Annotated in this window: 241 protein-coding genes, 1 tRNA gene, 1 pseudogene, 2 riboswitches and 2 other annotated features (1 of these 247 running past the window's edge); of the genes and pseudogenes, 164 read left to right on the forward strand and 79 right to left on the reverse strand. The window is 40.3% G+C overall.

Annotation, left to right across the window (positions count from 1 at the left end; all coding sequences use genetic code 11):
* The 7 genes from ACRYKC_RS06575 to ACRYKC_RS06605 form a co-directional block, all read left to right on the forward strand.
* Positions 1-218: the final stretch of an NADPH-dependent FMN reductase gene (locus tag ACRYKC_RS06575; RefSeq protein ID WP_433805941.1), read on the forward strand. It extends 295 nt beyond the left edge of the window; 218 of the gene's 513 nt are visible here — the last part of the coding sequence; its start codon lies beyond the left edge, outside the window; the stop codon is at positions 216-218.
* Positions 219-239: 21 nt separating this feature from the next.
* On the forward strand, positions 240-1,859 hold the full coding sequence (locus ACRYKC_RS06580) for a GAF domain-containing sensor histidine kinase (RefSeq protein ID WP_433805942.1): 1,620 nt from the start codon (positions 240-242) through the stop codon (positions 1,857-1,859).
* On the forward strand, positions 1,849-2,499 hold the full coding sequence (locus ACRYKC_RS06585; protein ID WP_433805943.1) for a response regulator: 651 nt from the start codon (positions 1,849-1,851) through the stop codon (positions 2,497-2,499). Before ACRYKC_RS06580 ends, ACRYKC_RS06585 begins: the two co-directional genes overlap by 11 nt.
* Positions 2,500-2,659: 160 nt before the next feature.
* Positions 2,660-2,781, forward strand: a riboswitch (SAM riboswitch).
* 119 nt (positions 2,782-2,900) lie between these two features.
* On the forward strand, positions 2,901-3,374 hold the full coding sequence (gene msrA, locus ACRYKC_RS06590) for a peptide-methionine (S)-S-oxide reductase MsrA (RefSeq protein WP_433805944.1): 474 nt from the start codon (positions 2,901-2,903) through the stop codon (positions 3,372-3,374).
* 131 nt (positions 3,375-3,505) lie between these two features.
* Positions 3,506-4,426, forward strand: coding sequence for a DUF1835 domain-containing protein (locus ACRYKC_RS06595; RefSeq protein WP_433805945.1), 921 nt, complete (start codon positions 3,506-3,508; stop codon positions 4,424-4,426).
* Positions 4,427-4,454: 28 nt separating this feature from the next.
* Positions 4,455-5,546: an ethanolamine utilization protein EutH gene (gene eutH / locus ACRYKC_RS06600; RefSeq protein ID WP_433805946.1), complete on the forward strand. Its 1,092-nt coding sequence runs from the start codon at positions 4,455-4,457 to the stop codon at positions 5,544-5,546.
* A 54-nt stretch (positions 5,547-5,600) separates the two neighbouring features.
* Complete coding sequence (locus tag ACRYKC_RS06605; RefSeq protein ID WP_433805947.1) at positions 5,601-6,251, forward strand: peroxiredoxin-like family protein; 651 nt, start codon at positions 5,601-5,603, stop codon at positions 6,249-6,251.
* 213 nt (positions 6,252-6,464) lie between these two features.
* Here ACRYKC_RS06605 and ACRYKC_RS06610 read toward each other — a convergent pair whose 3' ends face one another.
* The 3 genes from ACRYKC_RS06610 to ACRYKC_RS06620 form a co-directional block, all read right to left on the reverse strand.
* Positions 6,465-6,716, reverse strand: a complete 252-nt coding sequence (locus ACRYKC_RS06610) for a DUF4190 domain-containing protein (protein WP_433805948.1) — start codon at positions 6,714-6,716, stop codon at positions 6,465-6,467.
* A 65-nt stretch (positions 6,717-6,781) separates the two neighbouring features.
* Positions 6,782-7,306, reverse strand: coding sequence for a ribonuclease H-like YkuK family protein (locus tag ACRYKC_RS06615; RefSeq protein ID WP_433805949.1), 525 nt, complete (start codon positions 7,304-7,306; stop codon positions 6,782-6,784).
* Between the two features lie 221 nt (positions 7,307-7,527).
* On the reverse strand, positions 7,528-8,229 hold the full coding sequence (locus ACRYKC_RS06620) for a hypothetical protein (protein WP_433805950.1): 702 nt from the start codon (positions 8,227-8,229) through the stop codon (positions 7,528-7,530).
* A 117-nt stretch (positions 8,230-8,346) separates the two neighbouring features.
* Here ACRYKC_RS06620 and ACRYKC_RS06625 point away from each other — a divergent pair, with 117 nt between their 5' ends.
* Positions 8,347-8,964: a CPBP family intramembrane glutamic endopeptidase gene (locus tag ACRYKC_RS06625; protein ID WP_433805951.1), complete on the forward strand. Its 618-nt coding sequence runs from the start codon at positions 8,347-8,349 to the stop codon at positions 8,962-8,964.
* Positions 8,965-8,973: 9 nt separating this feature from the next.
* On the opposite strand, the gene ACRYKC_RS06630 is transcribed toward ACRYKC_RS06625, so the two are convergent.
* The 3 genes from ACRYKC_RS06630 to argS all read right to left on the reverse strand — a co-directional run bounded on the left by ACRYKC_RS06630 (position 8,974) and on the right by argS (position 12,601).
* Complete coding sequence (locus ACRYKC_RS06630; RefSeq protein WP_433805952.1) at positions 8,974-9,204, reverse strand: hypothetical protein; 231 nt, start codon at positions 9,202-9,204, stop codon at positions 8,974-8,976.
* Positions 9,205-9,338: 134 nt separating this feature from the next.
* On the reverse strand, positions 9,339-10,820 hold the full coding sequence (locus ACRYKC_RS06635) for an MDR family MFS transporter (RefSeq protein ID WP_433805953.1): 1,482 nt from the start codon (positions 10,818-10,820) through the stop codon (positions 9,339-9,341).
* 98 nt (positions 10,821-10,918) lie between these two features.
* A complete protein-coding gene (gene argS / locus ACRYKC_RS06640; protein ID WP_433805954.1) occupies positions 10,919-12,601 on the reverse strand; it encodes an arginine--tRNA ligase in 1,683 nt (560 codons plus the stop codon).
* 91 nt (positions 12,602-12,692) lie between these two features.
* Positions 12,693-12,902, reverse strand: a binding site (T-box leader).
* A 192-nt stretch (positions 12,903-13,094) separates the two neighbouring features.
* On the opposite strand from argS, the gene ACRYKC_RS06645 reads away from it, so the two are divergent.
* Complete coding sequence (locus ACRYKC_RS06645) at positions 13,095-13,424, forward strand: thioredoxin family protein (RefSeq protein WP_433805955.1); 330 nt, start codon at positions 13,095-13,097, stop codon at positions 13,422-13,424.
* A gap of 314 nt (positions 13,425-13,738) precedes the next feature.
* Here ACRYKC_RS06645 and ACRYKC_RS06650 read toward each other — a convergent pair whose 3' ends face one another.
* Positions 13,739-13,882, reverse strand: a complete 144-nt coding sequence (locus ACRYKC_RS06650; RefSeq protein WP_433805956.1) for a hypothetical protein — start codon at positions 13,880-13,882, stop codon at positions 13,739-13,741.
* A gap of 527 nt (positions 13,883-14,409) precedes the next feature.
* Between ACRYKC_RS06650 and proC the strand changes: the two genes are divergently transcribed.
* From proC to ACRYKC_RS06665, 3 genes are read left to right on the forward strand one after another with little or no spacing between them, the layout of a single operon-like run.
* Positions 14,410-15,252 carry a pyrroline-5-carboxylate reductase gene (proC, locus tag ACRYKC_RS06655; RefSeq protein WP_433805957.1) on the forward strand — a complete coding sequence of 281 codons (843 nt, stop codon included), beginning with the start codon at positions 14,410-14,412 and terminating at the stop codon, positions 15,250-15,252.
* Between the two features lie 51 nt (positions 15,253-15,303).
* Positions 15,304-16,434, forward strand: coding sequence for a glutamate 5-kinase (proB, locus tag ACRYKC_RS06660; protein WP_433806182.1), 1,131 nt, complete (start codon positions 15,304-15,306; stop codon positions 16,432-16,434).
* A gap of 20 nt (positions 16,435-16,454) precedes the next feature.
* Positions 16,455-17,717 (forward strand): glutamate-5-semialdehyde dehydrogenase, encoded by a 1,263-nt coding sequence (locus tag ACRYKC_RS06665; RefSeq protein WP_433805958.1) that lies wholly within the window; start codon positions 16,455-16,457, stop codon positions 17,715-17,717.
* A gap of 191 nt (positions 17,718-17,908) precedes the next feature.
* On the opposite strand, the gene ACRYKC_RS06670 is transcribed toward ACRYKC_RS06665, so the two are convergent.
* Positions 17,909-18,880, reverse strand: coding sequence for a nuclease-related domain-containing protein (locus ACRYKC_RS06670; protein ID WP_433805959.1), 972 nt, complete (start codon positions 18,878-18,880; stop codon positions 17,909-17,911).
* Between the two features lie 186 nt (positions 18,881-19,066).
* On the opposite strand from ACRYKC_RS06670, the gene ACRYKC_RS06675 reads away from it, so the two are divergent.
* Positions 19,067-19,720: a nucleotidyltransferase domain-containing protein gene (locus ACRYKC_RS06675; RefSeq protein WP_433805960.1), complete on the forward strand. Its 654-nt coding sequence runs from the start codon at positions 19,067-19,069 to the stop codon at positions 19,718-19,720.
* Between the two features lie 24 nt (positions 19,721-19,744).
* On the opposite strand, the gene ACRYKC_RS06680 is transcribed toward ACRYKC_RS06675, so the two are convergent.
* Entirely contained in the window at positions 19,745-20,575 is an 831-nt protein-coding gene (locus ACRYKC_RS06680; protein ID WP_433805961.1) for an STAS domain-containing protein, read from the reverse strand.
* 170 nt (positions 20,576-20,745) lie between these two features.
* Here ACRYKC_RS06680 and ACRYKC_RS06685 point away from each other — a divergent pair, with 170 nt between their 5' ends.
* Positions 20,746-21,207, forward strand: coding sequence for a DinB family protein (locus ACRYKC_RS06685; RefSeq protein WP_433805962.1), 462 nt, complete (start codon positions 20,746-20,748; stop codon positions 21,205-21,207).
* 62 nt (positions 21,208-21,269) lie between these two features.
* Here ACRYKC_RS06685 and ACRYKC_RS06690 read toward each other — a convergent pair whose 3' ends face one another.
* Both ACRYKC_RS06690 and ACRYKC_RS06695 read right to left on the reverse strand, forming a co-directional pair.
* The gene (locus tag ACRYKC_RS06690) at positions 21,270-21,797 is read right to left on the reverse strand and encodes a CotY/CotZ family spore coat protein (protein ID WP_433805963.1); all 528 of its coding nucleotides are present in this window, start codon (positions 21,795-21,797) and stop codon (positions 21,270-21,272) included.
* A gap of 334 nt (positions 21,798-22,131) precedes the next feature.
* Positions 22,132-22,425, reverse strand: coding sequence for a hypothetical protein (locus ACRYKC_RS06695; protein WP_433805964.1), 294 nt, complete (start codon positions 22,423-22,425; stop codon positions 22,132-22,134).
* 182 nt (positions 22,426-22,607) lie between these two features.
* Here ACRYKC_RS06695 and ACRYKC_RS06700 point away from each other — a divergent pair, with 182 nt between their 5' ends.
* The 13 genes from ACRYKC_RS06700 (at position 22,608) to ACRYKC_RS06760 (ending at position 34,246) form a co-directional block, all read left to right on the forward strand.
* Positions 22,608-23,819: an acyl-CoA dehydrogenase gene (locus ACRYKC_RS06700; RefSeq protein WP_433805965.1), complete on the forward strand. Its 1,212-nt coding sequence runs from the start codon at positions 22,608-22,610 to the stop codon at positions 23,817-23,819.
* 4 nt (positions 23,820-23,823) lie between these two features.
* Positions 23,824-24,603 (forward strand): SDR family oxidoreductase, encoded by a 780-nt coding sequence (locus tag ACRYKC_RS06705; RefSeq protein ID WP_433805966.1) that lies wholly within the window; start codon positions 23,824-23,826, stop codon positions 24,601-24,603.
* A gap of 23 nt (positions 24,604-24,626) precedes the next feature.
* Complete coding sequence (locus ACRYKC_RS06710; protein ID WP_433805967.1) at positions 24,627-25,499, forward strand: 3-hydroxyacyl-CoA dehydrogenase family protein; 873 nt, start codon at positions 24,627-24,629, stop codon at positions 25,497-25,499.
* Positions 25,500-25,512: 13 nt separating this feature from the next.
* Positions 25,513-25,911: an acyl-CoA thioesterase gene (locus ACRYKC_RS06715; RefSeq protein WP_433805968.1), complete on the forward strand. Its 399-nt coding sequence runs from the start codon at positions 25,513-25,515 to the stop codon at positions 25,909-25,911.
* Between the two features lie 10 nt (positions 25,912-25,921).
* Complete coding sequence (locus ACRYKC_RS06720; protein ID WP_433805969.1) at positions 25,922-26,980, forward strand: phosphotransferase family protein; 1,059 nt, start codon at positions 25,922-25,924, stop codon at positions 26,978-26,980.
* A 1-nt stretch (position 26,981) separates the two neighbouring features.
* Positions 26,982-27,722 (forward strand): 2-phosphosulfolactate phosphatase, encoded by a 741-nt coding sequence (locus tag ACRYKC_RS06725; protein WP_433805970.1) that lies wholly within the window; start codon positions 26,982-26,984, stop codon positions 27,720-27,722.
* Positions 27,709-29,481 (forward strand): acyl-CoA dehydrogenase family protein, encoded by a 1,773-nt coding sequence (locus ACRYKC_RS06730; protein WP_433805971.1) that lies wholly within the window; start codon positions 27,709-27,711, stop codon positions 29,479-29,481. Before ACRYKC_RS06725 ends, ACRYKC_RS06730 begins: the two co-directional genes overlap by 14 nt.
* Positions 29,482-29,494: 13 nt before the next feature.
* On the forward strand, positions 29,495-30,280 hold the full coding sequence (locus ACRYKC_RS06735; RefSeq protein ID WP_433805972.1) for an enoyl-CoA hydratase/isomerase family protein: 786 nt from the start codon (positions 29,495-29,497) through the stop codon (positions 30,278-30,280).
* A gap of 16 nt (positions 30,281-30,296) precedes the next feature.
* Positions 30,297-31,271: a quinone oxidoreductase family protein gene (locus ACRYKC_RS06740; RefSeq protein ID WP_433805973.1), complete on the forward strand. Its 975-nt coding sequence runs from the start codon at positions 30,297-30,299 to the stop codon at positions 31,269-31,271.
* A gap of 121 nt (positions 31,272-31,392) precedes the next feature.
* Positions 31,393-31,941, forward strand: a complete 549-nt coding sequence (locus ACRYKC_RS06745; protein WP_433805974.1) for a GNAT family N-acetyltransferase — start codon at positions 31,393-31,395, stop codon at positions 31,939-31,941.
* A gap of 28 nt (positions 31,942-31,969) precedes the next feature.
* On the forward strand, positions 31,970-32,788 hold the full coding sequence (locus ACRYKC_RS06750; protein WP_433805975.1) for a PP2C family serine/threonine-protein phosphatase: 819 nt from the start codon (positions 31,970-31,972) through the stop codon (positions 32,786-32,788).
* Positions 32,789-32,844: 56 nt separating this feature from the next.
* Positions 32,845-33,669, forward strand: coding sequence for an alpha/beta fold hydrolase (locus ACRYKC_RS06755; protein WP_433805976.1), 825 nt, complete (start codon positions 32,845-32,847; stop codon positions 33,667-33,669).
* 61 nt (positions 33,670-33,730) lie between these two features.
* Complete coding sequence (locus ACRYKC_RS06760) at positions 33,731-34,246, forward strand: GNAT family N-acetyltransferase (RefSeq protein ID WP_433805977.1); 516 nt, start codon at positions 33,731-33,733, stop codon at positions 34,244-34,246.
* A gap of 44 nt (positions 34,247-34,290) precedes the next feature.
* Here the strand turns inward: ACRYKC_RS06760 and ACRYKC_RS06765 are convergent, their stop codons facing one another.
* From ACRYKC_RS06765 to pxpB, 6 genes are all read right to left on the reverse strand, one after another.
* Positions 34,291-34,938: an O-methyltransferase gene (locus tag ACRYKC_RS06765; protein WP_433806183.1), complete on the reverse strand. Its 648-nt coding sequence runs from the start codon at positions 34,936-34,938 to the stop codon at positions 34,291-34,293.
* Between the two features lie 112 nt (positions 34,939-35,050).
* The gene (locus tag ACRYKC_RS06770; protein WP_433805978.1) at positions 35,051-35,839 is read right to left on the reverse strand and encodes a putative hydro-lyase; all 789 of its coding nucleotides are present in this window, start codon (positions 35,837-35,839) and stop codon (positions 35,051-35,053) included.
* Positions 35,840-35,851: 12 nt separating this feature from the next.
* Positions 35,852-37,042, reverse strand: coding sequence for an NRAMP family divalent metal transporter (locus ACRYKC_RS06775; RefSeq protein ID WP_433805979.1), 1,191 nt, complete (start codon positions 37,040-37,042; stop codon positions 35,852-35,854).
* A gap of 18 nt (positions 37,043-37,060) precedes the next feature.
* Positions 37,061-37,834 (reverse strand): LamB/YcsF family protein, encoded by a 774-nt coding sequence (locus tag ACRYKC_RS06780; protein WP_433805980.1) that lies wholly within the window; start codon positions 37,832-37,834, stop codon positions 37,061-37,063.
* Between the two features lie 11 nt (positions 37,835-37,845).
* The gene (locus tag ACRYKC_RS06785) at positions 37,846-38,847 is read right to left on the reverse strand and encodes a 5-oxoprolinase subunit C family protein (RefSeq protein WP_433805981.1); all 1,002 of its coding nucleotides are present in this window, start codon (positions 38,845-38,847) and stop codon (positions 37,846-37,848) included.
* Entirely contained in the window at positions 38,844-39,560 is a 717-nt protein-coding gene (pxpB, locus tag ACRYKC_RS06790; protein WP_433805982.1) for a 5-oxoprolinase subunit PxpB, read from the reverse strand. Before pxpB ends, ACRYKC_RS06785 begins: the two co-directional genes overlap by 4 nt.
* 244 nt (positions 39,561-39,804) lie before the next feature.
* On the opposite strand from pxpB, the gene ACRYKC_RS06795 reads away from it, so the two are divergent.
* The 3 genes from ACRYKC_RS06795 (at position 39,805) to ACRYKC_RS06805 (ending at position 40,937) form a co-directional block, all read left to right on the forward strand.
* Complete coding sequence (locus ACRYKC_RS06795; RefSeq protein WP_433805983.1) at positions 39,805-40,275, forward strand: DUF2188 domain-containing protein; 471 nt, start codon at positions 39,805-39,807, stop codon at positions 40,273-40,275.
* A 63-nt stretch (positions 40,276-40,338) separates the two neighbouring features.
* Entirely contained in the window at positions 40,339-40,581 is a 243-nt protein-coding gene (locus ACRYKC_RS06800; RefSeq protein WP_433805984.1) for a DUF2188 domain-containing protein, read from the forward strand.
* A 161-nt stretch (positions 40,582-40,742) separates the two neighbouring features.
* Positions 40,743-40,937: a YwbE family protein gene (locus ACRYKC_RS06805; RefSeq protein WP_433805985.1), complete on the forward strand. Its 195-nt coding sequence runs from the start codon at positions 40,743-40,745 to the stop codon at positions 40,935-40,937.
* A gap of 87 nt (positions 40,938-41,024) precedes the next feature.
* Here ACRYKC_RS06805 and ACRYKC_RS06810 read toward each other — a convergent pair whose 3' ends face one another.
* The 5 genes from ACRYKC_RS06810 to ACRYKC_RS06830 form a co-directional block, all read right to left on the reverse strand.
* Positions 41,025-41,420 (reverse strand): hypothetical protein, encoded by a 396-nt coding sequence (locus tag ACRYKC_RS06810; RefSeq protein WP_433805986.1) that lies wholly within the window; start codon positions 41,418-41,420, stop codon positions 41,025-41,027.
* A 457-nt stretch (positions 41,421-41,877) separates the two neighbouring features.
* Positions 41,878-42,867 carry an acrylyl-CoA reductase family protein gene (locus ACRYKC_RS06815; protein WP_433805987.1) on the reverse strand — a complete coding sequence of 330 codons (990 nt, stop codon included), beginning with the start codon at positions 42,865-42,867 and terminating at the stop codon, positions 41,878-41,880.
* 18 nt (positions 42,868-42,885) lie between these two features.
* The gene (locus ACRYKC_RS06820) at positions 42,886-43,077 is read right to left on the reverse strand and encodes a hypothetical protein (protein WP_433805988.1); all 192 of its coding nucleotides are present in this window, start codon (positions 43,075-43,077) and stop codon (positions 42,886-42,888) included.
* A 112-nt stretch (positions 43,078-43,189) separates the two neighbouring features.
* Positions 43,190-43,825, reverse strand: a complete 636-nt coding sequence (locus ACRYKC_RS06825; RefSeq protein ID WP_433805989.1) for a hypothetical protein — start codon at positions 43,823-43,825, stop codon at positions 43,190-43,192.
* A gap of 78 nt (positions 43,826-43,903) precedes the next feature.
* Complete coding sequence (locus tag ACRYKC_RS06830; protein ID WP_433805990.1) at positions 43,904-45,913, reverse strand: sigma-54 interaction domain-containing protein; 2,010 nt, start codon at positions 45,911-45,913, stop codon at positions 43,904-43,906.
* Between the two features lie 167 nt (positions 45,914-46,080).
* Here ACRYKC_RS06830 and yfcC point away from each other — a divergent pair, with 167 nt between their 5' ends.
* From yfcC to ACRYKC_RS06845, 3 genes are all read left to right on the forward strand, one after another.
* Complete coding sequence (gene yfcC, locus ACRYKC_RS06835; protein ID WP_433805991.1) at positions 46,081-47,574, forward strand: putative basic amino acid antiporter YfcC; 1,494 nt, start codon at positions 46,081-46,083, stop codon at positions 47,572-47,574.
* 24 nt (positions 47,575-47,598) lie between these two features.
* Positions 47,599-48,765, forward strand: coding sequence for a beta-aspartyl-peptidase (iadA, locus tag ACRYKC_RS06840; RefSeq protein ID WP_433805992.1), 1,167 nt, complete (start codon positions 47,599-47,601; stop codon positions 48,763-48,765).
* A 449-nt stretch (positions 48,766-49,214) separates the two neighbouring features.
* Entirely contained in the window at positions 49,215-49,664 is a 450-nt protein-coding gene (locus ACRYKC_RS06845) for a M15 family metallopeptidase (protein WP_433805993.1), read from the forward strand.
* A gap of 40 nt (positions 49,665-49,704) precedes the next feature.
* Here ACRYKC_RS06845 and ACRYKC_RS06850 read toward each other — a convergent pair whose 3' ends face one another.
* The 3 genes from ACRYKC_RS06850 to ACRYKC_RS06860 form a co-directional block, all read right to left on the reverse strand.
* A complete protein-coding gene (locus ACRYKC_RS06850) occupies positions 49,705-50,625 on the reverse strand; it encodes a ketopantoate reductase family protein (protein ID WP_433805994.1) in 921 nt (306 codons plus the stop codon).
* Between the two features lie 88 nt (positions 50,626-50,713).
* Complete coding sequence (locus tag ACRYKC_RS06855) at positions 50,714-51,073, reverse strand: DUF1428 family protein (protein ID WP_433805995.1); 360 nt, start codon at positions 51,071-51,073, stop codon at positions 50,714-50,716.
* Positions 51,074-51,132: 59 nt separating this feature from the next.
* Positions 51,133-51,444 (reverse strand): hypothetical protein, encoded by a 312-nt coding sequence (locus ACRYKC_RS06860; RefSeq protein ID WP_433805996.1) that lies wholly within the window; start codon positions 51,442-51,444, stop codon positions 51,133-51,135.
* A 358-nt stretch (positions 51,445-51,802) separates the two neighbouring features.
* Between ACRYKC_RS06860 and ACRYKC_RS06865 the strand changes: the two genes are divergently transcribed.
* The gene (locus ACRYKC_RS06865) at positions 51,803-53,017 is read left to right on the forward strand and encodes an EAL domain-containing protein (RefSeq protein ID WP_433805997.1); all 1,215 of its coding nucleotides are present in this window, start codon (positions 51,803-51,805) and stop codon (positions 53,015-53,017) included.
* Between the two features lie 166 nt (positions 53,018-53,183).
* Here the strand turns inward: ACRYKC_RS06865 and mreBH are convergent, their stop codons facing one another.
* Positions 53,184-54,191 (reverse strand): rod-share determining protein MreBH, encoded by a 1,008-nt coding sequence (mreBH, locus tag ACRYKC_RS06870; RefSeq protein ID WP_433805998.1) that lies wholly within the window; start codon positions 54,189-54,191, stop codon positions 53,184-53,186.
* Between the two features lie 168 nt (positions 54,192-54,359).
* Here mreBH and ACRYKC_RS06875 point away from each other — a divergent pair, with 168 nt between their 5' ends.
* The 7 genes from ACRYKC_RS06875 (at position 54,360) to ACRYKC_RS06905 (ending at position 59,524) form a co-directional block, all read left to right on the forward strand.
* Entirely contained in the window at positions 54,360-55,106 is a 747-nt protein-coding gene (locus ACRYKC_RS06875; protein WP_433805999.1) for a YkgJ family cysteine cluster protein, read from the forward strand.
* Positions 55,096-55,740, forward strand: coding sequence for an MOSC domain-containing protein (locus ACRYKC_RS06880; RefSeq protein ID WP_433806000.1), 645 nt, complete (start codon positions 55,096-55,098; stop codon positions 55,738-55,740). Before ACRYKC_RS06875 ends, ACRYKC_RS06880 begins: the two co-directional genes overlap by 11 nt.
* Before the next feature lie 52 nt (positions 55,741-55,792).
* The gene (locus tag ACRYKC_RS06885; protein ID WP_433806001.1) at positions 55,793-56,164 is read left to right on the forward strand and encodes a DnaJ family domain-containing protein; all 372 of its coding nucleotides are present in this window, start codon (positions 55,793-55,795) and stop codon (positions 56,162-56,164) included.
* 122 nt (positions 56,165-56,286) lie between these two features.
* Positions 56,287-57,006, forward strand: coding sequence for an ABC transporter ATP-binding protein (locus ACRYKC_RS06890; protein ID WP_433806002.1), 720 nt, complete (start codon positions 56,287-56,289; stop codon positions 57,004-57,006).
* Positions 57,003-58,016 (forward strand): ABC transporter permease, encoded by a 1,014-nt coding sequence (locus ACRYKC_RS06895; protein ID WP_433806003.1) that lies wholly within the window; start codon positions 57,003-57,005, stop codon positions 58,014-58,016. Before ACRYKC_RS06890 ends, ACRYKC_RS06895 begins: the two co-directional genes overlap by 4 nt.
* Positions 58,017-58,047: 31 nt before the next feature.
* Entirely contained in the window at positions 58,048-58,701 is a 654-nt protein-coding gene (locus ACRYKC_RS06900) for a TetR/AcrR family transcriptional regulator (RefSeq protein ID WP_433806004.1), read from the forward strand.
* A 157-nt stretch (positions 58,702-58,858) separates the two neighbouring features.
* Positions 58,859-59,524, forward strand: a complete 666-nt coding sequence (locus ACRYKC_RS06905) for an SOS response-associated peptidase (RefSeq protein ID WP_433806005.1) — start codon at positions 58,859-58,861, stop codon at positions 59,522-59,524.
* A 58-nt stretch (positions 59,525-59,582) separates the two neighbouring features.
* Here the strand turns inward: ACRYKC_RS06905 and ACRYKC_RS06910 are convergent, their stop codons facing one another.
* Positions 59,583-60,983, reverse strand: a complete 1,401-nt coding sequence (locus ACRYKC_RS06910) for an alanine/glycine:cation symporter family protein (protein WP_433806006.1) — start codon at positions 60,981-60,983, stop codon at positions 59,583-59,585.
* Positions 60,984-61,202: 219 nt separating this feature from the next.
* Between ACRYKC_RS06910 and ACRYKC_RS06915 the strand changes: the two genes are divergently transcribed.
* Genes ACRYKC_RS06915 through ACRYKC_RS06925 form a run of 3 tightly spaced genes read left to right on the forward strand, consistent with a single transcriptional unit; the run spans position 61,203 to position 62,863 of the window.
* Positions 61,203-61,670 carry a low molecular weight protein-tyrosine-phosphatase gene (locus ACRYKC_RS06915; protein ID WP_433806007.1) on the forward strand — a complete coding sequence of 156 codons (468 nt, stop codon included), beginning with the start codon at positions 61,203-61,205 and terminating at the stop codon, positions 61,668-61,670.
* A gap of 13 nt (positions 61,671-61,683) precedes the next feature.
* Entirely contained in the window at positions 61,684-62,013 is a 330-nt protein-coding gene (locus ACRYKC_RS06920) for a YtxH domain-containing protein (RefSeq protein WP_433806008.1), read from the forward strand.
* 22 nt (positions 62,014-62,035) lie between these two features.
* The gene (locus ACRYKC_RS06925; protein WP_433806009.1) at positions 62,036-62,863 is read left to right on the forward strand and encodes a YihY/virulence factor BrkB family protein; all 828 of its coding nucleotides are present in this window, start codon (positions 62,036-62,038) and stop codon (positions 62,861-62,863) included.
* 38 nt (positions 62,864-62,901) lie between these two features.
* On the opposite strand, the gene ACRYKC_RS06930 is transcribed toward ACRYKC_RS06925, so the two are convergent.
* Positions 62,902-64,821, reverse strand: a complete 1,920-nt coding sequence (locus ACRYKC_RS06930) for a heavy metal translocating P-type ATPase (protein ID WP_433806010.1) — start codon at positions 64,819-64,821, stop codon at positions 62,902-62,904.
* Positions 64,822-65,108: 287 nt separating this feature from the next.
* Between ACRYKC_RS06930 and ACRYKC_RS06935 the strand changes: the two genes are divergently transcribed.
* The 6 genes from ACRYKC_RS06935 (at position 65,109) to ACRYKC_RS06960 (ending at position 70,043) form a co-directional block, all read left to right on the forward strand.
* Positions 65,109-65,990 carry a transporter substrate-binding domain-containing protein gene (locus ACRYKC_RS06935; protein WP_433806011.1) on the forward strand — a complete coding sequence of 294 codons (882 nt, stop codon included), beginning with the start codon at positions 65,109-65,111 and terminating at the stop codon, positions 65,988-65,990.
* A 10-nt stretch (positions 65,991-66,000) separates the two neighbouring features.
* Positions 66,001-66,693, forward strand: coding sequence for an amino acid ABC transporter permease (locus ACRYKC_RS06940; RefSeq protein ID WP_433806012.1), 693 nt, complete (start codon positions 66,001-66,003; stop codon positions 66,691-66,693).
* 197 nt (positions 66,694-66,890) lie between these two features.
* Positions 66,891-67,676, forward strand: coding sequence for a metal ABC transporter ATP-binding protein (locus ACRYKC_RS06945; protein ID WP_433806013.1), 786 nt, complete (start codon positions 66,891-66,893; stop codon positions 67,674-67,676).
* A complete protein-coding gene (locus tag ACRYKC_RS06950) occupies positions 67,669-68,505 on the forward strand; it encodes a metal ABC transporter permease (RefSeq protein WP_433806014.1) in 837 nt (278 codons plus the stop codon). Before ACRYKC_RS06945 ends, ACRYKC_RS06950 begins: the two co-directional genes overlap by 8 nt.
* Positions 68,506-68,522: 17 nt before the next feature.
* Complete coding sequence (locus tag ACRYKC_RS06955) at positions 68,523-68,933, forward strand: Fur family transcriptional regulator (RefSeq protein ID WP_085030827.1); 411 nt, start codon at positions 68,523-68,525, stop codon at positions 68,931-68,933.
* 111 nt (positions 68,934-69,044) lie between these two features.
* The gene (locus ACRYKC_RS06960) at positions 69,045-70,043 is read left to right on the forward strand and encodes a metal ABC transporter solute-binding protein, Zn/Mn family (RefSeq protein ID WP_433806015.1); all 999 of its coding nucleotides are present in this window, start codon (positions 69,045-69,047) and stop codon (positions 70,041-70,043) included.
* A gap of 16 nt (positions 70,044-70,059) precedes the next feature.
* Here ACRYKC_RS06960 and ACRYKC_RS06965 read toward each other — a convergent pair whose 3' ends face one another.
* The gene (locus tag ACRYKC_RS06965) at positions 70,060-71,232 is read right to left on the reverse strand and encodes an MFS transporter (RefSeq protein ID WP_433806184.1); all 1,173 of its coding nucleotides are present in this window, start codon (positions 71,230-71,232) and stop codon (positions 70,060-70,062) included.
* 150 nt (positions 71,233-71,382) lie between these two features.
* Here ACRYKC_RS06965 and ACRYKC_RS06970 point away from each other — a divergent pair, with 150 nt between their 5' ends.
* The 3 genes from ACRYKC_RS06970 to ACRYKC_RS06980 all read left to right on the forward strand — a co-directional run bounded on the left by ACRYKC_RS06970 (position 71,383) and on the right by ACRYKC_RS06980 (position 73,391).
* Positions 71,383-71,775, forward strand: a complete 393-nt coding sequence (locus tag ACRYKC_RS06970) for an OsmC family protein (protein ID WP_433806016.1) — start codon at positions 71,383-71,385, stop codon at positions 71,773-71,775.
* Positions 71,776-71,918: 143 nt separating this feature from the next.
* Complete coding sequence (locus tag ACRYKC_RS06975) at positions 71,919-72,530, forward strand: YczE/YyaS/YitT family protein (protein ID WP_433806017.1); 612 nt, start codon at positions 71,919-71,921, stop codon at positions 72,528-72,530.
* A gap of 69 nt (positions 72,531-72,599) precedes the next feature.
* Complete coding sequence (locus ACRYKC_RS06980) at positions 72,600-73,391, forward strand: YfkD family protein (RefSeq protein ID WP_433806185.1); 792 nt, start codon at positions 72,600-72,602, stop codon at positions 73,389-73,391.
* 5 nt (positions 73,392-73,396) lie between these two features.
* On the opposite strand, the gene ACRYKC_RS06985 is transcribed toward ACRYKC_RS06980, so the two are convergent.
* Positions 73,397-74,260, reverse strand: coding sequence for a mechanosensitive ion channel family protein (locus ACRYKC_RS06985; RefSeq protein ID WP_433806018.1), 864 nt, complete (start codon positions 74,258-74,260; stop codon positions 73,397-73,399).
* A gap of 130 nt (positions 74,261-74,390) precedes the next feature.
* Between ACRYKC_RS06985 and ACRYKC_RS06990 the strand changes: the two genes are divergently transcribed.
* The 9 genes from ACRYKC_RS06990 to ACRYKC_RS07030 all read left to right on the forward strand — a co-directional run bounded on the left by ACRYKC_RS06990 (position 74,391) and on the right by ACRYKC_RS07030 (position 83,931).
* Entirely contained in the window at positions 74,391-74,540 is a 150-nt protein-coding gene (locus ACRYKC_RS06990; RefSeq protein WP_433806019.1) for an SE1561 family protein, read from the forward strand.
* A 30-nt stretch (positions 74,541-74,570) separates the two neighbouring features.
* Positions 74,571-74,747 carry a hypothetical protein gene (locus ACRYKC_RS06995; protein WP_433806020.1) on the forward strand — a complete coding sequence of 59 codons (177 nt, stop codon included), beginning with the start codon at positions 74,571-74,573 and terminating at the stop codon, positions 74,745-74,747.
* Between the two features lie 100 nt (positions 74,748-74,847).
* Positions 74,848-76,158 (forward strand): Na+/H+ antiporter family protein, encoded by a 1,311-nt coding sequence (locus tag ACRYKC_RS07000; protein ID WP_433806021.1) that lies wholly within the window; start codon positions 74,848-74,850, stop codon positions 76,156-76,158.
* A gap of 85 nt (positions 76,159-76,243) precedes the next feature.
* Entirely contained in the window at positions 76,244-77,026 is a 783-nt protein-coding gene (gene pdaA, locus ACRYKC_RS07005) for a delta-lactam-biosynthetic de-N-acetylase (RefSeq protein WP_433806022.1), read from the forward strand.
* Positions 77,027-77,267: 241 nt separating this feature from the next.
* Positions 77,268-78,137 (forward strand): DNA-3-methyladenine glycosylase family protein, encoded by an 870-nt coding sequence (locus tag ACRYKC_RS07010; RefSeq protein WP_433806023.1) that lies wholly within the window; start codon positions 77,268-77,270, stop codon positions 78,135-78,137.
* Between the two features lie 169 nt (positions 78,138-78,306).
* Positions 78,307-80,196 (forward strand): ATP-binding protein, encoded by a 1,890-nt coding sequence (locus tag ACRYKC_RS07015; RefSeq protein ID WP_433806186.1) that lies wholly within the window; start codon positions 78,307-78,309, stop codon positions 80,194-80,196.
* 368 nt (positions 80,197-80,564) lie between these two features.
* Entirely contained in the window at positions 80,565-81,413 is an 849-nt protein-coding gene (locus ACRYKC_RS07020) for a YitT family protein (protein WP_433806024.1), read from the forward strand.
* Between the two features lie 457 nt (positions 81,414-81,870).
* Positions 81,871-83,445 carry an acyl-CoA synthetase MbcS gene (gene mbcS, locus ACRYKC_RS07025; protein ID WP_433806025.1) on the forward strand — a complete coding sequence of 525 codons (1,575 nt, stop codon included), beginning with the start codon at positions 81,871-81,873 and terminating at the stop codon, positions 83,443-83,445.
* 60 nt (positions 83,446-83,505) lie between these two features.
* Entirely contained in the window at positions 83,506-83,931 is a 426-nt protein-coding gene (locus ACRYKC_RS07030) for a GNAT family N-acetyltransferase (RefSeq protein ID WP_433806026.1), read from the forward strand.
* Positions 83,932-83,986: 55 nt separating this feature from the next.
* On the opposite strand, the gene ACRYKC_RS07035 is transcribed toward ACRYKC_RS07030, so the two are convergent.
* Positions 83,987-84,415: a cupin domain-containing protein gene (locus ACRYKC_RS07035; protein ID WP_433806027.1), complete on the reverse strand. Its 429-nt coding sequence runs from the start codon at positions 84,413-84,415 to the stop codon at positions 83,987-83,989.
* Positions 84,416-84,639: 224 nt separating this feature from the next.
* Here ACRYKC_RS07035 and ACRYKC_RS07040 point away from each other — a divergent pair, with 224 nt between their 5' ends.
* The 3 genes from ACRYKC_RS07040 (at position 84,640) to ACRYKC_RS07050 (ending at position 87,542) form a co-directional block, all read left to right on the forward strand.
* Complete coding sequence (locus ACRYKC_RS07040; protein WP_433806028.1) at positions 84,640-85,062, forward strand: hypothetical protein; 423 nt, start codon at positions 84,640-84,642, stop codon at positions 85,060-85,062.
* A gap of 234 nt (positions 85,063-85,296) precedes the next feature.
* A complete protein-coding gene (locus tag ACRYKC_RS07045) occupies positions 85,297-85,551 on the forward strand; it encodes a hypothetical protein (protein WP_085030812.1) in 255 nt (84 codons plus the stop codon).
* A 371-nt stretch (positions 85,552-85,922) separates the two neighbouring features.
* Positions 85,923-87,542 carry a BCCT family transporter gene (locus ACRYKC_RS07050; protein ID WP_433806029.1) on the forward strand — a complete coding sequence of 540 codons (1,620 nt, stop codon included), beginning with the start codon at positions 85,923-85,925 and terminating at the stop codon, positions 87,540-87,542.
* A 119-nt stretch (positions 87,543-87,661) separates the two neighbouring features.
* On the opposite strand, the gene ACRYKC_RS07055 is transcribed toward ACRYKC_RS07050, so the two are convergent.
* Positions 87,662-88,369 (reverse strand): DUF5694 domain-containing protein, encoded by a 708-nt coding sequence (locus tag ACRYKC_RS07055; protein WP_433806030.1) that lies wholly within the window; start codon positions 88,367-88,369, stop codon positions 87,662-87,664.
* Between the two features lie 81 nt (positions 88,370-88,450).
* A complete protein-coding gene (locus ACRYKC_RS07060) occupies positions 88,451-89,365 on the reverse strand; it encodes a TIGR03571 family LLM class oxidoreductase (protein ID WP_433806187.1) in 915 nt (304 codons plus the stop codon).
* Between the two features lie 548 nt (positions 89,366-89,913).
* Between ACRYKC_RS07060 and ACRYKC_RS07065 the strand changes: the two genes are divergently transcribed.
* From ACRYKC_RS07065 to ACRYKC_RS07090, 6 genes are all read left to right on the forward strand, one after another.
* Positions 89,914-91,707, forward strand: a complete 1,794-nt coding sequence (locus ACRYKC_RS07065) for a PTS mannitol transporter subunit IIBC (protein WP_433806031.1) — start codon at positions 89,914-89,916, stop codon at positions 91,705-91,707.
* Positions 91,708-91,789: 82 nt separating this feature from the next.
* A complete protein-coding gene (locus ACRYKC_RS07070; protein ID WP_433806032.1) occupies positions 91,790-93,883 on the forward strand; it encodes a BglG family transcription antiterminator in 2,094 nt (697 codons plus the stop codon).
* Positions 93,884-93,901: 18 nt separating this feature from the next.
* Complete coding sequence (locus ACRYKC_RS07075) at positions 93,902-94,339, forward strand: PTS mannitol transporter subunit IIA (RefSeq protein ID WP_433806033.1); 438 nt, start codon at positions 93,902-93,904, stop codon at positions 94,337-94,339.
* 2 nt (positions 94,340-94,341) lie between these two features.
* A complete protein-coding gene (locus tag ACRYKC_RS07080; protein ID WP_433806034.1) occupies positions 94,342-95,466 on the forward strand; it encodes a mannitol-1-phosphate 5-dehydrogenase in 1,125 nt (374 codons plus the stop codon).
* A gap of 216 nt (positions 95,467-95,682) precedes the next feature.
* Positions 95,683-97,458, forward strand: a complete 1,776-nt coding sequence (locus tag ACRYKC_RS07085) for a M3 family oligoendopeptidase (RefSeq protein WP_433806035.1) — start codon at positions 95,683-95,685, stop codon at positions 97,456-97,458.
* 159 nt (positions 97,459-97,617) lie between these two features.
* Positions 97,618-97,920: a 4a-hydroxytetrahydrobiopterin dehydratase gene (locus ACRYKC_RS07090; protein ID WP_433806036.1), complete on the forward strand. Its 303-nt coding sequence runs from the start codon at positions 97,618-97,620 to the stop codon at positions 97,918-97,920.
* Between the two features lie 325 nt (positions 97,921-98,245).
* On the opposite strand, the gene ACRYKC_RS07095 is transcribed toward ACRYKC_RS07090, so the two are convergent.
* On the reverse strand, positions 98,246-99,178 hold the full coding sequence (locus ACRYKC_RS07095; protein WP_433806037.1) for an RluA family pseudouridine synthase: 933 nt from the start codon (positions 99,176-99,178) through the stop codon (positions 98,246-98,248).
* Between the two features lie 278 nt (positions 99,179-99,456).
* Between ACRYKC_RS07095 and typA the strand changes: the two genes are divergently transcribed.
* Positions 99,457-101,298, forward strand: a complete 1,842-nt coding sequence (gene typA, locus ACRYKC_RS07100; protein WP_433806038.1) for a translational GTPase TypA — start codon at positions 99,457-99,459, stop codon at positions 101,296-101,298.
* A 107-nt stretch (positions 101,299-101,405) separates the two neighbouring features.
* Here typA and ACRYKC_RS07105 read toward each other — a convergent pair whose 3' ends face one another.
* Both ACRYKC_RS07105 and bshB2 read right to left on the reverse strand, forming a co-directional pair.
* Positions 101,406-102,185 carry a FixH family protein gene (locus ACRYKC_RS07105; RefSeq protein WP_433806039.1) on the reverse strand — a complete coding sequence of 260 codons (780 nt, stop codon included), beginning with the start codon at positions 102,183-102,185 and terminating at the stop codon, positions 101,406-101,408.
* A 171-nt stretch (positions 102,186-102,356) separates the two neighbouring features.
* Positions 102,357-103,043 carry a bacillithiol biosynthesis deacetylase BshB2 gene (gene bshB2 / locus ACRYKC_RS07110; protein WP_433806040.1) on the reverse strand — a complete coding sequence of 229 codons (687 nt, stop codon included), beginning with the start codon at positions 103,041-103,043 and terminating at the stop codon, positions 102,357-102,359.
* Between the two features lie 183 nt (positions 103,044-103,226).
* Between bshB2 and nadE the strand changes: the two genes are divergently transcribed.
* From nadE to msrA (ACRYKC_RS07130), 4 genes are all read left to right on the forward strand, one after another.
* The gene (nadE, locus tag ACRYKC_RS07115; RefSeq protein ID WP_433806041.1) at positions 103,227-103,976 is read left to right on the forward strand and encodes an NAD(+) synthase; all 750 of its coding nucleotides are present in this window, start codon (positions 103,227-103,229) and stop codon (positions 103,974-103,976) included.
* A 5-nt stretch (positions 103,977-103,981) separates the two neighbouring features.
* Complete coding sequence (locus ACRYKC_RS07120; protein WP_433806042.1) at positions 103,982-104,542, forward strand: cysteine hydrolase family protein; 561 nt, start codon at positions 103,982-103,984, stop codon at positions 104,540-104,542.
* Positions 104,543-105,480: 938 nt separating this feature from the next.
* A complete protein-coding gene (locus ACRYKC_RS07125; RefSeq protein WP_433806043.1) occupies positions 105,481-107,400 on the forward strand; it encodes an endonuclease MutS2 in 1,920 nt (639 codons plus the stop codon).
* Between the two features lie 77 nt (positions 107,401-107,477).
* Positions 107,478-108,164, forward strand: coding sequence for a peptide-methionine (S)-S-oxide reductase MsrA (msrA, locus tag ACRYKC_RS07130; protein ID WP_433806044.1), 687 nt, complete (start codon positions 107,478-107,480; stop codon positions 108,162-108,164).
* A gap of 352 nt (positions 108,165-108,516) precedes the next feature.
* On the opposite strand, the gene ACRYKC_RS07135 is transcribed toward msrA (ACRYKC_RS07130), so the two are convergent.
* From ACRYKC_RS07135 to ACRYKC_RS07145, 3 genes are read right to left on the reverse strand one after another with little or no spacing between them, the layout of a single operon-like run.
* Positions 108,517-108,831 carry a DMT family transporter gene (locus ACRYKC_RS07135; RefSeq protein ID WP_433806045.1) on the reverse strand — a complete coding sequence of 105 codons (315 nt, stop codon included), beginning with the start codon at positions 108,829-108,831 and terminating at the stop codon, positions 108,517-108,519.
* 12 nt (positions 108,832-108,843) lie between these two features.
* Positions 108,844-109,185 (reverse strand): DMT family transporter, encoded by a 342-nt coding sequence (locus ACRYKC_RS07140; RefSeq protein ID WP_433806046.1) that lies wholly within the window; start codon positions 109,183-109,185, stop codon positions 108,844-108,846.
* A 3-nt stretch (positions 109,186-109,188) separates the two neighbouring features.
* On the reverse strand, positions 109,189-109,779 hold the full coding sequence (locus ACRYKC_RS07145) for a TetR/AcrR family transcriptional regulator (RefSeq protein ID WP_433806047.1): 591 nt from the start codon (positions 109,777-109,779) through the stop codon (positions 109,189-109,191).
* Between the two features lie 170 nt (positions 109,780-109,949).
* Between ACRYKC_RS07145 and ACRYKC_RS07150 the strand changes: the two genes are divergently transcribed.
* A complete protein-coding gene (locus tag ACRYKC_RS07150) occupies positions 109,950-110,156 on the forward strand; it encodes a DUF3006 domain-containing protein (protein WP_433806048.1) in 207 nt (68 codons plus the stop codon).
* A 109-nt stretch (positions 110,157-110,265) separates the two neighbouring features.
* Positions 110,266-110,958, forward strand: a complete 693-nt coding sequence (locus ACRYKC_RS07155) for a PAS domain-containing protein (RefSeq protein WP_433806049.1) — start codon at positions 110,266-110,268, stop codon at positions 110,956-110,958.
* Positions 110,959-111,001: 43 nt separating this feature from the next.
* On the opposite strand, the gene ACRYKC_RS07160 is transcribed toward ACRYKC_RS07155, so the two are convergent.
* Positions 111,002-112,117, reverse strand: a complete 1,116-nt coding sequence (locus ACRYKC_RS07160) for an oxidoreductase (protein WP_433806050.1) — start codon at positions 112,115-112,117, stop codon at positions 111,002-111,004.
* A gap of 124 nt (positions 112,118-112,241) precedes the next feature.
* Between ACRYKC_RS07160 and ACRYKC_RS07165 the strand changes: the two genes are divergently transcribed.
* Both ACRYKC_RS07165 and ACRYKC_RS07170 read left to right on the forward strand, forming a co-directional pair.
* On the forward strand, positions 112,242-114,398 hold the full coding sequence (locus ACRYKC_RS07165) for an ATP-dependent helicase (RefSeq protein ID WP_433806051.1): 2,157 nt from the start codon (positions 112,242-112,244) through the stop codon (positions 114,396-114,398).
* Between the two features lie 22 nt (positions 114,399-114,420).
* Complete coding sequence (locus tag ACRYKC_RS07170; protein WP_433806052.1) at positions 114,421-115,509, forward strand: mechanosensitive ion channel family protein; 1,089 nt, start codon at positions 114,421-114,423, stop codon at positions 115,507-115,509.
* A gap of 323 nt (positions 115,510-115,832) precedes the next feature.
* Here the strand turns inward: ACRYKC_RS07170 and ACRYKC_RS07175 are convergent, their stop codons facing one another.
* Complete coding sequence (locus tag ACRYKC_RS07175; protein ID WP_433806053.1) at positions 115,833-116,300, reverse strand: hypothetical protein; 468 nt, start codon at positions 116,298-116,300, stop codon at positions 115,833-115,835.
* A gap of 207 nt (positions 116,301-116,507) precedes the next feature.
* Between ACRYKC_RS07175 and ACRYKC_RS07180 the strand changes: the two genes are divergently transcribed.
* Entirely contained in the window at positions 116,508-116,906 is a 399-nt protein-coding gene (locus ACRYKC_RS07180; RefSeq protein ID WP_433806054.1) for a GNAT family N-acetyltransferase, read from the forward strand.
* Positions 116,907-116,952: 46 nt separating this feature from the next.
* On the opposite strand, the gene ACRYKC_RS07185 is transcribed toward ACRYKC_RS07180, so the two are convergent.
* From ACRYKC_RS07185 to sigY, 9 genes are all read right to left on the reverse strand, one after another.
* A complete protein-coding gene (locus tag ACRYKC_RS07185) occupies positions 116,953-117,498 on the reverse strand; it encodes a DUF6241 domain-containing protein (RefSeq protein ID WP_433806055.1) in 546 nt (181 codons plus the stop codon).
* Between the two features lie 108 nt (positions 117,499-117,606).
* Positions 117,607-118,377: an SDR family NAD(P)-dependent oxidoreductase gene (locus ACRYKC_RS07190; protein WP_433806056.1), complete on the reverse strand. Its 771-nt coding sequence runs from the start codon at positions 118,375-118,377 to the stop codon at positions 117,607-117,609.
* A gap of 100 nt (positions 118,378-118,477) precedes the next feature.
* Positions 118,478-119,251: an ABC transporter permease gene (locus ACRYKC_RS07195; RefSeq protein ID WP_433806057.1), complete on the reverse strand. Its 774-nt coding sequence runs from the start codon at positions 119,249-119,251 to the stop codon at positions 118,478-118,480.
* Positions 119,229-120,149, reverse strand: a complete 921-nt coding sequence (locus tag ACRYKC_RS07200) for an ABC transporter ATP-binding protein (protein ID WP_433806058.1) — start codon at positions 120,147-120,149, stop codon at positions 119,229-119,231. Before ACRYKC_RS07200 ends, ACRYKC_RS07195 begins: the two co-directional genes overlap by 23 nt.
* A complete protein-coding gene (locus ACRYKC_RS07205; protein WP_433806059.1) occupies positions 120,146-120,367 on the reverse strand; it encodes a PLD nuclease N-terminal domain-containing protein in 222 nt (73 codons plus the stop codon). The genes ACRYKC_RS07200 and ACRYKC_RS07205 overlap by 4 nt, the downstream gene beginning before the upstream one ends.
* A gap of 38 nt (positions 120,368-120,405) precedes the next feature.
* Positions 120,406-120,729, reverse strand: coding sequence for a YbjQ family protein (locus ACRYKC_RS07210; RefSeq protein WP_433806060.1), 324 nt, complete (start codon positions 120,727-120,729; stop codon positions 120,406-120,408).
* Positions 120,710-120,904: a hypothetical protein gene (locus ACRYKC_RS07215; RefSeq protein ID WP_433806061.1), complete on the reverse strand. Its 195-nt coding sequence runs from the start codon at positions 120,902-120,904 to the stop codon at positions 120,710-120,712. The genes ACRYKC_RS07210 and ACRYKC_RS07215 overlap by 20 nt, the downstream gene beginning before the upstream one ends.
* A gap of 223 nt (positions 120,905-121,127) precedes the next feature.
* The gene (locus ACRYKC_RS07220) at positions 121,128-121,448 is read right to left on the reverse strand and encodes a YxlC family protein (protein ID WP_433806062.1); all 321 of its coding nucleotides are present in this window, start codon (positions 121,446-121,448) and stop codon (positions 121,128-121,130) included.
* Positions 121,423-121,959: an RNA polymerase sigma factor SigY gene (gene sigY / locus ACRYKC_RS07225; protein WP_433806063.1), complete on the reverse strand. Its 537-nt coding sequence runs from the start codon at positions 121,957-121,959 to the stop codon at positions 121,423-121,425. Before sigY ends, ACRYKC_RS07220 begins: the two co-directional genes overlap by 26 nt.
* A 354-nt stretch (positions 121,960-122,313) precedes the next feature.
* On the opposite strand from sigY, the gene trpE reads away from it, so the two are divergent.
* The 10 genes from trpE (at position 122,314) to ACRYKC_RS07275 (ending at position 132,750) form a co-directional block, all read left to right on the forward strand.
* A complete protein-coding gene (trpE, locus tag ACRYKC_RS07230; protein WP_433806064.1) occupies positions 122,314-123,822 on the forward strand; it encodes an anthranilate synthase component I in 1,509 nt (502 codons plus the stop codon).
* The gene (gene trpD / locus ACRYKC_RS07235) at positions 123,819-124,841 is read left to right on the forward strand and encodes an anthranilate phosphoribosyltransferase (RefSeq protein ID WP_433806065.1); all 1,023 of its coding nucleotides are present in this window, start codon (positions 123,819-123,821) and stop codon (positions 124,839-124,841) included. Before trpE ends, trpD begins: the two co-directional genes overlap by 4 nt.
* Complete coding sequence (trpC, locus tag ACRYKC_RS07240) at positions 124,834-125,595, forward strand: indole-3-glycerol phosphate synthase TrpC (protein WP_433806066.1); 762 nt, start codon at positions 124,834-124,836, stop codon at positions 125,593-125,595. The genes trpD and trpC overlap by 8 nt, the downstream gene beginning before the upstream one ends.
* Positions 125,595-126,257 (forward strand): phosphoribosylanthranilate isomerase, encoded by a 663-nt coding sequence (locus ACRYKC_RS07245; protein ID WP_433806067.1) that lies wholly within the window; start codon positions 125,595-125,597, stop codon positions 126,255-126,257. Before trpC ends, ACRYKC_RS07245 begins: the two co-directional genes overlap by 1 nt.
* A complete protein-coding gene (gene trpB, locus ACRYKC_RS07250) occupies positions 126,232-127,425 on the forward strand; it encodes a tryptophan synthase subunit beta (RefSeq protein WP_433806068.1) in 1,194 nt (397 codons plus the stop codon). Before ACRYKC_RS07245 ends, trpB begins: the two co-directional genes overlap by 26 nt.
* 1 nt (position 127,426) lies before the next feature.
* The gene (trpA, locus tag ACRYKC_RS07255) at positions 127,427-128,230 is read left to right on the forward strand and encodes a tryptophan synthase subunit alpha (protein WP_433806069.1); all 804 of its coding nucleotides are present in this window, start codon (positions 127,427-127,429) and stop codon (positions 128,228-128,230) included.
* A 31-nt stretch (positions 128,231-128,261) separates the two neighbouring features.
* Positions 128,262-128,843 carry an anthranilate synthase component II gene (locus tag ACRYKC_RS07260; protein ID WP_085030772.1) on the forward strand — a complete coding sequence of 194 codons (582 nt, stop codon included), beginning with the start codon at positions 128,262-128,264 and terminating at the stop codon, positions 128,841-128,843.
* Between the two features lie 359 nt (positions 128,844-129,202).
* Positions 129,203-130,615, forward strand: a complete 1,413-nt coding sequence (locus ACRYKC_RS07265) for a sodium:solute symporter family protein (RefSeq protein WP_433806188.1) — start codon at positions 129,203-129,205, stop codon at positions 130,613-130,615.
* 189 nt (positions 130,616-130,804) lie between these two features.
* Positions 130,805-131,755, forward strand: coding sequence for a hypothetical protein (locus ACRYKC_RS07270; RefSeq protein WP_433806070.1), 951 nt, complete (start codon positions 130,805-130,807; stop codon positions 131,753-131,755).
* A gap of 47 nt (positions 131,756-131,802) precedes the next feature.
* Positions 131,803-132,750, forward strand: coding sequence for a hypothetical protein (locus ACRYKC_RS07275; RefSeq protein WP_433806071.1), 948 nt, complete (start codon positions 131,803-131,805; stop codon positions 132,748-132,750).
* Between the two features lie 212 nt (positions 132,751-132,962).
* Here ACRYKC_RS07275 and ACRYKC_RS07280 read toward each other — a convergent pair whose 3' ends face one another.
* The gene (locus ACRYKC_RS07280; protein WP_433806072.1) at positions 132,963-133,304 is read right to left on the reverse strand and encodes a YflT domain-containing protein; all 342 of its coding nucleotides are present in this window, start codon (positions 133,302-133,304) and stop codon (positions 132,963-132,965) included.
* A gap of 164 nt (positions 133,305-133,468) precedes the next feature.
* On the opposite strand from ACRYKC_RS07280, the gene ACRYKC_RS07285 reads away from it, so the two are divergent.
* A tRNA-Ala gene (locus tag ACRYKC_RS07285) sits at positions 133,469-133,541 on the forward strand.
* Positions 133,542-133,598: 57 nt separating this feature from the next.
* On the opposite strand, the gene ACRYKC_RS07290 is transcribed toward ACRYKC_RS07285, so the two are convergent.
* Together ACRYKC_RS07290 and ACRYKC_RS07295 are read right to left on the reverse strand one after the other, a co-directional pair.
* Entirely contained in the window at positions 133,599-134,834 is a 1,236-nt protein-coding gene (locus ACRYKC_RS07290; protein ID WP_433806073.1) for a tyrosine-type recombinase/integrase, read from the reverse strand.
* Positions 134,835-134,872: 38 nt separating this feature from the next.
* The gene (locus ACRYKC_RS07295) at positions 134,873-135,355 is read right to left on the reverse strand and encodes an ImmA/IrrE family metallo-endopeptidase (protein ID WP_433806074.1); all 483 of its coding nucleotides are present in this window, start codon (positions 135,353-135,355) and stop codon (positions 134,873-134,875) included.
* Between the two features lie 218 nt (positions 135,356-135,573).
* Between ACRYKC_RS07295 and ACRYKC_RS07300 the strand changes: the two genes are divergently transcribed.
* Positions 135,574-136,296, forward strand: coding sequence for a SatD family protein (locus ACRYKC_RS07300; protein ID WP_433806075.1), 723 nt, complete (start codon positions 135,574-135,576; stop codon positions 136,294-136,296).
* On the forward strand, positions 136,293-137,270 hold the full coding sequence (locus tag ACRYKC_RS07305) for a DUF3307 domain-containing protein (RefSeq protein ID WP_433806076.1): 978 nt from the start codon (positions 136,293-136,295) through the stop codon (positions 137,268-137,270). The genes ACRYKC_RS07300 and ACRYKC_RS07305 overlap by 4 nt, the downstream gene beginning before the upstream one ends.
* Before the next feature lie 104 nt (positions 137,271-137,374).
* Here the strand turns inward: ACRYKC_RS07305 and ACRYKC_RS07310 are convergent, their stop codons facing one another.
* Positions 137,375-141,091 (reverse strand): nSTAND3 domain-containing NTPase, encoded by a 3,717-nt coding sequence (locus tag ACRYKC_RS07310; protein WP_433806077.1) that lies wholly within the window; start codon positions 141,089-141,091, stop codon positions 137,375-137,377.
* Positions 141,092-141,553: 462 nt separating this feature from the next.
* Positions 141,554-141,958, reverse strand: coding sequence for a helix-turn-helix domain-containing protein (locus tag ACRYKC_RS07315; protein WP_433806078.1), 405 nt, complete (start codon positions 141,956-141,958; stop codon positions 141,554-141,556).
* A gap of 145 nt (positions 141,959-142,103) precedes the next feature.
* On the opposite strand from ACRYKC_RS07315, the gene ACRYKC_RS07320 reads away from it, so the two are divergent.
* The 29 genes and pseudogenes from ACRYKC_RS07320 to ACRYKC_RS07460 all read left to right on the forward strand — a co-directional run bounded on the left by ACRYKC_RS07320 (position 142,104) and on the right by ACRYKC_RS07460 (position 170,095).
* The gene (locus ACRYKC_RS07320) at positions 142,104-142,337 is read left to right on the forward strand and encodes a helix-turn-helix transcriptional regulator (protein WP_433806079.1); all 234 of its coding nucleotides are present in this window, start codon (positions 142,104-142,106) and stop codon (positions 142,335-142,337) included.
* Between the two features lie 11 nt (positions 142,338-142,348).
* Entirely contained in the window at positions 142,349-142,540 is a 192-nt protein-coding gene (locus tag ACRYKC_RS07325) for a helix-turn-helix domain-containing protein (RefSeq protein WP_433806080.1), read from the forward strand.
* Positions 142,541-142,657: 117 nt separating this feature from the next.
* On the forward strand, positions 142,658-143,128 hold the full coding sequence (locus tag ACRYKC_RS07330) for a helix-turn-helix domain-containing protein (protein WP_433806081.1): 471 nt from the start codon (positions 142,658-142,660) through the stop codon (positions 143,126-143,128).
* 30 nt (positions 143,129-143,158) lie between these two features.
* Positions 143,159-144,142 carry a DnaD domain-containing protein gene (locus ACRYKC_RS07335; protein ID WP_433806082.1) on the forward strand — a complete coding sequence of 328 codons (984 nt, stop codon included), beginning with the start codon at positions 143,159-143,161 and terminating at the stop codon, positions 144,140-144,142.
* A gap of 49 nt (positions 144,143-144,191) precedes the next feature.
* Positions 144,192-144,425: a hypothetical protein gene (locus ACRYKC_RS07340; RefSeq protein ID WP_433806083.1), complete on the forward strand. Its 234-nt coding sequence runs from the start codon at positions 144,192-144,194 to the stop codon at positions 144,423-144,425.
* Positions 144,426-144,833: 408 nt separating this feature from the next.
* Entirely contained in the window at positions 144,834-145,271 is a 438-nt protein-coding gene (locus ACRYKC_RS07345) for a hypothetical protein (protein WP_433806084.1), read from the forward strand.
* Between the two features lie 66 nt (positions 145,272-145,337).
* Positions 145,338-145,517 carry a hypothetical protein gene (locus ACRYKC_RS07350; RefSeq protein WP_433806085.1) on the forward strand — a complete coding sequence of 60 codons (180 nt, stop codon included), beginning with the start codon at positions 145,338-145,340 and terminating at the stop codon, positions 145,515-145,517.
* 31 nt (positions 145,518-145,548) lie between these two features.
* Entirely contained in the window at positions 145,549-145,809 is a 261-nt protein-coding gene (locus ACRYKC_RS07355) for a hypothetical protein (protein WP_433806086.1), read from the forward strand.
* Positions 145,810-145,823: 14 nt separating this feature from the next.
* Positions 145,824-146,933, forward strand: a complete 1,110-nt coding sequence (locus ACRYKC_RS07360) for a hypothetical protein (RefSeq protein ID WP_433806087.1) — start codon at positions 145,824-145,826, stop codon at positions 146,931-146,933.
* A gap of 13 nt (positions 146,934-146,946) precedes the next feature.
* Positions 146,947-149,436 carry a VirD4-like conjugal transfer protein, CD1115 family gene (locus tag ACRYKC_RS07365; protein WP_433806088.1) on the forward strand — a complete coding sequence of 830 codons (2,490 nt, stop codon included), beginning with the start codon at positions 146,947-146,949 and terminating at the stop codon, positions 149,434-149,436.
* A 31-nt stretch (positions 149,437-149,467) separates the two neighbouring features.
* Positions 149,468-151,375 (forward strand): pLS20_p028 family conjugation system transmembrane protein, encoded by a 1,908-nt coding sequence (locus ACRYKC_RS07370; RefSeq protein ID WP_433806089.1) that lies wholly within the window; start codon positions 149,468-149,470, stop codon positions 151,373-151,375.
* 26 nt (positions 151,376-151,401) lie between these two features.
* Positions 151,402-151,719: a DUF5592 family protein gene (locus ACRYKC_RS07375; protein ID WP_433806090.1), complete on the forward strand. Its 318-nt coding sequence runs from the start codon at positions 151,402-151,404 to the stop codon at positions 151,717-151,719.
* A 60-nt stretch (positions 151,720-151,779) separates the two neighbouring features.
* Entirely contained in the window at positions 151,780-152,439 is a 660-nt protein-coding gene (locus ACRYKC_RS07380) for a TraC-like domain-containing protein (RefSeq protein ID WP_433806091.1), read from the forward strand.
* Positions 152,440-152,442: 3 nt separating this feature from the next.
* Positions 152,443-154,365 (forward strand): VirB4 family type IV secretion system protein, encoded by a 1,923-nt coding sequence (locus ACRYKC_RS07385; RefSeq protein WP_433806092.1) that lies wholly within the window; start codon positions 152,443-152,445, stop codon positions 154,363-154,365.
* 2 nt (positions 154,366-154,367) lie between these two features.
* Positions 154,368-155,468, forward strand: coding sequence for a lysozyme family protein (locus tag ACRYKC_RS07390; protein ID WP_433806093.1), 1,101 nt, complete (start codon positions 154,368-154,370; stop codon positions 155,466-155,468).
* Between the two features lie 15 nt (positions 155,469-155,483).
* A complete protein-coding gene (locus ACRYKC_RS07395) occupies positions 155,484-156,062 on the forward strand; it encodes a hypothetical protein (RefSeq protein WP_433806094.1) in 579 nt (192 codons plus the stop codon).
* Complete coding sequence (locus ACRYKC_RS07400; protein WP_433806095.1) at positions 156,059-156,925, forward strand: hypothetical protein; 867 nt, start codon at positions 156,059-156,061, stop codon at positions 156,923-156,925. Before ACRYKC_RS07395 ends, ACRYKC_RS07400 begins: the two co-directional genes overlap by 4 nt.
* Before the next feature lie 248 nt (positions 156,926-157,173).
* Positions 157,174-157,425 carry a hypothetical protein gene (locus ACRYKC_RS07405; protein WP_433806096.1) on the forward strand — a complete coding sequence of 84 codons (252 nt, stop codon included), beginning with the start codon at positions 157,174-157,176 and terminating at the stop codon, positions 157,423-157,425.
* Between the two features lie 2 nt (positions 157,426-157,427).
* Positions 157,428-158,591 carry a MobP2 family relaxase gene (mobP2, locus tag ACRYKC_RS07410; protein WP_433806097.1) on the forward strand — a complete coding sequence of 388 codons (1,164 nt, stop codon included), beginning with the start codon at positions 157,428-157,430 and terminating at the stop codon, positions 158,589-158,591.
* Between the two features lie 9 nt (positions 158,592-158,600).
* Complete coding sequence (locus tag ACRYKC_RS07415) at positions 158,601-159,029, forward strand: hypothetical protein (RefSeq protein WP_433806098.1); 429 nt, start codon at positions 158,601-158,603, stop codon at positions 159,027-159,029.
* Between the two features lie 39 nt (positions 159,030-159,068).
* Positions 159,069-159,350 (forward strand): hypothetical protein, encoded by a 282-nt coding sequence (locus ACRYKC_RS07420; protein WP_433806099.1) that lies wholly within the window; start codon positions 159,069-159,071, stop codon positions 159,348-159,350.
* Positions 159,337-160,830 (forward strand): ImmA/IrrE family metallo-endopeptidase, encoded by a 1,494-nt coding sequence (locus ACRYKC_RS07425; protein ID WP_433806100.1) that lies wholly within the window; start codon positions 159,337-159,339, stop codon positions 160,828-160,830. Before ACRYKC_RS07420 ends, ACRYKC_RS07425 begins: the two co-directional genes overlap by 14 nt.
* A gap of 59 nt (positions 160,831-160,889) precedes the next feature.
* A complete protein-coding gene (locus ACRYKC_RS07430; RefSeq protein ID WP_433806101.1) occupies positions 160,890-161,795 on the forward strand; it encodes a toprim domain-containing protein in 906 nt (301 codons plus the stop codon).
* Between the two features lie 50 nt (positions 161,796-161,845).
* A pseudogene (locus ACRYKC_RS07435) lies at positions 161,846-162,025 on the forward strand (recombinase family protein); the annotation flags it as partial.
* Positions 162,026-162,297: 272 nt separating this feature from the next.
* A complete protein-coding gene (locus tag ACRYKC_RS07440) occupies positions 162,298-164,556 on the forward strand; it encodes an N-6 DNA methylase (RefSeq protein WP_433806102.1) in 2,259 nt (752 codons plus the stop codon).
* Positions 164,557-165,909: a restriction endonuclease subunit S gene (locus ACRYKC_RS07445; protein WP_433806103.1), complete on the forward strand. Its 1,353-nt coding sequence runs from the start codon at positions 164,557-164,559 to the stop codon at positions 165,907-165,909.
* Between the two features lie 510 nt (positions 165,910-166,419).
* Positions 166,420-167,445 carry a restriction endonuclease gene (locus ACRYKC_RS07450; protein ID WP_433806104.1) on the forward strand — a complete coding sequence of 342 codons (1,026 nt, stop codon included), beginning with the start codon at positions 166,420-166,422 and terminating at the stop codon, positions 167,443-167,445.
* Between the two features lie 523 nt (positions 167,446-167,968).
* Complete coding sequence (locus ACRYKC_RS07455) at positions 167,969-169,021, forward strand: hypothetical protein (protein WP_433806105.1); 1,053 nt, start codon at positions 167,969-167,971, stop codon at positions 169,019-169,021.
* A gap of 30 nt (positions 169,022-169,051) precedes the next feature.
* Complete coding sequence (locus ACRYKC_RS07460) at positions 169,052-170,095, forward strand: hypothetical protein (RefSeq protein WP_433806106.1); 1,044 nt, start codon at positions 169,052-169,054, stop codon at positions 170,093-170,095.
* A 346-nt stretch (positions 170,096-170,441) separates the two neighbouring features.
* Here the strand turns inward: ACRYKC_RS07460 and ACRYKC_RS07465 are convergent, their stop codons facing one another.
* The gene (locus ACRYKC_RS07465) at positions 170,442-170,660 is read right to left on the reverse strand and encodes a hypothetical protein (RefSeq protein WP_433806107.1); all 219 of its coding nucleotides are present in this window, start codon (positions 170,658-170,660) and stop codon (positions 170,442-170,444) included.
* Between the two features lie 142 nt (positions 170,661-170,802).
* On the opposite strand from ACRYKC_RS07465, the gene ACRYKC_RS07470 reads away from it, so the two are divergent.
* The 5 genes from ACRYKC_RS07470 to ACRYKC_RS07490 all read left to right on the forward strand — a co-directional run bounded on the left by ACRYKC_RS07470 (position 170,803) and on the right by ACRYKC_RS07490 (position 174,157).
* Positions 170,803-171,027 (forward strand): hypothetical protein, encoded by a 225-nt coding sequence (locus ACRYKC_RS07470; RefSeq protein WP_433806108.1) that lies wholly within the window; start codon positions 170,803-170,805, stop codon positions 171,025-171,027.
* Between the two features lie 47 nt (positions 171,028-171,074).
* Complete coding sequence (locus tag ACRYKC_RS07475; protein WP_433806109.1) at positions 171,075-171,368, forward strand: YolD-like family protein; 294 nt, start codon at positions 171,075-171,077, stop codon at positions 171,366-171,368.
* A 643-nt stretch (positions 171,369-172,011) separates the two neighbouring features.
* On the forward strand, positions 172,012-172,488 hold the full coding sequence (locus ACRYKC_RS07480; protein WP_433806110.1) for a Panacea domain-containing protein: 477 nt from the start codon (positions 172,012-172,014) through the stop codon (positions 172,486-172,488).
* Positions 172,472-173,113, forward strand: coding sequence for a hypothetical protein (locus tag ACRYKC_RS07485; RefSeq protein ID WP_433806111.1), 642 nt, complete (start codon positions 172,472-172,474; stop codon positions 173,111-173,113). Before ACRYKC_RS07480 ends, ACRYKC_RS07485 begins: the two co-directional genes overlap by 17 nt.
* Before the next feature lie 384 nt (positions 173,114-173,497).
* Positions 173,498-174,157, forward strand: a complete 660-nt coding sequence (locus ACRYKC_RS07490) for a RipA family octameric membrane protein (RefSeq protein WP_433806112.1) — start codon at positions 173,498-173,500, stop codon at positions 174,155-174,157.
* 149 nt (positions 174,158-174,306) lie between these two features.
* Here the strand turns inward: ACRYKC_RS07490 and ACRYKC_RS07495 are convergent, their stop codons facing one another.
* Positions 174,307-175,362 (reverse strand): HNH endonuclease, encoded by a 1,056-nt coding sequence (locus tag ACRYKC_RS07495; protein ID WP_433806113.1) that lies wholly within the window; start codon positions 175,360-175,362, stop codon positions 174,307-174,309.
* A gap of 825 nt (positions 175,363-176,187) precedes the next feature.
* On the opposite strand from ACRYKC_RS07495, the gene ACRYKC_RS07500 reads away from it, so the two are divergent.
* Positions 176,188-176,973: an alpha/beta fold hydrolase gene (locus ACRYKC_RS07500; protein WP_433806114.1), complete on the forward strand. Its 786-nt coding sequence runs from the start codon at positions 176,188-176,190 to the stop codon at positions 176,971-176,973.
* Positions 176,974-177,062: 89 nt separating this feature from the next.
* Here ACRYKC_RS07500 and ACRYKC_RS07505 read toward each other — a convergent pair whose 3' ends face one another.
* A complete protein-coding gene (locus tag ACRYKC_RS07505; protein ID WP_433806115.1) occupies positions 177,063-177,596 on the reverse strand; it encodes a hypothetical protein in 534 nt (177 codons plus the stop codon).
* Positions 177,597-177,878: 282 nt separating this feature from the next.
* The gene (locus ACRYKC_RS07510) at positions 177,879-178,547 is read right to left on the reverse strand and encodes an excalibur calcium-binding domain-containing protein (protein ID WP_433806116.1); all 669 of its coding nucleotides are present in this window, start codon (positions 178,545-178,547) and stop codon (positions 177,879-177,881) included.
* 289 nt (positions 178,548-178,836) lie between these two features.
* Here ACRYKC_RS07510 and ACRYKC_RS07515 point away from each other — a divergent pair, with 289 nt between their 5' ends.
* Positions 178,837-179,886 carry an SDR family oxidoreductase gene (locus ACRYKC_RS07515; protein WP_433806117.1) on the forward strand — a complete coding sequence of 350 codons (1,050 nt, stop codon included), beginning with the start codon at positions 178,837-178,839 and terminating at the stop codon, positions 179,884-179,886.
* Between the two features lie 21 nt (positions 179,887-179,907).
* Complete coding sequence (locus ACRYKC_RS07520) at positions 179,908-180,726, forward strand: alpha/beta fold hydrolase (RefSeq protein WP_433806118.1); 819 nt, start codon at positions 179,908-179,910, stop codon at positions 180,724-180,726.
* Here the strand turns inward: ACRYKC_RS07520 and ACRYKC_RS07525 are convergent.
* Positions 180,723-181,304 carry a phospholipase D-like domain-containing protein gene (locus ACRYKC_RS07525; protein WP_433806119.1) on the reverse strand — a complete coding sequence of 194 codons (582 nt, stop codon included), beginning with the start codon at positions 181,302-181,304 and terminating at the stop codon, positions 180,723-180,725. The genes ACRYKC_RS07520 and ACRYKC_RS07525 overlap by 4 nt on opposite strands.
* Positions 181,305-181,437: 133 nt before the next feature.
* On the opposite strand from ACRYKC_RS07525, the gene ACRYKC_RS07530 reads away from it, so the two are divergent.
* From ACRYKC_RS07530 to ACRYKC_RS07545, 4 genes are all read left to right on the forward strand, one after another.
* Positions 181,438-181,992 carry a hypothetical protein gene (locus tag ACRYKC_RS07530; RefSeq protein ID WP_433806120.1) on the forward strand — a complete coding sequence of 185 codons (555 nt, stop codon included), beginning with the start codon at positions 181,438-181,440 and terminating at the stop codon, positions 181,990-181,992.
* Between the two features lie 131 nt (positions 181,993-182,123).
* Positions 182,124-183,083 carry a bile acid:sodium symporter family protein gene (locus ACRYKC_RS07535; protein WP_433806121.1) on the forward strand — a complete coding sequence of 320 codons (960 nt, stop codon included), beginning with the start codon at positions 182,124-182,126 and terminating at the stop codon, positions 183,081-183,083.
* Positions 183,084-183,207: 124 nt separating this feature from the next.
* A complete protein-coding gene (locus ACRYKC_RS07540) occupies positions 183,208-183,900 on the forward strand; it encodes a phosphatase PAP2 family protein (RefSeq protein WP_433806122.1) in 693 nt (230 codons plus the stop codon).
* Positions 183,901-183,959: 59 nt separating this feature from the next.
* Positions 183,960-184,127, forward strand: coding sequence for a YqaE/Pmp3 family membrane protein (locus ACRYKC_RS07545; protein WP_433806123.1), 168 nt, complete (start codon positions 183,960-183,962; stop codon positions 184,125-184,127).
* Between the two features lie 128 nt (positions 184,128-184,255).
* On the opposite strand, the gene queE is transcribed toward ACRYKC_RS07545, so the two are convergent.
* From queE to queC, 3 genes are read right to left on the reverse strand one after another with little or no spacing between them, the layout of a single operon-like run.
* Entirely contained in the window at positions 184,256-184,984 is a 729-nt protein-coding gene (gene queE / locus ACRYKC_RS07550; protein WP_433806124.1) for a 7-carboxy-7-deazaguanine synthase QueE, read from the reverse strand.
* Positions 184,977-185,444 (reverse strand): 6-carboxytetrahydropterin synthase QueD, encoded by a 468-nt coding sequence (queD, locus tag ACRYKC_RS07555; protein ID WP_433806125.1) that lies wholly within the window; start codon positions 185,442-185,444, stop codon positions 184,977-184,979. Before queD ends, queE begins: the two co-directional genes overlap by 8 nt.
* Positions 185,444-186,112: a 7-cyano-7-deazaguanine synthase QueC gene (gene queC, locus ACRYKC_RS07560; RefSeq protein ID WP_433806126.1), complete on the reverse strand. Its 669-nt coding sequence runs from the start codon at positions 186,110-186,112 to the stop codon at positions 185,444-185,446. The genes queD and queC overlap by 1 nt, the downstream gene beginning before the upstream one ends.
* A gap of 84 nt (positions 186,113-186,196) precedes the next feature.
* Positions 186,197-186,241: riboswitch (PreQ1 riboswitch) on the reverse strand.
* Positions 186,242-186,534: 293 nt separating this feature from the next.
* Between queC and ACRYKC_RS07565 the strand changes: the two genes are divergently transcribed.
* The 4 genes from ACRYKC_RS07565 to ACRYKC_RS07580 all read left to right on the forward strand — a co-directional run bounded on the left by ACRYKC_RS07565 (position 186,535) and on the right by ACRYKC_RS07580 (position 191,779).
* Complete coding sequence (locus ACRYKC_RS07565; protein ID WP_433806127.1) at positions 186,535-188,187, forward strand: L-lactate permease; 1,653 nt, start codon at positions 186,535-186,537, stop codon at positions 188,185-188,187.
* A 176-nt stretch (positions 188,188-188,363) separates the two neighbouring features.
* Positions 188,364-188,585: a binding site (T-box leader), on the forward strand.
* 135 nt (positions 188,586-188,720) lie between these two features.
* Positions 188,721-189,956 (forward strand): argininosuccinate synthase, encoded by a 1,236-nt coding sequence (locus tag ACRYKC_RS07570; protein ID WP_433806128.1) that lies wholly within the window; start codon positions 188,721-188,723, stop codon positions 189,954-189,956.
* The gene (gene argH / locus ACRYKC_RS07575) at positions 189,949-191,325 is read left to right on the forward strand and encodes an argininosuccinate lyase (RefSeq protein WP_433806129.1); all 1,377 of its coding nucleotides are present in this window, start codon (positions 189,949-189,951) and stop codon (positions 191,323-191,325) included. Before ACRYKC_RS07570 ends, argH begins: the two co-directional genes overlap by 8 nt.
* 127 nt (positions 191,326-191,452) lie before the next feature.
* On the forward strand, positions 191,453-191,779 hold the full coding sequence (locus ACRYKC_RS07580) for a hypothetical protein (RefSeq protein WP_433806130.1): 327 nt from the start codon (positions 191,453-191,455) through the stop codon (positions 191,777-191,779).
* A 103-nt stretch (positions 191,780-191,882) separates the two neighbouring features.
* On the opposite strand, the gene ACRYKC_RS07585 is transcribed toward ACRYKC_RS07580, so the two are convergent.
* Positions 191,883-193,070: a M14 family metallopeptidase gene (locus ACRYKC_RS07585; protein WP_433806131.1), complete on the reverse strand. Its 1,188-nt coding sequence runs from the start codon at positions 193,068-193,070 to the stop codon at positions 191,883-191,885.
* Between the two features lie 189 nt (positions 193,071-193,259).
* Here ACRYKC_RS07585 and ACRYKC_RS07590 point away from each other — a divergent pair, with 189 nt between their 5' ends.
* The 7 genes from ACRYKC_RS07590 to ACRYKC_RS07620 all read left to right on the forward strand — a co-directional run bounded on the left by ACRYKC_RS07590 (position 193,260) and on the right by ACRYKC_RS07620 (position 199,493).
* Positions 193,260-193,919: a peroxiredoxin gene (locus ACRYKC_RS07590; RefSeq protein ID WP_433806132.1), complete on the forward strand. Its 660-nt coding sequence runs from the start codon at positions 193,260-193,262 to the stop codon at positions 193,917-193,919.
* Between the two features lie 175 nt (positions 193,920-194,094).
* Positions 194,095-195,270 (forward strand): DEAD/DEAH box helicase, encoded by a 1,176-nt coding sequence (locus ACRYKC_RS07595; protein WP_433806133.1) that lies wholly within the window; start codon positions 194,095-194,097, stop codon positions 195,268-195,270.
* Positions 195,271-195,515: 245 nt separating this feature from the next.
* Complete coding sequence (locus ACRYKC_RS07600; protein WP_433806134.1) at positions 195,516-196,157, forward strand: methyltransferase domain-containing protein; 642 nt, start codon at positions 195,516-195,518, stop codon at positions 196,155-196,157.
* A 4-nt stretch (positions 196,158-196,161) separates the two neighbouring features.
* Entirely contained in the window at positions 196,162-196,623 is a 462-nt protein-coding gene (locus ACRYKC_RS07605; protein WP_433806135.1) for an S-ribosylhomocysteine lyase, read from the forward strand.
* 20 nt (positions 196,624-196,643) lie between these two features.
* A complete protein-coding gene (locus ACRYKC_RS07610; RefSeq protein WP_433806136.1) occupies positions 196,644-197,561 on the forward strand; it encodes a PLP-dependent cysteine synthase family protein in 918 nt (305 codons plus the stop codon).
* A 5-nt stretch (positions 197,562-197,566) separates the two neighbouring features.
* Positions 197,567-198,703: a bifunctional cystathionine gamma-lyase/homocysteine desulfhydrase gene (locus ACRYKC_RS07615; RefSeq protein WP_433806137.1), complete on the forward strand. Its 1,137-nt coding sequence runs from the start codon at positions 197,567-197,569 to the stop codon at positions 198,701-198,703.
* A gap of 100 nt (positions 198,704-198,803) precedes the next feature.
* Positions 198,804-199,493 (forward strand): TraR/DksA C4-type zinc finger protein, encoded by a 690-nt coding sequence (locus tag ACRYKC_RS07620; protein ID WP_433806138.1) that lies wholly within the window; start codon positions 198,804-198,806, stop codon positions 199,491-199,493.
* Positions 199,494-199,549: 56 nt separating this feature from the next.
* On the opposite strand, the gene ACRYKC_RS07625 is transcribed toward ACRYKC_RS07620, so the two are convergent.
* Positions 199,550-199,909 carry a Lin0512 family protein gene (locus ACRYKC_RS07625; RefSeq protein ID WP_433806139.1) on the reverse strand — a complete coding sequence of 120 codons (360 nt, stop codon included), beginning with the start codon at positions 199,907-199,909 and terminating at the stop codon, positions 199,550-199,552.
* A 261-nt stretch (positions 199,910-200,170) separates the two neighbouring features.
* Here ACRYKC_RS07625 and ACRYKC_RS07630 point away from each other — a divergent pair, with 261 nt between their 5' ends.
* From ACRYKC_RS07630 to ACRYKC_RS07640, 3 genes are read left to right on the forward strand one after another with little or no spacing between them, the layout of a single operon-like run.
* Positions 200,171-200,959, forward strand: a complete 789-nt coding sequence (locus ACRYKC_RS07630; RefSeq protein ID WP_433806140.1) for an ABC transporter ATP-binding protein — start codon at positions 200,171-200,173, stop codon at positions 200,957-200,959.
* A complete protein-coding gene (locus ACRYKC_RS07635; protein WP_433806141.1) occupies positions 200,943-201,701 on the forward strand; it encodes an ABC transporter permease in 759 nt (252 codons plus the stop codon). Before ACRYKC_RS07630 ends, ACRYKC_RS07635 begins: the two co-directional genes overlap by 17 nt.
* An 18-nt stretch (positions 201,702-201,719) precedes the next feature.
* On the forward strand, positions 201,720-202,721 hold the full coding sequence (locus tag ACRYKC_RS07640) for an ABC transporter substrate-binding protein (RefSeq protein ID WP_433806142.1): 1,002 nt from the start codon (positions 201,720-201,722) through the stop codon (positions 202,719-202,721).
* A 33-nt stretch (positions 202,722-202,754) separates the two neighbouring features.
* Here the strand turns inward: ACRYKC_RS07640 and ACRYKC_RS07645 are convergent, their stop codons facing one another.
* The gene (locus ACRYKC_RS07645) at positions 202,755-203,561 is read right to left on the reverse strand and encodes a GNAT family N-acetyltransferase (RefSeq protein WP_433806143.1); all 807 of its coding nucleotides are present in this window, start codon (positions 203,559-203,561) and stop codon (positions 202,755-202,757) included.
* Between the two features lie 152 nt (positions 203,562-203,713).
* Between ACRYKC_RS07645 and ACRYKC_RS07650 the strand changes: the two genes are divergently transcribed.
* Positions 203,714-204,385 carry a DUF3298 and DUF4163 domain-containing protein gene (locus ACRYKC_RS07650; RefSeq protein WP_433806144.1) on the forward strand — a complete coding sequence of 224 codons (672 nt, stop codon included), beginning with the start codon at positions 203,714-203,716 and terminating at the stop codon, positions 204,383-204,385.
* A gap of 198 nt (positions 204,386-204,583) precedes the next feature.
* Here ACRYKC_RS07650 and ACRYKC_RS07655 read toward each other — a convergent pair whose 3' ends face one another.
* The 5 genes from ACRYKC_RS07655 to ACRYKC_RS07675 all read right to left on the reverse strand — a co-directional run bounded on the left by ACRYKC_RS07655 (position 204,584) and on the right by ACRYKC_RS07675 (position 209,318).
* On the reverse strand, positions 204,584-205,135 hold the full coding sequence (locus ACRYKC_RS07655; protein ID WP_433806145.1) for a GNAT family N-acetyltransferase: 552 nt from the start codon (positions 205,133-205,135) through the stop codon (positions 204,584-204,586).
* 273 nt (positions 205,136-205,408) lie between these two features.
* Complete coding sequence (locus ACRYKC_RS07660) at positions 205,409-206,110, reverse strand: class F sortase (protein WP_433806146.1); 702 nt, start codon at positions 206,108-206,110, stop codon at positions 205,409-205,411.
* A 3-nt stretch (positions 206,111-206,113) separates the two neighbouring features.
* Positions 206,114-206,908, reverse strand: coding sequence for a DUF4397 domain-containing protein (locus ACRYKC_RS07665; RefSeq protein ID WP_433806147.1), 795 nt, complete (start codon positions 206,906-206,908; stop codon positions 206,114-206,116).
* A gap of 267 nt (positions 206,909-207,175) precedes the next feature.
* Positions 207,176-208,300 carry an amidohydrolase gene (locus ACRYKC_RS07670; protein ID WP_433806148.1) on the reverse strand — a complete coding sequence of 375 codons (1,125 nt, stop codon included), beginning with the start codon at positions 208,298-208,300 and terminating at the stop codon, positions 207,176-207,178.
* Between the two features lie 112 nt (positions 208,301-208,412).
* Positions 208,413-209,318, reverse strand: a complete 906-nt coding sequence (locus tag ACRYKC_RS07675; protein ID WP_433806149.1) for a TIGR01777 family oxidoreductase — start codon at positions 209,316-209,318, stop codon at positions 208,413-208,415.
* 116 nt (positions 209,319-209,434) lie between these two features.
* Here ACRYKC_RS07675 and recX point away from each other — a divergent pair, with 116 nt between their 5' ends.
* The 3 genes from recX to ACRYKC_RS07690 all read left to right on the forward strand — a co-directional run bounded on the left by recX (position 209,435) and on the right by ACRYKC_RS07690 (position 211,646).
* The gene (gene recX, locus ACRYKC_RS07680; protein WP_433806150.1) at positions 209,435-210,259 is read left to right on the forward strand and encodes a recombination regulator RecX; all 825 of its coding nucleotides are present in this window, start codon (positions 209,435-209,437) and stop codon (positions 210,257-210,259) included.
* Between the two features lie 149 nt (positions 210,260-210,408).
* Entirely contained in the window at positions 210,409-210,579 is a 171-nt protein-coding gene (locus tag ACRYKC_RS07685) for a hypothetical protein (protein WP_433806151.1), read from the forward strand.
* Between the two features lie 305 nt (positions 210,580-210,884).
* A complete protein-coding gene (locus tag ACRYKC_RS07690) occupies positions 210,885-211,646 on the forward strand; it encodes an NUDIX hydrolase (RefSeq protein ID WP_433806152.1) in 762 nt (253 codons plus the stop codon).
* A gap of 40 nt (positions 211,647-211,686) precedes the next feature.
* Here the strand turns inward: ACRYKC_RS07690 and ACRYKC_RS07695 are convergent, their stop codons facing one another.
* Positions 211,687-212,478, reverse strand: coding sequence for an HAD family hydrolase (locus tag ACRYKC_RS07695; protein WP_433806153.1), 792 nt, complete (start codon positions 212,476-212,478; stop codon positions 211,687-211,689).
* A 202-nt stretch (positions 212,479-212,680) separates the two neighbouring features.
* On the opposite strand from ACRYKC_RS07695, the gene glcT reads away from it, so the two are divergent.
* From glcT to ACRYKC_RS07715, 4 genes are all read left to right on the forward strand, one after another.
* Complete coding sequence (gene glcT / locus ACRYKC_RS07700; protein ID WP_433806154.1) at positions 212,681-213,523, forward strand: glucose PTS transporter transcription antiterminator GlcT; 843 nt, start codon at positions 212,681-212,683, stop codon at positions 213,521-213,523.
* Positions 213,524-213,776: 253 nt separating this feature from the next.
* Positions 213,777-215,813, forward strand: a complete 2,037-nt coding sequence (ptsG, locus tag ACRYKC_RS07705; RefSeq protein ID WP_433806155.1) for a glucose-specific PTS transporter subunit IIBC — start codon at positions 213,777-213,779, stop codon at positions 215,811-215,813.
* A gap of 16 nt (positions 215,814-215,829) precedes the next feature.
* Positions 215,830-216,096 (forward strand): phosphocarrier protein HPr, encoded by a 267-nt coding sequence (locus ACRYKC_RS07710; RefSeq protein WP_085030728.1) that lies wholly within the window; start codon positions 215,830-215,832, stop codon positions 216,094-216,096.
* Between the two features lie 162 nt (positions 216,097-216,258).
* Positions 216,259-216,462: a hypothetical protein gene (locus ACRYKC_RS07715; RefSeq protein ID WP_433806156.1), complete on the forward strand. Its 204-nt coding sequence runs from the start codon at positions 216,259-216,261 to the stop codon at positions 216,460-216,462.
* Positions 216,463-216,513: 51 nt separating this feature from the next.
* Here the strand turns inward: ACRYKC_RS07715 and ACRYKC_RS07720 are convergent, their stop codons facing one another.
* Entirely contained in the window at positions 216,514-217,173 is a 660-nt protein-coding gene (locus tag ACRYKC_RS07720) for an SDR family NAD(P)-dependent oxidoreductase (RefSeq protein ID WP_433806157.1), read from the reverse strand.
* Positions 217,174-217,285: 112 nt separating this feature from the next.
* On the opposite strand from ACRYKC_RS07720, the gene ACRYKC_RS07725 reads away from it, so the two are divergent.
* Positions 217,286-217,624, forward strand: a complete 339-nt coding sequence (locus ACRYKC_RS07725) for a YfhH family protein (RefSeq protein WP_433806158.1) — start codon at positions 217,286-217,288, stop codon at positions 217,622-217,624.
* Positions 217,625-217,656: 32 nt separating this feature from the next.
* On the opposite strand, the gene ACRYKC_RS07730 is transcribed toward ACRYKC_RS07725, so the two are convergent.
* Both ACRYKC_RS07730 and sspK read right to left on the reverse strand, forming a co-directional pair.
* Positions 217,657-217,803 carry a YpzG family protein gene (locus ACRYKC_RS07730; protein WP_156112634.1) on the reverse strand — a complete coding sequence of 49 codons (147 nt, stop codon included), beginning with the start codon at positions 217,801-217,803 and terminating at the stop codon, positions 217,657-217,659.
* On the reverse strand, positions 217,793-217,969 hold the full coding sequence (sspK, locus tag ACRYKC_RS07735) for a small acid-soluble spore protein K (protein WP_433806159.1): 177 nt from the start codon (positions 217,967-217,969) through the stop codon (positions 217,793-217,795). The genes ACRYKC_RS07730 and sspK overlap by 11 nt, the downstream gene beginning before the upstream one ends.
* Before the next feature lie 111 nt (positions 217,970-218,080).
* Here sspK and ACRYKC_RS07740 point away from each other — a divergent pair, with 111 nt between their 5' ends.
* On the forward strand, positions 218,081-218,347 hold the full coding sequence (locus tag ACRYKC_RS07740) for a YfhJ family protein (protein ID WP_433806189.1): 267 nt from the start codon (positions 218,081-218,083) through the stop codon (positions 218,345-218,347).
* Positions 218,348-218,398: 51 nt separating this feature from the next.
* Here the strand turns inward: ACRYKC_RS07740 and ACRYKC_RS07745 are convergent, their stop codons facing one another.
* On the reverse strand, positions 218,399-219,406 hold the full coding sequence (locus tag ACRYKC_RS07745) for a metal-dependent hydrolase (protein ID WP_433806160.1): 1,008 nt from the start codon (positions 219,404-219,406) through the stop codon (positions 218,399-218,401).
* A 59-nt stretch (positions 219,407-219,465) separates the two neighbouring features.
* Between ACRYKC_RS07745 and mutY the strand changes: the two genes are divergently transcribed.
* On the forward strand, positions 219,466-220,554 hold the full coding sequence (gene mutY / locus ACRYKC_RS07750; RefSeq protein WP_433806161.1) for an A/G-specific adenine glycosylase: 1,089 nt from the start codon (positions 219,466-219,468) through the stop codon (positions 220,552-220,554).
* On the opposite strand, the gene ACRYKC_RS07755 is transcribed toward mutY, so the two are convergent.
* Positions 220,544-220,768 carry a cytosolic protein gene (locus ACRYKC_RS07755; RefSeq protein ID WP_085030719.1) on the reverse strand — a complete coding sequence of 75 codons (225 nt, stop codon included), beginning with the start codon at positions 220,766-220,768 and terminating at the stop codon, positions 220,544-220,546. The two genes, mutY and ACRYKC_RS07755, sit on opposite strands and share 11 nt — an antisense overlap.
* A gap of 128 nt (positions 220,769-220,896) precedes the next feature.
* On the opposite strand from ACRYKC_RS07755, the gene ACRYKC_RS07760 reads away from it, so the two are divergent.
* The 4 genes from ACRYKC_RS07760 (at position 220,897) to ACRYKC_RS07775 (ending at position 223,903) form a co-directional block, all read left to right on the forward strand.
* Positions 220,897-221,046, forward strand: coding sequence for a hypothetical protein (locus ACRYKC_RS07760; protein WP_433806190.1), 150 nt, complete (start codon positions 220,897-220,899; stop codon positions 221,044-221,046).
* Positions 221,047-221,157: 111 nt separating this feature from the next.
* Positions 221,158-221,340 carry a gamma-type small acid-soluble spore protein gene (locus tag ACRYKC_RS07765; protein ID WP_433806162.1) on the forward strand — a complete coding sequence of 61 codons (183 nt, stop codon included), beginning with the start codon at positions 221,158-221,160 and terminating at the stop codon, positions 221,338-221,340.
* A 190-nt stretch (positions 221,341-221,530) separates the two neighbouring features.
* Positions 221,531-222,058: a nucleoside tri-diphosphate phosphatase gene (gene ntdP, locus ACRYKC_RS07770; protein ID WP_433806163.1), complete on the forward strand. Its 528-nt coding sequence runs from the start codon at positions 221,531-221,533 to the stop codon at positions 222,056-222,058.
* A 75-nt stretch (positions 222,059-222,133) separates the two neighbouring features.
* The gene (locus tag ACRYKC_RS07775) at positions 222,134-223,903 is read left to right on the forward strand and encodes an ABC transporter ATP-binding protein (protein ID WP_433806164.1); all 1,770 of its coding nucleotides are present in this window, start codon (positions 222,134-222,136) and stop codon (positions 223,901-223,903) included.
* Positions 223,904-223,940: 37 nt separating this feature from the next.
* Here the strand turns inward: ACRYKC_RS07775 and ACRYKC_RS07780 are convergent, their stop codons facing one another.
* Both ACRYKC_RS07780 and ACRYKC_RS07785 read right to left on the reverse strand, forming a co-directional pair.
* Entirely contained in the window at positions 223,941-225,008 is a 1,068-nt protein-coding gene (locus tag ACRYKC_RS07780) for an FUSC family protein (RefSeq protein ID WP_433806165.1), read from the reverse strand.
* A gap of 797 nt (positions 225,009-225,805) precedes the next feature.
* The gene (locus ACRYKC_RS07785) at positions 225,806-227,101 is read right to left on the reverse strand and encodes a glutamate-1-semialdehyde 2,1-aminomutase (protein WP_433806166.1); all 1,296 of its coding nucleotides are present in this window, start codon (positions 227,099-227,101) and stop codon (positions 225,806-225,808) included.
* Between the last annotated feature and the right edge of the window lie 62 nt (positions 227,102-227,163).

Consider the following 227,163-nt stretch of genomic DNA (forward strand, 5'->3'; position numbering starts at 1 on the left):
CGTTATTGCTTGCGGTCGCTGGCGGCGGGAAAGGCGGCATCAATGCTCTTAATCAGATGCGAACTGTGGCAAGAGGTCTGTATGCATTGGTTATCCCGGAACAATTTGTTTTTGACCCTGAATGTTTTATAGATAGTGGTCGCCTTACTGAGGAATCGTATGAGCAAATAAGCGGGACTTTAAGTGAATTTAATCGTTATTTATTTGTTAAAAGCTAGGATCGGTGAAGAGGTGAAGGAATGTCTTACGAAAACGACCAGGAAATGAATACGTTAAAAATAATAGCGGAAACGTTAAATCGTTCCAATGACCTTGAGCAGATGCTACAAACGGTATTAGAGAAGCTCTTGGAACTCACTAAACTTGAGACCGGATGGATATTTCTTGTTGGTGACAAACCTCATTACAGGTTTGTGGCCGACGTCCGGTTACCACCTGCGTTAACCTGGGAAGGGAAAAAGCCGATGTGTACGGGAAGCTGTTCTTGCTTAAACAGGTATTGGAAGGGAGATTTGGTGGACCCGATTAATATTATTGAATGCAAGCGACTGGATGACGCTTTGCAGTATGACTGGGGAGAAACGAAAGGAATTACCCACCATGCGACTGTTCCTCTGGCAGCAGGAGAGGAGCGGTTTGGAATCTTAAATGTTGCCTCCCCTGGAAAAGAGCATTTTACCAAAGAAGAATTGACTTTGCTGCAATCAGTTGCTTATCAAATTGGTACCGCAGTAAAACGGACGAGGCTTTTTCACGCTCAGCAAAAGCGTGCAGAAAGTTTTGCGAATTTAAATGAAGTGACAAGGCTTATTTGGAAGGCATCCACAATAACTTCTCTTACCGATGTAGTGGTACAAAAAAGTAAGGAAAAATTCCCGTGGTCGAATATCGGTTTTTATACAAAAGATGGAAGTGGATTGCAGTTAAGATCATCGAGCTCTTATCTTTTTCCAAACCCGCTGCCTGATCATATCCCTTTAGAAGAAGTAAACGAAATAACTTCTTGTTTCCAACAGCAAAAACCGCTTTTGACAAACCTCCATTCACATATCATTGAAGGGTATTCATCCATCGCTGCCCCCATTACCATGAAGGATGAACATATTGGAGTTCTATTTGCAGCCACTTCTGATCCAGAAGCGCTAAGCGAAAGCGATTTGGAAGTGCTGCAAGCGTTGACAGCACATATTTCACTGGCTTTTGAAAGTATCCGTTTACAGGAACAGCGGGGAGAAATTCTGCTTTATGAAGAACGGAAACGTCTAGCAAGGGATCTTCATGATTCTGTTAACCAAAAGTTGTTTTCTCTTTCTTTGCTTGCTCGGGGTGCGAGAGAAGTTATCTCAAAGGATTTCCCATCCCTTACAGAGCCCTTAGAAGAAATGCTCTCCTTATCCCAAGGATCGCTCAAAGAGATGAGATCTTTAATTTGGCAGCTTCGTCCTGTGGGTGTAGAGGAGGGGCTGGTAACGGCTATTCATAAATACGCCGAACATCTAGGTCTAACCGTGAATTTTGATGTGTCAGATGTGCCCGACTTCCCGCGTACCATTGAAGAAGCTCTATGGAGAATAGCCCAAGAGTCTCTAAATAACGTTAGCAAGCATGCAAATGTCCAATTCGTGAACGTGACATTGCAGGAAGATGAAAATGGGGTGACGATGATCATCAGAGATACAGGAAAAGGTTTTGAGCGTCTATCTCGTGAGACCGGAAAGCGTTCCTTAGGACTAACAAGCATGAAAGAGCGGGCAGAGTTAATCGGAGGATCGTTACAGGTGGAGAGCAGGTCTGGGGGAGGAACACGAGTAAAGGTGATTTTGCCTTGGAACAAAAAGGAGAATGTTCATGAAGATTAAAGTGTTGTTGGTCGATGACCATCTTGTCGTATTAAGGGGCTTGCGTTTCTTCTTAAATACCCAGCCTGACATTGACATCGTCGGGGAAGCTGAAAACGGGCAGGAAGCTTTGAAGCTTGCAGAGGTACTTCAGCCAGATGTTATACTCATGGACTTGATGATGCCTGAAATGGATGGAGTAGAAGCGACTAGAAGGCTGAAGGAAGATCATCCAGAAATTAAGGTAGTTGTCTTAACCAGTTATTCCGACCAGGATCACGTCATCCCTGCTCTTCAAGCGGGAGCTGTCGGCTATCAATTGAAAGACATTGAGCCAGATGATCTAGTAAAGACAATTCGTATGGCAAAAGAAGGACAACAGCAGCTCCATCCTAAAGCCACATCCCTACTGTTAACACAAATGACAGGTGAGAAAGAGAAACAATCCGACTCCCCGTCCGTGTTCAAGCTTACAAAAAGGGAAAAAGAAGTCCTTTACCAAATTACATTAGGGAAAAGCAATAAAGAAATTTCTGCTGATCTCTACATATCGGAAAAAACAGTCAAAACACACGTAAGCAGTATTCTGAGTAAACTCGGTTTACACGATAGGACGCAGGCGGCCATTTATGCTATGAAAAATAACATGTTTCAGTCGTAGCTATTTTAGGTCTTTTTCCTAGCATTTTCTTTTTATTAAGTGAATACAATAAGGGAAAGAAAGCTGAATGTGCAAAATTGGAATTTTTTTTAGCATTCGCCTTTACTTCACTATCAAAACATTGTAAGATGGGAACTACAATAAAAATAATAACGGAAACTTCTTATCCAGAGAGGCGGAGGGACTGGCCCTTTGATGCCCGGCAACCATCGAATCAATCTAAGGATTGACGAGAACGGTGCCAATTCCTGTAGAGTGCAAAGGCATTCTAAGAGATGAGAGGATCGTACGGATATTTACGACCCCTTTTCTTACACTGGATAAGAGAAGGGGTCTTTTAGTGTTATATACAACCGTCAGGCTCTCGGTAGAAGTTGCGTTAGGGAAAGGAAAGATGAGACATGGCAACAGCTATTTTTGGAGCAGGATGTTTCTGGGGAGTAGAAGCATTCTTTGAAAAATTTGAAGGTGTAACAGCAACTCGAGTCGGTTATACAGGAGGGTTCGTTGAGAATCCCACTTATGAACAAGTGAAATCTGGTGAGACTGGTCATGCTGAATCAATTAAGATCGAATATGATCCAACGGTCATTACGTATTCTGAACTGATCAATATCTTCTTTGAATCGCATGATCCAACATCCAGAAACAAACAAGGCATTGATGTAGGACATCAGTATCGATCTGTGATCTTTTATGATGGGGCCAGCCAGAAATATATCGCTGAAGAAAAAATCAACGAGTGGAACGAAAAAGGCATCTTTAAACGTCCAATTGTTACAGAAGTTATAGAAGCATCCACTTTCTATGAAGCTGAAGAGTATCACCAGAAATATTTCCAAAAGAACGGTTCCGTTGCTTGCGGGATTGGCTGATTATGAAGATAAGACGGAAGGACCTCTCTTAATGAGGTCTTTTTTTGTGCTCTACTATAAAGAGGGAGGAAGGATATCTCCTATGAAAAATTGAAAGGGAAGGTAATAACTCGATGACTGGAGGAGCTGCCATGATTCATATTGTGAATGGAGACGAAGTAGGCAAGAAGTTAAATGTCAAAGGAGACATTATCGTTTGGAGAGAACTGTATGACATGGGGCCGCTTCATTATTCCTGGAATACTGAGGAAATGATCAGTCGAAGAGCGGCTTTTTTTGAAGAAAAACTAGAAATTCCATCGCCTTTGTTCATCCGAAATTGCCATAATCAAGAAAAGAAATTGGAAGGCATTCCTGAAGGGGCAGAGATTTGTCTGTGGATGGAGCACGACCGCTACGATCAGACCATGCTCATGTATCTTTTACATAAACTCGCAGATAAGAATGTTTCTCTATACATGGTGACTATAGACAAGTACCCTGGAATTGAACCGTTCTATGGATTAGGCCAATTAGAGAGCAAGCAGCTGTCCGAGCTCTTTCTATATAGACAAAAAGTAAGTTTAGAACAATTAGTTGAAGCCCAGTCGGGTTGGAGAGTCTATACGTCGAAGTATGAGCAGCATGTATTCCAGTGGTTGAATGATGAAGAACATCCACTTCCTTTCTTAAAGCAAGCAATGGAAATTCACCTCGATTATTTCCCTTCTGCAGAAAACGGACTGAATAAAGTGGAGCACCTTATGCTGGACATTCTAAATGAAAAAGTAATGACGTTTAGAGATTTATTCAACAGAGTTTCCGAACATAGGGTGAATGACGGACTAAGTGATTTACATATAGCAGCACTGCTAAAAGAAATGTGCGTTGGTAATTCCCCTCTGTTGTTCGTAGAGGGAATACTGCCTAATTTTGAAAAGGCGGAGGCGAATCCTCGTTTATTTATTACAACTGAGGGGAAGGATGTCCTTGTCAATAAGCAGAATAGACTTGAACTCGTAGGTATTGACTGGTGGGCAGGCGGTGTTCGCCTCTATAAGAGCCGCCATTAAATTTTGTTGTTAGGTTGGTGGAGTCCTCATGTGGTTAAATGATGCAATTTTAATTCTTATGTGCGGCTTTATGGTACTTGGGGCATTGGACTATTATGTGCTGAATCATCGTCTTTCATTAGGGTGGCGTTTCTATGAAGCTTTCTCAATGATGGGGCCGCTTGCCCTGTCAATGGTTGGGATCATTTCGCTTGCTCCGGTATTATCTAAGTGGGTCGCACCAGTCATTGCCCCTGTTTATAATAGTTTCGGAGCCGATCCATCGATGTTTGCGTCTATGATTCTTGCGATTGATATGGGCGCTTATCCATTGGCTAATTCCCTTGCACAAACGGAGGAAGCGGCTATTTTCTCGTGGGCTTTTTTAGGCACAATGATGGGACCGACGCTCGTCTTCACTATCCCTGTAGCCTTGACTGTCATTCAAAAGGGCGATCGTCGACTTTTCGCTCAGGGCATTCTCATCGGCTTGATGACCATACCGGTTGGCTGTCTCGTTGGAGGATTTATTGCGGGGTTTGAGTGGATTTGGATGATGAAAAATCTACTTCCAACCATTTTAGTCTCTGCGCTTATCGCTTTAGGATTATGGTTGTTTACGAATGCGACGATCCAGATATTCTCGTATTTTGGAAAAGCCGTAGAGCTCCTAATCATTACTGGGCTTGCGGCCATTATTATTGAGACGCTTACGGATTTTACCGTCATTCCTGGAATGGCACCATTATCTGAAGGGGTGACGATCGTAGGTAGAATTACGGTTACCCTGGCAGGTGCGTATCCATTGGTCGGATTCATCAATCAGCGAGGAGAAAAGTACTTTGCGAAGTGGAGTAATAAGATAGGGGTGAATGGAACAGCAATGACAGGACTGATCGCTTCGATTGCTCACCACTTACCAATGCTTGCAACAATGAAGGATATGGATGATAGGGGTAAAGTTGTGAACGCCGCGTTTGCTGTCAGCGGTGCGTTTCTAGTAGGAAGCCACTTTGCGTTCGTCGCTGGTGTAGAGAAGGATATGATTTTGCCAGTATTAATCGGAAAACTGACAGCAGGGCTTCTTGCTATCGGATTAGCTTTAGTTTTTACAAAAGAGTCTAAGCAGATTAGTTCATAATTTTATTGCTGACTTGTATACTTGGTTATGAATTAGAGGAAAGGGGTTTTTCTAATGGAAACAACAATGCGAAAACATTACGAAGAATACATCTCAAAGTTTAAAGCGGCCACACCGGAAGACGTTCAGCAAAAAATGAAGAAGGCTATTGATGATTTGGAACAGTCCGATCAAGGCAAAGGTCTCGATAAGGGTGAAAAAGCACCTAACTTCAATTTGCCTGATGCAAAAGGAAATACAGTAGAGCTTTTCAAGCAATTAGAAAAAGGCCCTGTCATTTTGACCTTTTATCGCGGTGGTTGGTGCCCATACTGCAACATGGAACTACGCGCTTACCAGGAGATCCTTAGTGAGGTCCATGAAGCAGGCGGAGAACTGATAGCCGTTAGTCCAGAAAACCCTGACCATTCTTTAACTACTTCAGAAAAAAATGAACTTGAGTTTCATGTGCTAAGCGATGTCAGCAATGAAGTCGCGAACCAATTCAATCTCGTCTATCAGCTGCCAGACTATCTCGTTGATATATATAAAGACAAAGGTTTGAATGTAGATCAGCATAATGGAGATGAAACGTGGACATTACCTGTATCGGCAACGTATGTCATCGATACAGATGGAACGATTGTCTACGAATATACAAAAGCTGACTACAAGGATCGTGCAGAACCCTCAGAGGTGTTAGAAGTGTTAAAGAAAACTAAATAATTGAAAAAAATCAGTATTCCAAAAGCGGAATGCTGATTTTTTTCAATGAAATCAAACTCTATCACAATCGGTATAGACTAAAAGAACGAATCGAAATATTAACAATACAGAATGGGATAATTTTGTAATTAGATTGTCTTAAAAATTAAAGAGAATGACTATTGTTGAAATAAAAAGTCCGTTACGGGATGGACCCGGGACGGTTTTATCATTTTATCCAACAGTAAAAAAGAAAATCGAACCTAGCGCTGCCAGTAAAATAACTCCTACTTGTACGCAGATCCCCACAATGCTGCAGATTTTTCCGGCAACGGCTGCTTTCTTTCCATCTTCACTTGTATAGGAAATGGATTTTAGTGCTCCGTTCGCATACACAAGACCAAGAATTCCTAAGATTAAACCGACAATTGGTATGAATAAAGACATGATACCAAGAGTTAACGATGTAATCGCTTTTTGATTCATGACCAGTCCTCCATTCTTATCTCTACTTATTATACGTATGATAGGGAACAAAGGATTCACTGGTTTTATTTTGTGTAACGGTTGGCATAACTGCTTGCTACGATGGAGTCTGGTTTAATTTTCGCTTCTATACCTAGTGATTCAATCCGCGCCATCATCTCATTGACGTACACCCTTGTCCGATTTCTCTCCCCTGAACCGATGTCAATATGGCCTTCTATTGTAAACGTAGCCCCTTTATAAATGTGGGGAAGAACAACATCAATCAGCTCATTTTTCTTTTCTTCGGTAAACAGACTTGCTACTTCTTCCGTCAAGGAAGTTTCGTAGGAAATTCGTTCGTGCAAAGTCGTCATTAGACGCTTCACCCGTTCTTTGCGGAAACAGGCCCAGGCGCCTTTGCCAACACGCTGGATGACAATCCCTGTAATAAATATTGTGTGATCCGGATGAACTTGTGAATCTGTACCTAACATCAAGCGATAGTTTCCCAGTGGATCCTTTTTCATAAAATGAAGAATGTGGGAAAAAACTTGTTCGAAATCCATTTTTTTATGCGAAATGTTCTGGAACAAGAATCTTTTCGCCATTTCGTACACCCCTTACCTCTCTTTATCTTGAAACAAGCTGAGTAGGAACATGGTTGTAATAAGATATTCACGAAGTACTAGTTGAATGCGTCCATTATTTGGTGTTGTGTCATTTAAGCTTATCACGCCTCTGTTTCTAGTATTCCACTTGAATAATAAGTTCATGTAAAAAGTCTGGAAATGAATAGGGAGTGCCTTTTGAAAAGCACCCCTGGTTTTCCTTATCTTCTATTTTTTAAAAAACTGAAGAATACAATAAATAAGAGAATAATGACAAAGGCCCCTGTAATAAAACGGATCAACGTGTTTTCCTGATAAGCGAATATGGCTCCGTATCCCCATATAAATACAAGAGGGAATAGGTAGTCTTTATGGTAAAAGTGAAACGCGAAGGCAATTAACCCGCCAACCGTAAGTATAATCACAGACCATCCAAGCTCTCCAATGGTGAATAGTTCACTAAGCTGATTTTCTTTTAATACTACAAACGTAGCCACAATCGTTGCAATTGATGTCCATGCCAGATAGATAGAGAAAGGAGCGCGGTTTTTTCGGCATAGTTCTGGAATAGATTGTAATAGGGTGTACACAACACAAAGAGTCGTGAGGGAAAGGGCAATAAAGAAGATCGATGGAGTAGTACCGACAACGACCGATGTACCGGAAAGAATCATGCTGAGAGGAAACCATAACCCGATCTTTCTTATCACAGCATTTAACTCTTCTGAGGCAAAGAAGGATCTGAAAATGAAGAATAGCAGAAGGAGGTAGATGACGAACCAAATCGAGAAAGCGAACGGTGCAGGCATGACCAGCACCTTGTCTGAAGAGCTGCCCATAGAGTTTCCGGCGAGGAAAAAGGATGCGACCAGTAAGTAAAGATAGCTTGCTAAGTTCACCAGTTTCAATCCAAGTAATTTCATGATGTAATCTCCTTTACGCATATTGATGTTTTACTTGTTTCCTGCGTTAAAGACAACTTTGAGCTAGTACAGTGTATGTTAAAATGCGAATTAAATGACTGAAGGGTCGGAAAATACATGAAATTGTTCATTTACTTATTTGGTCCGTTTACGATGATTTTCATCGGTTTATATATTTTTTCTAATGTTCCTCTTACATTTTTGCTTTTTTACGGGTGGCTATTAACGGGGAGCATCTTTCTGAGAAAATATCTTCCTAAAGGGAGTCCACGTTTATCTGTTATTTCAGGTGTATTCAGTGGGGTTGTTCTTTTTGCAGGCATTGTAGGGGCTGTAACAATGCTTCATCCCGTTGTCTTAGATGCGGAGGATATCCGATTACTTTTGGATAGGTGGAAATTTTCCGGGATAGGTCTTGTACTTGTTTTACTTGTCATTAATCCGATATTGGAAGAAGTTTATTGGCGAGGGGTGATGCATGGATACTTGTTAACGCGCTTTAAAGAAAGAATCGTTGTTGTATTGACTGCTGGTTTTTATACAATCTATCATTTATTATCTGTTCTGCCATTCTTTGAATGGCCGATGAACATGGTCTCGGTTATCCCTGTATTCCTTGCCGGACTTTTTTGGAGTTACCTGAGAAAAAAGACGGGATCATTAATAGCCCCTATCCTCAGTCACGCCATGGCTGATGCCGGAATCTTAACTGTGTATTGGCTTTATATTGTGTAAGAGGAGGATTTAAAAGATAAATATCCATACAAGAATAACTGTGATGACAGCCGTGATGGCATAAATGATAGACAACAATGGTATGCTCGAGTTTTTTCCATCATTTTTAAGGCTTTCTATTTCGTCCTCGGAAGTAAGTTCTTTTTCTTCTTTCGTCATTTGTTTAGCGACCATGAGCGTTCCAGCAAGCGCAATAATGGAGATCGCAATGATAATTACATAATAAATCGGACTCATCATCATAGATCCGCTCCTTTTGATTTCTATTATATAAGATGACATAGCTCTAAGCGAAATTTCTGTTTCTAATGGACCTCTTTTCCTTCTAGATAAACTGAGATCCCATTCTTTAAAAGAATGGGATCTTGATCTTTCTATTGCTCTGATGCTGTAGTTTGAATATCTTGAGGAGTTGCCCGTTTAACAAACAAAGCAATGATAAAACCAATCACTGCAACTCCAAAGGCAATGAAGTAAACGAGTTCTACACCTGCAACCATTGATTGACTAATGACCGCTTGAGAAGCTGGGTTATCCGCATTGTCTAAGTACAGTTGCCGTCTAGCTGTTAAAATGCTAATAAAGACAGCAACCCCCACAGCACCAGCAACAGGCTGTAATGTATTCATAATGGCAGTGCCGTGTGGATAGAGTTTTTTAGGAAGTTGGTTCAATCCGTTCGTTTGAGCAGGCATCATGATCGCTGAAATGGAAAGCATCAATAGTAAATAACTGACAATGATACGGATGACAGGTGTATCGGCACTGACCTGGCTCAAGGAGAACATGGTGACAGCTAAAATTCCCGTTGCTGGAATCATAAGCCATCTCGGGCCGAACTTATCAAAGAGCTTACCCATCACCGGGGAGAGCAGTCCGTTCAATAAAGCACCTGGCAGCAAAATCAGTCCGGCTGCAGCTGGGGTAAGCTCTAATGGACCTTGCATAAACATCGGCAAAATGATTTCAGAAGAGAACATTGCCATCATAACAATAATAAACAACATAACGGCTAAAGAAAACATCGGATAGCGGAAAACACGAACATCCAGAAGTGGATCGTCTAATTTCAGTTGTCTAAACGTGAAAAGGATAAGGGCGATGACTCCCGCCGAGATCAATGAATAGACGTGAGGCTGAAGAAATCCGGCTTCTCCTTCTCCGGCAAAACTAAATCCAAGAACGATACCTCCGAATCCTACTGTAGAAAGTAAAATTGAAATGACATCGACCTTTGGCTTCGTCACTTCTCCAACATTCTTTAAGTATTTCCATCCAAATGCAATGGAAAATAGAGCAAACGGAATGACTGTTATGAATAAATAGCGCCAGCCGAGGTGCTCTACAATAATTCCTGAAAGTGTCGGACCGATAGCAGGAGCAAACATGATCACCATTCCTACAACGCCCATCACAGCACCACGACGTTCTGGAGGAAAGATCAATAAAAACGTATTAAAAATAATAGGGATCAACAGGCCAGTGCCGACTGCCTGTAGTAATCTTCCGGTCAATAAGACGCCGAAGTTTGGCGCAAGAGCGCAGATGGTCGTTCCTAAAGTAAATACGGTCATCGTTCCTATGAACATTTGCCTTGTTGTAAAGGTTTGCAGAAGTAAGGCTGATACAGGAATAAGGATTCCCATCACAAGCATGAATCCAGTTACCATCCATTGAACGATGGGAGCTGTAATATTGAATTGTTCCATTAAGGTCGTTAAAGCAATATTTAAAAGCGTTTCATTTAATATGGCAAAAAAGGCACCAATGATAAGAGAGATCATAATAGGTTTAACATTAAAATCAGGATCATCAGCCAAAAATTCATAAGTGCTCTTATTCGTTGTATCATCCATGTCAGACCCTCCAATCTTTAGTGTAGTCACAAAGATCATTATAAAGGAAGGAAAAGGAGAGGAGTAGTAATAAGAAAACTCCTTTTAAGACTTAATTTCTACATTTTTTCTGGAGTTTCCATACCCAGAAGGGCCAATCCGTCTTTCAATACAATTGTAAATGCATAGACCAATGTTAATTTTGCATTCAGATTATCACTCTCCAATATCTTAGATTCTGCATAATACTTATTGAATGCTTTGGCTAGGTCGAGAAGATATTTAGCGATTTTTGATGGATCATATTTTGCGTAAGAATCTTTAACCACATAGGGATACTCTCGAATCAGTTTTACTAACGGCCAAGTCAATGAATCACCAAGCTCTGTGGAAGTTACTTCATAATCGAACTTCCCTTTTGTAAGTAGAGAGCTGGCACGTACATAAGCGTATTGTAAGTAAGGGGCTGTGTTTCCTTCAAAGGTGAGCATATCTTCAAGTGAAAATTCAACGTCATTGTGTCGGTCGTGTTTTAAGTCATGAAAGATAACTGCTCCCACACCAACTTGCTTGGCGACTTCTGACTTATTTTTAAGAGAAGGATTCTTTTCTTCTATATTGATAGAGGCTTTTTGGATAGCTTCTTTTAGAACCTCCTCAAGTAATATGGTTTTCCCTTGGCGGGTAGACATTTTCTTCCCATCCTTCAACATCATGCCAAATGGGATGTGCTTCACTTCTTTCGCCCATGAAAATCCCATTTTTTCTAACACAACCTTTACTTGCTGAAAGTGCAGGGTTTGCTCGTGACCCACAACGTATAAGGCTTCGTCGAAATGATAAGATTGGAAACGATCGATGGCTGCTGTGAGGTCACGAGTCGCATAGATCGTCGTTCCATTACTTTTACGAATGAGGCATGGAGGAATGTTTTCTTCGTCTAGGGGTACTACTTGCGCACCTTCTGATTCTTCTAATAATCCTTTTTCCTTCAGTAAATCAATAGTAGGTTCCATTTTATCGTTATAGTAGGCTTCCCCTCGTGTTAGATCGAAAGAGATGCCGAGCAGTTCATATATTTTGTTAAACTCCTCCAATGAAACTTCCTTAAACCACTTCCATAGTTGGAGTGCTTCAGAATGCTGCTGTTCGAGTTTTTTAAACCAATCTCTTCCTTCTTCTATAAGTGAAGGGTCCTCGCTTGCTGCTTCATGGAATTTCACGTAAATCTTCGTCAGTTCTTTGAGGGGGTTGGCTTTAATCTTCTCTTCATCTCCCCATTTATTGTAGGCTGCCAATAGTTTTCCGAACTGGGTACCGTAATCCCCGATGTAATTAATTTTGACAGTCTTATAACCACATTTCTCAGCTATATTGGCTATGGCATTTCCGATGACTGTTGAGCGTAAGTGTCCCATTGAAAAAGGTTTGGCTATATTAGGAGCAGACATGTCGAGTACAACGGTTTTACCATCACCGAAATCATGATGACCGTAGAGAGAAGGGTCTGTCAGAACTTGCTTGAGCGTATGATCCGTAACAAAAGACTGATTCAGAAATATGTTCAAGTACCCTCCGTTTGATTTAGCATCGGCGAAGACATCGTGTTTGATCTTGGGGGCAAGTTCAGCCGCAATATCAGAGGGGCTTTTACGTAATGTTCTTGCTAACGGAAAGCACGGGAAGGCTAGATCACCTAAATGGGCTTGTTTCGGTGTTTCTATTTGTTCATAGATCCATTCGCGAGTAAAGGTTTCTCCTAATAAATGAGATAATTGCAAAGCAAAGATATGTTTTTCCATAGTACTCCTCCTATTCATTCATTGGGGTGTGGAATTCAAACGGGTATCCAGCGACTGCTCTAGCAGAAAAAACAAAAAACCCCGTCTCTTTGTAAGAGACGAGGTTTACGCTCGCGGTACCACTCTTTTAGCTAAAAGCCACTTGATTTTTAGTAACGAGGACGGTCCCCGGCCATACCTACTTAAAGTTCAGGATGGCTTCTCAAAAGTCCGGTTCACTATGGGGATTCGCATCAGGCTTCCACCTTCCCTGACTCGCTGTCCGTTCCACATTAGCTACTCTCTTTTTCTTAGAATTTAAGAATATTTGAGAAGATTATAGCGGAAGGCAAAGGGATTTGCAAGTCACTTTGAGGAATAAATAGGAAATGAAGAGGGAAAATAGCAGCGTTAAGCTTTTTAATAGCCGTTTCTTCCTATATATAAGCAAATAGGAGGATGAAAGAGAATTTCATTGCTACAATAAGAACATTCTAATAGAGAGGTGATCTTAATGAAATCCGTTCACTCCATAGAAGAGGCACAATCTTTTGTTAATCATGAAACCTTATCTATTCTCTATATTTCTCAACCAAACTGCTCTGTCTGCCACGCTCTTCTCCCACAAATAGAAGAACTATTAGAGGATTACCCGAACATTTCATCCAGACATATTGATGCTCATGAAGTTCCAGGGGTCGCAGGAGAGTACTCGGTTATGACAGTGCCCGCTGTTTTGCTCTTTTCAGAAGGGAAAGAGCTTTACCGTAAAGCGAGATTTGTTCCAATCGGAGAATTGAATCATCAATTAGCGAAGTACAATCACTTCATTAATGAAGGGTGACGATAAGCCGTGCTGGTCAATTATGATCAGCATGGCTTTTTTATTCAACTAATTAGCAGGATTCTGGAAGAGCTGATTTCGAGAAATTTGTGGGGGTGTAGGGGCGTTGGGGAAGGATTCGTCCAGCTGCATCGCCCAGACAATCGCGTCATAAGCAGAACATCAACGGAATGAACAAGCCCATTCCTTTTAATTATGCGAGCCTGGTCTACCGGGGCGATTCCGCATTTGAACACTTTCCTGCGGGGAAACGGGCGTGCTTCCTCGGGCTGCGCCCTGTGGGATCACTCCTCGCTCCTTCTCCCTCGGGAGTCTCATTCTTCTCCAGCGCCCCTTACCATAGGAAGTTTTCGAAATCCTCCTAATGAGAAACTGCCTTCTACTTGTAAGGAAACCAATGACAATGCTGTATTCTCAACATTTTTAGTCCGCAGATGCTTCACTCCAGAAGAAATCATTTCGAGCCTCTTTATAACGTATGGTGGATGGGAAAACGGCGAGACTCCTGTGAGATGAATATGTTAGTTGAGAACCCGGGAAACGAAGTTTGAGGAGGATCAGCACATGTCCACGGAAAGCGAGTCGTTTTCCTATCCACCATCATCCACACAAACTGAGTCTTCAAGAATAAGAGGCTTTTGTTAAAGAGTTGCGCTGAATGGTATCAGCTTTTATAAAGTACTTGAAACCGCTTCAATACAAACTTTCAGAACATTTAGCCTTTTTCCTCTATTAAGGTTTCTCCACCAATTCTTAAAAATTGAACCTCCAAATATTTTCCTGAGACGCAATTATTTGCGATGAGACGTCCTCATATGGAAATATCTCGCGCTGAAACCGTTTACACTCACTAATTGGCTCTTATAGACCCGACTTGCAAAAAAGCCCTTGAATCAATTTTTGCCAGTGTTATGATGATTAACGTCATTGAAAAAGCGAACAAAAAAAGCGAACAAAAAATCCGAACGGGAGAGATGAACCCAATATGATCACTCAAAAGATTGCTTTTCTAGGTGCAGGCTCTATGGCTGAAGCGATGATTTCAGGAATGGTTGAATCAGGAAACATTCCTGCACAAAATATCATTGTAACCAACCGAAGTAATCAAGATCGATTAAATGAAATTAATTATAAATACGGCGTACGTACAGTATTAAAAGATGAATTGGACTTTTCAGAAGTTGATCAGTTCATCCTGGCGATGAAGCCTAAAGACATCGACGCTGTACTTGCCGACTTAAAAGATAAACTACAACCTAATCAAGTACTTGTTTCTGTATTAGCAGGAATTTCTACTTCTTATATGGAAGACCGCTTAAATATTGGTCAACAAGTGATTCGTGTTATGCCGAACACATCCAGCATGTTAAGAGAATCCGCTACGGCAATCAGTCCTGGCCGATTCGCAGATATGGATAATGTGCTAGTTGCTAAACAATTACTTCAAGCTATTGGTGAAGTATTTGTCATTGAAGAAGATAAAATGGACGTTTTCACAGGAATCGCTGGAAGCGGACCGGCTTATTTCTATTATTTAATGGAGCACATCGAAGAAACAGGCCGCGCGGAAGGCATGGATCGTGAAACATTACGTGAAATTGGAGCACAAACGCTGCTAGGTGCAGCAAAAATGATGCTAGAACGTGATGAAAGCCCAACTGAATTAAGAGAGAATGTAACATCTCCAAACGGAACGACAGCAGCTGGACTTGATGCACTTGATCAAAATGGTGGAGGCCACGCGATCTCAGCAGCAATTAAAGGTGCAGCAAGCCGTTCTAAGGAATTGAGTAAAGAACTAGAAGGACTACTTGTCGGTAGTAAATAAAAATAGATGAACGTTAATGAACGTGAAGCGAAAAAGCTAAATAGGAGTGATATGTTGAGTAATGATAAAAAAAGGGTAGTAATTAAAATAGGGAGTAGTTCCCTAACAAGCGCGCATGGAGAGATTAGCCGACGTAAGCTAGAAAAATTAGTAGATGAAGTCGTCCGCTTAAAAGACGACGGCCACGAAGTTTTACTTGTATCCTCAGGAGCCGTTGCAGCAGGATATCGCCGTTTAGGCTGCCTGGAACGCCCAGAAGCATTGCCAGAAAAACAGGCTGCTGCTTCCATTGGTCAAGGATTGTTGATGGAATCTTATTCTGATCTATTCTTGTCTCACGGCTATAATGGATCTCAAATCTTAATTACACGCAGCGATTTTTCCGACGAAGCTCGATACAACAATGCGCGTAATACCATCAACGTATTGCTCGAACGCGGAATTATCCCAATCGTCAATGAAAATGATACGATCACGATCGACCGTCTTAAATTCGGTGATAACGACACGTTGTCAGCGAAAGTAGCTGGCCTTGTTGATGCTGATCAATTGATCATTCTATCTGATATTGACGGACTTTATGATGACGATCCAAGAAAAAATGAGGATGCACAGCTACTCGATCAAGTCCACGAAATCACCCCAGAAATCGAAGCAGCAGCTGGTGACCCAGGAAGCGCTGTCGGAACCGGCGGTATGAAGTCCAAAATCGACGCATTCAAGATTGCGATGGCATCTGGAATTTCTTCCTTCCTAGGGAAAGCCGGCACAGATAACATCGTTTATGACGCTGTGTACCACAATGCTACCGGAACGTATTTTGAAACCAAACCTGAACATGAGAACCTTGACCAGAAAAAACAGTGGATCGCATTCAATTCCGGTCCTGAAGGTGAAGTCATTATCGATCACCGTGCGAAAGAATCGATTATAGAAATGAAGAAGAGCTTACTTCCAATGAACGTCCATCACGTAAAAGGACGCTTCAAAAAAGGAGCCGTTGTGCGTATCCATGACCTTCAAGGCGAAGAAATTGGTCTTGGTGTTGTAAACTATTCTTCTGAAGAAATGAAAGAAATGATTGGATTAACTGAACCAGAACTTGAATCTTACGAAAAAGCTGCAATCGAACGTAAAGATTTTGTTTGTCACTTAGAAGTATCCATGCCCGTAGGCGTTTAAAATACTCAAGGAGGTCTTTGATGACACTAATTAAAAATGATGTGAACGTGGAAGCGCAAGCTATTGAGGCGAAGAAAGCTTCCAAGAAACTAATGATCCTTTCTAAAGAGGAGAAAAACCAAGCACTTCTGCATCTTGCTGATGTACTTGATCGTGAATACGAAACGATCCTTGCAGCTAATGAAAAAGACTTGGCAAATGGCCGTGAGAAAGGATTCACGGATGCATTTATGGATCGTCTATCTCTATCAAAAGACCGCATTGCTGAATTTGCTCAAGGTCTGCGCGAAGTCGCTGAACTAGAAGACCCAACAGGTCAGGTAATTTCTGATTGGACGCTGGAAAACGACCTTCAAGTCCAAAAAGTAACGGTTCCTCTAGGCGTCATTGGTATGATTTATGAAGCACGCCCTAACGTAACTGTTGATGCGACAGGTTTAGCTCTTAAATCAGGAAATGCAATTGTCTTAAAAGGCGGTTCTTCTGCGATCAACTCTAACCAGGCAATCGTTGAAGTCATGCACCGTGGCCTTGAAGAAACAAAAATTCCAAAAGAAGCTGTGCAATTCATCGCTTCTACAGACCGTGCTGCAACCAATGAACTATTCACGATGAAAGAGCATATCGACGTGCTTATTCCACGTGGCGGTGGTAAGTTGATCCAGGCGGTCGTTGAGAATGCAACCGTTCCTGTTCTTGAAACAGGGGTAGGAAATTGCCACATCTACGTTGATAAAGATGCAGATGTTGAAAAAGCAATTAGTATTCTTGTCAATGCGAAAACAGATCGTCCTGCTGTATGTAACGCTGCAGAAACACTAGTCGTCCACAAAGATTGGCTAGCTGCTCACGTTGACGAATTAATTGCAGCGCTGAAAGAAAACAATATCAATGTCCACGGCGACGAGCGCGCTCTTGAAGTTATTCCTGGAGCCGTTCTTGCTGGAGAAGAAGATTGGAAGAATGAATATCTAAGTACAGATATCGCTGTAAAAGTAGTAGATAACCTAACCGATGCCATCACTCACATTGAAACGTATGGTACGAAACACTCTGAAGCAATCGTTACTGAAAACAGTGAAGCTGCAGAGAAATTCATGGCACTTGTAGATGCTGCTGCTATTTATCACAATGCATCCACACGTTTCACAGACGGTGGTGCGCTAGGATTCGGTGCCGAGATCGGTATTTCCACACAAAAACTTCACGCACGTGGACCAATGGGTCTTCCTGCGTTAACGACAGTGAAGTTCTTGATGAAGGGAACTGGCCAAATTCGATAAAATAGATTGATAGAAGTAGAAGGGGAAACTCTGAGGAGTTTCCTCTTTTTTATTTTGATTAGGAGTGAAAAGAGGGGGGGGAATAGTGCCCTAACATGATAGGAAAGTGCCCTAACTACGAAATAAAGCACCCTAACGTGAATCGAAAGTGCCCTAACTACGAAATAAAGTGTCTTAACGCCAATTGATTGTTACTTAACTAGATTAATCGTATAAACTCGGGCTTTAGAATGCATATTATTGTGAGTACAGCAATCACATAGCAGCCTTCTCGCCACTTTTGCCGAAGGGATCTGTGCAAATATCCTAAACTCAGCATTTGTAATCTCCTTGCCAAGCAATAACTGATAATCTTTCAACGCTCGTAAATGAGCATCCATAGACTTTTCTCCGCAGCAGCTGCATCTCCAATGATCACGCCTTCTTTCCATTTTGAAGTGAGAACATTGTGGACATTGAACTCCTAAAATTAAGTCACCCATTTTCAAACCATAGCGCTCCATCAAAGATGATTTATAAGGTACATGTTCACGTTTGAAGCGCTTCAGTAGTGCCCTAATATCTTCCCCTCCCAGTACAATCTCAGAAAAATCTTTTCTCACCTGTTCTACTCTCGAAATTAAGTTTTTAGGTCTTACAATTCTCTTTTTTAAATGAGAGAAGTCTTTGCCATAAGTTTCGATCTCGGTTTTAGAACTTGCTACAATGATAAGGGAGGAAATAGGGATCTCGGGGAAACCGTACATACCTAGCCAACGAGAAAGCTGGATAGTCTGATGCTCAACTTGTAAAAAAGGGTCTGGAAAAAGGTCTTGAATTCCGTTGAATTCACGGAAAAGCTGGTTATGGTCAAAATCAAACACCAACTTCCCTTTATAATTTTTCACCTCTAATAGGATGAGCAGCTCCGGCGTGACTACCAAAGCATCCATTTGAAAATGCTGAATTCCATCAAAAAGCCGAACGTCATGAAGGGTATGATAGGTTTCCTTTGGAAGGTAGCGAAGATAGTGGTCTGTATTCGTTTCACCATAGTATCCTGCTGATTGTTTGAGGAACTGTTCGTGAATTTCATTTCGCTGAGGGTGAGTAAGTGGAAGGCGGTTCAGTAGGGTTTCAATCTGAAGGTGTTCTTCTGTTTTATGACGAGCGGTACTGTTCAAGGCCCCACGCTCCTTATTTGAATTTTTTTCCTACTTATTATATCATGTTGTAATCTTTATCTTTAAAAAGGGGGAGGGAAATGAGACAAAGAGAGGCGGTAGATCAGATAACTAAAAGCCTGCAAGAGGATCCGAGAGTTAAAGCTATTTTTCTAGGGGAGAAAAGAGGACGATGAGCACTCCGATGTGGATTTATATTGTTTGGTCAAGGAAGAAGATAAACAAGAATTCTTAGAAGACAGGAAACGTCATGTAGAGGCGTATCGGGACATTATCTTTTATGATGATATTTTTATTATTGCGCCTCAGATCATTGCTGTATATGATAATTTACTTCACCTTGATCTGTTTACGGTGACGGAAGAAACGTTGATTCATAAAGACTTTTTTCAAGTAATCTACGATCCTGGGGGACGTATGGAAAAGTACAGAGATAAGCAGCATTTACGATTAAGTGAGCGAGAGTTTATTGACGCTGTGGATGATGCAGCTTTTTTCCTACTGCAATATAAAAAAGCAGCGGATCGTGGGAATGATATTTGGGCTGTCAAAGTGTTGAATGACCTTCTCATTAACCTAGCTCAAATCCTTCTGCAACGGTACTGCCCTGAGAGAGCTCAGCTTGGATTAAAAACGATTGATCGAAGCCTTCCTGAGGAAATTACGGATCGTATTCAGCATATCTACCAAAAAAACACCCCAGATGAACATCCTGAAGCTATACTCTTCTTTACAGCCGTTTTGAGCGAGCAGGTGAATTGGATTGAGGAGAATCTTCCTACGCTTGAGTACACCTTTCCATTATTAAAAAGAATGATACAAGAATTTCAAAAAAAATAACCCTCTAATCAAAGAGGGTTTATTTTAATTTGGCAGGGAAAAAGCTTTTGCAAGCGTCGGAGTAATCGATATATTTCCAAAATCGATGCCCAAATGAACCGCCGTATGAGCAATTTCTGGTCGAATACCTGACATCGTGGTCTCAACACCGATTAGTTTTAGGGCATTAATTAATTGGAAAATCTGTTGAGCTACCATTGTATCTACAAGATACACGCCGGATAAGTCGATGTATAAGTGATTGGTATCCTTTTCTGTACATTTGGCCAGTGTATTCTCGAGAATGGAAGTTGCTCTTAGCGTATCGATTTCACCTACTAAAGGCAGTAGTGCTTTTCCGTTTGATAAATCAATAACAGGTGAGCTTAACTCATTGATCGTTTTCTCCTGGTCGTCAATGCGTTTATTTAGGTGATCGTGTTTTTCTTCTACTACACGTGTCATAACGATATCGATAGCTTCAATAATCACAGTCTTCCATAAGTCAATCTTTTCCTGTGTTACTAATTTGATCTGTGTTTGTATATAATCATCAATGAAACCCATGTATTGGTTTCTTACTCGTATAAACTCTCTCATAATTAGGTGAGTAGGAGTATTTAAATGTTCAGGATCACTGGCTACATTAATAATCCAATCATCAAATTCTTGAAAAAATTGACTTTCTTCCATCACAAATACTTTACATAGATGCTGATGGAATTCAAAGTTCTGTGCTTTTAATGTTCGAATGACTTCTGGGTCGTTGGAAGCATACACTCCTCCCCCTGTCTTATCCAGGGATTCATACCATTCTTCAGTCAGTTGCTCGGCCTTGCTTAACAAAAAATCATGCAAATCTTTATTTCTCTGCATAATAAAACTCCTCTCAAATCTGACCTATTCCCTATTTTTTTCTATAGTAAAACCAAAAATCCTTATAAACCTAAGAAATATGTTTCCAAACCTTATATTTCCATGCGAAAAAAGAAGGATATTGAAGATATTTGCCGAATAAATGATTATCAATACTGGAGGGGATGAGAATGGGTGTAAGAAACGTTTTGCTTGAGCAACTGGCTGCGATTTATGACGAAAACAGTTGGTTCGTTTGCTTTAATTTTGCTGTCAAAGACTTGACGGAATATCAAGCTCAGGTTAAACCGGACGATGATACCAACTCCATTGCAGAGCTTGTCCATCATCTTTACTTTTACAATTATCGCTACCTATGCAGGTTTCGAGGTGAGGAAGTTCAGGAGCTACCCAGACATTATAACACCTTTCAAAATCATAATGGAGGAGATTGGAATCATACGATCTTGAATTACCAGGAAGTCATGGCTAGTTTCCGTAGACAAATCTATTTATCTAGTGAAGAAAAACTTGAGAAATGGTCCGAAACACTCTCCCATTTATTCATTCATAATGCCTATCATATTGGACAAATCGTCCACATACGCAAACAATTTGGTACATGGAGTTCATCTCCTGTCGTACGAGGATAACCAATAACGGAAATTAAAAACCCAGACGCTAAAAGAGCACTCTGGGTTTTGTAATCAGTAGGTTAGTCTTGAGCTGGTGCTGGTGCAACCTGAGTTGGATATGGTTCTGGAGTAGTTGGTGATAGACAGCTAATACCGCAGAAACAATCAAGGTCCACTGTGATACACACGCCTGTTTCATAGAAGCCTGGTGACATATCCAGGAAGTCACAGACTCTACCTTTTTTACTGTGACAAGCGTTTCCACTACCGCCATTGATAGGGATCAACAACTCAAGTTTGACGCAATCTTTCTTATCATCTACGAATTTTTTAGCTCTGAAGAACGGAGATTCCAAGCATTGATACATATTATTCGCAAATCTTGCACCGCTTCCAATGAAAGGCTTGCAGTCTTTACAAATAAGTGTAAATGGAATTGTCGTGTCCCCCATTCCTGCACCAGCAGGTGAAAGAAGGTCACGAATAGAACGCTCGCAACTCACATCACAACAGTGATCGCGCTCAGCAACTTCATCTTGGGCAGCGATAATCTTTTTGATTGTATCACGTACACATTCGCTGCCTTTTCCTTTAGAACAAGAACCCATTTGAAAAATCTCTCCTTTGTTAGTTATTCCCTATAATCTATGTAAAATCTATAAGTGTGCTTGTATAGGAGTCTATTTTCTAGAAAGTTTAGAAACATCTAACCTGAAAAATAGACGAATGCTTACGGGCGTTTGCCAAGTCAAAAAGCTCTATAGGGACATATTCTAAACTATCTATAACATCTCAGTTATAGGAATCACGGCTTCCCACAGCTGTGAAATTTTCCCTGGCATTAGGCGTTAGCTCACCTTAACGCCTATTTTTATCTCCTGTTCTAATCTTCATTAACATGAAAAAAGGCTGACCGGCAGTGTTGCCAGTCAACCTTTTTCCTTATTTCTTTTTGTGGAACGTTTTATCTTTTAAGCTCTTAAATGCTTTGGAAGACGAGTCTACAGTCTTACCTATAGCTTCTGAACCTTTTTCAGAAGCTTTCTTGACAATTTTTCCAGACGAATCAACCGTTTTGCCAATCAATCCACCTTCACCAGTAATAGACTTTATGATTTTACCAGAAGTATCTACGGTGTTGTGAACAAGATCGTTGGCTTCTTTAGAGACACCTTTAATAAAACCTTCTTCCTTTTTATTCGAAGATGAGTTGGAGCCTTTGTGATTTTCGCTCATGATTTCGATCTCCTCTCTGGAAATGATTTGCTACAATCCATACCTATGTATTTGCTGGCTTTTTATGAGAAATTGTAATGATAAAAATGAATGATCACTCATTTTTTGTTGAATTTTCAGAATTATCCATATAGAATAAGATTACATACTATCCGGTATGTTTAGAAGAAAGGAGGAAGAATGTGAATTTTGATTACTCCGATAATGTAAAAAGGTATGAGCAGAAGATTCATTCTTTTATGGAGGAACACATCTTTCCTAATGAAAAAATTTACGAGCAACAATTGAATGAACAAGAATCCCGCTGGTCGGGAGTGCCTCCAATCATGGAAGAATTAAAGGCTAAGGCACGTGAAGAAGGTTTATGGAATTTATTCTTGCCAGACGATACATATGGAGCTGGATTGACCAATTTAGAATATGCCCCATTGTGCGAGTGGATGGGGCGTTCTCCTATAGGTCCTGAAGTGTTTAATTGCAATGCACCCGATACTGGAAATATGGAAGTGCTAGCCCGGTATGGAAGTGAAGAACAGAAAAAACAATGGCTGGAGCCTTTATTAAACGGTGAAATTCGTTCTTGCTTTTCGATGACGGAACCTGATGTAGCTTCTTCAGACGCGACCAATATAGAAGCACGGATTGAAAGGCAAGGAGAAGAGTATGTGATTAATGGCCGAAAATGGTGGTCCTCGGGAGCTGGTGATCCGCGGTGCAAAATGGCGATTTTTATGGGGAAAACAGATCCTGAAGCCCCTAAATATGACCAACAGTCTATGGTCATCGTACCACTCGATGCTACAGGGGTTACGATCAAGCGTATGCTGCCTGTTTTCGGATACGACCATGCGCCCCACGGACATGCGGAAATCGACTTTAAAAATGTTAGAGTCCCTTTAAGCAATATGATTTGGGGTGAAGGAAAAGGATTTGCTATTGCACAAGGACGTCTCGGCCCCGGACGTATTCACCACTGCATGCGTTTGATTGGAGCGGCTGAGAGAGCACTTGAAGATCTTTGTAAGCGTGTACAAAATCGTGTGGCTTTTCACAAACCATTAGCAGAACAAGGAGTAATTAGAGAATGGATTGCTGATTCAAGGATCGAGCTTGAACAAGCTAGATTACTTACTTTGAAGGCCGCCTACATGATGGACACTGTAGGTAATAAACAAGCAAAAACAGAAATTGCCATGATAAAAGTTGTTGCTCCAAATATGGCTCTAAGGGTCATCGATCGAGCCATCCAGGCTCATGGAGCTGCTGGTGTGAGTGATGACTTCTCATTAGCTGCTCAATGGGCAGGTGCGAGAACGTTGCGACTCGCAGACGGGCCGGATGAAGTTCACCGAAGACAGATTGCCAAATTGGAATTATCTAAATATAAGGAGTGATTGGATGCATGTAAAACAATTATTTGATCTGTCCGGTAAGACCGCAATCGTAACAGGTGGAGGACGCGGTCTTGGAGAACAAATCGCCTCAGGGCTGGCAGAGGCAGGAGCGAATGTAGTTCTATGCTCAAGAAAAGTAGAGGCTTGTCAGAATACAGCTGCCAAACTTGAAGACGAGCTTGGAGTTCAGACGCTCGCTCTACGCTGTGATGTGACCAATCCAGAAGATATCCAAGCAGTGGTGGAACAGACTATCGATCGTTTTGGAACAATCGATATCCTGGTCAATAATAGTGGAGCAACGTGGGGAGCTCCTACTCTGGAAATGCCATTGGAAGCTTTCCAGAAGGTGATGAACGTAAATGTAACAGGGACTTTCCTTATGTCGCAAAAAGTTGGAGAAGTGATGGTGAAGCAAAAAGCAGGAAAGATCATCAATATTGCTTCTGTCGCCGGGCTTGGCGGTGCGGATCCACGCTTTATGGATACGATTGGCTACAACGCAAGTAAAGGAGCTGTTATTACTTTTACAAAAGATCTGGCAGTTAAATTGGGGCCAGAAAATATCCAAGTAAACGCCTTAGCTCCAGGGTTTTTCCCAACAAAAATGTCAAAAGTTGTTCTAGAAGAAGGTGGCGATTTTATTCTTGATCGCACACCAATGCGCAGGTTTGGTTCGAACGAGGATTTAAAAGGAGCAGCGCTTTTTCTAGCTTCAGGGGCTTCGAATTATGTGACCGGAGAGGTCTTAGTCGTTGATGGCGGAATGCACGCCAACTGTTAAAAAGAAACCTGAGGAGGAAGATAATGACAGTGAAAAATTTGACCGTAGTAGGAGCAGGCTCCATGGGTCACCAGATAGCGATGCTTGGTGCTCTTGCGGGTTATCATACGATTTTGCAGGATATCAATCCAACTTCTTTGGAACAAGCGGAAGTGAAGTTAGCCGCAATAATGGAAAAATGGGTGGAAAAAGGAAAGATAACTTCAGATCAGCTTGAGGAGGCCTTTAGTTATCTCACGTTCACTACAGATTTAGAGGAAGCTGTAAAAGAAGCGGACTTAGTTATTGAAGCAGTTGTAGAAAAGCTGGAGGTTAAAAGAGAAGTCTTCAATAAGCTTGACCAATATGCTCCTGCTCACACTGTATTAGCTACGAACTCTTCAACAATTGTCAGTTCATTAGTTGCAGATGTGACCAATCGTCCTGAAAAAGTATGCAATATGCATTTTTTCTTCCCGCCACTAGTGATGGATTGTGTAGAAGTTGTGAAAGGAGAGCACACCTCCGAACAAACGGCAGACATAGCGATGAAGGTTTGTGATCAGATAAACCGAACAGCCGTACTTCTTCAGAAAGAGATCTCCGGGTTTATTGCCAATCGGATATTATTCGCTATCCAAATAGAGGCTATGAGTCTTTATGAGGGAGGATATGCAGATTTCAAGGATATTGACACCATTGTTAGAAAGGCATTGCGTCACCCGCTCGGCCCGTTTGAACTAATGGATTTATCCGGAATCGATGTTGGTTATTATGTCATGCAGCAACAATACGAGGAAACAGGAGATCCAAAGGATAAACCGTCGAAAACTTTAACGGAGAAAATGGAGGCTGGAGAACTCGGCAGAAAAACAGGGAAAGGCTTTTATTCGTACGAAACAAAGGTGAGAAGCTAAAGGGGGAGTCAACATGCATGAGTATGAAGTGACCGTTCGCTTTTGTGAGACGGATCTGCTTGGTCACGTTAACAACAATAACTTTTTCGTTTACATGGAAGATTCAAGGATACACTTTTTTGACGCCCTTGGATTAGTTATGGAGGATTGGAATTTTATACTTGCGTCCATCAAGTGTGATTTTCTAAAACAAGTCTATTTTAAGCAAACTCTTATTATAAGGAGTCTGGTGAAAAAGATCGGTAACTCGAGCTTTCACTTGGAACAACAAATGGTGGAAAAGGAGTCTGGAGAAATAGTAGCTAAGGGGTCTTCTGTAATTGTCCACTTTGACTTTGAAAAAGAGAAAAGTGCACCTTTGTCAGAGGATATGAAGAGAAAACTGGAGTCTCACCAATTCGCTGCGAACTAGGAGGTACTTAATGGTACAAACAAAAGATACCAGACCTGTAAGGCCGGGAGAAGAGTTGGATACTGAAGGGGTTGAGAAATATTTAAGGCACCATCTGGATCTTCCGGATGGAAATATGCAAGTCCGTCAGTTTGGTGCTGGACACTCGAATTTAACCTATGAACTTTCGGTGGGTGATTGGAAGGCTGTGCTAAGGAGACCTCCAATGGGACCCGTTGCTGCAAAAGCTCACGATATGGAAAGAGAATATAAAGTCCTAAAAGCTCTACATCCTGTTTTTCCTCTGGCACCAAAACCGTACATCTTTGAATCAGGAGAAATATTGGGGCGGCCTTTTTTTGTAATGGAACGTAGAGAAGGGCTGGTCTATGATACGTCTTTTCCAGAGGGGGTAGAAGGAACGGAAGAGTTGGGGCGAAAGATTTCAGAAACGATGGTTGACCGATTAGTTGAGCTTCATGATGTCGATTATAAGAAAACTCCTCTTATCGATATGGTCAAGCCTGAAGGATTTATGGAACGTCAAATTCATGGTTGGATCAAGAGGTTTGAGAAGGCGCGGACGGATGATGTCGTTTCAGGAGAACGGTTAAAAAAGTGGCTTGTAGACCATATCCCTTCTTCAAGTGCGCACTCTGTTATTCATTATGATTATAAATTGAATAACAGCATGTTTAGTAAGGATAATCCTGCAGAAATGGTGGGCTTGTTTGATTGGGAAATGACCACTGTAGGCGATCCACTGGCAGACCTTGGTGCTGCGTTGAGCTATTGGATTGAAAAAGACGATCCAGAGATGCTCAAAACGGGACTTGGTAAAGTTCCAGTGACAGTAAAAGACGGCTTTTATACTAGTGATGAATTCATCCAGCGTTATGCAGATAAGAGCGGTCTGGACTTAAGTCAGATTCATGTTTACCAAACCTTCGCCTATTTCAAACTGGCAGGGATTATCCAGCAAATTTATTATCGCTATAAAAAGGGACAAACGAATGATCCAAGATTCGCCCAAATGAACGTATTTGTTAACAATTTGATCAGGCATGCGGAAGAAACGGCTGGTTTATAGGATGGGACGTATTCACGTTATTTTCAAAAAAGAAGATATTGAACCGAACCATATGAAAGGTAAAATTGCGGTTGTTTTTGATGTGCTATTTGCGACAACGACGATCACTGCAGCTTTAGCTGACGAGGCGCTTTCTGTGATTCCAGTGTATGATTCGGCTCATGCGAAAGAAAAAGCAAAGTCTATGAAAGAGCCCTACGTGTTAGCGGGAGAGGACCAAGGGAGAAAGATTAATGGCTTTCATCACCCGCTCCGTACATACTTGCAGCCTCATATTCGAGATAAGCATCTTATTCTTTCAACTACCAATGGCACAGTAGCTTTACAGCGGTCCAGTCAATCAGATCATTTATACGCTTCTTCTCTTTTAAACAATCCAGCTATGGCAGCGTATTTGTTTGACCATTACTTCGAGAAAACTATTTTATTAGTTTGTTCCGGTTCAAGCGGTCGATACACGATGGAAGATTTCTACGGAGTGGGCAGTCTTATTCATTATTTAATGAGTTTAGCAGAATGGGAGTTATCTGATGCTGCCAAAACGGCCTGGTTATTTTATGAGGGAAGTCATTCTACTGCCGCTGACCTTCTCGCTGCCTCCAGAATTGGATCTTTACTAATGAATGCGGGAATGGAACGTAGTGAAATTGAATTTGCTGCTCAAGAAGGTACGTTTGAAGTCATTCCCAAGTATCACCCGAAATTGGGGCAAATGAAGGAGGAAAAGTATGAATTCTATTAAACTTTCAGTTAAAGGCGGAGAGTACTTACTAAGTAACGTAAGTCCAGAGTCCGTCTTTACTCCAGAAGACAGAAGTGAAGAGCATAAAATGTTTGCTTCCACGGCTCGACAATTTATTTCCCGGGAAATTCATCCCCATCAGCAAAGAATTGAAGGTGGAGATTATGCTTTTGTTGCTGAACAGATGAAAAAAGCAGGGGAAATGGGCTTGCTGGGGCATAGCATTCCTGAGCGTTTCGGTGGACTTGGTCTAGATAAGATCACGAAAGGAATTGTGGGGGAAGCTCTCGGTAATGCCGGAGGTTATAGTGTTGCTCATTCCAACCATACGTGTATCGCTACACTTCCTATTACGTACTTTGGCACTGAGAAGCAAAAAGAAAAATACTTGCCTAAGTTAGCTTCGGGTGAATTTCTAGGGGCGTATTGCTTAACCGAACCGGACGCAGGCTCTGATGCGTTATCATCAAAAACGACTGCCGTGTTGAACGAAGAAGGAACACATTACGTATTGAATGGTACGAAGCTTTATATAACAAATGCATCGTTTGCGGATACATTTATTGTGTATGCAAAGGTAGATGGTGAGCAGTTTACAGCATTTATTGTAGAAAAAGGATTTGAAGGTTTGTCAATTGGTCCTGAAGAAGACAAGATGGGGATTAAAGGCTCTTCGACATGCTCGGTTGTTTTTGAAGACTGTCTCGTCCCTGTTGATAATTTACTTGGCGAAGTGGGGAGAGGGCATCTGATCGCCTTAAATGTATTGAACCTTGGGCGATTCAATCTTGGCTTTGCTACAACAGGAGCAGCTAAATACTGCCTGAAGCTCGCAATTCAACACACCACAGAAAGACAACAATTTGGAAGATCTATAGCAGACTTTTCAGCTACAAAAGAGAAAATCGCTAAAATGAGCGCCCGTATTTATGGAACAGAATCACTTCTTTATCGTACAGCTGGCCATATTGAGGCCGTGCTAGGCGATCATTATGAGACCGAGGATCACAAAGCTGTGGCTAAAGCAATGAATGAACATGCTCTTGAATCTGCGATATGTAAGATCATGGGCTCAGAAACACTTGATGAAGTCGTTGATGAATCCTTGCAGCTTCACGGCGGAGCAGGATTTATTAGAGAATATCCGATTGAGCAAGCTTACAGAGATTCACGTATTAATAGGATTTTTGAAGGGACAAACGAAATTAACCGTCTGCTCATTCCAGGGAACTTTTTTAAGAAGGTAGCTCGTGGTGAAATTGATGGGCTTACGACTGTCGAGAAAGCCGAGCATTCCTTGAAGCAAAGCTTATATAAAAATGTAAGCGGCCCGTTAGAACCGCTGCAGGAGGCTGTTGCTCTTTTTAAAAATCTCTTTTTAGTTTCAGCTGGAGCGGCCTATCGCATTCATGGTGAATCCATTCAACAAGAGCAGGAATTATTGATGAAACTTGCAAATTTAGCTATCGCCGTTTATGAAAGTGAGTCCGTGGTTTTGCGGACAACGAAAGCGATTATGAGCTCGGATAGCGAAGCAGAATTGAAAACGAAACTTTCCTACTCAGTAATTGAGAGAAATGCTTTGAATGTCCAAAGGGATACGAGCTATCTTCTCTCTGCTCTTTTAAAAGGAGATGAGAGGAAGAAAACACTTAGGAATATTGCTATTCTTTTGAGCGAGTACCAGTGGGAAGATGCAATCGAGCGTAACCGTGCGATTGCAGAAACAATGATTGAGGAAAAACAATATAAATCCTAAAGGAGATGGAATGATGAACTTAGGTAACGAACATTTAAGTGTAGAGTTGAATGGTCCTGTCATGTCTTGTGTATTGAACCGTCCCGATTCTCTGAATGCTTTCTCTGACAAAATGATAGTAGGACTTCAGGAAGCTCTTGAGGAAGCGGCTTTAAATAACGAAGTGAAGGTCGTTGTATTATCTGGTGCTGGCAGGGCCTTTTCAGCCGGTGGAGACGTCAAAAGTATGGGACAGGTTGATGCTCAAGGGATTTATGACCACCTCGGGGCATTAAACCAGCTTATCTTGCAAATAAAGGATCTTTCCAAACCTGTTGTATCCGTTGTGCACGGCTATGCAGCAGGAGCAGGCTTTAATCTGGCTTTAGCTTGTGACCAGATCCTGGCTGGAGAAGAGAGTCAGTTTATTCTTAGCTTTGCTCAAGTTGGGCTCGTATCTGATGGAGGAGGCCACTACTTCTTATCTAAGCTTCTCGGTCCTTATCGCGCAAAGGAATTGTTATTCAGGGCAGAACCGATACCAGTAGAAACCGCTATGGAGTGGGGATTGGTCAATCGCGTGTTCCCACTGGCCGATCTTGAAGAGGAGGCCATGAACTATGCTGTTAGATTAGCTAAAGGACCAGGACGTGCAATTGGGATGATGAAAAAGCTTGTGGATCAATCTGATAAATCAGATTTGGCTACAATTCTTGAACAGGAACGGACTGTTCAAACGATGATGGTATCCACGAATGATCACAAAGAGGGCGTGCAAGCTTTTAAGGAAAAACGCAAACCAGAATTTACTGGTAAATGAGTTGGGGGGAGAAATGATGAAAGCTATTCAGTTTAAAGAATATGGAGGTCCTGACGTTTTAGAGAAAGTAGACGTTGAGACACCAGAGTTAAAAGAAGGAGAAGTGCTCATTAAGGTCACAGCCATAGGTGTAAATTATGCGGATACTGCCCGGAGAGAGGGGGCGTATGTTGTTCCTACTCCACTTCCATTCATCCCAGGTGCAGAAGTGGCCGGAGTTGTAGAGGAAACAGGAGAAAAAACGAATAGATTTCAGAAAGGCGACCGTGTCGTTACGTTAATTGGCTCAGGAGGATATGCCGAATACGTAGTGGCGAATGAACGGACTTTAATTCCTATTCCGGAAAACATGGAAGACGCAACAGCTGTTTCCTTACCTCTACAGGGGTTGACTGCGTATCATTTACTAAAAACAATGGGACGTCTGGAAAAAGGGGAAACGGTGCTTGTTCATGCTGCTGCAGGAGGAGTCGGTTCATTGGCTGTCCAGCTGGCGAAACTGTTTGGAGCTGGAAAGGTTATCGCAACGGCCAGCTCTGAGGAAAAGCTTGATATGGCATTAGAGTTAGGGGCAGATCATGCCATTAATTATACAAAGGCTAATTGGCGGGAAGATGTCATGAATGCAACGGATGGAGAAGGTGTGGACATTGCCCTAGAGATGGCTGGAGGCGATATATTCCATGAAACTGTGAAATGCATGCGTCCTTTCGGAAGATTGGTCGTCTACGGAGTGGCGAGCGGAAATCCGCCTCAGATGTACCCTTCCGGTTTAATGAATCGAAATTTGTCAGTTATCGGATTTTTCCTTCCGCAAATTATGAAAAAACCTGTTTTGTTTGAAAAGAGTCTCCAGGAACTTTTAAAACTCGTAAAAACAGGTGATCTGAAATTGACGATCGGTGGAGTATATGATTTAGAAGAAGCCGCTCAAGTCCATCAGATGCTACAAGGAAGAAAGACCAAAGGGAAGCTGGTTTTAAAACCGTGAATCTAAGATGCTGAGGTTTCTCAGCATCTTTTTTTAATGATTACTAAGTTCTAAGCAGGAAAAGTGTTGAGAAAGATCGAAGAAAAGCAGTCAGCTGATTAATGTTTAAGGAGGAAGTGCCATGTTTTTACATAAAATTGATGAGGATTTAGCGTTAAAACGCATTGAATATACGGACGCCGAAGAGTTGTTTGAGCTCTCAGACCGTTCACGAGAACATCTTGGTACTTGGCTGCCGTGGATTCATTTTACCGAATCGCCTGACGATACGAAGACATTCATAAAAGGCTGTTTACAGAGGTACGCAGAAAATGACGGAGAAACCGTCTGTATTATGTACAAGGGTGGAATCGCTGGTGTCATTGATTTTCATGAACTGAGTTGGTCTCATAAGAGAACAAGTATTGGATATTGGATGGGAGTGAATTATAAGGGTCTGGGTCTGCTAACCCGCTCATGTGAAGTACTGTTCGATTATGCATTCAATCAACTTGGGTTGAATCGAATTGAGATAAGAGCAGCGGAAGAAAACCTTAAAAGCCGGGCTGTACCTGAACGACTTGGATTCGTGCAGGAAGGTATCATTCGCGATGCAGCCGATATGTATGGAAATTATGTGAACCACGTCTTATATGGAATGCTTGCAAGGGAATGGAAGGCAAAAGCTTGACGAAAAGCTTCTTAGAGGAGGTCCTTATATGAGAAAAAGGATTCATTCAATCCAACAAGTGAATATTACAAGTCCTACGAAAAGGGAAAGTGAGGATGCATTCATCGTTCATGAGTCGGCCGGGATTTTTGGTGTACTAGATGGAGCTACCCCGCTCACGAATTTTAGGGATGAGGATGGCCATAATGGAGCCTATCTCGCAGCTCAGCTCTTTAAAAGACATTTCCTGAATCTTTCAGAGACTGCTGAATTATCAAAAGAAGTGGTGAAAGCAAACACTAAGCTTCAGCAAGAAATGCTCGCTTATAAGGTCAACGTTGAAGAAGGATATGAGCGGTGGTCTACTTGTGTAGCCGTTGTAAAAATAAAGGAGAATGAGCTTCATTATGCCCAATTAGGGGACTCGATGATTATGATAAGTTATGAAGACGGAACATCAAAGGTATTGACGAAAGATACTGTAGAAGGTATCAGTGAGCGGGCTAGCCGACAAAGAGAAAAAGACCGTAAGTCAGGGAAAAAGATACCTGAAGAGACTTATTACAGAGAACCTTTAAATCGCTTACGGTATAACCGATCTATGGCGAATAGAGAGAACGGCTACACAGTAGCAAATGGAATGAAATACATTGAACCTTACATTCAGTCGGGGGTTGTCTCATTGGATAATATACGAGACGTTTTTATTTTTTCAGACGGATTGTTTCATCCCGAGCATACGTTACATGATACTTATAGACGAGTTCGGGAATTTGGCTTGATAAGCTATATCAATCAAGTGACAGAGCATTATCAGACCAACGATTTACGAGTGGATGATCGAACAGCCGTCTGGGTCACTTTTTAGGTTCTATAGAGAACAGGATGCTCATATATTTTTTAGGATGATAAGGAGGTGGTGAGGTGGCCTTTTATCAACTGTCTGATGGGGCTGAATTATTCTATGAAGATAAAGGAGAAGGTAAGCCTCTTGTGTTCATTCATGGAGTATGGATGAGCAGTCGTTTTTTTCATAAACAGGTTAGCTACTTTGAGAAAAAGTTTCGTGTTATTACTTTGGATCTTCGTGGACACGGGGCTTCTGCTAAAACGAATGCTGGCCATACGGTTGCCCAATATGCCCGGGATCTAAGAGACCTAGTCCGTCATTTAGATCTGCAGGATGTGACTTTGGTGGGGTGGTCGATGGGAGCTTTTGTCATCTGGGAATACCTTCACCAGTTCGGTGACAAAGGTGTCCTTTCAACCGTGATTGTAGATGAGCTGGCATCTGATTTTAAATGGCCGGACTTTGAAATTGGAGCTTTCGATCTAGCTGCCTTAACCTCTATGATGCAGGGACTTCAGCATGATCAAAAAGGGCTTCTCAGAGGTTTTCTACCGTTAATGTTTAAGAAAGATGTTTCTGAGGAGCATCTATGTTGGATGCTGGAAGAGACGATGAAAGTTCCTGCGAGCATTGCGAGTGCCATTTTGTTCGATCAGTCCATCATTGATTGCCGTCCATACTTGAACTCTATCCAATGTCCAACGCTATTATGCTTTGGTAGAGAAGAGAAGTTAATTCCTGTCGCTGCGGGAGAGCATTTAAAGAAATCTATTGCCAACAGTCAACTTGAAATCTTTGAACAAAGCTGCCACTGTCCTTTCTTAGAGGAACCTGAAAAATTTAATAGACTCATTGAATCATTTTTAACATCTTTAAAAGTGGTCAATAAAAATTCATAGGTGTTACAGGAGGATGAGGTCCCATAGATTTCATCCTTCTAGCTAAAGTAGAGGAAGAGAAATGGATTTAAACACAGAAAGGCTATGGATCAGAAAGTTCAAACCAACCGATTGGAGAGCAGTTTATTCCTACACTTCGGATCGAGAAGTCATGAGATTTCTACCTGAAGGTGTGCATACCGAAAAAGATTCGAAAGCTTTCGTCAATCAAAATTGCGATGGAGTAGCGAAACATTTTCCTGTCATTACGTTAGAAAACAATCAACTGATCGGACATATGACTTTTCATAAATACTTTGGAGATCATACATATGAGATCGGCTGGGTTTTTCATAGAGATCATCACAATAAAGGATATGCCTCTGAAGCAGCACAAGCTTTGCTGAAATATGGTTTTGAAACTATTCAGTTACATAGAATTATCGCTACTTGTCAGCCTGAAAATTATTCTTCGCACAGAGTAATGGAGAAGATCGGAATGAGAAAAGAAGGTTTTTTCAAAAAGTGCATACCGATGGAAGAAGGGTGGTGGGATGAATTTTATTACGCCATCCTTGAAGAGGAATATTCTACATAAAAGCAAGAGAGCTAGAAAAGCTTCTGGCTCTCTTTTTACTTCTTTTAGTTGATAAGAGCGAACAATAGACCGTCATATCCTTTGGAGCCAACTGTTTGAATTGCGGTAGAATCAATCCGAGGCTCGTTAGACAGCATTTCAAACATCTCTTTGATCCCACTTACCTCTTCGTCTTCCTGTTCATTTAAGATAGCTCCTTCACGTACAACGTTGTCTACAATTAAGCAGGCCCCCGGTTCAGCTAATTCAATGGCCCACTTTATATAGGCAGGATTATTCTTTTTATCTGCATCTATAAAAAAGAAATCGTAGGTATTTTCTTTGGATGCAAGGGTGGGGAGCGTTTTAATCGCTGGCCCTGTAAGAATTTCTACTTTATCTTTAACACCTGCTTCTTCCATATTTTTCTCAGCAACTTGAGCATGTTTCTCACTATACTCTAAAGTCGTAATTTTACCGCCTTCTGGCAAGGCTCTGGCCATCCATAAAGTGCTATACCCGCCCAAGGTTCCAAACTCGAGTATTCGTTTAGCGGATTTTAAACGGATAAGGAGATTTAACAGCTTTCCTTGACTTTCTGATACATCGATGGCAGGAAGACCGGCAGCAGCATTAGATGATAATAAATTTTCCATTACTAAATCTGATTGCATTAGATGATCACTGAAATATTGATCGACATGTTTCCACATTTCTTTACTCAACTACACTCCTCCTTTTGTTTTTCTATGCGTTTAGTTTACGATTAATTTCCCAGTATTGGAAGTAATATAAAAGCGCCTCCTAAAGAGACGCTATTAGTACTTATAGAACTCCAAAAGCCTCATTTTTCTGATCGGTAATAAACATATGACCAGGAGCATGGGTTAACATTAGTTTTGGTTTCATGTGCATGGCAATCGCCTGGGGAGTGACCCCACACGCCCAAAAAACAGGTACTTCATCATCTTTAACAGGAACTGCGTCGCCAAAATCAGGAGAGTGAAGATCATGTATACCAATTTTCTCAGGATCACCGATATGGACAGGAGCCCCGTGAACAGAAGGGAAGCGGCTTGTTACTTGGATGGATCTGATCACGTCTTTTGATTTCATCGGTCTCATGCTTACAACCATTGGCCCGTGAAACTGTCCGGCAGGCTGACAAGAGAGATTCGTTTTAAACATAGGGACATTCAAACCTTCTTCGATATGGCGAATGGGAATGTCATTCTCAAGCAGGGCTTGTTCGAACGTGAAGCTGCAGCCGAGCAAAAAACCGACCATATCTTCCGTCCAAACATCCGTAAGGTCCGTTCGTTCTTCTGTTTTTTTGCCATTTCGGTACACCAAATATTTAGGCAAGTCTGTCCTTAAATCAGCTTTTGGCGCAACCGAAGGAGGATAGTAAGCATTTAAGTCTGTAACATCAAGTACTGGACAAGGCTTTGGATTACGCTGGCAAAAAAGCAGGAAATCATAAGCCATTTCTTTAGGCAGGACAACAAGGTTGGCTTGAATATATCCGTTGGAAAGTCCTGCTGTAGGACGGTCCCATTCTCCTTTACGGATCATTTCTCTTGCTTCTTCAGGACTTAAACTGGATAGCTTCAATGGACTTCACTCCTATTTAAATAATTGAGGAATTCCTTCGATTAAAGAAACGCCTCCCATATAGGCCATGGCGACAACGATAATCGCACCAAAAATGGTCAACCATAGTGGGTGCTTATAATCACCGACAATTTTCGTTTTATAAGCAGCAATTAGCATAACTCCGAGCGCGATTGGCAGGATTAGTCCATTCAATGAGCCTACAAGGATAAGCACTTTTACAGGACGCCCAACGGTAACGAACACGGCTGTTGAAATGACGATGAATCCAACAATAAACCATTTATGATATCGGTCGATCGTTTTACTAAACGTACGTATAAACGAGACTGAGGTGTAGGCAGCACCGACTACGGATGTAACCGCGGCCGCCCACATAATAACTCCAAATATTTTGTATCCGATGTTTCCAGCAGCTGCTTGAAAGACAGAGGCAGGCGGGTTAGACGGATCAAGCGCTACTCCGGATGAAACGACCCCTAACGCGGCAAGGAAAAGGAAAATACGCATGATCGATGCGATACCAATTGCTGAGACCGAGCTTTTGGTTACTTGCCCAAGAGATTCTTTTCCTTTTACTCCTGCATCCAATAAACGGTGCCCACCAGCAAATGTAATATACCCACCGACGGTTCCTCCTACAAGCGTAATGATTGCAAGAAAATCAACCGTATCAGGGGCAACAGTTTTTGCTACAGCTTCCCCAACAGGAGGCTCTGCTGAAAACATAACAAAAATCGTTAAGGCGATCATAATAAATCCTGCCGTTTGTGCGAAGCGGTCCATCACTTTTCCTGCTTCTCTTACAAGGAAAACGGCGACGGCTACGATACCACTGAACAAGGCTCCCATTTCAGGGGAAATCCCAAAAAGGACGTTTGTACCTAAACCTGCCCCTGCGATGTTCCCAATGTTAAAGGCAAGACCTCCAGCGACAATAAGAAGAGAGAGGAGGACCCCAAGTCCAGGGAGCAGGCTGTTCGCAATATCCTGGGCAGGTTTCTCGGAGATTGCAATGATTCTCCATATATTGAGCTGCGCTCCGATATCTATGATGATGGAAATTAAAATGACAAAACCGAAGCTTGCGGCAAGTTGTTCTGTAAAGTGTGTAGTTTGAGTGAGGAAACCTGGGCCTATGGCGGATGTTGCCATAAGAAAAGCAGCTCCTAGAAGTAAACTCCGAGTAGATTGTTGATTCATGATGTAACTCCTATTCTTTTATCTTGTTAGAAAATTCCCTATTTTATCTAGTTGAATATCTGCTTCATTTAATGCATTGGTAATGTAGGAGGCGAAGTCGACAGCATGTTCTCCATCTCCATGGATGCAAATAGTTTGAGCTTCAATATCGATATCCACGTCCTGTAACGTAAGGACTTTTTCTTCTTTGATCATACGGATGACTTGGCTGACTGCTTGTTCATGATCAGTGATCAAAGCATTCGCCTCACGACGTGAAGTAAGGGACCCATCTTTTTGATAAGTACGGTCAGAAAATACTTCACTGGCTGTTCTCAGTCCAGCTTCTTTTCCGGCTTTGACTAGTTCACTGTTAGCAAGACCGAATAACACGAGTTCAGGATTTATGTCTTTTACAGCTTTAGCAATGGCATCTGCAAGTTCTTTTTGCTTAGCGGCCATGTTAAATAGAGCACCGTGCGGCTTCACATGTTGAAGGGCTCCGCCTTCAGCCTTTACGAAACCTTCCAAGGCACCAATTTGGTAAATGACAAGGTCATAGGCTTCTTCAGGTGAGATATCCATCGGTCTGCGCCCGAAGCCGACAAGGTCCTGCAGTCCTGGATGGGCTCCGATCCCAACGTTATTTTCGATTGCCATGTTTACTGTCCGCTTCATCGTGGATGGATCACCTGCGTGGAATCCGCAAGCAATATTGGCGGAAGTGACATATTTTAAAATTTCCTCATCACGACCGATTTTGTAAGAACCAAAACTTTCTCCCATGTCACAATTTAAATCAACGATATTCATAAAATAACCTCCTATCTCATTTTAAATGCAACGCCTCTTCGCAATTGAGCGAGAGCTTTTTCTCGTTCAAGGTAAAGTTTCTGAGCTTCTTCAAGACTAATCCATTCAAAGTGAATATGTTCACCTGGTTTCATCTGAGCAACTTTAGGCAGATCGATACTTGCGACTTGAGCAATTTTTGGATAACCGCCAGTTGTTTGCCGGTCCGCTAACAAAATGATTGGGTTTCCTTCTGAAGGAACTTGAATGGTTCCAAAAGCGACAGCCTCAGAAATCATATCTCTATCGTCTTTTCTTTCAAGGCGAGGGCCGTTTAAACGATAGCCCATTCGGTCGGATTTTGAGTCTATTTTGAAACTTTCCTCTATCAAAGCTTTTTGACTTTCTTTTGAAAATTGATCAAATTCTCTGCCTTCTGTAATACGTATGGTTTCTCCCGACTGGATAACTGGAGTGAATTCATGAGCCACAAACCAATTGGGAATTGCATAAGAATTTTTTCCTGTTTTCTGTCTTAAACCTTCAAATAAATTAGTTACAGAGTCTTTAGGCGGGTTTAATCTTAATTCGTCTCCTTTTTCTAAGGCTCTCCCTTTAAAACCCCCTATTCCTGCTCGAAGATAAGTAGAGCGGCTCTCCATAACAAGTGGTACATCAAATCCTCCAGACACGGCTAAATATGCCCTAAACCCTTGCTTAGGATTTCCGAATCTTAGTTCGCTTTCTTTCTTAACAAGAATCGGTCTCCACATAGGCACGCTCTCTCCGTCAATCATAGGAGATAGGCTGCCACCGCAGATGGAAATTAGTGCATCCTCCTGAAATTCAAGGACGGGCCCCATTAACGTAATCTCTATGGTAGCCAAGTCCGGACTATTGCCTACAAGGAGGTTGGCGATTCTATGGGATTCGCTGTCCATCACCCCGCTTGCAATGACACCATGCTTTTGGTTTCCATAACGTCCGAGATCTTGAATGGTTGTTAGTAGACCTGCTTTTACGACGTGGATCATGATTCCTCCTCCTTGACAGATTGATACTCTTCCTTAGTAATAGAGGTGAACTTGATCTTATCGCCGGCCTGCAGAAGGGAAGGAGTTTCATTTTCAGGCTGGAAAAGCTGTAAGGGAGTCCGGCCAATGAGCTGCCATCCTCCTGGAGTTTCTATTGGATAGACTCCGGTTTGCTTCCCAGCAATACCTACCGAACCAGCAGGGATTTCAAGTCTCGGATCGTCTCTTCGTGAAGCTGCAATCCTTTCATCCATGCCTCCGATATAAGGAAAGCCTGGTGCGAAACCGATCATATAGACCAAATAATCTCCGTTTGTATGAATGTCAATGACTTCTTTTTCACTTAATTCATTTTTTTCTGCTACATGGGCTAAGTCCGGACCGAACTCTCCGCCATAGCATACGGGTATTTCCACGACTCGTGGTTTTTGGGATTTTTTAACCTTAAGTCTTGAAATTCTCTTTTTCAGCTGCTGGCATGCCCACTCATAGGGGAGGAGGTCAGATTGAGTGTTTTGTTTTTGTATCGTAACAGGGTCATAAACGACTGTTACTGTCGTAAACGCGGGTATGTATTCAACTATCCAGTCAGCATCAAGGGATTCAAGCTTTTCACAAACCTGTTTAACCTGCTGGTGGACGGTAAGATCAATAGTGGTTCCTAGCTCAATGACGACTGCTTGATCACCTAAAGGGTAATAATGCGCTTTCACTTCACGGTGCCTCCTTCTTTAAGAAGAATCATAATATTTGTTGAATGTTTTCTATAAATAACTTCTTTTAATGCTATCCTATTTTCTAAATCCTTTCAAACCGGTGTATTAGTCCTTAAATTTACCCTTATGTTTATAGGTGTTTTGATTTAGGTAAAATTATTTCTATAAAAGAGTTTCCCTTGTTTAGGTTTAGAAAAACTCGGTTATTACACTTACAAAGATGGTTAAGGAGGATCAGATGATGCCTTGGGATAGTAATGATTATCCAAGTTCATTTAAAAACCTGGATACCGCGGTTAGAAAAAAAGCGATAGATATCGCTAACGCCATGATTGATGAAGGGTACGAAGAAGGGCGAGCGATTCCAATCGCAACAGAGCAGGCAAAAGAATGGTATGACAATGCAGATGAAAAAGAGATCAATCGAGTTAAACAAATGAGTGATTCGGAGCTCAAAGGTCGTGACCCTGAAGACCAGCAGTATGAAAACCGTCCAGAGCTTCTTGACAAAGGAGAACATGTGGTTTCACATGAAGATGGGTGGGCCGTCCAGGCGGAAGATGCAAAGCAGCCTTCTAACGTTTATGAGAAAAAGGAAGATGCTGTCGAAAGAGCGGAAGAAATTGCTCAAAATAAAGGGACACAAGTCGTCATCCATAAAAGGGACGGAAATATCCAAGATAAGATTTCCTATAAGAACAACGAAAAATGATGTTTACAAATTTTGCAAGATGGATATATAGCAAATATAAATCAACTTAGGAGGGGAAGAAACATGGCAGATTCTAGAAATAAAGCAGAGCACGTCGTAGCCCACGAAGAAGGCTGGGCAGTGAAAGCTGAAGGTGCAGAGCAGCCGACTAAAGTTTATGACAACAAGCAGGATGCAATTGATCGTGCGAAGGAAATCGCTGAGAACAAAGGAACATCCGCAGTCATCCATAAGAAGGACGGTACAATCCAGAATCAGCATTCCTATGGAGACAACAGCAATAACAGCAGCCAAGGTAAAAGCTGAGAAAACCGTAGTGAAGCAACAAATAAGGAATACGGTCGACAAGGTAAATATGCAAAAGGAAGTCAAAATTAATTTGGACATAGAAAAAGCACCCTTAGCGGGTGCTTTTTCTATGTCCTTGTATGGTATGATGAAAAGCAGATTATTAAGGAGGAAGAGCGATGGATGGACAAAAGCGTAAGAATATAGAGCAGGGGCTTAACGTAGATATTGTATTGAAAAAGGACCAGCGTACTGGAAAGCTGACAAATGGAGTGGTGAAAGATATTCTGACCAATTCACCGACTCACCCCCATGGAATTAAAGTCCGTTTAGAAGATGGACAAGTCGGTCGTGTAAAAAACATCTATAAGTAGGGAAAAGCCTGACAATCGAGTTTTGTCAGGCTTTTTTCATATGGAACAGTGAACGTAAAGGTCGTTCTCTTTAAGGAATCACTCTTATTATGATTCTTTTTGGCTCACATAATGATGGTAAGGCATCTCAATCGTGAAAAAGGCTCCGTCAGCATCATCGTTCACATCAACGATCGTATATTCTTGACCAAAGATTTGTTCCATAGCATAATCTCCATTATCAAAAGGCTCGCGATCAATCGAAAAACCTGTAGATAGGAGAGTGTGACGATTTTCTTCCGTAAAATCACTGATTTCCTCTAACTTTATCATCGGCCTGGTGACGGTCGTATCATAGGCGTCTGCGAATTGTTCGTAACTGATCTCAACCTGAACAAGATCTTTAGCTTCACCAAGCATTTCAACAACATATTCTTTAAACTCAGAGATGTCCATCAAAAAACGGACATCTTCTGGTTCTATGCGATTTAAGTATTGTGACATAGCATGGGTCCCCCTTCATGGCTTCTACGACTTATATTACCATGCAGCGGAAAGTATAAACGTTTTTTAAATTGGAAAAAGCGAGTCAGACCGTCGTCCGACTCGCTTTTGGTTATATTTCGGAAAATATGAAATTCTACTTGTTACTTTTTACAAACAAGTATCGGATGTTATGTGAATCATCCACTTGCCGCGGTTCAAATTCTACATGGTAGTTTTTGGCAACTTAAACGACGCAATCCCTACCTCTATTGCATCCTTACAGCTCCGAAGCTGATCCAGTGTGATTAAGTTGTATCAAAACATAGCAGAATGCCAGTCTCATACAAATCACTCTTTTCTTATTTAATTCATATCCCGAGTTACCTTTATAGCGAAGGCACTAATAGATTATTATAGTATGGTCAATCGCCATTGTCAACTCTATGTTTTGATCGTTCAACTACCGCAATGCTAATTATAACTGTACAATCGTACGCCCGCGCGTTTCACCAGCAAGGATCTGCTCTAAAGTGTCTGGAATTTCTTGAAGGGTAATGGTCGTTTTCATTTGATCCAATGCATCCTTGATCTTCAAATCATTGGCTAAACGGTGCCATACTTTTTTCCTTGTTTCCATCGGACAGTAGACAGAGTCGATGCCAATAAGACTAATACCCCGGAGGATGAATGGGTAAACCTGTGCGGGGATTTTTGTTCCACCTGTCAAACCGCTGACAGCTGCCGCCCCATTATAGTGAAGTTTTCCTAAGATGGAAGCGAGCTGTTCTCCTCCGACCGGATCAATGGCAGCAGCCCATTTTTGACTAGATAATGGTTTGAGATCTCCATCGTAAACATCTTCGCGAGAGATAACTTTATTTGCACCTAATTCTTTTAAGTAAGCCTTATGCTCTGGACTACCTGTACTTGCCTCTATAGTGTACCCGCGTTTATTAAGAAGAGCTACTGCCATACTCCCGACACCGCCAGTTGCTCCGGCCACAAGGACTGGTCCATCTTCCGGTTTTAAACCATTCTGTTCCAGCCTGTGTAGGGATAAGGCAGCAGTGAATCCAGCGGTTCCGAAAATCATGGATTGTTCTAGTGTTAGCCCATCAGGCAGAGGGACAACCCAATCTGCAGGTATACTCGCATATTCACTATACCCACCGTGGTGAGAGACACCTATTTCGTAGCTGGTGGCAATAACTCGATCTCCCTCTTTGAACCTGGGATCTCTAGATGAGACGACTTCACCAGCAAGGTCAATCCCGGGAATGATCGGATAGTCTTTTACCAGAGCGTTGTTCGGATGCGAAACCATGCCGTCTTTATAATTAACGCTGGAATAATGGACGTGGATAAGTACATCACTGGAAGGGAGACTTTTTTGAGATAAAGTTTCTATATTCGACGTAATTGAATCCTCAGACTTTGTGATTCTAAAAGCTTTAAAGGATGTCATAAAAGCACCTCATTTTATTTATGGTCGTAGATCTTCATTGTATTTCTCTTCAGTAGAAGAATCATTTTTAGATTTTTCACCTTTTTCTTGTTCGCGTTCTTCCTTTTTTACATCTTCATTTGGGATATCGTCTATAAGCTGTTCTTTTTTAAATTTCTCTTTAAAACTTTCATTGTCGTTTTGTTTTCTTTGTTCCTTTTTATCTGCCACAGTTTCACCTCCTGTGAATGATATTACCGAATACGATTCCTTTTTTATGGAAATGTTAAACTAGTAGATTGGTAGAGAAAAATAAAAAACGCCCTCATAAGGACGTTGAAACTTAGGATTTAGTAAGTTTATTTTTAATGGACTTTATAAAGGAAGATTTGAATAGAAAGTCAAAGGCTGTACTGATGATCAAGCCATGGATGATGACTCCAAGAATGGTGAAAATGACGATGATGATATGCCCGGCTGACGTCTCGGGTTCAAAGCCGGAGCGACCGAAAAAAGTGAGGGACAGGATGGCGCTTACCCATGCATCACTATAAGTTTCAATTTCATTTTCAATAAGGTTAAGAGGGATGATTAGTAGAAAGACTAAAAAGAAGGTCACACCGGAAACAAATAACAGGTGTTGTTTCTTTAAGAAGCGGATGAACGGCATCGTATAGTATTTAGTAATGGACTTTAGCCTTAGAAGGTGAAGGATGCGAGCTACTCGTGCAAACTGAAAGATAGCATCGAGTGGAATAGCTGCAATCACGATAAAAGGGTTTTGCTTAACGAACTCCCATTTATTCCTGCTTTTAAAAAGTCTGTATAGAAAGTCCAGGAAAAATATACTCCACGTCCCCCAGACAATGAAACTGTTATAGCCTGTTTTTTGCCAAATGGTTGCAATGGAGAGGCCAGCGAGGGTGATCATGAAGATTTCATAGAAGGTTTTGCTCTTTTTCCGTTCCAAAAGCTTCATGATTAAATCCCTCCTTTACCGACAAAAGATACTCTTATTATACCATTTGGCCTATATTCTGACAGGGCATGAACCTAATTATTTTATCGAGCTTTGTAAATAATGAGCGCCTTCATGAGTAATTTGCGTGCCGGATCTTCCCCGTCGGATCGTTACATATCCTGATTTTTTTAAGTTTTCTAGTACTCTCCGAATCTGCTGTTCTGTCAAAGGACTTCCCCCACTTGAAAGAATTTCGGTTATTTTCTTGCGGCTCGCGTTTTTAGACGCGTCATTGAGTTCTTTTACTGCCGTCAAAACTTCCGTATTTAATTGGTGATCGACAAGACTCTCAGGTTCGACCTTTGGCATTTGGAAATAGTCTTTTCCTGGGAGGTCATGGACGGTAATTGTTTCGCCATCAGCTACAATAGACAAATAGGATACAGTATTTTTCAGTTCTCGTATATTTCCGTACCAGTCAAAGTACGTTAATGTCTCTATCAGATCATGCTCCCATTTATGTTCTGGAATGTTGTTTTCAATTGAAAATTGTTCAATAAGCAAGGGGATATCCATCTTTCTTTTGCGAAGTGGAGGAATCGGTAAAAATAGAACTTTTAACCTGTGATATAAATCTTCTCTGAATTTTCCTTCTTCAATTAACTCGAGCAGGTCTTTGTTTGTAGCTGCAATAATTCGAACGTTAATCGGAATCGTTTTAGTGCCACCAATCTTTCTTAACTCCATTTCCTGTATGACCCTTAAGAGTCTTGCTTGAAGCTTTAAACTGCTGTCTCCAATCTCATCCAAGAAAATTGTACCTCCATCAGCTTGCTCAAAGAGACCTTTCTTTCCGCCTTTTTTAGCTCCTGTAAAAGCTCCCTCTTCATAGCCGAATAATTCACTTTCCAGCAGGTCTTCAGGAAGAGCGCTGAAATTGACAGCAAGAAAAGGCTCAAGTACACGATTAGACTGATTATGGATGGAGTGAGCAAAAAGCTCTTTGCCTGTACCGCTTTCGCCTTGGATTAAGACTGGAAGCTCGGTTTTAGCTAGTTTGCTCGCAATTTTTTTGGTATGTAGGATCTCGGGACTTTTCCCAATAATATCGTCAAAACTGTATTTGGACATATAGCCTGTCTTCATGAGTTGTTTTCTAGCAGCTTTTTCCATCGTTATCGTTTCATCCGTATTTTTAAATATAAAAAGCACGTTGTCGCTTTCTTCCCATTGAATTCTATAAATCATTAAATTGTATCCGTTCATCGTGAAATATTTCCCTTGATCTTGAGGAGATGACATGTATGAGAGTAACTCTGGTTCTTTAAACAGCTGAGTCAATGTTCTTCCAATGGCATGGACGTGAGACAGTCCGCTATATTCTTCTATAAAAGGATTGAAAACTGTAACCCTCTGGTGACGGTCAATGGCCATAACCCCATCATTAACTCCGTCAACCACTTGCTGCAGGTGCTGGTTCAATAACTTGGTTTGACGATTCACTTCGGCAAGTCTTTGACTTAATTCTATGATTCTTCCTGTGTAGCGATTGGAAATCGTCCATCCCAGCTTTTCCTTCAGGTGGAAATGTTCAAGAACTTCAATTAACGTTGTCATATCGATCAGTCGTACACCGATATCTATGACTTGATCGATGGATTTAGGGACGATTTTTGCTTCTCCAGGTGTGATGGCTGTTTTAATGTGGGTAGGAGCTTTTTTGCCAGGGGAGTACGGGGTGTAAGCAAGGTTAGTCATCCCGATTTTTTCCAACGTTTCTATGGTTTCCTGCGCCATTTGTGGTGCATCGTTTACGCATAAAACTTCTGTTCCGCTGTTGATTTCAAATAATTCGTTAATCATTTGATAATTAATAGTTCTTTTTGCTGTCATTCGTTTGCATCCACTGGATACAAGATGAGATGCCTCTTCTTCAATCAGGTAAGACGAAAAAATTATGAGCTCATCTGAAACTTGTTCTGGGATCGCCTCATCTACAGCGTAGCTGTTGATTAAGATATACTCTCCTAAAATATCTTCTAGCTGCTGATGCAGCGTTTCTTTTGTTTCGGGTGTTCCCGTAATCAGAGTTAATCGATTTTTCATAGCCGCTTCATCATCCTTTTTAGTTTGTTTTTGGTTTTAATTATAACACCCAATAAAAACCTTTATGATGTTTTTTAAAAAAAGAACGCCGGAATATTCAGAAATATAAAATGGCACGGTTCTTGCATGTATAAGAAGGTGAGGAAATAAATAATAGGAGGAGTAAGATGAAAGAGAAAAAGAAAGGCATTCAAATGCCACATACGTACGTCATCATTTTCTTTGTCGTATTATTCGCTGCCCTGTTAACTTATCTGGTTCCAGCTGGTATGTTCGAGACGAAAGAAGTGACATATGAACATTCGGGTGCTGAAGAATCCCGTACAGTTTTAATACCAGAAAGTTTTACTACAGCAGAAGAAGGAGCAAGAGAAGGGACAAGTCTATTTGAGCCTGGAGGAGGAGCCGGTCTTTTAAACTATGTTTTTGAAGGGTTGGTTTCTGGTGACAAATGGGGCTCTGCGGTAGGAGTCGTTGCCTTCATTCTTATTATTGGAGGGGCATTTGGAATTATTATGCGCACAAGGGCAGTAGAAGAAGGAATTCTATCTGTCATTGATCGTACAAAGGGTAGAGAAGTTCTCATCATTCCTGTTATGTTCTTTCTATTTTCTTTAGGTGGAGCTGTATTTGGAATGGGAGAAGAGGCAATAGCTTTTGCTATGATTCTAGTTCCATTAGTTATTGCTCTTGGTTATGATGCGATTACCGGAATTATGATTACCTATGTAGCTACACAAATTGGTTTTGGTACCTCATGGATGAATCCTTTCGGTGTGGCCATTGCTCAAGGGGTATCCGATGTCCCTGTATTGTCCGGGACTCCGTTTAGAATGACGATGTGGCTTGTGTTTACGGCTGTTGGTACATTTTACACGTGGAAATATGCAAGCAAAATTAGAAGGGATCCGACCCAATCCTTATCCTACGAGTCGGACCAATATTTTAGAGACGACTTTGATCATAAAGAGATGAAAGTAAACTTCAGAACAGGACACATGCTCGTCATTTTGACAGTAGTACTTGGTGTGGCCTGGATTATTTGGGGCGTCGTGCAGCATGCTTATTATATCCCAGAGATTGCAAGTCAATTTTTCACGATTGGACTTGTAGCCGGGATTATCGGTGTCCTATTCCGATTAAATAATATGAAAGTCAATGATATCGCCGAAGGGTTTGCTCAAGGGGCGAAGGACTTGCTTCCTGCAGCTTTAGTCGTTGGTATGGCAAAAGGTATAGTAATCATTCTTGGAGGAGACGATCCGACGTCAGCTTCCGTATTAAACACGATCCTTCACTCGGCTGGACAATTGTTTGAAGGTGTGCCGGAAGTGATCTCGGCATGGTTCATGTTTGTTTTTCAGTCCATCTTCAACTTCTTCGTTGTATCTGGATCGGGGCAGGCGGCACTTACGATGCCATTGATGGCTCCGCTAGCTGATATTGCAGGTGTTACCCGGCAGGTCGCTGTTCTGGCGTTTCAGCTTGGAGACGGTCTTACGAATATCATTGTACCGACGTCAGCTGCACTAATGGGTACACTTGGAGCAGCTCGACTGGACTGGGGAAAATGGTTCGCTTTTATTATTAAATTTCAATTGCTCTTATTCGGACTGGCGAGTGTGTTTATTATCGCCGCAGTTCTGATTAACTTTAGTTAACTTGGTATAAAGGAGGAAGGACAAGTGATTACACTTATAAAAAACGCAACCGTCTATAATCCTCACCCTTTAGGAAAGAAAGATGTACTGATTGCAGGTAGGAAAATAGCCCGCATAGAGGATTCTATTGAACTATCCAATGATTTTATTGATGTAATTGAAGCTGATGGAAAAATATTAGCTCCGGGTTTCATCGATGGTCATGTGCATATTACAGGGGGAGGTGGAGAGGGGAGTTTTCGCTCCAGAACCCCTGAATTGAAACTGACAGATGCAACGACAAGCGGTGTAACGACCGTCGTAGGAGTAATCGGCACTGATGGGACAACGAGAACCATGACGAACTTGGTAGCAAAGGCTAAGGCCCTCCAGGAAGAAGGGATATCCTGTTACGCTCATACGGGATCTTATCAAGTTCCTGTACGAACACTGACGGGGAAAATAGAAGATGATATCCTTCTGATTGATCTCATTATAGGAGCAGGCGAAATCGCCATCGCCGATCATAGATCCTCTCAGCCTACTGTAGAGGAATTAGCGAAGATTGCTTCACAAGCAAGAATTGGAGGGATGCTTTCTGGGAAAAAAGGTGTGGTGAATGTTCATGTAGGAGACAGTGAAGACCGCCTTACTATCATCGAAGAAGTGGTCGCAAATACGGACATACCTATTACCCAGTTTTACCCTACGCATATTAATCGTAATTCCGAATTATTTGAAGCAGGCATCGATTACGCTAAAAGAGGTGGGAATGTTGATTTCACCACAAGTACCATTCCTAAGTTTATTGAGGATGGAGAAGTGAAAAGCAGTGAAGCTTTGAAGAGAATGCTTGAAGCAGGTGTGCCAATCGAACGAATGACCTTCACCTCGGATGCGCAAGGCAGCCTGCCTGATTTTGATGCAGGTGGGAATTTGACTGGCATGAAGGTTGGCAAGATTCGTTCCATGTATGAAGCATTTGTCGAAGCGGTAAAGCAATTTAACGTACCTTTAGATAATGCCCTGCAAGTCATTACGTCCAACCCTGCTCATATCCTCGGATTAAAAGCGAAAGGAGAAGTAAAAAAAGGGATGGATGCAGATCTTGTTCTACTCGATGAAGAAACCCTTTCTATTGAAACCGTGGTTGCTTTAGGGAGGGAAATGGTCAAAAACGGAGAAGCTGTTGTTAAAGGAACATTCGAATAGCGATGCTGGAACAGAAGAATCCTATCAGAAGGAAAAAGCCGAACGATATGTGTACATTCGTTCGGCTTTTTTTAGTTTAATAAACCCATTGTGAAATTAGTAAACGCGCCCTTCTTTTTTATAAAGGCCGAGCACTTTTGACTTCGCTTGCACTTTGACAAAATTTAAGAAAAAGGAAAGGAGAGATACTTTTTATGTATCTATCAATATACCAAATTGATCCATTTGTGGAAACTTCCATAGAATCCTTCTATTCCTCTTTTTTCTATCTATGTGGTATTCTCTAATTAAATCAACATAAATGAGAGAGGGTTGTCGGTGAGATGAGAATCCTATCCAATATGCTAGCCTTCAGTTTTTTTCTGCTAAGTATCGGATTGATCTTTTTTGTTCTCTGGCCAAAGTTGGATAATTCTATAATGCTACCGTTTCAGAAAAAGGATGTGCCGATGCCAACCACACTCCATCCTAAGGTTGAAGAATACAAAAATGAATTGATTGCGACTTCTAAAAGCAAAGGGATTGATATCTTTATTACAGAAGGCCATCGTTCTGTGGAACGACAAAATAACCTTTATGAACGCGGGCGCTCAACAGATGGAAGAATTGTCACCTATGCTAAAGGTGGTGAATCGTTCCACAACTATGGCTTAGCGATAGACTTCGCGCTTAAACTAGACAACGGTGATGTCGTATGGGATATGAGGCGTGATGATAATAAAAATGGGGAGTCTGATTGGATGGAAGTCGTGGCCATCGCAAAGGATATGGGGTTTGAGTGGGGCGGTGACTTTTCCAATTTTAAAGATTATCCTCATTTACAAATGGATTTTGGTTTATCAATTCGTGAATTACAATATGGAAAACGCCCGAAAGTGGACCAATATGCTGAAGAATAAAAAAAGGCGTCTCAGATTATGAGACGCCTTCCTTTTACCTTTACGCTTGGTAAGCTTCATAGGGTTTGATCATTGCATGAATGGTTTCTGTATAAGGCATAGAGAGGTCAACTTCACTGGCGAGGCGAAGGGCACCGCCATGAAGATGCTCCACTTCTAACGGGAGTCCTTTTCTTCGATCCTGATGCATCGAGGAAGTCATTTCATGGTCAAGGCCTCGAAGGCGTTCGAATGCAGTTGCTACATCCTCTTCAGTTAAATTGACCTGGTGGGCATTAGCTAGCTGCCTCATCTCCTCAAGAATTCGTTCTGCGATTCTGAAGGTTTGAGGATAACTGCGTACTTCTCCGATCGGCTGGTTTACGGCCGTAGTAATTCCGGAAAAAGAAGAGATGAACATATACTTTCTCCACATTTCTTCAAAAATATTAGGACTTAATGTGCCGTTTATGTTTGCTTGATTACAGGCGAGAGCAAGTTCTTCGCAAATTTGCTGTTGTGAAGGATGCAAAGGACCAAACACGAGATCATGGAATTGGCTCGTATGAACGACGTGGCCATTTTCATCCAGTGTTGCAATGATAAAGGACAGGCCTCCAATGACAGCTTCTTCGCCTAGTTCTTCTCTTAAAATATTGATATGCTCCATACCATTCAATACGGGAAAGACTTTGGCGCCTTTTTCAACAAGATTTTTCAGCCAGTCAATTGTTCCGTGAAGATGGTAGCCTTTCACGGCTAAAAATACTAAATCAGGATCTTCAATTTCTTCTGGAGAAGTTGCAACTTTGGGTTCGGAAACTTGATAGTCACCCATTTCACTATGTAACTGCAATCCGTGCTTCTGAATTTGTTCCGCACGACCATCTCGAACTAAATTGACCACTTCATGACCAGCTTCCTGCCAGCGGCCTCCGAAGTAAGCGCCAAGAGCACCGGCGCCTAGTACAACTATTTTCATCTATCCCACCTCCAAGTAATGTCTACTCTTATCATACCATCTTCCGTTGTGGACACCAGCCATCCGCTTTATGAAGAAATCCCTCAAATTATTGAGGGATTTCTGTAGTAAAGCTTGAAGTGACAACACGACTCATTTCAACGATGTCTTTAATGTGTTGATTCAAATATTGAATAATGTCATTACAGCCGATTTGTTCCATTACTTTATAGTAATCCTCTCTACTTTCGAAAATGGATTGTCCAAGCAGAAGTTCTTCATCTTCGTCCACCTCAATAAAATTGAGAATACCCATGGATCCTTGGCGTCCTGTGAGTTCATTTGCATAGAACATATGATGTTCCAGGGTTCCGTGGGCTTTTAAAAGCTCTCCTGACTGTTTGGTCAACTTTACAAATTCCTCCACGTCTGATTGCTTTACTCTAAAGAAACAAATGACTGTGTACATATTTTCTCCCTCCCTTTACTCTTTTGGTCATCCATTCTAATTTGTTTTGTTTTTCAGGTTTAGGATGTTGCAGCTTTGTCAGTCCTTGTTGATACGCCTGCATCGACAAGCAGGACAATAGCTGTAATCGTATGCATGATCCAGCCTACGAAAGGCAAAGCCCCGATAGCGTTAGTGATTAAGCCGAGAACGCTTCCTGCAAAGGAGCGACTTTCTTTTACAGAGAAAACTAAGGCTACCAGGTGAAAAATAAACATAAAGATCAGTGCCTGCCATCCTGTGCTTAAAATAAACGCACCACCAGCAATAGGAATGGCAAGAAAGGCTTCACAAATTCCTGTTATCCACTTTAACCATGTAGAGATTTTCATTAGATATAACTCCTTATTTACAACAATGTGCAAGACGTAAAGCGGTCTTCCAACCGCGTGCCTTGAGAGTGGGATCCCTACGATATTTTATCAAATGTCTGGGAAAGGAAGCTACTTTTTTAGACTTTCCCTTTACTCTTCTCTAAAATAGAATTCGACATTTACAGTGAAATTCCTCCAAAAGGAAGAAATACTTGGAACTCCTCCAGGAAGAGGGGATTTACAGGGTGACAGAGAATTAATATTAAGGTGGTATGCTTCTTCACAAACCTGTAAGAAAATTCCTCAAAATACTTGTTCCAGTGAACCATTAGGTGAAATTATAATGAATAAACTTATTAATGGAGGAGGGATACCTATGGATCCATTAGATATCGTAAGTGACTTACATTACGTAAAGCCAGTATACCAGCCGATAGTCAGCGCCATAAAACATGATGTGATTGGTTATGAGGTGTTGGGGCGTTATAACAATGAAGGCAGCTGGATGAGTCTTGGTCCGTTCTTTCATGATGAAGAAGTGCCTGATGAATTTAAAGTTGAAGTAGATCAGCATTTATTAAAAATAGCGATGACAGAAATGCTGCAGTCAAAGACGGAAGGGAGTTTATTTATCAACCGTAATGCTAAACAGCTGATGGTAAACAACGGAGAAGACTTGCTGCAGACATTGCTTTTGTTTGAACAGAAGGGTTTTTCAATGGGCCGGATTGTAATTGAAGTGACAGAGCATGATTTTGATGAAGAATTCGAAGTCCTCAGTCATTTGCTGCAATATTATAAGACATATGGCATTCAAATTGCTGTCGACCATGTCGGGGCAAAAAGCTCGAATATTGACCGAATCCGTCAGCTTGAACCTCATATATTGAAAATTGATACGACGATTATCCGAAATCAAAATGCAGATGGTTTTCATGACGTCATGTACTCCCTGTCCATGCTTGCGAGAAGAATTGGAGCGGCTCTTTTATTCGAGAATATAGAAGACGATTTCCAGCTTCACTTTGCGTGGAAACATGGGGGAAGATTCTATCAAGGGTTCTTTCTGGCGAAGCCTTCCGATTATCTTGTAACAAAAGAGGCTTTGACCTTGAACCTCACCCAGAAAATTGCCGCCTATATTACTAGGGAGAAGTCGCTAGTGGAACAAAGGCTCCACCTTATAACCCAATGGGAAAATAAAGTTCGGGAACTGCTGCCAAAGTGGGAAGGACCTAAGAAAGTTGACGCGTTTATTGATTTAGTGAAAGACCGTTTTCATCAAGAAAGCTTTCGGATGTTCGTCTGTAACAGCGACGGCCAACAGATCTCCTCAAACTTTCGAAAAAGAGTTAATAGTTGGGAACTTGAACCAGAGCAGAGAGGTTCGAACTGGGCGTTCCGTCCATACTTTTTAGAAAATGTAGTGCAGATGAAATCGACTGGAAAAGGAATTTTATCGGACAATTATTCTGATATTGATACAAAAGAAATGATTCGTACGTTTAGTATGCCTGTATCTGATCAGTATTTTCTATTTATCGATATCCGGTACTCCTTTATTTTTGATCATGAATGTCTGCTTATTTAAAAAACCCGCTTCAGGGATTGTCCTGAGCGGGTTTTGTTATGTGAGCCGGTTCATATCGCCTCACCCTTAGAGGCCTTAAGTCTAACAGTTCCGTGGAGTAAAAACATTTCACTGCACTGTTGTTCTTATGATTGTCAGGGCTGGCCGGGCGATTTCGCACTAAAACTTATTTTGAGGCTTTTTGCAGTTTTTGAATCATTTTAAGCGAGCGGCCTGTTCCAATGGCTACGGATTCTAATGGGCTTGGGGCCATATGGACAGGAACGGAGATCTCCTGGGAAAGCCAGTCCTGCATACCATTCAACAGTGAGCCGCCTCCAGTCAAGATGACACCGTGGTCAACAATATCTCCGCTCAATTCCGGAGGACATTCTTCAAGAGTTGCGCGGATTGTTTCAAGCAGTTGTTCCAATGATTCTTTTAAAGCAGACTGAATCTCTGTAGATTTCAACTCAATCGTTTTTGGTAAGCCTGTAACCATATCACGTCCACGAACATCCATAGTTAGTTCAGGGTGGTCGATTAACGCATAACCGATTTCCATTTTAATTTGTTCCGCTGTGCGTTCTCCGATCAATACATTATAAGCTTTGCGGACATATTGAATGATTTCTTCATCCATAACGTCTCCGCCTGTACGAATAGATTTACAGGAAACAACTCCACCGAAGGAGATAATTGCTACTTCACTTGTACCTCCGCCGACATCAACGATCACGTTAGCAACTGGCTCGTCTACAGGCAGGTCTGCACCAATAGCAGCAGCGATTGGCTCTTCGATAAGGTGAACTTGTTTAGCTCCGTAGCTTTTCACTGCATTATGGATTGCGCGGCGTTCAACAGAAGTGGATCCGGATGGAGTACAGATGACGACCGTTGGCTTACGCATCGATAGGCCAGACTTCTTAGAAACCTTCTTAAGTAGTTCTTTCAACATTTGTGCAGTCATATCATAATCTGCGATGACTCCGTCTCTCAAAGGTCTTACTGGGATAATATTTCTTGGGGTTTTTCCGACCATTTCTTTAGCTTCTTTACCGACAGCGACAACATTCTTCGTTTCCGTATTATAAGCTACGACTGATGGCTCATTTAATAGAATTCCTTTTGACTTAGAATAGATTAATATATTTGCTGTACCAAGATCGATACCAATTTCAGCATTTGCTAGCATTTAGACGTACCTCCAAAGATGAACAGATTTCTCATAATATATGTCATTGTAACATGATATGATTTTTTTGGGGGTCTAACAAGAGGAAATTGGTGGAGAATCCTGAGTAGTTAAATGGTTGGAGAAACATGTATAATAGAGGCAACGATAAATAGGGGAGTTTTCGTCATGACACGTTTTCTAAAACACCAGGAAATACTGAATAAATGCGAACGAATCAACGAAGAATACGAAATTGATCCAGTATTCTTCGATAAAATTGTCGATGACCTTTTAAATAGTGAATTAGATACAGAAGACGTCATTCTTGAAGGTTTCCAAACCTTATTGACTGAAATTGACAACGAAATTGAGAGAATGGAATCATTCAGTAATATGAAACCAAACTGTTTCAAAGGCTGTGCTTTTTGTTGTTATTTTCCAATTGTAGTCAGCCGGATGGAGGCGAAAATACTTTTCAAGTCGATTGAACGATTCACTGAAGAGAGAAAAAATGCAATTTTTGACCACTGGGAGAAATACTATTCCGCTCAAAAGGATAAGCTGGATCATGCTTTTACCATGGATCCAGAAGATCCAGAAACAAAATTGGAGTATAAGAAGCTTAATTTGCCTTGTCCGATGTTAGATCCTGAGAATCAGTTATGTATGGCCTATGAAGTTCGACCGGTTCCGTGCCGAACGTACTTGAACTATAGTGACCCTCAAGTATGTGCAGAGAACCATATGCCGAAAGAACCGTTCAGCTACGAATTTCTATACACGTACTACTTTGGTGCTATAAATGAACTCATCCAAGCTTTATATGAGAACGGTGAAGAAGTATTTGTCGATTATCCGATGGATGCCTGGAGCTATGACTACCTTCCGGCCTGGGTGTTAAAATGGAGAGAGGGGACGTTAGATGAAGTATAAGCTGTTATCTTTGAATGTAGGGCGACCGGAAGTCTATCAAACAGATAAAGGTGATTTGGAGAGTGCCTACCGTAAAAAGCCAGTCCAATCCACGACATTTTTGTCCTTTCTTAATTTCGATGGAGATGAACAAGCTGATAAAAAAAATCATGGCGGGCGTGACAAGGCAGTTTGCCTTTACCCGGCCCAGCATTATCGGCATTGGGAGAATCATTATAGTCAGCCGTTTCCCTTTCCTGCATTTGGAGAGAACATTACCGTTGAAGGCATAGAAGAATCGGATGTCCATATCGGGGATATTTTTCAGTTGGGGGAAGCAATTGTCCAGATTACCGAACCAAGGAAACCTTGCTACATCATTGCCAGGACCCATGGAATCGATGACTTTCCTGCTCAAGTGACAGCCAGCGGCTATACAGGGTTCTACCTCCGTGTGCTTAAAGAGGGGGATGTAACTCCTGGAGACATGATGACATTAATCGAACGTCATCCTGATCAAATTTCAGTAAGTGAAGTGAATAATGTCCGTTATCATGATAGAAAAAATCAAGATCGAATCAAACGAATTCTTAAAGTCGATGCACTATCCGGAAGCCTCAGGGAGACGTTGGAGAAAATGCTCGAAAAAGCTTAACCTATTGACTATAAGTGTAGGTTCAATTGAAATATTAAAAGGAGAGGGCAATATGGATTTTGGCCATTTGATTGAAGAGAAGATTAAACAGTCGATTAAAAATGGAGATTTCGAGAACCTCCCTGGAAAAGGAAAACCTCTACCTAAAGATGAACTTGCATACGTTCCTGATGAGATGCGGAATAGCTACCGAATTTTAAAAAACGCGAATATGCTCCCCGAAGAGATGCAGCTTAAGAAAGAGATTGTTAATCTAGAAGAATTACTTGAAGAAATCAAAGATCCGGAACGCTCTGCTTATGTAAGAAAGGAGCTGTCAGAGAAACGAATCCGCTTTAATTTGATGATGGAAAAGCGCAGGTTGAATCAATCGGGAGCTTTCAGACAATATCAAAATAAAATTAACAGCCACTTTGGTTTTTAACTATACGACCTTCGGGTTGTATTTTTTTATTTTTATAATGAGTGATTACTCACTTTACTTTTTGTTTGAAAAGAGTAATAATATAAGTGAGTAATCACTCACATAAGATGGAGGTAATTTCAATGAGTATTGTTCAAATGAATCAGATTTCTCATCAATTTGGTAAAACCACAATCATCAAAGATGTAAATTTATCCATTGAAAAAGGAGAAATCTTCGGACTGCTCGGTCCTTCTGGTGCTGGGAAAACGACCCTTGTAAAAATGATGACAGGAATTCTGAGTCCGACTGAAGGCGAGGTTTTTCTAAATGGAGAGAAAATGCCTTCACTTAACCAAATGAAGCAATATGGGTTTATGGCCCAGGCAGACGCCCTATACCAAGAACTGACAGCAAGAGAAAATCTCGATTTCTTCGCTTCTTTATATAAAATGCCTAAAGCACACAAAAAAGAAAGAATTAAAGAAGTGATGGAGATGGTCGATTTAACTAATCATTTAGATCAAACTGTTGAAACTTACTCTGGTGGGATGAAACGCAGGCTTTCTCTAGCTGCTGCGCTTGTCCACGAACCTGAACTGATCATCCTTGATGAACCGACAGTGGGAATTGATCCTGTACTAAGGCAATCTATCTGGGATGAGTTAAATCGGTTGAAAAATAAGGGAGTTACCATCATCGTTACGACCCACGTAATGGATGAAGCAGAAAAGTGTGATCGATTAGCCATGTTACGTTCAGGTAAAGTGATCGCTTTGAATTCTCCAATGCAGCTAAAAGAGGAAATAGGTGCAGCCAATATAGAAGAAGTATTTCTTTATTATGGAGGTGCAGAAGAATGAACACGATTACGGTAATGAAAAGAATTTTAATTCAATTTAAACGAGATAAAAGAAGCATGGCTTTGATGATCGTAGCTCCTATCTTTGTCCTCACATTAATGTGGCTCGTGCTTGATAGTGATAGTTCTACGCTTGAAGTAGCTGTAGTCGATGTTCCAGATCCTTTCATTGAGAAGTTAGAGAGTGTGGATATTGAACTAACCGCAATGTCATTGACTGAAGCAGAAAGCGCTTTGGACGATGCAGAGATAGACGGCATGATTCAATGGAATCAAAAACAGCCAGTGATTACTCTTGAGGGAAGTGATCCTAACACAGCGAGCGCAGTTCAAAAGGAATTGAAGAGTGCTTTCAATGCAGGAACAGAGCAGCCGTTTGAAATTGACTTCTGGCATGGCTCGGACGATATGGACTTGTTTGATTATATTGGTCCGGTGCTCATAGGATTTTTTGTATTTTTCTTTGTGTTTATTGTTGGAGGCGTCTCCTTTTTGAGAGAGCGTACTCAAGGTACTTTGGAACGCCTTTTGTCGACACCGATTAAACGAGGAGAGCTTGTACTTGGCTATTTAGGAGGGTTTGGTCTGTTTACTGTGCTTCAATCCTTGTTGATCGCAGCCTACTCCATATACGTTTTGGACTTATTTATGACAGGAGAATTCTTATATGTGCTACTAGTGACTTTTCTATTAGCATTAACAGCTTTAAGCCTCGGGACACTTTTGTCGGCATTTGCTAAAAATGAGTTCCAAATGATCCAATTCATCCCGCTTGTCATTGTTCCACAAGTATTCTTCTCAGGGCTCTTTCCGATTGAAGGACTTTCTTACTGGCTGCAAGGTATAGGAAAAGTCATGCCTTTGACCTATGGGGCGGAAGCTTTGAGGGGGATTATGCTTCGGGGAGAAGGATGGATGGATTTTCAGATTCAACTTTATATCCTTGTCGGGTTTGCGCTCTTATTCACCATTCTCAATATATTCGCATTGAAGCGTCATCGCAGTTTATAATGGAGATAGAAGATGCCTAGGAGGCAAGCATATGAAGGAATTAGAGAACATTTTGGAACAATTAGAGCAGGATGCCAAAGAAGAAGATCTCACGCCTAAACAGGCCCAGATTCTCCAGGCAGCAGTAGAAATTTTTGCTGAAAAAGGATACGCTTCTTCTTCTACAAGTGAAATTGCTGCGAGGGCTAACGTTGCTGAAGGAACGATCTTCCGTCATTATAAAACGAAAAAAGATTTGCTCATATCTATTGTCACGCCGTTTATGACAAAATTTACTCTTCCATTTTTTGCTACTCATTTTGCCAAAAATGTATTTAGCCAGCTGCCTGAAGAATTTGAAGAACTGCTGAGAACTTTAGTTAGGAACAGGTTTCACTTTGCGAAGGAAAATTCACCTTTATTACGAATTGTACTTCAGGAGATCGCCTTTCATCCTGAACTCCAAGAGCAGTTTCAAGAAGTGTTTACGAAAGAAGTTATTCCTAGATTTGAAGAAGCGCTTAATGAATTGAAAGTAAAAGATAAGGTAGTTGACTTTCCGAACGCATCCATGATTCGGATGATTATGTCCTCAATTATAGGATTTCTTGTCACCCGTTTTATTATAGTTCCAGAACTGGAGTGGGACGATGAGGAAGAAATAGACCGTACCATTCATTTCATCATGCATGGTTTATCGAAGTAGGAGAGAGTGCCAGATTTTAGCTCTGGCACTTTTTGCTATATCTATTAGTAGAGATTGCCCTTAAGTTAATTTTAGGGTCTTAAAGGACGAGGCAGTGGTTACATTAGTTACTAGTTGATCGTCGTCTCGCGTTAGGACATTTCAAGGAGGGGTTAACATGTGTGGCAGATTTACTCTATTTACTGACGAGAAGGAAATCGTAGAAGAATTCGATTTAGACCATCCGCTTCGGGATTACGAACCACGATATAATATCGCTCCTGGACAAAAAGTGCTAGCCGTCATTCACGATGGACAAAAGAAGAGAGCCGGGTATATGTATTGGGGACTCGTTCCTTCATGGGCAAAGGATCCGAAGATTGGTTACAAAATGATCAATGCCAGAAGCGAAACGGCTCATGAGAAGCCCAGTTTCAAGAATTTGATGAGTAAAAAACGCTGCTTAATTATTGCGGATAGTTTTTACGAATGGAGAAAAACAGATTCTGGGAAGAAGCCGTTGAGAATTTCTTTAGAGAATAGAAGGCTGTTTGCTTTTGCCGGGTTATGGGATCAGTGGAAAAAGGATGAGGAAGAACGCTTCACCTGTACGATTTTAACTCAAGAAGCCAATTCTTTTATGGAAAATATTCATCATCGTATGCCTGTCATTCTGCCCAAAAGCCAACTGGAGCATTGGATCGAACCTGTGAAATGGAAGCCTGACCAAGCTTATGATTTTGTCCATCAATTAAGCATGGAAGATCTGGAAGCCTATGAAGTCAGTGAGTATGTGAATGCGGCAAAGAATGAAGGGCCAACATGCATTGAACCCATTGAATGAAAGAAGGACCACTCTTCGAGAGAGTGATCCTTCCTTCCTTAGTAAAGCTTTTGTTTGTTTATGAACTTGTATATTTCGCTTCTTTCTCTTGCTGTCGTTCTTGTTTGGCTACTTTAAGGAATTTATTCGTTTCAGCAGCTACAACTCCAGAGAGGAGCAGGAGTCCAATTAAGTTCGGGAATGCCATTAAACCGTTCATAACGTCGGCAAAGACCCAAACAGTATCCAACTGAGAAATGGCGCCAACGAACACGAAGAGTACAAAGACAATCTTATAAATGCCCAATCCGCGTTGACCTGTCAGATAGCCAAAGCATTTTTCGCCATAGTAAGACCATCCTACAATGGTAGAGAACGCAAAGAAGATCAAGCCAATGGTTACAATATACGCCCCAACATCTCCGAGGAAGATCTCAAAAGACCTGGACGTGAGGTCAGCACCATCTAATTCGCTGTTTCCTCTATACTGACCTGCCATGACAATAGTCAATCCTGTCATTGTACAGACAATGATTGTATCAATAAATACCTGTGTCATGGAGACTAGAGCCTGACGGCCGGCATAGTCCGTACGAGCGGCGGCTGCTGCAATCGGTGCAGAACCTAAACCGGCTTCGTTTGAGAATACACCTCGAGCAACTCCGTAACGAATTACAGTACCTAAAATACCTCCACCAACAGCGTTTGCGGTAAAGGCATCACTAAAGATCGTACCAAATGCAGGCAATACCATATTACTATTCATAATGATAATGATTAAAGCACCTATAACATAAAAGATTGCCATGATCGGTACAAAGTATGCTGTTACTCGACCGATACTCTTAATTCCGCCTAAAAGTACTAACGCAGCTCCAACTGTAAGAATCGTTGCTGTCACCCAGGTCGGTACACTGAAGGTTGTTTCCATAACATCAGAAACAGAATTCGACTGTACCATATTTCCGATACCGAACGCTGCTACGGCTCCAAAAATAGCGAACAATAGTCCAAGTGGTCTTCCGAGCTTTTTCCACTTTAGCCCGCGTGAAAGATAGTACATTGGCCCTCCGGCCATTTCACCATTTGGGTCGGTAATTCGATATTTGACGGCTAAGACCGCTTCCGCATACTTAGTCGCCATCCCGAATACCGCGGTGATCCACATCCAGAATACAGCACCTGGTCCGCCCAAAACTACTGCGGTTGCAACACCCGCGATATTCCCAGTTCCGATTGTAGCCGCCAGGGCTGTGGTGAGAGCCTGGTAATGAGAGATGTCCCCTTTTTCCTTCTTGTTTTTCTTCTTACTTGGTTTGAAAGCTAATTTAAGCGCGTAAGGAAGGGTTTTGAATTGTAGAAATCCCAACCTTAATGTCAAATAGATACCAGTACCTACTAATAAAGTTAGTAAAAGAGGTCCCCAGACAATTCCACTTAAATTGCTTAAAAAATTGTATAATGCACTTCCTTCACCCATGATATCCCCCTTTGCTGATTTGTAGAATTTTATCTATATATAAAATATTCCGAAAATTTAATATAAAAGTCAAGGGATTTTACAAATATTAAAAGTCAGATCTTTGTTTAATTCGACAAGTTCGGGGAAAATATTCATTATAACTTTTCGCGAGAGCAGGATTTTTAAGCTGTTCATAGAATTTAGTAATGATGAAATACTATAGATGGAGGAAGGTAAATGATCCGCGTTTTATTTGTATGTCTCGGTAATATTTGCAGGTCACCTATGGCAGAAGCCATATTTAAGGATTTAGTAAAGAAAGAAGGTTTGAGCCAACAGATCTCTGTAGATTCTGCGGGAATTGGTCATTGGCATACAGGATCCGAACCTCATGAAGGTACGAGAAAAATTTTGGACGAGTATCAAATTTCTTATGAAGGAATAACTGCCCGACAGGTAAAAGAATCTGACTGGGACGACTTTGATTATCTTATTGCTATGGATGAAAAGAATATTAATGATCTAAATTCCATTCGTGAGAAAAATGACGTTTTCGTTGGTAAGCTTCTGGATTTTGTGCCAGAAGTAAACGAAACGGATGTACCGGATCCTTACTTTACTGGCAACTTCGAATATGTGTATGAATTAGTTAGCAGCGGATGCAAGCAGCTGCTTGAGAAAATTAAAGCAGACCATTACTTATAAGGAGGAATTTTTTATGGGACAGAATAAACTATGGAGAGGTGTAGTTCTGGGAGCAGTGGTTGGAGGAGCCCTCATGCTTTTGGATAGAGACACGAGAGAATATGTAGGTAATAAGTCACGATCAGTCGGATCATCTTGTAAGGGCTATGTGACGCATCCTTCTGAGGCAATTCATTCAATTAGAGTGAATTATGAATATTTGTCCAATCGAATTAATAAAGGTATAGAAGACCTGCTGGAAATTCTGAACAAAGCTGAAGAGATGTTGAATCGAGTAGGTGAAATCAACCAAGAGGTGGAGCAGCAATTAAAAGCTGTCGATGATCCAAAAGAAGCTTCTTGATGTATAGAGGTGAAGGAATGTCATGAAGAATGTAATAGCGTTCGGCAAAGAGTTGTTTACCCGGTTTGGAGAAGATGATGTCGCGGGGATGGCAGCTCAACTCGCCTATTTTTTTCTATTATCGTTATTTCCTTTCATGATTTTCCTAGCTACCTTACTTGGATATTTACATATTGATGAAGATCGGGTACTGGCCATAATTCAAACATATGCTCCTCCTGAAACCTTCGATATGATTACGGAAAACGTGACGTCACTGTTGAAGGACGAGAATGGCAGCTTGTTATCGATTGGGTTGATAGGGACCCTGTGGGCGGCATCAAATGGTGTTAACGCAATTATGAGGGCGTTCAATCGTGCGCATGATGTAGAAGAGGACCGCCCATTTTTGGTGTCCCGTTTTATTGCTATTATTTTGACAATCGCTATGGTATTTGTCATCGCCATCGCCTTTTTACTGCCGGTTATGGGACATGCGATTGGGGTATATGTTTTTTCTTTTTTTGGTTTGTCCGAAGGCTTTCTTTCCATATGGAACGCCCTACGCTGGGTTATTTCTTCGATAATTTTCTTCATAGTGTTATCTTTTCTGTTCGTCATGGCACCCAACAAACCCGTGAAGTATAGAGACACAGTAATTGGAGCGCTGTTTGCAACGGTCGGGTGGCAGCTAGTCTCCTTATTATTCTCTTTCTATGTAAGTAGCTTAGGTAATTTTTCAGCCACATACGGAAGTCTGGGTGGTGTGATTGTATTAATGATCTGGTTTTATTTATCGGGTATCGTGATTATTGCAGGTGGAGAGATTAATGCCATCATTCACCACAATCGTAAGAGGAGTTCTGTATAATATAAAGAACCCGAAAGCACCTGCTTTCGGGTTTTATTTTAAGATTTTAACAGGCGAAGACCATTTAAGATCACAAGAATGGTGCTTCCTTCGTGGCCGATGACTCCTAGAGGAAGATCTAGAACTTGTAAGAAGTTACTGATGATCAGGAGCATGATGACACTAATGGAGAAAACGACGTTCTGTTTTACAATACGATTCATTCTTGTAGAAAGGTGAATCGCTTGTGAAATCCTGGGAAGGTCATTTTTCATTAGTACAACGTCAGCTGTTTCAAGAGCAACGTCTGTGCCTTCGCCCATGGCAATTCCTACATTTGCTGTAGCAAGGGCTGGTGCATCGTTAATTCCATCTCCAACCATGCCAACTTGTTCAAAATGCTCTTTTAATGTCTTCAACTCTTTCACTTTCTCTTCCGGCAGAAGTTCTGCTATATAGTGATCGACACCGGCCTCTTTAGCTATAGCGTTCGCTGTCGTGGGATTATCTCCTGTAAGCATAATTGTATAAACCCCGCGCTTCTTCAAGGTTTTGATTGCTTGCTTTGTTTCCTTTCGAACCGTATCTTTCAAGGCGAAAATCGCTGCGATAGATTCGTTCCTTTGAACGAAAATCACCGTTTTTCCTTCCTTTTGCAGCTCTTCTGCTAGCCCATTTTGAAATGCAGCGGCTTGTTGTTTTCCAACAAAATCAGCTTTCCCAATCTTCCAATTCTCTTCATTAAATGTAGCAGACACACCGTTCCCGCTAACATCTTTCATATCATCTATATCCAATAAGGGTACGTTGGCCTGATGGGCAAAATCAACGATTGCTCTGGCAAGCGGGTGGTTCGATTGTTGTTCAATAGAAGCAGCAACACTCAAGACACTTTTTTCATCTTCACCTTCAGCATAGACGGCATCCGTCACCTCAGGTTTGCCTTTTGTCAATGTGCCTGTTTTGTCAAAAGCGATCGCTTGCAGGTGGGCAAGGTTTTCGAGATGAACTCCGCCCTTGAAGAGTAGTCCGTTTCTTGCGCCATTTGAAATAGCTGAAAGTGTCGCTGGCATGATCGAAGCAACCAAAGCACATGGGGAAGCTACGACAAGTAAAATCATCGCTCGGTAAATGGTATCCATCCAGCTCCATCCGAACAGGAGGTGGGGGAGAAAGAGCATAACCCCCACTACGAGAAGGACAACTTTCACATACGTGCTTTCAAAACGTTCAATGAATAGCTGTGAGGGTGTTTTTTCACTTTGTGCCGACTGTACCATCGTGATGATTTTCTGAAACAGTGTTTCATTCGATTTTTTCGTTACTTCTACTACAATGCTGCCATTTAAGTTTACGGTGCCTGCAAAAACTTCTTTACTTGATCCTTTTGTAACGGGGACAGATTCTCCTGTAATGGCACTTTCATCAATAGAGGTTTCTCCTTTAGTTATGACACCATCTGCAGGAACACGTTCTCCAGGTTTAACTAAGATAAGATCAGAAATTTGCAGTGAAGCAACAGAAGTGGTTTCGTACCCCTCTTCTGTAACTTTCAAAGCTTCCTCTGGCTGTAAGCTCATTAAAGAGGAAAGCTCTTTTTGACTTTTGTTCATCGTGTACGTTTCAAGTGCTCCGCTCAATGCGAAAATAAAGATGAGGATTGCACCTTCCGTCCAATATCCAATGGAAGCTGAACCAATCGCAGCGAGAATCATAAGTAATTCAACATTCAATTCTTTTTCTTTGACCGTTTCTTCCAGTCCTTCTTTTGCTTTAGCAAATCCTCCAATGACAAACGCTATAATATGAAGGGTTACATAAGTACTTGGGGCAAAAAAGCTTTCTCCCATCCAGGCGATCAAAACGAGTAGGCCGCTGAGAAGAGCGGCGATTAACTCGGCATGCCCTTTGATTAGGCTCATCCATTTTGGCCATGATGGCAGAGAGCGATTATGAATTGATTGAGTTTCTGAAGTCATTATTCTCAACTCCTATTTGTAATTGATAATGATAACCATGATCAATTACATAATGATGTTTAATAAAGTTTGCTATTTGAAAGTCGTTATCACTTAGATTAAAATAATTATAATTTAGTATATGTTATTATGATAGCATGGAAATGTGCTCAGTCAAGATATATTTGTTAATTTCGCCACCAGTCAATCATTTCCTCTAAAAAAACAAAGCAATACAGTTGATATTACAGGTGTTAAGTTGCTATATTGGATAGGTGTGAATACAACAAAAGAAAGGTGGATATAAAATGCGTAAAGGACTTTTATTTATACTTATGCTTATACTTTCCTTCACTCTAGTGGCCTGTGGATCAAGCGACAGCAGTGAGGAAAGCTCCGATAATAATACTTCAGAAGAAGCTTCTGGCCAGAAGTGGAATGAACTTAAAGAAAGAGGAGAAATCGTTGTTGGTACTTCCGGAACTCTCTTCCCAGCTTCTTATTATCCAGAGGGTTCTGATAAGTTGACAGGTTACGATGTCGAAGTTATGAGAGAGGTAGCAAAGCGTCTCGATCTTGATTTGAAATTTGAAGAGTACGGTGTAGACGGGCTGCTTACAGCCATCAATAGTGGACGTGTTGATGCCGTCATCAATGACATGGAAGTGACAAAAGCGCGCCAGGAACAATTTTCATTCAGTGAACCATACAAATATTCTTATTCAACTATGATTGTCCGTGAGTCAGATCTATCCGGGATTAAAAAACTAGAAGATTTGGAAGGAAAAAAGCATGGCGGAGGAGCGACGACTGTGTTCTCCAAAATCGCCGAGCATTTTGGAGCTGAAACGAAAACGTACGGCAATGTTACAAATGATGTTTACCTGCGTGACGTAGAAAATGGAAATACAGATTTCATCATCAATGATTATTACCTTCAGTCTCTAGCTCTTAAAGCATTGCCAGATATAGATGTCAAACTTCACCCAGACTTGAAGTTCCACCCGACAAATTCTGCAATCGTTATGCCAAAAGATGCACAAACAATGAAAGAAAAAATCGATGCTACTCTTCAGGAAATGCGCGAAGATGGCACATTGACTAAAATATCTAAAGAATTCTTTGGCGGCAAAGACGCCTCCAAAAAACCTGAAGAGGATATCCGTGAGCTTGAAGGACTAGACTTGTAAGGGATCAGCTATGCTTGGAATAGAATTCAGAGACATACAGGTTGAAAAGTTATTCAACACGGAACGTGCGTGGGAAAACCTTCCTTTTATCCTGGAAGGGGTTCCTCTAACTTTATTCGTTGCTGTTCTTGGAATGTTGATTGGTCTTATTCTTGGTTTCTTTTTAGCTCTTATGAGAGGATCAGATAAACTGTGGTTAAGGTGGCCGGCCCGTTTGTATATTTCTTTCATGCGCGGTACGCCAATTCTTGTTTATCTGTTCGTTTTGTATTTCGGTTTGCCTGTTGTAGGAATTAAAATGCCTGCGACTGTCGCAGCAGTCATCGGATTTGGTACAAATAGTGCCGCTTACATTGCCGAGATTAACCGTGCTTCTTTAAACAGCGTAGCTTATGGCCAGTGGGAATCTGCGAGGGCTTTAGGCTTCACTTATTGGAAGACGGTTAGGAGGATCATCATGCCTCAAGCCACAAGAATTGCTATTCCTCCTTTGGGAAATGTTTTTCTAGACCTGTTGAAAGCTACATCACTGGCGGCCATGATTTCCGTTCCTGAAATACTGAACAAAGCTCAAATTGCTGCTGGCCGAACGGTAGATTCGATGACGATGTATATAACAGCGGCGCTTATTTACTGGCCCTTGACTATGATCTTTTCAGCGCTACAAGATTATTTAGAGAAACGCTACAATAAATATTTGTGAAAGAATGCGCTGGAGCTTAAAGCTCTAGCGCTTTTTTGGTGGTGTCAGGCACTATACAAATGATTGGTGGTACCCTGTAACTGACAAGGCAAAAAGACACTACAAAAAAATAATAAAACTTGCGTCTAAACCAATCCTCCTTTATGATAGAGTGTGAAATTTAAATCGTAATGATTATTATTTGAAGAGGGATACTCATGAGTAAACAAACAATTGTAGAAATAGAAAACGTATCATATAAATATGAGCGAGAATGGGTCGTCCAGGATGTTAACCTCACCATTGAAGAGGGCCAGTTCCTCGGATTAGTCGGACCTAATGGATCAGGGAAATCAACACTGATTAAGTTGATGCTCGGGCTGGTGAAACCTGGACGAGGATCGATTCGCTTGTTTGGTCAGCCGATCAAGCAGTTTAAAAATTGGCAGGAAGTCGGGTTTGTCTCCCAAAAAGCCAACAGCTTTAATTCAGGATTTCCTGCGACAGTGTTAGAGGTTGTGATGAGCGGTCTCGTTTCTCGAATTGGAACATTTAAATTTTTTAATCGCAAACATAGAGATAAAGCGATACACGCACTGAAGACAGTTGGAATGGAGCAGTTTTCCAGTGAAAATATCGGAGATCTTTCAGGCGGTCAGCAGCAGCGTGTCTTCATTGCGAGAGCGCTTGTTAGTGATCCCTCCCTTCTCATTCTTGATGAACCAACGGTAGGTGTAGATGCCGAACATGTGACAGAGTTCTATAACTTGTTGGGGCGCTTGAATAAACAAGAAGGAATCACATTATTAATGGTTACCCACGATATTGGAACAATAACGGAACATGCGACACATGTCGTCTGCATGAATAAAACGGTTCATTTCCACGGGGGATCTGAGGAGTACGGGGAATTCAGTGAGCAGGATTTGAACCGTTTGTATGGACACTCCGTTCATCAGCTCACACATAACCACGAGCATCACGGGGTGAATACGCATGATTGAGAGTTTTATTCAGTTTGAATTTTTACAGAATGCAGCCGTTACAGGGTTGCTTATAGGGATTGTCGCTCCATTACTTGGAGTTTTTATTGTGGTCAGGAGACTTTCGTTGATTGCGGATGCTCTATCCCACATCACTTTGACAGGTATTGCGGCAAGTTTACTATTAGAAAAGAAAGTCTCGGGTATCAATGATTGGAATCCTGTATACATGGGCATGGTCTTTTCCGTCATAGGCGCAGTCTTAATTGAGCGGTTGAGAAAGGTTTATAAGCATTATGAAGAATTAGCGATTCCGATTATTCTTTCTGGTGGGATCGGGCTTGGCGTCATCCTAATTTCTCTTGCGGATGGATTTAACACGGATTTATTCAGTTATTTATTCGGAAGTGTCACAGCTGTTGACCGCTCGAGTGTGTGGACGGTGCTTTTCATTACAATAATGGTAGTAGCCATTGTTATTATCTTTTATAAAGAACTGTTTGTGCTTTCCTTTGATGAAGAGCATGCTTCGATTTCAGGAGTAAATGGCCGCTGGATACACCTCCTGTTTATTGTGATGGTCGCACTTGTCATTGCATCCTCTATGCAAGTCGTTGGTATTTTACTCGTCTCTGCATTAATGACGCTTCCTGTGGCTTCAGCATTACGTATATCCAGAAGTTTCAAGCAGACGATAGGACTTTCGATTGCTTTTGGTGAAACTTCTGTAATCCTAGGATTGTTCTCCGCTTATCATTTGAGTGTTCCGCCAGGCGGTACCATTGTCATGACAGCGGTAGTGATATTGCTAATGTCGATTTTGTATAAAAAAGTTAGAACTCAACAATAGACAAAGGGTGAGGTAGGATGAACGTTGAGACAGCTTTACAAAAATTAAAGGAAAAAGGGTATAAGAGAACGAAGCAAAGAGAAAGTATCTTAGATATTTTTATAAAACAGGATCAATACATTCCCGCAAAGGATATCATCAAGGCAATTCAGGAGGATTTCCCTGGAGTCAGTTATGATACGATTTATCGTAATCTGTACTTACTAACAGATGAAGAGATTTTGGAAGCAACTGAATTAGGTGGTGAGAAGCACTTTCGCTTAGGCTGTGATACGCATGGTCATCACCACCACTTTATTTGCACGGCTTGCGGAAAAACAAAATCCATTCAGTTTTGCCCAATGGACAGCATTAGTGAGAATTTGAATGGATATGATATAGAAAATCATAAATTTGAGATTTACGGAAAATGTCCTGAATGTCATTAAGGCCTGTGGCTTGTACACAGGCTCATCTTTTTGAAAATAACAAAAAGTAATGATTACTGTTTACAGATAGTAATCGTTACGCTATAATCCATATGGATAGGGAGGAACAGTATGAAAAAGTACACAGCATTGATATCATTAATTTTATTAACATTCTTACTCACAGCTTGTGCGAGTGAACAAGTAAACCAAGAGGGTGACTCATCGTCAGGAGATGACCAACTATTGAAGATCCATACAACGGTTTACCCACTTAAATATTTTACGGAGCAAATTGCAGGGGAAGCTGCAGAAGTAGACTCTATCTTACCCCCAGGTTCTGACCCGCATACTTATGAGCCTACAACAAAAGAGATGGTGAAAATGGCTGAAGCAGACGCGTTCATTTATAGTGGCGCCGGACTTGAAGGATATGCAGAAACCATTTCAGAAGCGATCAAGCCTGAAGGAGTCGAGATACTTGAAGCTTCACATGGATTACAATTAGAAGAACATGCGCATGGGCACTCCGGAGAAGAACACGCTGATGAAGAAGAACACCACATTGAAGCCAAGGAGGAAGATCACGAAGGCCATAACCATGGCGAACAAGATCCGCACATTTGGCTCGATCCTATTCGTTCGGTTCAATTAGCAGAAAACATTAAAGATCAGCTTATTGAGTTGGAACCAGAAAAAAAGGACCAATTTAATGAAAACTTTAAGCAGCTAAAGAAGAAGTTAGAAACGCTTGATAAGGAATTTCATAAACAGCTGGAAAGTAAGCCTAAAAACAAAATCATTGTTTCCCATGCTGCTTATGGATATTGGGAGCAAGCTTATGGAATTGAGCAAGTAGCAATATCAGGTATAAGCGCGACAAGCGAACCTTCTCAAAGAGAACTGGAAGAAATTATTAAAAAAGCTGAAGAGTATAAGATCAGTCATGTCCTATTCGAGCAGAATGTGACGCCTAAAGTCTCTAAAGTTGTTCAAAAAGAAATAGACGCAGAAGCGCTTCGAGTGCACAACTTGTCTGTGTTGACTAAAGAAGATATAAAAAATGAAGAGGATTACTTTACTTTAATGCGACAGAATTTAGACGTATTAAGTGAAGCTTTATCCGAATAATAAAACAGCTGCGAACCTATGCGTTCGCAGCTGTTTGTTTTTGCGGTCCTTTTGCAATCATAGTCGATGCCAATACGATGAGAAGTAGTGCAACAATGACATAAAAGAATGAGAGTCCAGGGACGAGGTCTAAAAATGTACCAGAGAGAAAGGGGCCCAGTATACTCCCTATACTAAAAGACATCCCGCACAGGATATTGCCGGCAGGAAGCAGCTCTTTAGGAAGCAAGTCTGTCATATAGGAAATACCTAAGGAAAAAAGCGAACCCACGCATAAGCCTGCAAGTGCAAATGTAATGAATAACATGAGCACGGAATCCTCAAATAACGCTGCAGCCAAAAACGACAGGATGCCACCTACGACGACAGTTACTATCACTTTTCTTCGACCAACACGATCACTCAAAGCACCAAGAGGGATTTGAGAAAATAGACTTGCGAAAGCAAAGCATGGAATGATCAGTGATAAAATATTTACATCGTGACCGATTCTAAGACCGTATACAGGGAAGATCCCGTGCAGGGTAGCTTCCAAGAATCCATAAGCTAATGGCGGAAGAAAAGCGACCCAGCCTTTCTTGAGCGCTTTTGCAAACCTTTTTATTGAACTTGTTCCATAAGCTGTGGTAAGGTCTTTCGCGGGAGAGTCATTTCTGACCCAAATCATAAAGAGCCAGACAAGCATACTTAATAAAGATGAGATTAAGAATGGAGCATAGAGACTCCACTCTAGCAAATTCGTCATCAGCGGACCGGCCGTAAATCCCAGGCTGAAAAAAAGTCCGTAGTAAGCAATGCTTTTTCCCCGCGAATGCTTAGCCGAGGTAGCGGTAATCCACGTCTGAGTTCCAAAGTGGAGGATTTGATCTCCGATGCCTATAGTTACTCGTAAGATGAACCAAAACCAGAGTGCCTGCCAAAAAGGGAATAACAGTAACGATACAAAGACTAATGCGCCTCCAACCATGATCACAGGTTTATAGCCATATTTTTGAAGAGGTCTTTCCATAAAAGGTGAAGAAATCAAAATACCTATGTAAAGGCCTGTGGCGTGCAATCCGTTGATGGATGATGAGATGCCATTCTGTTCAAGGATGACAGCAATTAATGGGAGAAGCATACCTTGAGAAAAACCTGAAATCGTCACGAGACCAATTAATATCCAAAATCGTGTATGTGAGGAAACGATAAATCTTCCCCCCTTCCTGTTGAATTCACCTTCATTATCGTAAACAATAGGAAGAAACGAGGCAAGTCTTTCGCAGTGCAGGTTATTTCCCTTTCGAAAACGGTTATTATATAACTAAAGGCCCAGCTTATTTAAAAGGAGTGGATAGAAATGGATTTTTATTTAAAAGACAACGGTGTCCGTACTTCATTTGAATATGGACAATTGAACATCTCAGGAGACGAGACATACGGCTTCCGCCCCTATCAATTGATGGTTGCTTCCATCGCTGGCTGCAGCATCGGTGTATTTCGCAAGATTCTTGATAAACAGCGTGTGGACTACGAAGATATTAAAATTTCAGCAGACGTAAAGCGGAACGCTGATGAGGCTAACCGAATTGAAAAGGTTCATTTGCATTATGTCATTAAAGGCTACCACTTGAATCAAGACAAGCTCTTGAAAAATTTAGACGTATCGAGAAATAATTGTTCTATGGTTCAATCGGTTCAAAATAGCATTGAAGTTGAAGAAACACTTGAGTGCATCGAGCTTTCTAAGTAAAATGAAGAGAGCCTTATCCTGAATTTGGATAAGCGCTCTTTTTTTTGGATAAAACCTTGTTTTCATTAAATATAAATGCAATCTAACTAAGCAATATCAAAAATATTTTCTATTAGGGGATATATGAAAGAGGGGATAGAAACATGAAAAACTACAGCATTAAAGCTTTTTTCTACATAGCAGGGCTGATTACGATTGCTCTTGGCATTACCCTGACGATCAAGGCGGATCTAGGAGCAGGAGCGTGGGACGCAATGAACGTCGGTTTAACTGAGACAGTTGGTTTAACAGTGGGAAACTGGGTAATCATTATTGGGGCGATTCTCATTTTAACCAACGCCTTGATTGCAAAAGAACGTCCTGACCTTTTAGCTGTCTTTACAATTCTTGTTGTCGGTAAAGTGATTGATTTTTGGCTGCTTACAGTTTTTGATTCATTTGTGGTAAATATATTCTGGAAGCAGCTCCTTATTTTATTGGGAGGCATCATAATCATTGCCTTCGGTGTTTCGCTTTACTTACAGCCTAAATTTACGTTAAATCCAATCGATGGGTTCATGGTTGCTCTGCAAAAAAGATTTGGTTTTAGTTTAACCACTGCTAAAACGTTAACAGAAGTTTTTGCGCTCGTTCTAGCATTAGCTTTAGGTGGCCCTATCGGTTTAGGGACCCTGATTATTCTTCTTTGTATCGGGCCAGCGATCCAATTTTTCGATCCAAAAGCAAGACGTGTTATGGACAAAATGCTCTCTTGAATTATTGAATAGGGATGGGCCATCTTTCACAGAATAAGAAAAAAAGAAAGGGTGGTCCATGCTGTGAAAATGAAATGGTTAGGACTAATCATACTTATTGGGTTATATACACTATTGAGTGGCACTTCCATAGCTGCTGACGAAAAGGAAAGCGGCAAAAAGGAGGAAGGGATTCCAAGCCACGTCTTGAATATCTCCAAAGATAATACCTATCCAAATTCGACGGATGATCAAGAGCTGTTGGAAGCGGAGGAGATAACTAAAGAACTGATGGAGGATACGGATGTCCGTATTACGAATCCACAATTAATTGAAATGTTGAACGAGACGACGTTGAAACCGTCTCCGTTTGCAATTGGGTATCGTGGTGAAATTTTTCTAGGGCGATGGCCGTTGGCTTATGAGTCCAAAGAAACGAACATTAATTGGGAATATCAGGAGATTAATGTCAATGAACTGAGTAACCACGGTGGAGAGGCTACTGAGAAGATCAATTACGTCCAGAAAGAAGAAAAGTCGATCAAGGGTGGCTTGACTTCAAGAATCAGCCACAGCGATCAAATGTTAAAACTGATTCTTCTTGAAGCTCAAAAGAATACGAAACTTCCGCTTTCCTTCAATACAGTCATTGGGAGAGGTACAAAACAGAACAACAGTTATGCCGTACCAACGAATAAAGTTGGCATCCTGCATGCTTATGCTCCAGCTGTTAATGAAAAAGGAGAAGTGGCATTTGGAGATGTTTACATCAAACTAAAAGGGTCTAAAAAAACGTTGAGTGTCAAAAATGTTACCCGACAAGGGATTGGGGCCTGGATTCCAATTCAAGATCATGTCAGCTTTTCATTTGAATTAAAATAAATGGCTTACTCCTCTTTTTGAGAGGAGCGAGCATCCACTTCAACGCGCTGTTCAGCCATCGCAATGTCATGTTTGTACATTGTCTCGGCGATTATACGGCGCGTTTCTTTTGCAGCGGTCCAGTAAACGAGATCGTGTACCAAACCAGTCACAGTGTACTGATATCCCCGGTAATGGTCATTCAAAGAAGTCATGCCATAGACTTGAAACGGCTCCACAGGATCTCCTTTCAAATCTTTTTTTAAGTATTCGCCTATCTCTTCGTTCATACGAGCACAGGCCTCTTCAAGGGCTGCAAACACTTTTTTGGGATCTTCTCTAAAGTTCGTCGTCACTTCTTCGATCACTCGCATATGTTCGAAATTATAATTTTCTATCGTCTGAATTTGTCCGTTGCTGATTGTCAAAAGCTTTCCGCTCCATTCTCTGATTTTAAGAAAGCGGAGACCGATGTCCTCGACAGTACCGTGGAAGGTGTTGTTTAGGGTGATAAAATCCCCTTTATGGAGTTGCTTTTCATATAATAGAAACAACCCTGCAAAAAAATCCTTGATTAAGCTTTGAGCGCCAAATCCTACAATGATGCCGATAACTCCCGCCCCTGCCAGGAGTCGTCCAACTGAAGTGAATTCTGATAACACAATAAAAATAAAAGTAATGATAGCTGCGTAGCTAATTATGGAATTCAGCATAGACTCTAATGTCCGCTCACTGCGTTCTTCAATAAAATCTGTTCTTTTGAAAAAAGAGTGGATCATTTTTCTAAGCAAAACAACCGCAATAAACAGTAATATTGCAGTAGTAATGATTTTAATGGTGATACTATTTGTAACGATTTCAACAAAATCGATATTATCGAAAAAATCCATATGAATGCCTCCCGTCCGTCCTTAATATTATAGCATGTCCAGTTTCTGCACATCTTAGGATAGACACATAGGATGAGATATACTATGATAACAATGGCCAGAGATGATTGAAAAAAGGAGTTAACAATTTATGGCACAACAAGAGCGACTTCAGGATTTAAAGACAAGACTTTCAGACTTTATGGTACGAATAGAACAATTGGATCCAGAAGAAACATCAGTAGAGGACATCGACCGTTTAATTTCTATGTTAGAGGAATTAGAGCGTAAGATGGACTAATTAATTCTTCTCTGGGGGAGGAGACTTCCATTGGAAGCATTGATTTTTTACTCGTCACCTGTCATAGGCTTTGTTTTTATGCTGACTTTAATTATGGCATTTGTTCGGATGGCCGCAGGGCGTCCCGTACAGCAAAATCATAAAAAACTGCTCGTAGGTTCTTTCCTCGTTATGGCAGGCATTCTTGCTTATGTAAGTTTTATTTGACTCTCTAAAAAAATTGAGGGTTGATTTTTTTGTAATCATCCTTTATCATGGTAAATCGCTAATGTATGAAAATATAAACAACAGGAAAGGGGTATGCAATATGGCATGGGCAGTCGTTATTTCTGTCCTCGTGATGACAATTTTGAGTTTATTACGTGTCAATGTCATCATTGCCATTCTTGCCGCTGGATTAACAGCAGGATTGATGAATGGTGAGTCGCTTATGAGCTCACTGGATATACTAGTTAGTGGTATGGGCAATCAAGCAAGTGTGGCTTTAAGTTATATATTATTAGGGGCTTTTGCTGTAGCAATCAGTTATTCTGGAATTACTTCATTACTCGTCAGTTATCTGTTACGTGTTTTGAAGGATAAACGTACAATGATCGTGTTTGTGATCGCGTTTGTAGCGAGTCTATCTCAAAACGTGATCCCTGTTCACATCGCATTTATTCCCATTTTAATTCCGCCTTTATTAAAATTATTTGATCAAATGAAATTGGATCGTCGTGCGGTAGCTGCCGCCTTAACATTCGGGCTAAAAGCACCATATGTCATGATACCGGTTGGTTTCGGCTTTATTTTCCACGAAACGATTCAAAAAGCAATGGAATCCAATGGTGTAGAAGTTGGCATTGGTTCAATCGCACAGTCCCTTCTAATTCCAGGGTCTGGAATGATTGTAGGGTTAGTGATCGCGATTATGGTTTCCTACCGTAAACCGCGAGAACCAAAAGCGAATACACAGGAAAATGAGCTTGAAGAGACTGGATTCGGTCTAGCCAGCGAAGGGTTTAACCGCAACCATGTATTTACGCTGGCTGCGATTTTAGTTACTTTAATCATTCAAGCGATTTGGTCCAACCTGGTCCTTGCCGCGCTAGCAGGACTCATTATCATGTTTATCTTTCGCGTTGTTCCTTACAAAAAAGGGGATAAAGTTGTCAACGACGGTATTGGCATGATGGGTTTCATTGCTTTTGTCATGCTTGTAGCAGCAGGTTATGCTAACGTCTTAACGGAAACAGAATCTGTATCAGCACTTGTTGAGATCAGTTCAGATTATATCGGAAATAACCAGGCGTTTATTGCCTTTATCCTTCTCTTAGTTGGATTAGTCGTTACAATGGGAATTGGATCTTCCTTTGCGACTGTTCCTATTTTAGCTGCGCTTTTCGTTCCGATATGTGTAAGTGCTGGTTTCTCACCAATGGCAACGGCTGCACTGATCGGTACAGCGGGTGCACTTGGGGACGCAGGCTCCCCAGCATCAGACAGTACTCTAGGGCCAACATCAGGCTTGAATGCAGACGGAAAGCACAACCACATTTGGGATACCTGTGTACCGACATTCCTGCACTATAATATTCCTTTATTCATTTTCGGATGGGCAGCAGCTCTTATCTTATAATTAGGCAAGTGGGGAATTTTCCCACTTGCTCTTTTTTATATTATCTTCTCCTTCACGCATACTAAGAAAAAAGTGAGTGGTACAAATGAAAAAAGCAATGATCGTCTTTATTATCATGGCTTTGCTGGGCCTGATATCACCTATAGTAATGCATGCAGAAGGCTGGGGGTATAAGAAAAGCAATAACGGAGACACTCCGGATGTCGGACGATACGGACCAATGTTGGAAAAACAGGACGGTTTTTATGTAGATGACTCAGGTGATAAAGTCGTTTATTTAACGTTTGATAATGGATATGAGCAAGGATACACAGGGCAGGTGCTTGATGTCTTAAAGGAAAAAAATGTTCCCGCGACCTTTTTTGTCACAGGACATTATATTGAAAGTGCTCCTGACTTATTAAAGCGTATGGTAGATGAAGGACATCTAATTGGAAATCATTCTTGGAGCCACCCTGATTTTACACAAGTTTCAAAACAAAAAATGAAGAAAGAATTGGATCGCGTCCACAATTCGGTTAAGAAAATAACGGGTCAAGAAACGATGACGTTTGTCCGTCCTCCACGAGGAACATTCAACGAGCAGACATTAAAATGGGCGAAAGAGTTCGGGTATACCCATGCGTTTTGGTCGGTCGCATTTAAGGACTGGGAGACGAACAATCAAAAGGGCTGGGAATATGCCTACCGCAGTGTAATCGATCAAGTTCACCCTGGAGCAGTTATTCTTCTTCATTCGGTTTCCCAGGATAACGCAGAGGCTTTGGATCAATTGATTGATGAGCTAAGAAAGAGAGGTTATCATTTCGGAAGCCTGAATGATTTAATGGTGAAAAAACTTCTCCCATATCCCATTTGGAGTCTCTGATAAAAAACCGCTTTTGAAAGCGGTTTTTTTCTTGTGAAATTTGTCGATTTAAGAAGGAACCCCCAGCACATTTAGCGAATGGATGAGAAGAATGTAAACTTCGCCTTAGGAGTGAACGTGTTTATCAAAGACTAATTAAGGAAAACCTCTTAAATAGGAAAGTATACAGTTTTATGATTACACAAAAAAATGTTTAAATATAAAGTTCGGAGAAGTAGTCGTTAAAGGGAGGATTTTTGGTTTGTGGAGAGAAACTTATAAAGCAAATAGTTTTTATGATTTTGATTATACACTTTTGCGATGGAAATTTGATCCATTGAGCCATTTAGACCGAGTGGAGCGATGGGTGGACGTCCCTGTCAAGCTGGAAGGGGAGCAGCATATCGTTCGAGTTCAAAGTTACGGCACAATAACGGAACCTTATTTTGAAGTCATAGGGGATAGTATTGAGTCTAAACCTCAGCTACTTCATCACATTGAGGATCTTTTTCAGTGGGACAAAGATTTAAATAAAGTTCACGAACACTTTCTTGAAACCAATTTGGAACAACTGTTTCTAGCTCATCCAGGTACACCTATAGTCAAAGACTTTCACTTATTTGACTGTCTAATGAAAGTGATTATTCATCAGCAGTTGAACATGAAATTTGCTCATACGCTGAGCACAAGGTTTGTTCATCAATTTGGCACCCAAAAAAATGGCGTTTGGTTTTACCCTACAGCAAGTCAAGTGGCAGAAATTCCATACGATTCTCTGAGGAAACTTCAATTTAGCCAGCGGAAAGCGGAATATGTGGTGGATACATCAAGAAAGATTGTTGAAGGTGAATTGAATTTAGAGGAGTTAGCGAAGCAATCTGACGAAGATGTGATGAAACAGTTAACAAAAGTACGCGGCATCGGTCCTTGGACTGCAGAAAATTGGCTGATGTTCGGATTAGGCAGAGATGATTTATTGCCAAAAGCAGACATTGGTATACAAAATGCTTTGAAGTTCTATTTTCAGTTAGATAATAAACCTACTATGGAACAAATGACGAAATGGAGCCAAGAGTGGAACCCCTACAGAAGCTATGCTTCTTTAACTCTTTGGCGAAGTATAGAAGGATAAGTAAAGAAAGTGTCATATTATTTATAATGAACTCGTAGGATGTAGAAATGAATAAATAATAATTTTACCAATAAATTGTTTGAAAATATTCAAAATTAACCATTATTACGTTATAATAAAACACGTACTGGAAAATATTGAACGGTAAAGGAAAGAGGTCATAATATTGGTGATAAGAGAGAGGTATTCTGACCAAGTTCATAGCGGGGAAATCTTAGATGTTCTAAGTATGAATGGGACTCCAGCATGTTTACTGGATTTGCGTATGCAAAGAGTTACGCTGAATCAGGAAATGCAAGGCACTCTTCACATTGAAGAAGATGATTTGTCTTTTGCAGCGTGGATTCAAGCATTCAACTCTACAGCACAGAGTGGACTTCAGCAAGTTTTACATCGCCTTTTGACTGAAGGGTTACGCGAGACATCAGTTCAGTTGACGGACCAGAATAACTCCCGGAAGTATCACTGTAAATTGGTGCATCTGACGAATGGACAAATCGCCTTTTCATTTAAGCCTCTAGAAGAAACGTTTACTAATCCCAACTATACTAAACGAAGCAGTTATACAAACATTATCGATAAAACAGGACAAACACATTCTTATTCTTTTCGCAGGCCGATCCCTGACGAGTCTAAACAGCGAAGTGCGCAGCTTAGCACACCACAGGACCCTCAACTTAGACAACGTATGTCTGACATTATAGACAAGTTCCCGCATGGGTTAGCTATTATCAATCAAGAATGGGAAATTACCTATGCGAATGCAATGATGGAAAAGGTCACAGGTATCGATTTTGAATATGCCCGTAACGAACGGTTGTGGGATATTTTCCCAATTGATGAGTACTATAATTTCTTTCAGAATTATCTAAGAGCAATGGAAAATAAAGAAACTGTTGAATTTGAAGGGTTTATCAAGGAGACGAGATGCGTTGTCCATGTCACGGTTTACCCTACAGACTTAGGAGTCACCGTATTTCTCCAGGATGTGACTCAATACAAAAAACACCTTCAAGCACTTAAAGATTCCGAAGAACGTTTTGCTATCCTTGCTAATAATATTAAAGACGTTTTTTGGATTGCAGATCCGCATTTTGAGGAGTTTCAATACATCAGTCCCTCTTTTCAAAATATGTTCGGAGTCTCTAGAAGAGATGCACTATCAAATCCGGACTCCCTCGACCAGGTTATCCATGAGGAGGACTTGGAAAAAGTTAAAGTCTCTTTATCTCTGATGAAGAAGCAGCGCCATCAGGTTGAGTACCGCATTAAGACCGTTCAAGGGGAACAGAAGTGGATAAGAACAAGAGGGTTTCCTGTAGAAAATGCTGGAACATTATATGTTTTAGGTATTCATGAAGACATTACTGAATGCAGAGAGATGAATAAGCTAAAAGAAAAATCTCAGCAGCTTTCTACCATTACGCAAATGTCAGCAGGTATTGCTCACGAAATTAAAAATCCACTAACAGCTATTAAAGGATTTTTACAAATTGGTGCTGCCAATCCTGAATTAAGGGATAATTATCAGGAAATCATTTTAGATGAAGTGAACCGTATAGAAGCTATCGTTCAGGATTTTATGATGCTTTCAAAACCTAAGTCATCCATTCAAATGGAAGAGGTCGAAGCGGATGAGGTACTGTCTTATGTCCTGAGACTCCTTGAGCCTGAAGCACAAGACAAAAACGTCTTCCTCAGAAGTGAGAAAATGCATTTGGAAGAGACGATTCTAACAGAACCTAAACGCTTGAATCAGATTCTGATCAATCTAGTGAAGAACGCGATTGATGCGGTGGACGTTGGCGGGGAAGTCGTTGTAAATTCTGAAGTTTTGAGAAATGAGCTAACGCTTTCCGTTAGTGATAATGGTCCCGGATTATCAGCTCAAGAACTTGCTAAAATTGGAGAACCATTCTTTACTACAAAAGAAAAAGGGACCGGTTTAGGCGTGATGGTAACGAAAAAAATTGTTGCTGACTTGAACGGTACAATTTCCTATAAAAGTAAAAAAGGTGAAGGGACCACAGTCACGGTCAAATTACCTCGACAGCCTTGAGATAAATCATTCAATCCGTGAGTCACTGCTAAAGAGCAGTGACTCTTTTTTTGTAGCCCTATTTCTTTTTTCCTATGCCCGGCTAACGATTTTATAGAGGAGAAAATTTGACTCTATGCTCTATTTATCGACAAATTTCTGACAGAGTTTAATATATTTTGTGAAAAATTTAACTATTAAACAGACATCTACCATCTATGAATCTTTCTATTTTTGTGAAAATTGAGGCTTCAATCGCTTACAAAAAATAAATTGTTTTTTTACATGCAAACCTGTTTACAAACGGTTATAAGGGCTCTATAATCCCGATTGTACTAAAAATTTGTTCGACAAAATCTTGCAATTTTTGAACGAAGGAGGTTTTTCTGATGCTTAAGAAATTATGGTCATTTCTATTAATGAATATCGGAGCTCTGGCGGTGGCAGTGAATGTTCATTTCTTTCTATCTCCCAACGATCTAGCTACTGGTGGAGTCAGCGGTCTTTCCATTGTTATGAATAAAGTACTTCCTGATCTATCCTTAGGGTTGATCATGCTTATATTGAACATTATCTTGTTTGTCGTCGGTATTATCTTTTTAGGGTTCCAATTTGGTGCTAAAACGATTTATGCGAGCTTTGCATTATCCTTTATGGTTTGGGGGCTTGAAGCTTATTTTCCTATGCAAGAGGCTTTAAGTAATGACATTCTTATTCAGCTGATTATAGGTCAAATCATCGCAGCCTCCGGTATGGCCATTGTCTTTCATCAGGGAGCCTCTACAGGCGGCACAGATATTATTGCAATGATCCTTCATAAATACTTTTCTGTCGATGTAGGAAAAGGTGTCTTATTCTCTGACATTGCCATTGCTGTGTCTTCCATTTTCATTTTCGGTCCAGCTGTAGGTATGTACGCCTTCTTTGGTGTCATCCTAAACGGATTAGTGATCGATTATACACTGCAGCAATTCGATAATAATAAAGAAATTGTTATCATCAGCCAGGAAAGTGAACAAGTACGGAATTTTATTGTTCATCAATTAGGGCGTGGAGCTACCATCCACCATGCCAAAGGCGCATTTAATCAAGAAGATAAAGAGGTTATCACAACGATCTTGAATCGTAAAGATTATACTCGACTAAAGAGATATATGACAGATGTAGACCGTAGGGCGTTCATAACTGTGCATTCTATGAACGAGATACTTGGTCAAAACTTTAAACGACTCGCTTAGTTTACCTATGATAGGCAGTTTACCCTTGGATGAAATGTACGAATAATGAAGAAAGCCATCAGAATTTACGGATTCTGATGGCTTTTTTCTTATTTCTCTGAGCATATTTGAAAGGTAATGGATCGAACCATATCGAAGTATTGATTAGACCAATTGTAACAAGAGACGCTAAAAAATAATTAAAGTTACTTGTAACAAATGAAACCGACAGGAACAAAAGCAAAATTAGGAATGAGACGTACAATAGGAGATTGGGTAAAGCTTTTGTTCTAAGCATGAGAACACTTCCTAAACGTTTATTTTCTTCATCTTACATGAAGGTTAAATTATCTGTCAATTTACATTATTCAATAGTATTGCCCTTATGAAACAAAAAACATTTAAATTATTTAGAAAATTTGTTATACTTAGTTTGCTACAAACTGAACAGTCGCTCATTTGAAGAGGAGGAATAGTAATGAATCGAGAAGAATTGATTGCTCCCGAAAAGTATAATGTGATGTCTGAAGTAGAAAAGTACATCGGAGATGGGAATCGAAAAGCCCTGTTATGGATGAACGAAGCAGGTGAGCAAGCGGAAGTTACATATGATGAATTAATTAGTGAAGCGAATAAAATTGGAAACGCTTTCTTAGATAGCGGACTTCAAAAAGGTAATAAAGTACTTGTGATGATCCCTCGTTTAATTAAAGCTTATCAAGTATATATTGCCGCTCTGAAAGCAGGATTAGTCGTTATCCCTAGTTCTGAAATGTTGAGAACAAAGGATTTACAGTATCGGATTAACCACGGAGAAGTCAGTGCTGTAGTTAGTTATCATCCTTTTACGGATCAGTTTGAAGGAGTTAAAGAGCTTGAAAGACTGCAAACTTACTCTGTAGGCGGTGCTAAAGAAGGCTGGAAGGATCTTGATGCACTAATGGATGATTATGATGATCGGTTAGAGTTAGCGGACACTTCAAGGGAAGATATGGCGTTTTTATCTTATACTTCTGGCACAACAGGAAATCCAAAAGGGGTCGTTCATACCCACGGTTGGGGTTTCGCCCACTTGAAAACTGCGGCAGATAAATGGCTGGCTATCCAGGATGGAGACACTGTATGGGCTACGGCAGGGCCTGGCTGGCAGAAGTGGATTTGGAGTCCTTTCTTATCTGTATTAGGGACAGGCGCCAAAGGTCTTGTATATCAAGGGAAATTTGATCCTAAGAAATATTTGAGTCTTATGGACGAACACGATGTAAATGTGCTCTGCTGTACACCTACAGAATATCGTTTGATGGCCAAAGTTGATAATCTGGAGGAATACAAACTTACTGGTCTTCATAGTGCTGTTTCTGCTGGAGAACCATTGAACAGAGAAGTGATTGACACTTTCAGAAATCACTTTAATGTTACAGTTAGAGACGGTTATGGACAAACAGAAAATACATTGCTCGTAGGAATAATGAAAGATATGGAGGTACGTCCTGGTTCAATGGGACGTCCGACACCGGGCAATCAAGTGGATATTGTTGATGAAATGGGATCTCCTGTGGAACCTGGAGAAGTAGGAGATATTGCTGTCCACTTAGACACTCCAGCGTTATTTAAAGAGTACTATAAAGATCCAGAACGAACGAAGATGGCGCATCGTGGAAACTATTATGTTACAGGTGATCAAGCAACGAAAGATGAAGACGGTTATTTCTGGTTTGAGGGAAGAAGCGATGATATCATCATCAGTTCAGGCTACACCATCGGTCCATTTGAGGTTGAAGATGCTTTAGTAAAGCACACCGCTGTTCAAGAATGTGCGGTCGTAGCGAGCCCTGATGAAGTAAGAGGCAATATCGTGAAAGCTTTCATCGTGCTTCAGGAGGGCTATCAAGAGAGTGAAGAACTTGTAAAAGAATTACAGAATCATGTAAAAGAACTGACGGCTCCGTATAAATATCCTAGAAAGATTGAATTCATTACTGAACTGCCTAAAACAACATCAGGTAAGATTCGCAGAGTTGAGCTGCGTAAACAAGAAAAAGCAACTAAATAATGAACATTCAAAAACTTGCAGGGAGCGTCTCCCTGTAAGTTCTTTTTAAGGAGAAAGAATATGATCAGAGAAGCAAAATTTAAAGATGTGAAGGATTTATCAAGTCTAATGAATACACTCGGATATCCTTCCTCTGAAGAAGAGATGTCACAGCGGATGAACAATATCCTCTCAAAAAATGATTATATGACCTATGTCTATGAAGAACATGGGGAATGTGCAGGAATGATCGGAATGACTTATAGTGTTGCTTACCACACAGACGCCCCTCATGTGCGCGTAATTGCCTTCGTAGTTGAAGAAAGCAAACAAGGAAGAGGAATAGGGAGATCTTTGATGGAGAAAGCAGAAGCATGGGGGAAAAGTAGAAATGCAAAAACGATCATGTTAAATAGCGGGAACCGTAATGAAAGAAAAGAAACCCACGAAATTTATAAGCACTATGGATTTCATGGCCGAGCTACTGGATTCTATAAAAGCCTATAAAAAGCTGCCTGTACCTAAGTGTGTACAGGCAGCTTGATTTATTGATCTATAGAAGTTAGGAATTCCAGAACTCCATGAGAGGTCCGTGTTTCTCTCCTGTTTTCAAGTCAAACGATTCACCGAATGGATATGCGCCCATGATTTGAAAATCTTCCGTAGCTCCTTCATTTTTATGGCCTACTCCAGCGGGAAGAATCAAAAGATCCCCTTTCTCTACATCTATGGCTTTTCCATTAGGGCCGCCAAGAGTAAGCGTAGCTGCTCCGTTCAGGACAGCCAGTGTTTCGTGAGTTCGACTATGATAGTGGTGATAATGAAACACGTCACCAACCCATGTATTAGACCACTGATGATCATGTAGCAGTTTTTCACAATCCTCAGCGTTTCCTTCTAACACTTTCCGATAAATTAATGCAGGTAAATAAGGGTGGTTGGGGAAATACCCATCATCTTCAAAAACATAACTTTCAAATGTATCGTTCATAACATAATCACCTTCCTCTTTCTTCTCTCTTAAAACATATCCTTGAAAAAAGTCAAATAAACATTTTTTGAATAATTATGAAACTATTCCCACTTTTCGTTCGTATAGTAATGTAGAAGGATTTTATAACTGATTTGTTATAAACTTTAAGCAAATATTATCTATCATTCATTCAATTAATACTTATTTCAGTTGAAATGAAAGAGATTAATGAGGTGGAGAAGATGGGAAAAAAAATGATTTACATTCTTGGGATAGGTTTGATCCTCTTGACTTCGATTATTTACATAGATCAGCGTTACTTTTTTAATCCTGTTGTATTTAGTAAGGATGCCGTAACTCCCTATGATTGGCTGGATTACGAACGGCCTTTAATCATGACCTATGTTGATGTGGATGAGTCTAGAAAGACCACACGAATCGAGGAAGAAAGAGAAATACGTAATATAATTGATGCTCTGAAAGAATCTCCTAAGGCAGAAGCTGTACAGGTATCGAGTGACGTGGAGGGAGCATTGAAGTTATCTAACAGTAGCTCGACCTTGCTGGAAGTGTACATATACGACGATCATTGGAGAGTGTTGAAAGGTGAGAGTCATATTCATAAAATGACGACACATCTTGAAAAGTTGATTAGCCAGTATTAGCTCAGTCCATTAAAATGGGCTGAGTTTTTTGTATTTTATACTTTCTTCAATATAATACCAGTGTTCTTTTTGTAACGGAAACAATCAGATTTTTACAAATAACTCAAAAATGAGTCTTCAGGCTAATGAGGTTTACGTTCGAGAACAATGCTTTTCTTAATAGAAAGATTGAAATATACTATAGTGGGAAAGGATAGTCATGCAAGATCAGCCAACGCTCAGAGGAGTGGAAACATGAATAAATTATTTACTCACATATTCAACATATTAGTCGGAATTTTAATTATAGCTGAAGGTGCCGTGTACATCTTTATGAACAACAAAGATGGAGAGCTCCACTTGCGGAGCATTATTATGACCATCCTGCTGTTCTTAGCCTGGGGAATGTCTTATTGGAAACAACTGAAGAGCGAGAACCCCAGCGCCTGGCTCATTTTTACCATTATTATATTGATTCCCATGATTTTACCTTGGCTTTTCTTTATATAAAAATTGAATAGTATCAAAAGAAGAGAAAGCCGGGAGCAAAGAAATTCCATTGCTCGCGGTTTTTCTTTGTTTTTTGGAAGCTTTACTACTTTTTTGTCGTTTTCAAAGCAAATTGGGCAGATCCCTAGTAATTTGTCGATATATGACAGAATATGCGATTTAATTTATACAATAGATATTATTTCATACTAAATAGGGTATCACCTATACATAGACGATTTGTCCCCTGTCTATACAATTGTTAAAATAACTTTTGTGCATATGGACGCCCTCTGATTTAAATCCTCAATTTTTGCATTTACCTAGAAAAAAAGAACAAACTAAAAAAGTCGTACGTGGAAGAAAGGATGGTTCTAAAATTGAAGACAAAAATGATTGACTGGCCTACGTTTATCGGTGCATTAATCTTACTTTTAGGCGTAACATTACCTTTAATTCTTTTCCCTGATGCAGGAAAGGAATTCGTTTCTCAAGCTAATACGTTTATGACGGGGAATTTTGGAGCGCTTTACATGGTCATGGGAATCGTCATTCTTGCTTTTCTACTCTTTGTTGCCTTTAGTAAAAATGGTTCGATTAAATTAGGTGACGAAGGAGAAAAACCTGAATTCAATACTTTTTCATGGGCAGCGATGTTATTTGCTGCAGGAATTGGTTCTAGTATCCTTTACTGGGGTGTGATTGAGTGGGCTTACTATTACCAAGGACCACCATTCGGATTGACTCCAGAATCTAAAGAGGCTATTCGTTGGTCAACTGCATACGGAATATTCCACTGGGGACCGATTGCCTGGGCAATTTATACATTACCGGCACTGCCGATTGCGTATTTCTATTATGTTCGAAAAAAACCAGTACTTAAAGTCAGTGAAGCAGTTCGGCCTGTACTTGGTAAATCGGTAGACGGTCCATTAGGAAACATAATTGATGTACTCTTTATGTTCGGTTTATTAGGCGGAGCTGGAACGACGCTAGCTCTTGGTACTCCAATGATTGCAGAGGGCGTTAAGGACCTGACAGGTCTACCGGCAAACTTAGGAATGAAAGCAGTGATCATGCTTCTATGTACATTGATCTTTGCTATAAGTGCTTATTCCGGGCTAAAACGGGGGATCAAAGTACTCAGTGATATCAATATTTGGCTGGCCCTGTTTATTCTTGCTTTCGTCTTCGTGTTTGGGCCAACTTTATTCATCAGCGAGACTACAATCAATGGTCTTGGAATCATGGCTGATAATTTCTTTAAGATGGCAACGTGGATGGAGCCATTCGGTAATTTTGCAGAATTTGAACAGACGAATTTCCCAGAATCCTGGACGATCTTCTACTGGGCATGGTGGCTTGTTTATGCTCCGTTTGTTGGATTATTCGTTGCGAGGATTTCAAGAGGCCGTACGATTCGTCAGATGATTTTAGGTACGATCATTTATGGTACGGTTGGATGTGTATTGTTCTTTGGTATTATGGGGAACTTCGGCCTGTACCTGCAGCTTACTGGTGAATTTGATGTTATTTCATTTATGAATGATAACGGGGCACCCGCTACAATTATTGAAATCATTAACCAGTTGCCGCTTGCCAAATTCATGATTCTAGTCTTTACTGTTCTAGCAATCATTTTCTTGGCGACGACATTCGATTCTTCTTCCTACATTCTTGCCTCTGTTGTGCAAAAGAAGGTAGAAGGCGAACCACTCCGCTGGAACCGTCTGTTCTGGGCATTTGCGCTATGCTTAATGCCTTTAGCACTCATGTTCCTAGGTGGTCTAGACACCTTGCAAACGGCGAGTATCGTAGGTGGCTTTCCGTTAATCTTTATTATGTTCTTACTAGCGTGGTCATTTATGAAAGCTTCCAATACAGATATAAGAGCTTCAGATGATTATGAGCCAAGTACGATTCATATTGAACGCTGGAAAAACCGTAAAGGGAAAAAGAGAAAGCGTTCTGCGCTTGAAGTTTTAGAAGAAAAAGATACGGATGATAAATAATGAATGGAAAGAGACCTTCACTTTTATGAAGGTCTCTTTTTTGTGAACTCATAAGTTTGTTAGTTACGTTATTAAAAAAGTAAAGGAGCATCGGTCACTTTCGTAAGAATGGACAGCGATTATTCTGGTTTTTGCAAATATGGGAGAACGGACTCAAGTTCAAAGTCACCACTGTCTTTTAAAAAACGTTCAAGAAGGTGGAGGTGATCGCCTCCAACTAATACGAGAACACGATCTTTAGAATTAGCCAGCCTCGCAATATTTGCAGCCATTGCCAAATCTCTTTTGTGCCATTGGGTGAGCCAGCTTACTCCGACCTGATGCTGGCGGTCACCAACCCGGCTGAGTTTCATATAAACCCTCTGTAATTCCTGACTGTACTGGGGATCGTTCAAGTACTGAAGAGTGCTATACACATCTACTTCGTTTACAAAGGTTTGAAGACTACTCTGCACTTTCAAAATCTCTTGAAAAAGAGCTGGCTGATGCTCTTTTGTCCATTCAAACACCTGCTCAAGAGAAGGGGAGGACATATCAACAATTTCATCAACGGGATAAACCTTAGGATGATCAAAGTGAGAAGCTAATCGAAAAGCGAACTGCTCTACTTCATCATAAGCGGGCACTAAATTCCCGTTTAGAAACTCCTTATATTTTCGATCAAGCTCCTCTTCAATGAAGAATGATTTCTCTACAGCAATCTTTGTCGGTTTGAAGTCTTTTAAATGATGGACTATGCTCTGAATCTGATCCTGGTATTCATTAATTTTATTAGGGTCCATAGCCATATGGAAAGTTCCCATAAGCAAAATGACAGCCTTACTCATATGTATCTCTTCCTTTGTTGGATATTTTCCCCACCTCAGGTCATTCAATATCTGGATGACCTGAGGTGGGATCGGTTTCAATTAAAACGAGAAGTGGGGGAGCACTTCTTCTCCTAGTTCTTGCATGATTTCTGTTACCGGCCGCTTATTTTTGGAGAGCCCCAACATTATGTGGTTAACTCCGATACCTCGATAGTTATCAAGTAGCTCAATTAAAGGTTTTCTCCCGATTCGATAGCCGGCTGGGATTTTTTCAGCCTGATGATCAGGGTTTTCAGTCAACTCCAGAGGGAGCGGCATGAAGAAAGGACGGAAGACGTTTCCGTGATATTGCTTCACTTTCTCCCGGTACTCTTGGATTGTTTTCTCTTGCTGTTCAGGTCGTTGTGGATAAAACATCCATCCATCACCATGTTCAGCTACCCAATCTAAAGTTTGCTGGCAATATCCCGTCATAAATGTCGGTATTCTTAAGGTCGGTTTTGGCACAAGGTTAGACTTGTGTAGCTTTCCAAAATCGGATTCCACTTCTGGATATTCACGGTAGAGCGCATGCTTAAAATAAGCGAATGCTTTTCTGAACCATTCGCTTCGCTCCATAATGGGAATGCCTAGTCCCTCAAAATCTTTCCGTCGATCACCTGAGGATATGCCGAGCATAATCCGCTCAGGAAACAGAAGCTCGATACTTGCCAGTTCTTTGGCCGTACGTAATGGATGACGTAAAGGCATGACAAGGGCTGCCGTGCCTAATTGAATCTCCGATGTATGAGAAGCTAAATATGTTAAGTAAATCAGACTATCGTAGATCTGCCCTGTCGCTGGATCTTCAAAAGTAGGATCTTCTAAAACCACATCTTGCAGCCATAACGATTGAAAACCGAGTTCTTCAGCTAGCTGAGCCCGTTCAACTTGATGTTTCATCGTTGGTGTCTCTTTATCGTAATTTTCGATCGGTATGGTGAGACCGAAGGAAAGGTGATTTTCTCTAAACATGATCTGATATCCTTTATGATTCTCAAACAAACGGTTTCCTCCTAAATAAAATTGATACCTCCTATTATAATGACGACAAACAAGAACTTCTAACCATAGGATTCTCCCCAAACAAAAAAGGCCATTCAAGAAGCTTGAAAGGCCTTTGGTTATTAATTAAAGTATATAAATTGCAAGGTAGAGGACTCCTGTTAAGAAAGCAGAACCTCCTGCCACACTAATGATTTCAGTAACATCATACTCAATTCGTTTTTTCATAATGAAATCCTCCTAAAATATCATAATTGGGTAAATAAAATAGCTAATAATTTCCTTTTCTACCTATATAGACGAATGAATAGTCAGAAAGGTTTCATTTATATTACAAAAATGTATCAATTTTATTTCGCGTCTGGCAAGTTTCTTCTATTAGAATTGTCTCAATTTAAAAATGTCAACAATGCTTCTGACAAACATGCATTTAGATTTCATTGAATCCACACTTGTAACCGCTTTAAAATTAACTTACAGACAAAAACAAAACGAAAGAGACGAAGGAGGAATTTTACATGGCTAATGAGAAATCCGGTGTAAGAGCCAGAGTTCAGAAGTTCGGTAGTTTTCTCAGTAGTATGATTATGCCGAACATTGCCGCGTTTATTGCTTGGGGAATTATCACCGCTCTATTTATTCCAGATGGATGGTTACCGAATGAAAACCTTGCCGGTATGGTAGGGCCAATGATCACGTATCTATTGCCATTATTAATTGCTTTTACAGGTGGACGTTTGATTCATGGATTACGTGGAGGAGTTGTTGCTGCGACTGCTACCATGGGTGTTATTGTCGGTTCACCGGATACACCGATGTTCCTTGGCGCGATGGTCGCTGGTCCGATCGCTGGTTATTTAATGAAAAAAGTAGACGAAGCGCTCGAAGGAAAAGTTCGCCAGGGCTTTGAAATGCTTGTTAATAACTTCTCAGCAGGGATTCTGGGAGCAGTATTAGCTATTCTTGCTTTTTACACGTTAAGTCCGCTGTTCTCAAGTATTACCGATCTTCTCGGTGTTGGGGTCGATGTCTTAATCTCTGCTGGCTTATTGCCTTTAGCAAACTTATTTATCGAACCTGCCAAAGTGGTGTTTCTAAACAATGCCATCAACCACGGCATCTTAACACCTCTTGGTACAGAACAATCAGTAGAAACAGGAAAGTCGATTCTGTTCTTACTTGAAGCAAACCCTGGTCCTGGATTTGGTGTCTTACTTGCCTTTATGTTCTTTGGAAAAGGAACGTCTCAACAAACGGCTCCAGGTGCAGCGGTTATTCAGTTCCTTGGTGGTATTCATGAAATTTACTTCCCGTATATCTTATCTAAGCCTTTAGTTATCCTTGGTGCCATAGCTGGCGGTGTTTCAGGTACAGCAACCTTTGCGTTCTTTAACGCAGGACTGACAGCAGCTGCTTCACCTGGAAGTATCATTGCAGTATTAGGTATGACACCAAGAGGAAGCTATCTTGGAGTAATAGCAGGTGTAGTCGTAGCTGCAACAGTATCATTCATCGTATCCTCCATTATTTTGAAAGCGAGTAAAGACGAAGGCGATGGGGATATGGAAGAAGCGACAGCTAAGATGGAAGGTATGAAAGGGAAGAAGAGTCGAGTATCTGACCAATTATCAGGTAGACAAGAAACGAAAGCTACAAATGAAACTAGCAACACAGAAAAAGTTCCTGAACTCGACTACTCCAAAGTTGATAAAATCATTTTTGCGTGTGACGCAGGGATGGGCTCAAGCGCAATGGGCGCCTCTTTACTGAAAAATAAATTCAAAAAAGCTGACCTTACTATTGAGGTTACCAACATGGCAATCAATGACTTACCTCAGGATGTGGATGTAGTCATTACGCACAAAGATTTAACAGAACGTGCGATGCAAAAGGTGCCTAATGCTAAACACATTTCTGTAGAGAATTTCCTGAATAGCCCTAAATATGATGAGTTGGTTGCAGAATTAACGAATGACTCAAGTGAAAATGAGGAAGATGTAAATACAGAAGAGATTCCAACTATAAATCATTCCAAAGTTGATAAAATCATTTTTGCTTGCGATGCAGGGATGGGCTCAAGCGCAATGGGAGCTTCCTTACTAAAAAATAAATTCAAAAAATCAAATATTGATATTAATGTCACGAACATGGCGATCAATGACTTACCTCAGGATGTGGATGTAGTCATTACACACAAAGATTTAACAGAACGTGCGATGCAAAAAGTACCAAACGCTCATCACATTTCCGTAGAAAACTTCTTAAACAGTCCTAAATATGATGAACTGGTAGAAGAACTAAAGAACGGTTAATCCATTACCAGAAAAGAGTCAGCTCAGACTCTTTTCTGGCTATCTCTTGAGTCTTAGCTTTGAAAAGAAGGGAGGGAACTACGTGTATATATCAGCAAGAGAAAGAAAAGTCATCCAGATGCTGCTCGAAGCCCATCAGGATCTACCTGTGAAAGAGGTCGCAGATGCCCTTGATGTCAGTACTCGGACAGTTCACCGTGACTTGAAGGGCGTGGAATCTATATTAAGCAATCATGGCTTGACGCTTCAGAAAAAATCAGGAAGCGGACTGGCTATTCTCGGTAAAGAGGAAGATCAAGAAGCCTTGAAGGCAGCGATTTATGATCATGATTTGTTGGATTACACACCTGAAGAAAGACAAGTATTGATTCTTTCCCGACTGCTTGAGGTAAAAGAACCTGTAAAGCTGCTCACTTTTGCGAATGAATTAGGGGTAACTGTTGCAACAACCAGTCATGATCTAGACAAAATTGAAGAAGTACTTGATAGTTTTCAGCTTCAACTGATTCGAAAACGTGGGTATGGCGTTGAGGTTCAGGGAGAAGAAACCAATATTAGAGAAGCGATTCGGTTTATTATTATGCAACATATGGACGAACACGACTTTTTGCGTCTGCTTCGAAACAATATTCAGGCGGACTCTCCTATGCTGGATTCCGTATCCGATCACCTTCTTGGTCTTGTGAACAAGGAGAAAATTTCATTGATTGAACAGACCGTAGATTCTATTCGTGGAGAACTGACCTATCCTTTGGCAGATAGTGCTTACATTGGATTGGTTATTCACCTCGCCCTTGCGATTGAACGGCTTCAGCAGGGGGAATTCATACAAATGGAAAATGAATACCTTTCAGATTTAAAAGGTACGCATGAGTTTGAAACAGCAGAAAAGCTCATAGAAAAACTTGAGCAGCAATTTGATCTAGACATTCCTGAAGCTGAAACCGGATATATTACGATGCACTTAATGGGAGCTAAAGTAAGGTATAACGAAGATTTTATCCTTGAAGATAGCAGTTTAAGTGTAGCTTTCAAGGCCAAGCAAATAATTGAATTTGTTTCGAATGCCATTCAGAGAAATTTGCACGAATCTCAACAACTGCTCAACGACCTTGTCGTTCATCTAAAGCCGAGTCTTTACCGAATTCAACAAGGGATGGATATTTCTAATCCATTAATGGAACAGATTGAAGAAGATTACCCTGAACTTTTTACCGTTTTAGAAAGAGCAGTAAAGCATGTATTCCCTTCCTTGAAATTTCCTAAAGAGGAAACAGCTTTTCTCGTTATGCATTTTGCCAGCTCTTTATTGAACATGGAAGGAGTCAGAGGACTGAGGGTGTTAGTTGTTTGTTCGAGCGGAATCGGAACAGCAAAAATCTTATCAGCTAAGCTTCAGCGTCAATTTCAGGAAATTGAAGAAGTTGACCATCAGTCGCTCTTTGATTTGAAAGAACTTGAATTAACCGATTATGATCTGATTGTTTCAACGATTCCACTTGAAAAAGTTGAAGACTTTGTACTTGTAAATCCGATGCTGCCAACCGCAGATGTTCATCGACTCCAGCATAGAATCAGGAAAGTCAAGATCATGGAGACATTGAAGACGGTTAATCACTCCAACTCTGCACCGATCGAAGATGAAACACTCCAAACAATTCAAGATTCCGTAAGCAGTGTCCAGCGATACGCCACGATGGTCAGTCAAATCCTGAATAGGCTTTATGTATTGAACAGCTCATTGCAGGATAAAAAAGGGATTTTAGACGAAGCTTGTCAGCAGCTCGTTACTGAAGGTGCATTAAAGGGTACGGAGTCTATCACGAAATATTTACTTGATAGAGAAAAGGTTGGTGGCCTTGGGATTCCGGATACCGGGCTAGCTCTCTACCACACACGTCAGGATTATATTCCTGTGCCTTCTTTTACAGTGATCCTGCTTGACGGACCCTTATCTATTCAGGGCATGGATGGCGAGCCAATGGAATCAAATGTATTTATTTTAATGCTCGCTCCGAGGGATATAAGTAAAGAAGGGCTTGAAGTATTAAGTTTCCTAAGTACTTTACTCATTGAGGATCCTGTCAGTACCGAAACATTTCAATCAAGAGATGAAGGCCTCATAAAAAAATATGTGTCCAATCAGATTCATCAGTTTTTTAAAAAGAAATTATAAAAGAAGAGGAGAATAAATATGTCTGAAAATATTTTAACGGCAAAAACAATTGAAATGAAGCAGAGTTTTGATTCAAAAGAGGATGCGATCCAATATACAGGTGCACTTCTCCGTGACAATGGATATGTGAATGAAGAATACATCGATCAGATGCTTGAGCGAGAGAAAGTCACTTCAACCTTTATGGGGAATTATGTAGCGATCCCACATGGAACAGAGGATGCGAAAAAAGCTGTCCTTGAGACTGGCATTGCTGTAGTGACTGTTCCAGAAGGTGTGGAATTCGGTAATGGGAACATTGTTAAATTGCTTATCGGGATTGCTGGAAAAGGGGATGAACATTTAGAAATCCTTTCTAAAATCGCAATTGTATGTTCAGAGGAAGAGAACATTGATACGATTTTGAATGCAAACTCTAAAGAAGAAATCATCAGTATTTTCAACGAGGTGAATTAATGATGAAGGCTGTTCATTTTGGAGCCGGAAATATTGGGAGAGGATTTATAGGTGCACTCCTGTCTCAATCAAATTATGAAACCATTTTTGTTGATGTTAATGCTGAACTCATTAATGAATTGAATAATAAAGGGGCTTATCGCGTTGAACTTGCTGGTACGGATGATTACATTGATGTAACCAACGTATCAGGATTAAACAGCCTTGAAGATGAAGCAAAAGTTATCGAAGCCATTGCTGAGGCAGAAGTCATCACAACGGCCGTTGGTCCGAATGTTTTGCCAATGATCGCCCCTGTGCTAGCTAAAGGATTGTTGGAGAAGAAGAGCACCGCTATTGTTATTGCGTGCGAGAATATGGTCGGGGGTACGGAAATACTCAAAAACCACGTAGTTGAAAACTTAGATGAAAAGCAAAATGAATGGATTTCTGATAGGATTAGTTTTCCGAATGCTGCAGTTGATCGAATTGTTCCGAATCAAAATCAAAAAGATCCTCTGAGTGTAATGGTAGAGCCTTACTATGAGTGGGTGGTGGAGACGTCATCGGTTAATAGCGAACTCCCTGACATTCAAGGCATTACTTACGTTGATGATCTGACCCCTTACATTGAAAGAAAACTGTTTACGGTTAATACCGGACATGCTGTAGCGGCCTATCTTGGAAAATATAATGACTATCTTACTATTAAAGAAGCTATGAATGATTCCAAGATCAAAAATAAAATTCAAGGCGCTCTAGGTGAGTCCGGTGGAGTCCTAATCGAGAAATATGGCTTTAATCCTGATGAACACCAGGACTACATTGATACAATTATCAGCAGATTTGAAAACCCTGACTTGTCCGATGAAGTCACACGTGTAGGACGTGGACCGATTCGAAAATTGGGACCTAAAGATCGTCTTGTGCGTCCTGCGCTAGAATTTATTCGACTGAAAAAAGAGGAACCTGCTCACCTGGCCGAAGTGATTGCAGCTGCATTGGATTATAAGAATGATGCGGATCCAGAAGCGGTCGAACTCCAGGAATTGATCAGTAAAAAAGGAAAAGTCGGTGCTTTTTGTGAAATAGCAGATTTAGACAAGGACCATCAACTTGTCCAAGCAGTAGAAAAGCACCTTGGCTAAAAGACAAAACCCCTGTTTCGATAAGAAACAGGGGTTATTGCGTTTATGTAGAACGTTCTGATGAAGTTTTTCTAGAATACGCAGTCCTTTTCATGGAAATATCAAATTTCGATAAAAAGTAATACGTGTGAAGGTAAGATTAGGCAATTCCGATGACTGTTAGTAGATTTTGATATACTGAGAAGGTGGATTACATAAAAAAGGAAGTGAATTTAGATGACAACCTATCCGTTAACGTGGGATTTGGATTCCATCTTTGAAGGTGGAAGTCAATCCGAACAACTGAAGAAGTACGTAAAAAATACAGAACATCATATTTCAGAGTTAGAGACCATGGTCGAATCGTTCTCACCACCAAGACACACCGATCAAATCGAGGAGCTTTCAGAAATCGTGCCTCATATTCAAACAATCATCAAAGAGCTTTCCGAATTCGGTGCTTTTGTCAGCTGCTTAAGTGCGCAGGATGTCAATGATAAAAAAGCTGGTCTGTGGCAGTCAAAGCAGCATGAACTTGGAGCGCGTTTTGACAATACAATGACACAATTTGATCAGAAGCTCGTTCAAGTCGATAAAGATGTATGGAATTCCTTAATCAGTCAGCACCCTTTTAAAGATTTGTCTTTTATTCTTGATGAGAGACGGCACCTGGCTATGGACAAGTTGGACCTTCGTCAGGAATCCATTATCAATGATCTCGGTGTCGATGGTTATCACGCCTGGGGCCACATGTACGATACGTTGGTCGGAAAAATGAGTGTTGAGGTGGAAGGGGATACATTATCTGTTGGACAAGCATCAAACCGGCTCAGTTCTTCAAACCGTAAGATTAGGAAAAATGTATTTAATAAACTTCAAGAGGCTTGGAGTGATCAAGAAGATCTATTCAGCGAAACGTTGAACCACCTCTCAGGTTTCCGCCTGCAAACGTATAAGCACCGTAATTGGGAGAACGTATTAAAGGAGCCGCTTGACTATAATCGCATGAGTGCAAATACACTGAATGCGATGTGGGACACCATCGTTGAATATAAAAAACACTACACTCCGTATATGAATAAAAAGGCTGAGCTGTTAGGCATCGACAAGTTAAGCTTTTACGATGTAGAAGCACCTGTAGCTAAAACTGAGCAGACGATGAGTTATCAAGAAGGAGCAGAATTCATCATTAAACAATTCCGCCAATTCAGCCCAAAGATGGCTGACTTTGCAGAAATGGCTTTTGAAAAAGGCTGGATTGAGGCCGAGGACAGAGCAGGAAAGCAGCCGGGTGGATTCTGCACAAGTTTTCCTGATAGTGAACAGACCAGGATTTTCATGACTTATTCAGGAACACCTTCAAACGTAGCTACGCTTGCTCATGAACTAGGCCATGCTTATCATCAGCATGTCATGAATGAGCTCCCGGTACTGAATCAGGGGTACGCGATGAATGTAGCAGAAACGGCATCAACTTTTGCTGAAATGATCGTCGCAGATGCAGCAGTCAAACAGGCGGCAAGTGAAGAAGAAAAACTTGCCCTGCTTGAAGATAAGGTTCAACGAAGCGTAGCCTTTTTCATGAATATCCACGCGCGGTTCTTATTCGAAACACGGTTTTATGAAGAACGAAATCAAGGCGTTGTCACGTCAGAACGTTTGAATGAATTAATGACTGAAGCTCAAAAAGAAGCCTATATGGACAGCCTGGATGAATACGACCCAACATTCTGGGCGTCAAAACTCCATTTCCATATCACGGATGTACCTTTTTATAATTTCCCGTACACCTTTGGATACTTATTCAGTATGGGGATCTATGCAAAAGCGGTCGAGATCGGACCGGACTTTGAAAATCAGTATGTCGCGTTATTACAAGATACAGGGCGCATGACAGTGGAAGAATTGGCGAAGAAACATTTGGATGTGGATCTCGAAAAACCTGATTTTTGGCGACACGCTCTTGAACTGTGCATGCGTGATCTTGAAGAATTTATGAAATTGAGTTCGTAATGTTCAGATAACTGGTGTCGGTCGAAGATGTCAGGTCCCGCCGCAAGGGAAGGAGTATCTGTCAACGCAAAAGGGAATGGTGATACCAAATACCGAAGTTTGGAATAAGGGGTCAGGACCCAAATTCGATACCTGACACCAAAAAAAGGAGGGCTATCAATGGATGAGCAAAGAATTCCTGAGGAAGAAAAAGAGAAGCGTGTGGCTGAATTAGATGGCTGGAAGCTGCAGGATGAAAAGTTCATTGTAAAGCGATATCGATTTAAAGACTTTCTGGCAGGAATCCAATTTGTGAATCATGTAGCGGAATACTCAGAGGATATCCAGCACCATCCATTCATCAGCATTGACTACAAAATGGTGACGATGAAGCTCACATCATGGAATGCCAAAGGATTAACTGCTCTGGATTTGAGCTGCGCTAAAAAATATGATGAGTTGTACAAATCTCTCGTTGAATAATGTGAATCCCCCTGCCAGCGAATGGAAAGAAATCGCGTAGCTTTATGATCTGGTTGGGCTTTGCAGCATGCTTAACCAAAAGGAAAATGGACCAAATCGGACAACAGATTTGAAATCTTTGATTGATCACACAATATCTTGAAAAAATTTCATTATGAAAGCCGCTGTTTAAGAACAGCGGCTTTCTCTGTGTATGATTTATTGTCAACCCTTGGCGTCTCGTCGAATCTTTTTCTATTTCTCTATATAGGTACTCTCTTATTTTATGAAAGGGCTAACAGTTACAGATTACCACAACTAATTGGCAGATTCTATGACAATTAGATTACGTTTTTCCCAATAAATCCAAGTGCCGCTCAGAGAAAAGTGGTGAATTTGATGGAGGTAATGCAAAGCATTTAATGGTCTTTTCTGTGAAAGGATGTCGAAAAGTCAAGACTGCTGCATGAAGAGCCTGTTTAAAATCCATCCTTCCTTCTCCTCCATACATCTCATCACCAACAAGCGGATGACCTTTATGGCTCAGATGAACCCGAATTTGGTGGGTCCTGCCTGTTTGCAGCTGAAGCGAGAGAAGAGAGGAATGGCTTTCTTTATCATACTCCAGTACTTTATAGTGAGTTTCCGCATATTGCCCTTCAGAAGACACACACCTGCGTACAGGATGAGTCAAATCTTTTCCAATTGGTGCTGTAATGATTCCCTCCTCAGGTTGAATCCTTCCATGAGCCCATGCTAGATAAGTGCGTTTAATCGTTCTTTTTTGCAATTCTTTCCCAAGCATCGCAATGGCGAGCTCATGCTTTGCAAAAAGAATGGCACCAGATGTGTCGCGGTCCAACCTGTGGACATACTTGGGAGTAGAGTGAATCACGTTTTCTTCAAAATAAGCCGCAACTCCGTTCACAAGGGTGTCTGTTTCAAAAGGTGTGTTCGGGTGAGTAAAAACACCTGATGGTTTATTGACTACTAGAAGGTGGTCATCCTCATAAATCACGTCAATTTCCATTGGAGCAGGACTAACCTCTAAAGGGAGCGGCTTGAACAATCGAATATGCAAGATATCTCCGGCCTTTACTTTCGTGTCTTTCCAATGGACGTCTTTATGATTAATGGTTAATTCACGGTTGGATCTAAATCGGTGCATCAGCTTTCTGGGGACAAACCATTGTTTCTTCATGATTTTGTAGACAGAATAACCATCCCATTTAGCGGGGACTTCCACTTTCAGCCATTCTCCTTCTCTCTTTGTCTCCACGCTCTCAGCCTCCTCTCAATCGGTGTGCTGGTCTGTTGTTCCTGACACCATAACGGAGTCGTTCAGCCCAGTATCCGTTTCGCTGAATTTATTCTACCTGTCCCGTACCTGTTACGCAATAGAGAGGGGATTCATAAATGTGGTAACTGGTACCGATACTACAAACCGACCTTTCCTTTAAGAAAATGTAAAGAGAGTACGGCTGGTATCGACGGACTTCGATCTATGTTATAATGGATAAGTTGAATAAAATGTGAGACGAAAGAGGTGTGTGCTACATGCAACACAGAAACGATATTCGAAATATTGCCATCATCGCCCACGTTGACCACGGTAAAACGACGTTAGTGGACCAAATGCTTCACTATTCTGGTACATTCCGTGATAACGAGCATGTTGATGAACGTGCAATGGACTCGAATGACTTGGAAAAAGAGCGCGGCATTACGATCTTAGCGAAGAATACCGCGATTAATTATAATGATGCAAGAATCAATATCCTTGATACTCCGGGTCACGCAGACTTCGGGGGAGAGGTAGAGCGAATTCTTAAAATGGTAGACGGTGTCCTTCTAGTCGTAGACGCTTACGAAGGATGCATGCCGCAAACTCGCTTTGTGCTGAAAAAAGCATTAGAACAAAAATTGACACCAGTTGTAGTCCTGAACAAGATTGATCGTCCAAATGCCCGCCCAGACGAAGTAGTGGATGAAGTTCTTGACCTGTTCATCGAGCTTGGTGCGGATGATGAACAGCTTGAGTTCCCTGTCGTTTATGCTTCTGCTCTGAATGGTACATCTGGTGATGAACCAGAAGATCAGCAGGAAACAATGGACCCGATCTTCAAATTGATCATGAACAACATTCCTGCACCTGTAGATACTCAGGAAGATCCGCTTCAGTTCCAAGTCACCTTGCTGGATTATAACGACTATTTAGGACGTATCGGAATTGGCCGTGTCTTCCAAGGTAAGATTAAAGTCGGTCAGCAAGTATCCTTGATGAAGAAAGACGGTTCTGTCAAAAACTTCCGCGTTAGCAAGTTGTTCGGCTTTATTGGACTTAAGCGAATTGAGATTCAAGAAGCGCAGGCTGGCGATATCATTGCTCTTGCTGGATTGGAAGATATTAACGTGGGGGAAACCGTATGTCTGCCTGACCATCAGGAAGCTATGGAAATCCCACGTATCGACGAACCTACCCTTCAAATGACGTTCCTTGTTAACAACAGTCCGTTTGCTGGACGTGAAGGAAAATATGTTACAGCTCGTCAAATTGAAGAGCGCCTGTTGACTCAATTGGAAACAGATGTAAGTCTTCGTGTGGACCCTACAGATTCTCCGGATGCTTTCACAGTTTCCGGTCGTGGTGAACTTCACCTGTCTATCCTCGTTGAGAACATGCGTCGTGAAGGGTTTGAACTGCAGCTATCCAAACCACAAGTCATCTTGAAAGAAATTGACGGGGAGATTTGTGAACCGGTAGAGCGCGTTCAAATTGATACACCAGAAGAGTTCCAGGGTGCGATTATGGAATCCATTGGTTATCGTAAAGGTGAAATGCAAGACATGGTGAACGATGGAAACGGGCAAGTGCGCCTGGAATTCCTTGTGCCATCTCGTGGACTGATCGGTTATTCCACAGAGTTCATGACACAGACACGCGGTTACGGAATCTTGAACCACACGTTTGATGGCTATGCTCCTCTTACAAAAGGTCAAGTCGGCGGTCGTCGTGAAGGTGTACTGGTTGCTCTTGAAAAAGGTAAAGCATCCACTTACGGAATCATGAACCTTGAAGATCGCGGAACGATTTTCGTAGAACCGGGTACAGAGGTTTATGAAGGAATGATCGTTGGAGAGCACAACCGTGAGAATGATCTGACTGTAAACATCACTAAAGAAAAACACTTAACTAACATTCGTTCTGCAACGAAAGATACGACGAACACAATCAAGAAGACTCGTAAGATGACGCTTGAAGAAGCGATTGAGTATCTTGATGATGATGAGTATTGTGAAGTAACGCCAGAAAGTGTACGCCTTCGTAAGAAATATCTCAACAAAAACGAACGCGAAAAAATGGCTAAGAAGAAAAAACTTCAAAACGCAGACATTTAAACTACTAAAACAAAAGCCACCAGCTCAGCCTTAACGAGCAGTACTGGGGCCAAAGTTTTAAAGATATTGAAAACGCCTGAACCTACTCAGAGGTTCAGGCGTTTTTTTTATTCTGTAACTTCGATCGTTTCTTTCTTATGACCGTGTATTTCTTCATCTGGTTTCTCATAGTGGACATTAATCGTATAATTACCTGCTGAAGGGAATGTGTGAGTAGCTATATATTCTCCAGGTTCAGCCTCTTCTGCATCAACGAACATGTGTTTATCCATCTTGTCTGAACTGATTTCAAAACGTACGATAGCACCTTCAAATGGAGATTCCATTCGGCTGATATGAGTGGTTAATGTAGATTCCGTTCCTGCCTTAAAGACATCGTCCGTCATCAGGTGAGCCATGAATTCCCCTTTGCCGTGGTCATGTGAGCTCTCTTTTCCAGTGGCCTCATCATGAGTATTATCTGTACTCGCTTCACCCACGGTAACTTCCTTCTGTGGCATTGTATGAAGGTCGCCTACTTGAGTATGGGCAATAACCTGGTAGGTTCCTTCTTCTTTAAAAGTATAAGAGGCTTCATACACACCATCACTAGTATGAGAAGCTTTTACTTTCTCTGAGCTGTCTTCCCCATTTGCGTCGTTCCAAATTTCGAATTCAACGTATTCCGCATCTCCGACCTTTTTATCTCCTTGAGTTACGACTGCCTTAATCGTCGTTTCTTCGTTCACTGGAAGTGGTTCTTCAAATTGGACTTCCACTTCAGGTGGTGTAAGGGAATCTTCTGTTGTTTCCTCCCCTTGAGTTGTGTCTTGCTCTCCTTCAGATGTGCCGCAAGCGGCTAATAACAAAATGAGTACGGTAATCATAAACATGTATGTTTTTTTCATGGAATACTCCTTTCAAATGGGCTCCTTCCATAGAATATCATTTTCATCTTAGACAAACGAGCGCAAAATTAGACATTTTTTGAAGATGTCATGACACTTTATACAGATATCTTAAAAGGATCATTTTATATAAAAAAAACTGAACTCGTTATGAGTTCAGTTTCTATTAACTTACGTGACCTGATCTTGATCCCAGTTGTACGTGTAGAACCTTTCATTTGTTATCCACTTCATTGCTTCGGGATCCTTGGCTTTTATACCCTCCTCGAGCATTTCAAGCATCCTTGCTGTTTGAGAGATGTGAGCGCGCATCGCATTCAACTTTTCTTCCTGAACGGATTGAATATCGTTAATGACATCAGGCTGTCCAAGCTCTTCCTCGGTGTTATTGGCAAAAGCTACAGCGTGGAATTTAGGACGGCTTTCAGGCTTCATATCTCTGAGTGCTCTTACAACTGCTCGAGCGGTTGCTTCATGGTCAGGGTGAACCGCGTACCCAGGATAGAAGCTGATCACAAGGGAAGGATTAAGCTCATCAATTAAGTCCTTCACCATGTTTTTCATTTGAAAATCGTCTTCGAACTCTAACGTTTTATCACGAAGCCCCATCATTCTCAAGTCCTGTATCCCCATTGCTTCGGCAGCTTTAATGAGTTCTTTTCTACGGATCTCGGGCAAGGTTTCCCTTGTAGCGAAAGCTGGTTTTCCTAAATTCCTTCCCATCTCTCCAAGGGTCAGGCAGGCATACGTAAGGGGTGTGCCTTGTTTTATATATGAAGTAATTGTCCCGGATACTCCGAAAGCTTCATCATCCGGATGCGGAAAGATCACGAGGACATGACGTTCTTGTTCAATCATTGGATTCACTCCTTCGACAGGCTTTCTATTTTTACATTATTACTTAATTTTATACAAAATTAAAGCTATATGTTTATAGCGGCAGGGGGATCCTTGCTTCTTTTTTCAAAAAGGATAGGTTTATATTTTGTGTGATAAGGAACAACATCCATATAGTGTAAAATAAGAAGGGAGTCATGGACAATGCAGGAGAGAATCGACTATTTAACGAATTGGTTACAGGATAAAGTAAAGGAAGCGAGGGCAGACGGCCTGCTTGTAGGGATTAGCGGAGGCATTGATTCTGCAGTCGTTTCCTATCTAATTAAACGAGCTTTCCCAGAAAAATCTCTTGGCGTGATTCTGCCTATTAATAAGCGTGTAGAGGATCAGGAAGATGCGTTAGCGGTTGTCGAAGGAGCGGATCTGGACTACGTAGGTATTGAACTGACAGATGCCTATAAAGAAACGTATTCTACCATCCAAAAGCAGTTAGAGGAAAAAGGAGACTGGAACGAAGAGAAGTCTCAACTCGGCGGAGCCAACTTACAAGCAAGGCTGCGGATGAGTACGTTATATGCGGTCGGAAATAATTACAATTATCTAGTTGTAGGAACCGACAATGCTGCAGAAGATTACACAGGTTATTTTACAAAGTATGGAGATGGCGGTGTGGATTTAGTGCCATTGTTACACATGAGAAAAGAAGAAGTGCGTGAAATGGCCAAAGCATTAGATGTGACTGACTCCATCATTCATAAAAAACCGAGCGCAGAATTGTGGGAAGGGCAGTCAGATGAAGAGGAGCTTGGTATTTCTTACGACACCATCGACGCCTTTTTACGAGGAGAAAAAATTGATCAAGAAGATGAAGAGCACTTACGTCAGCTTCATAAGAAAACCGAGCATAAGCGTCAAATCCCTGCCGCACCTGAGAAATTCAAAGGAGAGTGAAGGTCATGCAGCAGCAAGACACAGCCCTGATTATTATAGATATGATTAATAAATTGGACTTTAGCGGGGGAGAAGACTTGTTGGAAAATTCTTTGCCGATGTCTGAGAATCTCCAGGGGCTTAAGAAAGTGATAAAGGAGGAAGGCTATCCTGTTATCTATGTGAATGATAACTTTGGACTTTGGCAGGACAATGTCTCTGATTTAATCGATGAGTGTAGAAAAGGACCAGGAGAGCCGCTGATCGAAAAAATTCTTCCTGATGAAGATGATTATTTTATTATAAAACCTAAACATTCAGGCTTTTTTGGTACACAGTTGGGAATCCTCTTAAATCAGCTAGGAGTAAAAAATTTAATCTTAACGGGTATTGCTGGGGACATTTGTGTATTATTCACAGCCAATGATGCGTACATGCGAGAATATAACTTATGGGTTCCATCCGACTGTATTGCTTCTGAATCAGAAGCAGGCAATAGCAGCGCCCTTAGCATTATGGAGCGGTCGCTGTCTGTGGATACAAGAGAAAGCAATCAGGTGGATGTAAAAGAAATATTCTCCTATTGACTTTTTACACCTGATTCACATATATTAGTGGTATGAACAGACGGTGGTTCGCCACTAAAGATCCTTATTTAAAGAGGAGAATGATTTATGAGTGTGGTTGTTCTTAACTAATCCATCAATTGGATAACTTCTTGTTAAACGAGTAAAAAGACGTGCAATCGGCATGTCTAGTTTGCTGTGACGTTTTACAAGAGCAGTTAAGAACAAGCATAAGCGTAGTTGAACCGTAATTAATTAGCTATGGCTGCTTATTCAGTCATAGCTTTTTTATATGGTTTTTAGTGGCGAGGAAAGATCCACCGCGGCTTACAGAGGAGTCGTGTGTTTCTGTTCATCAAGCCGCGACAAGCTTATTCCAGCTTGTCGCGGCTTTTTTTATTTTTAGCTCTGTTAAATCTCTTTGTTGATGATTACAGATATGCTCCTGATTGTGTAGGGCACAGTTGCGAGATAATTGGGTCCGTTCCGTATATAAGGGCTAGGTTTGGTTGGGAAATAACTCGCTTTCCTGTGGGGGAACGGCAAGCCTCCTCGGGAGTTATCACTCCCTGTGGGGTCTCGCCTAGTTCCTTCTCCCACGGGAGTCTCGTCATTTCCCAACCAAACCAACGGTCACTTGTGAACGGTCCCTCCTGTAGAAGAAAAGTTCTTCATAGGACGCACGGAGCTACGTAATTTAAAGATCAATTTCTAACAAGGGGCGGAGGTGAACGGTGAGACTCCTGCGGGAGAAGCTGTTTAGATGAGACCCCGGAAGGCGTTAGCCTGAGGAGGCTCAGCAAACGCCCGCGGAAAGCGAGCCGTTCGCTGGAGTCCCCTTTCCAGCCTAATAGTCTCGAAACTGTTTCTACAGGATAACTGCCCTTAGTGGAAGACAGCTTTTTGAAAAAATCAACAACAACCTTAACAGACTCTATTATTAAAGGAGGATTCTTACAATGAATCAACGGACCTATCAAACATTAGAATTTATCGAAATACTTGAAGAAGTAAGCCGATACGCGTTAACAAAAGAAGGAAAAGAGACGATCCGAAGCTCAACTCCTTCAAGAGACCGGAAATTGCTGGAGCGTCAGCATGAAGAAGTGAAGGAAGCGAATGCCATTTTGAATATTAGTGGAAATGTGCCGATTCATACACTGGATGATGTGACGTATATGATCGAGCAGGGGAAAAAGGGATTGTACATCAGAGCGAATCAGTTTGCCGGCCTTATTTCGTTTCTTGATCATTGCTCAAAGCTGAAGCGTTTCATGGCTGATAAAGCCATTCCAGCGCCGACCATTCATTTGTATGCTTCTTCGATTGCCGATTTAAGCCAATTGGAAGAAGACATTCTACAAACGATCAGGCACGGACAAGTCGATGATCATGCTTCGAAAAACTTAACTAAAATCAGAAAACAAATCAGTGTCAAACAGTCACGGCTTAAAGAAAGACTGGAAGCACAAGCGAAAAAGTATAAGTCTTATATGCAGGAATCCCAGCCTGTGGAGAAGAATGGAAGGTACACATTGCCAATCAAGAGAGAGAATCGCAATAAGGTGAAAGGGTCCATCATCGATCAATCTTCTTCTGGCGCGACTGTTTTTATCGAGCCTGATGAGATGACAAAGCTCCAGGAAGAACTTCACCTGTTGAAAATGAATGAAGAACATGAGGTCGAGCAGATTCTCTACACGCTGACAGCTGAAGTAATCGGCCATGAGCATGAACTGAATATTGCGATAGAAACGATGCATCATTACGATGTGATTTTTGCTAAAGCGAAGTATAGCCGCTCGATCAAAGGAAATGCACCAATCTTTTCAGAAGGGTTTTCCGTGAATGTGAAGGAAGCAAGGCACCCGCTGCTTGGCGAAAAAGCGGTTCCGCTTTCCGTGCAGCTGATGGAAACGGAGCAGGCCCTTTTAATCACTGGTCCGAATACAGGAGGAAAGACCGTTACGCTAAAAACAATCGGATTGCTTTGTCTGATGGCACAGACGGGTCTCCCGATCCCGGTGAACGCAGGCACGGTACTGCCGATTTTCCAACATATCTTTGTTGATATCGGAGATGGGCAAAGCATCGAGGAAAATCTAAGTACATTCAGTTCAAGACTTGTAAATCTGATTGATATTCTTAAAGAAGCCAATGACCATTCTCTTTTATTGTTAGATGAAATTGGATCGGGTACAGACCCTGGAGAAGGGATGGGATTGGCAACAGCCATCTTGGATCAACTGGCGGAAAAAGGTTCGACCATTCTGGCCACGACTCACTATAGTGAGATGAAGGAATATGCACGAGAGAAACCTGGATTTATTAACGGAGCAATGGAGTTTGATGTAGAGACACTAAAACCGACGTACAAACTGTTATTAGGAACTTCAGGGAAGAGCCAGGCGTTTGACATCGCCCACAAACTTGGTTTGCATCCTGAGATTTTAAAGCATGCGTATAAAATCACCTATAAACAGGAGGCGGACTTTGATATTGATCAAGAGAGATTGAAACAGGAAGATTTCCGGAAGCAAATCACAGTCAATCGTTACGCAAGAAATAAAGCTGTTCTAAAGAAAAAACCTGCCGCATCATCTAAATACCAGATGGGAGATAACGTTATGATTCCATCAGAGGAGGAAATGGGGATTGTTTATACAGGGCCGGATGAAAAAGGTAACTATGTCGTTCAAGTCAAAGGAGAAAAGCGGACGTACAATCATAAACGTTTGAAACTTCATATCCCGGCTAAAGAGCTTTATCCTGAGGATTACGATTTTGATATCATTTTTAAGTCAAAGGAATACAGGAAGATTAGAAAGCAACTCGATCGAAAACATGTCGAAGGATTGATTCTAGAGGATGAAGAGTAGTCAGCCGCTTATTTATGGGGAGTTGTACTCCATTCGTGCTATGATGAAATCAAATCAAGAGTGATGAGGTGAGCATCATGAGCAAACGGTTGAAATGGTCGATCATCGCTGGAGTCCTCGTTCTCATTGGGGTTTTTGTCATACCTGAAGCTTATGCATATTTGACGAAACGAAATTATGAAAGTGAAGCCGTATCAGAAGAAGATGTTCCTGAAGGTTATGAAGTAGCTACATTTGCCGGCGGATGCTTCTGGTGTATGGAACCTCCCTATGAGAAATTAGACGGGATCTATGAAGTCATCTCAGGCTATACAGGTGGGGATACAGAAAATCCAACATATGAGGAAGTTTCTGCTGGAGGAACAGGTCATATTGAGGCCGTTCAAGTCTATTATGACCCTGGAAAGATTACGTATGAACAGCTCTTGGATGTGTTCTGGAGACAAATCAACCCAACGGATGATGAAGGGCAATTTGTTGACAGAGGTTATCAATATACTACCGCTATCTTTTACCATTCAGAAGCACAAAAAATGAAAGCAGAACAATCAAAAAAAGCCCTGAGTGAGTCAGGACGGTTCGATAAAGAAATTGTAACACCGATCAGAGAAGCGGAAGAATTTTATCGCGCTGAAGAGTACCACCAGGATTATTACAAGAAAAATGAATTCAGGTATAAATTTTACCGTGGTAACTCTGGCCGGGATGACTACCTGGAAAAGAAATGGGGAGAAGACCGTGAACTTGAGCTTCCCCAAAAATAGGTGCCAATGAAGTAACTTCGTTTACTCATAATAAAAAAGGTCCCGCTTGTAGATGTGCAAGTGGGACCTTTTACGTGCATTAATATTGTTTTGATTCTTGTTGAATCTCTGAATTAGAATCCATATCAAGAGTAGAGTAACCTACGAAGCCAAAGCCGACAACAATAAACATAAGAATTGCAAACAGTACTTTCCTCATTCCCACTTTCCTCCGTTGCACTGAATAAATTACTAGGCACTTTTTACAAAAAAGGTGTCGTTTAATAAAAAAATGAGTAGAAAAATGTCGAATCAATAAAAATTCCTATTCTATTGTACTTACTATACGTAAGATAATCAAGGTAGACTAAGACTATGAAACGAGTTTTAAGCCAACAACACCTGCAATAATGCACAATATGAAACCGATACGGCTGAGACTTACACTTTCTTTGAAAATGAAAATGCCGAGCAGTACCGTACCTACAGATCCGATACCCGTCCATATTCCATACGCAGTTCCAATAGGCAGTTCTTTAAGCGACAGGGATAAAAAGTAAAAGCTTGCCGCACCAGACAGGAGAGCCAACAAGGATGGCCCTCGTTTCTTAAAGCCTTCCGACAACTTCAAAAACAACATTCCAAACATTTCTCCTACGCCTGCTACTAATAAAAAGATCCATGCCATACGTCAGCCCTCCTACTCAGTTTGTGTTTCTTCAGAAGATCCATTCGAAAATTTCAAACCTACAATGCCAAAGATTAAAAGTGCAATAAAAAAGAGCTTCCCGGCGCCGCCTGAATCGCCAAGAAACATCATTCCAATCAGTGCTGTACCCGCAGCGCCAATTCCAGTGAAAACAGCATAACCAGTACCTACCTCAATCATGCTTAATGCTTTTGTGAAAAAGTAGAAGCTAATTCCGATACAAATCACTGTGATCGTTGAGAAGATCGGGTCTGTAAACCCTTCTGAAAGCTTCAGTCCGACTGCCCAACCGATTTCAAACAAGGCTCCCAATAAAATGTAGATCCATGCCATTGTTCATTCCTCCCATTCCGGATCCTTGATTCCGAGCCAGAAAATTCCCCAGCTCGCTTTTTGTCGTTGTTGAAAAACAGCTTTATCATAAAAGTTTTCTTCTAAGAAGAGTCCGTCAATCAACGTATAAAAAGCGGATGTCAACGTATCTGTAGATAGAGGTCGAAGCACCTTTTCTTCAATTCCTTTTTCAATGACTGGACGAATAATATCAGTCATATTGTTCTCCACCATCAGAAACACTTCTTTAATCTGTTCAGAGAATTCTTCTGGTGGAAAAAAAGTGACACGCTTAAAGAACATGCCCTCTGTCGAATCTGCCATATGACTAAGATAGGAACGATAAATGTGATGCAATCGTTCATAAATCGTATGATCGGCAGACAAATCAGCTTGTGAGCTCAAGTAATCCATTTCTCTTTTTGCCACATCTTCAAGCACATGAAGAAAAATAGCTTCTTTACTATTAAAATGATTATAAAGAGAAGGCTTCTTTATACCTACGGCTTTTGCAATATTGGCTAATGTTGTATTTTCATATCCATGGTTTGCAAACAGGGTCAAACTTTCATCTAAGATTTTTTGTTGTGTCATATTTTTAATCACCTCAATCAACTAACTAACGTTTGTTAGTCTAATTGTAGCATCGGTATTTTTATGTGTCCAGTGTGGAAACCATTCGACATGTTTAGTCATTTATAGATAGGGAATTAGTAATTATATAGCTTTTATTTTTTACTAAAACAGGGAAGGGTGTTGAAGCGGTGAACAAATATAGATTAGACCGATTTGAGGGGACTTTTGCCGTATTGGTAGACGAGGAAGCAGGCGGTAATGAACTGCCAGTTCTAAAGGAGCGTATAGTGGCTTCTGCGAAACCAGGAGATATTCTGGTAATTGAATTTGATAGTATGGGAAGTTTGAAGCATGTAGAGATCCTTCCAGAAGTTAAGAAAATGGAGAACGCTTAATAACTATTTTTTTACGCTGTAATTTTTCAGAAAATTATGTCGATTATTCTTGATTTTCTTAGTGGTTCCTCCATAATGAAAGTAAGAGATAGCATTGGGGGGATCGGTTGTGATTTTACAGGATGCATTAGATTCTTTAGATGAAGGTATCTTGATCACAGACGAGAATGATAAAGTCGTTTACATGAACTCAGCCTACGGACATTTGTTTCAATTAGCGGCCTGCACAGAGAATATGAAGGATCACTTTGAGCTTCTTCATTCCAGATTTTCTCGCATTGGTGAAGTTGAATTAGAACAGGAATTAAATGTTGTAGTAAGATTTCAAGAACAGACCTTTCAGTTGTACAAGCGTCAACTCAGAGAAAATGGGGAGAATTATTTATATTACAGATTAATCGATGTCACACCACAGGAGAAGTTGAAAGAGCAATACAATCAAGTTATTGAAGAAATGGTTGTTCATGTGATGAAGATCAGTAAGGGATACGCTTTGATTCATCTCCCGCCCCTTTATAGTGAAGACCTCAAAATCATTCTGCTAGAGCGAGTCCCACTCGCGTGTCAAAACCAGCACGTAACCAGGCTTGCCTTGTATCTTTCTTCCATATCTGAAATGGATCCCGGCTGGCCTGACTTGCTTGAAAAATTGACAAAGACTTTAAAACTGCTTGGCATCGAGGTAGTTTTAGCTGGTATTAGACCTTCTTTTGTCCTCCAGGTCACAAGAGCAGGCATCCGTTTTAATCACGTACGTACATTTTTAAATTTAGAGCAGGCGACCGCTTATTTATCCAAATAATAAACCTCCAGGGAAATGCAAAGGGCTCCCTGGAGGTTTATTATTATCTCAACAAATCTTTCTTTAACTCATGATCTTTGATTTCAGCTTGTGGCAGCATAATGGAATGAAAATCGAAAGGGTCGAGCTCTTTCTCGTTGTATACACGGAGAGGAGCATCTGGATTTTGCAAGGCACTGGTCCCAAGACTTATAAAATCCGCGTGCTCTTCCTGGATAAGGGTTGCTGCTTTATCTGGATCCTGGAGCTGCCCATTAGCGATTATTGGCAGACCGCTGAATTTCTTCGCTGCTTGCGCCATTGACATTGATCCTTTTCCAAAACCAGGTTGTGCCCCGTCCTGATCTGTTACATGTATGAAATCAAGGGGAGCTTTTCCGAGTGCACCAAAAATTGTTTCGGCATCTGCTTCTCCAAGTGCCCATCGATGTTCCCCATCAGATGCTTTTCCTTGAGAAATACGAATCCCTACGATGTAGTCATGTCCAACCACTTTACGTACTTCCTGAATGACTTCAAGTACATAACGTATACGGTTGAAAGTTATACCTCCATACTGATCCTCGCGATTATTAAAATAATCCGTTATAAACTGGTCAAGCAAATATCCATTTGCGCCGTGTATTTCTACGCCATCGAATCCAGCTTTTTTCGCCAGTTTAGCAGAATGAGCAAACGACTGTTTCACTTCTTCCATGTCGTCATGCGTCATCTCCCTTGGGGTAGGAAATGGACCTTGGCCACCATAAAATGAGAGCTTCTCATTAATAGGTGAGACGGGAGATGGTGCTATGTTTTCTTTCGCATGAGGATTACCTTGTGATTGAGCTCCAGCATGCATGATCTGGGCAAGGAACAGGGCTCCATGCTGATGGACACCTCTAACGATTGGCTTCCAAGCATCCCGCTGGTTTTCATTGGCGAGCCCAGGCTGATTGTGATAGCCCTGGGAATGCTGTTCGTCAGGATAAACACCTTCACTGATGATGGCGCTGAATCCGCCTTTGGCATAACGCTCGTAGTATTGCTTCATTCTTTCGTTAGCCATCCCGTTATTGGCTGCGCTCACTCTCGTCATCGGTGCGACAATATAACGGTTTTTAAAGGTATGGTGCTGTATACTTTGCTGATCAAATAAAACTTTATGTTTTTCATTCATCTTTAACATCTCCTTCTTCCATTCCATTTCCATGAACGATTTACCTTAAACAAAGTGATCGGTTTTTAGAGCTTTTCGATGTGCTATAATACAAACAAATGTTCTTTGAAAGGTGAGGGCTGGAATGGAAGAACTTTTGGACGGTTTAAATGAAGCACAGCAGGAAGCGGTTGTATCGACGGAAGGATACGTTCGGGTCATTGCCGGAGCTGGTTCCGGTAAAACGAGAGCGTTGACGCATCGTTACGCTTTTATTGTTAATGAACTTGGCGTAGATCCTTCGAATATGCTCTCGGTAACATTTACGAATAAAGCCGCTCATGAAATGCGCCGCAGAGTAAAAAAATTGATCGGTGGAGAACAGGACACTGGTTTTATAACAACCTATCACGGGTTTTGTGTTCGTGTATTAAGGGAAGATATACACCGATTGTTTTACCCGAAAAACTTCATTATTTTGGATGTAGAAGACCAGAAAATTTTACTTAGGGAAATCTTTGAAGAGCTGGAGTTAAAGATGAACGATAAAACGTTCAAGCGCATCTTGGATAAGATCGGAATATTAAAAGCAAACACCCACTATGTCCAGCAAATGATCCTTCGGGGCGAAATGCCTACCGTAGAGGATGCGGGCGACATGGACAGCCAAATCATCCAGCGCTATTTGAAAAAGCAGAAGCGTGTATACGGACTTGATTTTGATGATTTGCTCAATTTTGTGTTTGTCCTTTTTGAACAGTATAAAGAAGTGCTTGAAAAGTGGCAGGACCGCTTATTTTATATCCAAGTCGATGAATTTCAGGATAGCAGCCTCAAGCAATACGAGCTCGTTAAAATGCTTTCAGAAAAGCATGGAAATCTGTTTGTGGTCGGAGATCCAGACCAGACAATCTATGAGTGGAGAGGAGCTGATCCACAGTATATTGTCGAATTTGAAAAATTTTTCGAGGATTCCCAAACGATTTTTCTAAATCAAAACTATCGCTCAACCCCTGAAATTCTATCTCTAGGAAACGCACTTATCCAAAACAATTACTTTCGTGTAGATAAAGACATGGAGACTGAAAACCCTCCTGGAGTGAAAGTGGTACATTATCACGGCAAAGACGAGATCCATGAAGCCAAATGGGTCGTTGAGAAAATCGAGGAGATTACCCAAACAAAACAAGCAAGTTATAAAGATATCGCAGTTTTATACCGTGCAAATTACTTGTCACGCTTCATAGAGCAAGAATTAATCCAGCAGAATATTGAATACACGATTTTTGGAGGGTTCAAGTTTTTTGACAGGTTAGAGATCAAGGATGCCCTGGCTCATCTTAGAATGATCGCAGTAGGGGATGATCTTTCCTTTTCGAGGATTGTAAACGTTCCGAAACGACAGATTGGTAAAAAGCGAATGAACTTTTTACGGCAAAAAGCGGAACAGGACAATCTTACATTATATGAAACGTTGAAAAAGTATGCCTACCACGAACGGATGAGAAGAACAGACGCCCGTGGTTTTATTGAAGCGATAGAGTATATGCGGAGTCGTAAAGAAGAACTGACGGTTTCAGAGCTTTTACAAGAAGCGATGCAGAAAACAGGATATGAGGCTTACCGGCGAGAGGATGGAGATCAGGAGCGGCTTGATAATCTAACAGAGCTGCTTCATTCCATCGTCCAATATGAGCAGACGCTTGGTGAGGATATTGATTTAGATGAGTATTTGCAGATGATTTCTCTATATACAGACGATGACCGCGATGATCAAGTGGATTCTGTAAAAATGATGACGATTCATACGGCGAAGGGGCTGGAATTCCCGTTCGTCTTTGTCGTAGGAATGACCGAAAGCGTTCTGCCGAATGTCAGAGCGTTGCGCGAACGGAAGGAGCGAGCGCTTGAGGAAGAAAGACGGCTCGCATACGTCGCTGTGACCCGGGCAGAGCGGGAGCTGTATTTGACAGAATCTGAAGGGTTTCAAAATGGAGGACAGAAAAAGTATCCGTCACGTTTTATCTTTGAAGTCGAAGATGGACTCTATGAACGGATTGGAGAACTGGATGAAGCTTTAATAGAAGAAGCAAAAGAATACATTCGTGCCTCACATCCTCAGAAAAACGAACCTCAAGGGGAAGGGTTTGAAAAAGGAACTCGTGTGAAACATCCGGTCTTTGGAGTCGGAACGATTGAAGGTATTGATGAGAAGAAAAATACGTATCGCGTCTTTTTTGATCAAATGAAAGCACCAAGACCAATTAGTCGAAACTTTAAGAAACTGGTAAGAGCAGAATAGATTTAGAGGAAGGATTGTTCATGTGAATCATTGGTTTGAAAATGTGGTGGGAAGTAACTCGCTCCTTGTCTATGCCTTGATGCTTTTCGCCGTGCTTGCACTGAGGTGGGCTATCCTAAATGTTGTGAAGCGTTGGAGCAACAAAAAGGAAGAACGCTCAAGTTTCTATTATATGATCAAAAGCATCATCAATTGGTTTACTGTTTATGGGATCATCATTTATACACTTATTCATTTCAGAAGCTCGGACTGGATGTTCGATGCTCTGTTTACCATAGGTTCAGAACCTGTATCCATATTCCTATTAATCATCGCCATATTGATCATATCGTTAACGAATCGTTTGTCCAATCTCGTCCGAAGTTACGTGTTTCCAGGAGTGTACAAGCGATATGAACTGGATAAAGGAGTCCGGTTTACATTTGATAAAGCTTTTCACTACCTTATTATGATTTTAGCGATCATCATTAGCTTGTCGACTGTTGGATTTGAATTAAGTGCTCTAACAGTTTTTGCAGGTGTCATCGGTGTCGGTATTGGTTTTGGGATGCAGAACATTGCTTCGAACTTTATCTCAGGTATTATTTTACTTTTTGAGCGTCCGATCAAAGTCGGAGACAGGGTGATCGTTGATGATATTATCGGTGATGTAGATAGAATCAACATGCGGGCGACTGTAATTAAGACGTTGGATAATGAACATATCATTGTCCCGAACTCTTATTTTCTTGAAGAACATGTTATCAATCGGTCTTACAGTGATAAAGTGATGCGGCTTGTCATTCCTGTAGGTGTTGCATATGGCAGTAACGTCCCGCTTGTCAGAGATTTGCTGCTTCAAGTAGCGGAGGATGAAGAGAAGGTTTCTCCTACGGTGAGGAAACATCCGAACCCGTTTGTGAATTTTAAGGAATTCGGGGACTCATCCTTGAACTTCGAGTTGTTTGTCTGGATCTCAAACCCTGAACATGTCGTCAGGATTAAGAGTAATTTGAATTTCAGAATTGATGATATCTTCAGGGAGCACAATGTGGAAATTCCGTTTCCTCAAAGAGATTTGCACCTCAGAAGTGTCGATCCAGCTATAATGGAAAAATGGAAAAGGGAGTAGCTGGATTAATGGTTCTCTGTTAAGGGATATTATTCAAAAAAGAGTTAGGACTGTGTAGGAAATCCCGGTTCGTGGTTAACACCGTCAAATGAATGATTTTCTACCCCTACCCTCATATTTTGATAAAGAGGTCAGGTAAACGATGAGACGCCTGTGAGATAATAATAAATGGTGAGACCCCGGAGATCGGTACGATCGAAGAGGCTCAGCTTACGCCCACGAAAAGCGATTCGTTTACCTGACCTCTTTTCACCTCTCATAGTGATAGAAGCTGCAGATGAAACTCACACATATAAAAAACCGTCCCTTGCTGTCACGGTTTTTTATATGGCGTTTGCGATTTCTATCGCTTTTTGGGTTCTTTTTTCATTATCCGCACCATAGTATTCAAGTTGATAGACCACATCATCTTTGTTGTTGTACCACTCGACATACACATGGTCTTCTTCCTCCTGCACTCCTGCGACAGCTCCTGAGTTCAGATTAACCTGTAAGTCAGATTCTTTTAAAATATTCCCCGGGTCATAAATCGTCCTTACCTTTAGTTTTTGTTTTCCTTCTGATTGGTAGTTCACTTGCACTCTATCCTCATCGGATGAGGCTTCTACGGATGAAACATCAAATGGGACTTCATCCGGAAGGCCGATTTTTTCCTGTTGGTCTTTAGAAAAAGATTCTATGGAGTTTCCAAAAGCTTGAGGGTATTTCTCCTTTAGATCCTCTAAAGCAAGATCCTGGGAAGAGCACCCAGCCAACAGGAATAAAAAGACAATCAACAGTATTTTTTTCAACGTGTTTCACTCGCTTCCTGAACAAATCTTCCGTCCATAGTTTAGCATAAAATCAGTCTTATCAATACTTGCGTGAATTTTCTAAATAAAAGATGGAACAAAATCGTTTTTCATTCGTAAGAAAGGGAAGATAGAGAGTGATGACCTATTCTTCAGGCCGGGTGAAAAGATAAAGAGAAAAACTTCAAGAAGGAAGGAACGGTTACTATGGAAAACATTAAAATTCGTTCATTTCACGAAAATGACTTTGATGCCGTACTGCAGTTAAATGAAAAAGAAGGGTGGAGCGGCTTGGTGGAGAAAAAAGAAGAAACGCTCTGCTCATGGCTTAATTCGGAACCTGCCCTCATTGCTACAGATGGTGAGGAGATTGTTGGTTTTTTAAGAGGTTTGACCGACAGTAATGTCACGCTCTACATTTGTGAACTGCTCATCAAAGAAAGTCACCGGGGGCATGGAATAGGGGAGCAGTTAGTCCGGGTAGCTCATGAATGCTATCCAAGTACCCGTGTGGAAATGCTGGCAACAAGTGATTCACAGGGGTACTATGAAAAAAGGGGCTATCGCTCGTTTTATGGATTTAGAAAAGCTGCAGAAGAAATGTAAAAAACAAGCCCGGGACTCTTAGAGAGTCCCGGGCTTTTAATGACCCTTATTTATGCTGTTCAATGTAGGCTTGTTCTTCATCTGGAGATAAAATTCCGCTCGCTTTTCCTACCGATCCATCTTGTAAGCGCCAAATTCGGTTGTGATCTTCATCGACTGTAGAGAAGTCTTCTGCTTTCCATTTTTCCAGGATCTCACGGTACACCTTTTCGTGAGTGACATCCGTCTGTTCTAATTCTTCGAGCAGCCAGTCTATCCTTTTCGGATGCAGTTCATAGTATCCCCATTTTTCCTTAGCTTTTACCTTTTGGTGAGACATCCAATGGATATACTCCTGATAAGTATCATCGGTCATTTCGCTACCAGCTACAGCTTGTCCAAATGGATTTTTTCCTTCTTCCTCATATGCACTCAATTCCTCAAGACTTACTGTGCCGCTTCCTTCTCTCTTTTCTGCTTCTTTCTTGGCATCACTTGCGACGGCAGCTTCTGCTGCTTCAGAGTTGAAGACCGTTTTTTGCGCATACCAGCCTGCGACACCTGCAACGATAAAAATTCCAAGGATGCCGAACCCAATGATTTTCTTAGTCATCTCCACTCCCCCTAAATAGTCGAATCTGACTAAAGTACCGTTTCCAATTACTCCTATTGTAAATAAAAAAGAGCAGACTTGGAAGCCTGCTCTGGAAAAAATATAGGATTATTGATCGACATAATGCGCTAGCTTTGCGGAAACAGATCGAGGGAAGAGCTTCGATGCATAGGCCATTGATTGGTTCGCTGCTCCAGGAATGACCACGCGCTTTCCTTTTACAAAGCCAAGGAAGCCTGCTTTCGCTACTTGTTTGGGTGACATGGTACTGTTGACGAGTTTTGTATGTTCCGCTTGTGCGGTTTTGAAGAAATTTGTATCTGTAGCTCCTGGGCATAAAGTTGAGATAGTGATCCCTGTCCCGCGCAGTTCTTCGACGAGCGCTTCAGAAAATGAAAGCACGTATGCTTTAGATGCATAATAAACGGCCATTTTCGGGCCTGGCTGGAAGGCGGCCGTACTTGCAACGTTGAGGACGCCTTTTGGTATGTCATAGAGGGGAGCCGCTTTAATATCTTGCAGGAAGTAGTGGGTCAGCTCAGTAAGCGCGTTGACGTTCACCTGAAGCATTTTTTGCTGGTCGAGCAGTGGAAGCTCATCGAACTGCCCGTTCAAGCCGAACCCAGCATTGTTGACTAACACCTCGACAGTCAAGTCTAATTCTTTTACTTTGTTGTACAGCACTTCTGCTGCACCTGGTTCAGATAAGTCCTGTGGAATAACCGTAACGGTATGTCCGTCCAATTCTTCTTGAAGCTGAATAAGTTTATCCTCTGAACGTGCAACGATAATTAAGTTATAACCTGCTTTTGCAAATAGATGGGCGAATTCGTAGCCGATTCCGCCTGAAGCCCCTGTAATTAGAGCCGTTGGTTTCATCACAATCTCTCCTTTGACGAGTATTTAACTATTCTCTAGTCTATCCCCTCTTTTAGAAATAACAAATCTTCCGCCTGTAAAAAGGGGAAGATTGTAATAGTTAGGCGATTTCTTTTCTTTTTAATGTAAAGGCAGCACTAACGAGCAATAGAATCATTAAGCCAATAGTAACCGTTAATGTCCCCCACAGTTCATTGGGAGTGTTTCCTGTCGTGACCATCGCTCTTAAGTAAGTACTGATCATGGCAGGGCTCCATTCAACCAAATGCGAGAACGCACTGCTTAAGGTTGAAAGGATAATCAGCGTTGCCATTGTGTAGAACAGCACAAGCCCCGGTGATTTCGTCAGTGCATTCATAAAGATACTAATGGTCAAAAGGAAGGCAAGCCAAATGCCAAAAAGTCCAAAAGTACTGGTCAAATCGGCGAACGACACGTCTCCGAATAATAAATTTACATAATACCAGCTTGCTAAAAGCCCGAACAAAAGTGCGACAAGCACAAGCAGGACATAAGCGGTCCATTTGGCTGTTACGTAAGAGAAATAGGAGACTGGCTTCACAAGAATAAGTTCTGCTACACCGCTTTTCCTTTCCCCGGCGATTGTTCCCATAGAAATTAAAGCAATGACAAGCACACCGAGCATATTCAGTTGAGAAATACTCATCAGAAACACTTGATTAGGAGGAGGAGTTGGAATATCAATCGTCGCTCCTTCCGGAAGTCCGCCTGTCGATTCTAGAATTTGCGGCAGGTAATAGGTGGACAGCGGATCAATAATAGACAATAGAATGAAAACTAATGGTACCCAGATCCATTTAAAATTTCTCCATGATTCCAGAAGTTCTTTTCTAAATAGAGTCATCCATTGCATCCGTATGCACCACCTTCATGAATAAGTCTTCAAGCGTCGTCTGACCGATTTCGAAATGTTGAAGCGGCCACTTGTGCTGGCTTGCTAAAGATAAGATCTCATCCCGTGCAGCTTCGGTATCCGTCACATATAAGTGAATCATCTGTTTATGTGTTTCAGAACGTGTGACAAAATTAAGCGCCTCAAGCTCTTTTTTATAAACCTCTGTCTGTTCAGAAAATCGCACAGAAACTTTATCCACCTGATGTTTGTTTTTTACCTTTTCAAGCGTTCCCGACTCAACGATACGACCCTTATGCATAAGAAGAATTTCATCGCTAGCTTCTTCGGCATCACTGAGGATATGCGTCGAGTAGAGAATCGTTGTTTCGTGCTTTAACTCTTCCATCAAGTCGAGTACATCCCGGCGTCCTATAGGGTCAAGAGCAGAGACTGGCTCATCGAGCATCAATAGCTTAGGGTTATGAATTAGGGCCTGGGCGATGCCTAACCGCTGCTTCATGCCTCCGGAATATTTTCCGATTCGTCTATTTTTCGCATCGGCAATGCCGACACGTTTTAAGAGCTCTTCGGAACGTACGGCAGCATCCTTCGTTGAAAGGTGAGCAAGTCTGCCGACATACATGAGAAATTCTTTTCCTGTCATCCATGAATGAAAGTGTGGATGCTGAGGCAAGTAGCCGATATGGACACGTATATCGTTAACCTTCGAATCCTGAAGCGCTACTTTCCCTTTAGAAGGAGAGATGAGACCTGCCATCATCCGCAGCGTCGTCGTTTTACCTGCTCCATTCGGTCCGAGCAGTGCGATACATTTCCCTTTTTCTAAGGAGAAAGAAACATCATCGACAGCAGGCTTTTTATCGTAGGTTTTTGTGAGATTAGTGACAGAAATCATGCATCAAGTCTCCTTCCAAAAATGAAGTAAGCGATAGGACCGAGAATGTTAAAGAATAAAATGATAAGTACCCACATCCATTTCGGTCCATTCGTTTCGTCTGCTTTCACCAGGCTTATGATCGCTGTCACCAAAAGAATCAATTGAATGATAAACAGCGGGGCCAAAATAGCGATGTTATCTTGCAGCACCTGAATGATATTTTGAGTCATTAGCATGATAGATCCCTCCTCTCAGATAGATTTATAGAGTTAATTCAATCCTTTTTCTCTAGAGTAACCGCTGTGCCGTAAGCGATGATCTCTGAAGCTGCACTCGTTACACTTGAAGTTTCAAGTCGTACGGTTATAATCGCGTCTGCCCCTTTTTCCTCTGCATGCTGAATCATTCGGCCGATCGCTTGCTGTCTGGCTTCATCCATCATCTTCGTATAATCTTTGATTTCACCGCCGACGACATTTTTCAGTCCAGCTAAAATATCTCTTCCGATATTCTTCGACTGAACGGTACTTCCTCTAACAAATCCTTTCAGCTCTTTCACTTCAAAACCTGGAACAAAATCAGTAGTCACGATAATCATTTTCTAATTCCTCCAATTTTTCCTGTCGTCTTTCACGAATTAAATAAATTAAAATGATGGCCAGAAATACATACGAACAGAGTAAGAGAATGAGCCCTGGCCATAGATAAAAGAATATTAATACATAAGCGGTAAGCTGGCTTAGAATAGCGAGAAACAGAAGCAGCATCTTCATGAGGGACGACCCTCCTCTTTAGATCGGTCTTTCCAGGCAGTTTTAAGCAATATCCAAAATACAATACTTGGTACAGGGAATTGGATTAAACCAACGATTCCCCAGAGCCACGGAACTTTTCCTATTTTTCTAGCTTTTATAAATAAAATAGAACTCTGAGTGAGTAAAATGAGTGCAATAAGGATGATGCCCCAAAAGGGGATCTCTTCCGGTCCGTAATGGATCATTGTTTCCACGCCACCATTCTTGAACTTTCTTTAACAAAATATCCACCTAAAATAACGATGGATAAAATTTGGATCACTACGAATAAAAGAGGAGCGTAGACTACCGTAATCGCGAGCACACTCAAGCAAAGAAGAGCGATAATCCATAAGCAAGCTAATTCAATCCAGAGCCTTCGGTACCGGGCTTCTGTTTGCTGCTGTACCATCTGTTCAAAAAATTCCGTTGAAGGTTCATCTACATGGAGGTTTTCATCTGTATGAAGAGAGGCTTCGTTCAGCAATTGTTCCATATCATCCGTTTTCTTGTTTTCGGTCATGAGAGTAGAGCTCCTTCCTAAGTTTTTCTAGTCCGTAATGGACACGGGACTTTACTGTGCCCGCTTTTACTTTCGTCATCTTGGCGATCTCTTCATAATCATATCCATAGTAGTGCTTCAACAGGATGGGAATCCGATGATCATCTTCTAATTTCCATAAAGCTTCCTGAACGTCATACCATTCATCTGGGAGAGAGGCTGATATCGGTTCATGCATCAATCGAGCTTTTTCCTTATTCTCATAAGACTGCCTGCGTTTTAGCTGCCTTTTTGTATCCAAGTAAGTGTAGGTAGCGATTTGGATTAGCCAAGTTGAAAAGCTCGATTTCCCTCTGTATTGATGAATTTTTTGAATCGCTTTGACCAAGGCTTCCTGGGTAACGTCATAAGCCACTTGTTCATCGCCGCTCAATTTCCACATATATTTCACAATGAAGCTGTAGTGCTCTTTCAAAAGCTGTGCTAAAGCCTCTTGATCCCCTTGTTTTGCACGCTTGATAATTGAATCCATGATCAATCCTCTTTTCCGACCTATCTATAAGACGTATGACCAAACCAATCCGTTCAAAGAAATTTAACTTTTTTTCAGCATTCCCTCACCTAACCGTGAGTACTCTGCATACATTAATCCGGACTGTTGACATTATTGTCTGAATTTTATAGACTGTTAAAAAGTATTTCGATGAGATTAGCTGAGATGAGAATGAGAGAAGATGAGTTGAGGTTTTGGATGAGCTGAGCAGAGAGAGCATAGGAATCGCCGGACAAAAGGAGCCGTAAGCGATTGCCTGGCCGTTTTTTTCATCCTCCACTAGTTTACCCTCAACGTCTCATTCTCCATAAACTTATATGGAGAGGTGAGCCCATGACCACGTTTGAATCTTTTATAAATGATGCTTCTACGCATCGAACTATTCCTATTATTCAATCTTTTTACACGGATACCCTTACACCGATTCACATGTTTCACGCATTGAAAGAAGAAGCAGTCTATATGCTAGAAAGTCAGGATCCAGAATCGCCATGGTCCAATTATTCATTTATCGGACTAGACCCGATGATGGAAATTAAAGAGCAAGGGTCTTCCTTCGTTGTTTCAGATTTTAATGAGGATCGCGAAGAAAGAGCGAGAACGTTTAAAGAAGCGTTTAACAAAGTCGTTGATCAGCTGGATGTAAAGATCCCTGATATTCCGCTTCCTTTTACAGGCGGAGGTGTCGGCTACATCAGCTATGACGCCATATCTGATTATGAGCCTGTACCAGAAGCGATCGAAGATGATTTGAACTTATCAAACTATCATCTATTATTTTGTAAGACGTTGATTGCTTACCATCATAGAACGAAAGAAACGACAATCCTTTCTTTTTCAAGACTCGATGAGCACTCTACAAAAGAAGAAGCCTACGATGCGGCCAAACGGCGAATCAAGGCGGTTCAGCATCGCTTGATGAATCACCATGGACTAACGGATTTGATGCTGACTGAAGACGTGCCTGATGAGAAGGACCTAGTGCTCGACAGTAATTACGAACATGTACAGTTCAAAAAAGACGTAGACAAGATCAAGGAGTATATTCTTGCCGGTGATATTTTTCAGGCCGTTTTGTCTCAACGTTTTCATACAGAAACGAAGCGGAGTGGCTTCGAACTCTACCGTGTATTAAGAAAAGTCAACCCATCCCCTTATATGTTTTATTTAAAAATGAATGAATTAGAAGTCATCGGCAGCTCTCCTGAGCGATTACTCGAAGTGCGCAACGGCAAGCTTGAAATCCATCCCATAGCAGGAACGAGAAAGCGTGGCGAAACGCCGGAAAAGGATGATGCATTAGCCGAAGAACTTTTATCCGATGAAAAAGAACTGGCCGAACACCGGATGCTTGTCGACCTTGCCAGAAATGATATTGGCCGGGTAGCTGAATATGGAACGGTCGATGTCAGCGAATATTTGACCATTGGGCGTTTTTCCAAAGTGATGCACATTATCAGTAAGGTGACCGGAGATTTGAAACAAGATATTTCTCCAATCGACGCACTGATTTCAGCTTTTCCAGCCGGTACGTTATCTGGAGCGCCTAAGGTAAGAGCGATGCAGATTTTGAGAGAATTAGAACCGACACCGCGAAACCTTTATGGCGGCGGCATTTTATACTTAGGATTTGATGGCAATATCGACTCCTGTATTACGATCCGGACGATGACATTGATAAACGAGCACCTTTATATTCAGGCAGGCGCTGGTGTTGTCGCTGATTCTGACCCGGAAGCTGAGTATCAAGAAACGTTAAATAAAGCGAGTGCCCTTAAACGAACGATCCAGTTAGCTGAGCATGTTTTTGAGACGAGTAGAGAAGGAGTGGAGAGTAAATGAAAGAATTATTGAGCAGAGTTGTAGCTGGAGAAACCTTAAACGAGACAGACGCTTTTGCAACCATGGACCAGATTATGAATGGCAACATGACGACAGGTCAGTTGATGAGCATGTTGAGCATTATGCGCTACCGCGGTGAAACGGTTGAGGAAATGACCGGATTTGTCCGTGCGATGAGAGAGAACATGACCAAGATTGACACTGATGAAGAAGATCTCGTGGATACCTGTGGAACAGGAGGAGACGGAGCGTCCACCTTTAATATTTCTACAGCGGTTTCGATCGTACTTGCAAGTATGGGTGTGAAAATAGCAAAGCACGGAAATCGTAAAGTATCTTCAAAGAGCGGAAGTGCTGACGTACTGGAAACACTCGGAATTCCTATTGACAGTACTCCAGAACAAGGTGCGAAGGCCATTGCTGATAAAGGCATGACGTTTATGTTCGCTCCGATCTATCACCAGGCGATGAAGCATGCTGGACCAGCGAGACAGGAATTAGGCTTCCGTACCGTGTTTAATCTCTTAGGGCCAATGTCCAACCCTGCGAATGCCAAACGCCAGCTGCTAGGAATCTATGATACGTCGCACGCTGAGAAAATGGCAGAGACGCTTCACAAACTAGGATCAAAACACGTCTTGCTTGCCACTGGACGCGATGGTCTTGATGAAATCACGGTCACAGGAGCGACTGATATCGTTGAGCTTAAAGACGGTGAGATTACGAGATTCACAATCACTCCAGAAGACTTTGGTCTAGAGAGAGGCAGCCTGGAAGATATTCAAATCAGCAAGACAGAAGAAAGTGCTGCCATGATTTACAACGTTCTCTCCGGTCAGGCGAATGAAAGTGCGATGACAATTGTTACGTTGAATGCTGCTGCAGGCCTTTATGTAGCAGGAAAAGTGGAGGACCTTAGCGAAGGAGTATATCAGGTGCAAAAAGCCATTCAGACGGGAGTGACTTTTGCTTACTTCGAATCCATTGCTGTTGAAAAGGAGAATCGCCAATATGCTTGAAACCATACTAGCTGTGAAGAAACAAGAAATCGATCGTCTGTTTCTTCCAGAAGAACAAACATTCAAACATCATTCATTATATCAATCGTTGAAAAACTCCCCCTTCGAGGCGGGACTGATTGCAGAAGTGAAAAAAGCTTCTCCATCGAAAGGGATTATTAGAGAGGATTTCAACCCTGTCCGGATCGCACACGATTACAATGAGGCAGGGGTGCAGGCCATTTCTGTTTTAACGGATCAGCACTTTTTCCAAGGACATCGTGACTTTCTGACAAACATCAAGCAGGTCGTCGATGTTCCTGTCTTACGAAAAGACTTCATTATTGATTCCATCCAAGTGGCAGAAAGCGCCTATATCGGTGCTGATGCCATTTTGCTTATTGGAGAAGCTCTTGAAGCCCACCAACTGCATGAATTGTATTTGCAGGCGCAGGAGCTTGGAATGGAAGCTTTAGTTGAAGTGCACAGCGAAGAAACGCTGGAAAAAGTATTAGCTCAGTTCACCCCGGAAATCCTCGGAATTAATAACCGGAATCTTCATACGTTTGAAACAAAGCTTTCCCAGACAGAGAGGATGGCAAAGCTTTCGCCAAAAGAGTCTCTGCTTGTTTCAGAAAGCGGCGTATTCACTTATGAGGATCTACAGGAGGTTGTCGGGTACGGAGCAGAAGCGGTGCTTGTTGGAGAATCATTAATGAGACAGCAAAACATCAAACAAGGCGTGCACAATTTGATGAAGGGAGAAAATGCCTGATGAGAGAGCCGTTAGTCAAATTTTGTGGAAACCGATCCCTTTCAGATGTCGCAAAAACATCTTCCTCAGATGCGACTCATCTAGGCTTTATCTTCGTAAGAAAAACGAAACGATATGTACGCCCAGAGCTAGTAGGCCGCTGGGTCAAGCAGATTCGACCAAAACAAAAACTCGTTGGAGTATTTGTAGAGCCCCGGATGGATGTCATCGAAGAAGTACTTCATTTTGTTGATTTGGATGTGATACAGCTTCATGGAAATGAGACCGTTTCCGATTTACTGAAAATCAAGGAAGCGACAGGATTGCCTGTTTGGAAGGTGATCCACCATCAAAATGAAGGGCGAAAACAGATGGATCTTTTCCAGGGAGTTGCCGATGGATACGTGATCGATTCCAAAGTGAAAGGAGCACACGGTGGGACCGGTGTTCGTTTTGACTGGGAAGCGGTACCTGAATACAGGGATTTAGCGATAGAGCAAGGTGTACCCTGCTTAATTGCCGGAGGAATCAATCCGGATAACGTTGGAGAATTGTTAGCCTATAGACCAGATGGCATCGATCTATCCAGCGGAATTGAAGAAAATGAACAGAAAGATCTCAGCAAGGTTCAAACAATCATGAAAGAGGTGGAACAAAATGTTGCAAGTTTTTCCAGACATTAAAGGCCGGTTCGGAGATTTTGGCGGGAAGTACGTCCCGGAAACGTTGATGGGGCCGCTGCAGGAGCTCGAAGCAGCACTTGACGAAGCGATGGAGGATCCAGCGTTCATCGAAGAATATCACCACGTATTAAAAGAGTATGCCGGCCGACCAACCGCCCTTTCTTATGCAAATAAAATCAGTGAGCATCTCGGTGGTGCAAAAATCTATCTGAAGCGAGAGGATTTGAATCACACAGGTGCCCATAAATTGAACAACGCGATCGGACAGGCGTTATTGGCGAAGCGCATGGGTAAACAAAAAATCATCGCAGAAACTGGTGCCGGACAGCACGGGGTAGCCTCTGCTACGGTAGCAGCGAAATTCGGACTAGAATGTAAAGTGTTCATGGGAGAAGAAGACATTCGACGTCAGGAACTGAACGTCTTCCGCATGAAGCTGTTAGGTGCTGAAGTGGTTTCTGTTTCAAGTGGAAATGGAACATTGAAGGATGCCACTAACGAAGCGATCCGCTATTGGGTAGCGAATTGTGAAGACCATTTCTATTTAATCGGTTCAGTTGTCGGACCCCATCCGTATCCTCGTATGGTCCGTGATTTCCAGCGGGTAATCGGCGACGAGTCCAAAGAACAGTTCCTAGAAGTAGAACCGAAGCTTCCGGATCGCATTTACGCCTGCGTTGGCGGCGGAAGTAATGCGATGGGCATGTTTTATCCATTTTTAGAAGATGAAGCAGAGCTCGTAGGTGTCGAAGCAGCTGGAAAAGGAATCGATACACCTGAACATGCTGCGACCTTATCAAAAGGAACACCGGGGGTCATTCACGGATCCTTGACGTATTTGATGCAGGATGAGAATGGACAAATTACTGAACCTTATTCGATCTCAGCAGGATTGGACTACCCTGGCATCGGACCTGAGCATGCGCATCTTTTCCAATCCCGTCGGGTCCGCTATGAAGCGATCACCGATCAAGAAGCATTAGATGCTCTTAAACTATTAACAGAAACAGAAGGCATTATTCCAGCAATCGAAAGTGCCCACGCGCTTGCACAGGCCTTCAAGGAAGCTGGCGATATGTCGTCTGACCAAACGATCCTGATTAACTTATCTGGCCGTGGTGACAAGGATATGGCTACATTGATGGATCATTTCCAGGAGGAGGTATAACATGCTCACAAAAACTTCATTCCAAGGGAAACTGACAAAAACAGAGAACTTGTTCATCCCATTTGTCGTTGCCGGTGATCCGACTCCAGAAATGACCATCCAATATGCCCTTCGCCTTCAGAAAGAGGGAGCCGATATCCTTGAGCTTGGCGTGCCCTACTCGGATCCATTAGCAGACGGCCCGACGATTCAGAGAGCAGCCAAGCGCGCATTGAATGCTGGAATGTCATTGAGAAAAGCGATCCAGCTTGTTCCAGAGCTCAGGAAAAATGGTGTTGAAATTCCTGTTGTGATTTTTACGTATTATAATCCTGTTTTGCAGCTCGGACATGAGCACTTTTTCGAGCTGTTAGAAGAAAACGGAGCAGAGGGTGTATTGATTCCTGACCTTCCTTACGAAGAGAGTGAAGAAGTACGAGCTCTAGCAGAAGAAAAAGGAATCGAGTTCATTTCCCTTGTAGCCCCGAACTCTGATGTTAGAATTAAGCAGATCGCTGAGCATGCGAGAGGTTTTCTCTATTGTGTATCTACTTTAGGCGTAACCGGAGAACGCTCTGGTGAAATGTCAGCGGACTCGCTTTCCTTCATTAAAAAAGTGAAAGAACACAGCCCTGTTCCCGTAGCCGTCGGATTTGGAGTTTCGTCTAATGATGATGTAAAGCTAGTCCGCGAACATGCCGATGGAGTGATTATTGGAAGTAAAATCATCCGCTTAATTGAAGACGGATTAGAAAAAGTCCAGCAAGGAAACGAAAACGAAGCCTTAGAGGATTTTTCAGCTGGCATACATGAACTCGTAAAGTAAGACAGCAAGAGCAGAGAGGAGTAGAGCAGAGATGATTTATATGATCGACCATTATGATTCGTTTACGTACAACCTTGTCCAGTATTTAGGTGAACTTGGTGAGGAAGTGATTGTCAGACGAAACGATAAAGTCGAGTTAGCAGAGATTGACGAGTTAAAGCCTGATTTAATTTTTCTATCCCCGGGTCCATGTTCCCCTGATGAAACAGGGGTGACCTTAGAAGTTATAGAAAGGTATAAAGATAAAATCCCCATGTTCGGGGTCTGCCTTGGCCACCAGGCGATTGCCCAGGTTTTTGGTGGCAATGTCGTTCGAGCAGACCGGTTGATGCACGGGAAATCCTCCAACATCTTTCATGATGGAAGTGGCATTTATAAAGGGTTGAACAATCCGATGGAAGCGATGCGCTATCATTCTCTAATTGTAGACCTCCCTGGATTGCCGGACTGTTTTGAAGTGACAGCCGCTACAGTAGAAGGAGAAATCATGGGGATCCGTCACCTGGAGTATCCTATCGAAGGAGTCCAATTTCACCCAGAATCCATTGGGACCAATGATGGCAAGCTGCTTTTGAAAAATGTGATTCAAAGTCGTATGAAAGCTATTTTATAGACAGAGAGCTGGTATCTTTTTTGGAGATACCGGCTCTTTGTTTGTGGGCATAAAGAACTAATTTCACTATAAAATTCTGGCACAGATTCGTCGATTTATTAGAAATTTCATAAGAATAAAGCAATTTTTGGATCATCTGACGTTATCGCTTTCATGAATGGTTGTAAAAATGTGCCAACAAGGAAAAACGGCTCTAAATGCCTCATTTTGCCCATGGTTTAGCCATTTTTACAAATGTGGAAAGTGTGATAGATTAGGTAGCGTTGTGTTCAGAGGACAGATACATATCGGCCGGTGTGAAACGATTCACCTCAACTAAGAACCAGCGTACTAATCGATCAGGAGATGATTCAGTAGTTATGGAACTGCAACAAGATCCAACTCTTTTATGGTTTATGGCCATTTATGCAATAGTAATGATTGGAATCGGCGTATTTATGTCGAAGAAAGTAGCCGGAAGTGAAGATTTCGTTTTAGCCGGTAAAAGCTTAGGTCCTTTCGTATTGATGGGAACACTATTAGCTACATGGACAGGAAGCGGAAGTATTTCAGGCGGAGAGACCTCTATGGCCTTCAGTTATGGAATTCTGCCATCCTTTATGATGATGCTCCCAACGTTAGTCGGTATTATCATTCTTTATGTCATTGCACCTAAAATCCGTGAACAAGGGAAATTTACTGTTGCCGGAATTTTAGAAGCAAAATACGGTCGCACAGCCCGTAACCTTGCGAGTGTCATTATAATCCTAGCTTATGTAGGAATCGTATCATATCAAATGAAAGGCTTCGGCTTTATTCTTAACTTAACGACAGGCATGTCTGTTGCTGCCGGAACGATGATCGGAGCAGGGATGATCATTTTCCTGGCGATGATCGGTGGACTGCGTTCTGTATCCCAGACCGATGCCATCAGTGGATTTTTAATGGTTGGAGGATTAATCATTACCGTTCCGACGATCTTCATCGTCGCTGGAGGATGGAGTGAAATCGTCGCAAATGTACCCGAGTCACACATGAGTGCAACTGGCGGGCTAACGACGATTCAAATGATCGGTTATCTATTGCCGTCTCTATTCTTGCTTTTAGGTGACCAAAACATGTATCAGCGTCTTGCTTCATCTAAAGGGAACAAAGCAGCTAAACGCGCTCAACTAGGATGGTTGATTGCGATGATCGTTATTTCTCCATCCATTTCATTGATCGCATTTGCATCCCGTTCTCTATTCCCTGACATCGATCCTGGAATGGCCCTTATGGCGACTACGGTAGCGATGCCTGTAGCCATTGGAGGTATTTTGCTGGCGGCAGCTGCTTCCTTCATCATTACAACAGGAAACTCGTATCTGTTATCAGCAGCTACAAACTTAACGTATGACCTATATAAAAATTACGTAGATAAAGATGCTTCAGATAAAAAACTTCTAGGCATGACGCGTATCTTTATCGTTGTCCTAGGACTGCTGGCCTTTGTCATTATCAGCTACTTCCCAACAGTATTAAGTGTACAAATGTATGCTTATACGGTTTACGGAGCAGGTCTGACGCCAGCTGTGCTCGCTGTCTTCTTCTGGAAGCGTGTCAACGTTATTGGCGGTGTAAGCTCCATGGTTGCCGGTGTAGTAGCTACCCTTACTTGGGAAGTTCTTCTACAAAAACCATTTGAAGTGAACAGTGTTGTTGTCGCAGTACCGGTTGCTGTCATTGTGTTGATTGTTGGAACTCTATTAACGACAAACAACTATCAATCTCGTGAAGCGACTTCTAATGCATAATAGAATATGAGCAAATGAAGCTTCTCTGTCCAAACGGGCAGAGAAGTTTTTTATTAATGGTAAAAATAGGGTGGGGTGTAATTCTAATTGATCATTATTTAGGAATTTGTCGAAAAACGGTCAAAAAAATTGTCGAAAAACTTAATGAGTATAAATAGAAATGAAAACGCTTGAAAGGAGGTGAAACCTTTGAACCTTCGAACCGTTATGGCAAGTATTGCTTTTCTTATCGTGCTAACGGCTGTTCCTTTTGCTGTTTCTGCTGAGAAAGAGAATGAGACAAAAGGAGAGGGAGAACAAACTTCTGAAGCCCATCGCCCAGAGGATGCGGGAGCTGTGGGTAATGAGAACTCACAAAATAGGACTTCGCTGAGTGACCAGGAAAAGGGTTCTACTCAAAGCGGAGAAGTGGATCAGGCGCAAAAGACGAAAGAGACGACTGCTTCTACAGAGCGGAAGAAGCCTGATCAATTGAATCAACCACCTGAACATTCCCAATCAGAACAGGCAGATGATCGTGGTCGGAGTTCCAAAGCTAATAAAAACATAAAGAGAGAAAACCAAAATAAACAGAAGCCTGACCCTTCTGGCGGTAATAGTCCTGAGCACTCTAAATCCGATAAAGGGAAGAAGTCTCATCTTAAGAAAAGTGAACCAGGCCAAAAGAGACATAAGCCAAAGCCGGCTGAAAAAGCCCAAGAGAAAGTTATACATAACAAACAAGAAGAACATTCATCAGGTGATTCATCTCAACAGATGAAGCGTAAATCAGACCAATCGGAATCTGAGCATCATGTTAATACAGTAGAAGATAGACCAGAGGCTGACAAAGAGAAGGATGTATTTAAACAATTCCTCAATCACTTGCCAAAGCCTAATCCTGCTGAGCAGCCGAATGAACCGCCTGTCCATGATGAAGGAATCCTGTTGTCCTCTTCTCAAACGTCACAAGGGAAGAATGGAAAGGATCGTCCATCATTTGATGGGAAGACTTTCTGGATTGTGGGGGACATTACTGGTCACTCCTCCAGCTCTGATTTACATCACGATATCCTGGGCACACGCAATAAGATGATGCGTACCCAGTGGATGAATGCTCCACCAGGGATGCCGCCAAAACATGCTTCTTTATTCTCATAAGAATCTAATTAAAAAATTCTAAATGAAATAAAGGAGCGAATTAAAAAATGAAACTAGTAAAAGGAAACCATTCTACAGTCATTAAAACGATCGTTACAGCAGGTGTTTTTTCCGTTGGATTATTTGCAGGGGGAAATGTAGCAGAAGCTGCGAAAGACAATTCCAACATGCCTGAAAAAGTCGTCGAAGTGAAAGAAGACACTCAAGAAAAAGTTATTAAACTAGACGAACCAGTAGTAGAACAAGACGAAGAAAAGAAAGACCTTAGCAACAAGGCACATTCAAAAGCCAGTGAAAACGCGAGTGAAAAAGCTCATGAAAATGCGTCAACTAACTCCGCTGTACACACATCTTCAGATTCAGAAGAAACCAAAGTAGAAAAAACAGAAGAACCTAAAGAAGCTGAAGTAAAAGAAGAAGCACCAGAAGTAGATGAGGATGCTGAAACTGCTAAAGAGAAAGGTCTAACTAAGAAAGCACACTCTAAAGCTAGCGAGAACGCAAGCGAAACAGCTAAAGAAAACGCAGCACCAAACTCTGCTGTTCACGCAACTGAAGATAAGGTAGAAGAAACTCAAGAAGAAGGTACTGAGGAAGAAACTACTGAAGCTGTCACAGAAGAAGGAACAGAAGAGGAATCTACTGAAGAAGCAGCCAAAGAAGAAGTACCTGAGCTTGAAGTAGTTGAAGAAGAATCTACTGAGCCTGAAGAAGATGAGGAATCAACAGATGAAGAGTCTACTGAGGTTGAAGTACGTGAAGAGGACGAAGAGTCCACTGACGTTGAAGCTGACGAAGATGAAGAAGAGGATCAAAACACTTCTTCTGAACTGAAAGCAGAAGCTAAGGCTAATGAAAAAGCAGACGAACAGGCGAAAGAACATGCAGATGAAGACTCTGCTGTAAATGTTGTTGTGACTGAAGAAGAATCCAATACAACAGACGAAGAAGAGGTTGAATTGGAGGTCAATGTAGAAGCTACTAAAGAAGACTAAGTCGTCTATTTGGAACTGAGGGGTAATCCCTCAGTTCTTTTTTTATGATTGGAGATTATAGGTGGACTTCCAACCAGAATCAATCGGGACGCTGGAAGGGAAGCAACTGATTAAGAACCTGCTGCAGTATATTAAAAACTGGTCTAATAAACAGAAGCGGAGAGGTCCATGGTTGTGACCACTCCGCCTTTTAAATAAGAATCATGTAATATTTAAAACTTGACATCTTCTTCATTTGTCACGACCAATAAGGTTTTTCCCTTCTCTAATTCTTTGTGCAGTTCCTTAGCCGTGGATTGTTCGAACCCAATCTCTTTCATCTTGGAAATCAACTTATCATCTTTACCACGGAAAATATTCTTTGTCGCTGTACCGAGACCAGTTTCGCTTACACCGATCTTATTGGCATCAGTTTGTCTTTTAGCACGTCTGACATGGTCATTGTCATGAGATAGAATGTAGATATTATCTTCATCTACACCGTGTCTTTTAATTCTGTCGATAGATTCACCCATTTGTTCGTCATCACCAAATACTTGATAGTTCGGTTGCATCGATACTGCCTCCTTTTAGAAAGAAGGTTTCCCCGGGGAGCAATAGCTCAAACAATGAAGAAAGTCCTGTTATCGAAAAAATTGGCAGGGTTTTGCATTTTTCTCTTGATATTAGAAGGAATATCGTTATATAATTTTTATTGTCGAGTTGAAATTTAAATCATGGGGCATTAGCTCAGCTGGGAGAGCGCTACACTGGCAGTGTAGAGGTCAGCGGTTCGAGCCCGCTATGCTCCACTAATAAAACCCTTGCAGCGCAAGGGTTTTTCTTATGTCTATGAAATGTTTAAGAAGCTATATTTTTCTTGTTGTTGACGATTTGTTGACGAATTTGTCAGAGGGGGCATATTTATCGAATTGACTTGCTGTTTGCTTTGCTCTCTTTTTTGATATATGTCCGTAGATATCTGAAGTGATTTTAGAGCTGGAATGCCTTGCTCTTCTCTGAATAGCAGGTAAGTTCACATCATCTTCTTCCATTAACAAAGCAACCATAGAGTGACGTAAATCATGGAGTCTGATTTTCTTTAAATTGTACTTCTTAATAATGCGCTTCCATTTAGTAGTAGGGGTTGTAAAATACAATGCTTTACCTGTGCCGTGGTGAAAAAGGTACTCGTGATTTCCACCCTCCCAGAAATCCATCATCTTCATTTTTTCTATCTTCCATTGTTTGTGATAATCCTTTAAAAGTTGCATATACCATTCCGGCATAACTACAGATGCTTTTGAGGATTTTGTTTTCGGATCCTTGATTATAGACTTCCCCTTATGGGTTCCTACAATGTTATTAACCACTTGAATTTCATTAGTATGGAAGTATATATGACTCCATTCTAGCGCAGTAAGCTCACCTCTTCTAAATCCACCAAAAAGAGCCCCTAAGTAATAAATTCTCCACATTAGAGGCTCTTTATTAAGTGCTTCAATTACATCTCCGAGATCATCACTACAATAATATTGCATTTCTTTTCTTTGGACTGAGGGTTTTCTAATTCCATCCATCGGATTATCTTTAATTATTTTCCACTCATAAGCCCTGGCGAAGACATTACGTAAAGCATCATAGAACTTTCGAATTGTATCGTCGGATAAATTACCTGGCTGTCCGTCTTTACGTTCTTTTTCTCCTGTACTCTTATCATCTAGAAATCTAATGATTTGAATGGTCTTTATGTCTCCAATTCTTTTTGAACCGAAAACAGGCAAGATGTGATTCCTTAGGCTGCTCATGTAATTTTTAACAACAGTAGGGGAGAGCTCCTTAATAGCGTAACGATCATACCATTCTTTTACGAAATCACTTAGTATATTTTTGTCGGGGGCTATATATTCTCCAGCTTCTACTTCTATCTGGAACTTTGCCAATTCCTTTTGTAAATAGTTTTCTAGTTTTCTAGTGGTTTTAAGTAAGGCTTTATCGTTTATCCTAATTGTTTTAGTTCTCTTTTTTCTTTTCCCTTTGGCATCATAACCAGCTTCCACTACTAATAAGAACGAGTTCTCACCACGTCTTTGATAACTTGCCACTCATTCCACCTCCTGATTCTAGCTTAATGGATAACCGTTTACATGTTGGTACAATACGAACGCCTTTTTATTTGCCTCAGTCGTTCCTCACTTAGTTTATAAGAAGCCTTAAAGTCATAAGCCCACCGGTCAAGTAGCTCAGGATCGTTCAGATCGTATCTTTTAATCATGTGATAGGGGAGAGCAGCATATAAAGTAAAATGCCTCGCATCGCGTTCCTGAAGCTCTCTAAAAGCCTCAGGCATCATTGTCTGTTTTCCAACATGGCGAATCGCATGACAAAGTTCATGAAAAAACTCTTCACGCTGAGTGACGATATCTAAGGTAGAATTAAGAAGAATTTCGCGATAACGCCCATAGCGTACATATCTTGATTCAAAAGGCTTGTAATGAATGAAGATTTCATACTTCATTGCTATTTTTCTTAGTTTTAAATCCATTGGGAATTGGAATTTGTGTTTCATGTACCAGTTGGATACCCAGTCTTCCAGTACAGTTGTTGTGTATTGTGGAAAATTCATACTATCACCTTCTTAAATGACATTATACGAACATGCGTTCCTGAAATCAATATACTTGGACCTAATTCACAGAAATATCCTAGGATTTCCGAAAATAGTGGAAAGATAATAAAATTTCCGGATAAACCGGAAAGATAATAAAACTTCCTGATAAATCGGAAAGTTTATTTACATATGCTTAATAAACTGGATATAATTGCTTTTAAGGAGGGGGTTTAGTGAATTTACGTCAATGTGTTTGTATTACTGCTGATGTAATTGGATCAAGGAAAAGTAATAAAGGGATAGAATTAGCGATGATTGTGTCAGAGTTAAATAAAAAATTAAAGGAAGATATAGTGACAAAATTCACTATTAGAGCTGGGGATGAAATCTTCGGAGTAGTGAACGAGTTCCACAAAGGATTCGATGCTTATAAAGAGCTTTTCAGCCTAAGTAAAGAATTAAATGTACCGTTATATGTGGGGGTTGGTTTCGGTAGTATTTTTGAACAGAACCTTTCTGACCCAGACTTAGTAAGTGGTCAGGCCATTTGGAATTCAGCAGATGCTTTAGATTTTTTGAAAAATGGAAGTAAAAAAGATAAATATAAAGCACTAAATACAAATTCTCTTGATGAAAGTTTTCGTTTTCATTTTATCTTAGGTAAAGATACCGAGAGCTACCGAGCCGTAAACTACTTGTTGTTCTTCATAATGGAGAGAGTAATAAAACGAACCAATAAACAAAGAAAAGCAGTGAACATCTTAGAGAATAACCTAGATAAGAATTACAACCAATTAGGTGAATACTTGGGTTATGAGAACGAGAATACCAGAGAAGCTAACTTCCAGAAACTACTTAGAAGAGGGGATTATTTTCTTGTTAAAGAAGCAGAATTAAGCTTAGTAGACTTAATCAGAGAAATTTACGACCAAAGACAAAAGGATTTAGAAAAATGATTTTTTTGTTTCTGTTGTTTATGTTGGCTCATCTAATTGGCGATTTTATTACCCAGAATGACAATATAGCTAAATATAAAAGAGATAAATATAGAAAAAAATTATTCAATAGGGCTATCATCTTACACGCCTTTCATCACGCTATTATCACTATTTTATTACTGTGTATCTTTAAAAAAATTACCTTAGACTTAGTTTTAGCCACTTTAATCATCTGCTTTATTCATTACTTTATTGACTTAGCTAAGAGCTATTTATCAGATAGGATTATAAATAAATATAAGAGGGCTGATTCACAGCTTAATTTATTTGAAAGTAATTTAAAGTTTATCCTTGATAAGAAATCTTTTTACTTTATAACTGATCAGGTATTCCATATTATCACGATATACTGGATCATGAGGTCATATGGTGTGGTCTATCCCCCTGGTCTTTTAGTCGAGAAGGTTCAAGCTCTTATGAATCATGATTTAGTATTGACATTACCCACCACTTTTGTTTCTTTACTTATCATCTTCATACTAATTTCTTGGGCAAGCGGATATTTCGTCGGAATTGTTATTGACGATTTGAAGCAAGGTGAAACATTAGACCAGGTTGCTGCCATAAAAGAAAAAGATGTTTTTGAAAAGTTTTATGAAGACGAGAGAAAGAACATGGTGATTGAGAAGAGTTGGGAATCGGAAGAAAAAATTGGAAATAAAAGGAGCTTGAAAGTTCAGTTTCACTACTTTAATGAAGAGGACAATAACTCAGCTGGTATGTTTATAGGCATACTCGAAAGAATATTAATTGCGCTATTTGTAATAATTAATGCTTATCAGGGATTGATAGTAATTGGTGCGCTAAAAACACTTGCTAGGTTTAAGCAGTTCGATGCAAAGTCCTTTGCCGAATATTATCTTATAGGCACATTACTTAGTATTATCTTGGGGTTGGTATTAGGTGGAATAGCGAAAATCATTATAAATTAAAGAAAAGCCCCACTGTGGGGCTTTTCTTTAATTATAATTGTATTAAAAAGATAACAAGAATGTTGTCTTTTATTCTACTTTTAAGAAAATTTGCAAGCCAAAGTCTAAAATTCCCTTAAATAATTATTTTTTCTTTCCCATTCGGCATTTCTTAAGCAGCTTTCAATCTTACCACTGATATATTTCTTAATTGGAATTAATTCTATCCCAAGCTGAAGGCTATCTATTATTGAGAGCAAATTTCGCCACTTTGCAGCTTCTATATCTCCGATTATAACATCACCTGAATAAGTACCACCGTTTCCTATCCACCAAATCTTTGAAAAATCATCTTTATTTCTATTATGGTTGAGATATTTCACCAATACTCTTTCAAACAAATGATCCATTGATTGTCTCACAATATCTAAAATGACATTCATTTTTTCTTTATTATCATAATTTTTTCCAACATAATTGAGTAAGAATTCCTCCGCTTTAGTTTTGAAAGGATCTTTAAGATTATCAAAAAAGTTATTGAGTGGATGGCTAAGTATTCCAAAGAAAGTTACTTTTTCTATAATATAATCAAATGCACTTTCAATTTCGGTTGTAATCCCATTAATTTTCCATATGAAACTAAGGTCCTTATGGTCATGATTTCTTTGTTTATCTGAGTATAAAATATCTACGAAATGAGTTAACAAGCTAGGTTTATTATTTAAAATGTTGATTAGCCCTTCCCCTTCGAAATCAAAGTGATAATTTAGTCTTGTTTGCTGCAAATACGCATTAAAAATTATATCTATATCCAAATTCAAATTACTGTAATAATTAGTGAATATTTCTTCCCTTAAATAAATTGGATTTTGATTATTAGAGTTCTTATCCCAAATTATTTCAAGGAGTAGGTCAAATAGATGAGGTCTTTTTTCTAAAAATTTTTCTAAAGAATAAAAATTAACTGTAATTGACTCATTGCATTTTTTTAAAGCAGTAGTAATTTCATCAATATTGACATACGAGGTATCCACTGATTCGAAATATGAAAATTCCCAATTTGATTTACCGTTAAAAATGCCCTCCTTAATAATTGAAAAAATGGTTTCTGCTTTTGATTTAGTGTTTGAATGGTTTTCAAATACAATTCTTGGAATATAGTTTGCTTCGTTATTTTCACTAATAATAAGGTTCAAAAAATGAAGCCCCATTTCGAAATTATTAGAAAAAGTTTCATCAATTATGAAATCTAGCGATTTTAAATAGTTCCAGTTATTCTTTGATTTACTCTCTAAGTAAATAAAGTCCCTGTAAAAATTGTAAATTTCCTCACTTGTTTTGAACTTAAATGAACTACGAATTTCCTCTTCTTTTAATTTCTCGTATTCTCGAAAATTATCAAAATCATATATTTCTTTGTCACGTAATCGATCCCAATCAAGCTTTAAAAATGCTTTGTAAGTTCTATTAGAGAAATGTCGAGAAAGAGTAGAAAAATATGGATTTTCTATGGAGTTACGTCGGCACCAATAAATGTATTGTTGTACCAAGTAACATTGATCAAAAGCATTATTTGCGAAATATTTATGAAATATACGTGTGATAAAAGTCACGTCAAACTCTTCAACTTCTTTAACTGATTTTGGATCTCTTTTATTAATGTAATGTTTTAAAACTTCAATAGACAGATTAGGGTGTTTATTAAAGTTTTTAAATAAAGTACACCAAATATTTGATCGAAATTCGCGAACAGGCCTTATATAAGGAAGCGAGTAATCATAAATGTTAATTGTGTTTTTCCTACCACCTTTAACGTGGTGAAACGAAAGCTCTAACAAGTTTTTAGTAATTTCATAAAATGAGGCAGTGTACAAATCATCACCACACATAAGTCCATTAACTAACAAGTTAAAAAGTGTTTTTTGCCTTTCAAAATTCATTAATTCGTCTTCATTATCTAAAAGGAGTGTTTCCCTGATTTCGTAAATTAGTTCTGGTAAATGTTCAGGACGTCTTCTGGTAAATTCAAATGCTAACTGTAAAGCGTCTTTTAGTTCGTTAGGTGGTAATCGAAATAGTTCACCGAATAATTGTATTGTTTTATTCCTGTTGTAAGAAAATTGATTTTGTTCATAAGTAACTGTGTATTCGGGATTATCAACCATTGATAAGTGAAAAATAGTGTTATAAAGGAACTCAAAACACTCTTCTTTTAGGTATAACCAAAAGATAGATAGTATTTTATAAGCTTCTTCCTCACTAAGATTTGATGTTTCCCAATGTTCTTTCAATTTAGGTCTTAGTTTATTCATAACTTTCAAAGGACCGAAAGTGTTATTTGAAGGTATAACACAATCTATTATTCTCTGCTCGTGTGAGGGGAAGTATTTAATTAGTAAAGTTTGAAAGGATAGCAATTCATCATCTACAAAACATTTATAAAAAAAATAGGTTGAAAGGTTTTGCTCAGGGATTTTCAGGTGTTCATATTGAATATCAATGATTTCCCATCTCTCTAATTTTTCTATGGTCTCTATAAATTTGTAATAATCTATTTCAAAGTTGTTAAGTATTGGGATGAGAACACTATTATCCTTGAAAGGTAGTGTATGAAAAAAAGCCACTATACCTAAACACTTAATGTCGAAATTATTAATCATATCAGATTTGTCAAAAATAAAATTTGAAAAATACTTTTCAAATAATAAAGACACGTCATAAAGAGCAGTAATTCTTTGCTCTGATCTCGCCAATAAAGCAGCCATTATCGCTAACCTAGGGTTACCATCAGCAATTCGTAAAATCTCTTTTTGATATTCAGAATTTAAGATGCGGAATGAGTCTGATTCAATAATATCTACAATCTGGTTATCTTTTAATTTCATTACATCTATTTGTTTTGCATTATATTCCTTCTGGAGCCAACTCATTTCAGGTAATACATAATCCCTTAGGGTAACAATAACTTTTAAACTGCCTTTTCTAGGGGAGCGGTAATAACCGATAATTTGTTGGAATGCATCTATCCTGTTAGCGTCATCTACAAACAGAATATTATCTTTGTTTGTGTTTATCATTTGATACAGATCTTCAATTAAAGAGTGACTTTTATATGAAATACAATATGCACTATAATTTGGATTTTCACCCAAATAACTTTTAATTGTCTCAATTACTAATTTTGTTTTTCCCACACCAGGTGGTCCTGCTACTATAACGAAATCATTGGTTTGTATAGCTTTAACAAGTTGCCCTTTCTCACTTTCGCGGTGTAAGAATTCATTATTTAGAGGAGTTGAGATGGAATTAGCTGCTTTATTATACTCCTCAATAAATTCCTCTATTGAGACTACTTGTCCAGTGTTAAGGGGCAGTCCCAAGTATTCATTTGCCAAGTCCCTATGGTGCAAATTTATTTCCATAGCTAGAGTGTCAAGACTCTCTATTCTAAGAGTGATAGAAGTATCACGAAGTATTTCTTGTAATACTTCTACTTCATGTGCTTTTAAATTAAAGTTAATACAAATTATTATTTCTAAGATGTTATCAACTTTCACACCTGTCTTGCTTTCATCTAAGCATTTCTCTACATCATCTTTTAATTTACTTACTCCTTTAGTAATATTCGTCGAATGTTCTATGAATATATATTTTCCATTTTGTTGAAGAAAGAATGAATCAGGGGTGCCAACAGTTGTTTTTTGCTTACCACTTTGGCTTCCAGTTCGTGAGAACGTAGAATAATTTTGGTTACGGCGTACAAGAAGACTATCACACAGTTCCTGAAAAATCGTTTCGTTAATTTGTTTTAACGAATTCTCTATAGATTGAAGTCTTGTCATTTACATACCACCCTTTGATAAGGTAATCTCCTATAATTCTCTCTGATTGACAACTAGTAAATTAAAAAACTTCCCAAGAATAATTCTCAAATGAATTTCAGTTTCATCAATTATTGATAGATGGATGATAATTTATCTACCAATCCATATTAGTTTCTCGATCAATTTTTTCAAACTCCACGTATATAAAATGTGTTCCAAGTATTCTTTAGATAGTACTGACTCGATAAGGCGCATTACAAATTTCTTAACAGACATCATAGAATTTAATATCTCTAATCAGAATCGAATAATTTCGGTATTAATTCGGGAATCTCAACTGGAATAGCAACTAATTCTGACACTTGAGCCAAGATAGAAGCTTTATTTTTTCCATAAGGTAGTGCTCTCCTTAATTACAAGGGTGCTTACTTGACTCCTAACTGAAAAGAGAAAAACACGTCATTGGACGTGTCGATTTTCTTATTTCTTCTCTATTTGATTTGATTTCTGGACTAAGTACTGAAAATAACTCTCAAGTTCCTTGATCTGTTCAGGACTCATCGATTTCCACTTCTCAATATCAAAGAATGACATGTCGTCTATTTCATATTTCTCTAATAAATAGTTAATTTCTTTTAAGGAATTAAATTCATTTGGTTCTTGAACAAAATTCGGATTCTTTATATCACTAATTCCCAATAAATAATCAGTGGATACATCATACTTATTGGCAAGCTTTTTAATCATTTCTATAGAAGGTTCATTTCTGCCCTGTTCGTAATAACCATATCCACTTTCAGAAATACCTAATATTTCACTTACTTGTTTTTGGCTTAACTTATGAGCTTTTCTAAGTTCTTTTAGTCTTTTACTTACATTAGACATGTGTAACCACCTTCGATCTTGATAATTACATAATACAACAAAGAGTTGGGTTTTTCTTTTAAAACAACAAAAAATTGCGTATTTTATTGACAGCAACAAAATGTTGGGTTATTCTGTATACAACAAAATGTTGGGAGGTGAAGTGGTGAAAAGAGAATTCTTGATAAAGATTAGAAAATCCTTTAATTGGTCTCAGAAGCAAGTTGTTTACGAACTTGAAGTTAAGTATAGTATTAAAATCACCTCTAGTTACTATGGCATGATTGAGCAAGGTGTTAGAAGCCCTAACTTACATTTAGCTATTGCCATTTCTAAATTATTTAACACAGATATAGAGAATATTTTTTTAATTAACAACGCAACAAAAAGTTGTATTTGAGGAGGTAAATGATGAACAGACGAACAATGAACGTTATTGAAACAGCTGAATATCTCGGTGTATGTAAAGACACTATCTATACAATGGTTCGCTCTGATGAGATCCCACATTTTCGTTTGCGGCGTCGCATTTTCTTTTCCGAAAAAGCAATTTCTAAATGGATTGAAGAGCAGGAATCCTCTTATAAACACCAAGCTATCTAATTTAATTATAGTGCAAGTTGAAAAATAAGTAGGTACTAAAAATGGTACAAAGAAGGATTGATTTTTTTGAATGAGTACAGTAGGGCAGGAAGGACTTTGAAAGAATTGAGGGAAAGCATGGGAAAATCACAAAAAGGACTATCAATTGATGTTTTGCAATCTAGAGAGTCTATAAGTAAACAAGAGAATGGAAGGAGGAAAATTCAACCTGGATTAACCAGACAATTTATAAGTAAATATAATAATCCGTGGCTAGCACTTGAAGTAGTCAATGAATATATTGGGTGGGGAGTTACACAATTAGATGGTTTACGGGCGAAGGACGACAGATATTTGCTTCAGTTAATATTAGAGAAAGAGTTAAAAGAAGCACTTGAAACCATTACTTATGTGAAATGGACAGAAGATATATATCGTATCCATTCGATGGAATTACAAGATATCCAAAAAACTGCTGAAACAATGACCAGGGTAATTCATTTTGCTACTTTATATCTAGCAACTATTTGCGAAACGTATGATATTAGTTGGTTAAAGGCATGGAAAGACCATCATAAGGAATTAAAATCTAAAGGCTATGTAATCTGATTATTCCATGTATAGAAAAGAGGTGAAAGAATGCAAGGGTGGTTAAAGCTGCATCGTAAAATTCTTCATAGTGAAATTTTCGAAAATGAGAAGTTGTTAAAAGTGTTCATTTATTGTCTGACGAAGGCAAGTCATAAAAGTACAGAATCGAGAGTAGGGAGGCAAAAGGTTACTCTTAAACCTGGTCAATTTATTTTTGGCCGTAAAAAAGCTGCTTTGGAATTAAGTATGAAAGAATCCACCGTTCGTGACTATATAAAAATACTTCAGGAAGACAATGTCATTAGTGTAAATACCACCAACAAATATAGTGTGTTAACCGTTGAAAACTGGGGGATTTATCAATCTAACGATGAAGAATACGACAACAAACAAACAGCAGAAAAACAGCAGAATGACAACTCCTCGCCATCAGAGAGACAGCAGAAAGACACATACAAGAATGGTAGAGAACTTAAAGAAGTTAAGAATGTAAAAGAATTTATAACTACAACAACTTCTGAACAGATGGAATTTGATAGCATTCAATTTTATCAAAACAATATTGGTATTATACGTCCTCAACTCTCAGAAGAAATAAAATCTTGGAGTAAATACCTTGGAGATTCCTTGGTTGTAGAGGCTATGAAGCGTTCTTTGGATCGAAATAAACCTTCATGGGGTTACGTGAAGAGTATCCTTCAATCCTGGATTGGTAAAGGAATACGAACACTTGAACAAGCTAATGCCGAAGAAGTTGAATATAAGAACAAGCAGTTTAATAAAACTACGAATTCCACTCAGTTACAAAATAAGGAGGTATTACCTGACTGGTTTATAGACCTTAAAAAGCAAGAGGAGCAAGAAAAGGAACAAATTGAAAATGCAGCTCGGAAGATTGAGCTATCAATAAAATTAAGAAAGTCGAGAGAAAGTATTCTTGAATCTATTAATTATCGCTATAACCTTACTGAAGAAGATATAGATTCTATTAGAGAAGGTAGATACTCGGCTAAAGAAGTTTTACTAGAATAATTGAAGTCCAGAGTGGATAAATAACCGTAATCTAGGAGGTAATAATAGGGTGAAATCAAATAAAAAGCACTTTGCTTATTATGATATTTCTTCACTAGCTGACAATGTAAAAACCTTTGAAGGAAAAAGATATGATGTACGTGGCATTTGGGCGGTTGATTGCCACGGTACTGCTGAAAAGCTGGCCAGTATCTATTATCGAATTCGAACCGTAAAGGATGGCCAATTTAGAACCATAGCTAAACGCAAAAACCCTATGAGTGAGCTGAAGCCTGTCAAGTAAATGTAACGATTTTAACACGTGCTTAAATAGCACATATTGAACATTGAAAACTATATATCTACGTTAGGAAATTGAAAGGTCACAGAACTTTCCTAACCGTCGATGACCGTTTGGTGCGTGTTACGTGAAACGCATCTTGTGACCGGGTAAGCGTTGTATCTATTATGGTTATGGTATATAAAGTGAGGTATACACTGATGAAGTTTTGTATGTCTTAACCTAGATACATAAAGTTCTTCGTATAGGCTAGAAACGTTGTGCATTGTAGAAAGGATAATCATTCTGCATAGGGTTGATTGTACCTAGCCATAAACAATCAAAATTATTCTGTTCCTTTCCATAATGTGGTTTTTTGTTTGAGTAGGTGTTAGAATCGTTATACAAATCACTTGAGAAGGGAATGATCTGATGAAAAGACATTGGATCGGTGGTTTGGCTGGATTATTATTGGCCATGATTCTTGTAGGCTGCGGAGCTGAAGGAGCCACTGGTCAAGTCGAGTCTTTATCACCTGATGAACTTAAAAAATACACCGAAGACAATAAACAAACTTTTATATTGCTAAATAATACGGAAGATGAAAAAGAGAGAAAAGATAACATTAATCTAGTAGAAGAAAAAATTAAATCAATTAATGTTAAAGAAATAAATGCTAAGTCGGAGGAGATGTTGGATAATAATTTAAAGCCTGACGACTTAGGCCTTAAGGATATACAGTTTGAAACATTAGGTTACTATGAAGATGGGACTTTAAAAGAATATGTCTCCTTAAGAGATGTTGATTATTCTTCAGAAGATGAAAAACAAAAAGCAATAGAAAAATTTATAGATAAGACTACATCATAAGAGAAGTGATCTTTATTAGGTCGCTTCTTTTTTTATGTCAAATTTCTTTGAGGGGGGGTGATTACCATGGGTGCTACGAACCGTGAACTAAAACAATCTAAAGACTTGGTTCAAACTCTATTAACCATTCAGGACCTATCTTATAACGATTGGCTGCATAGCAAACACCAAGAGTATATTCAGGAAAATCAAGACGTAGTCATGAAATCCTTGCTGCATTACAAAGGGATAAGTGATGAGAAGTAAGATGAAAATTTTTAAAAGGAGCGAATGAATAATGAAATTAACTGATTTTGTTCTACTATCTGCCATAAGTAATTTACAGTCTACAGGTGCTTCGATTCTCACAGCCATGCAATTGCTTGGGATCATTTCGGCAGCTATTGCTTTCGGTATAGGAGCTTACCATCTTATCTGGGGTGGAGTAAGAGGCCGTCAAAGCTCTATTGTATGGTTTATTGGTGGTGCCGTTGGGCTTGTAATTCTAATGGGAGCTACAGCTATTGCTGAATATATTGACAGTCAGGTGATTTTTTAAAGGAGTGTAAATCCATGAGGGTATTATTCACATCAAAAATGGATGGTGAAATTTCGAGCTTTCACCCTTATTCCTTCCAGGAAATTGTCGTTCTAACGGCAGAATTGGATGCTAAATTAAAGAAGAAAAATGCCAAGCCAATGATGCTTGATTTTATGATATTTAATGAAGAAGGAGATAAGCTGTATAACGGCTCCTATGAAGTAGGAGCAGAAGGAACATCAAATATTTATGATCATGTTTGGCAAAAGCTTTTAGAGTTACCCATGGAAAATAAAAATGAAGAAACAAAAAGGGATGTCTTTCTTCAACAATTAACATCTAACACACCAGCATCTTATCAAATGGATATGACTGAAGTATTGAAAGAGAAGGAAGTACAAAAGTCGAGTTGGAAACAACTTGGTAAGCGTAGCAAAATTTTTGTGAGTGTTATTAGCACAACGTTAATGGTAGCCATAGCTTCATGCATCACTCTACTGATACTTCTAAGCAATCAAGGCAAAGATCTAAGAGCCATTACTCAAGAGCTAGAAAGAATGGAGGGTGTAAAAACGGCTTATGAGGGCTATTGGACAGGTGAGCAGGGAGAAGCTGTTGAGCAATTACTAGGAATGGAAACCTTAACGGAATCGGAGCGTCAAACATTACTTCATTTTCTGATAGAACTTAAAAAGTATGATCAAGCTTTGCAATATGCAGGAAAGGAAAACACTTCTTCACTGGCTGAGCAAGTCATGAAAGTTCATGGTCTGGAAGAATTGATGTCCTTTCAAGAAGCTTACCCAAGTCCTCTGGGTGAATTTAAAATAGCCTTTCATCATGGGGAATACAAACATGCGGTGGGTATTCAAGATATGGCGATGTCTCCTCAACTGTATAAACAAAAGGGGATCGCTTATTTGAGGCTTGATCAATTGGAAGATGCGAAAAAGATGGCCAGTGAAGCGAAAGACGATGGACTGAATAAAAAGATTAATGAGTATCAAGAAATTGAGGAACAGTTGACGAAGATCAACAGCCAAATAGAAACAGAGAAAAAGTCAGAAGATCAAAAACAATCTAAAATCGATTCGCTTAAGGAACAACAAGAGGGTCTGGAGAGTCAAAAGAACAATTTATAAGAGGGTGATTCATTTGAAATCAGTCATTGCTACAAAACAGGTGCTTATTTTATTAAGCATCTGTTTTTTTATATCCACGATGCTGGTAAGTACTTTTCTATGGAATCTAGGATATGCCATGTGGGAAACTTTAAGGACTTTCCCAGAATTCAGTAAACCTATAGAGTTTAGATTTTCGTATTGGACAGATTTTCATATGAAGGAGCAATCTCTCTACTATGGGATAGCTGCTTTAATTGGTCTTGTTGGCATAGTTCACATGATTTACAAACTTAGAAGTAACTTTAAACCCGTAGGTACGGACGAAAAGGGTTCTCAGAGATTTGCAACGAGAAAAGAAATCCAACAACAGTACAAGGCCATTCCTGATCGAAAACAACCATATAAAGGTCAAGGAGGCCCTGTGTTATCTAGAAAAGGGGACAAAGCTTTTATTGATCCGTCACCTGTCAATAATTTAATTATTGGTACGACAAGGAGTGGTAAGGGCCAAACCTATGTGATTCCAACCATAGATGCTTACTCTCGTGCTGAACATCAGCCCTCTTTAGTCATCAATGACCCAAAAGGGGAGTTATTTGCTTCTAGCCGGGAGACGCTGGAGAGAAGAGGGTATGAGGTTGAGGTTTTAAACTTAATGAATCCCATGCAAAGCATGAGCTTCAATTTGCTGGAGTTGGTTAAACAATCTTATAAGGATGGGGATTATTCTACAGCTCAAACGCTTTGCGAAACCATTACTCATATGCTTTACCACAATCCGAATGCTAAAGAACCTATGTGGGATGATTCAGCTAAATCACTTGTGAATGCTATGATCCTTGCGGTTACAGAGAAAAGCATAGCCGAAGGGATGGAAGAGAAAATTACTATGTACACGGTCGCCAACATGCTCTCAGAGTTAGGGACTAGAAATGAGATGGATGAAGATGGCCAAGAGTACAATGCATTGGATCAGTTTTTCCAAGAACTACCCCAATCACATGTAGCGAAAGGTCAATATGCAACGAGTAATTTTTCCAAAGGGAATACTCGTTCAAGCATTTTTACGACAGCGATGAATGGATTGACGAAATTTACAATGAGTGAAACAGCTAAGATGACAGCTAAAAACTCTTTAGATTTAAAAAGAGTGGGCTTCGGTCAAAGTATTAAGGGGCGAGGTGATCCTTTTTCCAAAGTGATGATATCATTCCCGGATGGAACCACTGAAATCAATCAATCAGGAGAGAGTGGGACATGGACCATTAACTTTAAAACTTCATTAGGGGCAGGAGATCATTTAATTGTGTCTCAGGAATCCACTCCTGCTTCTTCGGAAGATGAAAAAGTTCAAAAGGATAGCTCAACCATTCGGATTGACAAAGTGGATGAGGAAACGGGCAAGGTTTACTTCTCTTACTCGTCTTCAAGCAGCACTATGGAAGTGAAAGAAATTACTTACTCCACTAAGCCTATTGCTGTGTTTATGGTTACACCCGATTATGATACGTCTACTCATGCTATACCGTCTATTTTCGTTAGCCAATTGTATTATGTACTGTCCAAGAATGCAGCCATTGCCAAAGGTCAAAAATGCTTGCGCGAAGTGGTCTTTATGTTAGATGAGTTTGGGAATATGCCTGCGATAGCAGATATGGAAAATAAAATCACTGTATGTCTGGGAAGAAACATTCGTTTCCACTTAGTTGTTCAATCCTATGCTCAACTAAAAGAGTTGTATGGAGAAGATGGGCAAGCCACCATACGTGGTAACTGTGGGAATGAAATTTATATTTTGAGTGCTGACTATGATTCAGCTTCCTATTTTTCTTCCAAGTTAGGAAAGAAAACGTTAAATACGCAAACACGGTCTGGTTCTACTTTTTCACTGGATAAGTCGAAAACGGAAAGTACGGAAGGGAGAGACCTTCTAACGGCCAATGAACTGCAGGAATTGGAAGAGGGAGATACGGTCGTACGTCGTGTATTATTACGTCGTGATAAGAAAGGAAGAAAGATTCGTGCCTTTCCTATTTATAATACAGGAAAATACAGTATGAAATATGCTCACACGTATCTTAGTTCAGAATTCCGTTCAGGAAGATCGATTACGGAAGAAGAGATTTCTACCCCACACCGCCATGTTCATCCAGCAGAATTAGTTATTGATTTCCAAAGTGACTATTCTAATAAAGAAAAGACAGACGAGGCGGGAGTGGAAATGAAAAATCACTCTCAGAATGGACCATTCAGTGATTCAGAACCATCAAAGGAATGGTGGAGGAAGGAAAAAGTCGGAGAGTTCTTTGATAAAAGCACATTTTCATTGATCCATCAGCAAATTGCTCCTCATTTAGAACATAGTGAGGAGGAAATGAACGAGGAACCTATGGAAGCTTTTCTTTATAACTTAAAGCTTTTAGGTGATCATCAAGAAATTAACCGACAAGTGTATAGTCACATTCGTAAACAAATAGATAAGTTAATAGAAGAAAAGGAAACACCAGTGGAGCAGGGATGAAAAAGGGGAAAATAATAAAGGTGGTGATGGAGTGTCCGATGAAGAGCTGTTAGAGATATTGTTAAGGTTTTCCGAAGTCTTATCAACGAATAATATCTTCACATCTGGGTTAAGGATCGTAGGGTGGGGAACGGTATTATTCTTGAAAATGATTGTTGATGGTTTGGAAGGGATGGTTGATCAGGTCTTAACCTTAACGGACTTCTTTTCGAGCGAACCGGTGACTAACTTTCTCGAAACCATCCAGCCTGTTCTCTATATTCTGCTGGCTATCTCATTAGGAATGATCGGCTTTCGATTAATCTTTAATAAAGAAAAAAATCGATCTGACATTCCAATGAACCTATTTATCTCTATCATGACGATTACCCTGTTGTCTTTTGGAATGGGAAAAGTGAATGACTTTACTGGAGATGCAATGGACGTAGCGAAAGTACAAACAGATTCTTTTACCACCTCAGATCGAGTAATGGAAGACCATATTACAGATATCTCTGTTTATGATGAATATGGATGGGAAGACCCAGAAGTAGAAAATCGGCACCATGTTGCCCCTAGTAACATTGATAAGATTTCTATAAATGAGACGATAACTAAGGAATTCGAAAAAGCAAATGGAGACCAACTCACATCTAAAGGGAAAGAAATTGTAATGAATAAGGTAGGGTTAGAATCAAATGGTGAAGAAGGACTTGTGGAGTTAGGGAAAAGTGGGCTGTTTGATTTCCTTCCAGAAAATTATTACAGGTGGCATGTGGATTGGTTTACTGCTATCGTAACCCTTGCCGTTATGGCTTTTACCATGATATTAATCTCTATTAAAGTAGCCAAGCTCTGTTTCGAGCTTGGCTTTAATCATATTGTGGCCTTAATTATGGCGTATTCAGATATTTCCACGGGACAACGATTGAAAGCGATCATTAAGAATATTGGAAGCATTTTTGCTTCTCTTATCATGATTTTCTTAAGTTTGCGTGTGTATATGTATTACACAACATTTATAGATAATAACCTTGAAGGACTTGGGTATTTGATTGCTTTAATTGCAGGAAGTTTGGCCGTCATTGATGGTCCTAATATTGTACAAAAGCTCTTTGGAATTGATGCTGGATTGAAAAACGCCTGGCATGTTGCGATGGGGAGTTATCTAGCTTCTAAAACGCTTGGACCTCCCGTTAAGAAAGCTGCAGGAGCTATTACAAGTGGTGGAGCATCAGCCTTGATGAACACAGGTGCCGGGACAGCTGGTGCAGTCGCTGGTATCTATGGTCGCAAAGGTGAAGGAAAAGCGCAGACAAATGGAAAAAGTGATTCATCATCTAGTTTCTCTTCAAAAGAAGGAAATGGAAGTCAAGGAACCCAGAAAAAACAAGAGCCAAGTCCAATGACCTCAAATCAGGAGGGCCAAAAAGGTTCTTTGGAAGGAAAGACCATAAAATCTGAGGAGCAAAATAGTCCATCTTCAAATGAAACTCAGGGGCAATTACAACCTTCTTCGGAGAAGAGGTCCACTTTGGCCTCTCTACAACACGGTTCCCCAGGAGGATTGGACGTCCCATCTTCGAAACACAGCTATGAGCAACCTTTATCTAATAGACCTATGAAAGAAAAAAGACAAGGAAAGATAGGTAGTAGTGAAAAAGGAAGTGAACGTTTAGATGCGAACGATAATCAACCTAAGGAAGAGACAGACCAAATAGCAGCAGACGCAAAAACAGAAACAGCAGATATAAAGCCTCCAGCAAGTACTGATGATATTCCTATGCCAAATCAATATAGAACAGAGCAGCGAACGATAGGGGAATATATGAAAGATCGTATGCGTGAGCGATTCAGTCACAATCCTAAGATTCAGAGTGCAAAACGGACGTATAACTTATCTCGAAACACTACGGAGAACTGGATAAATAAAATTAAGAAACGCGGGCCTGAGTCTTAACTTGGTCCGCGTTTTGTTATGAAGGAGTGTTTTTATTGCAATACAAAATTCCAACTGAAATTGAAAGTGAGTTGAAGATCAATCGTCTGTTTTACCTTACAGACTTACTTGTGGTCCTCATCCTTGGTGGCATAGGTTTTACATTCCGATATGTCGTCCATTCTTCTTTCGTTTGGTACTATGCGATCTTTTGGATCTTATTGATGGTTGCTTGGTTGATTCGCCCCAAAACGAACCCAAAGCTTCGTATGGTAAAAGCCTTGTTTTTAGCCGTGACAAGGGACCGTGTGACTTATTGTGCGATCGATAAAAATGAAAGAGAAATTTCAAAAGATGAAGAGTAGTAAGTATACGAAACTAAAAAAGAAATTCAGTGGAAAAGTTCATTATAGGGAGGAGTTCAAATGAAGAGGAAGAACAATGGCCATACTTTCTTTAAAGAAAACAGCACCGAAAAAATGGCTCTTTTTGATGAGAGGAAAACAAAAGAGAAAAAGAAGAAAAAGCAAAGGTCAAAAGCTAAAAAGGAAAAGAGAGAGGTGGCCATTCCATCCATAGCTGAGCTTCTTCCCATTCAAGACATGACCGAGGAAGGATCCTTTCAATTAAAAGGAGAGGGGAGCTATATGGACGTGATGCAACTTCATAGTAAAGACATATATTCGCCATCTACCCAAGAAACGGAATACGACATTATGAAGATGGCCAAGTTCTTTCAATCATATGCGCCTGATATCAAGATCGTTTCTATGAATTTTCCGGTTAATATGAAAAAACAACTAGATGCGATTAATTACAAGATTGCTCAAAACAAAGCGCCTCTATATGAGCGTTTTTTAATTCGAAAAAGAGAGGAGCTGCACTTTTTAGAGACCTACCGGACGAACAGAGAGTTTTATTTATATATTTACGCGACGAGTCTTAAACAGCTTGTTGAGTACAGAAACAATTGTCGGCGCTACCTTGGTCGAGTCGCTCCGATCATTGAGTTAACCGATGAAAAGAAACTTGATTTGCTCTATAAGTTATACAATCAAAATTCTAAACTAGAAAAGAGGGGTTAAGGAATGTTCTCATTTCTAAAAAAGAAAAGTGATGCCGAGGAAAAACAAGAAAAAGGATATAACCCTTTCTTACTGGCCCATATCCAACCACAAGGAGGAGTTAAATTTCAGGAATCCTTTATTCGTAAAGGAGATGGTTATGAAGTCTGTATTCATGTCTATTCCTTTCCTAAAAATGTTTCAGACTTTTGGCTAGAACCCATTTTCAATATGGAGAATGTCATTACTACGATGGATATTGTCTCGGACGATCGATACAAAGTCCGAGATGGTTTAAACAAAGGAATGGCTGAACAGAGTTCCAGAATGATTAATGAAAAAGATAATGCAGGCATTATTGAAGCGCAAAATAACTACGATGATTTGAGGGAGCTATACAATCAAGTCTCTGAGGAAGGGGAAATCGTTAAACGTGTTCATCTTAGGCATTATGTAAGTGCTCCAACAAGAGAAGAGCTGGAAGACAAAGTGAAAGCCGTCTTATCGACGTTACAAGAAGAGAATTTTCGAGGATCCATATTCTTAAATGAACAGGAATTTGAATGGAAATCACTTCTCACAAAATATACCGAACAATCGACTTATCGAAACAAGAGGGAAGGTCATCCGATACCCGCCTTAGGGTTAGCTGGTGGCTTTCCTTTTCATTTTACTAGCTTAAACGATCCATATGGTACCTTCTATGGCACGACACTTACGGGAGGAAACGTGGTCTTTGATCTTTTTCATAGAGATCAGCAGCGTAAGAGTTACAACGGGGTCATGATCGGAGCGATGGGGGCAGGAAAATCTACCACACTTAAGAAAATTATGCTGGATAACGCGATTAAAGGATATAAGGTTCGGACGTTCGATGTCACAGGAGAGTTTGTGGAGTTAACAGAAGCTTTAGGCGGGAAGCAAATTGCGCTAGATGGATCAGACGGGGTGATCAACCCTTTGCAGGTGTATCGAACGGCAGAGGATGAATATACGTCCTTTACTCAGCATTTATCCAAGTTGACGACATTCTATAAATTCTTGGCACCTGAAGCGAATGATAGTGAACTGAAAGAATACGAAAATCTATTAAGAAATCTCTATGAAAAGCTTGGATTATGGAAGGATGATTCAGAATCAAATATAACCGAACTTACTGTCCATGAGTACCCTATATTCACAGATTTTCTTTCCTTTGTTGAAGAACAACTCTATGAAAATATCAAGGAAGGAAAGCAAAGGGAGAAGTTGAGTCAGGAAAGGAAACGACGTTTGGAAAGCATCGAATTAAACATTCGGAATCTTGTAGAAACATACGCACACCTCTTCAATGGAATATCAACCATCGAACACTTTGATGAACAACAGGTCGTCACTTTTACACTCAGGGGTCTATCTCAAATGAGAGCCGAGGTTTTCCAAGCGCAATTGTTTAACGTACTCAATCTCTTGTGGGACTCCATGCTAACGAACGGATCTCCTCAGTTTGATGCGTATAATCGAGGAGAATTAGCTTTTGAAGATGCCGTACGATATCTCATTTTAATGGATGAAGCTCATCATATCATTAACACAAAGAAAAAGAGTGAGAGTGCACTCGATTTCCTTACAAAATTTAGCCGTGAGGCAAGGAAGTACTTTGGTTCTCTCCTCTATGCGAGTCACACGATTCGCGATTTTGTCCCAGAGGGTTCGGATCAAAGTATGGTAGAGGAAATCAAGAAGCTTTTTGAATTGACCCAATACAAAATTATTATGCAGCAGGATAGTAATAACTTAGAGATGATGCAGCAAATTTTCATGGGGCAATTAAGCCAAAGTGAATTAAAAGACATCCCTTACCTCCAAACAGGAGAGACGATGTTAAGCATCCGTGCAGTTGAAAACATTCGTTTCAAGGTGGAGGTATCGGACGAAGAATTAGCCCTGTTTGGAGGAGGTGCATAAGGATGCCTTGGTCCCTTCTCCTTGGGTTAGTCCCTCGGAAAGTATGGCTATGGTTGATTGGTATTCTTGTAGTTCTTTTCCTTCTACAAATGCTTTTGTATGCTTCTGTCATTACAGGGCTGATCGGTTATCAAAAATCTTCCTCAAGTGAGGATGTGAGATCCATTGATGTAGTAAATGGAACCGCACAAGTTTCAGCTGCCCTAGAAGAGTACCGTCCACTGTTTGAAAAATATGCCGATAAGTATGGGGTGTCCAAGTATGTAGAGCTTCTCTTAGCCAAAACGATGCAGGAATCGGGTGGACGTTTAGATGATGTGATGCAATCAAGTGAGTCTCTCGGTCTACCTCCAAATACGATTGAAAATCCGGAAAGAAGTATTAAGGTCGGTATCCGATACTTCTCTGAGATGCTGGAGAAAGCAGGGGGAGATATTAAACTAACTCTCCAAGCGTACAACTTCGGCGGAGGCTTTATTGATTACGCAAACGAACACAATAATGGGGAGTATAGTAAAGAGTTAGCGATCGAATTCTCTAGAATGAAATACCAGGAATTGAAGCATACAGGCATGTATTCATGCATTCGACCTGAGTCGGCAGAAACGGGAGCGTGTTATGGAGATATTGGCTATGTCGAGGCCGTTTTAAGTTACCTTAAAGGCGGAGTTATTGAAGCAGATCTAGAACCAACGGGAGATTGGGTGATGCCCATTGCAGGAGCTCTTACACAGACATCCGATTACGGAATGCGATCAGATCCTTTTGATGGAACACCGGACATGCATAGAGGAATTGACTTTGCTTGTACGAACGCTGTAACACCTATTCAAAGCGTAGATAACGGGCAAGTTGTTGAGGTAGAAAGAAGTAACTCTGGCTATGGAAATAACGTTCTTGTGAAACATGAAGAGGGGCTTTATAGTCACTACGCTCACCTGTATGCGATAAGTGTACAAAACGGTGAGATGATCCAAAAAGGGTCAAAAGTAGGCAAGTGTGGTTCGACAGGAAACTCTACAGGACCCCATCTTCATTTCGAAGTCATGACCAAAAATCAATATCGTTCGGACGTAGATCCTGCCCCATATCTTGGACTTTAAGGAAGGAGAGCAAAGATGAATAGACACGTTCTTTTTGGGGTGTTTGTCGCTCTATTAATCGTTCTCACATCGGTTAATATCTATGCGACACGTACGGCATTGAATGATGATTTACAGAAGAGGTTGCACCAATTGGAAGTGAAAAACGAAAAGAATATAGAAGAAAAAACTGCATTAAAAAAGACGTTACAAAAACAGGAACCTGCTGATATTCAAGCGAGATATGACGCTTTAGTTAAGCAGGTTTCTTCGTTTATAGAGGTAGCTTTTCAACAGAATAAAGAGACCTATCAAGAAAGGAAAGATAAAGCATATAAGGTAATGAGTAAAGACTTAGTTGCAACTTTCTTTCCTACAGATACCTATAAAGGAGATAGGAAAACAGAGGTAGATGAAGTAGAAATATTCATCAAAACTGGGAATCTCACAAACAATCAAGCAAGCGTATTAGTTAAGTTTAAACACACGCTCTATTCTTTGCAGAGCGATCAAAAGCAGATATCTCCCGTGTTTCTCAAAATAGATGTTCATAGAGAAGAAGGGCACTGGATGATAACAGATTTTCAAGACGTTGAAGAGGAGGGATATACATGAAAAAACAAACGAAACACATCACGGAAGGGACTACAAATAAATATCTTATTGGATTAAGCGTCATGACCATGACGCTTCTTTTTTTCTTAGTTTCTGGTTTTATATTTGGTGATGAAGAGCAGAGTGAAGTTCAACAAACGCCTGTCAATGAACCTCTGAATTTACAAGGGTCAGGTGAACTGACTATTAAGGACTGGGTTTATAATCCAACGAAAAAGCTGATGGTTGTCACCATAAATATCAATAAATCAACAGCTTTATTAGACGAATCGTTGAGCTTTACAGCTCAGGAAAAAGAGCATCCCAAACGCGATCTTCCAACTCACGTAGAGTACAACGACGAAAGCAGATATGTCGTCAGTATCCAACAGGTAAGTCCCTCCTTCGATGTCATGGCCTTAGATGTAAAAAAGGAAAATACCAATACGCTTTTAACGAAAAGGAATGCTCAAAATTCCCTGAAAGGGGGTGAGGAAAAGAAAGAGCTGGCACGAATTTATACAGATCAGCGTGAAGTGGAAATGGACAAGCAATTAAGCATTTTAACAGAGCAAAAGTATGAAGTGGCTGCTGTATCTGAGGAGATCGAAGAGGCGGAAGAAACAAGGAAAGAGAAGAAGAAACGTATCCAATCCATTGATGAACGTATCAAAGAAATTGATCAAAAAAACGTTGAATTAGAATCAGAGCTTCTATACGAAACAGAGGAAGAGAAAAAGCAAATAGAGGCTCGAATTCATCATCTGGAAAATGAAAAAGAGCAGATCAATCAAGAGGCAGCAGAGCATGAATTAGCCATTCAAACCATCAAGGAGAAGATAAAGATGTTACAAGAAAAAAGGGAGATGTTATCAAACGAATAGGGGGCAGAGCTTTCGCTAGAGGTCAACACAGGGTCCGCACATCTCCTGTGCAGGGACCACACATCATGGTGAATACACGAATGATTGTTCCTATTTTAGCCGCACATTGACCGCACATTTGGAGATTTTCTTGATCCCTTGTTTTGCCCGGCTCTGCCGGGATTCACACGCTAAGTGGGAACAAAAACCCCTTATGCTCTTCTCTTTATTCACTAGTATTAGTGTCTTTATCAAAAGGAGTGATTGTAATGGAAGTAAGAATTCGTTATATGGATCCGAAAACTGTTCAACGAATTGACGAACTTGCGGAAGAAAAAGGTTTAAGTCGGCAAGAATTTTTACATGCTCAGTTGCATCAGTTGGCTGTCTTTCGAGAAGAGAACAATCGTGAACAAAGACTCCAGCAATTAGTCGATCGAAACATTCAAACGATGGCCCATTGTTATACAGCCATTCGAGAAATGAACGATCTCTTACAGATTGAAGAACCAGGTGAATAAGCATGAGTGAAACCGTAACGCCTGGAGTAGTTTTAAAAACAAAATTCGTAACAGCAAATAAAAAAGGATTCCAAGATTATGTGCAATACGTGGACCGTGAAGAAGCTAAAGGAAAGGGGGATGCTCATCGGTCCATGTTTAGTTTATATAATCACTATATGGACGATCCAGATAAAACATCTGCTTTGTTTACTCAGCAGTCGGACCACTTGTCGGTGGAAGGAAAGCAGGGCATTAAATCTTTGTTTGAACAGGCACAAAAAAAGAATAGTATCATGTGGCAAGACGTTATTACATTTGATAATGATTGGCTTAAAAACCGAGGCGTTTATGATGCAAAGACGCACACCTTAGATGAAGATGCTTTGAAGCAAGTAACAAGAAAATCCATGCAGTCGATGATGAAAAAAGAGGGATTACAAGAGAGTGCTGTTTGGTCGGCGGCCATTCACTATAACACCGATAACATTCATATACATGTGGCCACAGTCGAACCAAACCCGACTCGTGAGCGCGGAAAGCGAAAGCCGAAAACGTTAGACGCGATGAAAAGTGAAGTCGTGAATGGATTGTTAGATCGAACTCAAGAACGAAATCAAATTAACTCCTTAATCCGAGATCATATGGTTAATTCAAAGAAAGAGAATAGCACCATGAAATGGAACAATAGAGAGATGAAGCCTTTGTTTTTCGACGTGTATAATCACTTGCCTAAGGATAAGCGACAGTGGCACTATGGCTATCAAACGCTGAATCCTATTCGACCGAAGATTGATGAACTTACGACTAGGTATTTAGATAAGTATCATGGCAAAGATATGAAGCAGCTGCATGATAAATTGAATCGAGAAGTGAACGAATTAAAGAGGGCTTACGGGGATGGACCTAAAGATAAAAAGCGATACCAACATTACAAACAAAACAAGTTAGATGATCTCTATAAGCGAATGGGCAATGCGTTCTTACAAGAAATGAAACAATATGATCGACAGCAATATCCTAGACAAACGACACAAGAAAATTCCTCCTATAAGTCCATGCATTCAGGAATTCAATTGCAACGTTCCCTAAGAAGCATTCAACGCTCGTTGGGACAAACGTATGATCAGTTTATCAATGACTTGGATCATCAAAAGTTAGAGCGGGAAATCGAAAGAGGGAGGTAGGGTTACAAGATGAGAAGACGTCAAAATGTTACGCTTCATGAAGAGACAATTACGTTAATCAAAGAGTATCAGGAACAGCATCATATTCGTTATCCTGGTGAAGCTTTAGACCGTATTATTGAGGAATGGGAAGCGCAGAATTCGAAGGACCATTCTCAAGAATATCTCATGAGCTTAATGGCTCAACGCTTTCAAGACGTTTTTTCTGAAGAGGTGAAACGGTTGCGTTTAGCAGCCAATCGAAGCGATAAAAATACACAAGTCCTTCTTGAATTAATGAACGGTTTTGCCATGGATCAAAACTTAGAAAATTGTGTTACAACACCAATCTTTGAAAGTCCAGCGATGAAAGATGCGAGAGAAGCAGTCGAAGAAAGAATCAGTCATCAGCGTCAGAAGAAAATAAGTTCCAGAGATACTCAACCAGTATCAAGCTAATGGTATTCATAAGGAAACATCCAACAAAGGAGTGAAGAGATGCTTTTGTTTAATAGCGATTATGAAGTCGGTGTGTTTAAGCGTTTAAGTGAAAACAATGAGCTCGTGATGGACGTAGGGCAGGAGGAATATACCTTAACTTTGAATAATGAGGAAATGGATGATCTTGAGCAACACTTGGTTAATCAAGAGAACCTACTCCTTCCTTTCCATAAGAAAACAAAGGAACTGATATTAAATACAGAACCCAATTACGATGAGGAAGAAATGGAAGAACTCATGAACATCAGTGAAGGAGCTGAAGATCATGGCGAAGACTAAACGCTCCTATAAACAGAAATCACCGGAAAAGGTTAAAGAGGAGATCCATCGACTGACAGAGGGGATGGAAGAAAGTATTTCTAATCATTTTCATTCTCCTGTACAAATGAAAGAGTATCTAGACTTTATGGGAAAGTTCCACCGGTATTCTCCACCGAATACCGCATTAATTGATTCACAGTTTCCAGGAGCAGAAGCTGTAGGTTCTTACGCTTTCTGGAAAGACAAAGGGTTCTCCGTAAATAAAGGAGAGAAAAGTCTAAAGGTTCTCGTACCTAACCGGCTAGGGCAACAGTTTCAAAATGAAGAGGGCGAATGGAAACCCTTGAAATATGCGACGAAATCAGAAAAGCAACAAGTCAAAGACGGTCAACTCGACAAACGAGATGGCCGTCTTGTTTATTCAACCGGAAGTGTGTTCGATGTTTCCCAGACAACGGCCACTCAAAAAGATCTGCCTCAAATCTTTCCTAACAAATGGATCGATGGTGAGGTAGAAAACTATACACAGCTTCGAAAAGGGATGGAGACTATAGCCGAGAAAAATAACATTCAAATTGTAGAACCTTATGAAGAGTTAGGAGCAGCTAAAGGAGTCAGTTACACAGGTAGAAGGGAAGTCGCTCTTAATCCGCGTAACTCGGAGCGACAAAATACAAAGACACTATTACATGAACTGACTCATGCCAAGCTTCACACAAAGGAAAATATAGATGACTACACCAAACCGGAGAAAGAATTTCAGGCGGAAATGACAGCTTATACGGTTGCTTCTTATTTCAATATTGATACCAGTGACTACTCGTTAGATTATCTGCATCACTGGACTAAGGACCATGAATTTAAAGACCACGAAAGACTATTACAAGAAGTTCAGGCAACGGCTAAAGAATTCATTACATCCATTGAAGAATCTTTAGCCCAAGAAAAAGAAGGGGAGAAAACTATGAGTGCTAAAGTACAAAAACATAAAGTTGAAGAAGAAAAACAAGAAATGGAGAAGTTACCTTCAGAAAAGCTTCGGGATATGTACAGAAGCCAGCTGAGCAAGGCTGAGAAGGATAGAGGGCCTTTTATTAAGGAAGAAAAGGCAGAAGAGGAATATTCTAACCAAGACTTCAAAAATGCTTATAAAAAGGAGCTCATGAACTTTATTGAACCAACAGTTGGAAAAGAATTGGATAAAGATGAAAATAATGACCGACAAGAACGTTTAAATCAGATGCGTGCTTTTCAAGAGACTCACAGTAAGGAAGAGGTCTTCCAGCTTAAGAAAGAATCTCTTCAAGAATTAAAAGAGCTACCTTTAACGGATCGTGGAGAGCAAAGACTGTCTCAAATTGAGAGTAAGCTGGACCGAGAGTTTCATGAAGAGAAAGAAAAAGAAAGCACCACTTCGGAAATGAAGAATGAAAAGAGTAGTAAGGAGGCTGTTCAGCAGAAGGAAAAGCAAAAAGAAAAAGCAGAGATTGAACGATAGGCAGGGAGTTTTCTCCCTGTCTTTTTTTATACCTAAACTCAGAGAGGAGGAAGTGCTGCATGGCTAAACATGTAAGCGCGGACCAAGTGGAGGTTGCTCGTAATGTGGATCTCATAGACTATCTTGAGCTTAAAGGAGAACCGTTGAAGAAAGAGGGGAGGTACTACCGTCACCAAGTGCATGACAGCCTAGTAATTAAAGATCAAATGTATGCCTGGAATTCGAGAGACGAAAAAGGAGCTGGAGTTATTAACTTTGCCAAAATGTTTTATGGCATGAGCTTTCCAGAAGCTGTTCTCGATCTGAATGCACAAGGGTATAAAGTAAAAGACAATTACCAAGAGCAAAAGCCTAAGGAACCTTATCAATATCCTTCCCACTATGAAGTAAACGATAGGACAAAGGCTAAGGATTATCTTACGGGTGAACGGAAGATTCATCCTAGGATTGTTAATTGGCTTGATAATAAAGACTTAATTGCCCAGGACAAGCTTGGAAATGTGGTTTTTAAGTGGAAGCATCAGGGAGAGATAGTCGGTGCGGATCGAAAAGGAACTTCTCCAATGAAAGATGGACGAGTATTTAAAGGGATTGATAGAAACAGCCATGGTTCTGCTGGTTTTTCTGTTGATATAGGTAAGCCGAATTCTATTTATCTTTTTGAGAGCCCGATCGATGCGCTGTCTTACTGGAGTTTTAAGAAAGGGAAATTACAAGATACTCGCTTAGTTTCCATGTCTGGACTTAAGCGCCAGACTGTGGTTGATGAAATTAAACGGATGGGGAAGGAAGGTCATCAGGTAAAAGAAATTACTTTCTGTACGGATAATGATAAGGCTGGACGGGAGTTTGCTAATAAGTTTCAACGACTAATAAGTAAAGAAGTATCTAAAATTGAATTACCTACAAATAAAGACTGGAATAGAGAGATTAAGAAAGAGTATGAGTTAGTAATGGAAAGATAGAGTGAGCAAGTTAATGAAAGATAATGGGTGAAAAATTTTGACATTAATTAGCCTTTGCTAAGCAGCATGATGGTTATAGAGAGGGTAGACCAACCAAGTTTAATAAGAAACAAATAAACTATGCTTTCTACCTCTTAAAGACTAATTCATATAAAGAGGTAGAAAGTTTGAGCGGCATTTCAAAAAGTACATTGATTCGTGCCAAAAAGAGAATGGATAATATAGAGTGAATTTAAACAATAGGGGGTACACAGGGGGCACACCCCCTTTATTTAATGAAGAAAGTGATTAAGAAATTTTTTATTTCATTTTTATATCTTTAGATATATAGGATGAGAGATGTAGAGTAAGCTTGTGACAGGAACTTGTATAAATATGTTATTATTGATGGGGATTATCAATGGAGTATAGAGATTGTAAATGTATTAATAAGGTAATTTGCAATCGTCAAAATAAAAATATCCCTTACATCTTATTTACCATTGAATGGAGTTGTTTTGAATTGACTTTAGAATTAAAGATTGATGAATCACGAAATAAAATATATGCCCCTTTGTTAGGTAAAGAATTAGTTCTTACACCTGAAGAAAAAGTACGTCAAACTTACATATGTATGTTGGTTAACGAATATGGATATGATCTTAAACAAATGCAACAGGAAATGACAGTAAGTAACTCTAAGCGTGGTTTGGGTAAAGCCCGTGCTGATATAGTAATATGGAAATCAGAGAAAGATAAACTAGATAAAAACCGTGCATTTATTGTTGTAGAATGTAAAGCTGAAGAAGTTAAATTGCAAAGAGGAGACTTCTTCCAAGGGGCTAATTATGCCAGCTGGATGCATGCAAAGTTTTTTGTGTGCGTTAATCTAAAAGAACACCGTGTATTTAAAACAGATGAACAAAAAGCACCCTCGGAATTTTTAGATGAAATTACCGAAATCCCTCATGCTAGAGATATAAATGATGAAAAAGTAATCCAGTCAATTTTGGCTAAAAAGAAAACATTTTCCAAAGTAGATTTTCAAAATCTTCTTTTAAAGTGTCACAATACTTTTAGAGATAATGATGCACTTGCACCTGATGCAGCATTTGATGAAATCTCTAAAATTTTGTTTATGAAAATTAATTACGAAAGAAATAGGCAAATGGGAGAACCTGATATATTTTCTTTAGAGGTATTTAAAAAGAAAGAAAAAGACTATGAATTATATATTAAGCCTACATTAACTCGCCAAAACCCTAATTTCAATCTATCTTATATGGATTTTTGGTTTGAAGATACCAAGAATAAGTACTCAAAAGAAAAATTATTTGAAGAAAACGATAAAATAAAGATAAGCAGGGAAAGTTTCGAAAAAGTAATTAAAGACTTACAAACTTATAATTTAAGTGAAACCGATGACGATGTAAAAGGAGTAGCATTTGAGGAATTTTTAAGTAAAACTTTTAGAGGTGCTGGCTTAGGTCAGTTTTTCACTCCAAGAACAATCGTAAAGTTTATGACAGAAATTATAGATCCCCAAGAAGGGGAACGTATATGCGACCCTTGCTGTGGAAGTGGTGGTTTTTTAATTTATGCATTTGAATATATTAGGAGTTATATAGAAGAAAGCATAGGAAAATCTAAAGAGGAAATTAAGGAACAATTATTAGATGAACTGAAAAATACTAAGAACCTTTCAGAAAAAGAATATGAACAGTTGGAAATAAAAGTTACGGATGAAATCAAGGATGTATACAAACAGATAAACCAAGATCTAGATAATAAGAAAAAAGGTACACGCCTAAATAAACTATCTACTGAATGTATCTTTGGCACAGATAAAGAAGGTAGAAGTGCTAGAATGGCAAAAATGAATATGATAATGCATGGAGATGGCCATGGTGGAGTACATCAACATGAAGGATTGCTAAATGTAAATGGGATAAAAGATGAAAGCTTTGACGTTATATTGACTAATCCACCATTTGGCAGCCGTGTTACTGATGATTTAAAAGACCCAACTGCCCCTGATAAAAAAATAGTAGATTATTTTGAAGTAAGCAAATTATCTAAGTTAAAGGAAGTAATGTTTACAGATCGTTGTTTAAACCTACTTAAGCCTGGAGGAAGAATGGGTATTGTATTACCAGAAGGCTTTTTAAATAACTTTAAATTACAATCTGTGAGAGAATATTTTGAAGGTAGGGCAAAAATTGTATTGATAGTAAGCATTCCGGAAGATGTTTTTAAAAATGCCGGTGCACATGTTAAATCTTCGTTAATTTTCCTGCGTAAATTTACAGATGAAGAAGATTTGGAATATAAGAAGATTGTAGAAGAAGCCGAAAATGAAATTAATTCCAAATATGCATGCAGAGAAATACTTAGTGAAAAGCCACTCCTTAGGTTAAAAAAGAAATTAAAAAAGACATCTGATAAAGAAGAAAAGAAAGAGATAAGAGAACGTATAAAATTTGCTAAGAAAGAGTGGAAAAAGCGTCTTGCAGAAATAAAAGAATTGAAAAATATTGAAATTAAAAATATAATCAAGAATCGTTTTGATTATGAAGTACCAGTTGCACAGGTTGATAAGGCTGGAATTACTTCTAAAGGAACAGCAACTGATAATGAGTTGGATGATATTGTTGCTGATTTTAAGGAATATGTAAGAAAGTCCGATGCCAGTATTCTCAATTTAAAGTCCATTATCTATAAATACACATATAAGGATGGAAAAGTTTATCTGAAAAATAACGCTATGTCGGAGGAAGTTTAGATGCAAGGGGCTAAAAGTTATAGTTCTTTAAAGTTTGTAAGGTTTAAAGACATTGAAAAATGGTCAACTTATTCATTAATTGAGAGTAACATCCTCTTTAATGATAAATATCCACTTAAAAGCATTAGTAAGTTCTTAAAAAGAAATAAAACTAAAATAGATATTGAAGATGACAGGATATATAAAAGGCCCACAGTTCAATTGTATGGCAATGGGGTAAAAGTTAGGGATAAAGTGTATGGAAAAGATATAGGTACAAAAAAACAATTCCTTATAAAAGAAGGCCAGTTTATAATATCTAGAATTGATGCAAGGAATGGTGCATTTGGGATAGCTGGTCCAGAACTAAACAATTCAATAGCAACAAGTGATTTTCCTGTATTTGAAATAAATAAGAATGAAATTATTGCAGAATACTTTGAACTTATAACTCACACAGAACACTTTAGAGATATATGTAGAAATGAAAGTAGCGGCACAACTGGAAGACAACGTATAAAAGAAAAAGACTTCTTAAACAATAAAGTGCCCTTACCTTCACTGGAAGAACAAGAAAAAATTGTTTCAAGATATAAAGAAGTTGTAGCCAAAGCGAATGAAGCAACAAAAAAGGCAATAAATTTAGAAAAAGAAATAGAAGAATATATAAACTCCACGTTAGGAATCGAAATAAAAAAAAGGGAAATTAAAAAGGGGCTACAGTTTGCCTCATTCAAAGATATAGAGGATTGGTCTGTTGATTCTATAATTGGGAAAAAAGAAGTGTTGAGAAATAAGGGATATGATATAAAAAAAATAGGAGAGTTGTGCAAGATTGGTAGTGGTGGTACACCCTCAAGAAAAAAGGAAGAGTTTTATAAAAACGGAAGTATCCCTTGGTTAAAAACTGGTGAGATTAGGGAAGAAATAATTTATGATACTGAAGAGAAGATTACGAAAATTGGCTTGAAACAAAGTAGTGCAAAGCTATATCCAAAAGATAGTTTAGTCATAGCTATGTATGGGGCAACTGCAGGTAGAAGTGCAAAGTTAGGTATTGAAGCTTCCACTAATCAAGCTTGTGCAGTTTTACATCAAATTGATAAAAGCGTTGTTAACACTGATTTCCTTTGGATATATATACAAAATGAAATGAAGAATATAAAGGACTTAGCAAGCGGTAGTGCCCAGCCTAATCTAAACGCTGAAAAAATTAGTAACTATGAAGTAGTTTTACCCCCTTTAGACACACAAGATTTGATTGTAGAAAAAGTCAATAATATGAGGGTAGAAATAGAAAATCAAACAAAAGCTTCGGCTAGCTTTCATTTAGAGGCAATTGAAGAATTTAAGAAAACAATTTTTAATCTGTAGAGAAAAAAGTATTGCTTACTTTTTCAAGATTTCCCTAATGATCATTTTAGGAGTTGTTCGTGGGAAGACGTAAAGAATTAACTGAAGAAGAATTTTAAAAATTAGTAAGAAGGTTTGTTAATATCCTTCTCTTCTTAGTGTTACTATGGAAAGTAATAAATATTAACAAAGGTAATTATTGAGAGCATACGTTCGCATCCATCATAGAATTAAATTAGCTTATTGAAGAAGCAAAAGAAAAGAAGATATATATTAGTAGTTAGAGCATCCTGATGGGGGTGCTTATTTTTATATTTAATTCGATTGCCATAAAGTTTAGAGGTTTGAACAATAAATATAATAAATCGATGACAAGGAGATAATTTTGAAATTTAATCAAGGGAGGTGATTTTATAGTGCAATTGTGATTTAGATGAATGAAGGTACCCTTACAAGCTACACTCACTCATAATTTAGAATATATTAAACTGTGATAAGATGGAAAAAAATAATTGGAAGAGGAGGAGACAGATGAGCATATGGTTGTTTCGTGCTGGGAGGCAAGGGCAGCACGAGAATAAGTTTTTGCAAGATAAGCGGGTTTATTTAACCTGGGATGACCTAGATACAGATTTATCCACTTTTAATGAAAAGGAGGAGCTCTATCAGAAACTCATTCAACTATATGATCTTGAAAAGGAAAAGAAGGCTGTAAATTGGGCTTCGCAAATTTGGCCTATTGCTCACCGTATGACAATTGGGGACTGGGTAATTCTTCCTTCGAAAATGAACCGAACGATACATATTGGAGAGATTACTAGTGAGTATCAGTACAAAGAGTCAAACGGGAGCCCTTATTACCATTATCGTGATGTGAATTGGTTTGCGACGGATATTCCCCGGGATCGTTTTGAACAGGACTTACTGTATTCATTTGGCGCATTTATGACGGTTTGTAAGATCAGGCGAAATGATGCGGAGAAAAGATTACGTGAGATGTATCGAAACAACTGGCATGTCAAAAAAGAAAAAACGATTGAAGATCTAGTTGATGAAAATGAAGAACAGGTTACTTCTGACTTAGATGAGTACATTTATGACCAGATCTCCAAGAGGATCATTCAGCGATTTAAAGGACATAACATGGAAAATTTAATTGAAGAATTGCTAAAAGCTAAGGGGTTTACCACATATCGTAGCCTGGAAGGGGCAGACCACGGCGTTGATATCCTGGCTGCCTCGGATACGCTCGGATTCGGGCAGCCAAGAATTTGTGTTCAAGTTAAAACGTCAGATACACCTCTTGACCGACTTACATTAGACCAGTTAATTGGTACAATGAGTAACTTTAGTGCAGATTTTGGTTTACTGGTTTCATGGAGTGGGTTTAAAAACTCTGTGATGAGAGAAGTTCCAAAGCAGTTCTTTAAAGTACGCTTATGGGATTCGAAAACGGTAATCAATGAGATCTTCAAAAATTATGAGCATTTAAGTGACGAAATTAAAAAGGAGATTCCCATAAAGAGAGTCTGGATGTTGGATGAGGACGATGGCTAAAATAAGGGGGAGCCAAGTATAACATGCAATAAGAAACAAGACTATTCGGGATCATGTAAAAAATGAATAAGAATAATGGTTTAATGATATGTTTCATTTCATTTATTTTAGCCAATCATTCAACCAATAAATCATAGATAAAAAACCAATATATTCAAGGACTGGGGGGTTACCATGGTAAATATGGAATTTGAAATTGAGAAGCATATCTGTGTCTAAGAGAATCTCAAAAGTAATGGAAGAAGGAACTCGATCTGATCAGTTAAAATAGACGAGAACAGAAATATGACTTTCGGTAGGGCACCCGGACTTAACAGAAAACAGTATAGAGGGAAATTCCCTCACGATTTTTTTATGTTCGTTTCTGAGATCAACAAGCAATTGTTAAGTAACTATGAAAATTTGGACGAAGATATTAAGACTGATATTCCAATAAAGAGGGTATGGACAGTAGCTAATCCAAATGATTAATGATTGTGCAATGAAGGTAAGTATTATAATTTTATTTAATCCATCTAATTAGATGAAAGCAGAAAAAGGGATATACTCACTTTATAAATTTAGTTGTAATTTAAAGAAGAAGCTAAAATATTTATTTGGATTGGAGGTTATGAATTTGTCAGTTGATTATTCAGCGAGGGAGTTAGAAAAGATTTTGTTAGAAAAAGGAGTATCTGAGTCATATATTGATAGAATTAAAAAGGAACAAACCCTGAGAATTGAAGAGTATAGTATTTATTATGATTTTCAAAAAGGACAAAAATTACAATATATCCCCGTAGATCGGATAAAAAGTCTGAGTAGAGTGCCATTTAACGTATCATGGTTTGATTTAGCTTTAGCGCCTGTTGATGTAAACATATCTTCAGACCGGTTGAATAGGTGCATGTACCATTTAAGTAAAAGTGCCGATCTTAAAACATATCATAATTTTTTTGAAAGTGACCGTTGTCGTAATGTAAACCCGATTGAATTTGAATATTACGATAAAGATAATATATATGCAGCAAGTAAAGGAAATCATAGAAGTATTTATGCTAAAATAACCAATGCACCATATATAAAAGCGGGAACCGTCAAATTCATTTTTAATCAAGAAAAGTATAATAACTATATGAAGTTAAAATCAGCATTTTACCAGTTTGAGAAATTATTAAACACTTTTTGCCTATCTTATTTTAATAATGGGGAATATGAAGGCCTCTCTTACAAAGGAAACGAATTTATCTTAGCTTCTGACAAAAGTTTTTTGAATTCTTATTTTGAATACAAGAAAAATAACTTTCCTTTTTTAGAAAGTGTAATTACGCAAAATCTTATTTCTGATATTATTGACGATTTGCAATATTTAACTGAAGAAATAAAAATTATTAATGAGAAATCAAGTGAATATAAACGTTTTTTTAAATTTATCAAATGGATTAAAGTAAGAAGTATAAGAAATTGGATTTTTTCTTCATATCATTACCTGCTTAGGGAGCGAGATAAGCACTTGTATGATTCAGCCCTCTTAATCACCCAAAAGGATCTGAATTTTCAAACAAAAGATCCTATAGATTTAATTTATTACTATTAAGTATTTAAAGTGAAATGAAGGAGTATTACTATGTCGTTACAAATTCCCTTTAATATAAAATTTCTTAAAAATCATTTAGAAAATTTAACTACTGACCAGTTTGAAGAGGTTATTCAACAATTATTAGTTTTTGCTAAACCTAAATACCGTTTAACTCCACTAACAAACGATGGAGGGATTGATGGATATGAAAGAACACAAGCAGGAAAAAATAGGTTCGAATATTGCATTTATGGTGTCCATACAAAACGACCTAATCCCTTAAAATATACAAAAAAAGATAAAATAAGAGAAGATTTTGAAAGCGCTCTAGCATACATTGAAAAGAAAAGAAGATCAGATGGATTTGAACATGTGCTGAAAAAGTTCATTGTTGTTTCAAATTATGTGTTAAGTCAAGAGGAACGCGATTACTTTGAAAAGATGTGTGAGGCTAATGGGATTAAGTTTGAAGAGTATCATCCTGCTAAAATAATTTCTCTATTTAGTACTGAGAATGACATGTTATATCTTGCATCGAGCTTAAGCTATATAAATTTAAATGTACCTTATAGTGATTTATCAACTCACAAATTTACTGAACAAGCTTTAAATGACCTATGTGATTATAAATATGAAAATAAGTCAACTACTGAAAAGTTCAAACTATTAAACTCGATAATGTCCACAATTCTTATGTTTTCTTCTATTAATCCCATGAATGAATCCAAATATAAATTTTATGCAATTTCTAAGCAAACTAAAATACCTTCAGAGTTTATTTCCACCTATACTTATATAGATGGAAGGTTTATAAAAAGAACCTCAAGCGATATATTAGTCATTCCAATTAAGCCATGTCACTTTATATTTGATAATAAGAAAAATTATTTATTTTACTCAAGTAGTCTCTCCCCATTATATAAGCTATGTCTGAGGTTAAATATACAATTAGAAAGACGAGGTGATTATCTAATAGATGTAGCATTGGCTGAATGTTATAAAATAGATAAAGGAATGTTTGAGTGGATGATTAATAAAAGGCGTAAAGTATTTTCTTTAAAAGAACCCCAACATGAAAAAGCATTTTTGTAATTAGATAATATTTTCTCTTTTTACTAGGAAAAAGATTGGTTGAACTTGCTGCTATTAACTCTTTTTTATTGACTGGGACTCGACTGGAAATAGTTCATAAATGTTCATATCTTATTTAGGTTTAAGTTTAACTGTGAAGCCTTAAAACATTATTGTGTAGGTATTTTGAATTTTATTTTTAAGTATTTATATTAGTCAGGGAATGGGCGGAATGATGTGATATTCTTCATAAGTATTTATAGAGAACTTTATCTTCCTTTAAGTCAACAATAAATTGCCCCCTCCAGTTCAGAACTGGAGGGGGCAATTTTGCAGTAACAAAGCACATTATTGTTCTTTTGTTATATTAATGTTTGAGATCAGAATCTTCCTTTAGAAGTTCTTTCTCCAACTCACCAAAAAACTGACGAAAGAGGGCAAGTCTTCCTTCTGCCTCTTTCATTCTCTGTTCTTGCTTTCCGGCATATATGCAGATTTCTTCTACCACATTAATAACTTCCTCACTAGGATTATGTTTCTTTATTTCAAATACCCATTTCTCCATTTTTTTCATCGTCTGTTCCATTAATAATCCCCCCTTATGTATTTATTAATGGTTATATTCTCCTAACTAACGACAAAATCCTTTATACTTCCAGTTTATTTTCACAAACTAAGTGGTAGTATAAAAGAACAAATGTTCGTATAATTTTATAGGAGGGGATAGGATGAATGGAATAAGGGAACGTTCAGCTGAGAATAAGGAGGAGCTTGAAATGATCTATGTATCATCAAACGGTGAAATGTCCCAAAGAGTCATTCAAATTATTGAAATTCGAGATCAGACTATTCTGGCTTATTGCTACTCGCGTAGAAAAGTAAGAACCTTTAAGCGTGAGAACATCCTGTTGTTTCCTTACGAACAGAAAAAATGCATGGAGGGTGTAGTATAGTGGATAATAGGAATAGGGATAGAGGAACAATTAAGTGGACATCTCTAATGCTTCCCGAACATGTTGAAATGGTTCAGAACTTGTGGAAGGAAGATAATCGGATAGAAAAGCCACTCATGGATGAGCAACAAATTGAAGAAATGAGTTGTACTCTTCAGAGAGCGATGAGTGATGGGATTTCAGTAGAAGTACAATATCATAATGGATTTGATTTTTCATTCTTATTAGCTAAAGTAATTAGAATGGATGTTGGCACAAGAAAGATAGAATTTTTTGATCAAAAAAATAGAGAAGATATAACCATTAAATTTGATGATATTTGCAATGTAATTGTCCTGTGATTAATCAATTTTGTAAGGAAATTATTAGAAATTATTAGAAATTATTAGAAATTATTAATTCAGGAAATTTTCCACCATAGTCATATTTAATATTATCCTATCCGGCCATTAATAACTGTATAATTAACAAACCACGGCTTACAGAGAAGAGCAGTTGAGTATGTCAGCTTAGATGAGATAGGCACACATACATTACGAAAAACACCTTCGGTAATTACTTTTACAAACATACAAAGGAGGTTGTACTGCTGAAGAATTTTCAATCATTCTACTCCAGCATAAATCATGATAGTATCGACAAAGCAATTGAAGGGATTCAAGATATGAGCTCATCTATCGATGAGTTCTTTTTTTATGTCTCCTTATTAGTTCGATTTTATAAATAATATTTAATTTATTTTAAAGAAATATATTGAAGTATGAAGGAGTTTGAGAGGTTAAAGGATTTCACAAAATATAAGATGTGGTCAGCATCGTGTAGTAATAATTGGAATTATATGATAAAATATGCAAAAAAGAGTTGCCTATTAGTCCACATTTTCCTACATCTAAGTGAATAAATAAGTTATAGAAGGGAAATTACTTATTTAAGGTGGTGAAACTAATGGGCAAGCTAATTCCTTTTCGAAAGGGGATATATAGCATGGATTATGTAGTAACAAGACCAATCCAGGTCACGGATGTTGCTAATATGTTATTAAGCATTTCCCCAATGACACACAAAAAGTTACAGAAATTATCTTATTATACTTATGCGTGGTACTATACGCTCTTTGGGGAAGAGCCGTTCGAAGAAAACTTTCAAGCTTGGGTACATGGCCCAGTTTCACCAGAATTGTACAGAAAATATAAAGAACATGGATGGCAAGAAATACATCAATCTGAAATTGATCCACAGTTGATTGAAGAAAATCCAGCCTTGTGGAATTTTGTGAACTTTGTTTATGAATCATATGGTCACCTTAATGCAGATGAACTTGAATTTTTAACACATCAAGAAGCACCATGGTTAGAAGCTAGAGGGGAATTGGATGAACTAGAACCTTGCGAAACAGTGATTAACAGAACTACTATTCGTAACTACTACCAAACGGTGTTTGAGCATGACCAACAGGAATAACTCCTTACCTGATTTTAGCCAAAATCCTATACCTCAGGCTCGTTCGCATGGAACTAAAGAAACAACTCGTCAAGTCTTTCAGAAAAAAAGTGAAGATGAAGTTAGGCGTTTACGAAAAGAGAAAGTTTATTTTTCATTTCAATTTTTAGATACAAAGCATGAAGCTTTTAACTGTGGTGGAGTTACAAATGGTTGGTTCATGCATTTGTTTAATAATCTTAATGCTATTTCAGAACTTTCTATGACAGAATTCGAATCTCAAAGGCAGCATTATGATATTCATGCTCATGATTTTAACAAGACAGCGCATGATTATAAAGAAGCGATTCATCCTAAAACTCTGAGTCAGATTTCTCCTGAGAATATGATTCAGTTTCGTTTGTCTTCATCAGGTGGAAGGGTTCATGGTATCAAATATCACAACAAGATATATGTAGTTTGGTTAGATCCACATCATAATATGAATCCTGATGAACGATACGGTGGAGCAAAATATTTTGATGCACCTTTGACACCTTATCAAGAACTTGAAATGGAACTAAAAGGAATAAAAGAAGAACATAAAACATTGCGTGAGTTACTTAAGGCTGAAGGACTCGATAACTTATTGAGTGAGAACACCTAGCCATTTTCTATGGAGAGGTGTTTTTAATTTTGATATTAATGTAATGGTAGAAGTACTGCAGAAACCTGTAATTGGCAAGGTTGGGACGGCACAGAACGTTCACTTATAAAAGAGTTAAACATTATCCATGGCATGGTTATAGAATATATAAGGAGATAATTTTTACGGTATTGCAAAGTAAGAAAATAAATAATGTGTAAGGCATAATGGAAATACCAAGCTTTTTAAGAGTTTTTCGAGCTATACAAGAAAATATTGTTACTGTTGAAATAGAAAAGACGATGAATCCACAGTCAAAAGACTATGACTATTTCTAATGGTTCTTATCTGATTTAGAATTACCCTATAACAGTGCTTTTGAAAAATCGAATAAAGGAGGCATATATGGACAATCATGGGGAAGATGCTTGGTATTCAGAAACCTTTGAAACTACAAAGGATAGAAGTAGATTAAGAGAAAATGCTTTAAAACAAGCTTTGGATATAAGGAAATTCGAAATTGAATTATATTGGAAACGGGCAACATATTTTTGGGCTTTTATAGCAGCTACTTTTACAGGCTACTTTGTTGTTCAGAGGATAGAAGAGCCTCCAAACTATTTACTTGTGTTGTTATGTAATTTAGGTTTTGTCTTTTCATATTGCTGGTACTTAGTTAATAAGGGGAGTAAGTACTGGCAAAATAATTGGGAGAACCATGTCGATAGGCTTGAAGATAAGGAAATGGGCCCCCTTTACAAAACTATTCTTGAAGGTGAGAGTCTGAAAAAAAGCAATATATCAAAAGAATTTAGCTTTTCCGTTTCAAAAATAAATCAAATTCTAAGCTTTTATATAATGATATTATGGGTTGTATTATCACTACGAGAATATTTCCTTCTATTTAATTTGGGTTTTCTAAATAACCAGTGGATTACAATTGAACTTCCCATTATGCCAAGTATAATGCTTTTGATAACAATTTGGTTTTTAGCATTCACCTGGTTTAATGGTACTTCTGATGTGGATTCAAATAAAAAGGTCATTATTAAAAAAAGGGATTAATATTTGGTCTCAAAAAACACTCTCTGAGCTCAATTCTTTAAAGAACTGTAGTCTAAATAGAAACTAGACTATATCCAGAGTCATACTGGTAATAGTTAACCCCTTGCATAAAAGCCCAAGGTAAAAGTACCCTGGGCTTTTAGTTCTTTCTATCTGGATAGGAATATATTTTCGTTGTGATATGCAATGTTTTTCTTATCAATTTTATGTTTATAAAACAAAGTTTGTGTGTTAAGTGGGTGTTGCGGATTGAAATGAATAACCTTATCATTCTCTAAATCTAAAGTAATAGCCCCACGGTCAAACATTACATGATGGTTGGGACAAAGAACAATCATATTATCTATAGAGTCTTGGCCAGAATGACCACCTAGCGGTCTGATATGATGAACCTCCGAAGAATACATGTTAGGTCCTACTTCTATTCTTTCTCTACAAATCTGACAAGTGTTATTATACTCCTCTTTAAGGAATGCTACAGGTTTTTGGTCTCTTCTTACTTGAGTAATTTTTGAGGTTTTTTTAAGAGGCATACCTTTGGATTTTACAGTTTGATAAAATTCTTTTCTTTTGTATGGGATAGTAGAACCGATGGGTTCTCTTTGTAGAGCATCTTGTGAAACGTTATTTACCTTTGAATTTTTTGTCTGGCTATTCTGTTCTTGGGCTTCTTTTACTTTTTTAGTATTATTATTAGGCTTATTTTTTTTAATATGATTAAGTATTTCCTTTGAATCGTATTCTACAATGTCACCATCGTTCGTCTTCTTTATTAACGGCACTTTAATGTATTTTTTATTTCTTATCTCTTTTATTTCTAACAAAGGTTTTTTGACATCATCAATATAAGCTTTCTTCAGTTCCTCAAATGAGAACCCTCTCAATGTAGAACCTACATCTTTTATGAGTTTTTTTGGAGAGTCGTTACTAAACAACAACGCACCTCGAATAAAATAATCTCCTTTCATTTCCCAACTCTTATTCGCTTTAGTATTTTTTACTTTATTTCTATTCATCAGATAGGTTTCGTATTTAATAACAAGTCTGCCTTGCTTCATAACTTTAGGGTAGTCATTCTTGTTTTCTTTCCCGTTAGAGAAGTCTTGTAGCACTCTTCTCATATCAGAAGTAAGCTTTGGTGTACCATTAATGATGGGAGCTTTGAATAACAAATCTCCGTATATTACTTCTTTATATTTAGGCATGATTTATTCATCTCCATTTATTGGTTTTGTTTACAATAAGTATATCCGTGATTAGAACTAGGAGGAAGAGGTAATCCTATCTTTTCCAATTAAAATGACGACATTTGTTTTCCTATATACCTTTGACATTGGCTCTTATAGAAAAAATAAAGGGTTGTTTCAATTTTCTAAGCTTTATTAACTGAGGTGCAGTAATTTTTATATGGGGAATGAATAAATCACAAATGAAAATAGTAATGAAAGGGAAGGGAGTGGCCTCGTTTTATTCTTTTAGTTTTTTTTTTCGAATCTTATCGAAATATGTGTAATGGAAGAAATTTGACTTATTTTGGTTTGGGGCAGAATTTCATTATTATTGCCCCAATTACTTTTATCATAAACAACTTTAGAAAAGGTTGATTGGTTTTATACTACCTCACTGTAACTGTTCCTCTGCATTCCAACAGCCTTCTAATCTGTTGCTCGATTTATATAGTTGTTGACGAATTGTTGACCAAACTCGTCAACAACCATATATTTTAATTATTATTAATCATATAGATAATTCATAAAATCCAATAATGGTAGGGTTTATAGGGATCAATCATAATTAAACTCAATAGGTAATCCTGGCTGGCAGTGTAGAGGTCAGCGGTTCGAGCCCGCTATGCTCCATTACCTAGAAACCTTTGCAACCGCAAAGGTTTTTTTATTTTGAAACAAATTAGGTATTTAGACCTTTTAATAGTATCATTTGTTAGGAAGTGTTCTCATAATATAGTATAATCTTCTTCATCCACCGTAAGTAGAGTCCCTTTTAAATACAGTTATAAAAGGAGGGGTCCTTTGCTAAATCACAAGATCATACATAACTCTGACCAACAAGAGTGGATCGTCATGCTCCACGCAGTAGGCGGCAGCTATCACACGTTCTACAAACAACAAGAAAAATTTCAAAAACACTTTAATTTGCTGCTCATTGATTTGCCTGGCCATGGAGGATCAACAAACATTCAAAATGATACAGAAGATAATTTATTTGTGTTTACGGCAAAACAAGTACTTCAAGTCATGAATCATCACGGCATTACACGGGCACATTTCGTTGGCATTTCTTTAGGGACAATCATCTCTCACGTTATTATGAAGCTTGATGCGTTGAAAGTTCGCTCAGCTTGCTTAGGTGGTGCAGTGATCAAATTCCATCCAGATATGATTTCGTTAGCTGATCGTGCATGGAAGGTGAAGTCCTGGATTCCTTATATGATGATGTTCCGTTTTTTCGGGCACCGACTGCTTCCATACTCCAATCATCAAGAACATTTACACTTTTTCATCACCGAAGGAAAGAAAATGGGGAGGCAGAATTTCTATCAATGGATGGATGCGCTCAGGCATTTAGATGAGGTTTTCGACGACATCGATATCAAAATGATTCCTATCCCTCGTTTGTATATTTCAGGAGAAGAAGATGTAAGTATTCTTCCTACATTTCGGACTGATCTAACCCGTAATCACTATATGGATTACATCATCCTGGAAGAGTGCGGTCATTTGTGTCATATGGAAAAAAGTGAGGAGTTCAATCAGCTGGCATTATCATTCTTACTTGCTAAAAAAAATGAGGGATAGCTCCGGAACAATAATAAAAAGCTCGTAGGAGAAAGGATGTTTCTCTACGAGCTTTTATGTACTAGTATAGTTTAATTTTATTAATTACCTTATCTGCGCTGCGGCTGATGAATTTCTTCTTCTTGCTTTTCATAGTCCCTTAACGCTGGCTGGGGACCGAAAGGGTTAAATTCTTCCTCTTTCTTATATTCGGGTTGAGGAGGATGGTTTTGTTTACCTGTTGTCTTATATTTAATATGGAATTCTTCCTGATATTCAGGTTGAGTTTCCCGTACTACAGCAGGCGAATGCTGCATACCGGCAATCCACGTTTCAAATTTATACGTGCCTCGATCGATGATTTGGCACAGGTCTTCAAGAGACTGAGTCAAATCATTCATGCAATCCAATCCGTTTCGAAGGATAATTCCTCGCTCTTTGGCTTTATCCACAGAGTGGTCCAAACGGTAAGACTTCCCTTGATAATTGAATTCTACAAAGCAGCTGCTGCGATCCCAATTGAAATGGAAATTCTCAATTTTTAGACGCTTTATGACTTTTTCAAGCTTTCTCTCACAAATACTTTGTTCTTTGTGTGGCATCCATCTGAACAGAACATTCTTGAATATATGATTCTTGAACATACCATTCACCTTCCTTCTTTTATTTGGCTACCTTAGGATGCAGGTGCTTTACTCTAATAATTTCTACAAAAGGAATAAAATCCCTGCTTAACTCTTAGATGTTTTAGAAATATATTGGTTGTACATTCATAGTAGGACGTTAAATAACACAATTCTTTATGAATATCTTATCGGATAGGGGAAAAACGTCGGTTTCCTCTAGTTTGATTGACTCACCTCCTTAAGCTATAAGAGTACAGCAGCCAGATTATTATATATCTATTCTAAGAAATTTTTAACCCATCAATTCTCACAACCTACTCCATCACCATCTCGATCTAAATGCGAACCATACCCCGGAGCCCCAGCGTATACTGGCGCTGCCCCTGCACTCTTAGCAGCCGTGCAATTCTTATAATAGGGAGATGAGTCGACTGAAGACGAAGAATCTGCACTTGCTGTAGTAGTTTTCAAATCATCGATGGTTGCTTGAAGCGAGTTGTTCTCTGATGTAAGGGCTTTCGCATCTGTGTTTAATTTTTTGATCTCTGCTTGCAGTGAATCAATTTTATCCTCGAAGTCGCTTTTTTCTTGAGCATACTTTGCAGCTTCATTACTCAGTGAAGATAGCTCTTCTTCTTTTTCTGCTAATTTTTCTTGGAGTTGGTTTTTATCCCTTGTTAATGCTTCAAAGTCGTTGATGAGAGAGTCGAAATCTTTTTTTAGTTGAGAGTGTTCCTGTGAGAGATTTTCATTCTTTAAGATCTCATCTTCTAGTTTGTCGGCTGAACTTTCCTCAATAGAGACAAAACCGATAATAGAAAATGTGATGCCTCCAACTAATAACGGGAAAAACAATGGCTTCTTGAACGGATATTTCTTTTCCATCAGCATGGCGATCAAATAGTAAGCGAGGTAGATCAAGGATGAGAGAATAGCAGCAAAACCGACTAGAAAGAGCGCCATTGCCATAGTTAATCCCTCCTAGAGTGATTCGGTAATTTCATCATACTACCATTCTTCGACAGTGCCTACATATCCGACAATAGAAGACTTATTTCTGCTTTATTCGATGCGCTGTTTTAACAACTTTTTCTAAGGATGATTCAACCAAAATCTCACAATATTTGAGAAAAAAATCGTTCATTCGACTCAATGTAAGGGATTTCGAAGATAGAATAAGTTTTATGTGCTAAACTTTTAAGCGTGTGTAAAAATTATTAAGTTATTAATAGATTAAGCTAGGTGGGATGAGGACAACATGAAGCTACTGTTAACAGGTGCCACTGGTTTTGTAGGGAAACAATTGACGCTTCGGTTATTGAATGAAGGTCATGAAGTGTACGCTCTTGCGAGGAATGAGAGAAAAGCGGAAAAGCTGCTGGACGCTGTTCCAAAAGAGCTTCAAAGCAATTTGTTTATTATAAACGGAGATATTTCCAAAAAGCAAGCGGGAGTCTCCGATGAAAAAATAAAAGAGCTGAAGAATCATATTGATACGGTTTATCATATTGCGGCGTTTCTATCTTTTGATGAAGAAGATCGGGAGTTGACGTTTAAAGTGAACGTCGATGGGACGCGGAATATATTGGAGTTCGCCAAGGAGATTGGGGTAAAGAACTTTTTCCATGTGAGTACAGCTTATACGCTAGGTGACAAGCTGTATGGTAAGGAAGAATTGCATTCTGTTCATAATACTTTTGTGAATTCTTATGAAGAAAGCAAATGTTATGCTGAACATTTAGTCTTCGAATATACCGACCATTTCAATGTTAATATTTTTCGTCCATCGATTATTGTTGGGGATTCAAAGACAGGTGAAGCGGAATCAACTTTCGCGTTATACGGTGTGATCCGCAGTTTTGAAATCCTGAAAAAACGGATGTCTCGTCAAAAGCAGGAAAGTAATCATAACATCCGCTTTTTATGTGAGTCAGAAGCTGCCCAGAACCTTGTTCCTGTCGACTATGTGGTGGATGTGCTAACGGCTGGATTAGAGCATGCTGAAAAAGGCACCATTTATCATATGACCAATTCCAATCCTCCGACAAACCAATTTGTTTTTGAAACCTTAAAGGAAGAGCTCGATTTTCATAAGGTCGAGCTTGTACCGATCTCTTATGCTAATCAGCTTACCGAGCAGGAACTGAAATTCAATGAACCGATGAGAGTGTTTCATCGATATCTTGAGAAGACGCTGACGTTCGATGACAGCAATACGAGAGAGTTATTAAAGAAAAGTCATATGGAGCCGCTCCATATGGATAAAACGATGTTGAAAACGATCATTAATGGGAAATGCATGAATTGAGGAGTGTGCGGACACAACCATATGAAAAACAATGTTGAAAGGCCCTTGAGTCATAAAGTTTACCGAACGAATCATAGTCAAGAGTGGGTCGTTCTTTTTCACGGATTTGGCGGAAATCACAAAATCTTTTATAAGCAAATGGAAGAGTTTCAAGATCGTTATAATTTACTGCTTGTGGATCTTCCTGGACATGGTGATTCCCCGATTTGTGATAAAGAACCTGTTTTAAACTTTACAGGAAGAAAAGTCATTGAGCTGATGGATCTCCTTCATATCAGGAAAGCGCATTTCCTCGGTGTTTCCCTGGGAACGCTTGTCATTCAGCATATGGCTGACGAGTATCCTGCGCGTATCCAATCCATGATTTTATCAGGAGCTGTCGGGAAGTGGCTCTGGTGGGGAGAAGCATTGGGGAGGTTAAGTCTTTCTTTTCCAATAAGAAATATGCTTCCTTATATGTTTCCTTACACGTGTTTCGCTTATATTCTTATGCCGAAGAAGAATCATAAAAAGTCGAGGAACGTCTTTATTAAAGAGGCGCTAAAGCTGGGCAGACAGGCGTATTTGACCTGGCTGTTTTCTGTCAGAGATTCTTACTTGCTCTATGAAAGGCTGCGTAAGAAAAAGAACAACATTCCAAAGCTTTATATTTCCGGGGAAGAAGACCATATGTTTTTGGATGGCATCCGCAAGCATGTCCGTAAAGAGGAAGCAGCTGAGTTAGTCGAAATTCCTGAGTGTGGCCATGTCTGTAATATTGAAAAAGCAAACCAGTTTAATGCTTTATCGTTAGATTTCATCCACAGAATGTCAAACCAGCTCAAAAGAAGGCTCAGCTAAGCTGAAAGCCTTCTTGAAACATGCTTTTCATCTTGAGGATACTCGTAGTTGATGCCGTCCTCCCACAAATCTTGAAAGATATTTGTAAGCTTAACGGCTTGTTTTTCATTGTTGATGGAAAGAAGGATTTCATCGTTCTTTTTCTCTGCGTTATTCGTGAAGTTGTAGGAACCAACTAAAGCCTTTTGCTGGTCTGCGATTAACATTTTGATGTGCATCGTTCCGTCATGTGTATTTGTTCTGATCTTAACTCCATACTGAGCCATTTCCTTCATATTATCGTATTGCACTTGGGAATTTTTAAGCTGCTTCCGATCTGTAAACACTCTTACTTTTACCCCGCGTTTCGCCGCCTGACAGAGCTCTGCAACGATGTTTTTATTGGTGAAAAGGAAGATAGCGACATCCACTGTATGTTCTGCGCTTTGAATCGTATCCACAATTTCCTGCTGAGGAGATGTTTTCCTTGAGAGGAAATAGTGAATGGAATACGATTCTTTCTTTTTGCTCGCACCAAATTTGTAACCGACCAAAGAGCCAAGTAAGATCGAGCCGCCAACTGTCAATGCGATTTCCATAGGTCATCCTCCTGTCCTTACCTATTCCTATGTACGGACTAAATTGTCCTATTCAGGAGGGAGATTTTTAAAAGGGCGGATGGGGTAATTTACCTGGTAACTGTTAGTTGTTGGAAATGGAGAGGGTGGGAGTTTGGATAAATCAGAAGTAAAGAAGTTACGGTGGAAGCAATGGCTGGTTTTAAACGTCTTTCTTATTGCCTTGTTAGCAGGGTTTGAGACTTACCTGCGTATGGAACTGCCTCCACATTGGCTGCTTTTAGGGATCGTGATCGCTTTGCTTGTCATTGTAAGCATGCAATTTTATCAGTGGCGAACAGGAAAGATCATCGGTCTCAAAATTAATCGACGAATTCAAAGATACGAGCGTGAGAAAATAGGGGAAAAGCAGTGGAATAAGCAGATGAAAATAGGGATCTCATTACTGGTATTTGCTGGTCTTTTATTGCTAATGGCTTTCTTTATGCCTCTTCCTTCTAAGTATCATCCTACTATGGGAAATCATATTGGAGCATTAATCGGGGTGAACATCGGTTTCCTATTACGTATTAGAAAAATTGATCGCTCCAATAAAGAAGATTTGAAGAACTTCAGCAGGGATATGACGGTTAGAGGTGTTGGTGGGGCCATCCTTGTTGTAGCAGTGGGGACGGTTGTGGTTATTGCCAGTGCATTGATCTTTTTTTAGGTTGTATAGTTATAGATCGTTATTTAAGAATGCATGCACGATGATCTTAGAAATCAGGGATACGAATGACTGGTATCCATTGTTCAAAGCGTTATAATGAAAGGACTTCTTACATAAGGGAGTCTTTCTTTGTGATTCAGACCTTCAATCGTTTTTTACAAAAAATCATGCCATACCTTACTCCCAGCGCCGTTGTGATCGGTGTCGTTTTTTCAAATTGGTTCGAATCACTTGTATTTCTAGTGCCTTGGATATTTGCGGTGATGACCTTTGCTGGAAGCCTCGCTTCGAATTTTACCGATTTGAAAAAGGTGATTAGACATCCGGTTGGTATGCTTGCATGTATTGGGGTGCTTCACTTTGTTATGCCTCTTATTGCGCTCGGCGTTGGCTCCATTATCTTTGGCGAGGATACCTATTCTACCATCGGACTTGTATTATCGTTTGTGATTCCAACAGGGATTACGTCTTTAATTTGGGTCTCCATTTATAAAGGTAATGTCGTTCTCACTTTGTCTATCATTCTTGTGGATACACTAATTTCACCGTTAGCTGTCCCTTTAATGATGAAGGTGTTTGTCGGAAATGCTGTCGAGATGAACGTGCAGGAGATTATGACGGGACTATTATGGATGATAGTTATTCCTTCTTTGGTTGCGATGGCGGTTAACCAGTTTGCTAAAAAAGAAATGACACAACGGCTCGAAGCGAATCTAGCTCCCCTTACGAAGCTCGGGATAGGGGCGGTGGTCACGATTAATAGTTCAGCAGTCGCTCCCTACTTTAAAAACATTAACGCCAAACTCGTATTGGTTGCCGTTGTTGTATGCCTTATAGCGATGTCTGCTTACTTCATCGGATTTTTAACAGGTAAATTGCTTAAACTCGATGATGAAAGTGTTATTTCACTTACTTATAACAGCGGAATGCGGAATATCAGTGGTGGAGCGGTTATCGCCATAGCTTATTTCCCGCCGCCTGTGGCGGTGCCGGTGATCGTCGGAATGTTATTCCAGCAAGTGCTGGCCTCTTTTACCGGTAAAATCTTTGCCTATCGTTTTTCTAATAGGAAAGCTGAGGGGAAAGGATAAACGTTTTAAAAGTCCTCTTAAAAGAGGGCTTTTTTTATTGAACTGGTGTTCCTGTATCCGTTTTGTAATGGTTTAAGCAGGGAAGGGAACATAAAGTGAATAACGAACAAGAGGTGGATCGAAGATGTTGTTTTCAGGAACAAAGGTATCTGATCTTTCTAAAGCTTCCATTGCCATCATATTAGCAGGTTTCATATTAATTGGCGGTGCTTTCTATTTTTTCTTTGAGTTAGCATCGGAAGTAATGGAAAAAGAGAAATTCTATATCGATAAAGCAGCGATTAATTTTGTGACGGGGATTACTACACCATGGCTTGATCAGACATGGGGATGGATAACGGAAGCGGGATCGGTAATATGGATAACGATTGCCTCCATAGCTTTGGTTGTTTATCTGCTGTTCTTTTCTCCGTTCAGCCGTTGGGTAGGTGTTTACTTTGCGGTTAACATGATTGGAATTAGTGCGCTTACCAAGATGTTAAAACTGATTTTTGAAAGACAGCGTCCGGAAGTATTAAATGAATATGACGGAACTGGCTTCAGTTTCCCGAGTGGACATACTACAGGCTCAACAGTGTTTTATGGATTTATTATTTATTTGATTGTCATAAGTCCGTTAAAAAAAGGATGGAAGTGGCTGTTTAATGGCTTACTTGGGCTCTTGATTCTTGCTGTAGCCTTGAGTCGTGTGTATCTCGGTGTTCATTACTTTACGGATATCATTGCAGGCTTTTTATTCGGACTTGCCTGGCTTGCCACTTGTATAGCAGCTCTCGAAATTACGCTTTGGCACCAGCGCCGTAGAAAAATGAGTTAAGTTATAGCTCTAAAAGGGTATGAATAAATAGACAGACACAATAAAGGAGCGACTAGGTTATGTTGTATATTTTAGTTATTTTTCTTCCACCACTTGCGGTTTTACTTACTGGAAAGCCGATGAAAGCTCTATTGAACTTGGTTCTAACATTGATCTTTTATGTACCAGGAGCCGTACACGCTGCCGTTGTAGTCAAAGACCACTATGACAAAAAGAAAATAAGGTAAAGAAGATACTTAGGTGCCTATACTCAGGCACCTTTTTATTTGGAAAATAAAACCACCTCAGGTCATCCAGATTCTGGATGACCTGAGGTGGTAATTAATGCTAATTAGTTTAAAAGTGCCTCCGCTATTTACACGCCGCGTTTGTTGCCCCAGACGAGTGCGTGGACCTGAGGGAGAACGCGGACATGATTCAATTTCTCAGAGTCTACCACTTTATCAATCAGCCATTCATATTGGTCGAGGAGATGACTGGCGAGGTTCGTAGGTTTCTCTTCTTCTAAGTCGTCATTTCCAACCTGCAGGAAGAACGGAACATCAGGGTAGCGCTCATGGACTTCTTCGGCATAAGTTAAATCTTCGTCATTAAAAATAACGACTTTCAAACTCAAGTTGGAAAGACGTCCATTATCCTTCAGACGTGCCACAATTTCATCCAGGACGATCCAGTTCGTGTTCATTTTAGAACTAGGAGGCTTTGGAGAAATCGTCAGGTCATCAACAGAAGTAAACCAATCCTGCCAACGGCTTCCTTGTGTTTCGAGTGCCACTTCAATGCCTTGCTCATGAAGAGGATCGATCAGCTCGTGCAAATGCTTCAAAAGGGCAGGGTTCCCGCCAGAGACCGTGACATGGTCGAACTTGTCGCCGCCTTCCTCTTTAAGTCGAGCTATAATTTCGTCAGCTGTCAGACGCTCAATTTCATCCTTTGCACTTCCATCCCATGTGAATGCAGAGTCACACCAGGCACAGCTATAGTCACAGCCAGCTGTTCGTACAAACATTGTTTTCCGTCCGACGACCATGCCTTCACCCTGAATGGTTGGGCCGAAAATCTCTAAGACTGGAAATTTATTCATGGGTCATCCACTCCCGTCTAGCTTCCGCATAACTCGTCGGAGTTTCATAGAGTTTAACGAACTCCACTCGGCAATTTTGCGGGTGACCGTTTAACGCTTTTTCCATCTTTTCATAGATCCACACGACCATATTCTCAGCTGTCGTATTCATATTTGGCAGCGTGTCATTTAGGTAGCGGTGATCCAGGTGAACTTCGATTTGCTCTTTCCAAATTTCCTTGATATCGCCAAAGTCCATAACAATCCCAATGTCATCAGTGAATCCGCTGATCCCGAAGACGACGCGATACGTATGGCCGTGCAGGTTCTTACATTTACCTTCGTAACAGTGCAAGTGGTGGGCCGCATCAAACGTGAATTCTTTGCTGACCATCACACGTTTGTTGTGATATCTCAACTCGTGGCGTTTGATGTCCTCATCAATCTTCTGTAAGTTTTCTACAATGGTGAATCCGAACATTACTGGCTCACCTCTTCCCGTTTTTCCAGGTACGTCTCAAGCCCGTTCTGACGCAGCTGACATGCCGGACATTCGCCGCATCCGTCGCCTCTAACACCGTTGTAGCACGTAAGTGTTTTTTCACGGACGTAAGTGAAGGCATCCAGTTCATCAGCCATTTCCCACGTCTCAGCTTTATCGAGCCACATTAATGGCGTATGGATAACGAATTGATCATCCATTGATAGATTCAACGTAACGTTCAAGGATTTTACAAAAACGTCGCGGCAATCTGGGTATCCGCTAAAGTCTGTTTCGCAGACCCCTGTTACGATATGCTTCGCACCGATTTGGTTCGCGATAATCGTCGCAAAGGATAAAAACAGCAAGTTACGACCTGGAACAAACGTTGAAGGAAGTTCGCCATTTTCGCCGTCTTTTACTTCGATGTTATCGCGTGTTAATGCATTTGGAGCCAGTTGATTTAATAGCGACATATCGAGAACGTGGTGTTTCACATTCAAATCACCAGCAATTTCTCTTGCCACTTCAATTTCTTCTTTATGGCGCTGGTTATAATCAAACGTGATGACCTCAACATGATCGAATTTTTTTAACGCCCAAAACAAACATGTGGTACTATCTTGTCCGCCGCTGAACACAACGACAGCTTTATTATTTTTTTCCATAAAAAATTCTCCTTTCGATCTAGAAAAAGAGAATTCTACACACCCGTAAACCATAAAAAACTATACCTAAGGCAAGGTATAGTTCCATCCTTAGTTTTTTATAGAGGGTGTCGCTAGAACCTCTCCCGCATTGATGCGGACTTGTATTCTGTTATTTAACTTATTTTAACCACCCATTAGTTTAACATGGTTCTACGGAAAAGGAAATCAAAGGTTACGAAAGAGAGTGAGGCTATAAGATCATCTTATGTCATGGGGCTCCTGGTTAATCTTAATCCCAAGATATTTTGAAATCTTAAAAGACCTTACAGCATCTTAAATATAGATTAAGAAGTTATATTGTGAAATATTTCACAAATTAGACACCAAATTCATCACAATTTCCCGTATAATGAAAGTAACAACAAATGTGGGGTGATCCTGTGAATGTCTTGGAAATATTGACTGCGCTAATGCCGGTTTTGGCAGTTTTTATATTATTGGTTTTATTCCGTTTACCGGCAGTAAAAGCCATGCCGATTAGTCTCGCTATTGTAGCTGTTTTGGCCATCACGGTATGGAAAGTACCAATAGTCAGAGTCGCAGCCGCTTCCCTTGAGGGCGGAATGATCGCAATTTCTATCCTTTGGATCGTGTTTGGAGCGATTCTGTTATTGAATACATTGAAAAATAGCGGTGCGCTTGAGACGATTCGAAGTGGATTCTCAGGAGTCACCGCAGACCGTAGGGTTCAGCTGATTATCATTGCGTGGTTGTTCGGATCCTTTATTGAAGGAGCGGCTGGCTTTGGAACCCCGGCTGCGATTGCTGCTCCACTTTTATTGACGCTCGGTTTTCCACCACTTGCTGCTGTTTCTCTTGCTTTGATCGCAGATAGCAGTGCCGTATCCTTCGGAGCAGTTGGGACTCCTTTAATAGTCGGGGTTGATCAGGGGCTGCGGCAGGGGGCGGATATTGCACCTGAAGTTCAACAGGTACTTGGCACCCAGCCTATGGGGGAATACATTCAAGGTGTGGCTCAGTCTGCGGTTATGATCGATCTTCTTATCGGTAGCTTTATCCCGCTTGTACTTGTTCTTATGCTGACAAAACTATTCGGGGAAAATCGTTCTTTTAAAGAAGGTTTGGCCTTATGGAAATTCTCACTGTTTGCAGGAGTGAGTTTCACCATTCCAGCGTTTATCGTGGCGACGTTTCTCGGACCAGAGTTTCCGTCTATCATAGGCGGACTTGTCGGCCTGGCGATTGTCGTGCCAGCTGCAATGAAAGGATTTTTGCTCCCAGAAGAACCTTGGGATTTTGGGGATAGTGAAAAAGAAGAGATGCCGAAAGAAGCAAGTGCGGCTATTCAGCGGATGCCTCTTTATAAAGCATGGGTTCCTTATGTAATTGTGGCCGTTCTTCTCGTATTGACACGGTTGAATGTGCTTCCGCTCAAAGAAATGCTAATGTCTGTAAAAGTTCGCTGGGAAACGATATTAGGAACAAATATTTCTACTTCTTTTGATCCGCTTTATTTGCCCGGGACGATCTTTCTTGCTGCAATTCTAATCACCATTTTTTATCACAGAATGAACAAGAAAGAAGTCATGGCAACATTTAATACATCTGCACAAGCAATGGCTGGTAGTGTCATCGCGCTTGGTACAGCAGTACCGATGGTTCGAATTTTTATCAATTCTGGAGTAAATGGAGCGGACTTGTTAAGTATGCCAATGGAACTTGCCATAATGGTTTCTGAAGGAGTCGGTGGTGCCTGGCCGCTCGTTGCACCAATTATCGGGGCGCTTGGGTCCTTCATTTCAGGTAGTGCCACATTCAGTAACATGATGTTTTCACTGTTTCAATTCAGTGTGGCCGATCAGATCGGTATAAATGCTCAGCAAGTCGTCGCGCTTCAGGTCCTGGGTTCTAACGCCGGAAACATGGTATGCATATTGAACGTCGTGGCAGCAGCCTCTGTTGTGAATATGGTTGGAAAAGAAGGAACGATCATACGCCTGACGCTGATTCCTATGTTGTTTTACGTTACGATGGCTGGTTTACTTGGGACAATCGTTATCTATATCTTATAAAATGAATACTCATTCGATAAAGAGCAGCCTTCCGTTAAAGCGGGAGCTGCTCTTTTCTATATGCAGAACCTCGTAATTTGTGAGTAAATCTTACAAAATAAAAATAAAAGTTTTTTAGATTTGCTTGTTGACTTCCTCTGTATATTTTGTATAATTATAAACAATTAATAATAAAAATACATTCGATGACGAAGAAAGTACGTGTGAGTGAAATCTAACAGCGAGTCAGGATTTGGTGGAAGCCTGATGATGAGTTCATACGGAAACGCACTTCAGAGAAGTTCAGTGAATCATAGTAGCTTGAACCGGGAGCTCCCGTTATCAGTGTCGAGTTGGTCTAGATTGATAGACAATGAGAGTGGCACCGCGGATAATTTATAAATAGATCCGTCTCTTACCCATTAGGTAGGAGGCGGATTTTTATCGTTTAAGGACAGGGTTCATTCCGAACCACTCGAATTCTAAGCCAACCCGGAGCTCTCGCCAAAATTTATAATTTACATGTTTGAGAATATATAAGGAGGCATTTTGTTATGACAAAACCAAAAGTAGTATTAGCGTATTCAGGTGGATTGGACACATCAATTTCAATTAAATGGATTCAAGAAAAATACGGATATGATGTAATTGCCCTTGGACTTGATGTAGGGGAAGGAAAAGACTTGGAAACGATTCGTCAAAAAGCGCTTGATGTTGGAGCGATTAAAGCCATCATGGTAAACGCAAAAGAGCTTTTGGCAGAGGAATACTTGATGCCTGCCCTTAAAGCGAATGCATTGTATGAAGGGAAGTATCCATTATCTTCTGCACTATCTCGTCCATTGATTTCTAAACTATTAGTGGAAGTGGCCGAACAGGAAGGCGCTGTTGCCGTTGCTCACGGTTGTACCGGAAAAGGAAATGATCAGGTGCGTTTCGAAGTTTCCATTCAAGCGCTGAATCCGAACCTTGAAGTTATTGCTCCGGTTCGTGAGTGGGGCATGACACGTGATGAGCAGATCATCTATGCAGAAGAAAAAGGTATTCCAATTCCAGTTAACTTGGAAAATCCTTTTTCCATTGATGCAAACATCTGGGGACGTGCTTGCGAAGCAGGAGTACTGGAAGATCCATGGAAGGAAGCGCCAGAAGCTGCGTACGCCTGGACGAATCCAATCGAAAAAACACCGGATACACCAGAAGTGCTTGATATCGATTTTGTAGAAGGAAAGCCTGTAGCTCTAAACGGTGAACCGATGGATCTTGTTCCATTAATTGAAAAGCTGAATGACCTTGGCGGCTTGCATGGTGTCGGACGTATCGATCACACGGAAAATCGTCTCGTCGGTATCAAATCAAGAGAGGTATACGAAAACCCAGCTGCCATGATTTTAATTAATGCGCACAAAGAGCTGGAGTTCTTAACCCTTACGCGTGAAGTTTCCCAGTACAAAGTAAATGTGGATCAACAGCTTTCTAAAATCATCTATGACGGCCTATGGTATTCACCGCTTCAACCTGCATTGTCTGCATTCGTTGAATCTACACAAAAAGTTGTAACAGGAACGGTAAAAGTGAAGTTATTCAAAGGTCACCACAACGTTATCGCGAAGAAATCTCCAGTCAGCCTTTACAACGAAGAGCTTTCCACGTATTCCAAAGAGGATGCATTCGACCACAACGCTGCTGTTGGATTCATCAAGCTTTGGGGACTTCCGACGAAAGTGCATGCCGACGTGCATAAAGGAGAGAAACTGTTAGAAAAAGCGCCGGTGAGCGCTCATGAGTAAGTTATGGGGCGGACGTTTTACAAAACCAACCAATAAGCTGGTCGAAGAGTACACCTCTTCGATCGGTTTTGATCAAAAGCTGGCTCTCCAGGATATCAAGGGGAGCCTCGCTCATGTTGAGATGCTCGGCCATTGCGGCATTATCACCGATGAAGAAAAGAATCAGATCATCAAAGGTCTGCACACGATCCAGGGAAAGATTGAAAACGGTGAAGTGGAATATTCCGTTGCTGATGAAGACATTCATATGAACATCGAAAAACTGTTAATCGAAGAGATTGGTCCAGTCGGTGGGAAGCTTCATACAGGCAGAAGCCGGAATGATCAGGTAGCCACAGATATGCATTTGTATATGCGTGAAAAAACGGAAGAACTGATTGAGCTTGTGGGGGCAGTGCAAGAAGCGCTCGTCACTCAAGCGGAAGGAAATGTAGACACAATTCTTCCAGGCTATACGCATTTACAGCGTGCCCAGCCGATATCGTTCGGTCATCATTTACTTGCGTATTTCTGGATGTTTGAACGTGACAAAGAACGCCTTCAAGACAGCTTGAAGCGTATCAACTGGTCGCCGCTTGGGGCAGCTGCCCTTGCAGGTACACCCTATGATATCGATCGTCAAATGACTGCTGATATTCTAGGCTTTGAAAAGGTATATCCGAATTCCCTAGATGCCGTGAGTGATCGTGATTTTATTCTCGAATTTTTATCCATTTCTTCTATATTAATTACACACATTTCCCGACTCTCGGAAGAGCTGATTCTTTGGAGCAGTCAGGAATTTAACTTTATTGAACTTGATGATGAATTCTGTACAGGTTCAAGCATTATGCCTCAGAAGAAAAACCCGGATGTTCCTGAACTTTTGCGCGGAAAGACCGGCAGAATCTACGGCAACCTGATGGGGCTCTTAACCTTATTGAAAGGCTTGCCGCTCGCGTATAACAAAGATATGCAAGAAGATAAAGAAGGTATGTTTGATACCGTAGATACATTGGAAGGAGCGCTCTCCCTTCTTGCCCCGATGCTTGCTTCCATGGAAGTGAAGAAAGGCGAAATGAAAACAGCCGTGAAAGAGGATTATTCGAACGCCACTGACATTGCCGATTATTTAGCTGTGAAAGGAATGCCTTTCCGTCAGGCCCATGAGGTTATTGGAAAAATCGTGCTCTATGCCATTGAGGAAGGAAAGTACCTGCTGGATCTATCTATCGGAGAGTACCAGCAGTTTTCAGAGCTTTTCGAAGAAGACATTTATGAAAAGCTTGCACCAGAACAAGTCGTGGCTGCGAGAAACAGCGAAGGCGGGACTGGGTTTAAACAAGTAGCTAATCAACTGGAACTGGCAAAAAGTCACCTTTATGAATAGAAGAAAAGGACTGAATCATACCAACGATTCAGTCCTTTTTTACATGTTATCCGCTTATCGCAACGTTTGAGATTTTGTGAAAAGGCTAATATAAAAGTACAACAAAAACTGAGAAGGATGGGGTAAAATGGCAAAACACGTGGAAGCTTTTTTCAAAAATGAAAACGACGCAGAAAGTGCAAAAGCCGAGCTGCAGAAGTTAACGATTGAAAATGAGATGGTTGAGGCGATTCCTGAGGATCGAGATTTATCTATGGTAATTCCCCTACAGAGCTCTTCAGGAACAGCAGGAGCCACAACTAATTTTGTAGGTGCTCTGGAGACCGATAATGATCCATTAAATGATCAAAAGCATTTAACACATATCCTCCATTTTCAAGTCCAGGAAGAACAATACGATCGTGCTGTTAAGATCATCGAACAACATAAAGGTCATATGGAATCCGTTAAATAAAGAAACAGATGTCTCCCGGAGGCATCTGTTCTTTTTTGTTACCAGAGGGAGCTTAAAGTGAAAGATCTGAATCATCTTCCTCACAAAACTTTTTCAAATTCCTTTACATATAAAGACTGGCGAGGAAAATACCAAGCGTTTCCTGATAAATTTCATCGAACTGGGAGAGAGGAAGCGGGTTTACGCCCTGGCCAAGTTCAACTGTGAACCCAGGTCTGCGATAAACTTTGACAAACCAATCTTTATAACCCGCATAACTATCCACATACCGGATCGGTTCATAGCCGCTCACCCGCTGAAATTCCTGCACAATTGTGAAAGCACGGGGAGGTTCCAGTCCTTCATAGCCCCAGTAAATAACTTCACCCTGTGTATGAAAGGCAAGCATCTTTTCAAATTGTCTTTTTCCTGCTAATTCAGCCATTGCCACTGCTTCTGGTTCTGTCAAAGGTTGATAGCCTGGAAAGTCTCTTGGCGCAGGTTCCTTCGGTTTCCTTGCCGCTTCAACATCCCATTTGGCTGGATATTGGTTGTTTAAATCAACACCGCGGATATTCGCTTTCCAGCCTGAGAAGTCTGTATTTCCATTATTAAATCGTAACGCTTCTTCTCCAAAACGGCCTTGCGGCGGACCATTTAAGGAGAGATCTACTCCGTCGGGGTCAACCATAGGTACAATAGAAACGGTGACTTGATCATAATAGGGGCTGACATCTAAGCCGCGAATCGTTTCTTTATTCGTCAAAGCAAGTAAGTAATCATTCAAAAATTGCATAATGACAGCTGTTGTTATCCACTCATTGGCATGAAACGCACCATTCCAGTGTACAATTTTATTGCCACGGCCAATTTGAAGCTCTGTCAGGTCTTTTCCCATAACGCTTTTCCCAATCGTTTCTGCACGGACAAAAGGATAGATTTCCGTAAGGTCGTTGAGGTCTCTTAGTAAAAGCTGATAGTCATACGGTTGATTCCCGTCTACCACTCGATAAGTGACTCGAACAGGAATGCGAATGGTCTGTCCGATCTGCAGCTGCCTGGGATTTACATTCGGATTCAAGAGAGCTAAAGCATCAACGGACAACCTTCGCTGGCTGGCAATTTTCCAAAAAGTATCTCCTTGTTGAATGGTATAGGTAGTGGTTTGATAACCGGGAATGTTAATAGTTTGGCCAATCATTAGACCAGAAGGATCCACTTGCGGGTTAGAATCTAAAATAAGCTGGAGCGGTATGTTAAAGAGGTTGGAATAATACCAGAGTGTATCTCCACTTCTTACTTGTATATTCAATGGATGATAGCCTCCTCCTAGTTGATCTCTTACATATATATGGGGAATGAAACGTTGTCATGAGAAACAAAGGAAGGAATTTATTGGATATGACTTTAGATTCATTCTTAACATTTTCAGGATTAATCTATTTTTCACGTGGTACGAGTACCTATGAGAGTATTTCAATATCAACAAGGAGGATGAAACATGGAACAGACAGAAACGAAGCAAGAGCAATATACCATGCCAAGAATTGGCGATGATGCTCCATCATTTGAGGCAGCGACCAGTCAAGGAAATATTAAACTGAAGGACTATAAAGGCAAGTGGCTTGTACTCTTTTCCCACCCATCTGACTTTACGCCTGTATGTACGACTGAATTTGTGGGGTTCCAGGAAATCTATCCAGAGTTGAAAGAATTGAACACAGAATTGCTTGGATTGAGTGTGGATAGTGTACCATCCCATATCGCATGGATCCGAAGCATTGAAGAAAACTTCAATACGAACATTGAATTTCCAGTCATCGCTGATCTCGATAAACAAGTAGCGATGAAGTACGGAATGATTATGCCAGGCGAAAGCCAGGTGGAGACAAGTCGCGCTGTTTTTGTCATCGATGACAAACAAAAAATCCGTTCAATCATCTATTATCCATTGACAACAGGCCGGAACATGCAGGAAATCCTTCGTCTTGTAAAAGCCCTGCAAACGACAGATAAACACGGAGTCGCTACACCCGCTAACTGGACAGAAGGCGACAAAGCTGTCGTATCACCGCCGAAGTCGCAGGAAGAAGCCGCTGCACGTGCTGAAGAAGAAGGCATTGAATACATCGACTGGTACATTTCTAAAAAAGATGTGTAATGTAGGAAGACTGTCTGGATTCCAGGCAGTCTTTTTTCGTGTAGGGAGTTAGATGAGGGGGAGATAGACTAGTTATTTAAGAATTCTTTCGCTCTATTTGTATACTTCCGTACATAAGTGTACACAATCCTGTATAATTGCAAGGCATAGTCTAATTAGGAAGAAGGGAATTACAATGAATCCTTCATTTGAAGAAATAGGAGTATCTCCTGTTCTTATAGAAAAATTGAAGCATCAAGGAATCGCCACGCCAACACCTGTTCAGGGACAAGCCATTCCTTTAGTGAAAAAAGGTCATGACGTTATTGCCCAGGCGCAGACAGGGACAGGTAAGACGTTTGCTTTTGTGGTGCCGATATTAGAAAAAGTCGATCCAGCCAAAGATTACGTACAAGGCTTGATAGTTACGCCAACGAGAGAACTTGCTCTGCAAATTACCCGCGAAGTAGAAAAGCTAAAGCCAGAAGCTGTCCAAGTTTTAGCTGTCTATGGAGGCCAGGATGTCGCAAAACAAGCCCACCGATTAAACGGGAAGGCCCACATTGTTATTGCAACACCAGGCCGGCTCTTAGATCACATGAGAAGGGAGACCGTCTCTTTAGATGCGGCACAGCAAGTTGTTTTAGATGAAGCAGATCAAATGCTGGAAGCCGGCTTTCTGCCTGATGTCCAGGAGATCTTAAAAAAGACACCTGAAGATAGACAAACCTTGCTTTTCTCTGCAACGATTACCCACCAAGTCCAGTCTCTTGCGAAAAAATTCCTGCGTGAACCGAAACGAGTGACAGTGAAAGCGGAACAAGTCACTTTAACTGGAATTAAGCAGATGGTGTATGAAACAACAGACAGGGCGAAACAAGATACGTTGATTACAATTATGAGCGAGCACCGTCCGTTTCTTGCCGTGATCTTCTGCCGGACGAAACGAAGAGCAAAGAAACTAAACGAAGCCCTCGTTAGCCGCGGCTTTGAATCAGATGAGCTCCACGGAGATCTATCTCAAGCAAAACGGGAAAAGGTCATGCAGCGTTTCCGCGAAGCAAAGATCCAGTATCTTGTTGCAACCGATGTCGCAGCCAGAGGTCTCGACGTAGAAGGTGTGACCCACGTTTTTAACTATGATATTCCTCAAGACCCGGAGAGCTACATCCATAGGATAGGCAGAACGGGACGAGCAGGAGGAAAAGGATTAGCGATTACATTCGCCGCTCCAAAAGATAAACAAGCCCTTCGCGATATTGAAAAATTAATACAGCAGAAACTTGAGCGTCGTTCACTAGAGACCCTCTCTCCTGGAAAAAGGGATGAAGAACCTGTTGAACAGAAACGTCCAAGACGTCGCAGGAAATAGAAAAGGCAAAGGGAGTTCCCTTTGCCTTTTTCGCTGATAAATCCCGACTTTCGCTGATAAATCCCGACTTTCGCTGATAAATCCCGACTTTCGCTGATAAACCGCGCCACAATAGGCAAACCCATTCACTTTTCCAAAAATAGGTCATAATCTATACCATTGAGGTTTGTAATGAAATATGATACATTATACATGTAATTCCTAGTTAATTGATAGGAATTATAAATATTAAGGGGTTGAACCAAATGGGTGTAGAGTTTGTTGACCTTTTTGATAAATGGGCGAGTTCCTATGACGATACGGTTTCTGGGAACGATCCGGAGTACCGTGAAGTTTTTGAAGGATATGAAGAGATGCTTGAAAAACTAGCGGAATTATCGATATCTCCTGTCATGGAGTTCGGAGTAGGAACAGCGAATCTGACGAGGAAAATCATCAATCAGAATAAAGTCGTTTTCGGCATTGAGCCTTCAAAGGAGATGCGCCGAATTGCCAACGTCAAATGCCCGGAAGCAGCGATTTATGACGGGGATTTTATAGACTACCCGCAATTGCTGACACCGATCAGGTCAATTATCAGCTCGTTTGCTTTTCATCATTTAACTACGGATGAAAAGAAGCTGGCGATCGAGAAATACCAACAACAATTAGAGCCCGATGGACAGGTGATCTTCATTGATACCTTGTTCAAGGATGAAGCTCATAAACAGCAGTTGATTAAAGATGCCGAAAAAGCTGGATTTTTAAATTTAGCGCAAGATTTGCAGGAAGAATACTATGCGTATCTCGAAGAACTAAGAGAGGTGTTTTTAGAGCATGGATTTGAGGTATCTTTTAAACAACTGAACAAATACGCCTGGCTGATCCAGGCAAAAAAAGGAGAATGATGGCATGACACAAATGAACGTTGAAAGCTTTAACTTAGACCATACGAAAGTCAAGGCTCCGTACGTACGTCTTGTAGGTGTAACTGAGGGAAATAAAGGCGACAAAATTTATAAATACGATCTTCGAATTAAGCAGCCGAACAAAGAGCATATGGATATGCCTGCTCTTCACTCTCTTGAGCACTTGATGGCTGAAAACAGTCGTAACCATCATGATCGTATCGTTGACATTGGCCCTATGGGCTGCCAGACAGGCTTTTATATTGCAATCTTAAATGATGACAGCTACGACAACGTTCTTGATGTCATCGAAAAGACACTGAACGATGTTCTTGAGGCAGATGAAGTACCAGCCTGCAACGAAGTTCAGTGTGGTTTTGCGGCAAGCCACAGCTTAGAAGGAGCTCAAGAGCTTGCGCGTGAACTTCTGAATAAGCGCGATGAATGGACGGAAGTTTTCCAATAAAATCGGAGGGTGAGAATGCGATGAGTTTCGTAAAAGATGTCCAATCTTTGATCGGTCATACGCCTATGATCGAACTCACTCATTCAGAAATCCCGAATCAAGCACGAATCTTTGCCAAGCTTGAATTCATGAACCCAGGCGGTAGCATCAAAGACCGGCTGGGTTTAAAACTGATTGAGGACGCATTAAATCGAAACATGCTGCAGCCCGGTGGAACGCTGATTGAGCCGACGGCTGGGAACACGGGGATTGGCATAGCTTTGGCTGCAGTCGGACGAGGCTTTAAAGTGATTTTCGTTACGCCTGAAAAATTCAGTCAGGAAAAGCAGAAACTGATGCGAGCTCTTGGAGCGACGGTCATCAACACGCCGACTGAAAAAGGTATGAAAGGTGCAATCAAAAAAGCGGAAGAGCTGTGTAAAGAAATTCCTAATTCTTTCAGTCCCCAGCAATTCAATAATCAAGCCAATCCGGATGCGTATTATGAAACACTCGGTCCGGAGATTTACAGTGATCTTAATGAGGAAATTGATATCTTTATTGCCGGAGCGGGAACGGGTGGTACGTTTATGGGAACATCCCGTTATTTGAAAGAACAAAATAAGGATATAAAGACTGTGATTGTTGAGCCTGAGGGATCGATATTGAATGGCGGAAAGCCAGGACCGCATAAGACAGAAGGTATCGGAATGGAATTTTTGCCGTTTTATATGGATCCTTCCTATTTTGATGCCATTCACACAGTTTCAGATGAGATCGCTTTTCAACGAGTAAAAGAACTGGCTTTGAATGAAGGATTACTAGTCGCAAGTTCATCAGGCGCTGCGTTTGAAGCGGCTCTAAGGGAAGCAAAACAAGCAAAGCCAGGAGCTAAGATTGTTACAATTTTTCCAGATAGCAGTGAAAGGTATTTGAGTCAAGGTATATATGAGGAGTGAATGCTATGAGAAAGAAAACACAACTGATCCATGGTGGAATAACCGGAGATGAAAAGACGGGTGCCGTATCGGTGCCGATCTATCAAGTAAGCACGTATGCCCAGGATGGTGTGGGAAAGCACCGTGGGTATGAATATTCCAGAACGGGAAATCCGACTCGTTTTGCATTAGAAGAGCTGATTAAGGATTTAGAAGGCGGACACCGCGGATTTGCCTTCGGTTCCGGCATGGCGGCAATTACAGCAGTACTCATGACATTTAACCATGGCGACCACGTTATTTTTACCGATGATGTTTACGGTGGAACGTATCGCCTTGTATCAAAAGTCATTAACCGCTTCGGTCTTGAAGCAAGTTTCGTTGATACGAGCGATATAGAAAATATCGAAAATGCGATTACAGCTAGAACGAAGGCGATATACGTAGAAACACCGACAAATCCATTACTCAAGATTACGGATTTGGAAAAAGTATCAGAGCTCGCCAAATCGAAAGACTTAATGTTCATTGTTGATAACACGTTCAGTACGCCTTACTGGCAAAACCCGATAGAATTTGGTGCCGATATTGTCCTTCATAGTGCCACGAAATACCTTGGCGGTCATAGTGATGTCGTCGCGGGACTTGTCGTGGTCAATTCTGAAGAACTGGCAGAGGATGTTCACTTTGTGCTGAACTCTTCGGGAGGAATTTTAGGACCACAGGACTCCTGGTTATTGATGCGCGGAATCAAAACCCTCGGTATCCGCATGGAAGAAATCGAAGAAAACACCCGTCAATTTGTCGAGTTTCTTGAAGATCTGCCTGAAGTGACGAACATTTACTATCCAGGTCTGGAAGCCCATAAAGGAAGCGATGTTCATCAAAATCAAGCACGCGGAAACGGCGGTATGATTTCTTTTGATGTAGGAAGCGGCGAAAAAGCGGATCAAGTTTTGCGTAACGTACGCTATTTCACCTTGGCTGAAAGCCTTGGCGCTGTCGAAAGCCTTATTTCTGTTCCAGCGATGATGACACATGCTTCAATTCCAAAAGAACGTCGGGCTGAGCTTGGCATCACAGATGGTCTTGTCCGTGTTTCCATCGGATTAGAAGACGTTGAGGATTTGAAGGAAGATTTCTTACAGGCACTAAGGAAATAAGTGAAGAAAGGAGCGTTCTCTTTATGAGAGCGTTCCTTTTTGTATAGTGTCTATTCCATGAGCCACACTAAAGAAGAATATCAAATAGGAGTGGAACATCATGGATTATACTCACTATAAAAAACAACTAGAAGAAAGAAAGCGCGAAATAGAGGAACGACTAATCAAGCAAGGAAACTTTGGTATGGAGCGAGGCTTGGCAAGCGATATGGCCTCTGGTGAGCTGTCACAGTATGATAACCATCCGGCTGATTCTGGGACGGAACTGTATGAGCGCGAAAAGGATATCGCGCTGCTTGGACATTTGAAAGAAGAACTGTCTGACATTCAGTATTCTTTGAATCAAATGAAAAAAGGAACTTACGGTATATGTGAAAAAACAGGTCAGCCAATCTCTGATGAGCGCCTGGAAGCTCTTCCAACAGCAAGAACCGTTGCTGAAGCATCACCAAACCAGGACGTGTCAACGGATCATCCAATAGAGGAAGAAGTACTAAGTGAATTAGAGGACAACTATGGCCGCGATACAGATGATCCCCAGTACAATGAGCAAAATGCCTATGAACAGGTGGCTTCATTTAATCAGACAAGTATGACCTATGACGGGTCATCCAATATGGATAGTGAAGATGGTGTAGGATACGTCGAACAGTTCGAACCATTCGTCTCAACAGATATGAATGGATATACCGGAGCCGACGATGTAAAATTTGAACGAAACGTTCACTATGATAAGTATATGGATCATATGGATGAAGCCGAAGAGGATGAATCTGATTCAGCCTACTAAAACACTCTAATGACAAAAGAAAAAGGGCAGCCTATCAGGCCGCCCTTTTTTAATCTTTAATAGCCTACTTCCACAGAGGCATTGACGATATACATTTGGTCGTTATCATCATTATGATCTTCCAGCACGATTCCACTCGTTGTTCTCATGCCGCCATCATGAACCTCCACATTGACTTCCCCGTAAGGAATGACTTTTTCAATTTCTTCATATTTAATTTGATCGTGATCAAAAGGTACTGCCAATTTGACGTTTACTTTCATATTATCAAGAGAATTTTCAGGAAGGGCCGCCTTAATTCCAGGCATTGAATTGTTTTGAATCGCATTTTTCACGGCGCGTACGGAAGCTTTCGTAATGTTTTGCCCGTGTACGTCAGTGCCCATTCCTGTTTGAATAAAGATTAGTCGATCCATTTCTATCCCATCCTTTCTTATAATGTGTTTATCACGTAACCCCTCATTTTAAAACTATAATTTAAAAATGCTCCAAAAGGATTAAGCGCTTCCACCCAGTCTGGGCCTATGCGGAATTTTTCTTAAGGAATTCAAGGATTTGCACTGTCAAAAAGAATCTCCGATTTTAAGTTGACACACTATTTCGAATGTATGTATAATTTATTACTATACTCAAAACATACTATTTTTATAGGAATTATGGTAATAAGGATGATGACCTTGTTTTTACAGATGGATAAAATCGGTAAGACGTTTAATGACAAAGAAGAAGGCAGATTTGAAGTCTTTTCAGATATTGATCTTACAGTCGAAGAAAACCAATTCGTTTCGCTTCTTGGACCTTCAGGATGTGGAAAATCTACACTGCTTTCGATGGTCGCAGGACTTGAAACGGTAACAGAAGGCTCCATCAAGTTAGAAGGCGAAGAAATCAAGAAAGCTGGACCTGATCGAGGTATGGTGTTTCAGGAAGCTTCCCTGTTTCCTTGGCTGAATGTAAAAGAAAATGTTATGTTTCCTTTAAAACAGCAGTTATCCAAGCAAGAAGCATCGAAGCGGGCGGATCAATTTTTACAAATGGTTCATCTTAGCCGTTTTAAAGAAAATTATACTCATGAACTCTCAGGTGGTATGCAGCAGCGGGTGGCAATAGCGAGGGCACTTGCGATGGATCCAAAAGTGCTTTTGATGGATGAACCATTCGGTGCTTTAGATGAGCAGACGAGGCACATTCTTCACGAAGAACTAATGAAGATCTGGCAGGAAACGAAAAAAACGATTCTGTTTGTTACGCATAGTATTCAAGAAGCAATTAAATTATCTGATCGAGTCATTGTCATGGGAACACGTCCAGGAAAAATTATCGCTGACTTCAAAATCGATGTTCCTAGACCGAGAAAACGGGATGATGATCGGGTGATTGAACTAGAGAAGAAAGTCATGAACCTTCTCGAAGGTGAGATCAATAAAGTGTTGAAGGAAGAGCTGAGTCATGAAGGTAGTCATTAAAAGAATTTTATTTTTAGTTGTTATACTCGGGATTTGGCAGTTGGTTTTTACCGCCAACATTTTTGAAGATATCGTTTTTCCATCACCTATAAAAGTAGCTGGTGCGCTGTATGAAGGTTTTTCAAGCGGGGATTTAATTAAGGCGCTTGGCGCAAGCTTTAAGCATTTATTCAGCGGTCTCTCATTAGCGATTCTTTTTGGTACAACAATTGGTGTCATTCTTGGAAAATCAAAGCAAGCTGATGAAACAGCGGGCATGTACTTAATCGCTCTTCAAAGTATACCAAGTATCGTCTGGGTGCCGCTTGCGATCATGCTATTTGGATTTTCTGAGTTTGCTGTTGTATTCGTCGTAGTGCTCGGTGGTACATTCGTCATGGCGCTGAATGTGAGATCTGCAATCCATAGTGTACCCCCACAGTTAGTGAGAGCGGCAAGGACCATGGGGACGAACGGAGTTCCTCTTTTTTTCAGGGTAGAGGTGCCGTCTAGTGTTCCTTATTTTATCACGGGCATCCGGCTAGCATGGGCCTTCAGCTGGCGAGCACTTATGGCTGGTGAACTTTTAAGTAACGGTCCCGGACTAGGATACTCGCTCCGTTATGCACAGGATTACGCTCGAATGGATCAAGTGATTGGAATCATTATCATTATCGGTGTCATTGGTGCGATCGTCGACCAAATCGTTTTCTCGAAGTTAGAAAAGAATGTTATGAAGCGTTGGGGATTATTAAAAACATAGGATGGGAGATGAGGTTAAATGAAAAAAATCTTTTATGGAATGGTAATCTTAGCGATGAGTCTGTTCCTTTCTGCATGTGGTGAAAGTGCTGGCGCAGGTTCCAATGGGGAAGGTGCGAAAGAAATTACGATCGGTTATTTTCCAAACATTAACCACGTAGCTGGAATGGTGGCTGAAGAGAAAGATTTATATACAGAAACATTGCCTGATGGAACAAAAGTGAACTACCAGTATTTCCCTGATGGTTCTTCTTTTATGACGGCTATTGAAACTGGAGATATCCAGGGAGGGCTTGTCGGACCAGGACCTGCGATGAACCACTTTACAAGCGGTGCAAAAATTAATGTTGTTGCAGCTGGATCAACAGGTGGCACAGTTATTATGGCTAGAAACGGAGCGAATATTGAGTCACCGAAAGATATGGCTGGAAAAACTTTCATCTCACCTCGAGTTGGGTGCACACATGATGTACAGTTTGAAACGATGATGAAAGAAGAATACGGTATTACTTCCGACCGTATCGGTGGAAAGATGAAGCACGTGACAGGGAAACCAGCGACATACGCAAGTCTTTTTGAAACAGGAAAAGTTGATGTTGCAACAGTTCCTGAACCATGGGCTTCTTCCATTGAAGCGGAAGGAAATGGGGAAGTGCTAGTGGATACACCAAACGTAGCCTACGGTGAAACATTGCCTGCGGCTGTATTTGTAACTTCTCAGGATCTTGTGAAAAACAACCCGGAAATGGTTCAGAACATCGTCGATGCTCATAAACAAGCAACTGAATTTATTCAGGAAAACCCTGAAGAAGCAAAACAGATTGCGACTAAGAAAATTAAAGACATCACAGATCAAGAGTTGTCTCAAGAAGTCATCGACAATGCTTGGGATCGTATCGAATTCACTTATGATGTGGAAGAGAAGCACTTGCAGGACTTTGCAAACTCCTCCTATGACCTTGGTTTCTTAAAAGAAAAACCAGATCTTACAGGTCTAGTCGATAAGAGCTTTATTGAATAATAAGAAAAGGTGCCTTTCAAAAAGGCACCTTTTTTATGCTTTCTGATGGACAGGCTCGAAGATGTGCATCATCCATTTGCCAATGTCTTCAAAGCCAATTCGTTTATAAATGCTTCCTGCTGCTGGATTATCATAAAACAGACAAAGCATTCTTCCTTCAGATAAGAGTTCCTCACAAAGTTTTGTCATACATAGGCTGGCAAACCCGCGCTGTGTATAATTCACATCTGTACAAACTCCCACCACTATAGCAGATTTTGAGTTCTCTGCTGTAGTGGAAGCAGAAGAGACAATTTTACCGTCCCGTTCAAGATAAAATGTGCGGGAAGAACCATTCTGCATTCCTTTTCTCAAACCGTCAGCTCTCGTGCTGTCCGGTTCAAATTCTGAAATACTGTCCTGTAAGGCAACAATCTTTGGCACATCCGAGATCTTCGCAAGACGCACGTCTGAAACGTCGGGTGTAGTTTCCATTGTTTTTTCACATTTCGCATAGTAAAGAGTTCGAGTTTTTAATGAAGGGCGCTTGATGTAAGGGAGAATTTTTTCAGTCATTTCCTCTAGCCCTGAAAGCTCTTTGAATTCAGGGTCATTGTTGATAATTTCTGCAAATCCTTCAGCATCAAATTCCTGTTCCGCATAACAGATGTAGTTGCTGCGGTATTTTAGTAAGATGGCAATGAGTTCATCTTGTTCGTTGAACTCTCCCCAGAGTTTTTGGAAATCCTGCTCATAACCAAAATTCTCAATGTCCCCAATGATAAACAGGTTTTCAGCAGGTTTCTTCGATAAAAGGTTTTGACATGCTGGGTCATCCCTCTGATTTAGTCTGCGAATCATAAGCTCCCCCCCTTAGATAAAATTTCATTTATTGTAACAAAATTTTCCTCATTTACAATCCCTTTTTTAAAAAAAATTTTTAACAATATTTTTGATTCCTTCCTTTAGTTTTAATTAATTGGGTCAAACTAAGGAAACAGGAGGGATTAGCATTGAGATTATTGTTGATCGCTATTATAAGCTTCCTTTTATTTAATCAGGGTGGCTTAGTGCATGCGGAAAGTCTTTACCAAATCAGACATAAAGATCAAATTACACAAGACTGGGAAATACACGCAGATTACCCACTGTTTGACCATCTTGAAAATAAAGAACTTCAAGAGAAAGTGAATATGAAAATCGTTTTAAAGCTGAAAAATACACTTAGAAGTGTGCAGAGAGAAGCCAGTGAAGTAATGGGATTTCCGATTCTTTATTATGAGGAATCCTCTGTTTTTAAGAATAAAGAATTTTATTCGGTAGTGATGACCACGAATATTTCCAAAGGGGATCAGTACCATTCAAGAGTAACATCTATAAACTTTTCTGATGAGCCAGGCGGAGAGATCCATTCATTAAAAGATTACGTGCACATGGATCGTTTGAATAAAGAGGTAAAAGCTCAAATGGCGCAAGATAAGGATACTTTTAACTTACAAAATTTTACGGAAGTAAGGGAAGATACTGCGTTCTACGTCAATGAAGGAAAATTGGTGTTAGTCTTTAACAAATATGAAGTTGCAGCAGGTGTACATGGTACGCCGGAAATTGAAGTCTCTTTAGAAAAAGTGAAGAAAAAGGAAAAAACGGATAAGACTTATGCCCCGATTCTACCGATCGTTTAATTTATCCACAGTCACACTTGCTCACTATAAAGGGGGAAAGTAGGTTATAAACACTATCCACATTTTAATGGTGGCTAGTTATTAACACATCTAGAAAATGTTAATCCCCATATCTCTAGCCGTCTTTAAGGGTTATGCACACTGTGCACAACCCTGTGGATAAATGTTAATAACAATGAAAAAGCATAAGCGTATCGCTTATGCTTCCATTGCTTCTTCATTTTGTTCTTGCTCTCCGTAATAATGGAACATATATTGTTCTTTTGTAATGACAAATAGATCATAAACATCTTCATTTCGATTCACCCAGGAGAGAATTTCAGGATAAGCCTCATTAGCAGCTGAAACATAGGGGATTTTAAGCGCAGCTTTCATCGATCGCTGATTAGTTCGGCGAATTTTCATGAAGATGGCTTCAATATCCAAATGGAAAAATAACTCTTCAAAAAATGCCTCTTTAGCAGGTTGATTGTAGCCTTTTCCAAAGTAAGGCTGGCCAATCCACGTGGCTAAAAACCCTTTACCTTCCTGCACATCAAACAAGTTGATTGTTCCGATCGGCTGTCCCCACTCATCAAGGATGGTACGTGAAATTAATTCACCCCGATCTTCTGCTTCTATGGTCTGCTTAGTAATGAAGTAAAACTCGTCAGAGGACGCAGCCTTATGACGGACGTACGGAAAAACTTCTGGGTGGCTCATTAACTCGTAGAGAACCGGGGCGTCATGTAAATCACGCTTTTTTAGCATAAAAAATCCCTCCTTGATTTGGGGAGGGTGACTCAAACACACAAGAAGGCAAATGATGCCGACTAGTTGGTTCGTACCACCCTCGAATTTTTATCAATTGCTCACAAAAATTCGGGGTGGGAATCGAACCCACTAGAACCAGTTCATCTAACTGGTGGCGCACCATTTGCCTTCCCTATACCATAATCTTATACAGCAGCATCTATCTTTATCATAATCGAATTCAGAAAAAATGTGAATAAAAAAATTACTCATTTTTACTAGAATTTTTTTCTATTGCTGCTCTTTTAATTCCGTATAAACAGCAAGGCGTTCGGTATATCCTTGAGCCTCATTATCATAAGGTCCCGTACATGTTATTAGATTTAAAGACCTTTTGTTTGTTGGACCAAAAAGTTTTCGAAGTGGAGCGTCATCGACTGGATAAGCAACTACTTGCTGAACGGTGAACGTAAGGGTCTTTCCGTCTTGACCATGAACTACAATATCGTCTCCAGCTTTTAAATCTTTCAAATCATAAAAGACAGCTGGACCATACTGTCCGTCTACATGTCCAGCTATAACAGAATTTCCTGTCTTGCCGGGTTTTGTTCCTGGCTCAAACCAACCGACGTCCGTTACACTGTCAGGAACGGCCATCCCACCTTCTTTTGTATATCCTTGAGGCTGGATGGGCGCATCTACTTCTATCGATGGAATCTCTAGTCTAACAGGAGTGATTCCTTTTGCTTCATCGTTCTCAACAATGGTGCCTGAAGTGTAATTCTTTTTAATTGGGGTGGTTTCTATTGAATCCTTAGTGTCTGAAAAAACAGGCTCGGTTTCAGGGTTATCTTGGGTTTCCGTAGTAGTTGTTTGTGCTTCTGGTGAAGATGAAAGAACCCTGGCTTCCTCGAGAGGTCCATCATCAAGCAGTTGAAAGCTTACGATAAATACGAGGAAGCCAAGGAGGATTGGATATACAAATCGATTCATTGTTTATGCTTCAGAACGTTTACGGAAAACCATAAAGCCAGCACCCATGGCTACTACACCAAGAATAGCTGCATAAAACATTGCATTAGAAGCATTTGTTCCGCCAAATCCTGTTTCAGGCATGGAAGAAGGCATTGCTGCTGAGTCTTCTAGAAGAAGTACTTCTGGGCTATCTGCAGTTCCTACAGCAAAAGCACTATAAACTTTTCCTTCTTCAAGCGTTGTACCTGAAAGGTCGATCAACTGTGTTCCATCTGTCGTACGAACTTCCAGGTCGTAGGTTCCTGGTTCTAGTTCTTTATAGTCAGTGACCATTGGGAATTCAGCACCTGAGAATAACGCGTCTCCACCAATTGGTCCTACATCAACGGCAGGAGCTCCAGGGATGAAGTGGCCAACACGAACTTTCGCCATTCCTTCACTTGCCTCCATGGAATCCTGGATCGCTTTTAATTGAAGGTTTTCTAAGTTATCAATCGCTGCGGCAGTATAGGCCATTCCAGCTTCAACGTTAACGTTTGCAGATAATACGGGATCTGCTTCACCTTCTGTACCCGCAGCATAGATTTCTACTGTATGTTCTCCAGCAGGTAATTCCATGTAATCGGTAGCTGCTTTAAATTCAGCACCTTCGACGACAGCTTCTCCATTAACATACACATCAACGGCCGGAGCATCAGGGGAGGCATGAAGCACACGAACTTTCGCCATATCCTTGTGGTTATCAGCAAAAGCGACTGGTGCGAATACTCCTAGGACTAAAACGATAGCAGCTAACGAGGATAATAATTTTTTCATGTTTCCACTCCTTAAAATTTTTTTATGTGACAATTGCCGAAGGTGTATGTTTCGACAATCTTTACCAAAAAACAGAGGGAGAAAACTGAATCTTATAATATTTTCGCGAAAAATATTATATAAAGGTTGTACAACCCTTGTACATTTATAATATACACGTATTATTTAGATTTCAAACTTTTAAATGGGCTGAATGTGCTCCATCGAAATTCTTCGTTTTTTTCCATAAAAAAACACCGATAGAATTATCGGTGTAATAATGCAATACTATTCTTGATAACAAACCATTTTACCGTCAATCATTGTCCAAACGGGTTTAGACATGAATTCAAACGGGTGGCCACTCCAAAGCACGAGATCAGCATCTTTACCTTTTTCAATTGACCCCACTCGATCATCAACACCGAGATTCTTAGCGGGAATAATTGTAATTCCGCGAAGAGCATCTTCAATCTCCATACCTTCACGTGCGGCTAATGCTGCACATATATTTAAGTATTGGATAGGTGTATAAGGGTGGTCTGTTGTTATGGAGACTTTGATTCCATGCTCGTGCAAAATATTATAGGTCTGCCACGTTTTGTTACGTAGTTCGATTTTTGATGCCCTAGTAAACGTTGGGCCCACAGATACTTGCAAGTTTCTTGAAGCAAGATGGTCAACAATAAGGTGCCCTTCTGTACAGTGCTCAATGCGTAAGTCTAGATCAAATTCATCGGCAAATCGAATGGCTGTAATGATGTCGTCTGCTCGGTGGGCATGTATACGAACTGGGATTTCCTTGTTCAAGGCTTGTATAATAGGTCTGACTCTAAGCTGGTCCGGATCAGGATTTTTCATTGCGGCATAAAACGTTTCTCTTAAGGTCCCCATAATTCCTAACCGTGTGATTGAAGCATCTTTAGACTGAGAATGGACACGTTTAGGATTTTCACCCAGGGCCATCTTTAACCCTGCAGTTTCTTTCAAAACCATATCAGTGATGGAATGACCAATCGTCTTTATAACCGAAGTTGTTCCTCCGATAATGTTTGCACTTCCCGGCATGATATGAGCGGATGTCACTCCTGCTTTTCTAGCATTAAAAAATGCGGGATCAAGGGGGTGAGCACCGTCAATAGCTCTTAAATGGGGCGTAATGGCTTCGATGGTTTCATTGGCATCACTTCCAGCCCAGCCTGTTCCTTCATCATACAACCCTAAATGAGTATGAACATCGATGAAGCCAGGAAAGAGATCATTTCCTTTTCCATCTATATACTCTGCTTGTTCCGGTAACGAAATATCTTTCCCATAATCAAATATTTTCCCATCAGCAATATGCACTTTTCCGTTTTTGATGGAAGGAGAAGTGATGGGATGGATCGTAACATTGGTAATGACGGTATTCATTGAACATACAGCCCTTCAAATAATGGATTACTATTATTATACTGGATTTTTATTACTTGGAGCATAGAAGAACGAAGCTTTAGAGAAAAAAACTTCGTCCTTTTGCGCAAACTTATTTAGTTAATATTGATTCTAATGCAGGTTTCAATTCAGGGTATTTGAAATGATAACCGTAGGCGATCGCTTTTTTAGGTATGACAGATTGCCCATCTAATAGCAGCGTACTCATTTCTCCGAGAGCCGTTTTTAAAGCGAAAGCTGGGGCCGGAATCCAATGGGGTCGATTGAGCACATCTCCAAGGATCTCCCCGAAATCTTTGTTCCGTTTTGGATTAGGGGCGGTACCATTCATTGGCCCTTCGACCTCTTTATGATGAATGGCAAAATCAATTAAACCGACCACATCATCGATATGAACCCAGGACATCCACTGTTCACCAGATCCAAGATTTCCCCCGATCATAAATTTGTAAGGAAGAATCATTTTCGGCAATGCACCTTCTTCACCAAGGATGATCCCGAACCGTACATAAACGGTCCGAACCCCTTTCTCAGCTGCTTTGGAGGCTCGCTCTTCCCATTCATATACGACATTGCCCAGGAAATTGTGGGCGGCTTCAGTTGTTTCTTCTGTGAAGGTTTTTGTTTTAGAATTACCATAAAAGCCGACAGCAGAAGCGTTAACAAGCACTTGAGGCTTCTCAGGAAGGCGGTCAATCAGCTCGATCACACCTTCTGTAGCCTGAATGCGGCTATTCAAAATAGAACGTTTTCTTTCCTCTGTCCACCTGCCGCTGTTCAGCGATTCACCTGCTAAATTGACGATCGCCTGTATCGCCGGTAAGTGTTCTTCAGGGTGGTAATCATCTTTAAGCCATCCGACATACGTGACCGAGTCGGTATCCTCGTGTTTCTCTGGACTCCTCGTCAATATGTAGACATGGTGGCCCTCACTCGTTAGCTGTTTTGTGAGCTGGCCTCCTACAAAACCTGTTCCTCCTGTAACTACAATGTTCATTTAGAGCGCCTCCTTCATATTTGGTAATTTACATTATTTTACTCTATACAAACCGAAAATGCGATTCGCACCTATAACGTCATCGTGAACATACATGCTACAATATAAGAAAAGAGGTGGTACTTTTGGCTAAGCTTACGAAGATTACAACGCAAAAAAAGAATAAAGGCCGATACAATATTTTTCTTGATTATGGCCAGGGTGAAGCCTATGGATTCAGTGTTGATGAAGATATCCTTGTAAAGTATCGGCTTCAAAAGAATATGGAGCTTGATGAAGCAACTATTGAAGCCATGAAGCAAACCGACGAGATACATAAATTCTATACCCTTGCCATTAACTATTTAAGCTACCGGATGCGTTCAGAAAAAGAAATCCGAGATTACTTGAATGATAAGGAAGCTGATCCGGAGCATATCAATGAGATTGTCGCCAGGTTAAAAAAAGAGAAACTTTTAGATGATCAGGAGTTTGCTAATTCCTTAGTCCGAACGAGAATCATGACGTCAAGTAAAGGACCATTGCTCCTGAAAAAAGAACTGATCGAAAAAGGTGTCAACAAGTCGCAAGCAGAGGTAGCGCTGGAGTATTTTACTTTTGATAAACAGTACGAAAAGGCAATGAAATTTGCAGAGAAAAAAATGAAGAATGACGGAAAGAAGTCGTTCCGTCAGCAAATCCAGAACGTACAGCAAACGCTTATGCAAAAAGGATATCAGGGGGAAGTTGTTCAAGAGGTACTTGCCAATCTGCCTGAGGAAGAAAATGAAGAAAGTGAGTGGCAGGCTGCTGTTCTTCAAGGAGAAAAGATCCTGAGAAAATATCAGCAAAAAGCGGAAGGATATGAATTAAAGCAAAAAGTAAAATCCGCTATGTACCGAAAAGGCTTCACCTTCGATGTGATCGATCGTTTTTTAGAAGAGTACTGCGACGAGCAATGAATTTACACCATCAATATATACTATTGCCCAGTTCTAAAAAATCATATTTCATTCTAGCTTTCTTTTTAGGGCTTGAATTGAGGATGGATTGTTTCCGTTACCGATGCGACTAAATAGGTGAGAGGGGAAATCGCCCGCTTTCTGCGGGGATGACTGCAAGCCTCCTCGGTTTGCCAACCCATCCATTCCCGCCAACCCATCTACTCTTTGAGGAGCGGACCCGTTTTAATACCGGTATTAGAATTCAGTATTTGACGATGCTTAAAATCAAACGAGAGTATAGTAAGTACACTGCAAATTGCAGTAATCAAACCAATTAAAAGGTTTTTCAGAGTACTTCAATATGAACATACAGTTTAGAGCTCATTCATTTCCACCTTTAAGGCGTTTCCGTTGTCCATATAGTTGTAAGGAGGTCCGGGAAATGGGGAGACTCCTGTGGGATGAGCATGACAGGTGAGACCCCGGAGAGCGATTAGCTCGAGGAGGCTCAGCGTATGCCCACGGAAAGCGAACCATTTCCCGGACCTCCTACTGCTATCCAAGGTAACGGAAACATTCAGGTCACTGCTATTTTTTAAAATAAAGTTGTAAAAGAACTGATTTTTATAACGGAGGAGAAGTGATGATTTATTTAAGACAGACTTTTCAATTGCACCCTGATCAATATAAGAGATGTACACAATTTTTCAATGACTACACACTTCCTCTTCATAGAGAGAACGGGGCAAGATTGACAGGAAGGTATGTAACTAAAGCAAGAGATGAGATTACAACCGTATGGGAATATAACTCGTACGAACACTATAAAACTGTGAACGAAAAAATCAAGCAGTCAGAGCTTTTTAAAGAAGCTGAAAAGAGAAGGAAAGAACTTGAGCCTTTCTATTTAAACAAGCAAGAAGAGTTTATGGAAGCAACAGGGAATTATCAATTTCCAAAGCATATTGTTTCCGTATCCGCCTACATAACAAACAATGTCGGTGAAGTTTTGCTAGTAAAAAACGAGCACCGCAATGATACATATGAAATGCCTGGCGGACGGATGGAGATAGGAGAGACCCTTGAAGAAGCCGTTCGCCGAGAGGTTTTTGAAGAAACAGGCATTACAGCCGATATCACAGGGATCACAGGTGTTTATCAAAATGTGACCAGGGGGATTGTGTGTATTGTCTTTAAAGGAGTGTATCGATCAGGTGATCTAAGAACGCAGCCTGGAGAAACACAGGAAGTCCTTTTCAAGGGTTTAAATGAGGGTGAACTCGATAAACTCGTCACAAAAGAACATTTCAAAATCAGGATCACCGACGCTCGAGACCGAGAAGGAGTGGCTGTAGAAAGTTATTATGTCCGTCCTTATGAAGTGGTGCACCGGATTGAATCCTAAAAACAAAAGCTGCTGACCTGAAGGGCCGGCAGCTTTCTATTTAAAGTAAACTTTTCTTTTCTAAATCTTCAATGGCTTCATGGACGTGGTCAACTGTTGTGTTTGCTTTATCAAGCACTTCATGGTGAGCTGTTGACATCACATAGCTGTGTGGCGTTAGTTCAAACATCGCTACGTCATTGAACGAATCTCCTACACAAGCCACTTCATGTGGTTCGATTCCCAGTTTCTCGATAAGGGAACGGATTCCATTTCCTTTATTGATTGCCTTTGGCATAATATCTACACATGATTCATGAGAAATGAAGCAATCAATCTCTTTTCCAAAAGATTGGTCAATTCGATTGAACGCGTCAATCACATCTTGCTCTTGTCCGTGTAACGTAATTTTAGAAGGGGAAAGGTTAGTGCCAAACCGTTCAGTCATATTCGGGTCGATTTGAATCTCATGAAAAAGTTGTTCAGAAATAATATCGATCCATTTATTGTGTTCTTTCGTGTACGTTTCATTTGCGGTGGAAACCGTTTTAATCATCGGTTCCTGATCTATCGATGTCATAACTTTTTTGGCTAATTCGCCGTCAAAAGTTTTGGAATAAATGTGCTCACTGTCCTGATCAAACACAAAAGCACCGTTTTGACTGACGCGGTGGCCATTTACACCAACACGCTTCAATACTTCTTTAATCTCATGATCCATACGTCCAGATGCGACTGTAAGTGGAATACCACGGTCCACAAGTCTTTTCAGCGCATCCACATCTTCGTTTTTTATAAAATGGTCCATTCCAAGCAGTGTCCCGTCAAGGTCACTGATAAATAGTTTAATCATGGATGGGCTCCTTTCTGTCCTCATCTAGTAGACTTTTCACACTTAAAAGATTGTACACGACGTAAGCGCTTTTAGACAAAAGAGAAGTTTTTTATATGACAAATGCTTGTAAAAATCTTTTATGAATTATACGATAGAAGTTATGATGAGCGGACTGAAAACGGTTTATAAGTAGAGAGACAAATTCATGTGGGGGACCAATATGAGACAGCAAGTAAAAATAAAAAAAGTTTTGAATAACAATGTCGTCATTGCTGAGCACCCTTCCTATGAAGAAGTGGTGTTAATTGGCAAGGGTATCGGTTTTAATCGAAAGGCTGAAGATGATATTTCTTTTGATAAGGCAGATAAAACTTTTTTACTAAGTAATGAAAAAGAGAAAGAGCAATACGTCAACCTTCTGCCATATGTAGATGAAAGACTGATTGATTTCATGAACGATGTTCTAGTTCACATCGAGACACGGATGGGGCAGGAATTGAATCAGCATATCCATGTGGCATTGACCGACCACTTGGCTTTCGCGATTAACCGGGCCAAGAAAAATATGCAGTTCTCTAATCCATTCTTGCTGGAAATCGAGTCTCTCTATCCGAAAGAATACCAAATTGCCATGGAAGTCGTGACTATGATCTACGACGAAATGGGCATCCAATTCCCAGAAGGTGAAGTAGGCTTTATCGCGCTTCACATTCATAGTGCCGTTACGGATAAAACTTTAAGAGAGATCAACCGGCATAATCAGTTGATATCAAGACTAGTGTCTATCGTAGAAGATACGATGGACGTTACCATTGATAAAAACAGTGTGGATTACCATAGACTCGTTCAACATTTACACCGTGCCATTGACAGAGTGTATCAATCGGAAAGCCTCGGTGATGAAATAAAACTCGCAAATATGTTGAAACAAGAATATCCTGTGTGCTATAATTTAGCATGGAAGTTGATAAAAGTGATGCAAAAACAGTTGAATAAGCCAGTAGATGAATCTGAAGTTATCTACTTAACGATTCATTTACAGCGACTAACCCATAAATCTTAACCAGTACGTGTTACTGATACGATCAGGCATGAGTATTGGAAGATTAAACGGTTATCTTAAGGGAGAAGTGTACCTTTCGATAACTGATTGATCTTCTATACTCATGCCTTTTTTAATGCATTTATTCTTTAGTCCGGCGTCCTTCAAGGGCGCTTCCATTTACCAGTAAAATGAAACCGTTTTATTTTTCTGAAAATTGGTTAGGATTTCGGGCTGCTGTTCTTTGTACACAACAAAAAAGGAGGAAACACAAATGTTCAAAAATGCTTTTGGTACTTTGCAAAAAGTCGGTAAAGCGCTAATGACTCCGGTCGCTCTTCTACCTGCAGCAGGTATTTTGCTGGCGTTCGGTACAAGTTTTGCGCAGGACAATTTTGTAGATAAAGTACCTTTCTTCGGAACACCATGGGTGCAAACATTGCTTGAAGTAATGGCTGAAGCCGGTGGTATTGTATTTGCTAACTTGCCGTTACTATTTGCGGTGGGGGTAGCTATTGGACTTGCGAAAGGTGACGGTGTAGCAGGACTTGCAGCCATCATCGGTTACTTAATCATGAACGTCGTAATGGGAGTACTTGGTAATGTCACTCCTGAGATGACTTCTGACCCGGCTTACGCTGAAGTACTCGGTATTCCGACCTTGCAGACCGGTGTATTCGGAGGTATCATCGTCGGTATATTAGCGGCGTCACTGTACAATCGGTACTTTAATATTGAATTGCCTCAGTTCTTAGGATTCTTTGCTGGTAAACGTTTCGTGCCTATCATCACAGCCTTCACATCCCTGTTTTTGGGTATCATCATGCTGTGGGTATGGCCGTTTGCTCAAAACGGATTAAATGCTCTTTCTCATTTGATGCTTGAAGGGAACCAGACGATTTCAGCGTTCTTCTTCGGTGTAATCGAACGTTCCTTAATTCCATTTGGTCTGCACCATATTTTCTATTCTCCGTTCTGGTTTGAGTTTGGCTCATACACGAACGCAGCAGGAGAAATTGTACGTGGTGACCAAACGATTTTCTTCGAACAGTTGAAAGACGGTGTAGAATTCACTGCCGGTACATTTATGGTTGGTAAGTTCCCGTTCATGATGTTCGGACTTCCAGCTGCTGCACTAGCGATTTATCATACGGCAAAACCTGAACGTAAGAAAGTTGTCGGCGGAATCATGCTATCTGCTGCCCTGACTTCTTTCTTAACTGGTATTACTGAGCCAATCGAATTCTCATTCCTATTCGTAGCTCCAGTACTATTCGGTATTCACGCTGTTTTTGCAGGTTTCTCCTTCATGATTATGGAGATCTTAGGTGTTAAAATCGGACAAACCTTCTCTGGTGGTCTAATTGACTTCATTCTGTTCGGTGTACTTCCTAACCGTACAGACTGGTGGTGGGTCATCATCGTAGGTCTATGTTTCTCCGTTATTTACTACTTTGGTTTCCGTTGGGCAATCCTTAAGTTCAACTTGGCTACACCAGGTCGTGAAGACGAAGCAGAAGACGCAGATGACGACGGAGAAGTCGGCGATCTACCATTTGAAATCTTAGAGGCAATGGGTGGTAAAGAGAACATCAGCCATCTTGACGCTTGTATTACACGTCTTCGTGTTTCTGTTAATGACAAAGAAAATGTTAATAAGAACCGTCTGAAAAAACTTGGGGCTTCTGGAGTTATGGAAGTCGGAAACAACATTCAGGCGATTTTCGGTCCAGTATCTGATACTCTTCGCGGTCAAATGCAAGACATCATGGATGGAAAAACACCACGCTCTCGTGATGATGTAGCAGAGATTAAGAATGATACGAAAGCCGCTGAAGCTCCTGTAACAAAAGGTGAATTGAAGTTTGTCAGCCCGATCAAAGGTAAAGTACTGCCAATCACAGAAGTTCCTGACCAAGTGTTTTCTGGAAAAATGATGGGCGATGGCTTTGCAATTGAGCCGGAAGATGGTAAGATAGTTTCGCCGGTAAACGGTAAAGTGTTAAATGTTTTCCCTACGAAGCATGCAATTGGTCTTGAAGCCGAAAATGGAATGGAAATTCTAATCCATATCGGTATTGATACCGTAGGCTTGAAAGGGGAAGGATTTACGGCTATGATTTCTGAAGGGGACGAAGTGAAACAAGGACAAGCGTTAATGGAAGTAGATCTAGACTACGTCAAAGAAAATGCTCCATCCATCGTAACTCCGATTGTATTTACAAACCTTGAAGAAGGGCAGTCTGTAAACGTTAAAGCTTCTGGTAAAGTGAATCACAACGACCCAGATATAATTGAAATTACAAAATAAAAGGAGAGTAATCAATATGGCAGAACAAACAATGAAAATCACTGCAGCTGACGGCGTACACGCTCGTCCAGCAACAGCACTAGTACAAGTAGCAGGAAAATTCCAATCTGAGGTTAACCTTGAATATAACGGGAAATCCGTAAACATGAAGTCCATTATGGGCGTTATGTCTCTAGGGATCCCTAGCGGTGCAGAAGTTAAGTTCACTGCTGAAGGTTCTGACGAAGAAGAAGCAGTAGAAGCAGTTGTAGCAAAAGCAAAAGAAGAAAACCTTGGTGAGTAATTCACTTAAGAAAAAGCCGGCCTTCGTGGCCGGCTTTTTTTGTGGACTAGTTGTGTTTGATTAATAGTGTGAGGTACATCCAAGACCAGGGGGGCCTGCCACTCTAAAAATGAAACCCAGCCTCTGTGTCATTCGTATTCCATTGTTAGGAGGTATTTGTTTATGGACTGGATCCCTTATGTAGTCGTGCCTATAGTGATTGGGGCAATGATCCTTGTGAAAACAAAAGATGTCAAAGATAAAAAGAAGAATCCTCCCCGGAAATGGGAAGGAGAGCCGGCGTCAGCGAATGAAAAACGGTGGCATGATGCTGAGAAAGAAGCGGCTCGCCGTGCAATATCCGGAGGAGGGTCTGGAGATGCTTAAACCCGTATCAGGTACACGAGAAGAGCAGAGCAGTACCTCAACGCTAGAAAATCATTTATCGATAAAAATTTCTTCTCTACCATCATCTTCGTTAAAAATTTGTGCAGCTACAACCTCTGGACCTTTTAACTTCTCAGGGTTTGAGACATGATCCGTTTCACTCCAAAATGGCGTGTTCATTCCACCCATGTAGACGGCTGTAGCAGCGACTTTCTCGTCTTCCCATTCTTTATGAAGGCTTGCAGTAAAACCTTTAACAGCGAACTTACTGGCACAATAGACGCTTTCATTTTTCTTTCCCCGCAGACCGGCTGTAGAAATGATGTTCAATACTCGGCCTTGTGTTTCTTTCAACTTAGGAAAAGCTTTCTGAGTAGTAAGAACCGTTCCTTTTACATTTGTATTCAACATTGCATCGATGTTTTCAGTTGTATAGCTTGAGAGCTCTCCAAATATTCCTAAGCCTGCATTGTTGATCAAAACGTCTAGCGAATCGATTTGTCGGAGAGCTTCTTCTACAGAAGCTGGTTCTGTAACATCACAAACAATGACTTCTGCTTGGCCACCTTTGGCTTTGATTTCATCCTGAACGACTAGGAGGTTTTCTTCCGTTCGGCCTGATAAGTAAATCGTGTATCCATTCTCTGCGTATTGGTGAGCAAGCGCACGACCTAGCCCCGTACCTGCTCCTGTAATCCATACATTGCTCATATGATTGATCCGCTCCTTTTGTAATCTAGTTGGTTACCATATTCATTGTGCAAAAACCCTGATAAAATGTAAAGAAAGGTACAATTCTTATTACATTTGCAGGAGGAACCTAATGGAACGTCGTTATAGTGATTATACGTATGAAGAATTAAGGCAGGAAGTAGCTGAACTTAAAGAGAAAGCCATAAAAGCAGAACAAATGGGAATGGTCAATGAGTATGCGGTCCATGAAAGAAAAATCATCATGGCTAAATCTTATATGATGAACCCGGAAGAATTTTCCGCCGGTGAGACCTATCAAATTGAGGGGGACCCTGCCCACACGTTTTATATTGAGTATATGAATGGTGTATTTGCATGGGGATACCGTCAAAACGATCAGGAGGAAAAAGTAACTGAAGAAACAGAAGAAGCTCTTCCCATCTCCATGTTAGGACAAAAAGTAAAATAGCTGTGCGCGAAAGAATCGCGCACAGCTCATCATTAATAATGGTTCTTTTTGGCTTGAACCTCGGTGATTTTGTCCGCTTGGGTCGGCTCTGTTTCACCGTTAACCCTTTTACTTAAATGCTTCGCACCACGGCGAGCTTTAAAAGGGTTAGCCCTGTTGTTAAAGCTTTTATTTCCCACGGTGATACCTCCCAACCTGGTTGATATCGCGTTCGCGGGACTTGGCAGCTTTTTCTTGAGGTTTACTATTGATCGTCCCATTTGGCCTTAAGGCTAAATACTCGCTTTGATCAGCGGGTGCATGGGACATCTTTATATTAGGGAAATTCTTTGCTTTGTTACGCATGGAAAACCCTCCTCACGTCTCTTTTGGGGAGACAAGATTAGTTTGTGTCACTAGTGAGAAAGTATGTGATACAATGCGTATGTAATGATTGGCAGACATGAGGTGACAGCAATGGATGAAATTTTTGAACGGTTAGCTGAACGTTTATATGATAAGAGCGGGAGGCTTACAATTGATGAAGCAAGAACCTGGGTCGAGCTTCTTTGGGAAGATTTTGAGTCAACAAGGGCGAAGGCCGGTTACGATTATAAAGGGAAGCAAATGACAGAGCAGATTGTTTCTCAATGGATTGAGCATTATGGTCCGAAATTACACGAGTACGTAGCCACAAATCCGAAGTTTAAAGAAATGCTTAAGCGAAAAGGCTATGAACATTAAATGAATAAGCCGTGTTGCTACGTGGCAGCACGGCTTGTTATTTGTAGTAGGTTAACTTTTTGATTCAGTCATGGGGCTGAGCTTATTTTGAAGCTTTTCCTCTGTAAACACCCAGCCTGTATAGGAGTTTAGAATTTCTAAATTTTCTTCTCCATGTTCATCATCAATTTGAGCGATAGCTACAAAAGGATAACGTCCTTGAGAACGGTAGCGCAAATCAATAAACCGGACCTCGGTGTATTCATCATGATAGCTCATCTCATAGCGATACACAGGAGAAAAGGATAAAAAAGCTTTTATATTATGATCGGTCAGCGCTTTTTTAACGACAGGATCTCGATAATCGATCGGTTTATTGACGAACTCATCGAGAATAGTAATGTGCCCGTTCTCAGCGCGGCCTACGTAATAATTTGTAGGAGTCGTGATCGCGATTTTCCAAATGTTTTGCTGAATCGTAGGAGAAGTTGCGATTTGTTCCACATCATCGAAATACTCATGAATTAAGCGAACTAGTTCTCGCTTATCGAAATACCTTTTGACGTAGTATAAGGCGATTACAAAATAGATCAAGAGCCACATCAAGCCAGGCGAAGCTCCAAGGTTCCAGGCGACGATACCTGCAATATGGAGTGCGAAAATGTATGGGTCGAACGTATTGATAAATCCGTAAGCAACCCAGCGGTGGGAGAACGGCCGGTACGCCTGGGTCCCATACGCATTAAAAATATCAACAAACACATGTAAGATGACGGCTAAAAATGTCCATAACCAAAGGTGCAAAAAACTGACCTCTGGAGAGAATAAGTAAATGAGGCTTGGGATGCTGATTCCCCAAAGTGCCACGGCAGGTACAGAATGAGTGATTCCCCTGTGGTGGCGTATATAGACAGCGTTGTTTCTTAATTTAAGTACGGTGTCACAGTCAGGTGCTTGAGAGCCGACGATGGTACCGATTAATACAGCATTGAACAACGCAGGATCTGCTTGAACAGCAGGATCCAGTGTGGCGAGTCCGCCAAGCGCAACTCCCATAACAACGTGTGTGCCAGTATCCATATTCTTTCCTCCTTTGGCCAGACCGTACAATAGTAGTTTATCATGAAGGATGATTTTGCATGAGAAAAAAAGATCAAGTTGAACATATTTTACAAGGTTTTAACCCCTCGTTGTTCAGAGAGCGTCTGATTGATTGGTTTAAAAAGGAACAACGGATTTTACCATGGAGAGAAAATCAGGATCCTTATCGGGTCTGGGTATCAGAAATTATGCTCCAACAGACGAGAGTTGATACCGTCATTCCTTATTTTAATAACTTTCTAAGTAAGTTTCCTACCTTAGAGGCATTGGCTGAAGCAGACGAACAAGAGGTGCTGAAAGCATGGGAGGGCTTAGGATACTATTCCCGAGCTCGAAATCTGCAAAACGCGGTACGCGAAGTTGTGGAGGAATACGGGGGGGTTGTGCCGGACGATCCAACAGAATTAGGAAAATTAAAAGGTGTCGGGCCTTATACAAAAGGAGCCATTATCAGTATTGCTTATGACACGGCCGAACCTGCTGTAGATGGAAATGTTATGCGTGTCCTATCTAGGATTCTTCACGTGGAAGAAGATATTGCCAAACAGAGTACGAGAAAGTTGTTTGAAGAGCTAGTCCGCGAACTGATCTCTAAGGAAGATCCATCGTCCTTTAATCAAGGATTGATGGAGCTGGGCGCACTGATTTGTACACCGAAGACCCCGTCTTGTATGCTTTGTCCTATCCAAGAGCAGTGCCTGGCATTTGAAAAAGGAATTGAAACTGAGCTGCCTATAAAATCATCAAAAAAGAAACAGAAGAAGATTCCTTATATGCTCCTTCTTATTCAAAATGAAGAGGGGGAAGTGTTAGTCGAACAAAGGCCCTCCGAAGGCTTACTTGCTTCGTTGTGGCAATTTCCGATGGTGCCCTTATCGGATTTAGACCAGGAAGCCGTTAAACATTGGTTTTACGGAGAATATGGTCTTCACATTGAGCTTAAGGATTCTGTTGATCAAATAAAGCATGTCTTTTCACATCTTATTTGGGAAATGGAAGTCGTCAAAGCAGAAGTGACGGGCGGTGAACTCGACAGAGAACGCTGCCGCTTCGTCAATTTAAATGAAATGAACGACTTGCCATTTCCGGTTTCACACCAAAAAGCACATAAATATATTAGTCAATAACAGGATGAGTGCCGTGGGTCCAAGTAGCTTCTTTCTCTTCTAAGCCTCCACGGCGCTTAATTTCGTTATTGATTTCTCTTAACATGGTAACGCCCTCTGCATTCAAGTAAGGAGCTGTCTGGGATAATGCATAGTGGAAATATCCGAGCTCTTTGTCTTGCCATGTTTGTTTAGACTCCATCGTCAGTTGTGACAAATCTCTTCCTACATACATAAAGATCCCTCCTCAGTTATTATTTTTTGTTTTTCTGACAATCCCATACCCGTTAATTAAAGGAATCCCATAGCATTCATTTGTAACAAAAATGGAATATATTCCAATTGTTCATTATAATGTGCCGTATGTACAGGAAACAAACTGTTCATTACAGCGGTTCATCAAGCGGTGTTACCATCAGTTCAATGAGCAGCAGTTACTGGAGTAAACGTTATATCGGAACAAAACGCTATGATTTAAACTGGAATGAAAGGCACTCCTATTACAAGTTATAGGAGTGCCTTTTTTGGTTGCTCTAAGAAAAAGAAAATGGAAAAATTTTTGTTTGAAATTTGGAATGAAATGATATGAACCTGTACACAATAATTTTTGCGGAGGTGATAATCATGGCTAAGCAACCGAAACAAAACAAAACAGCTGCTGGTACTGACAAACAACACGTGAAACAACAAAACCAACAAGCTGCTCAACAAGGTCAGCAAAACCAATACGGTGCTGAATTTGCATCTCAAACTGATGCTCAGCAAGTCCGTCAGCAAAACCAACAATCTCAGGCTAAGAAAAAGTAACCTGAATTGATGGTGTGGCTTGTCCAGGCTGTTTATATTAGCCTGTATCAATCCCCCGAATGAGAGAAGCCGTCCTATGTGGGCGGCTTCTTTTTATACATAGACCAATCTTAATTGTTTTTCTTTCCTTCCAAATGTCGTTATAATAGACAGAAGGCATGAAACGGAAATATAGGGAAGGGGGGAGACCATGCCCGGCCCGGAAGCAGGAAAAGCCATCGAAATTCAAAGCTATAAACATAATGGAAAATTGCATCGCGTGTGGGATAGCACGACAGTACTCAAAGGCACACGCCACGTTATCATTGGGGCAAATGATCGGACCATCGTTACAGAAAGTGATGGGCGGAGATGGGTGACCCGTGAACCAGCGATTTGTTATTTTCATTCCAGGCATTGGTTCAATATTATTGGAATGTTAAGAAATGACGGAGTATATTACTATTGTAATATTAGTTCGCCGTTCATATATGAAGATGAATCCATTAAATATATCGATTATGACCTTGATGTGAAAGTTTATCCTGACATGACCTACAAGTTGTTAGATGAAGATGAATATGAAATTCATAAACGAAAAATGAATTATCCGCATGTGCTTGATCGTATTCTATATAATAATATCGATACGCTGGTTCGGTGGGTACGTCAGCGAAAAGGACCCTTTTCGCCTGAATTCATCGACCAATGGTATGAACGCTATTTAACGTACAGATAAAAAACCTTGAGGCTGCGCACTTTATATTTAAGTGCGCTTACTTCTTGTTCTTAAGTAGAAAGAAGGTGTTTTGAATTGGACAGTATCAAACGGTATTTACGCTTTGTACAACCGTACAAAGGTAAAATCATTATTACCGTTCTAATAGGTGTGCTGAAGTTTTCTATTCCATTGCTGATGCCGTTAATCATTAAATATGTGATTGATGATATTATCAATGCAGACATGGCTCAGTCGGAAAAATTTGATCAGCTTCTCCTTATAATGGGTGGGGCATTCGTAGTATTTTTGATTCTAAGACCGCCAATTGAATACGCGAGACAATATTTAGCCCAATGGATAGGCAGCCATATTTTATATGATATTCGTGAAAAATTATTCGATCATATCCAACGTTTGAGTTTGCGATTTTATTCAAAATCAAAAACAGGGGAAATCATTTCCCGCGTTATTCATGATGTTGAACAGACAAAGACTTTCGTCATTACAGGGCTGATGAACATATGGCTTGATATGATTACAATCGTAATTGCTATTATAATTATGCTGACGATGGACCCGTGGCTCACTCTTGTCTCAATTGCTTTGTTCCCGTTTTACGGTTTTGCTGTAAAATTCTTTTACGCAAGATTACGTAGATTAACAAGAGATCGCTCTCAGGCACTTGCTCAAGTGCAAGGACACCTCCACGAGCGCGTTCAAGGGGTACCTGTTATTAGAAGTTTTGCCCTTGAGGATCATGAACAAAAACAATTTGACGTGCAAAATAAGAACTTTTTAGATAAAGCTATTACCCATACGAATTGGAATGCTTACACGTATTCCGTCACGAACACGATCACGGACCTGGCACCTTTACTTGTAATCACATTTGCAGGCTATCAAGTAATCACAGGTTCTCTAACAGTAGGTACGATGGTGGCTTTTGTCGGCTACATGGATCGTGTGTATAATCCGCTTCGCAGGCTGGTAAACTCAGCTACGGTCCTCACCCAGTCGATCGCATCCATGGACAGGGTATTTGAATTCGTTGATGAAGAATACGATATCGTGGACAAACCAGGTGCTAAGAAAATGACAAATGTCCATGGTGACGTCTCCATTGAAAATGTGTCCTTTAAATACGACGATGATGAACCACTCGTTCTGAATAATGTCAGCTTGGATATAAAAAAAGGAGAAACGATTGCATTTGTTGGTATGAGTGGTGGAGGAAAATCCACATTGATCAGTTTGATCCCGCGTTTCTATGATGTGACAAGCGGTCGCATTCTGATCGACGGTACCGATATCCGCGATTTTGAAGCACGGACGGTCCGAGATAATATCGGTATGGTCTTACAGGACAACATTTTGTTCAGTGAATCGATTGCGATGAATATCAAAATGGGAAATCCGGACGCTACGGATGAAGAAATGATTGAAGCAGCAAAAGCCGCTAACGCTCATGACTTTATCATGAACTTACCGAATGGATATAACACACTCGTAGGTGAGCGCGGCGTCAAGCTTTCTGGTGGACAGAAACAGCGTGTTGCGATTGCGCGTGTCTTTTTGAAAAACCCGCCATTACTCGTTCTGGATGAAGCGACATCTGCGCTAGACCTTGAAAGTGAAAGCTTAATTCAGGGAGCCCTTGAGCGCCTTGCTTCAAACCGGACGACATTCATCGTAGCGCATAGACTATCAACCATTACGCATGCCGACCGAATTGTTTTAATTGAAAACGGTGAGATTGTTGAGGTTGGTCCACATGATGAGTTGATGGAACGCAGAGGCAATTATTATGACTTGTATCAAGTGCAGCAATTAGATGATAAGAGTAAAGAATATATGGAAACGTAAAAGAAGCGGCTGTTGTCTTAGCAACAGCCGCTTTTTTCTATTTATCGGTGGTTTGGATGTAATCATTCTGGTGGTGATTCTGGTAACTTTTTAATAATCGCTTCAATTTTTCTAACTGATAGTGGTACTCCATTAGCTGAGAAGCTAATGGCAAGAAAACGAGCTTATCAGGGTTGTTGCTTTCTTCGTACACATGCATCAAACGTTCTACTAACAGAGGGATATCCGGCTCTTCAATTTTACGGAGCGATTGTTTGTGTGTATTTTTAATTCTCCCTTTTAGACTTAGGACCAATTTTTCATGGGCATTGATCAATTTATCCAGTTCATTGACGAGGGCTTCCTGGAAATCCTCAGGGATCTGTTCAATTTTACTATCCAAGCGATAAAAAGCTTTCAATACATCAAACGACTTTTTCGTTGTCGTAATCAATTGTCTGAAAAGAACCATCTTACGCCCTTTGGAAAATCGTGAGCCTTTCAAGTACGTCCTTTCTTCTGAGTAGAGCAAGTATGTGTGATCCACCCAGCGCATATCATCCTGCAAGCGAGTGATTTCGTATTTTAAAGCAGGTTCATCCGAAAGCTGTCTAGTCGTAACGCGAAGCCACTGAAGGATATCAGTAGTCGCTAAATCTATTTTCTTAAATAGCCGCGTTTCATATCGGGGAGGAAGAAACACCAGATTGACGATAAAGGCAGCCAAAATACCCAAAATCATGGAAGTGAAACGAGAAAAAGCGAAATACATAAACGTCTGATCGGTAGAGTCCATCAGAGCAATAACGGCAACGACAGCAAGGGCTATCGTATTTTCGTTCATCTTCATTCTGGTGGTCAGCCCAATGACGATAATAATCGCAAATCCGACGACAAACGGATCGTTGCCTAACGTAAACACAGCAACAACGGCTATAATGGCCCCAATAAAGTTTCCTTGTAATTGTTCAATAATGGATTGATAAGACCGGTAAATAGACGGCTGAATGGAAAAGACGACGGCAATCGCTGCTAACAATGGTGAAATGAATCCAAACAAGTTCCCTATATATAGCGCGATTCCGACAGCTAATCCAGTCTTCATCATACGTGCGCCGAGTTTCATAACAAACATCATCCTTCTACTTTTAAGCTCAATGAAAATAGTATAACGCATCAATTGCCTCTATCGTATCAGGCTTGTGGCAAAATTGGTAACTTATTGCTATAGAGAGCAAAAAAAATAGACCTATGCGCCATTCGCATAAGCCTTGAAGGGGATCCAGTGAGACTGAATCCTATGAAAAGGGAAAGAAATGAAACAAAGATCATAATTCGTGGGAATTTTCAGAATTATGTGTATATAATAGCATCCAATTGGAATTTTATCAATGCTATTTGGCGAAAAAATCAATAAAAATTTTGATTGGATTATCTGAAGCGAGCAATAAAACATAGCTCTTTATAACACAATAACCTTCTTAAACCTGACACTTAAAATTAATATAATGGATTTGTTTCCGTTACTTAGTACCAGGATAGGCGATCGATGAAATCGCTCGTTTTTCCGCGGGGATGACGACAAGCCTCCTCGGTTTGCCAACCTGTGGGGTCATGCCTGCCAAACCATTCCCGCAGGAGTCTCCCGAACCCCTTCCGTAAAGTGGACTAAACGGAAACGCCCGCTGGAGAAGGAGTTAGGCTATACCCCAAAGCTAACGAGTAAGCTTGCCAGTTCCCTCGCAGGGAAGCGAGTATTTACCACCCCTCTCTACACTTTTAAGGGTACGAACCCCAGGTTATCTTGCCATCAAGTTTTTAAGAATACTGAACTAAATTGAATGATCACGAACCATAAAACTACCATAGAAACTTTTATGAACTAAAAAACACCCCAGGAATATGCCTGGGGTGAAAGGGGGATTATTCATTTGCCATTGTACGGAAAGCTTTTTCTACTGCTTCGAGCGTCTCATCAATATCCTGGTCTGTATGAGCGGTAGTCAGGAACCACGCTTCATATTTAGAAGGAGCAAGGTTAACCCCTTCTGCAAGCATCAATTTAAAGAATCTTGCAAACTGCTCACCATTCGTGTTTTCTGCTTGCTCATAATTTTCAACTTTCTCATCCGTAAAGTAAACGGTAAGCGCCCCTTTTAGACGATTAATTTGAATTTGGATCCCATGGGTGTGGGCGTGTTCAAGAATTCCTTCTTCCAGACGCTGTCCAAGACGGTCCATTTCTTCATATACGCCTTCTTCCTGCAGGACTTCCAGACAAGCAATTCCAGCAGACATGGATGCTGGGTTACCCGCCATCGTTCCGGCCTGATAAGCTGGTCCGAGTGGTGCTACCTGTTCCATGATATCTGCTCGACCGCCGTAAGCACCAATCGGCAGACCGCCCCCGATAATTTTGCCCATAGCTGTCATATCTGGTTCGATGTTCAATAACTGCTGAGCACTGCCGTATGTAAATCGGAATGCTGTAATGACCTCATCATAAATAACAAGAGCTCCTGCTTCATGCGTAAGATGGTTTACTTCCTCTAAGAAACCTGGCTTCGGTTCAACAATCCCGAAGTTCCCTACGATAGGTTCTACAAGTACCCCGGCAATTTCGTCACCGAATTTCTCCAGAGCCTGTTTAAAAGGTTCAATGTCGTTAAACGGTACTGTGATCACATCTTGAGCAATAGATGCAGGTACACCAGCAGAGTCCGGTGTGCCGAGCGTAGAAGGTCCGGAGCCTGCAGCGACAAGAACTAGATCTGAATGCCCATGATAACAGCCGGCAAACTTAATGATTTTATTTCTTCCGGTGTAAGCACGTGCCACTCGGATCGTTGTCATAACAGCTTCTGTTCCGGAGTTGACGAACCGCACTTTATCTAGAGAAGGAATCGCGTCTTTCAGCATTTTTGCAAAGCGGTTCTCAAGTACGGTCGGTGTTCCATAAAGGACGCCATTTTGGGCTGCTTTAGTGATGGCCTCCGTAATATGAGGATGGGCATGTCCAGTAATAATCGGACCGTATGCTCCAAGATAATCAATGTAGAGGTTGCCATCGACATCGTAAAAATGTGATCCTTCTGCGCGTTCCATATAAACAGGGGTGCCGCCGCCTACGCCTTTATAAGCGCGGGAAGGGGAGTTGACACCACCCACTATGTGATCGGTTGCTTCTTTATATAATTGTTCTGATTTAGTGAAGTTCAAGCTGATTACCTCCTTGTACAATAGTTCCTTAATCATTGTAGCATGCTTGTCTATTTACTTAT

The organism is Halobacillus sp. A1-3, from assembly GCF_050971765.1.
Taxonomy (GTDB): Bacteria; Bacillota; Bacilli; order Bacillales; family Halobacillaceae; genus Halobacillus; species Halobacillus mangrovi_B.

What these genes read in the sequence shown, in the direction of transcription:
- ACRYKC_RS06775 (WP_433805979.1), bottom strand. Translation starts at nt 37,042, where the DNA reads ATGAATCAACAATCTACTCGGAGTTTACTTCTAGGAGCTGCTTTTCTT.
- sspK (WP_433806159.1), bottom strand. Translation starts at nt 217,969, where the DNA reads ATGCGTAACAAAGCAAAGAATTTCCCTAATATAAAGATGTCCCATGCA.
- ACRYKC_RS07195 (WP_433806057.1), bottom strand. Translation starts at nt 119,251, where the DNA reads ATGCAATGGATGACTCTATTTAGAAAAGAACTTCTGGAATCATGGAGA.
- ACRYKC_RS07190 (WP_433806056.1), bottom strand. Translation starts at nt 118,377, where the DNA reads ATGAAACCAACGGCTCTAATTACAGGGGCTTCAGGCGGAATCGGCTAC.
- ACRYKC_RS07035 (WP_433806027.1), bottom strand. Translation starts at nt 84,415, where the DNA reads ATGAACGATACATTTGAAAGTTATGTTTTTGAAGATGATGGGTATTTC.
- trpD (WP_433806065.1), top strand. Translation starts at nt 123,819, where the DNA reads ATGAAAGAATTATTGAGCAGAGTTGTAGCTGGAGAAACCTTAAACGAG.
- proC (WP_433805957.1), top strand. Translation starts at nt 14,410, where the DNA reads ATGATCACTCAAAAGATTGCTTTTCTAGGTGCAGGCTCTATGGCTGAA.
- ACRYKC_RS07490 (WP_433806112.1), top strand. Translation starts at nt 173,498, where the DNA reads ATGGACAATCATGGGGAAGATGCTTGGTATTCAGAAACCTTTGAAACT.
- ACRYKC_RS07295 (WP_433806074.1), bottom strand. Translation starts at nt 135,355, where the DNA reads ATGAATTTTCCACAATACACAACAACTGTACTGGAAGACTGGGTATCC.
- ACRYKC_RS07740 (WP_433806189.1), top strand. Translation starts at nt 218,081, where the DNA reads ATGGATGAAATTTTTGAACGGTTAGCTGAACGTTTATATGATAAGAGC.
- ACRYKC_RS06735 (WP_433805972.1), top strand. Translation starts at nt 29,495, where the DNA reads ATGAACTTAGGTAACGAACATTTAAGTGTAGAGTTGAATGGTCCTGTC.
- ACRYKC_RS07090 (WP_433806036.1), top strand. Translation starts at nt 97,618, where the DNA reads ATGGATGAGCAAAGAATTCCTGAGGAAGAAAAAGAGAAGCGTGTGGCT.
- ACRYKC_RS06930 (WP_433806010.1), bottom strand. Translation starts at nt 64,821, where the DNA reads ATGACTTCAGAAACTCAATCAATTCATAATCGCTCTCTGCCATCATGG.
- ACRYKC_RS06740 (WP_433805973.1), top strand. Translation starts at nt 30,297, where the DNA reads ATGAAAGCTATTCAGTTTAAAGAATATGGAGGTCCTGACGTTTTAGAG.
- mbcS (WP_433806025.1), top strand. Translation starts at nt 81,871, where the DNA reads ATGAATCGAGAAGAATTGATTGCTCCCGAAAAGTATAATGTGATGTCT.
- bshB2 (WP_433806040.1), bottom strand. Translation starts at nt 103,043, where the DNA reads ATGATTGAACAAGAACGTCATGTCCTCGTGATCTTTCCGCATCCGGAT.
- ACRYKC_RS06715 (WP_433805968.1), top strand. Translation starts at nt 25,513, where the DNA reads ATGCATGAGTATGAAGTGACCGTTCGCTTTTGTGAGACGGATCTGCTT.
- ACRYKC_RS06730 (WP_433805971.1), top strand. Translation starts at nt 27,709, where the DNA reads ATGAATTCTATTAAACTTTCAGTTAAAGGCGGAGAGTACTTACTAAGT.
- ACRYKC_RS07715 (WP_433806156.1), top strand. Translation starts at nt 216,259, where the DNA reads ATGGACTGGATCCCTTATGTAGTCGTGCCTATAGTGATTGGGGCAATG.
- mutY (WP_433806161.1), top strand. Translation starts at nt 219,466, where the DNA reads ATGAGAAAAAAAGATCAAGTTGAACATATTTTACAAGGTTTTAACCCC.
- ACRYKC_RS06695 (WP_433805964.1), bottom strand. Translation starts at nt 22,425, where the DNA reads ATGAGCGAAAATCACAAAGGCTCCAACTCATCTTCGAATAAAAAGGAA.
- ACRYKC_RS07180 (WP_433806054.1), top strand. Translation starts at nt 116,508, where the DNA reads ATGGAAAACATTAAAATTCGTTCATTTCACGAAAATGACTTTGATGCC.
- ACRYKC_RS06980 (WP_433806185.1), top strand. Translation starts at nt 72,600, where the DNA reads ATGAAATGGTTAGGACTAATCATACTTATTGGGTTATATACACTATTG.
- ACRYKC_RS07325 (WP_433806080.1), top strand. Translation starts at nt 142,349, where the DNA reads ATGAACAGACGAACAATGAACGTTATTGAAACAGCTGAATATCTCGGT.
- ACRYKC_RS07600 (WP_433806134.1), top strand. Translation starts at nt 195,516, where the DNA reads ATGGGTGTAGAGTTTGTTGACCTTTTTGATAAATGGGCGAGTTCCTAT.
- ACRYKC_RS06785 (WP_433805981.1), bottom strand. Translation starts at nt 38,847, where the DNA reads ATGATCCACGTCGTAAAAGCAGGTCTACTAACAACCATTCAAGATCTC.
- ACRYKC_RS07060 (WP_433806187.1), bottom strand. Translation starts at nt 89,365, where the DNA reads ATGTTTAGAGAAAATCACCTTTCCTTCGGTCTCACCATACCGATCGAA.
- ACRYKC_RS07385 (WP_433806092.1), top strand. Translation starts at nt 152,443, where the DNA reads ATGTTCTCATTTCTAAAAAAGAAAAGTGATGCCGAGGAAAAACAAGAA.
- ACRYKC_RS06800 (WP_433805984.1), top strand. Translation starts at nt 40,339, where the DNA reads ATGGCAGATTCTAGAAATAAAGCAGAGCACGTCGTAGCCCACGAAGAA.
- ACRYKC_RS07160 (WP_433806050.1), bottom strand. Translation starts at nt 112,117, where the DNA reads ATGAATGAAAAACATAAAGTTTTATTTGATCAGCAAAGTATACAGCAC.
- ACRYKC_RS06805 (WP_433805985.1), top strand. Translation starts at nt 40,743, where the DNA reads ATGGATGGACAAAAGCGTAAGAATATAGAGCAGGGGCTTAACGTAGAT.
- ACRYKC_RS07690 (WP_433806152.1), top strand. Translation starts at nt 210,885, where the DNA reads ATGATTTATTTAAGACAGACTTTTCAATTGCACCCTGATCAATATAAG.
- ACRYKC_RS07475 (WP_433806109.1), top strand. Translation starts at nt 171,075, where the DNA reads ATGCTTCCCGAACATGTTGAAATGGTTCAGAACTTGTGGAAGGAAGAT.
- ACRYKC_RS06890 (WP_433806002.1), top strand. Translation starts at nt 56,287, where the DNA reads ATGAGTATTGTTCAAATGAATCAGATTTCTCATCAATTTGGTAAAACC.
- ACRYKC_RS07470 (WP_433806108.1), top strand. Translation starts at nt 170,803, where the DNA reads ATGAATGGAATAAGGGAACGTTCAGCTGAGAATAAGGAGGAGCTTGAA.
- ACRYKC_RS07660 (WP_433806146.1), bottom strand. Translation starts at nt 206,110, where the DNA reads ATGAATCGATTTGTATATCCAATCCTCCTTGGCTTCCTCGTATTTATC.
- ACRYKC_RS07430 (WP_433806101.1), top strand. Translation starts at nt 160,890, where the DNA reads ATGGCTAAACATGTAAGCGCGGACCAAGTGGAGGTTGCTCGTAATGTG.
- ACRYKC_RS07165 (WP_433806051.1), top strand. Translation starts at nt 112,242, where the DNA reads ATGGAAGAACTTTTGGACGGTTTAAATGAAGCACAGCAGGAAGCGGTT.
- ACRYKC_RS07625 (WP_433806139.1), bottom strand. Translation starts at nt 199,909, where the DNA reads ATGGATCGACTAATCTTTATTCAAACAGGAATGGGCACTGACGTACAC.
- ACRYKC_RS07045 (WP_085030812.1), top strand. Translation starts at nt 85,297, where the DNA reads ATGAATAAATTATTTACTCACATATTCAACATATTAGTCGGAATTTTA.
- ACRYKC_RS07415 (WP_433806098.1), top strand. Translation starts at nt 158,601, where the DNA reads ATGAGAAGACGTCAAAATGTTACGCTTCATGAAGAGACAATTACGTTA.
- ACRYKC_RS07665 (WP_433806147.1), bottom strand. Translation starts at nt 206,908, where the DNA reads ATGAAAAAATTATTATCCTCGTTAGCTGCTATCGTTTTAGTCCTAGGA.
- ACRYKC_RS07520 (WP_433806118.1), top strand. Translation starts at nt 179,908, where the DNA reads ATGAAAAACAATGTTGAAAGGCCCTTGAGTCATAAAGTTTACCGAACG.
- ACRYKC_RS07495 (WP_433806113.1), bottom strand. Translation starts at nt 175,362, where the DNA reads ATGCCTAAATATAAAGAAGTAATATACGGAGATTTGTTATTCAAAGCT.
- ACRYKC_RS07210 (WP_433806060.1), bottom strand. Translation starts at nt 120,729, where the DNA reads ATGATTATCGTGACTACTGATTTTGTTCCAGGTTTTGAAGTGAAAGAG.
- ACRYKC_RS07405 (WP_433806096.1), top strand. Translation starts at nt 157,174, where the DNA reads ATGGAAGTAAGAATTCGTTATATGGATCCGAAAACTGTTCAACGAATT.
- ACRYKC_RS07780 (WP_433806165.1), bottom strand. Translation starts at nt 225,008, where the DNA reads ATGAAACTCGGCGCACGTATGATGAAGACTGGATTAGCTGTCGGAATC.
- ACRYKC_RS06745 (WP_433805974.1), top strand. Translation starts at nt 31,393, where the DNA reads ATGTTTTTACATAAAATTGATGAGGATTTAGCGTTAAAACGCATTGAA.
- ACRYKC_RS06780 (WP_433805980.1), bottom strand. Translation starts at nt 37,834, where the DNA reads ATGAATATCGTTGATTTAAATTGTGACATGGGAGAAAGTTTTGGTTCT.
- msrA (WP_433806044.1), top strand. Translation starts at nt 107,478, where the DNA reads ATGAGCAAACGGTTGAAATGGTCGATCATCGCTGGAGTCCTCGTTCTC.
- ACRYKC_RS06850 (WP_433805994.1), bottom strand. Translation starts at nt 50,625, where the DNA reads ATGAAAATAGTTGTACTAGGCGCCGGTGCTCTTGGCGCTTACTTCGGA.
- ACRYKC_RS07310 (WP_433806077.1), bottom strand. Translation starts at nt 141,091, where the DNA reads ATGACAAGACTTCAATCTATAGAGAATTCGTTAAAACAAATTAACGAA.
- ACRYKC_RS07085 (WP_433806035.1), top strand. Translation starts at nt 95,683, where the DNA reads ATGACAACCTATCCGTTAACGTGGGATTTGGATTCCATCTTTGAAGGT.
- ACRYKC_RS06885 (WP_433806001.1), top strand. Translation starts at nt 55,793, where the DNA reads ATGGATTTTGGCCATTTGATTGAAGAGAAGATTAAACAGTCGATTAAA.
- ACRYKC_RS06665 (WP_433805958.1), top strand. Translation starts at nt 16,455, where the DNA reads ATGACACTAATTAAAAATGATGTGAACGTGGAAGCGCAAGCTATTGAG.
- ACRYKC_RS07710 (WP_085030728.1), top strand. Translation starts at nt 215,830, where the DNA reads ATGGCAGAACAAACAATGAAAATCACTGCAGCTGACGGCGTACACGCT.
- proB (WP_433806182.1), top strand. Translation starts at nt 15,304, where the DNA reads ATGTTGAGTAATGATAAAAAAAGGGTAGTAATTAAAATAGGGAGTAGT.
- ACRYKC_RS06830 (WP_433805990.1), bottom strand. Translation starts at nt 45,913, where the DNA reads ATGAAAAATCGATTAACTCTGATTACGGGAACACCCGAAACAAAAGAA.
- eutH (WP_433805946.1), top strand. Translation starts at nt 4,455, where the DNA reads ATGTGGTTAAATGATGCAATTTTAATTCTTATGTGCGGCTTTATGGTA.
- glcT (WP_433806154.1), top strand. Translation starts at nt 212,681, where the DNA reads ATGAGACAGCAAGTAAAAATAAAAAAAGTTTTGAATAACAATGTCGTC.
- ACRYKC_RS07420 (WP_433806099.1), top strand. Translation starts at nt 159,069, where the DNA reads ATGCTTTTGTTTAATAGCGATTATGAAGTCGGTGTGTTTAAGCGTTTA.
- mobP2 (WP_433806097.1), top strand. Translation starts at nt 157,428, where the DNA reads ATGAGTGAAACCGTAACGCCTGGAGTAGTTTTAAAAACAAAATTCGTA.
- ACRYKC_RS06595 (WP_433805945.1), top strand. Translation starts at nt 3,506, where the DNA reads ATGATTCATATTGTGAATGGAGACGAAGTAGGCAAGAAGTTAAATGTC.
- ACRYKC_RS07755 (WP_085030719.1), bottom strand. Translation starts at nt 220,768, where the DNA reads ATGTATGTAGGAAGAGATTTGTCACAACTGACGATGGAGTCTAAACAA.
- ACRYKC_RS07185 (WP_433806055.1), bottom strand. Translation starts at nt 117,498, where the DNA reads ATGACTAAGAAAATCATTGGGTTCGGCATCCTTGGAATTTTTATCGTT.
- ACRYKC_RS07335 (WP_433806082.1), top strand. Translation starts at nt 143,159, where the DNA reads ATGCAAGGGTGGTTAAAGCTGCATCGTAAAATTCTTCATAGTGAAATT.
- ACRYKC_RS07220 (WP_433806062.1), bottom strand. Translation starts at nt 121,448, where the DNA reads ATGACCGAAAACAAGAAAACGGATGATATGGAACAATTGCTGAACGAA.
- ACRYKC_RS07135 (WP_433806045.1), bottom strand. Translation starts at nt 108,831, where the DNA reads ATGGCATGGATCTTTTTATTAGTAGCAGGCGTAGGAGAAATGTTTGGA.
- ACRYKC_RS06955 (WP_085030827.1), top strand. Translation starts at nt 68,523, where the DNA reads ATGAACGTTGAGACAGCTTTACAAAAATTAAAGGAAAAAGGGTATAAG.
- ACRYKC_RS06635 (WP_433805953.1), bottom strand. Translation starts at nt 10,820, where the DNA reads ATGGATGATACAACGAATAAGAGCACTTATGAATTTTTGGCTGATGAT.
- ptsG (WP_433806155.1), top strand. Translation starts at nt 213,777, where the DNA reads ATGTTCAAAAATGCTTTTGGTACTTTGCAAAAAGTCGGTAAAGCGCTA.
- ACRYKC_RS06760 (WP_433805977.1), top strand. Translation starts at nt 33,731, where the DNA reads ATGGATTTAAACACAGAAAGGCTATGGATCAGAAAGTTCAAACCAACC.
- queC (WP_433806126.1), bottom strand. Translation starts at nt 186,112, where the DNA reads ATGGAAAAAAATAATAAAGCTGTCGTTGTGTTCAGCGGCGGACAAGAT.
- ACRYKC_RS07145 (WP_433806047.1), bottom strand. Translation starts at nt 109,779, where the DNA reads ATGACACAACAAAAAATCTTAGATGAAAGTTTGACCCTGTTTGCAAAC.
- ACRYKC_RS06920 (WP_433806008.1), top strand. Translation starts at nt 61,684, where the DNA reads ATGGGACAGAATAAACTATGGAGAGGTGTAGTTCTGGGAGCAGTGGTT.
- ACRYKC_RS06610 (WP_433805948.1), bottom strand. Translation starts at nt 6,716, where the DNA reads ATGAATCAAAAAGCGATTACATCGTTAACTCTTGGTATCATGTCTTTA.
- ACRYKC_RS06680 (WP_433805961.1), bottom strand. Translation starts at nt 20,575, where the DNA reads ATGCAGAGAAATAAAGATTTGCATGATTTTTTGTTAAGCAAGGCCGAG.
- ACRYKC_RS06690 (WP_433805963.1), bottom strand. Translation starts at nt 21,797, where the DNA reads ATGGGTTCTTGTTCTAAAGGAAAAGGCAGCGAATGTGTACGTGATACA.
- ACRYKC_RS07670 (WP_433806148.1), bottom strand. Translation starts at nt 208,300, where the DNA reads ATGAATACCGTCATTACCAATGTTACGATCCATCCCATCACTTCTCCT.
- ACRYKC_RS06960 (WP_433806015.1), top strand. Translation starts at nt 69,045, where the DNA reads ATGAAAAAGTACACAGCATTGATATCATTAATTTTATTAACATTCTTA.
- ACRYKC_RS07610 (WP_433806136.1), top strand. Translation starts at nt 196,644, where the DNA reads ATGAGTTTCGTAAAAGATGTCCAATCTTTGATCGGTCATACGCCTATG.
- ACRYKC_RS06620 (WP_433805950.1), bottom strand. Translation starts at nt 8,229, where the DNA reads ATGAAATTACTTGGATTGAAACTGGTGAACTTAGCAAGCTATCTTTAC.
- ACRYKC_RS06615 (WP_433805949.1), bottom strand. Translation starts at nt 7,306, where the DNA reads ATGGCGAAAAGATTCTTGTTCCAGAACATTTCGCATAAAAAAATGGAT.
- ACRYKC_RS07760 (WP_433806190.1), top strand. Translation starts at nt 220,897, where the DNA reads ATGTACAGGAAACAAACTGTTCATTACAGCGGTTCATCAAGCGGTGTT.
- ACRYKC_RS07655 (WP_433806145.1), bottom strand. Translation starts at nt 205,135, where the DNA reads ATGCTAAAAAAGCGTGATTTACATGACGCCCCGGTTCTCTACGAGTTA.
- ACRYKC_RS06945 (WP_433806013.1), top strand. Translation starts at nt 66,891, where the DNA reads ATGAGTAAACAAACAATTGTAGAAATAGAAAACGTATCATATAAATAT.
- ACRYKC_RS07350 (WP_433806085.1), top strand. Translation starts at nt 145,338, where the DNA reads ATGGGTGCTACGAACCGTGAACTAAAACAATCTAAAGACTTGGTTCAA.
- ACRYKC_RS06795 (WP_433805983.1), top strand. Translation starts at nt 39,805, where the DNA reads ATGCCTTGGGATAGTAATGATTATCCAAGTTCATTTAAAAACCTGGAT.
- mreBH (WP_433805998.1), bottom strand. Translation starts at nt 54,191, where the DNA reads ATGCTAGCAAATGCTGAAATTGGTATCGATCTTGGTACAGCAAATATA.
- ACRYKC_RS07355 (WP_433806086.1), top strand. Translation starts at nt 145,549, where the DNA reads ATGAAATTAACTGATTTTGTTCTACTATCTGCCATAAGTAATTTACAG.
- trpE (WP_433806064.1), top strand. Translation starts at nt 122,314, where the DNA reads ATGACCACGTTTGAATCTTTTATAAATGATGCTTCTACGCATCGAACT.
- ACRYKC_RS06750 (WP_433805975.1), top strand. Translation starts at nt 31,970, where the DNA reads ATGAGAAAAAGGATTCATTCAATCCAACAAGTGAATATTACAAGTCCT.
- ACRYKC_RS06815 (WP_433805987.1), bottom strand. Translation starts at nt 42,867, where the DNA reads ATGACATCCTTTAAAGCTTTTAGAATCACAAAGTCTGAGGATTCAATT.
- ACRYKC_RS07485 (WP_433806111.1), top strand. Translation starts at nt 172,472, where the DNA reads ATGACCAACAGGAATAACTCCTTACCTGATTTTAGCCAAAATCCTATA.
- ACRYKC_RS07460 (WP_433806106.1), top strand. Translation starts at nt 169,052, where the DNA reads ATGTCGTTACAAATTCCCTTTAATATAAAATTTCTTAAAAATCATTTA.
- ACRYKC_RS07640 (WP_433806142.1), top strand. Translation starts at nt 201,720, where the DNA reads ATGAAAAAAATCTTTTATGGAATGGTAATCTTAGCGATGAGTCTGTTC.
- ACRYKC_RS06910 (WP_433806006.1), bottom strand. Translation starts at nt 60,983, where the DNA reads ATGGGTGAAGGAAGTGCATTATACAATTTTTTAAGCAATTTAAGTGGA.
- typA (WP_433806038.1), top strand. Translation starts at nt 99,457, where the DNA reads ATGCAACACAGAAACGATATTCGAAATATTGCCATCATCGCCCACGTT.
- ACRYKC_RS07280 (WP_433806072.1), bottom strand. Translation starts at nt 133,304, where the DNA reads ATGCAACCGAACTATCAAGTATTTGGTGATGACGAACAAATGGGTGAA.
- ACRYKC_RS06825 (WP_433805989.1), bottom strand. Translation starts at nt 43,825, where the DNA reads ATGAAGCTTTTGGAACGGAAAAAGAGCAAAACCTTCTATGAAATCTTC.
- ACRYKC_RS06940 (WP_433806012.1), top strand. Translation starts at nt 66,001, where the DNA reads ATGCTTGGAATAGAATTCAGAGACATACAGGTTGAAAAGTTATTCAAC.
- ACRYKC_RS07590 (WP_433806132.1), top strand. Translation starts at nt 193,260, where the DNA reads ATGGAACAGACAGAAACGAAGCAAGAGCAATATACCATGCCAAGAATT.
- ACRYKC_RS07615 (WP_433806137.1), top strand. Translation starts at nt 197,567, where the DNA reads ATGAGAAAGAAAACACAACTGATCCATGGTGGAATAACCGGAGATGAA.
- ACRYKC_RS07055 (WP_433806030.1), bottom strand. Translation starts at nt 88,369, where the DNA reads ATGAGTAAGGCTGTCATTTTGCTTATGGGAACTTTCCATATGGCTATG.
- ACRYKC_RS07205 (WP_433806059.1), bottom strand. Translation starts at nt 120,367, where the DNA reads ATGCTAATGACTCAAAATATCATTCAGGTGCTGCAAGATAACATCGCT.
- ACRYKC_RS06895 (WP_433806003.1), top strand. Translation starts at nt 57,003, where the DNA reads ATGAACACGATTACGGTAATGAAAAGAATTTTAATTCAATTTAAACGA.
- ACRYKC_RS06950 (WP_433806014.1), top strand. Translation starts at nt 67,669, where the DNA reads ATGATTGAGAGTTTTATTCAGTTTGAATTTTTACAGAATGCAGCCGTT.
- ACRYKC_RS07480 (WP_433806110.1), top strand. Translation starts at nt 172,012, where the DNA reads ATGGATTATGTAGTAACAAGACCAATCCAGGTCACGGATGTTGCTAAT.
- ACRYKC_RS06685 (WP_433805962.1), top strand. Translation starts at nt 20,746, where the DNA reads ATGGGTGTAAGAAACGTTTTGCTTGAGCAACTGGCTGCGATTTATGAC.
- ACRYKC_RS06725 (WP_433805970.1), top strand. Translation starts at nt 26,982, where the DNA reads ATGGGACGTATTCACGTTATTTTCAAAAAAGAAGATATTGAACCGAAC.
- ACRYKC_RS07065 (WP_433806031.1), top strand. Translation starts at nt 89,914, where the DNA reads ATGGCTAATGAGAAATCCGGTGTAAGAGCCAGAGTTCAGAAGTTCGGT.
- ACRYKC_RS07445 (WP_433806103.1), top strand. Translation starts at nt 164,557, where the DNA reads ATGCAAGGGGCTAAAAGTTATAGTTCTTTAAAGTTTGTAAGGTTTAAA.
- ACRYKC_RS06720 (WP_433805969.1), top strand. Translation starts at nt 25,922, where the DNA reads ATGGTACAAACAAAAGATACCAGACCTGTAAGGCCGGGAGAAGAGTTG.
- ACRYKC_RS07645 (WP_433806143.1), bottom strand. Translation starts at nt 203,561, where the DNA reads ATGATTCGCAGACTAAATCAGAGGGATGACCCAGCATGTCAAAACCTT.
- ACRYKC_RS06710 (WP_433805967.1), top strand. Translation starts at nt 24,627, where the DNA reads ATGACAGTGAAAAATTTGACCGTAGTAGGAGCAGGCTCCATGGGTCAC.
- ACRYKC_RS06985 (WP_433806018.1), bottom strand. Translation starts at nt 74,260, where the DNA reads ATGGATTTTTTCGATAATATCGATTTTGTTGAAATCGTTACAAATAGT.
- ACRYKC_RS06975 (WP_433806017.1), top strand. Translation starts at nt 71,919, where the DNA reads ATGAAAAACTACAGCATTAAAGCTTTTTTCTACATAGCAGGGCTGATT.
- ACRYKC_RS07580 (WP_433806130.1), top strand. Translation starts at nt 191,453, where the DNA reads ATGGCAAAACACGTGGAAGCTTTTTTCAAAAATGAAAACGACGCAGAA.
- ACRYKC_RS06875 (WP_433805999.1), top strand. Translation starts at nt 54,360, where the DNA reads ATGACACGTTTTCTAAAACACCAGGAAATACTGAATAAATGCGAACGA.
- ACRYKC_RS06765 (WP_433806183.1), bottom strand. Translation starts at nt 34,938, where the DNA reads ATGTGGAAACATGTCGATCAATATTTCAGTGATCATCTAATGCAATCA.
- ACRYKC_RS06810 (WP_433805986.1), bottom strand. Translation starts at nt 41,420, where the DNA reads ATGTCACAATACTTAAATCGCATAGAACCAGAAGATGTCCGTTTTTTG.
- ACRYKC_RS06970 (WP_433806016.1), top strand. Translation starts at nt 71,383, where the DNA reads ATGGATTTTTATTTAAAAGACAACGGTGTCCGTACTTCATTTGAATAT.
- ACRYKC_RS07720 (WP_433806157.1), bottom strand. Translation starts at nt 217,173, where the DNA reads ATGAGCAATGTATGGATTACAGGAGCAGGTACGGGGCTAGGTCGTGCG.
- ACRYKC_RS06865 (WP_433805997.1), top strand. Translation starts at nt 51,803, where the DNA reads ATGGATCCATTAGATATCGTAAGTGACTTACATTACGTAAAGCCAGTA.
- ACRYKC_RS07265 (WP_433806188.1), top strand. Translation starts at nt 129,203, where the DNA reads ATGGAACTGCAACAAGATCCAACTCTTTTATGGTTTATGGCCATTTAT.
- msrA (WP_433805944.1), top strand. Translation starts at nt 2,901, where the DNA reads ATGGCAACAGCTATTTTTGGAGCAGGATGTTTCTGGGGAGTAGAAGCA.
- ACRYKC_RS07635 (WP_433806141.1), top strand. Translation starts at nt 200,943, where the DNA reads ATGAAGGTAGTCATTAAAAGAATTTTATTTTTAGTTGTTATACTCGGG.
- ACRYKC_RS07765 (WP_433806162.1), top strand. Translation starts at nt 221,158, where the DNA reads ATGGCTAAGCAACCGAAACAAAACAAAACAGCTGCTGGTACTGACAAA.
- ACRYKC_RS07200 (WP_433806058.1), bottom strand. Translation starts at nt 120,149, where the DNA reads ATGATTTCTGTCACTAATCTCACAAAAACCTACGATAAAAAGCCTGCT.
- ACRYKC_RS07125 (WP_433806043.1), top strand. Translation starts at nt 105,481, where the DNA reads ATGAATCAACGGACCTATCAAACATTAGAATTTATCGAAATACTTGAA.
- ACRYKC_RS07695 (WP_433806153.1), bottom strand. Translation starts at nt 212,478, where the DNA reads ATGATTAAACTATTTATCAGTGACCTTGACGGGACACTGCTTGGAATG.
- ACRYKC_RS06935 (WP_433806011.1), top strand. Translation starts at nt 65,109, where the DNA reads ATGCGTAAAGGACTTTTATTTATACTTATGCTTATACTTTCCTTCACT.
- ACRYKC_RS07540 (WP_433806122.1), top strand. Translation starts at nt 183,208, where the DNA reads ATGTTGTTTTCAGGAACAAAGGTATCTGATCTTTCTAAAGCTTCCATT.
- ACRYKC_RS07380 (WP_433806091.1), top strand. Translation starts at nt 151,780, where the DNA reads ATGAAGAGGAAGAACAATGGCCATACTTTCTTTAAAGAAAACAGCACC.
- ACRYKC_RS07505 (WP_433806115.1), bottom strand. Translation starts at nt 177,596, where the DNA reads ATGTTCAAGAATCATATATTCAAGAATGTTCTGTTCAGATGGATGCCA.
- ACRYKC_RS07620 (WP_433806138.1), top strand. Translation starts at nt 198,804, where the DNA reads ATGGATTATACTCACTATAAAAAACAACTAGAAGAAAGAAAGCGCGAA.
- yfcC (WP_433805991.1), top strand. Translation starts at nt 46,081, where the DNA reads ATGAAAGAGAAAAAGAAAGGCATTCAAATGCCACATACGTACGTCATC.
- trpB (WP_433806068.1), top strand. Translation starts at nt 126,232, where the DNA reads ATGTTGCAAGTTTTTCCAGACATTAAAGGCCGGTTCGGAGATTTTGGC.
- ACRYKC_RS06900 (WP_433806004.1), top strand. Translation starts at nt 58,048, where the DNA reads ATGAAGGAATTAGAGAACATTTTGGAACAATTAGAGCAGGATGCCAAA.
- ACRYKC_RS07050 (WP_433806029.1), top strand. Translation starts at nt 85,923, where the DNA reads ATGATTGACTGGCCTACGTTTATCGGTGCATTAATCTTACTTTTAGGC.
- ACRYKC_RS06880 (WP_433806000.1), top strand. Translation starts at nt 55,096, where the DNA reads ATGAAGTATAAGCTGTTATCTTTGAATGTAGGGCGACCGGAAGTCTAT.
- ACRYKC_RS06905 (WP_433806005.1), top strand. Translation starts at nt 58,859, where the DNA reads ATGTGTGGCAGATTTACTCTATTTACTGACGAGAAGGAAATCGTAGAA.
- ACRYKC_RS06605 (WP_433805947.1), top strand. Translation starts at nt 5,601, where the DNA reads ATGGAAACAACAATGCGAAAACATTACGAAGAATACATCTCAAAGTTT.
- queD (WP_433806125.1), bottom strand. Translation starts at nt 185,444, where the DNA reads ATGTTCGGATTCACCATTGTAGAAAACTTACAGAAGATTGATGAGGAC.
- ACRYKC_RS06585 (WP_433805943.1), top strand. Translation starts at nt 1,849, where the DNA reads ATGAAGATTAAAGTGTTGTTGGTCGATGACCATCTTGTCGTATTAAGG.
- ACRYKC_RS06845 (WP_433805993.1), top strand. Translation starts at nt 49,215, where the DNA reads ATGCCAACCACACTCCATCCTAAGGTTGAAGAATACAAAAATGAATTG.
- ACRYKC_RS07570 (WP_433806128.1), top strand. Translation starts at nt 188,721, where the DNA reads ATGACAAAACCAAAAGTAGTATTAGCGTATTCAGGTGGATTGGACACA.
- ACRYKC_RS07685 (WP_433806151.1), top strand. Translation starts at nt 210,409, where the DNA reads ATGACTGCAAGCCTCCTCGGTTTGCCAACCCATCCATTCCCGCCAACC.
- ACRYKC_RS07075 (WP_433806033.1), top strand. Translation starts at nt 93,902, where the DNA reads ATGTCTGAAAATATTTTAACGGCAAAAACAATTGAAATGAAGCAGAGT.
- ACRYKC_RS06650 (WP_433805956.1), bottom strand. Translation starts at nt 13,882, where the DNA reads ATGATTTCTTCTGGAGTGAAGCATCTGCGGACTAAAAATGTTGAGAAT.
- ACRYKC_RS06855 (WP_433805995.1), bottom strand. Translation starts at nt 51,073, where the DNA reads ATGTACACAGTCATTTGTTTCTTTAGAGTAAAGCAATCAGACGTGGAG.
- nadE (WP_433806041.1), top strand. Translation starts at nt 103,227, where the DNA reads ATGCAGGAGAGAATCGACTATTTAACGAATTGGTTACAGGATAAAGTA.
- ACRYKC_RS06990 (WP_433806019.1), top strand. Translation starts at nt 74,391, where the DNA reads ATGGCACAACAAGAGCGACTTCAGGATTTAAAGACAAGACTTTCAGAC.
- trpA (WP_433806069.1), top strand. Translation starts at nt 127,427, where the DNA reads ATGCTCACAAAAACTTCATTCCAAGGGAAACTGACAAAAACAGAGAAC.
- ACRYKC_RS06630 (WP_433805952.1), bottom strand. Translation starts at nt 9,204, where the DNA reads ATGATGAGTCCGATTTATTATGTAATTATCATTGCGATCTCCATTATT.
- ACRYKC_RS07305 (WP_433806076.1), top strand. Translation starts at nt 136,293, where the DNA reads ATGATTTTTTTGTTTCTGTTGTTTATGTTGGCTCATCTAATTGGCGAT.
- ACRYKC_RS06645 (WP_433805955.1), top strand. Translation starts at nt 13,095, where the DNA reads ATGAAATCCGTTCACTCCATAGAAGAGGCACAATCTTTTGTTAATCAT.
- ACRYKC_RS07675 (WP_433806149.1), bottom strand. Translation starts at nt 209,318, where the DNA reads ATGAACATTGTAGTTACAGGAGGAACAGGTTTTGTAGGAGGCCAGCTC.
- ACRYKC_RS07330 (WP_433806081.1), top strand. Translation starts at nt 142,658, where the DNA reads ATGGGAAAATCACAAAAAGGACTATCAATTGATGTTTTGCAATCTAGA.
- ACRYKC_RS07040 (WP_433806028.1), top strand. Translation starts at nt 84,640, where the DNA reads ATGGGAAAAAAAATGATTTACATTCTTGGGATAGGTTTGATCCTCTTG.
- trpC (WP_433806066.1), top strand. Translation starts at nt 124,834, where the DNA reads ATGCTTGAAACCATACTAGCTGTGAAGAAACAAGAAATCGATCGTCTG.
- ACRYKC_RS07425 (WP_433806100.1), top strand. Translation starts at nt 159,337, where the DNA reads ATGGCGAAGACTAAACGCTCCTATAAACAGAAATCACCGGAAAAGGTT.
- ACRYKC_RS07020 (WP_433806024.1), top strand. Translation starts at nt 80,565, where the DNA reads ATGCTTAAGAAATTATGGTCATTTCTATTAATGAATATCGGAGCTCTG.
- ACRYKC_RS07030 (WP_433806026.1), top strand. Translation starts at nt 83,506, where the DNA reads ATGATCAGAGAAGCAAAATTTAAAGATGTGAAGGATTTATCAAGTCTA.
- ACRYKC_RS06860 (WP_433805996.1), bottom strand. Translation starts at nt 51,444, where the DNA reads ATGAAAATCTCTACATGGTTAAAGTGGATAACAGGAATTTGTGAAGCC.
- argS (WP_433805954.1), bottom strand. Translation starts at nt 12,601, where the DNA reads ATGGAAAAACATATCTTTGCTTTGCAATTATCTCATTTATTAGGAGAA.
- ntdP (WP_433806163.1), top strand. Translation starts at nt 221,531, where the DNA reads ATGCCCGGCCCGGAAGCAGGAAAAGCCATCGAAATTCAAAGCTATAAA.
- pdaA (WP_433806022.1), top strand. Translation starts at nt 76,244, where the DNA reads ATGAAAAAAGCAATGATCGTCTTTATTATCATGGCTTTGCTGGGCCTG.
- ACRYKC_RS07465 (WP_433806107.1), bottom strand. Translation starts at nt 170,660, where the DNA reads ATGGAACAGACGATGAAAAAAATGGAGAAATGGGTATTTGAAATAAAG.
- ACRYKC_RS07525 (WP_433806119.1), bottom strand. Translation starts at nt 181,304, where the DNA reads ATGGAAATCGCATTGACAGTTGGCGGCTCGATCTTACTTGGCTCTTTG.
- ACRYKC_RS06580 (WP_433805942.1), top strand. Translation starts at nt 240, where the DNA reads ATGTCTTACGAAAACGACCAGGAAATGAATACGTTAAAAATAATAGCG.
- ACRYKC_RS07345 (WP_433806084.1), top strand. Translation starts at nt 144,834, where the DNA reads ATGAAAAGACATTGGATCGGTGGTTTGGCTGGATTATTATTGGCCATG.
- ACRYKC_RS07510 (WP_433806116.1), bottom strand. Translation starts at nt 178,547, where the DNA reads ATGGCAATGGCGCTCTTTCTAGTCGGTTTTGCTGCTATTCTCTCATCC.
- ACRYKC_RS07455 (WP_433806105.1), top strand. Translation starts at nt 167,969, where the DNA reads ATGAAAGCAGAAAAAGGGATATACTCACTTTATAAATTTAGTTGTAAT.
- ACRYKC_RS07400 (WP_433806095.1), top strand. Translation starts at nt 156,059, where the DNA reads ATGAAAAAACAAACGAAACACATCACGGAAGGGACTACAAATAAATAT.
- ACRYKC_RS07390 (WP_433806093.1), top strand. Translation starts at nt 154,368, where the DNA reads ATGCCTTGGTCCCTTCTCCTTGGGTTAGTCCCTCGGAAAGTATGGCTA.
- ACRYKC_RS07605 (WP_433806135.1), top strand. Translation starts at nt 196,162, where the DNA reads ATGACACAAATGAACGTTGAAAGCTTTAACTTAGACCATACGAAAGTC.
- ACRYKC_RS07275 (WP_433806071.1), top strand. Translation starts at nt 131,803, where the DNA reads ATGAAACTAGTAAAAGGAAACCATTCTACAGTCATTAAAACGATCGTT.
- ACRYKC_RS07595 (WP_433806133.1), top strand. Translation starts at nt 194,095, where the DNA reads ATGAATCCTTCATTTGAAGAAATAGGAGTATCTCCTGTTCTTATAGAA.
- ACRYKC_RS06625 (WP_433805951.1), top strand. Translation starts at nt 8,347, where the DNA reads ATGAAATTGTTCATTTACTTATTTGGTCCGTTTACGATGATTTTCATC.
- ACRYKC_RS07000 (WP_433806021.1), top strand. Translation starts at nt 74,848, where the DNA reads ATGGCATGGGCAGTCGTTATTTCTGTCCTCGTGATGACAATTTTGAGT.
- ACRYKC_RS07450 (WP_433806104.1), top strand. Translation starts at nt 166,420, where the DNA reads ATGAGCATATGGTTGTTTCGTGCTGGGAGGCAAGGGCAGCACGAGAAT.
- ACRYKC_RS07260 (WP_085030772.1), top strand. Translation starts at nt 128,262, where the DNA reads ATGATTTATATGATCGACCATTATGATTCGTTTACGTACAACCTTGTC.
- ACRYKC_RS07215 (WP_433806061.1), bottom strand. Translation starts at nt 120,904, where the DNA reads ATGAAGATGCTGCTTCTGTTTCTCGCTATTCTAAGCCAGCTTACCGCT.
- queE (WP_433806124.1), bottom strand. Translation starts at nt 184,984, where the DNA reads ATGAATAAATTTCCAGTCTTAGAGATTTTCGGCCCAACCATTCAGGGT.
- ACRYKC_RS07395 (WP_433806094.1), top strand. Translation starts at nt 155,484, where the DNA reads ATGAATAGACACGTTCTTTTTGGGGTGTTTGTCGCTCTATTAATCGTT.
- ACRYKC_RS07515 (WP_433806117.1), top strand. Translation starts at nt 178,837, where the DNA reads ATGAAGCTACTGTTAACAGGTGCCACTGGTTTTGTAGGGAAACAATTG.
- ACRYKC_RS07745 (WP_433806160.1), bottom strand. Translation starts at nt 219,406, where the DNA reads ATGGATACTGGCACACACGTTGTTATGGGAGTTGCGCTTGGCGGACTC.
- ACRYKC_RS06915 (WP_433806007.1), top strand. Translation starts at nt 61,203, where the DNA reads ATGATCCGCGTTTTATTTGTATGTCTCGGTAATATTTGCAGGTCACCT.
- sigY (WP_433806063.1), bottom strand. Translation starts at nt 121,959, where the DNA reads ATGGATTCAATTATCAAGCGTGCAAAACAAGGGGATCAAGAGGCTTTA.
- ACRYKC_RS07120 (WP_433806042.1), top strand. Translation starts at nt 103,982, where the DNA reads ATGCAGCAGCAAGACACAGCCCTGATTATTATAGATATGATTAATAAA.
- ACRYKC_RS07245 (WP_433806067.1), top strand. Translation starts at nt 125,595, where the DNA reads ATGAGAGAGCCGTTAGTCAAATTTTGTGGAAACCGATCCCTTTCAGAT.
- ACRYKC_RS06705 (WP_433805966.1), top strand. Translation starts at nt 23,824, where the DNA reads ATGCATGTAAAACAATTATTTGATCTGTCCGGTAAGACCGCAATCGTA.
- ACRYKC_RS07080 (WP_433806034.1), top strand. Translation starts at nt 94,342, where the DNA reads ATGAAGGCTGTTCATTTTGGAGCCGGAAATATTGGGAGAGGATTTATA.
- argH (WP_433806129.1), top strand. Translation starts at nt 189,949, where the DNA reads ATGAGTAAGTTATGGGGCGGACGTTTTACAAAACCAACCAATAAGCTG.
- ACRYKC_RS07315 (WP_433806078.1), bottom strand. Translation starts at nt 141,958, where the DNA reads ATGTCTAATGTAAGTAAAAGACTAAAAGAACTTAGAAAAGCTCATAAG.
- ACRYKC_RS07360 (WP_433806087.1), top strand. Translation starts at nt 145,824, where the DNA reads ATGAGGGTATTATTCACATCAAAAATGGATGGTGAAATTTCGAGCTTT.
- ACRYKC_RS07105 (WP_433806039.1), bottom strand. Translation starts at nt 102,185, where the DNA reads ATGAAAAAAACATACATGTTTATGATTACCGTACTCATTTTGTTATTA.
- ACRYKC_RS06925 (WP_433806009.1), top strand. Translation starts at nt 62,036, where the DNA reads ATGAAGAATGTAATAGCGTTCGGCAAAGAGTTGTTTACCCGGTTTGGA.
- ACRYKC_RS07140 (WP_433806046.1), bottom strand. Translation starts at nt 109,185, where the DNA reads ATGGCATGGATCTACATTTTATTGGGAGCCTTGTTTGAAATCGGTTGG.
- ACRYKC_RS07725 (WP_433806158.1), top strand. Translation starts at nt 217,286, where the DNA reads ATGGAACGTCGTTATAGTGATTATACGTATGAAGAATTAAGGCAGGAA.
- ACRYKC_RS07545 (WP_433806123.1), top strand. Translation starts at nt 183,960, where the DNA reads ATGTTGTATATTTTAGTTATTTTTCTTCCACCACTTGCGGTTTTACTT.